The organism is Paenibacillus sp. YPG26 (assembly GCF_023704175.1).
GTDB lineage: Bacteria > Bacillota > Bacilli > Paenibacillales > Paenibacillaceae > Fontibacillus.
On record NZ_CP084530.1, the window covers coordinates 2362501 to 2593186 of the forward strand.

Consider the following 230686-nt stretch of genomic DNA (forward strand, 5'->3'; position numbering starts at 1 on the left):
AGCACGGCCAATCCCAAGATCAATCCTCCCAGGATTGAGACAGGATAATAGATGAAAAGACTCTGCCACCTTCATCGGGCTGTAATGCGGCAGCAGAAGCGCTCCCGTCCCCAATCGGATACGCTGTGTTCTTGCACCGATATGAGATAACAATATTTCCGGCGAAGCACAAGCCAGTCCTTCAAGATCATGATGCTCGGCAGCCCAATAGCGGTCGTATCCCCAAGCTTCACTATGAATAGCAAGCCGGATCGCTTCCTGAAGTGCAGTCTCCGGCGGGACATCATTATATTGAGGTACAAGGTCCAATACACTAAGCTTGATCGATTGCATTTGTGACTTTCCCCGCATTTAACTCCCTCCTTAATGAGCATGGCCAATAACTAGCTCCTACAAAATAATCCTGCAGCATGTATCTCGTTCTAGAACGAGATGGCTGTAAATGGCCAAAATCTAACTTAGTCAAATACTTGTAAAGTCAACAAACAACCCCCTAGTCCTTAAAGGTAGGGGGCATTCATATTTATTACCAAACTACACAGCTAAAATAACCATTCCGATGCCTTCAACTTCCAGCTTGCCGGATGTAAGATTTCTTGTCCGCTCCTGTCCATGAATAACCTTCCACTCACCAAGTGCAGGAAGCTGCAGGGATAGAACATCCCTTCTCGCATTATACAGCACATACAAGTGCTCGGCGGAATCCCCTCCCGCATGATCTCGAAGAGTATATGCCACTGTATTAGAAGGGCTTGCTTCGAAGCGTAAATGTCTCCGGATTAATTCAGAAGACTCAAGCCTAAATGCGGGATGGTCTTTGCGCAGCTTAATCAGTTCCTTCATAAATTCAACATCGTCCCGGTATTCCGCGCACCGTTCCCAATCGAGACGGTTAACTTCATCCGGTAGATTATAACTATTCTCGAAGCCGACTTTGGAACGGCAGAATTCCTGTCCAGCATGTATAAATGCAATCCCTTGGCTCGTCAGCACAATGGAAGAACCTAGGCGGTGCATCTGGCGGCGGACCTCGTTCTCCTCCCCATCAACAGAGACCAGAATCTTGTCCCACATTGTATGGTTGTCGTGGCATTCCGCATAGGTAACAGTCTGTGAAGGCTCAGCCGCAAAGCCTTTAATCCAATCATCAAAGTCTATGCAGGCGGTAACCCCTTGCTTAATTGCATGTTCCAGGCCTACGCCTCCGCTGATAAAGCCCTTCTCTCTGGCTTCGAATACGTGTCCTCTGATCGCATCGCGGATGATATCATTAAAGAATCCAATTCCCGGCAGAAGACGGGCTTGGTGCTGATTCGCCCTCTTATAAGACGGGAGCTCAGTCTCCATAACCCAGCCTTCACCGATTGTGATCAGGGAAGGATCGATCTCATCGAGCCTATGGCGGATCTCTTTCATCGTATCTACGTCGAGGAGACCCATAAGATCAAATCGGAACCCGTCAACATGATATTCTTTGACCCAATGAAGAATGGATTCGACAATGAACTTGGACATCATTTTACGCTCAGAAGCAACGTCATTTCCGCAGCCCGAGCCATTCGAGAATTCCTGCTGACTGTTATACCGAAGGTAGTAACCGGGTACGAGCTTATTGAAATTAACCACATATCCATCATATACATGGTTGTAGACTACATCCATAATGACGCGTAGACCTTGATCGTGCAAAGTTTGGATCAACTGCTTCAACTCGCGGATGCGAAGCTCAGGCTGATACGGATCTGTGGAGTAGGAGCCTTCGGGAACATTATAATTCTTGGGATCATACCCCCAATTATACTGGGGAATATCCAGGCGGGTCTCGTCGACACTTTGAGTTGAATAATCATAGATCGGCAGCAGTTGAACATGAGTTACACCCAGGCTAAGCACGTGATCAAGCCCCGTCTTGATTCCCTCAGGACCGCGTGTTCCAGTCTCAGCCATGCCAAGATATTTGCCTTTATGGGTTATTCCGCTCTCCGGATGGATTGAGAAGTCACGTACGTGTGCTTCATAGATGATCACATCTGTTACCTTGTTAAAAGCAGGCTTCTCCTCAGTCCATCGATCGGGGTTCGTTCCAGCCAAGTCCATAATGGCCGCCCGGTCTCCATTGACCGCAACGGCTGTGGCATAAGGATCCGCAGCTTCATTCCACTGTTCACCGATACGAACAAGATACGTATATAAATAACCATGCAAATCCTCATCTATCTCGAGTGTCCACGTGCCACTGATATCCTCTTTCATTGGACACAGACGCTCTGAGCGCCCATCCCATGTCCGGTAAAGGACTACGAAAGCCTCACTGGCCGTAGGCGCCCATAGGCGGAATGCAGTTCTCTGCTTACTGTATCGCGATCCAAGATCATCTCCATCATAATAAAAGTGATCATCGAACTCAGGAGCAAAGATAGAGATTCCTTTGGTTTTAGCGGGATCTCCATAATCTATGTGAATGTTTCTGTCGATCTGTACGGACAAGCTGACTCACTCCTTGAACTAGAACTCATGGCATTGTTGGAAATCGTTTGCATTCCAAACTATTTACCATTATAAAGGAGATTATCGGCTAATTGAAGTTGAAAAATAATACATAAAAAATATTGTGTTCCGCTTACCCCGCGAGCATTCTCAATACAGCTACGCAGACAGTCTGAGAACATGAACTGCGTCCAGTACAGATCTGCCCTTAGGAGGAGACGGCTTCATAGCAGAGCCGTGTTGAACTGTTCCGCCGCGGACCATATTGATTATCAGCTGAGGGTCCACTGAATCATTATGCAGCAGTTGAACCAAAAGATCTGCATTCTCATGGCGAAGTGCCAACAGATATTGCTGAATCCTCGCTGCAAGGTAATCCGAATCGTCGTCACAAGCTTCCATTTCATCAGGGTCCTTAAGGATGCGCTTAACCGGGACCAGGGATGCTCTCGCCCGGAACAATGCAGACTTCACAGCACCCTCGGTCATATTCAGCTTTTCCGCGACTTCGCGAGAGGTGTAAGACAAGACGTCCCGTAGTAGAAAAATGCATCGCTGCAGTGGGGGCACGTGCAGCAGCACAAGTCTTAGTACATTTGAAATATCATCCTGGTCAGAACCAAAATGATATTTCAAGTTATATTCGTGCTGAAGATCAGCTGTTTTGCGATCGAATACCTTCTGTCTTCGTACCCGGTCAATCCATTGGTTCCGTGCCGCTCTGAACAGGTAAGCTTGGATATTCTCATGATGTTTAGCCCCTTGAAGAACCGGCAGGGTCTTCAAGCAGACATCCTGCACCAGGTCCTCGGCCTCCCACTTCGATCCAGTCAGAACAAGGCAGTAGCCGAGTAAAGTGGAGCGGAGCTCCGAGAGCTCATCTGCGGGTCTGGGGGCTGGGCGTCCGCTTGATAGGTTAAACGCGCTCATGGCCATCTTCCTTTCCATAGTTCTTCGTTATTAAACGAAGAAGACCCGCCATTAGATACGCTGTGCACTCATTTCCTGAAACAAAGTAATCTTATTTCTCGAACAGGTTGCCAAGTCCACCCAGAATGCTTCCTTCCTCTTTACTTCCCCCATACCTTGATGCAGACATCACCCGGTCTGCCATACGGCTGAATGGAAGCGATTGTACCCATACCCTTCCCGGTCCGCGAAGTGTCGCGAAGAACAATCCTTCACCGCCGAACAGCGCGCTCTTGATTCCTTTTACAAATTCGATATCATAGTCCACCCCTGCAGTCATGGCAACCAGACAGCCGGTATCCAGGCGGAGAACTTCTCCAGGCTGAAGATCACGCTGGATGACGAGACCGCCCGAATGGACAAAGGCCCAGCCATCGCCCTCGATTTTTTGCATAATGAAGCCTTCGCCACCGAAGAAGCCCGCGCCCAGCTTGCGCTGGAATTCAATGCCGATTGAATTGCCTTTTGCGGAACAGAGGAACGAATCCTTCTGACAGATCACCTTACCCCCAAGCAGCTGGAGATCCAGCGGAATGATCTTGCCTGGATAAGGCGAGGCAAAAGTCACATTCTGGCGATAACGGCCCTCATTCGTGAAGACGGTCATGAACAAGCTCTCGCCTGTCAGAAGGCGTTTGCCAGCACCCATCAGCTTGCCCATCATTCCATTTCCGCGTGCACCATCTCCGAAGATGGTCTCCATCCGGATATCCGGATCCATCATCATAAAGCTGCCAGCCTCTGCAACAACACTCTCTGAAGGATCCAGCTGAATTTCAACACACTGCATTTCTTCACCTAAGATTCGATAATCGATTTCATGTGCACTCATGTACAATCGCCTCCAAATTTAATTTCTTGTTCTATTTACGCGGGAAACGACTCTTAGTTGCAATCTAATGTGACTCTAACATTTATTATACATCCTAAACTCAAAGAGACTGTAACACGTTATCTAACGTCCTACAGTCTCTTGCTTGGAATTATTTTGCCTTAGCGAGCAAATAGAGGAAATATGGAGCTCCGATAACGGCTACCACAACTCCGATCGGTATGGAGGCCGAGTTCACGAGAACACGGGTTATGGCATCAGCCACCAACATTAGAAGTCCTCCGCACAACATAGAGGCGGGCAATAGATACTCATGCTTGGGTCCAACCAGCCGGCGTGCCAAATGAGGGCAAATCAAGCCTACGAATGAAATAGCTCCTCCAACCGCCACACAGACACCAGCCAGGACTACGGCTGCCGCCATTAGCCTCGGCCGCTCCTTGTTAACCGCCGTGCCCAGGCCCATTGCCGCCGGATCACCCAATGTCAGGACATTGAGCACCTTTGCTTTATAAAGGCAGTAAGGAATCAGGACAAGCAGCCAGGGAATGAAGGATAACACATAGTTCCAATCTGTTCCTCTAATACTGCCTGCCAGCCAAGTGTAAATTAGCTGATGATTCTGCGGATCAAGCTTAAGCGTGATCACGATGGTAAAAGCGTTAATTCCAGCAGCAATACCAATCCCGCTCAGAACGAGACGGATTGCGGACAGCCCCTCACCTTTTTTATAAGCCAGATAATAGATGAGGGCTGCGGAGGCTGCTGCACCAGCCAAGGCAAGCAACGGCATAAGATAAACCGAGCCGAGGAGCTCAGCAGGATAAAAATATACAAAAATTATCACAGCAAGTCCTGCACCAGCATTGATCCCGAGAATTCCCGGTTCCGCCAGCGGATTGCCAGTTACCCCTTGCAGCAAACAACCTGACAGGGCAAGCCCTGCCCCAACCAGAACAGAGATGATTATTTGGGGCAGACGGAATTCAAACAAAATCAAGTTCTGTTTAGGTGTGCCCTGTCCTATTAATGTCTGTACTATTTCAGAGGGAGTAAGGCGGATCTGTCCCAGATTCATGCTGATCAGGAACATAATTAGAATCAAAATCGCGAGACCAAGCATGACAGTGAAGCCTCGGGTTCTTCTCCGGCTCTCCGCCTGTGAGAATAGGAGCTTCTTCATAAGTTAAATCAGCCCCCTTCCAGAACGGCGAATGAAGAAAATGAAGAAGGGAACACCCAGCAGGGCAATAACGGCACCAAGCGGGATCCCATAATTAGGGTCCAGCCATTGTCCCGCGATATCAGCTGACACAACCAGCAGGCTGCCCATCACCGCAGAGCATGGAATGATCAGCCGATAATCAACCCCCACCAGACTCCTTGCCAGGTGAGGGACGATTAAGCCAACAAAAGCGATCATCCCGGCAACGGATACACTGGCGCCTGCAAGTACCATAACAACGAGCAGACAAGCCGCCTTAACCCAGCCCGTTCGAAGTCCCAGTCCTGAGGCGACCTCTTCACCAAGGTTCAGGAGAGTTACCGGCCTGGAGAGCAGTAACGCGCCTGCCAGAGCCAGGACTGCCCATGGGAACACCATATCAAGTTGGGTCCATTTCGTTCCTCCCAGCCCGCCCGAATACCAGAATGACAGCTCAAGTCCCAGATTGAAATACACAGCGATACCAGTGCTTAAAGCTACAAATAAAGCACTGACAGCCGCGCCGGCCAAAGTCAGCCGAATCGGAGTTATTCCTCCTCTGGTAAGAGAGCCGATCCCGTAGACTATGCCTACCGCGATCGCCGCCCCAGCGAAGGAGAACAGCATCAATCCTGTTGATCCAACAGAAGGAACAAAGGCAAAGCAAATAGCTATGGCGAATCCCGCGCCCGCATTCAAGCCCAGCAATCCCGAATCTGCGAGCGGGTTTCTTGTTAGGCCCTGCATTAAGGCACCCGCTACAGCCAGACAGGCACCTACTAACACACCCGCCAAAGCACGGGGAATGCGCAGTTCCCTGATCACCTGATGCTGCTGCAGGTCGGGATTAAAGTGAATGACAGCCTGCCATACGGTACTAAGGGAAATTGAAGAGGAGCCAGTAGCTATGGATATGCCTGTTAGAATACCCAGCAGTATGAGCCCTGCAATCATGATGACCACAGCTGTCAGCGGCCGGCTGCTCTCCCGGATCTTATTGAACTCTGGTTCTCGTGGTGAGGCAGACATGTCAAACCATCCTTTTAAGAGTTAGTACAATCGTTCATTCGCTTTGTCTACAGTTCATTGTATTGATCACGATTCTCACAGTCAATAAATTCTCCAGCCTCCCTTCCATTCGTCCATACCATATAGTCGTACGTGCAATATGATGTGTATTATCCCTAGAGAGGAGTTGATGATTGTGGCATTACAACCATCGAATTGTTCAGGTCCGCGCCCTATTTACACAGATAAAAAAGTAGTCTATGAGGATGTGTACAAACCGGAACTCGTTCCTGTGATCCATGAAGTAGAGGTTGTAGAACGGATTCACCACGTTCCCGTACCCGTTCATCACGTCGTTGTCAAAAGAAGAGTCGTGCACTGCGGTTACAATTGTTAAACCAAATAAGAGCAGCCGTCAGTTTACTGACGCGGCTGCTCTTGCTTGGTTTTCACCTATTTAAGCAGTAGGAATCCATACTGCAGACATTTTAAATAAAATTTACGAATCAAAGACTAGTCAGATGCACTCTGCTCTTCAGGATTAATTACTTTGCCTACAATCACCAAATCCCTTGCGACACCGTCAAGCATTGCCACTTCGGGCAGATATCCCCACTGAACGAAGCCAAACTTTCGAAGAAGTGACAAGCTCGGTTCATTATGGGCAAACACAAAACCAACCAGACGTGTAACGAATAGGCGTGGACATTCTGCGATCGCTTTCTGTATCAGAATCGTACCATATCCTTGGCCGCGGTAGGCCTCTGCGATATAGATGCTGATCTCGGCTGTACCGTTATAGGCCGGCCTACCATAGAATGATTGAAAGCTCAGCCAAGCGGCAACTTCATCACCCACCCGCAGCACCCACAGAGGTCTGCGATCCGGAGTGTGTTCATGGAACCAGGGAATCCGGCTATCGACTGTAACTGGATCCACATCTGCGGTAACCTGTCTTCCTGCAATGGTACTATTGTATATTTGTACAATCTGCTCAAGATCGTTAATCCTGGCATCAGTTATCGTATAAGGTGTCATGGTTGCTTCCGCGCCTCCGGGGTCATATATTGTGTACATCAGTAACTACATTATACACGGGAGCCGGGAATGTTAAAGTGCTGGCAAGCAGGCCTGGGTAAGCTCATCAAGAGTTCCATAATAGTACGTTGCCTGCGCGTTTAATAGCTCCTCCTTCGATCCATACCCATACCCTACTCCTGCACTATGTATCTGGTTATGCTGAGCTCCAATGATATCGTGCTTCCGATCTCCGATCATGACGGTCTGCAATGGATCCAGCTGTAATGTCTCTAGAATGTGAGCTATCAGCTCTTTTTTATCCGAATACGTACCATCCAGCTCACTTCCGAATACTCCTGTGAAATAGTGATCTAGCTTGAAATGCCTAAGAATTTCGTGAGCAAAGACAAGCGGTTTTGAGGTTGCCAGATAGATCATTTTGCCGTTGTCCTTCAACATGTCGAGCAAGTCTGTTACCCCGGTATATACCTCATTCACATACAGACCCTTTTTTCTCGGAAATATTCCCGGTAGTAGTCGATAGCGTGCCATGTTGTTGTCTGATCAAATGAGTAATACTTACTGAAGGTCTCCTGTAATGGAGGTCCGATGAAGAATTGTAGTTTAGTTAAGTCATCTTCTTCAATCCCCATTTTGGAAAGCGCATATTGCACTGATTTTGTAATACCAGGCGCCGGGTCTGTTAGTGTTCCATCCAGATCAAATAAATAGTGATTGTACTGAAGTATGTTAAGCCCCCCTTTTTTAAACATTCTATCTCGAGTATCTTACAGCAAAAAAAATTAATGTTAAATATATCCTTTAATTTGTTTCCCTAAGGAAAAAAATTGTTGTACATGCATCTTTATTGCGGTATGCTAATATTGTAGTCTATGGGAAATACATACAACTGGCACGAATTTTTTTACTCAAAAAGTTTCCTATAGGAAACAAAGATGCCATAGCACAAGAAGCTTGGCCTTTATTCTCGAATCCTTATACCTTTAAAGGAGTGAAGCATGTAATGAAATTGCATTCAAAATCGAGGCGGGGGAACAAAGCCTTCTCCATTTCAAGTATGCTGACTGCTCTTATGTTGATCAGCGCGATTGTTCTCCTTAGTGCCTGCGGGGCCAGCAAGTCCTTGTCCTATCAGGATGGTGGCAAGTTAAGAATCACAACGACTACCGGAATGATCACGGATGCTGCCAGAGAGGTTGGAGGCACCCATGTAGAAGTTACCGGGCTCATGTCAGCGGGTGTGGACCCGCATCTCTACAAGGCATCTCAAGGAGATATCCGCAAGCTGGATGAGGCTGATATTATTTTCTACAACGGATTACATCTGGAAGGCAAGATGAATGAAATCTTCGAGAACATGGCCAAGACCAAGACCACAGTAGCCGTCTCCGATTCCATTGAGCGTTCAGCATTACGATCGGGCTCCCTTATGAAAACCGAATATGATCCCCACATTTGGTTCGATGTGCAGCTGTGGATGAAGGCAACCGAAACGGTGAGAGATACACTCATCAAGCAGGACCCGGCTCATGCCGAAGACTATAAGAGCAATGCCGCAGCTTATCTCAAGCAGCTGGAACAGCTGCATCAAGAGGTGACGAAGCAGATCCTTACTATTCCGGAAGCCAGCCGGGTGCTGGTTACCGCGCACGATGCATTCGGTTATTTCGGAGATGCTTATCATCTCAAGGTTATGGGGCTGCAAGGCATAAGCACCGCGTCCGAAGCTGGAACCAAGGATGTAACCGACCTTAGAGACTTTCTGGTTAATAACAAAATCAAGGCCGTCTTCATAGAATCCAGTGTACCCCGAAAGGCCATTGATGCCGTTATTCAAGGTGCTAAGGAGAAAGGCCATGAGATCAAGATCGGCGGAGAGCTCTTCTCCGATGCGATGGGCAAGGAAGGTACACCTGAAGGAACCTACATCGGAATGGTTAGGCATAATGTGAAGACGATTGCCGAAGCGCTGAAATAAGTGAACCTTATATCGAGGGAGAGACTGATCATATGAAAGAAAGCCCGTTAATCATTCAGAATTTGTCTGTCGCTTATCAGAAGAAGCCTGTCCTGAGAGATATCAGCTTCGAGGTCCCGGAAGGCCAGTTAATCGGAATTATCGGTCCTAACGGCGCCGGCAAATCAACGCTGATCAAAGCGGCTCTGGGCCTTCTCCCAAGACTTTCGGGCGAGGTATTGATCTATGGCAAGCCTTATTCCCAGCAGAGACACCAGACAGGTTATGTCCCGCAGCGGGAATCCATTGACTGGGACTTCCCCACAAGTGCCCTTGATGTGGTGATGATGGGGAGATATGGTCATTTAGGCTGGTTCAAGCGCCCCGGGCGGGAGGAACGAAGAATTGCTATGGAGTGCTTGGCCAAGGTAGGCATGACGGAATATGCGGATCGGCAGATCAGCCAGCTGTCGGGTGGACAGCAGCAGCGAATCTTCCTGGCAAGGGCGTTAGCCCAGGAAGCGAATTTGTATTTCATGGATGAACCGTTCGTGGGTGTGGATGCCGCAACCGAGAAAGCCATTATTACGCTCCTGAATGAGCTTAAGCAGCAGCGTAAGACCGTGCTGGTTGTACATCATGATCTGAACACAGTGAAGGAATACTTTGACTGGGTGGTGCTGCTGAATGTAAATCTGGTGGCAGCCGGACCTGTGGAAGAGACGTTCACCGCAGATCTATTGCAGCGTACGTATGGCGGGCGCCTAACTATCCTCGATCAGCATAACCCCTCGCCTTTAATTACAAGCTAGAGAGGAAAGGAGAATATCATCTATGCCTGAATGGATTCGCATATTTCTGGATCCCAATGCCAGGTGGATACTGCTTGGGTGCATGCTGCTCGGTTTAAGCAGCGGTGTTATCGGCAGCTTCTCCTATCTGCGGAAGCAGTCCCTTATGGGAGATGCCCTATCCCACGCCGCCCTGCCAGGCGTGTGTATCGCCTTTATGCTCAGCGGCTCCAAATCTATCTTGTTATTTCTAATCGGCGCGGCTGCTGCCGGCTTCTTGGCAACGTTCGGTATTGGTTATATCACACGTCATACCCGGATCAAGCAGGACGCGGCCCTAGCTATTGTACTATCCGTCTTCTTCGGATTCGGAACCGTGCTGTTGACCCACATTCAACATAGCGGGAACAGCAATCAGAGCGGGCTGGATAAATTTCTGTTCGGTCAAGCGGCTTCCATGGTTCAATCTGACGTCATCATTATGGCTCTGATCTCTGTGGTGTTGATAGGAATCTGCTGCCTGTTGTACAAAGAATTCAAGCTGCTCAGCTTCGATCCGGGCTTTGCCCGCGGACTCGGTTACCCTGTGGCGTTACTGGACCAACTCATCATGTTCCTGATGGTTGTAGCTGTTGTGGTGGGCATTCAAGCTGTAGGTATTGTGCTTATGGCCGCGCTCTTGATTACTCCCGCAGTCTCGGCCAGATATTGGACAGAGAGGCTGGGAGTCATGGTTATATTGTCTGGACTGTTCGGTGCTCTAAGCGGGCTTGCAGGTACCTATGTCAGCGCGGGCGGCAGCAATCTCCCAACGGGTCCCTTAACCGTACTCGCCGCCACTGCTTTGTTCCTGGTCTCCATGGCTTTTGCTCCCAAGCGGGGTCTGGCCTCCAAATTAATCTTGAGGAGAGCCGCCAGACAGAGTTATCTCCAAGATCAGCTGAAAGTGGCCGCAGCCCTCAAACAAAGTGAAAGGAGGATGCCAAGTGAGTGACTTCTGGATCATTCTGACCGGTGCTCTGGTTGCCAGTACCTGCGGAATTGTGGGCTGCTTCCTTGTCCTTCGCAAAATGGCCATGATTGGCGATGCCATTAGCCATTCGGTACTCCCCGGGATTGTCCTAGCCTTCCTGATCAGCGGTTCCAGAGATTCTCTCTTCATGCTGCTCGGTGCAGCAGCCTTAGGTCTGGTCACTGTGCTGCTCATTCAATTGTTCCACCAAAGCGGCTTACAATCAGATGCAGCCATTGGCGTCGTGTTCACCGCGCTATTTGCGGTAGGCATCATTCTCGTAAGCTTGTACACCCGGGACATTGATCTTGATCTGGACTGTGTGCTATATGGAGAGATCGCATATGTCCCTTGGAATACACTGCAAATCGGCGGCATTGATATAGGTCCAAAAGCGGTATGGGGCGTAGGCGCGGCACTGGTGCTGAGCATTATCGTTATCTCGGTATTCTACAAGCAGTTCAAGGTCTGCTCCTTCGACCCTGCCTTCGCTGCCGCTATCGGAATCCCAATCGCACTCTTCCATTACCTTCTAATGGGTCTGGTATCCGTAAGCACCGTTGCCTCCTTCGAAAGTGTAGGAGCTATCCTCGTGGTCGGCATGCTGGTCGTTCCGCCCGCTGCTGCCTACCTCATAACCGACAAGCTGAATCATATGATCTTCTACAGCGTGATCATCGGCATATTCAGCTCCATTACCGGATACTACCTGGCGCAGTGGCTGGATGCCTCAATTGCCGGATGCATGATCAGTATGGCAGGAATCTTTTTCGTACTCGCCCTGCTCTTCTCCCCCCGTCATGGTGTCATCATGCGCAAATGGAAACAGCGGCGTATGCTTCTGGAAGCGTCCTCCTGAGCCGGTCACGTTGAACGGCGGGATCGCATTGCGGGAAGAAGCGTCGGCTGATCTTCACCCGGTTCAGTGAACTTGCCATATTCGGCCGTATCCATCCCATATATGGCGATTCGGCCTTCTTCGTTGTAATGAATGCCCCAGCCGTACTTCTTGGGCAGCTGGGAAGCTCTCAGACAGGGATGCGGCTTCCTGAACAGCTCTTCCCAGATCTCATCGGCATGATTAAGGACATAAGCTTCCTCCAGTTCTTTATGCCGGATATGAATCTCATAGATTAATTCCTTCTCGTTGTATCGATAGGGATTCCCGGACAGGAGATCGAATTCAATTTCGTAAGCCGTCTTCTTGGCCCTGGAGGATACAGGGATTTTGCTGGCTGTTACAGGACAATCGGGGGCCACTACAATAAATGTATTTGTGTAACTCATTGCGATCCTACCTTTCTCTCAACTTGTCATTACCCATTATATACCATTCGGGATATTTTCTATCAAATGAAAAAGAGGGCAGCCCCAAGCTGACCCTCTTGTTGTATTTGCTTTATGAATGTATTGACATCTGCCGAACCGGATTAATTCTCCAGATCTCGCCAGCATACTGTTCAATTGTACAGTCACTCGCAAATTTGCCAGAATGTGCAATATTAATAATGGATTTCTTCAGCCATTCCTTCTGATTCCGGTAAGACGAATCAATCTCAAGCTGTGTGCTTGCATAAGGAGCAAAATCCTTGAGTACAAAGTATTCATCGTTATGATTCAGAATGGAATCGTAGATAATCTCGAACTCATTTGCCGAGGAACAGAAAGGCCCTTCCTGGGTAAGCTGGTCCAGAACCTGATGGATGCGCGAATCACTGGCATAGATCCCTTTAGCGTCATAACCGCCGTATTGATAGTAGTCAAATACCTGATCGGATTTGAGGCCAAAAATGAACATGTTCTCATCACCCAGCATCTCGTGCATCTCTACATTGGCTCCATCCAGAGTCCCGATCGTCAGTGCCCCGTTCATCATGAACTTCATGTTACCTGTACCCGAAGCTTCCTTGCTTGCGGTTGAGATCTGTTCACTGATATCGGCTGCCGGAATAATCTTCTCGGCTAGTGACACAGAGTAGTTCTCCAGGAATACAACCTTCAGCTTCTGACTGACAACCGGATCATGATTAATAGTATCAGCTGCAACATTAATCAGCTTGATAATCCGTTTGGCCAAATAGTAGCTTGGGGCTGCCTTCGCGCCAAAAATAAATGTACGAGGAACGATGTCCAGCCCCGGATTGGCTTTGATCTGATTGTATAAGTGCATAATATGGAGCACATTAAGGAGCTGACGCTTGTAACCGTGCAGACGTTTGACCTGTACGTCAAAGATTGATGCGGGATCCACAATGACTCCATTCTTCTCCTGAATGTAAGCAGCCAGATTCAGCTTATTACGCTGCTTAATGCTGTGTACTCGCTCCTGGAAGCCAGCATCCTCACTAAACTTGATAAGCTCGGTCAGCTTGCGCGGCTCCGTAATCCAATCCGGGCCAATCGATTCGGTAATCAGCTCAGCAAGTCCCGGATTGGCATGCATCAGCCAGCGGCGGTGCGTGATTCCGTTCGTCTTGTTGTTGAAGCGATCGGGATACAGCTCATAGAAAGAGCGCATCTCCCTCTTCTTGAGGATGTCTGTATGAAGCGCAGCAACCCCATTGATGCTGTGGCTTCCCGCAATGGCCAGATGCGCCATTCTCACCTGATCCGATCCGATAATCGCGAGGCGATCAATTCTCTCCTGGTCATCCGGGTTCTGCTCATGGAGCATGCCGCAGAAACGTCGGTTGATCTCTTCAATGATCATGTAGACCCGTGGGAGCAAATCTCTAACCATCCCCGTTGGCCATTTCTCCAGCGCTTCGCTTAGAATCGTATGGTTCGTATAAGATACAGTTCGCACTGTGATATCCCAGGCCTGTTCCCAGCTATATCCTTTAACATCCACAAGAATACGCATCAGTTCGGGGATAATCAGGGTCGGGTGTGTATCATTAATGTGAAGGGATACCTTCTCAGGCAGATGATCATAGGAAAGTCCCAGCTTCTCAAAGGTTCTGAGAATGCTCTGCAGACCTGCCGAGCAGAGGAAATACTGCTGCTTCAATCTCAGCAGCTTCCCTTCATACTGCGAATCATCCGGATACAGGAATTCCGAGATGGACTCCACCGACCGGTTATAATTCAAGAAGTTATAATAATCATAATGCTTGGAGGCCATTCCTTTACTGCTGCTGAGCATGGCCGATTCCGCACTCCAGAGCCGAAGTGTATTCACATGATGATGACCATAACCAATCACAGGCACATCATAAGGAACAGCCAGGACGGATTCATAATCCTTCGTCTCGAACACCCAACGCCCATTCTCTTCACGTGCCTCGACTTTCCCCCAGAAGCGAACCTCCACCTTCTTGTCTGCCCGTCTAACTTCCCACTCGTTCCCCTTCTGCAGCCAGTAATCCGGAAGCTCCACCTGGTCGCCATCAATGATCTTCTGTTCGAACAGACCATATTTATAGCGAATTCCGCAGCCATGACCGGCATACTGCAGCGAAGCGAGTGAATCCATGAAGCAGGCGGCCAGGCGACCGAGGCCCCCGTTGCCTAGACCTGCATCGGCTTCCTGTTCTTCGATCTCCTCTAGATTCCATCCCAGCTCTTCAAGACCGGTGCGCACGATATCCAGAATACCCAGATTCAGCAGGTTGTTCCCCAGCAGTCGTCCAATCAGAAATTCCATGGAGAAATAATAGACCTGCTTCTCCCCGCGCTGCTTATATTCCCGGTTCGTAGCTGCCCAGTCCCGGCCCGCATACTCACGGATCAGCCCACTAAGCACCTTATATACATCGGCACTGGTTGCCTCCTCAAGCGGCGTTCCAAGCTCTCCTACCAGACTTTCGCTGAACACTTTCTTGAAGCTTTCCTTATCGGTAAACAAAATAAATCCTCCTGTCGGGCACTCTAATCGTAGTTTAAAGTGTACTGCTCTTGGCTATGACAAATGGCCGCTTCACATCCCCGACCAGCATACGGTCAGGGGGAAGAACCACATCTTTATCCAGTATCACATTCTCAATAACGGCGTTCTCACCGATTACACATTTCTGCATAATGATCGAGTTGGTAATTTTGGCGCCCTTCTGTACCCTTACTCCGCGGAACAGAATGCTGTTCTCCACATTACCGCCAATTACGCAGCCATTGGCAACCAGTGAATTGTTGACACTCGCGCTATCGAGATATTTTGTTGGTGCCTCATACTTTATTTTCGTATTTACAGGCCGTTCTTTGAATAGATTAGTGTAATTTTTTGGACACAGCAGCTCAAGACTGTTCTTATAGTAGCTCTCCACCGAGTTAATAACGGCATGGTATCCTTTATATTCATAGGCGGCAATTTTCAGGTTATGATGATTTTTTTGGATAGCATCCCGGAAAAAGTAGCTGTCCCCGTGTGCAATACAATGTCTTACCTGCTCCAGGAAGAACTTCTTCTCCATAATGAACATCTCCATGTAGATGTTGGAATGGTCTTTCTCATGGTGGATGTTGCTGACAAAACCGTCACCGTTAACCTCAAGCCGCAGGCAAGGATCATGCTCCGGTTCAAGCTGATCTACCTTGGTGTAGATCAGAGTGACATCGGCCCCTTTCTCCTTGTGATAATTAAAAGCATCACAGAAGTCCACCTTGCTCAGATGCTGGCTTCCGGAATGTAGGATGTATTTAGCCTTGCCGCGGTTGAAGAAATCCAGATTGTTGCGCAGATGCTGTAAATCGCCATGCGAAGTATCGGAGCTATCGTTCCAGTCAGGCGGGAGTACGAAGAGACCTCCCCTTTTCCGATCCAGATCCCAAGGTCTTCCCTCACCCAAATGGTCCATTAGGGAGCGGTATTTACGCCTTACGAAGACTGCGATATCTTTCATCTCGGCATTGGCCATATTGGAGAGCACAAAGTCAATCAACCGGTATCTCCCCGCAAAAGGTACAGCAGCCCCGCACCGGTAGTAGGTTAACTCATTCAGCAGATCAAGCTCATGATCGAGATTAATAACGCCCATTAAATCGGACATGGGAACACCGCCTTTATTTAATTATTGGTCGATACCGAAGCTTCTTGTTCTTGCAGCTCAGAGAGTTCTTCATCCGTAATTAGGAGGATTTCATCTTCATCAGGGCGATCCACGCCAAGAGCGGTGTTGTCATTGATGACAAGATTCTCACTGACGATCGCTTTATGGATGCGCACATTTTTGCCAATTTTCACATTGGGCATGATCACTGAATCCGTAATTACACTGCCTTCACCAACTTCAATTCCATAGAACAGCACGGAATGTTCGATCGTACCATGAACAATACACCCTTCATTAATCACACTGTTGGTTACAGTAGCCTCAGGTGCGATATACTGGGCAGGCTGATTCGGACTGCGGGTGTAGATCCGCCATGCCGGGTCGTTCAAATCCAGAGGGGGATTATCAGATAATAGATCCATATTGCTCTGCCATAAGCTTTGTACGGTACCTACATCCCTCCAATATCCTTCAAATGGATATGCATACAGTACCTTCTGATTGCTCAGCATCAGTGGAATAATGTCTTTACCGAAATCAAACGAGGAATCGGGGTTTCGTTCATCCTCATACAAATGCTGCTTGAGCACATCCCATTTAAACAAGTATATTCCCATGGAGGCCAGCGTGCTCTTCGGATGCTCGGGCTTCTCCTCAAATTCATAAATGCTTAAGTCCTCATTCGTGTTCAGAATGCCGAACCGGCTTGCTTCTTCCCGCGTGACGTTAATGACAGAGATTGTACAATCAGCGTTCTTTTCTTTGTGATAATCAAGCATCGCATCATAATCCATTTTATAAATGTGATCCCCCGAGAGGATCAGAACATGCTCAGGGTCATACTGTTCAATGAACTTCAGATTTCTAAAGATCGCGTCTGCCGTTCCCCGGTACCAGCTGCTGCCGTCCTCGCGTTCATGCGGGGGAAGCACGAAGACTCCCCCATGCTTACGCTCCATATCCCAGTCACTGCCTACGCCAATATATGAGTGCAGCACTAAAGGTTCATATTGAGTCAGGACGCCTACCGTATCGATACCCGAATTCGAACAATTGCTAAGTGGAAAATCAATGATCCGGTATGTACCCCCGAAATATACAGCAGGCTTTGCCAGATTCTTGGTAAGACCCTTTAGTCTTTTTCCTTGTCCGCCGGCAAGCAGCATCGCAACCACTTCTTTTTTCTTCATCAAGATATTCCTCCTTCACAAATGAACATTCCGCTGCCGAATCTAATACAAGCATTAATGAGAATATAAAAAAGATTAATCCGTCTGCTGAACTCTGGAACAGATTAACCTTGTTGACACCTGCTTACCTGGATAAGCAATAATTGTAGTCACACCATATATTTAAACAGGATTAGGTCCACATAATCCCGCTTGATGTCTTCCCTAATATTATTTATGCCTGGTGAGTCAACCAAGTAACAGAAGGACTTTTTAAGGTAAAAAGGCCTTGGGATGATCAACATCATCATACCCAAGGCCTAATGAACAACTCTGTGATTTATGGCGACATATAGCGCCCGCCTTTTATTTCAAGTTCAACCAGATCTGCTTCCGTCTGGTTCAGGAAGAACGCATTCCTCCCCTCCGCACCTGCCCACTCCATACCAAGAAGGATTCCTCTCTCCGTTGCAGCTGCAAATAAGAAGGAGAACATCTCCGGCGTAACCGTTCCGCCATCGTCGACCCGCCATGTCGAATTCGGATCGTAGTCAGCTGTATAATCACGGGTAACGATCTGTGACCCCTGCTTCAGTATAATCGAAGCCGTTGCCTTCTTCCCCTTCTTCTCGAACTGGGCCAGATAGATTTGATTATCCTGGCCAATCTGTCCAATCTCCCAGATCTTCTCAATGGATTGAGCCTTCATTTCACGAATGGCCTGCTTCACAGAATCCTCTACATCCGGATTGACCTTGCTTATGACAGGAATGACCGCATGGATATTCAACTTGCGATCATTGGCAAGATAATACGTCTGGTCTGGAACAGCCTGCCCTCCAACCACCTCGAAGACCAATCCTTCCAGATTTCCGAAGTTCTTAGCCCATTGCCTGCCATCATCCTTCTCTGATCCGGACTGCTTCCTGACATACTTTACATCCAGTACCTTGCCGCCTTCACCGATCGCCTTGTTCAGGCTCTTATCCTGGTTGCCTGTGAAGGCAATAAGATACTTGCCCGTGCGATCCGCAAAGCTGTAGGTGTCCCCTAACGCAGCAGGATCAAGCAGCTGCTTCTGGTCTGCCGCCTGACCTTGTTGTTCATTCTTCGGAATTGGAGCTTGCACTGCAGATTCCTGCTTGACCTTATTCATATTACCGCCTGAGCATCCTCCAAGTGCAAGCACTGCGCCAAGCACAAGCGCGATCCTTCTCACCGTAACTCCCCCCTCAAGTTTATCCGTCCCAAATGTAACGTGGGAGCAGTGGGATTTGTTTCAGTTAGTCCCCAATTCATCATGGCAAATGACAGATGCCTACAGATTCACTTCCTGCGCCCGCTTTAATTCTCTGAGTACTTTATGGATTGAAATCGCGGCTAATGTGCCATCACCCATAGAGACCGTCACCTGCTCGGCATGAACGCCAAGATCTCCGGCAATCCATAAATTCTGCGTATTCGTCATCCTGGAACGGGGATCTGCTTCTACGTGCTTATTAGGATACAGCTTAGCTCCAAGCTGCTCAGCGAGCTCAGAATGCACCTGATTGCCGCCAAATCCGATGAAGCCTCTCTCCGCTGGAATCACTGTTCCATCTTCAAGAATAACGCTCTGGATCATTCCGTCCTGCTCTTCGAGGACACGGCTGATCCCCGTCTCGATATAACGGATTCTCCGGTCCTTGATCTTCATAAGAATCTCCGCGTCAACGGCCTGCTGCTCATGATTAATAAAGATCACCTCGGAAGCTTGCTCAGCGAGCAGCAGCGCCATGTTCGCACCTGAATTGCCCGAACCCATTACGACCGTCTTTCGGTTATGAATTTCATACCCATCACAATCAGGGCATACATATACTGACCTTCCCAATGTCCGGCGGATGCCCGGAATGTCCGGCAAGCGGTCCATCAAACCGGTTGCAAGCAGCACGGTTTTCGCTTGATAGCGCACACCCTGCTCACCTGCAAGCTCAAACAGCTGATCCTGCTTTGCAGCCCTAGCTACTTTGTCTTGTACAAATTTGACGCCTAGAGATACCGCCTGGGCTTTCCCTCTGTTCCGAAGCTCTTCGCCGGAGATCCCGTCAGGCCAGCCCAGTATATTATGATAATTCCGGCACAAGGTGGATCGGCCAGAACCCGAGTCGATAACCAGAATCTGATGAGTCACATATCTTCCTAGTTGAATTGCTGCCTGGAGACCGGCTATGCCTCCCCCGATAATGATACAATCGTAGGTCAATGAAATTCCTCCCGTTTAATCACAACTTTGCACTCCATTATTTAACTGTTGCCATATTTTCCCCAGCCCATCCTTGAACGGGTTTATCTGTTATTGTAGTTTTGATGTATAATAAACTCATACTGTCATGATATGACACTGTTCAACACTATTCATCATCTTACAGGCGGGATACTATTTTGAAACTCTTACACAAAAAAGGTTATACCCTTAGATTCAGCATCAGCTTTCTTGTTATTGTGGCTGTGCTTCTAACCATGCTGATCGGCATGATCTCTGCTGTACAAGTCAGCCGGGATTCCCTGATCTCAAGCTATCTGCAGAGCAACAGCCAGTATGCGAAGAAGCTGGCCTCCAACACCGGTGACCTGCTCAGCACGATGAAGCAGAACATCACATCCATTGCAGCCATCGTCAAGAGTGGGACCAGAATGGACGCCGAGCTGCTCGGCCATCTCTACCAGGAGAATCGCCAATATTTCAATTCCATCTTCATTGCCAATGAGGAGCGGGTTATCCAGTTCACAAGTCCGAACACAACCGGAGTCCATGCAGGAGACCAGCTAACCTCGCAAGCGAGCCTTTTGGCCACCACATCCAAAGCACCTTTTATATCCAACCCGTATCGAAGCAAGTCAGGAAGATATATTATTCTGATCTCTGCTCCTATCTTTGACCGGGGTGGGGAGTACAAAGGATTTGTTGGCGGAACGATCTATTTGGAGGAGAAGAACGTACTGAATACACTGCTGGAGGAGCATTTCTTCGGGAACGGGTCGTATGTCTTCGTGGTCGAGAAGACCGGACATTTGATCTTTCACCCGGACACCAAGCGTATTGGACAATCGGTACTTCGCAATACAGTTGTCCAGCAAGTGCTTCAAGGCTCCAATGGAGCTCAGCATGTGACGAATTCCCAAAAACATGACTTTTTTGCCGGTTATGCCTACGATCCCATCAGTTCATGGGGAATTATTGCGCAGACTCCCGTCTCAGTCATCGATGGGCCGTCCTCCCAGTTGATTCACAAGATGCTTCTTCAGTCCCTGCCCTTTCTTGCCCTGATCCTGATACTTGGGTGGTGGCTTGCCAGTCAGATTGCCAAGCCCTTACACATTCTTGCCAAATTCTCAGACGAGGCTACACTAAATCTGGATAAAGGAAAGAGTCTGCCTGATCTAAAATCCAATCACTATGAAGTCCGTTTGCTATATCAGAGTGTTAAGATTGCTTTTAAGAATATTAACCAGGATATCCTTCAGCTACGCGATGAAGTTAAGATGGATGGATTAACCGGACTTGGCAACCGGAAGTCCTTTGACTCTGTCATGGAGAAATTAACGGCAAAACACACGCCGTTCTCATTGATCTTAATGGACATAGACAATTTCAAGACCGTAAATGATACTTACGGTCATCTTACCGGAGATGAGGTACTGAAATTCCTTGCCGGCTTGATGGAGAAATTGGCCGGGGACAACAGTCTGGCCTTCAGATATGGAGGGGAAGAATTCGCCATTCTGGTGAAGCATAGTGACATAAGCTATGCCTATCAAATTGCTGAACGTATCAGAACCGTTCTGGCCGTTACGAACAGCCCCACAGGTGAGCCAGTAACGATCTCGCTTGGCATCGCTTCCTACCCTGATCATGCCAGAGAGATCCAGGAGCTGATCCTAAAGGCCGATCAAGCGATGTACCAGTCCAAGCTGAACGGTAGAAACCGTACTACAATAAGTGAAGCCCATTAAACAAGAAGAAGCCTGAGAAATCAGGCTTCTTCTTGTATCTATTCTTTTGAATCGTAGAAAATATGCCTCGCCTCTATTCCGGACTCCCTTAATTCAAGAATACCGACCGAATAACGTGTCTCTCGCCGCTTATCTGCAGCGGAACCAGGATTGAACAATAGCACCCCGCCCGACTGCTTCAGCAGGGGCTGGTGCGAGTGACCGAACAAGATGGCATCCAGCCTGTCCTCCTTGAACGACAGCTGGGCCTTCTCCTCGGTGGTGCGGCCGGCAAATGGCGTATGGCCATGCACAAGTCCAATCCGGTAAGTATCAAGCGTCAGGATCTTCCGGTGCCCGAACCGATCAATTATCTCTCCGGGATCATTATTCCCTGCAATTCCTTCCACAGGAGCAAGCGCTGCAAGCTGCTCATAGACATCTATAGTGACCCAATCTCCAAGATGGAGAATGAGATCCACCCCTCCGAACGCCTTGATTACAGCAGAAGGCAGCCGCTTGGCTGACCGGGGCATATGTGTGTCTGAAATAACGCCAATAATCATAGGTGACTCCTCCTATCGCAGTGGGGATGCAGCCATACGCACATAGGTATGCCGTCTGCCGCGAACCGCTATGGATAATGCCTGAATATTCTCAGGGACCGCGATACCCCCAAACCCCGCGTCCCCGATATGAAACAGGTCTGCCCCTGCTCTCTTCGCACTGAGCGCAATCTCCCGGATCGTGGATACATCGGCCCCTTCTTGACTTGTGCCTATCGCGGCCAGAGCCAGAGCGCCTATCCCCTTCACTGCTGTGATTATCGCTGCAAGCTCTCTTTCTCTCAGTCCCGGAACCGTTCCCGGTGCAGGCAGCAGGATCACATCGGCCCCAGCTTCTGCGAATTGAACACCAGCTTCAATATCCGTAACCCTGCCTGCCGTACCGGCTCCATGCATTTTGCCCGCTAGGATCAGCCCGCCAAAGTGTTCCTTGGCTAAGCCAATCGCCTGCAGAATCTGCTGATTCGTGACTCCGGTCTTCGGATTACCTGTTAAGCAGATGAAGTCGAATCCAAGCGCCTTCGCTTCGGCGAGCGAGCTTGCTGTGGCCCTTCTGCCCTCAGGCAGCGAATGGAGAGATTCTACCGCCTCAGCCTTTTCATCCACTGGCTCCAGGTTCACACCAACGGGAAGTCCCGTCAGCGCTTTGAGCCTCTGAATATCGCCTCTACCAGGTCCCTCTTCTCTAACGGCTTCTTGTTGGGACGCTGCCTCTACTACAGCTCCCTGAACCAAAGGTTGAAATACATCAAAATGATTCAATAAAATCATATCCGCACCAAATGCCTTCGACAGCTCTGCATTGGACACTTCTGGAAGCAGGGACCGATCTGCTGCAATCTCTGAAATAATAGTTCTTCCCTCAGCTGCCAGGATCGACTGCCTAAGTGCAGCGCGATCCATCTGTCTGAAATCAGAAGCTCTGCAGTCCAGTATTCTCTTCATCCAAGACACCTCGCTCTCCAGATTCTATAACCTGCTCCCATGTTAACACACGACCGGGTATGAGCCAAAAGACGCCTTCTTGTCTGCCAATACGCCAGGTGATTCTTATTCAAGCTCCTCTTCTCAGCTTAATAAGTAGACTCTTGCTTCGTATGGCCTTAGCTGAAGCTTCCGGATCTCTTCTTCTGGAACTGGCTTGTAATTCGAAATCAACAGCTTGGCACCATCTGAATTCAGCTCCTCCGGCCACTCAAATACCGGTTTTTGATCGAAAAAATTAAGAATAATCAGCAGCTTCTCGTCCTCACAAGTCCGGGTATAGGTATAAATCTCTGGATCCAGAGGGAGCAGAAGCTTATATTCCCCATATACCAATGCCTTGTGTTCCTTCCTCAAAGCGATCAGCGTCTTGTAATAATGGTAGATGGAGTCCGGATCCTTCTGTGCCGCCGCCACATTAACCTCCATGTAATTGGAGTTCACTTCAATCCACGGGGTGCCTTTGGAGGTGAAACCGGCATGCTCGGTATTATCCCACTGCATGGGAGTCCGGGCATTGTCCCGGCTTTTTTTGCGAATGGCTTTCATAACCTCCTCCTCCGGGACTCCCTTCTCTCTCATTTCATGATAAAAGTTCAGCGTCTCCACATCTCTATAATCCTCAATCGAGTCAAAATAAGGATTCGTCATACCGATCTCTTCACCCTGGTAAATATACGGGGTACCTTCCAAAGTAAGAAGGAATGTCGCCAGCATTTTGGCTGAAGGTACGCGGAAATGCAGGTCATTCCCGAACCGGGATACCGGACGGGGCTGATCATGATTGCCAAGATAGTTCGCGTTCCAGCCTTGGTTATGCAAGACGGTCTGCCACTCACTCATGACTTTCTTAAGCTCAAGAAGGTTCCAGGGCTTGATCTCCCATTTGCCGCTGCCTGGTGAAGCCGCGTCGAGATACATATGCTCAAACTGGAAGACCATATTCAGCTCGCGCCGGGTATCTCCTACATAATCAAGGGCTTGCTGGGGACCAAGTCCCGAGGTCTCACCAACGGTCATGATATCGTAGAAGTAGAGAACCTGATCATTAAGATTCTGCAGCAGGGTATGAACTTTATCCAGATTCGAGAACAGCTGATAGGCGCGGACCGTAGGCAGCCGATCGGGATTCTCCGCATCAGGCAGACCCTGGGCTTTGACAATATGGGCTATGGCATCGAACCGGAATCCGTCCACACCTTTCTTAAGCCACCACTGTACCATCTTATGAAGCTCCTCAACCACAGCCGGGTTATCCCAGTTCAGATCAGGCTGCTGCTTAGCATAGAGATGGAGATAATAGCTGTCGGTCGTTTCATCATACTCCCAGACAGAGCCGCTGAAGTAAGACTCCCAGTTGTTTGGAGGTCCTCCGTTCTTACCCTTTCTCCAGATATAGTAATCGCGTTTGGGATTGTCCTCTGAAGACCGGGATTCCAAGAACCAAGGATGCTCGTTCGAGGTATGATTGAGCACCAAATCCATCATCAGCTTCATCCCGCGGGCATGAACCTCACGAAGCAGCCGGTCGAAATCCTCCAGGGTCCCGAACTGCTGCTGAATATCACAATAGTCACTGATATCGTACCCATTGTCATGATTCGGTGACTTGTATATTGGACACAACCAGATCACATCAACCCCTAGGTCCTTCAAATAATCCAGCTTGGAGGTGATTCCTCTAAGGTCCCCTATTCCATCCCCGTTCGAATCCTTGAAGCTGATTGGATAGATTTGATATACAACGCTTTCCTTCCACCACTTGGGATTCATGCTGCCAGGCCTCCTTTTTGCTATGTAAAAACGTCCTTATTGTATACTTTTAAACAGGCTCTGCCATTTAGAACAATCTTTATCGAATTATGAAGGCTCAACTGCACATTCCAGCAGCCAACTGCATTTATCCTTTACATCTCACACCTGATGTATAATAATCAGGAATGGTCAAAAACTGTACTTGCCTCAATATCATCTTATATAGAAAAGGAAGTGCCTGGTATAAATGAACAGCTTGGATAGAGACACCGGGCATCCGCTGCAATTGTCACGCTCCCGCCGGTTATGGACGGCGGTAATATTAGGCTCGTTATCCGCATTTGGACCTTTATCTATTGATATGTATCTGCCTTCGTTACCAAAGCTTTCGGCAGACCTGCATACGACAGCCTCCCTAACCCAGCTGACGTTAACCGCATTTCTGCTTGGCCTTGCCTTGGGACAGCTTGTAGTGGGACCTCTTAGTGATGTGAAAGGTCGCCGAACTCCACTGATGATTTCTCTTGCGGTATATGCTGTATCCTCGTTACTGTGTGTATTCTCCCCATCTATCGGGGTCCTTATCGCACTAAGATTCATCCAGGGTGTAGCCGGCGCAGCCGGAATAGTCCTGTCCAGAGCGATGGTTCGGGATCTGTATTCCGGTACGGAGCTGACAAAGTTCTTCTCTTTGTTGATGCTCATTAACGGAGCAGCACCTATTCTGGCTCCTCTAATTGGTGGTCAGCTGCTGCGTATATTTCCATGGCGCGGCGTGTTTGTTGTTCTTGCCCTGATCGGGATTATAATGCTTGTGGCTGTCTTCTTCACTCTTCCCGAGACCCTCCCCAGGGACCAAAGAGCGGCTGGAGGAATACGTCAGACCTTCTCTACCTTTGGCAGACTGCTGAGAGATCGAGGCTTCATGGGTTATACTCTTGCCGGCGGCCTCGTAAGTGCAGCCATGTTCGCCTATATATCCGGCTCCCCGTTCGTTATACAGGATGTATTCGGCGTATCTCCTCAAGTCTACAGCCTAATCTTCGCCATGAACGGGTTCGGAATTATAGCGGCCAGCCAAGCCACTGGACGCCTGGCAGGGCGGATTCCCGAAGAGAAGCTGCTGGTCTGGGGTCTGAGTATGGCTGCTCTAGGAGCGGCAGTTCTCCTGTTGAGCGTGATCCTGGTTCCTCGGCTGTCTACAGTACTGGTGCCGCTCTTCTTCATAGTAGCTTCAGTCGGCATTGTGGGAACGACCAGCTTTCCGCTGGCCATGAAGGAACAAGCACATTCTGCGGGAAGCGCTTCTGCCCTTCTTGGCCTGCTGCCTTACATCTTGGGTGCGCTAAGCGCACCTCTCGTTGGAATTGGCGGCGGCCACACCGCTATTCCTATGGGTATTGTAATAGCGGCGGCAGACATTGGAGCGATCGCATGCTATTACTTGCTGGTCCGTAGAGCAGCGAACCGGTTCTGATTCATTTTTTAGCATCGAAAAAGCGCCAGGAACCCTGTGTTCCTGGCGCTTTTTCGATTGCTGTATGAAAGGAGAATTCATATGTGTGAACAGATTGAGAAATGGCAGATTAAGGACGAACAAACAAAGGCTTGAAATAAAGTGCGTAAGCCTTAGAAGCTATTGCCTCCGGACTGTAATTGTTATTACGGCGCAGATGAATGTAGGAATCCGGTGTGAACAGGAACAAGAATGCGTTGATGTTGAAACAGGGGTCACAAGGCTGCAGCTCATTGCTGTCAGCCGCTGACTTTAACAAGTCAACAAGAGTCCCATAAATAAATGCATATGGAGGGGACTCGGAGAACTCGAAGCCCATCTTCTGCATTTTGCAGTTATCCTGGAGTGCGCCAATCCAGATCATCATGTCCTCAATGAAGTTCACCCATTTATGAACAACGTCTTCGATTCTTTCACTAAGCGACCGTGACTCCTGGCTGATTACACTGCGTATATCCTGTATAGCTGCCTCCAGCTTCTCATCGACTAAATGCAGACAAATGTCCCCTACGCTGGTGTATCTTCTATATAATGTTCCCTGCCCGATTCCTGCCGCCTTGGCAATCTGGTGCATACTGACTTTATCCGCACCTCTCTGCTCGATCAGTAATCTGGCATTCTTCAATATTAGTTCATTAATTTCGGAATGGCTTCTACTCTCATCATGAAGCGGCATAGACCAAGTTCTCCTTCTAAGCAGGTAATGGACTGCATATCAACTCATTGTAACCCTTACTCTCTTAAGGGATCAATACCTGGCTAGACTTGAGTGCCCGATCCCTGCTCTTGGGGAATGGTGCTGCGGCGCATGAACAGAGCCAGAATCAGAGCAACCACCGTCAAGATCACAGCTCCCCAGAAAGCGCTGTGCACGCCGGCCGTCATAGCGTCCGGTATGTGTTTCGGGTTGAGTGGATCCTGAACCCCGCTTAAATAGCGCGTCTGCCCAGAGGTCATGATGCTGATGAACAGTGCCGTACCTACGGCCCCGGCAACCTGCTGAATCGTATTCATGATAGCGGTCCCGTGTGGATACAGATTACGTGGCAGCTGATTGAGCCCTGTAGTCTGTGCAGGCATAATTACCATAGACAGGCCAATCATCAGGACAGAGTGAAGAATAATAATCACGAACACTTCCGTTGTAGTCGTTACTCTCGTGAACATCCATAGAGAGATCAGCATAATTACAATGCCCGGAATCACCAGGGCTCTAGGTCCGAATTTATCAAATAATCGTCCCGTAATCGGTGACATAAGTCCGTTAATAATTCCGCCAGGAAGCAGAATAAGGCCAACGGTGAAGGCTGTCAGAGCCAACCCTGTAAGCATGAACATAGGCAGAAGTGTCAGGGTTGAGAACAACGTCATCATCAGAATCACCATGAGAATGACGGCCAGGGAGAACATTGGATACTTGAAAGCCCGCATATCCAGTACAGGCTCGGTAAGCTTGATCTGACGAAGAACGAACAACAGCAGGCCAATGAAGCCAGCGATCAGGCATGTAATAACCAGCGGACTGGACCAGCCTACGAGCGGGTCGCCTGCACTGCTGAAGCCGTATACGATGCCGCCAAAGCCAATGGTGGAGAGCAGAATGGACAAGATATCAACCTTTGGACGTGTAACTTCAGATACGTTCCGTAGATAGATCACCGCGAACACAATCGAGAATAACGCGAGCGGCAGAACGGAGAAGAACAGCCAGCGCCAGTGCAAGGAATCCAGAATGATTCCGGCAAGCGTTGGGCCAATGGCAGGAGCGAACATAATAACCAGGCCGATTGAACCCATGGCTGCGCCGCGCTTCTCTGGAGGGTAGATGGTCAAGATCGTATTCATCATCACAGGCAGCAGCAGACCTGTCCCAAGCGCCTGCACGAGACGGGCGATCAGCAGGATGGTGAAGTTAGGTGACAAGCCGGCAATCACGGTTCCCGCGAAGAACAGAACCATTGCACTAATGAAGATCTGCCTGGTTGTGAACCACTGAATCAATAATGCGGTTACCGGGACCAGGATCCCGATCAGCAGCATATAACCGGTAGTCAGCCACTGAATTGTAGAGTATGACACCTGCAGATCCTGCATCAGATCTGTAAGGGCAACGCCGAGCAAAGTCTCATTAAGCAAGGCCAGAAATGCCCCGATCATGAGAGATATAACTATGGGGAGACGCTTAATCTCACCTACGGGTGCGGCGGCCCCCGATGTGGTACTTGCTGTGTTCATTGTAAATCCTCCTTAATATGTATCTCTATCTTTCAGTACTGCACAGTATAGTCTTTCTGCATGAAAATCTCCGTTCTCCGCTCTCCCCTCATCTGAACAAATGAATAACGCGGACAATTGTCCGCATGTTGTATATTAGCAGACAATTGTCCGCTCAGTCAATGTAAACAATAATTATATTTATTTTCATCCTTGTGGACTTATATACAAAAAAAGAACCGCTCCCCATGACAAGGGAAGGGTTCATATGATTTATAGTCTTCGAACAGCCACATGCTAATCTTAATCCAAGAGCTTGGCACCTCGGGCTTCAAGTTCCCGCAACAGCTCTTCGCACAGTGCATGCGTCGCCAGCGCATCTCTGGCTGAAGGTGAGGGGCTCCTTCCATTTCTTACCGCAGTTAGAAATTCTTCAATAACCTGTTCAAAACCTCTTCTGTAGAGATTTGGATCCCAACCCTTGAAACGGATATGCTTCTCCTCCCCATCCTGATAATGAATAGTCGAATTCAAATCCTGGACCCGCCACTTGTTCCCTGAACTCATGACTTCAAGTATCTCTTCATTAGAACCGTTATCCCTGTTCATCACTCCAGTGCAGCTGAAGCCCTGGCCGTCGAGATGCAGCATTACATGATACAGCTGTCCTTCCTCGATACGGGCCGAGACTCGGGTCTCTGTAATCTCCCCGGGTGCCAAGAACCGAAGCGTATCTACTACGTGGATGAAGTCATCCAGCACGAACCGGCGGGCAATGTCAGGGTGATGGAGACGGTTTTTCTGCAACATGACAAGCCGCCGCTCTTTCACTTCCTTCAGCCCGGCGTACATTGGGGCAAATCTGCGGTTGAAGCCAACCATCAGAATAAGCCCCTTCTGTTCAGCCAGCTCCACAATTCGTCGGGATTCTTCCAGAGAGTAGGCAATGGGCTTATCCACATAGACATGGATTCCGGCCTGTAGAAGCTGCTCTACAACAGCGGGATGTGATTCAGTTGAGGTATGCACAAATGCCCCCTCTACACCAAGAGCAACTAGCTCCTCCACGGTCCTGACATGTTCCTTGATCCTGTATTTGGTACTCAGTCGATTCAATGTCTGCGGGTTACGGGTGCAAAAAACCAATTCTACGTCCTCCCGCGCAGTAATCACCGGCAGATAAGCCTTCTGAGCAATACTGCCCAGACCAATAATACCTATTCTCAAATGTATACGCCTCCATTGTCTAATATAAATCCTATTTTATATGATTCTACCCCTTCTCTAAAGTGTATTTACTTAGTAGATGTGTCCCGTTAGAAATAAATTACGTCGATACAGTTGCGATAATCTCCAAGCCAATCCTATTCTTGATTCTTTAGAACCATATGATGAAGATTGACATCTAGAAAAAAGTCCCATTATCCCGATTATATGAGTCTCCTATCTTCCATAATTTATGAGTATTGTGGGATACCCAAATAAAATCACTTCCTTAATAATGGATAAATAGGAGTCATCCATCCATCATTTAACAGACATTTTAAAATATCCGGGAGGAGTGTCAAAATTTGTTTCATACTATAGTCCGTAAATCTGCTTATCTTATTACTAGTCTTGCCGTTGTCTCGGGGATTATCGCCAGCCCCGGCCTAGCCGCCGATTCCGAACAGAAACCGCCAGTTATAGAGTGGTCTCATGCATATGGAAAAGGACAGCTGTCTGTCAATGGACGCAGTGTGACACCTACTCCTGATGGCGGCTATATCGTAGCCGGAGAATTCACTGGAATCGATTCTTCCAGCTACGGGATTACTAAGGCCTACATTCTTAAGGTTAACGCCTCCGGTCAGAAGGAATGGGAGCAGAAAGTTGATCATAAAGGCGCGGAATATAACTATGCACACAAAGCCGTTCCTACTAAAGACGGTGGATATATTGTAAGTGGTGCAACGAAGAGTTATGAAGGCAAGCCTCACAATGTGGTCTATCTAGTTAAACTGGATGCCACAGGCAATGTTGTATGGGAGAAGGAATACGGGGATGGATACACCAACCAGTACGGAGAATCCGTTGTGGAGAGTGAGGATGGCGGATTTGTGGTAACCGGTTACAGTGTTACTTCTTCCGGCGAAGCGCCGGCCTATGTGCTTAAGACAGATGCACAAGGGAACAAGCTGTGGTACAAGAAGTTCCGATACGATGATAATCAATACTTCAATGATCTCATTGCTACCCCCGACGGCGGTACGATTAACGTAGGCACCATCAACACCATGTTTGGTCCAGGCACTAATGATGCTTCTGTGGCAACCAAACTGGATGCGAATGGTGAGGAAGTATGGGTTAAGAAATACGTTCAGTCTGGCTCCAAAAGGTCGGCGTTCTCCATTATATCCACGGACGAAGGAGATTATATTATTGCAAGCAGAACCCGTGATGACAAGAATATACTGACCAGGATTGCCGCTAATGGCGAGGTAATCTGGGAGAAGACCTATGATCCTACACCAGACCGTGAGCTCTTCACTCAAGTCGTCCGTACTCAAGACGGATATGCTCTGCTCGGTGAGAATCAGCAAGGCACCTACCCTGATGATCAAAGTCAATTCGAAGTATTGAAGGTTGATAAGAATGGCGAGGTTAAGGATCATGTACTCTTCGGTGAACCGAACCTGTATAGCATTGGCCGGGGTACGGCTTCCCCAGACGGCGGATTGGTACTTACCGGTCAAGCCAACCAAGGTGAAGATTATTATCTACAGCTAACTAAGCTTGCTGCCAAGGAAGCCGCTGAACCCACTGTAACCGAAATCGCATTCTCGGACAGCACCAAGACGATTGAAGTAGGCAAAAATACAGCTGTTACACTGAATGCTCTGTATTCAGACGGTACAAAAGCTGGAGTTTCTGATTCGGTTACCTACACTTCTGAGGATGAGAGCATCGCTTCCGTGGACGGAACAGGCCTGATCACCGGGAATAAGCCCGGCAGCACTACCATCACTGCAGATTACAAAGGGCTAAATGCACACCTTCAAGTCAATATCACAGCTGCCGGAGAACCCGGATCAGCGGACGGGATCTTCTATCTGGATTCTGACGAATATTCCTTAACCGCAGGCACTTCCCTCGATACTATCGCTGTCTTCAAGGACAAGAATGGTCAAGTCCATAATGTTACGAAGCAAGCTGTCTTCAAAAGCGAGAATCCTAAGGTTGCCGAATACGACAAGGACGGCAATATCATCGGCGTGCATGCGGGTATCACCCATGTCATAGCGGAATATAACGGTCAGACCTACAAAGCTTTGGTTCAAGTTGTTCGTGCCTATGTGCCGAGATAACCAAGAGAGCCATCCTTAGGGATGGCTCTTTATTTTAGAAATGAGCCAGTAACTCTCCATCTTCAACCAAGTTAATAACTTCCGTTCAATTACATACCAGACCCAGCACAATGCAGTATATTTTGAGAGGAGTGTCCATGTTTGTTAAGATCTATTATTCGTGTAACCCGTTATACCCTTGTAGGCCTCGCCTTCGCGTCAGGTATCTTCGCAAGTCAAACTCATGCAGCAGCCGAGTCCCGGCAGCCGGTAATTGAGTGGTCTCATCAGTATGCCAAGGATCAGCAATTCTCAGATGCCAGCAGCATTGTCCCTACCTCGGATGGAGGTTACATTACAGCCGGCAGACAGGATAATGGTGATGATAACCAGGCTTATGTTATGAAGCTGGACTCAAATGGTAAAGTCCAATGGGAGCAAAAAATTCAGCTGGAATCCTCTAAATATACCGAAGCCCTGAAAGCTGCTGAGACCCGTAACGGGGAATTTGTCGTCAGCGGCACGACGGACAAAGGACCGTATGATGTGATTTTTCTGGCTAAGCTCGGTACTCAAGGAACTGTGCAATGGCAGAAGGAGTACGACCACGGTATTCATGAGAACGGAAATGCCGTGTCTGAGACCAAAGACGGCGGATTTGTGGTAACCGGTTATACCAATTCTGATTCTGGCGGAACTCCTGCCTTTGTGCTAAAGACTGATGCCAAGGGACAAGAAGTATGGCATAACACCTACCCTTTTGGCAGCAATCAATATTTTAATGATATCATCGCTACCCCGGATGGGGGTTCGGTTGCTGTGGGTACCATTGATCGTAGAAATGATAGCCGTGACATACTCGGAGCTGTCGTAGTTAAACTGAATGCGAGCGGTAAAAAAGTCTGGAGCCGGACGCTCATCACAAAGGATTCCGGACGCAGCGCCTCTTCTGTCATTCCTTCGGGAGATGGCGGATATGTGGTCGCAAGCAGAAGCTGGACTGGCATTAACTACCTGACCAAGATAGGAGCAGATGGGAAAGTATCCTGGGAAAAGACTTATTCCGCTGCCCCCGACCGGGAACTCTTAAAGCAAGTGGTCAAGATTGATCAAGGTTATGCGCTGCTTGGAGAGTATCTGAAAAGAGACAATTCTGATCATTATAAACATTATGAATTGTTGAAGGTTGACGCTCAGGGAGAAGCTGTGGACCGGATTATATTCAGCAGCAAAAATTACGAGGTCTTCTCGGCCGGAACTACATCACCAGATGGCGGATTTATTGTATCAGGACAGGCTAAAACGAATAATAAGTATATTTTGCAGCTAACCAAGCTTGCCGGACAAGACCATCCAGTAGATCCAACGGTGACTGAAATTTATTATACAGATTCAAGCAAGCAGATAACTGTGGGTGAATCTACATCTGCCACCGTGAATGCGCGTTATTCGAATGGTACTGAGGCTAGAGTCACAGACTCCCTAACTTTCACCTCAGAGGATGAGAATATAGCTGCCGTAGACTCAAATGGATTGATTACCGGGATTAATCCGGGCAATACCATGATTGAGGCAGTCTATCAGGGGTACAGCACACAGTTAAACGTACAAGTATCCAAAGCTCCAGACAGCGGAGGCTCTGGTGAGTGGTCCTACCAGTATGGCAAGGATCAGCTGTCCACCAACGGCAGCAGCATTGCCCCTTCCTCAGATGGAGGCTACATTATAACGGGAGATACCCGAGATCAGGACGGGGACACCAAAGCTTATATACTAAAGGCCAACTCCTCTGGAGGCATACAATGGCAGCAAAAGCTTCAGCATGGAGAGTACTCGCAAGCTAAAAAAGCTGTGCAGACCAAAGACGGCGGATTCATAATCAGCGGATCTTTTAGCAGTCAAGACGGAAGACCTCATAATGCCATATTCCTGGCCAAGCTCTCAGCTCAAGGTATTGTTGAATGGGATCGGGAATTTGATAATGGCTCAAATGTGAACGGGGATTCTGTAGCTGAGACGGAAGACGGCGGATTCGTTGTAACCGGTTATACCCTCTCCGCTTCGGGCGAGGATTCTGCTTACGTGCTTAAGACGGATGCCCAGGGACAGCAGTTATGGTTCAAATGGTTCCGATTCGGCAGCAATCAACACTATAATGACATCATCGCAACCCCAGACGGCGGAGCTATCGCGGTCGGTACCCTTGATACCATTATTGGCGGCACGGAAGATGACGGCGCTCTAGTTACTAAATTGAACAATGCCGGTGAGGAAGTATGGACCAAGAAATTCGTTCATGCGAACTCGGGCCGCAACGGTTACTCCATCATTTCTTCGGAGGACGGTGGTTATGTAATTGCCAGTAACGCCGGGAATGATGGCGATTCCATTAACTATCTAACCAAAATTGATAACTCTGGCGAAGTGATCTGGGAGAAGAACTACGATCCCACCTCAGATCTGGATATCTACACCACCCTCAGCAGAACGGAACAAGGTTATGCTCTGATCGGGAACACCCGGAAGGGAGAGTATCCGGATTACGAGAGCCAATTCGAAGTCCTTCAAGTCGATAACAATGGGGAGATGGTGAACAATACTGTGCTTCCTGGGATGAACTTGTACGGTTCCGGCAGGGGAACCGCCGCAGCAGACGGCGGATTTGTGCTGATGGGAACCGTTCCTGTTAACGAGAAATACTTGTTACAGTTGATCAAATTACCAAGACAGAATCAGACGCCGGTGGAAGGCAGCTTCTACCTGGACTCGGATGAATATTCCATTACCGCCGGAGATACCATTGATACTATTGCGCTGCTGAGAGATAAAGACGGTATGATTCATAATGTTACGAAGAATGCCATATTTAAGAGTGAGAATCCTCAAGTGGTACAGTATGACGCCGAAGGGAACATCACGGGCCTGAAGGCGGGAATCACAACGATCACGGCCGAATATCAGGGTCAGACTTACCGGGCACAGGTGCAGGTGGTTCGTGCCTCTGTTCCAAAGTCATAAAGGAAGACAAGCTCTATAAGATATCATTGTTAAAATATTTAGTTGGGGTACATCCGTAACTACAGGAAATGCTTGGACTTTCGGCCGCTGTTATCTCCAGATTTCTTGATTCAAACCTCCCTGGAGAGGTAGAAATATGGAGATAAAGGCGGTCGCTTTCGCTCCTACAGTTCCAAGCTTCCCCTCCGTTCCTATCCCCCATATGCCATTTTACAAAGCTCATCTTCTATTGCGGGAGATAGACAAAGACAAGGCCCTGTCCAATTCGGACAGGGCCTCTTGTTATACAACCGGCTGTTCTACTGCATCTTCGGTTCTCTGTTCCTGCTCTACTTTTGCTGTTACCAGCAGGTAGACGCGGGATTCGTAAGGCTTGAGCGCAAGCGTCTGGATGCTCTCTGAAGCATCTGCCTCGTAATTGTGAATCATAAGCTCGGCGGAGTCATATTCCCATCCGATCGGACAGTCGAAGAGCGCTTCGTGTGCAGACAGATTAGAGATGACCAGCAGCTTCTCATTGTCAAGTGTCCGGCTGTAAGCATACAGATTTGGATCCTGCTGTGGCACCAGATCGTACTCTCCATATACGATAACTGGATTGGCGGCACGCAGCGCAATCAGTTTCTTGTAATAGTGGTAGATCGAGTTCGGGTCCTGAATCTGCTGCTCCACATTGATCGTTGTGTAATTCGGGTTCATCTTCAGCCAAGGAGTTCCTGTCGTGAACCCGGCATTGACTTCCGAGTTCCATTGCATAGGTGTTCGTGAATTATCCCGGCCGTTCTTCCAGATAATCTGCATAATCTCTTCATGGCTCTTCCCTGCTTCCAGCTCCAGCTGGTAGAGATTCTTGATGGCCACATCATTATAGTCATCAATGGAATCGAACTGAACATTCGTCATTCCGATCTCCTGTCCCTGATAAATAAAGGGAGTCCCCTGCATTAGGAAATACATGGTTGCCAGAGATTTGGCAGATGCCTGCCAGTGCTCCTGGTCATTGCCCCAAGTGGACGTAGAGCGCGGCTGGTCATGGTTCTCGATGAAGAGTGCATTCCAGCCTCTTCCTGAAAGTCCCTTTTGCCAGCGGCTAAGTGTCTCCTGCAGAGTCTTGATATCCAATCCGCCTGTCACACTCTTGTTCCACAAGGCCAGGTGCTCGAATTGGAAGATCATATTGAACTTGCCGTTCTCTTCTCCCACCCAATCTTCGGCCTGCTCGGTCGATACCCCGCTGGCCTCCCCAACGGTCATAATATCGTACTTGTCGAACGTCTCCTGCTTCAACTCTCTCAGGAAGTCATGGATCCCTTCTCTGTTCATATGACCATCGAAGGAAGGCACATATTTAAGACCATCCGGATTAGGCATGTCCGGGAATCCGGCGATCTTCTTGATATGTGAGATGGCATCGACCCGGAAGCCGTCAATTCCCTTGTCCAGCCACCAGTTCACCATCCCATATAATTCACGCCGCACATCTGGATTCTCCCAGTTCAGATCCGGTTGTCTCGTGGAGAACACATGCATGAAATACTGTTCGGTGCTGGCGTCATACTCCCATGCCGAGCCTCCGAAGATGCTCTCCCAGTTATTCGGCTCCGCGCCTTCCTTCGCATCGCTCCAGATATAATAGTCACGCTTCGGATGATCCTTAGACGAACGGGATTCGATGAACCAAGGATGCTCGTCTGAAGTATGATTGATAACCAGGTCCAGAATAAGCTTCATTCCCCGCGCATGTACTTCATGCAGTAGCTGATCGAAATCGGCCATACTTCCGAACTCTTCCATAATATCCTGATAGTCCGAGATATCGTATCCGTTGTCATCATTGGGAGACTTGAAGATCGGACAGATCCAGATCACATTGATCCCAAGGTCGTGCAGGTAATCAAGCTTGGAGATGATGCCTTGCAGGTCACCAATCCCATCCCCATTACTGTCCATGAAGCTCCGGGGGTATATTTGATATGCTGTTGCTTCTTTCCACCATATTTTTTTCATGATAGCTCCTTAAATCTGTAAGTAGTCTGATAACCAATGAGGTTCCAAACTTCTGTGCACACGATTGCACAAAAGTTTCTGTGACTATTTTAACGTTTTTCCTATCATTTGTCGCTAGCTTTTTCATAAAAATATTTGGGAATCATAAGTTTGAACGGTATCCGGTCAAAACAATAACAAAAATAACCACAGCAAGGCTAATAAGCCATGCTGTGGTTCATCTATGATGTTCTGTCTGTTGCTCCAGCTTTCTTGTCTATCCTATCTCCGAGTATCGAACAAGCTCTTGATTAACGAAAGGCCGCTGATAACACCAAGAAAGAAGTGGCCGTTACGGCTGGTGATCTCGTTATAGTAAGGAATCGCTGGCAGCTTGGTATAGCTGGACAAAAGTACATACACGAGTAGAATGAAGCTTGGAAGGAACACAGCGATGAACATGGGTTTGTTGAAATGGGTTCTGCCCGGCAGACCCAGCAAAGCACTCAAATAAATTCCCAGAACAAAGGCATAGGCTACGCTCACCCATACCCCTCTTTTCATATTGAAATCCACTTCCCCCTGCCGGACCACATCATTCAAATATTGATTGCCATAATACAGGAGTAGAAGCGCGCCAATCATCCAAATTACATAATACAAATAGCCTTTTCTCTTCATAACAACTCTCCCGTAATCCAGATTCAGTTAAGCACATCCGCTTTAGACTGTACGACAGACTTAGGATCAATTAGGTCACGCTGGCCTTTGACGTGCTTCAGCTGGGCGACAATAATAAGACTGATGACTACAAGAAGGAACCAGGAACTGATTTTCCCCAAATGAACAATCTGCCAGGCATGCTCCTGATCCGGATAACGCCAGGCTCCGAGCAGGGTTGAAATATTCTCGGCCACCCAGATGAAGAATCCAACCAGTAGAAAAGAAACCACGAGCGGCATTCTTAAGCTGAGTTCCTCAATCTTGAAATGTATCTGTGTCTTATAGAATATGAGACATAACAGCACAATCAGAACCCATCGGTAATCCCCAATATAATGATGGGTGAAGAAGTTCAGATAGATCGCCCCGCTGATCAGCCAAGGCAGAACAGGACCAGGCCAACCCGTGATCCGCAGATCCATTCGTCTCCAGGCCTGACAGATGTAACTCGCCACACTGGCATACATGAAGCCGCTGTAGAGCGGCACACCATAAATTTTGCTCCAACCGGGCTCTGGATAAGACCATGATCCCATATGTACTTTGTAGATCTCCAAGGCGAGTCCGATAATGTGGAACAGACAGATAACCTTGAGCTCATCCAATGTCTCGAGACTGAATAGCACCATAGCTACCTGGGCCACGATGCAGATCATCAGGATCAGATCGTATCTGGGCACATAAGGGACGTGAAGGATCTTGGTTAAGGCCAGTGAAGCGAAGATAATAACTGGAAATATACAGCAGAGTGCCTCTTTCCAAGTGAAGACCCATAATTTACGCCAAAATATCATTGTTCACCACCAAATCTTGAGTTTTACAGCTTGATTACCATATGAATATCTTCAGGCTCAAGCTGATACAGTTCTTCATCCACCTCAGCAGTCAACCGGCTCCCGCAATGGGTATAGAAGTGCACGGCTGACTGGGTTTCGGTAGAGGACACATAGAGGTACTCAGCGCCCCGGCTGATTGCTTCGCGCTTCAATTCATTCATAATGGTTCTCCCTATGCCTTGTCTCCGGTATGCTCTCGACACATACATCAAGTCCACCTGAAGCTGGTTCAGGTCCTGTCCACGGAATTTATATCCTAGAACTCCGAAGCCAGCCAGTCTCGATCCGTCAAACGCACCATATGCATAGCCGCCACCGCGAAGCTGTTCCCGGTACCTGGCCTTAAGCTCCTCTAAATGGTGCTCGTCCCAAGCAGCACATTCGTGCCCTGCCTGAATCTCCCGGACCGTTCCTTCCTCAACCCGATAAACCTTCTCAATATACTCCGAACGGTCAATTTGCGCAATAAGTTCGGCCTCTTCCATACTCAATTCTCTATAACTAATCATATGCTGCCCTTTCCTTTCATGCAGATCAGATCCCTCTCCAGCCTATTATACCATTTGGCGCTATTTCGAACTTAGGTAGGAAGTAATTCTGGAAGTAATTAATAGTTTAGCCCCTGTTATTTACAGGATTATACTCCCATAATTGTTAATATATTAATATACGAAGGGAGGTTTGTAGATATGACCTTTTCAACTACACGCAGACTTACATACAGATCAATGGCTGTAATTGCTGGATTTATTCTAACCCTCTCTGCCTCAGGGGTGGGTTATGCCGCTGAGGCGAACATCACTCAAGTGGGACATGAAGCTGAAGTTAACACAGGAATCGGATTCACTTCTCCAGCTCAGCCGAACACATCCGGCGGATATACAACAGAACCCGGTGAAGGTGGAGTGATCAGCTTACCTAATCCGCCTGGTTCAAAGGATACTATTCATGTAGGCGGGGTCAAGAACAATCCACCTTACACGACTATTCCCGTGTTCACGCCAGGAAGCTTTTATCTGGATTCAACCGAATATTCAATCACAACGGGAGACACGCTGGACACCGTCGCTTTGTTCAAGACCGACTCGGGTTCCGTACAGACGCTGCACGCTCAAGTGTACTACTCCAGTAATCATCCTGATATTGCCCAAATTGATTCCCAAGGCAACATCACAGGAATCCGCCCAGGGTTGGCCCAAATCACAGCTGTGCATGCAGGACTGCAATTTACAGCTTCCGTCCTGGTCGTTAGTCCTTATGCAGCACAATAATTCAACCAAATGAAACAACAGAACTCACCAGATTCCCAGAGGCTGCACTATGTGCAGTCTTTTTTGCTCCTCATTTTCAAGCTATACTTTATCCTCAAATATCTCAATCACACCTCTCTCCCACATGTTATAATGATCAGCGCCGGACAATCCTGTCAGCGAGAACTTAACGAAAGAAGATGAACCAATTCCATGATTGCAGCTATCCTTGTTCAAGTCGTGCTACCTATATTTATATTAATCAGCATTGGTTCCGTGATGCAGTACATATTTCGGCTCGATCTCTACACGCTAACCAAAATCAACTTTTATTTCATAACCCCTGCAGCGGTCTTTATCAGCATGTACAATTCGGAAATGTCGCCTGCGCTCTTCGGCAGCGTAGCCTTATACTATACTTTGTATGTATTGATTCTATATGGTGCCGCTACGCTGGTATCCCGGCAGCGTAAGTTCACCAGAGGCATGAAAGCGGCCTTTACGAACAGTCTCATCCTCGATAATTCCGGGAATTACGGTCTGCCGATTAACACTTTGGCCTTCAAGGGAGATCCCCTTGCCGGTTCCATTCAGGCCCTGATTATGTCGATGAACAGTCTGGTTACCTTCACTTATGGGGTGATCTCGATCCGGGGGGCGAAGGCGGAGGGATTGTACCGTCATGCCATGATTGGATTCCTGAAGATGCCTGTACCCTACGCGCTTGTGCTTGGACTCATTATGCATATATTCAGTATTCCGCTTCCGATGTTCCTCTACCAGCCGCTTCAATACGGCAATCAGTCCATGGTGGCAATCGCACTGCTGACGCTCGGAGCACAGATTATTAAATATCCGCTCAGGCTGGACCGGATGGAAGTCTATCTGAGTGTGGCACTGAGACTGCTGCTCGCGCCTGCCGTTGGCTTCATTCTGATTCTGCTGCTCGGCCTTAAGGGGATACCCGCCCAAGCCCTGCTCATTGCCTCCGGCATGCCGGTTGGCGTTAATACCTCCATTTTGGCGGAGGAATATCAGAATGAACCTGATTTTGCGGCCCAGACGATTCTGATCTCTACGCTGCTTAATGTAATTACCATTACCGGGTTGATCTCGCTGAGTCATTTCGTGGCCTAAGCTAACTCGCAATGTACCCGCATATACACAGCGCAAATAGAGAACAGCCCCGCTTTGGGCTGTTCTCTATTCATTAACGCAAGCTACCATTTCGGATCAATCGTTTCATTCTCCAATGCCTGTAGGCAAAAAATGCATATACCCCCAGGTACGTTGGTATTGTAAGAAGCCCATTCTTAAGCTCAAGCGTATCCCTGAACAGCACAGCCTCAGGATCCGAATCAGGAATAACCTCCATGGTGTGCTGCCAGAACTTAAGCAGGAGACCGTGCTCATCCGTGGATATTCTTCTGGCGGAATGATCCACTCTCTTAAATAAAATCGTGTGATGACCCAGTGGAACAACACCTAGCATATACATTCGCAGTGGATAGGAGCTTCCTTCCGCCCACCTCGGCGGATAACCACCGGTGTCCCTGCTGCGGAACGCCATAAGGGGCGCGCTGACCATTTGAAATGTGGCTGGTGACTGTAAATGCTCCCATAGTCTTTCCGGCGAGATCCCCACTATTCTAGACTTCATTACGAACCGCATGATAATGTCCACTCCGAGGCCAGGATGCCATAGACCACATGGTCATTATAGCGCTCCCCGTTACGCTCAGCCTGCCGGATTACCCCTTCCTCGGTAAAGCCAAGTCTTACCGGAATAGATCTGCTCTTCTGATTGCCTACCCCAGCCCTGATCTCTATTCGATTGAGCCCCAGTTCAGTGAACGAATATTCAATCAAGGCTTGGCAGGAGCGGGTCATGAGCCCCTTGCCTTGGTAAGCCGAAGCTAGCCAATAACCAATGGATGCTGTCCGGTTAGCCTGGTTGATATCCATCAGGGAAATGCAGCCCGCTATCTCACCTTGATATACAATCCCGCAGCTTATGCCTGTTCCACGTGCGAAGACGTCCAGCTGGGATTGAATATAACGCTCTGAATCACTCACCGAATGTGTATCCACAACCCAAGGCAGCCACTCGGCCAGCATTTCTCGATTCTGCTGGGTAAGTTCGAATACCCGGGCAGCGTCCCGGATGCCTAGCAGCTTCAGAGATAAGCATTCATCTATAATGTGCTTGAACATAAGAACCTCCTTGCTCGAAACCGGCTTGTTCATTGTACTTTTATAAGCTGTACTACGAGTTACGTCTCTCGGCCTATAGGCGGCTTACACCGCCTCATGCAGCTCCTTATCTTTAGGCAGGAATACGGTAAGCAGTCCAATTAGAGGCAGGAACGCGCATACCTGCATAACATTCGCAATGCTTGTCGCGTCCGCATAGTGTCCAAGCACGGCGGAGCCAAGTCCGCCGAGTCCGAAAGCAAGACCGAAGAAGAGGCCCGACACCAGACCCACTTTACCTGGCAGAAGCTCCTGGGCGTACACTACAATAATTGAAAAGGCCGATGAAAGAATGAAGCCCGCACACACAACCAGAACCCCCGACCAGAACAAATTGGCGTAAGGCAGCAGCAGTGAGAACGGTGCAGTGCCCAGAATGGACAGCCAAATAATGCTTCTCCTTCCATAACGGTCCGCAAGCGGCCCACCGAAGAAGGTCCCTACAGCTGACGAGGCTAGAAAAGCGAACAAGAACCACTGCGCAGTCTGCTTCGTAATTCCGAAGCCGTCAATCAGGAAGAACGAATAGAAATTCGTAATGCTGACCATGTACACATTCTTGGAGAATACAAGCAGGACAAGAATCGTCATCGCCACGATGACCTTGTTTTTGGATAATGTCCGTCTGCCGCCCGCTTGCCCTGCGGAAGCCTTTTTCCTAGGCTTGAGTTCCTGGGCACTATACCATTTGGCAACCCGGTACTGGATTACGATAGCAATCAGCGCCGCGATACTGAACCAGATTACACTGAACTGTCCAAGCGGAACGAAGATCAGCGCTGTCATTAATGGCCCGAGTGAGCTGCCGAAATTCCCGCCAACCTGAAAGATCGATTGCGCCAGCCCACGCCGGTCTCCTGCAGCCAGATAAGCAACACGGGAGGATTCCGGGTGAAATACAGATGAGCCAATACCAATCAAGGTAACAGCCAGGAGGATGAACAAATAACTTGGCGCGAACGCAAGCAGGACGACGCCCAGCAGTGTGAAGCATACACCGAAAGGAAGTATGTATGGCCTCGGTCTGAGATCGGAATAGATGCCAACAACCGGCTGGAGTACAGAGGCTGTAATGTTCATCGCGAACGTGATCCAGCCGATCTGTCCATATGACAATGACAACGAATCCTTCAGCACCGGAAATAGTGCCGGAATAGCGGACTGCATGGAGTCATTTAGCAAATGGACAATACTTACAGCAAATAATATAGGATATACGGTGGCGCTGTTAACAGCGGACCTAACAACGGCAGCAGCTTTGCTCACCTGTCTCCCTCCCTCTCTAATCGAATATAGTTTAAATGGAATCATCCCACATTTTGGAGGCGATGAAAAGAGGAATTGTATTTATTTCACAATTTTCACAGCTCCCCAAACCGCACACTTCTACCTATATCCTTGAACCGAAATATCAAATACAATAGGTTCAAAGATCTTTGACTTAAAGGTGGTATATGAAAATGAGGCCTTACATCATCTTTGATTTTGACGGCACGCTCGTTCAGTCCAAAGCGTTAGCTATTCAACTTTTTAATCAATTGGCAGCTAAATACGGCGGAAGGAGTATCCGGCATGAGGAGATCCCGGCCTTGTCGGACATGTCGATCCCCGAGAGATTGAAAGTGCTGAAGGTACCTGCTTATAAGCTTCCGGCCTTGTTAATTGAAGGAAAAAGGAAGTACAAAGAGGAAATTGTGTCTCTGCAGCCCGTGAACGGAATTAGGGAGGTATTAAGCGGATTGAAGGAGCAAGGTTACACTCTTGGCATCCTGTCTTCTAATATAGAAGAAAATATTCATAGATTTATAGATCTGCATCAACTGGATTTTTTTGATCATATTCATTCAGCGACTAACCTATTCGGCAAACACAAGGCCCTCTCAAGTATGACCAAAAAACTTGGAATCACTTCAGATGATATTCTGTACATTGGAGATGAGCTGCGCGACATCCAGGCATGCAAGAAGATCAACGCTAAAGTTATAGCGGTCGCTTGGGGATTTGACTCTCCGGCCTTGCTTGCGAGCTCTTCCCCCGACTTTTTATGTCACACTCCTGAAGAATTACTGCTTGTAGACAGGATCTATGAGGGAATTCTCCATTAGCATGAACAATTACATAGATAGGGACACAAAAAAGCAGACCGGAGATGAAGCTCCAGTCTGCCCATGTGTAAGCCTGAACCAGATGAACGGTATTCAAGCCTTCTTAGAAATTAAAATTGTCCGGATCAGGACCCGTGCGCTCATTAAGATTCAGTGAATCTATGGCCGCCATGTCCTCAGGGCTTAATTCGAAGTTGAAGATATCGGCATTGCCGGTAATCCGTTCCTCGTGGACCGATTTCGGGATGGTGATAATGCTGCTCTGAAGATCCCAGCGAAGGACAACCTGTGCGGCGGTTTTGCCGTATTTATCACCAATCGCTTGAATGGTCTCATCCTTCACGACCTTGCCTTGGGCGAGTGGAGACCATGCTTCCACCGCAATGCCTTTCCCGGCACAGAAATCACGAATTTCCTTCTGGCTTAAGTAAGGGTGAAGCTCGATCTGGTTAAGGGCCGGGATGATCTTCGCATCCGCCATCAAATCCTCCAGATGATGCACTTGGAAGTTGCACACGCCAATGGCTCTGGCTTTGCCATCCTGGTAGATCTTCTCCAGCGCCTTCCACGTTTCTTTGTACTTGCCTTTAACAGGCCAGTGAATCAGGTACAGATCCACGTAGTCCAGTCCCAGCTTGCCAAGACTGTCATCGATTGCCGCAAGGGTAGACTCATATCCCTGGTCCGCATTCCATACTTTGGTTGTAATGAACAGCTCATCACGCTTGAGCCCATTCTCTTGCAGGGCTTCACGGATAGCTTGTCCTACACCTTCCTCATTCTTATATGCTGCAGCGGTATCAATACTGCGGTAGCCGTGACGAATCGCGGTCTTCACCGAGCTTACAACCTCGTCTCCATCTTTGACCTGCCATACGCCAAGGCCAAACCAAGGCATCTCTACACCGTTATTTAATCTGACTGTATCTTGCAGGTGGTTCGGCATAAGTGTAAATCCTCCTTAGATTGTAATTGCTTAGTTAACTCATGAATATTATAGGCAGCCATGCCTTGAAAGAAAAGAAGGCACATATTTGATACTTACCCAATCGAAGGGTAATATTCCCTTTGGAAGTCTGTTTTTATGACTAATACAACTGGTTGCTGGAAATCGCCTGCCGCAAGACAGCTATCTCAGCCTGGGTCATCTCATACCCGGCAAGCTCACCTGCCGCCTCAGGAGGAATCACACCCGCAAGCACGAGGCACCATAACATCCGCAAAATGTACTTATCCATCGGCTCAACAAATGCCGCTTCGGCAAACCCATCAATCCGCGCAGATAAGTCCATGAATTTAACATAATTACCCTCTTTGTAAGCCTGGATCAGGTCGGCCTGTATATTAGGGAAGGCAGCTCCGAGTCCAACCAGCGCACTCTTTGCTCCGCGCATGAGAGAATATCCGAACATCCGGTCCTCTCCGGTGAGATTCAGCTTGTCCGGAAAGTGATTCATTAGCAAGGTGGAGACATCCTGCATGGTCATAACACTGTCCAGCGTGGCCAGCTTGATCCCGATCACTTGGGGCAGCTTCAGCAGCCGCTCAAGTACCTCAGTCGTGTATTTGATCCCTCCAGCCTGCTCATACAGGTAGAATAGAATCAACGGATATCCTTGATCCGCAAGACTCTGATGATAGGCAATAATGGCTTCATCCCGCTCAGCTGCCGGGAGATCACGGAAGATGACCGGCGGGAAGACCAGCAGGGCGTCTGCCCCCCAGCCCATTGCATCGGCAGCCATCGCGTGGCTTGAAGATAACCAGCTCTTAACACTCTCTTCTCCCTGCAATGATGAATCAATAAGTGAACCCACACCTGCAACAATCGTCTGCTCAGGCTTAAGTGCGCTCCTCCAGCACCGGATTATGTATTCCCTCTCGGGTCTTGTCAGCTGAAGACCTCTTCCGGTATGCACCCAAAGGGCAACCCCAAGAATTCTCTGCGCGGCCATATACTGCGCGTACTTCTCGTGAGCTTCCGTATGGATGCTTCTGTCCGCCGAACGTGGAACAGGAACAGCCGGAATGATTCCCCCAGTTAACTGTTCCCTGATCTGTTTATAGTCCCGCATATGTGCCCCCTATACCATGTACAGAAAATATTCCTTGCCTTTGTTCCGGTACCAGGAAGCCATATCACCGAACCGGATAATGCCATCCGGACAGTCAACCTCCTGATGGTCTCTCAGATGCAGCATCCAGGTGATCAAGCCTTCGGAAGGGTGAAAATACAGCTCATGCAGCGCACGCTCAGTCTTGCTCCCTGTGCGCATCCCGAAGGTGGAATTCGGCCGCTGGAAAATGGTATGCATCTGTACGCTCTCCGCCCCCCGCAGAGCATATTCCACAACCATCCTGCCGGAATTCACATTCCCTGTCCCGGATAATGGGGGGATCGGTCTCTTCAGCTTGCCCTGAATCTCCAGCTTGCGCAGCCTGGACAGGATTCTCAGATTGCGAGTGCTTAAGTCCGGCCCGCCATAGGCGGCTCCTGCCCTGCCCAGGAATTTGAGGTGTGAATCATACAGCCGGTTCGCATATACCACATAATCCGGCCTGACCAGCCCTTCTTCCAGAAGGTACCGGAACGACTCCAGCTGGAACCTGTCATCGAACATCGTATTCATCAGCTTCACACCAAGCTGAATGTCGCCACCGGGAACCGAGGTTTTAATCAAGTGGGGAACTTGTCTGAGCCATTCGAGCACGCTGCTCTTCTGGCTTGCGAGACCGGAGCCCGCTACCGTCGGACTGAAGTCCTTCTCCATTTGGAGCGGTCCAGTCCCGCCGGCTTCCTTCCACACCTTGTATAACATTTGGGTCGTATACCGGTATTCATCAAGCTGATAACCGGAGTCGGGCGAGCTCGGCAGGTGATACTTGCAAGAAGGAACGATGACCGTTCCGCGAGGTTGTCCTGCTTCCAGAGCCGACCGGTAGAATTCCAGATAGGCGTCCAGGGTACCGTACCATCCCCTCCCCCGCCAGGTCACATTCCATCCAAGCTCTCCCGTCTCCTTGCCGGTGATCTGATTCACCACCATCCGGGTCTCCTTAACGGCCCATTCGTTCATAGACCGCTGTCCCAGCGGGTTCTCGGCAACTACGGTCTTCAGGACCACGAAGCCGAGCCCGGCCTTTGAATCAGCCCGGACCTGATCCACATTCACCGACAGCTGCCCGGATGCCTTGCCAAAAGGGTTTCTAATGGTAACAGTGCCATATCTGGATGAGACATCTACTCCATAACGGTCCAAAATATACGCTTCAACCTGGTCAGGCATGCCTTCCCGGAAGCGGTCATAATCCGCCTCAATCCGGGATACCGTCTCTCTGCCTAGAAGCGGCTTGATCGGTAAGATAGGCCCATTCATCATCTTCAACCTCCTAATGTGATCAAGGTCATTGAAGACTCTATTCCACACTTTACAAGCAGTCTCCTGTTCCCGAGGAGGATTTTTTCACCTGGAATTTTGAATTAAGACTTCAATCCTTCTGTTATCCTGAGTGTAAAATCAGCCAGAAACGCCGCGCCATGCACAAGAGCCTTCTCATCAATTGTCATACGGGGATGATGAAGCGGATATTCACCCCGCACACTGCCTCCGGCACCCACGAGCAGAAAGGCCCCGGGTACCTCGTCCATATAATAGGCCATGTCCTCACTCGTCATCTGCGAATACGGCAGATGAACAACTGTAACTTCGGCTGATAATTCATGCAATGCTTCCTCAGCCCATCGGATCAGCTGCGGATCATTCACCGTTGGAGGATAACCGTAAGTGTAGCTAACCTCAGCCCGGCCATTCATCCCCGCCGCCACGCTTGCGGCCAGCTCTTGAATCCGCTTCGCCATTCGCGCGCGAGTATCCTCACGGACTGCACGAACTGTACCTTTAATCTCCACCTTGTCGGCAATAATATTAGGCAGGCTGCCACCCTGTATGGAACCCATACTGAGCACAACCGGGTCCGCCGGATCACTCTCCCGGCTGATCAGTGACTGCAGCACGGTCATCACATGCGCGGCAATCAGAATCGCGTCAACGCCCTGATGCGGAGCCGCGCCGTGCCCGGCAGTCCCGTGGACCGTGATATTCACATGGTCCATACTTGCCATAATGGTGCCCGGGCGGAGGCCGATATGGCCGGTAGGCAGATCCGGCCACAGGTGCAAGCCGACAATCGCATCCACCCGCGGCGAGTCCAGCGCCCCCGCTTTAATCATATGCCGGGCACCGCCCAGCATTTCCTCTGCCGGCTGAAAAATAAACTTCACCGTCCCCGCCAGCTCCCCGCGGAGGCCGGTCAGGATCTTGGCTGCGCCAAGCAGCATTGCCATATGCCCATCGTGGCCGCAGGCATGCATCCGGCCTTCATGCAAGGAGGCGAAGGGAAGTCCTGTCTGCTCCTTAAGCGGGAGAGCATCCATGTCAGCGCGAAGCGCTATAACGGGGCCCGGCCGGCTTCCTTCAAGCAGTGCCGTGATGCCCGTACCGGCAAGTCCGGTCTGCACAGACAGACCGAGCTTGCCCAGCTCGCCGGCCACATAAGCCGAGGTCAGCACTTCTTCAAAGCCTAGCTCGGGATACTGGTGCAAATGACGGCGTATTGCCGTAAGTTCTTCACTTAGTGACAGGGCTGTTGTCCAAATGCTCTCTCTAGTCATGGCCTGCTCCTTCCAAGGTTATATGATAGATTTGCCGCGGTCTGCCGCGGCCTGCCGGCTGCTCTTCCCCGACAATCCGGGCAATCTCGAACTTCTCAAGCACCGCCATGATCCGCCGGGCACTGCGCAGAGTAATGCCGAACCCTTCGGCCAGCTGGGAAGCCGTGAACGTGGTTGTCCCGAGTCTGTTGCAGAAAGACTGGAGCTTGTTGATCGTGCCCACGCTTAAGCCCACTTTCTTGGCGATGGACAGCAGCTGCGGATCCTCACTACGGACCGAATATTCAAGAATCAGCTCGGATCCCATAGGTCCATACACGAGGCCATCCTGCATGATCAGGAAGCAGTTCCCGCCTCCGCTCAGCTTTGCCTTAAGCAGCGCTTCCCTGGCTTTGCCTTCCGCTTCATTCGCAGTTCGGCCGATTCCAATTCCGATGCTTGCTTTCCACTGAAGCTTCTCCATTATTTCGAGCAGGAGCGGCGCTTCCTGGAACCTTTTGGTCGTCTGTTCGATGATCCCCCGGGTTGTGATGAAGGAGACCTCGTCCCCGTCCGTCCATTTTATCAGAGCCTGCGTCTCCTCCCCGTAATCCAGCAGAATCTGCTGAAGCACAAGTTTTTTGCGCTGAAGCTCATATTCGGAGGCAACTTCTTTGGATACCTTCATAAAATTATCAATGTTCATAATCCCGACAGCAATCTGGGTACTGCTGAACTTGAGACTCTTCGCCTCAAGCAGCGCCCGGTTCAGGGTGTCCCTGATCGAGGAAAGGGTTGGAACCACCCTGTAGACAGGAACACCCAGCTGCCTGAGACGCTCATAGACCGACGTAACCGAGGTCACCGTAACCTTGACCTTGCCTTCTCTCCACAGCTGATGATGGAAAGAAACCAGCTCTTCGGTCTCGATGCCTACCTTATAGGACTTCACGTAGAGCTCATAGTCGGTGATGCCGATCTCGGTCAGCCGCTCTTCAATCTCCTCCCGGTCGAGGACATCCACACTGATCTTAAGCCCGCTCTCATTCAAGTGAAGGACTTCGTCCCGAATGAAATCGAACAGCACTTTATACAGCGCAGTTCCGGAGTAAGTGACGTGCACCATGGGTTTATCCTTAATTAGCCCGAGGGCGATCTGATACGGGATAGGACCGGTGAACAGAAGAATATCCGCCAGCGTTCCCACCTCTGCCGCGAGCTGAAGAGTATCTTTTTCATGCTGATACGCTGCTGGGAGCATCGTTAGTCCCTCATACTTTGACCCAAGCTCCATAACCGTCTGAACTAAATCCTGAGGACCAATTACGGCTACTTTTAAATTCAGGGTCATGCTGATCACCTCCATGTCTATTTACGAAAGAACATGGTGCAGGTAAGTCCGAATCTCTGCGAGAGAACGACTGGCCAGGCTGAGGCTTGAATCACCAAAATACTCAAATGAAATATAACCGGCATAACGGGCTTCGAGAAGCTCAAGGATCAGACCTTGATGATCACAATCCCCTTGAAGGACCGGAACAGGCTTACTGAGATTCCAGTTACGGTGATCCCAGATATAGTTCTTGAAATGCACGTGGGATATCCATGGGCTGAGCTCACCCAGGACAGGCACAGGATCCTGACGGTCTACAAAAAGATTGAACGGATCATAGATCAGCTCCAGCTTACCTGGCCCAGCCTCCTGAATAATTGCTTTGATCCGGTCCAGGCGGTCCGCATACGTGTTGTTGTGAATTTCAACCGCTAACCGGATTCCGGCGAAGGCGCAGCGGTCTGAAGCTTCCCGAAGCCCTTGCATCGTCCGGTTCCACTCCTCCACGCCCGCATGGGCCGAGGGCACATGCCCGGCGAAGGTTCGGATCCGCGGGCTCCCCACACCCTGTGCGAGTTCGGCCGCCCGCTCAAGCTGAACGAGATCTGCGCCGATATCTTCCGCACTTTTGGACAAATACGTATAAGATGCTATGGCTGGAACCTCGAGCCCACGAGCCGCAAGAAGCTCACGGGCCTCCTCCAGGCTCCCCCCCTGTCCAACAAAATCCTCAAGATGCTGTGACCACAGCTCTACTCCATCCTGAGAGAGATTCTTCGCGGCATCAAGCACTTCTACCAAAGGCATTGATTTCAGGCCAGTTGAACAAATGCTGTACTTCCACCGGGGCGATTCAGGATTACTCAAGGAACTGCTCACCTCCTTGCGCGTCCGAGGCATATATAGCTTCGATCGCGGCAATGACGGATCGGGCGTAAGCTCCGGAGCTCTCCGGTTCCTGTCCGGTTCTGATTCCCTCAAGTAAATCCCTGAATTGGAGAACGAAGGGGTCTTCCTCCTCCTGTTCCCCTGGATTATAGGGCTCATACTGTCCATGCCTGGAGATCCACAGCCCCTTGCCGGAGATAAGTCTGGCCATCCCCTGCGTGAAGATCAGATCTGTAGTGTCGCCAGACACTCCTTCGTACCCGGACTGAACAATGGTGGCAGGCAAGCCGTTCGAGGTCCGCAGGAAGACCATTCCGCTGCCTTCCACATCTCCTCGGGGTCCGGAATAACTAAGTGCGGCGTGGACACGGGCAACCCGGCTCCCGGTGATAAACTGGATTTTATCGATGGAGTGGGCACCCAGATTCATCATAATACCTCCCCCAGATTTCGCTTTCTCAAAAAACCACGCCGGACGATCCTCCTTATAGTAATGAAGATGACGCGTGTCCTGGATCGCGATAAGTTCTCCAAGCTCCCGCCCCGCAACCAGCTTCTTCGCCTGAATATTGGCCGGCAGATAGTGCTGGGTATGACCTACAAGAAGGGTAACCCCCGCACGGCTTGCCGCTTCAATTATGTCATCGCATTCCCTTACATTCAGAGCCATCGGCTTCTCCAGAAGCAGGTGACAGCCCTCGCCGCAGCACCAGATCGCACATTCCTTATGGAGGAAATGAGGAACCGCGATAACCACGATATCGGGCTTCTCCTGCCGGACCATCTCACGATAATCCGCGTACGCGTTGATTCCATACTCTTCAGCTAACGCGGTTCTTTTGGACAGATTCGGATCAGCCACGGCAACGGCATCTATCTCCGGCATCAAGTTGATCGCGTCCAGATGGTTCCGAGAGATAATGCCTCCTCCGATTACAGCTGCCTTGAAGCTCATGCCAGGTTCCTCCCTTTTGCTTACTTGACTCCGGCAGAATTGCTGCCTTGGACGAAATATTTCTCAGCGAACAGGAATACAAGCAGAATCGGGATGAGACTCAGCAGCGCGGCAGCAACTACGTACTGCTCGCTCCCGTTATATTGACCACCGAGAGACAGAATTCCGATCGGGAGCGTATAATTCTCTTTGGAAGTCAGGAAGATGGCCGGCGACAGGATCTCATTCCATTTCGTCATGAAGGTGAATACCGCAAGTGTCGCGAAGGTCGGCTTGCACATGGGAATGAAGATTCTCCAGTAGATCTGGAATGGATTGCAGCCGTCCAGCTTGGCGGATTCCTCATAATCCTTGGGGATGGCGAGGAACGCCTGGCGCATCAGGAAGATGCCGAACGGCTGTGCCAGCCACTCGATCAGCCACAGCGGGGTAAGCGTATCGAGCATCGCCAGATTTTGGAAAATCACGAACTGCGGGATGATCAGAACTACCGCAGGAATCATCATTGTCCCAAGCACGACCATGAACAGGGTGTTGCGGAACGGGAATTCGATTCGTGCAAATGCATAAGCCACCATCGAGCAGGAAAGGAGCCCCCCGATCACGGATAAAACAGTAACGATCGCGCTGTTAGAGATATATTGCGAAAAAGGGCCCAGCTTCCAGACCTCACTGTAATTGCTCCACTGTACCGGATTGGGTATCCATTTAGGAGGTATAGAGGTGAATTGCGCATATGTTTTCAACGAGTTGAATACGGTGGACAGAAAGGGTAGCAGCATAATCAAAGAGCTGATGGTCATGACAATATAACTAACAGTTTTGCGTAACTTGGAATGGCTCATATTCGGAACCGCCTCCTTGCATTGTCTGTAGTCAAGCGCTTATTCATAATGCACCCACTTCTTCTGAAGAGTGACCTGTACAATGGTTAGGATGAACAGAAGCACGAACAGCACCCAGGCGATCGCGGAAGCATAACCCATCCGCATGAAAGAGAAGCCTTCGCGGTACAGATAAATCATGAGCACAAGGCTTGAATTGTTAGGGCCGCCCGCAGCCGTGGCATCCTGAGCCCCACCCGTCATGACATAGATTTGCTCAAATGCCTGGAAGGTGGAGATCGTACTGAGCACAACAACCAGAAAAGTGGTCCCCGATATCAGTGGGACGGTAATATTCAGAAATTTCCTGAAAGTTCCGGCTCCATCAATCTCAGCCGCTTCGTATACATCTGAGGGCACATTTTGCAGCCCTGCCAGGAAGATGACCATAATGTAGCCGATCCCTTTCCACACCGCAATGAGGACCAGAAGCGGGATTACCAGCTGAGGATCTTGAAGCCATGTCTGCGGGTCGAGGCCCATCCGGGTCAGGAAATCATTCGCCAGACCAAAACGCGTGTTGAAGAATGCATCCGACACATACAGAATAACCGTCCAGGAGGAAATTACCGGCAGAAAGTGGGCTAGCCTGAACAGCTTGAGACCCCTGAGCTTTTGATTAAGCGCCGAGGCTAGAATCAGTGCCAGAATGGTCTGCAGGGGAACAAACAGGACAGCGAAATAAAGCGTATTGCCAAGTGCCTTCCAGAAAATGGGCTCATTAAAGAGCTTCGTGTAATTGTCTAGTCCCGTCCATTTCGGCGGGTTGAGGATATCATATTCCGAGAAGCTGAAATACAGGGAGGCTATCAGTGAGCCCAGCACAAATACGATGAAATGAACCAGGTAAGGGGCAACCATCAGAAGTCCCCATTTTCCGTCAGAGTTCAGTCTCTTTCTACGCCGGCGAACCGGATTCTTAACTTCCGTAGGTGCAAGTTCCGTATTTCCCATCACGTTCCCTCACTTTCTCCAGCATCCGGCCTAACCGGATGTCTAGTGAAGTTATATGGACAGAATGTTTCATAGATTCTTACGTTTAAATGGATACGGGCAGCCCCGCCACATCAAGTGGACAGGACCGCCGTGTATCCGCTCTGATCAGATTAATTACTTCTTGTAGAATTCGTTGAGCACCTGCTGAACATCTTTATCCGCTGTGGATAGAGCCTGATCTGCCGGAATTTCACCTTGGAATGCACGGTTAATGCTTTCATTGAATTTGCCTACCCACTCGCTCCATACCGCATTGACATCCAGCGTACCCGCGAATTCAAAGCTGTCCAGGAACGCTTGCTTGTTGGCAGGCTTGCCGTTCAGGAACTGCTCGGAGTTCGCCACAGATTTCTTGACCGGAACAGCTTCACCGAGTGAAGCCCACTCTTTCTGAGCTTCATCCGTAGTTGCCCAGAATTTCACCCATTCCCAAGCGGCGTCGCCGACCTGGTTCTCGGCCTTCTTGTTAATCACCCAGCTGTTCGCGATGACTGGAGAGAAGCGTTTGCCGTCTGGACCTTTTGGCAGAAGTGTAACATCATAGTTCAGGCCGGCATTGTTCGCATCCATCGTGCGCGCGTAGATCCCGATCCGCATTGCGGCTGCCTTGCTCGGGAACGGCGCCATATTGCTCTGGAAGCTCTTCAGATCAGCAGGAGTTGGAAACAGGTGGCGGTTCATCCCATCCACGATCCAATCCAGTGCCTTCTTGTTCTCTGGCGAGTTAATAATCGACTTCTGCAGCGTAGGATCAAGCACACCCCCGCCAAAGGATTTCAGAACAGGCATCCAGCCTTCTGTGATACTGAAGAACGTTAGTCCATATTCCTTCACCTTCTTGCCGTCGAACGCGGCATCTGTAGCATATTTACCATTGGAGTCCAGCGTCAGCTTCTCGGCAGCCGCCTTCAGATCATCCCAGGTCCAGTCCGTGGTCGGATAAGCAACCTTCGCCGCATCGAACATGTCTTTGTTATAGTAGAGAACGCCTATTTGAATTCCTTGAGGCACACCCCAATATTTGCCGTTGGTGTCTTTATTGAAATCGAGACCATAGTATTCATCATGCTTCAAATCCTTGCCGATTAGATCCGTGAGGTCCTTGAGTGCGCCGCGCTCAGCATATTTAGGGACCAGTACTCCATCTGACAGCCACACATCAGGTGCGTTGCCTGCGGCAATCTGAGTATCCAACTTCTGGAAGAATTGTCCATATGGTGAGGATTCAGTCTTCACTTTAATGTTCGGATGGGAATCCTGGAACTTCTTCACCAGTTCCTGCATCTTAGCATCGGTCTGAGCGGAAGAGTAATAGCCAAGTCTTAGCTCCACTTGTTCTTGTACGGCCTCTCCGGAAGGAGTGACTTCTTTCTCCTTATCACTGCTTGAGCATGCTGACAACAGGATGGATGAGAACAAAAGCACAGCAAGGATCAAAGCTCCGCGTTTGAATGCCAGATGTTTCATGATAAGCCCCCTTAATTAATTTTATAAAGAAAAGTAATCACCTTTTCTGGAAGCAATTACTTTCTCTTATAATATTAAAACTACCTAGTTCAACCTTATTGGTCAACGGCCTTAATAAGTCCGAAAATACTTTAAAAAAATTTTAACCTGCTTATATCCCTATTATATGAAGCGCTTTCAAATGTAGACTATATGCGTCGGAAGAAGCATGCAGCTTCTATCCGCAGTGAATCTGATCAGATCTTCAGTACCCAGCTCCGGGTCGACTGTCCTGGCTGCTCCCTGGCTGCAATGACCTCACCTGAGAGATGAACACCGGCGAACTGGTATCCCTTAGGACCTTGATGGGAGACAAGGAGCGTATCCACCGTATCATCCCGCTCGATCTCGACCACCGTCGCCATATGAGACTCAAGCTCCCGGCCATAGCTGTCCCTGGCATTTCCAAGTCTCACCTCAAGCCGGGTCTGTTCATCAGGCCTTTCCGGATAGAACAGCGTCACGAACCGGGTTAACCCCTGACCGGATTGCTGGAGCACAGCTCTCACAGCAGGCGTCTTCTCGTTATAATTTCTCGACACCCAGGAAGATTCGAACCTTACCGTCGCAGGGATAACCGGGATAATCCGCAGGGAAGGTCCGGCACATGAGCCATGCTGCTCCGCTGAAGCAATGATCTCTCCCGGGTCCTTCAGTTCAGTGAGGGTCATTCCCTCAGCAAAATGCAGCGGAAGCTCATAGTTATGCACCCCATGCGAACGCAGAGTATCTATGACGACCCAGTAATCCGGCTTCATGAATATGATCTGCCTCTTGATCTGGACAGGCTGCTCGAGCCGCCAATAACCATCATGACCTGCTTCCGCATAATCAAATCCATGATTGGTCCGCCACACTCTGCCGAGCGGATTAGCTTCTGCATTCCAACGCCAGGAATCCACATATTCCGAGATCGTTCTGCCGTCCACCGAGATGGTGTTGTGCTGCAGGGACTCCATGAAATATCGCCGTTCCTCGTTCTCCATGTACGTATAACGTCCGGGATCAATCAGGAACTGCTGACCATAGGCAGATAAGCTGAAATGCAGCAGGTCGTCATGACCATGTGCCCGGATTACATCCATATGTCCCGCATCGAACAGCAGGTATCTGGCGTCTGCCGACCAGTCACTGCGCATGAACACATATCCGCTATCCTCAAGGTGAGTGGAGCAGAATGCGGGCTCTGCTGGTGCCAACTGGCCGTACCGATTATATCCATCACTGCCGAAGTACCAGATTCCCTCATAATCCAGATGCTCATAAGCCTGGCTCTTCAGATCACCACGCTCAAATAGACAAGCGCCACGGCTCAGGACATCTCTTACATCTGTACCGTCACTGTCTCCAAGCATGGGCTGGTGGCCATCGGGCTGAACAAAGGCAAGCGTAGCAGTGTACATGCTGTCCAAGGTCTGCCGCAGCAGATCAGGAAGCTTATACCCGTTAATTTCGCCAAGCCATAAGGATTCGAAGATGCAGTGCAGCACCTCGTGATGATACATCGTGCACTGCTCATTGTGCATGCCATCCCCGAATACTTGAACAGGAGCCATCTCTGCCAGCCGCCGGGCTGCTGTCTCAAGCCAATCGGGAGATTCCTCAAATTCCGGGAACAGCAAAGCCAATTGGAACAAACCATTGGTCTCCAGATATCCCCAGTTGCTTTGCCTATCATGCGAGGTATAGGCCCGGTTCAGATATATGCCATGAAGGCGGACCGCCTCCTTGAATAGGTTCTCCTCTTCCTCCGTCCACAGCGATGAGGTACGGACACAGAAGTAGCCTTTCAACCAATGCGTAATTCTTATTCCACTGTCCAGCTTCCGCCAGGTATCCTTTACGTTATAAGCATTGGCTGCACTCGCATCAAGCTCTTCCAGACTAAGCGGATTCTGCTTGATCCAATCCTTCATCAGACGGATATATGCCGCTGCATACCGGTCCTCATTCGTGAGCCAGTAAGCCTGACCAAGCTCACTCATGTATCTCGCCCGGTTCAACATGACCAGCCATTCCAAGTCATCATGGTGACGGTAATTCCAGTTGATCTGCCCCTCGAAGGTCACAGGCTCTGTACATCGTTCCATGTCCCACCTGTGAGTGAAGATGAATGTGTTGGCGCAGGCCAAGTCAGACCGGTGCAGCACTTCCTTGACTTCGTCAGGCCACTTGCTGTGACATGTGGACACTATGAAATCCTTATCTTCGGGTAACCAGTAGAATCGCGGGTTCGGTAACATGTTCTGAGTGTTCACTGGGTTCCACTACTCCTCTCCGATTGCTGCTGCGGGCGGCGGATTGCCAAACAATTGGTCCTTGATCCGACGGCCGGTCGGCGTGTCAGCAAGCCCGCCCATGGCAGTCTCCTTCAAGGTATTCGGCATCGCCTGACCGACCCGGTACATAGCCGCAATCACTTCGTCTGCGGGAATCACGCTCTTGACCCCGGCCAGCGCCAGATCAGCTGCCACCAGCGCATTCGCAGCCCCCATGGCATTGCGCATGACACAAGGCACCTCGACCAGTCCCGCGACGGGATCGCATACCAGCCCGAGTGTGTTCTTGAGCGCAATGGCCACAGCCTCAGCCGACTGCTCCGGTGTCCCCCCCGCAAGCTCAACTACCGCTCCGGCTGCCATTGCGGAAGCCGACCCGACCTCAGCCTGGCATCCCCCTGCCGCACCGGATATGAAGGACTGGTTCGCGATCACCATGCCAATTGCGCCTGAGGTGAATAGAAAGCGAACCATCTCTTCCCTGCTGACCCCGAGCTCAGGTGCCAGACCGAACAAACATCCGGGTATGACGCCGCAAGCGCCAGCCGTTGGCGTTGCAATAATCGTACCCATTGCCGCATTGACTTCGTTGGTTGCAATGGCGCGGCTGACCGCATTCAGCATTCTCCTGCCGGAGACCGTGCTTCCACCAGCCGCATAGGCGTGAAGCTTCTTGCCCTCCCCGCCGGTCAGGCCGCTGTGGGAGCGAATATCTTCGGTAAGTCCCCGTTCGACTGCCTGCTCCATGGTATCCAAATGCGCCTGCATTCTGTTAATTACCGCCTCGCGCGTACAGTCTGCAGCCATCATTTCTTCCAGAATCATGATCTCAGAGATCGGGACCTTTGCCTGGTTCGCAAGCTGGACCAGCTGTTCAATTGTCTTGAATTGCACGGCAGCTGCACTCCTTTCCGGAGGTCTATAGAGGAGCTATAATGCGTACTCCGTGTACATCGGGAATAGCTTCAACTTCACTTCCCATAATCTCATCCATAGGCTGATCGGTCTCGATCAGCAGCAGAGCTTCCTGTCCCTTCCCCTTGCGGGACATATGCATGCTTCCGATATTAATCTGGTGATCGGCCAGAACCTGCGCAATCGAGGCAATCATGCCGAAGTGATCCTCATGGAACACCAGCATGGTCCAGTAATCCCCGGTCAGATTCACTTCGAATCCGCCTGCTTCTTTAATCTCAATCTTGCCTCCACCAATCGAGACTCCTTTGATCTCCAGGCTTCCTTGGTCATCAGTCAAGGTAATTCTCGCCGTATTCGGATGTTCCTCTGGATCATCTGCGGTTACGATAAGGATATCAATATTCAGATCCTTCGCCATGAGGAGGGCATCCTTGATTCTTGGATCAAAAGTATCAAATTGCAGGATGCCGCCTGCCAGGGCCACATCGGTTCCATGCCCTCTGAATGTTTCTGCAAAGGAACCATACAGAACGAATTCCGCTCTGCGCGGTTCTCTTCCGAACAGCATCCGGGCCATCCGTCCAATTCGAGCTGCGCCCGCGGTGTGGGAGCTGGACGGGCCGATCATGGCCGGGCCGATAATGTCGAATACGGATCTGAACTTCATACGTTCAACCATTCCTCTAGATGTGCCTTCACAAAGGCATCATCGTTCAGATGAGGATACTGCCGGTACACCCGGTCGATCTCTTCCATCTGTCCTTCCGATAATTCCTCGTCAGGATTCAGACACCATCTGCCCTCAAGGAGTCCCTGCCGGCGAAGAACCTCATGAATGCCCGGAATACATCCATGGAATCCATGGGAAGGATCGAACAAAGCCGCATTGGTATCTGTAATCTGTGCCCCTCTCTGCAGGAGCTCGGCTGGAACTGCTGAGGCTCCTTGTTCCCGCAAGGCCATAATCTCACTGAACAGCTCAACCGCTGTCCGTGTCCATACAGCCCAGTGTCCGAGAAGTCCTCCGGCAATTCCTTTCTCGTAGCTCCTTCCCTCTTCCTCGAACCGGTAGGTTGTGAGCAGGTCGGCCACAATGTTGTCATCGTTGCCGGTATACAGCACAATCTCATCTTTTCGGCTGGACATGCAGACTGCCCTAACCACATCCAGAGTCTGATACCTGTTGAAGGGAGCCATCTTGATCGCTTTGACCCCGGGTATCTCCGCAAGCTCCTTCCAGAATGAATAACTGAGCGGCTTGCCGCCCACAGCCGGCTGCAGATAGAAGCCGAACACCGGAATAATGTCCGTAATGGCCTCTACCCGCTGCAGCAGCTGAGCCTCGGTCCAATCTCCCAGCCCGCCTGTGCTTACCAGCCCAAGGTCGTAATTGTATTTGACTGCGAGTTCTGCCTCCCGGAGTGCCTGATCAGTAGGTCCACATATCCCTGCCACCTTGATCAGCGGCCGGTCAAGCCGGGCGGCCTCCACCTCTTCAGCCGCCAGACGCAGAACGGGTTCAAGCAGACCTACATCCGGCTCACGAATCTCAAATTGTGTGCTGTGTACGGCAACGGCAATCCCCCCTGCTCCGGACGCCATATAATAACGCGTCAATGCCCGCTGCCTGCGCTCATCGAGCCTACGGTCCTGATTCAGTGCCAAGGGATGGGCCGGGATGACCGTTCCCTTCTGCAGCAGGCTATGGACTGAAGAACTTAGCTCCCTGGATTCCCCCATTTAGAAAGCACCTGTCCTTTCTTGGAAGTGTGTAGGCTTGCCTAGAGTCTCTCCACCCCTCTCCACCCATTCCAGTGTCCAATTGATCATTTCCCGGAGTGATACCCGGGGATAACCGAACAGCTGATGCGATTTGGAGGCATTGCTCAGCAGGGCTGTCTCCCGCTCTTCTCCCGTGAATACAGGCTGCTTGCCCAATCCTTCTCCAAATCTTTCGGCCAGCCACCTAATGGAAACGGTTTCAGGACCGGTTACGTTAAGCGTAACTGCGGGTGATTCACTAATTAGAAGTGACCGGATAGCCATCTCATTGGCATCTCCCTGCCAGATTACATTCACTTGACCCATTGAGAGATCGATAGGACGCCCTTCATTTACAGCGCTTGCTACTTCCAGCAGTATGCCATACCGCAGATCAATCGCGTAATTCAACCGGAAATTCACAACCGGCGTGCCGTTCTCCCGGGAGAAATATTCGAATACGCGCTCCCGGCCGAGACAGGACTGCGCATACTCCCCAACTGGGCCAACCGGGTGCTCTTCAGAAGCCCCGCCAAGGGACACGGGAGTCAGCGGATAAATATTTCCGGAGGAGAAAGATACAATGCGCGAATTGCGATACTTCTCAGCAACACGTCCTGGGAGGTACGCGTTCATGGCCCAGGTGAAGTACTCCCTTCCGGTTGTACCGAATTTGTGACCCGCCATATAAATGACATTTGGAACATCCGGGAGCGCACGCAGGGCCTGATCATTCAGCAGATCTGCACTGATCGTCTCGATGCCGGAATCTTCCAGTTCCTTCTGCAGTGTACCTGATGAGAACCGGGATACACCGATAATCTTCTTCTTCACACCGGCAGCCTCGGCTCCCCGTTTCGCTAATTTGGCCAGACTCGGGCCCATCTTCCCGCCTACGCCCAGAATCAGAATATCTCCATCCAATTGGGCAAGATCAGCGGCCAACGCAGCAGACGGCTCACTTAAGCACTTCTCTAATTCGGATACTGTTCGCACTACCCATCACCTCTTCTGATCATAAAGTCGCCTGCATTGGTCTTTCTATCCTCATACTAGGACCCTCCATATTAAAAGACAATGACTTTAAGTAGTCCCTTATTCTTACAAGTACCAGTCTCATCCTACCGTCTAACTTACCGATAATAGGCGCTCTGCTTCGGCCTATAGAATGCTGTACAGCTGGTGTCTGATTTTGACCCCATTTATAGATTTATTTGTCATGCGCAGGTATTTCACTTAGCTATCCCGGTTCTCTCTACCCTCTACTAAGGTGCTTACGGACTAACAAGTCTTTTGAATATGGAACCTCGCCCCTAACTGTTCTATGAGACTTATGAATGAACATTCCTTCTAATTGGTAACTAAATGGTACTTTTGTAGCCCCTCCCTAGGTTGATATGTCTTTATCCTCTTTCTTTCGACTACATCTCTGAAAAGCCGCCTCCGCCCGATTGAGGTGCTGCCTCTCAAAAACATAGTAAAACAGTAGGATATGTTTTCTTCCAAAAATATGTAAAATCTTAGTATCTTCAATCTATCATTTTAAGACTAGTAAGCGGAACCCAAATTGAGAAGGAGGAAACCATTTGAAGTCTATTTCACGTCAGCAATGGCTGGTCGGAGTTCTTAGTGTATCTCTCATTTTAGCCGCAGCTTCCCCAGGAGCCGCATTCGCCGCTTCTCCAGCAGATGCACAGGCTGCATCGAAGCTAAAGGTCCAGTCAAGATTGAATCCAGATCTTAATGTTCTCCGCAGCGGGGAGCCAGCCCCTAGTGCAGTACCTTTCCTGAAATCCTCTCCCCCCTCAAGCACACCGCGCAGCTTCGTACCAGAGAGTGACAGCAGTAGCCTGACCACCGTGATCATCCAGCTGCAGAACGAGCCTATTAAAGTGTTCGAGAAGCAGGCTGGCGGGAGTCTTGCAGATCATACAAGTAAAGTCCGTGTTGAGCACACAAACTTTAAGTCAGCCGCCCAAGCGCTCCGCGGTCTGACATTGAAGAGGGAATATACCAAAGCCTTCAACGGGTACTCCGCCCAGCTTCCCGCCAATCAGATTGCCGGCCTGCTCAAGCTGCCAGGCGTGAAGGCTGTATACCCTAACTTGACCTATCACGCGCTGCCAATTGAACCCAAGGGTGAGGTCGGTCCGCAGCAGGACAACGGAGTCCCTCACATTGGAGCACCCAAATGGTGGGATGCAGGCTACAAGGGCAAAGGTGTAAAGGTAGCAGTCATTGATACAGGTGTAGACTATAACCACCCAAGCCTCAAGGGGGCCTACAAGGGCGGATTTGATTTCGTCGATAACGATAAGGACCCGTTCGAGACAAAGCCTGATCCTTCCAAACCTCCTGTTGACGGCAAGCCTTACGAGACCTCGCATGGCACACATGTATCCGGAACGATTGTGGGACGCGGCAATCCAGCTGATGCCCAGGGCAAGGAAGGCTGGGCCCGTGGGGTTGCGCCTGAAGCCGATCTATATGTGTACAGGGTTCTTGGCCCGCATGGCAACGGAACAACCGAGAATGTTATTGCCGGTATTGAGGAAGCTGTTGCCGATGGCGTGGATGTGATCAACCTGTCTCTGGGATCCGACTTTAACAATCAATACACCGCAGACACTGTAGCCGTTGACAATGCGGTGAAGGCTGGAGTTGAAGTGGCGGTGTCTGCCGGCAATGATGGCCCGGGAGATGAGACAATAGGCAGTCCGGGCGGTTCCCAGCTCGCGATCTCCGTGGGAGCATCCACTCCTCCGGGTGATACACCCGTGTTCACATCGGCAGAGCTCGGTGATTTATATGCTTACTTAAGCACCTATTCACCAGAGCTTAAGGATACAAAGGATGGATGGGCAGTAGCTGACGCGGGTCTTGGCAAGCCGGAAGACTTCGCCAAGGTGGATGTGACAGGCAGAATCGCCCTTGTCTCCCGCGGAGAGATATCATTCCATGACAAAGCTGTAAATGCCAAAGCTGCAGGGGCCGCAGGGGTTATCATTTACAATAATGCACCAGGCGAAATTCAAGCCACCCTTGGCAGTGAGGGCGATTATGTACCGACGTATACCATCACCAGGGAAGATGGACTTCAGCTGAAGGAGAAGGCTGCCGCATCCGATTACAGAATTCATATCGGCTCGGTGCACGAGCAGGATCTGCTGGCGGACTTCAGCTCCCGCGGTCCCGCTCTTCCCGACTATTCCATCAAGCCGGATATCACAGCACCCGGGGTTGCGATTACCTCTTCCGTACCATCCTGGACTGGTGATTACAGCAGCGCTTATGAATCCCAGCAAGGGACAAGCATGGCGTCTCCTCATGTTGCCGGGGCAGCGGCACTTCTCATTGAACGTTCCAAGGCAGAACGCAAAGAGAATCATCTGAACCCGGAGCAGATCAAAGCTCTGCTTACCAATAATGCGGTTGAAATTCATGACCGGTCAGGCACACCTTACCCGGTTCATCTTCAAGGCGCGGGCCGGATTGATCTTGGCAATGTCCTGACGGCGGAAGCAATTGCTTCGGTTACAGAGAAGCTCCCTATCCAGCTTCAGGGATCAAGCAGCAGCGAGTATCAGGCGGGCAGCCTCTCATTTGGCCTGCAGAAAGCCGGTGCAACGGTAACGAAGGAGATTACGCTGAACAACATTGCGGATACCGCGCAGACTTATGATGTCAAGGTGATCTGGAGCGCGGAAGGCAAGAAGTCCCCTTCTCTCGTCTCCACGAGTCAGCAGGTTACTCTGCAGCCCGGACAGAAGCAGACTGCCTTTACTGTGAAGCTCACCGTACCTAAGGGAGCATCCGAAGGCACATTTGAGGGACAGGTTCTACTGGTCAAGCAAGGGGATGGACACACACTCCGTTTGCCGGCAAGCGTATATGTTGGGGAAGGCTTTAGCAAGGGTGAGATTGAGAATATAGCGATCTCTAATGATATTTTCTCCCCGAACAAAGATTATCTGGCGGATACGACTGACATTTCGTTCAATGTTAACTATCCAGTCAAGGATTTCGATCTGGTAGTGAGCAGTGATACCGAAGGAGATCAGGGAACGCTGTACAACGGACTTAGCCATGCTCCTGTCCATAACCCGGACACTTACACCATTACGGACTGGGATGCTACCGTATCCAATCAAGGTCAAGATAAGTTGTTAAAAGATGGACTGTACTGGCTGACTCCAGTCATCCATGATACGAAGTCACGTCTTGACTCAGAGCGGGCGCCATTCGTGGTTGACCGCGAAGCCCCAAAAGCCGAGATCGATCAGTCTGGGCTTGTCATCAAAGAGGGAGACGGAACAAAAGGGACGATATCCGGGCGGATTCTGAAGGATACTCTCCTCGAAGTGCTTCCAGATATTCAATATTCCGATGTAATCGGGGTTGCTGTATTGACTACAGACGCTAACGGGGTCTATACACAGGCCGATGGGGTAATTGACGACAAGGGGCATTTCTCTGTAGAGGTACCTGTCTATCCGGAAGTGGACAACAGTTATGAGGTCTATGTATATGATGCGGCCTCTAATGGTCTGCTCACTCCGCTTGCCGTCCTGAAGAAAGGTCAGGAGCAGCAGGCCAAGATCTATGCCGATCCTCAGACCCAGGAAGCCAAGGCTGGCGCAGAATTCCAGGTTGGAGTCAAATTCGCCACATCCGTCAAGGCCGACTCCACATCCTTCAGCCTGCGTTATCCAACGAACCTGAAGCTGAATGCCGTGAAGCTGGACCCTGCGGTTATTCCAAATCTCCAGGATGTGATTATTACACAGGACATCGTCGATGCGCCTAATGGGGACAAGCAGCTGAACTATTCCGTAACCTTGAAGAACGGCACCTTCACAGGATCAGGCCAGCTTGCCAATGTGAGCTTCCAGTCCGCTGTTGCGGGCAATTATGCACTTACACTCACATCCGCGGGTGTCAAAGCGGGCTCTGTACAAGTACCTGTAACCGGACTCAATACCGTACAGGTTGTAATCAAAGCTGGAGGAACAGATCCCGGAACGCCTGAACCTGGCGTGTTCACGCTGGATTCTGAAGATTATTCCCTGCTCGTAGGGGAACAGTTCGAGACCGTGGCTTGGTTCACCGATCAGAAGGGAAAAGTTATAAATGTCTCTTCCGAAGCCGTCTACACCTCCAAGAATCCTAAGGTGGTAACGGTGGATAAGGACGGTATCCTTACTGGTGTCAGCAAGGGGGTTACCGAAATTACGGCCACCTATAAGGGGCATACGGTTAAAGCCGCGGTGCTGGTCGTTGTACCTTATGTGAAGCCGGACGGTACCATTGTGGTCCCTTCTGTGGATAGTGCCCGTTAAGGAGCATGCTGAAGCAGACACTCACAGCGAGCTGATTCAGTGCAGCCAGGAGCAGAACGGCCTCAGCCGTAACTAGAAACTCAATCATTTATCCTATTGTGAATAAGGGGCTGCCCAGCAAAGTCTATGCGACTTGACCTGCTGAGCAGCCCCCTTCTATTTAAGTACCAACGATAAGTTATATGTAACGAAGCCGTCACTGACACTAGATGACATCCGAGTACAGTCTGTGGCTCGTCTGTTCTCTGTGCTGCTGATTACGCAGCTTCTGTCTTGCTCTGTACAGCAGGATTTTGAAGCGGGACAATCCAATTCCCATCATGTCTGCGGATTCCTGATACGAGAATCCCTTGAAGTCATATAAAAGCACCGTTTGCCTCTGAATCTCGGTCAAGGTATCCAGCATCTCGGAGACCGCTTCCTGCTTCTCCTTGGCGATGAGGATGGACTCGGGGGTACCCGTCTCCGGAAGCTCGTTGAAATACTCCGTGTCGTAATATTGCACCCTTTTTTCTTTGCGCATCTTATCAATGAATACACGGTAAGCCACCCTTAACAGCCAAGGCCTAACCCGGTCCTTGTGTTCCGGCTTCAAATGCACAAGAGCGCGTGAGAAGGTCTCCTGCATCAGGTCCTCTGCCAGATGATGATTCTTCCCTAAGTACAGCAGATACCGATAGATGTCCTTTTTGTAATCTCTATATATTTTCTCTATTTGAATACGGTCCATTAGTTTCTCCCCTTTGATTCATAATTCCGGAACAGCATAGTGGCTTGTGCCTGAATCCATGCAAACACAGCAGCTGGTTACGTCTACAGCTTGAATCCATAATCAAGCAGCTTGCTTGAATCCTTCCACACACCCTCTGCGGTGGAATGAAGCACCACACTGATCAGATTCCGTCCATTTCGGCTTGCCGAAGCCACCAGACAGTATCCTGCCTCATCTGTAAAGCCTGTCTTAATTCCGTCCGCGCCCTGAAAGTAATATTCCCCGCCAGTTTGGATCAGCTTATTACGATTGGAGAAGGAAATATTGGACAGCTCGGCTTTGTGTTTCTGTTCCGCAACGAGAGTTCGAAAGTCCTCATTTTCCATCGCAGCCCGCGCAATGACAGCCATATCCCTTGCCGTAGAGTAATGATTCACGTCATGCAGGCCGTGTGGATTAACAAAGTGAGAAACCTCAGCTCCGAGCTCCTTCGCCCGGGCGTTCATCAGGCCGGCAAAATAAGCTTCGGACTCCTCAGGAGACATGCTGTGTCCTGAGTCCAGCCTTGCGATATACCGGGCCGCGGTTCGGGCCGCGTCATTTCCCGAAGGAAGCAGCATAGCCGCAGCGAGGTCTCTCAGCCTAAGCTCCTGCCCCTGCCTGAGTCCGGCAGAGCTCTCTCCCGTTGTTCGCAGCTGAACCTCGGATCCGACGGTGATCAGGTCTTCCGGGTTCCCTTTCTCCAACATTAGAAGAGCAGTCAGAATTTTGGTTGTGCTCGCCGGATATAGACGTGCGGTATCATTAATGGAGAACAGGATGTCCCCCGAATCTTCGTCCATTAGCAAGATTCCTTCCCCCTTAAGACCAGGCAGGGAACGATGATTCATATCCCTCCATTGCTGCTTAACTACATGAATAAGGGCACTGGTGTGCCGCTTTCCATTCCCGGAGCCTATTTCAATTAACAGCAGTACAATGATCAGGAGCCCTGCTATAAAAATCACTTTCCGTTTAATCACCACATAACTCCCCTCTGCCCCTCTGTCCATGTATCCATTATCCCGGTTATAACTTTCATTACGCCTAAGAAAATATTAAGATTATATTAAGAAATTATCTCCGGATTGATAGATTGTGGAGATAGAGTACGCCATTATACAGCTGAACCAAAAAGGCATGTCTCTCTAATCACATAGAGACATGCCTTTTATCAACTATACATTTTGGGCAATCCGCACGGTAAATACCGTCCGTTCTTCATCACTGGCAGCCCGAATCGAGCCTTGGTGCAGGTCCACAATATGCTTGGCAATTGCAAGCCCGATCCCTGAACCGCCAGTATTCTTATCTCTGGATTTCTCCACCCGGTAGAATCGTTCGAACAAGCGAGGAATATCCGAGTCGGGAATGGGCTCGCCATAGTTAATCACATCAATAACCGCTTCCTGACCTTCTATTCTACCCCGAATATCAAGGTATCTGCCCTCATTGCCATAACGGATCGCATTGGAGATCAGATTCTCATATACCCGTCTTAGCTTGTCGCCGTCCGCGATCACGATCATCTGGTTCTGCTCGAAGAACAGCCGGGACTCCATTCCGCTCTCACCGAGCTGCCACTGGAACTGTGCTGTGATCTGATGCAGCATCTCCACCAGATTAATTCTCGACTTATTCAGCGTCATCTCCCGATTGCGCAGACGCGTATACTCGAACAGATCCTCAAGGAGCTGCTTGAGCCTTAATGATTCCTCGTAAGCCATGTTGTTATAGTATCTGAGCTCAACTTCATCCCGGTATCGGTCCTGATCAATAAGACCAAGGTACCCGGTAATTGTTGTTAGCGGTGTCCTAAGATCGTGGGATACATTTGTAATGAGCTCATTCTTGGTCTGTTCCGCCCGCCGCTCTTCCTCCAGCGAGATTCTCAGTCTCTCCATCATCCGGTTAATGTCGGCGGCCAGCTGTCCAAGCTTCCCTACCGAACGCACAGTAACTTTCCGGTCAAGCTGCCCCTCCTCCAGGTTATGCACCTCTTCAATAAGCAGGGCCAGATAATTCTGCTCTTGCTTCCTGCTCTCTCTGCGGTATACGTACACCCCGGTTAATACGATCACTGGAATGGCGGCAACGTAATAGATCTCGGGATTGCCAATATTATAGTAGAAGAACTTGACAATACGGATGATGTTCCAGTTACCGTAGTTGTAATAGAGGTAGTTAATTAGCATGTAGAGCAAGGAACATAGAATGACAGAGACCACCACGGTCCAGAAGAACCATTTGAAGAATCTTAAGCTAGATCTCAATTTTGTAGCCAACCCCCCATACGGTGCGAATCAGCTTCTCGCCGCGCATTTCCTTCTCCAGCTTGTCCCGCAGACGGCTGATATGTACCGTAACGGAGTTGTTGTTCTCAAAGTATTTATCCTTCCAGATCAGTTCAAAGATATCCTCCGAGCTGAATACGCGCCCCGGCTGGCTGGCCAGCAGGAAAAGGATGCTGAATTCAATCGGGGTGAGCTTAACCGGACGATCATCCACCCTGACCGAGTGGGTCTCCTTATCAATCTGGAGGGAGCCTAGTTCAATCAGATGGTCTCTGGCCGTCAGCGCCGGCTGTGCACTGTAGAAGGCCCTTCTTAGCAAGGATTTCACCCGGGCCACCAGCTCCAGCGGATTGAATGGCTTCACCATATAATCGTCCGCACCGGTCATAAGACCCGTTATTTTATCCATATCGCCATCCTTGGCGCTCAGCATCAGAATCGGGGTCATGTTCGTCTCCCTGATCTTGAGGCACACCGTAATCCCGTCCATACCCGGCATCATAATATCCAGAACAACCAGATGGATTACTTCATTCTGCATAATCTCCAGTGCCCTGAAGCCATTCTCGGCTTTGAACACGACATAGCCTTCATTTAGAAGATAGATCTCGATGAGCTTCGCAATCTTGTCATCATCATCCACGATCAGTATGTGTTTTTCCATACTCTACATCCTTTATCATTAATTTGTGCTTGAATCATCATATCATGCTTCCGAATCTTGTTCTCAAACAAAAGGTTAAGAAAGAGTTAAGAAGTTCTTAATATTTTAGAGACATAGACATTTGGTTAATACGTTACAATGAGGACAGTCAGGGGGACAGAAGCCATGATTTTATTCATTCATCGCAAAGACTTACGCACTCACGATCTAGCCGCCTTCGAGTATATGGCCCGCAGCTCCCAAATGAACCTGCATATATTTATTGCCGATCCCGCCCTGCTTACCCCGGTGCGCAGAAATGAGCATAGCGGCGTTCATTTTCTAAGTCAGCTTAGGAGACTCCAGGAGTTATATATACGAGCAGGCCGAAAGCTTCACATTTTACATGGTGATCCCGCAAGGGTCGTTGATGCCATCCTGGAACAATATCCGGTTCGCGAAATGGTGATAGGACAAGATTACACGCCTTATGCGCTCGCGCGGGATAATAAGCTAGAGCAGGCAGCCGACCGGCATGGAGTCTTGGTTACCTCGCTTCCAGACCAGACCTTGATTGATCTGGAGGATTTCCATGCTTTTGCCGGACGCAAGGAGCCTTACAAAGTATTTACGCCTTTCTATCGCAAATGGAAGGAATATGCGGAGCTGTTCTTTCGACCTCCCGGGACTACTTCGGTATCTGACCTGCGTACGGCAGATCTGGAACCCGAGTTCCTGGATCGCTTCCGGCTTCCATTTCAACTGGAGGACTATCTTTCAGGAGAAGAGCCGGGTCTTCGGCTTGCAGATTTCATTATGGACGATCTGAGTGATTACGAGCAGGAGAGAGATCGTTATGAAGCTGAAGGGACAAGCCGAATCAGCGGGGCACTGAATACCGGGTCGCTGTCGATACGGACAGTCTACCAGCAAGTGATGGGCATTCCGGATGGGGAATCCTGGCGCAGACAGCTCGCTTGGCGGGATTTCTATCTCTATCAATCAGTCTATGACCCGGACTTCTATCACTATGAACAGCGCTATGATCTGTCACTGCTGGACGATAAGCTGTTCACGGCATGGTCCCAGGCCGAGACCGGAATTCCGGTTATCGATGCGGCCATGACGCAGCTGAACAAGACGGGGCAGCTGCCGAACCGGCTGCGTATGGTTACAGCCATGTTCCTGACCAAGAATCTGCTGTGCCCCTTTCCTCTTGGAGAAGCCTACTTCCGGCTGAAGCTGTCTGACTACGATAACGCGCCGAACCGGGGTGGATGGCTGTGGAGCTCTTCCCTCGGCTTCGACGCAGCCCCTTACTTCAGAATTATGAACCCGGTGAACCAGTCGGAGAAGTTCGATCCTCTGGGCGGCTACATCCGCAGGTGGCTGCCGCAGCTTGCGGATGCTGGGGGACGGGAGATCCACCGTCCGCTGCCCCATGCGATTGTGGACCTGAAAGCTTCCCGGGAACGGGCGATTCAGGTGTACAAGGAGATATTGAGGAGCCGGGTGGCGGGTGAATCTGAGTAGTTCTGCATTCTAAGAGTCACAATTAGGACCCCCCCAATTCTATAACGGATTGGGGGGGTCCTAATATTTTAATAACCAATTTATAGATTGAGCCCTGATATTCCAAGTGATCCGCATTTTCTCCTTGAGGATTTGTAATCCTAACTAAGGGACCTATGCACGTGTAAAATTCTCTACTCACATGTGATTTCAGAATTCTACTAGGTTTCAATAACATAGGTTCTAATTAACTTTTGATTATCGAATACGTGTACTCTTCCGCATCCATTACAGTTCCAGACATCATAACTTGGTAAAGGAATATCTGAAACATACTCCAGCTCCAATATGCTATCATACTCTCTGTCCGTATAGACTCGTAACTGAACATCATTAGGGCAAGAAGTATTCGAGAGCACTTCTCCACACTTACATACAAATTTAGCCATTGTAGCGTTCCTTTCTTCTGATCGAATCATTGTATTCTTAAGAGTATGTCGAGTTGTTTGTGCGTAATATATCCTTAGATAATTTGGTATAGTTGGTAAAAGGTTATATTTTTCATGCATTGCATGTGCATACAGGCATATTAGAGGAATATTAAACGGGGGTGATAAGGGTTAAGTTCTTTCGGGGATTGCCGCCCAATTCATTCGGCACTGGGTGGGGGCTACAAGAAAAAGAAACCACATGGAGTTGTTACACCCGCATGTGGCTAAGTTACTGATTACGACGCAACCTATAAATTAGTTGTTGATAGTTTAGAAAATTGATAAACTATCATCTTCCACTTCACCAAATAAAGTGAATTCTATCGTGTAACGTCCTGCATACAGATTTCTATAATGCAGTTCTAAAGTAACTACTACATGATTATAACCATCCTCCGGCCAATTTGTAATTCTCAACGCAACTGTGCCGATGGATAAATCCAATTCACTTGCCGTAAAGTCCGGAAATGATTTTTGGAACTCTTTATTATGTTCTTTTTCAAAATTGTTGAAATAGTTCCAAAAACTTTTGACGCTTCGTTCTTCCAACCTTTTTTCCGTGACAAACTTCTTTAATCCCTCGACATCCATGTTTTTTCCTACTTTCTACTTTTTATGACGTCCAAAGTAAGTGAAAACAACCTTGCCCAGTTTATCATCCCAATTACCGTATATACGATAATCACCAAACTCTTTGGAAATATTCTTCAGCTCATACTGATACCAATTACCGTTGATTTTTGTTCCTTGGCCAGTAAGTCTTGTTATTCCCGCTTCTCCCTCTGCTCTAACAAATCCCTTATCCATTGCTTTCAGGAATTCGCCAATGCCTTTTTTCCCAATTTTATTTCTAACCTCATTGTATACAGAATGCTTGATAAATCCATCTGTTACATTTTTGATAGATAGTGCGGCCCCGCCCCCACCAGATAAATATGCCATTTTATCTGCTGACCACACAAGAAATCCAAAACCTAACGGATCATTTTCAATCCAACTAAATGTGCTGGCCCAAGCAATCTCCATAACTATGTCCTCGGGAATGATAGTATCGGTTGACTGCATGATCTCGGCTTCACTCCATCCAGCCTTTCTCATTTGATTACGTAACTTTTCAGCTTCAGAGGACCAATACGCCATACCCTTTTTATCATTCTTTTGGTGCGCCTCATCCCACTTCCATTTCATCTCATTAATGGTCCAGTTAGCAGCCCGATCTGTCGCCCAATGACCAGTCGGGTCGGTATAAATCAACGGATTATTATGCACATACGTATAAAGATTCAACGTCAGCGGATTATTAAGCTCCCCCTCATACGTATCCTCATTTATAAACCGCCCAACGCTTGGGTCATACCATCTAGCCCTTAGATATTGAAGTTTTGTTGTGTCATCCCATAACTCGCCAGATGACCTGAATGCCCGCCTGGATAAGCAGATTCCGAATCTGTACACCGGCAGCCTTGTGCGTATTCTCATCCATAACCATCAACGGACTCAGTAACTGGCGTTCCTGAAGGAAAGGGACGATCTCAAGCATGGCTCCAGAATTCAGCGATACATGGAGATTGGCTGAAATCTCGTTCAATTTGCTCATCTTCGCAGAAGCCTCCTATCCTTACTCGGCCGATTTCTTAATCGCCTTCAGCCGTTTCATGACATCATTCTCACCACGCCCGAAATAATCATGCAGCTTGCTGTACTCCTCGTACAGGCGTTCATAAATTTCAACATTCGCGGGAATCGGCTTGAAGGTCTCCTCTTTCACTCTGGCCATGCTTGCCGCCGCATCAATGATCGAGTTATATCCACCTGCTTCCGCTCCAGCTGCAACAGCTGCGAACATCGCCGCACCGAGCGCCGGGGTCTGCTTGGAGTCAGCAATATAAATTTCACGATTGGTAACATCTGCATAGATCTGCATAAGCAGACGGTTCTTCTGCGGCAATCCGCCACAGGCGTAGAGCGCGTCAACAGGTACCCCGCTCGAGTGAAAAGCATCCACAATCTTCCGGGTCCCAAATGCCGTTGCCTCCAAGAGCGCTCGATAGACCTCCTGCGGCTTGGTTAATAGAGTCAGGCCAAGAATCATACCCGTCAGATCGGTATCTACCAGAACAGACCGATTCCCATTCCACCAGTCGAGCGCAAGCAATCCCGTCTCACCCGGCCGGTAAGCCGCAGCCTCTCTCTCCAGCCACTGATGAATCCCTAGCCCTTCCTTCTCAGCCTGATCTTTCACATATGCAGGGAGCGACTCTTCCACGAACCACTCAAAGATATCACCAACTGCGGATTGACCCGCTTCATATCCGTAGAGCCCCGGAATGATGCCGTCTTCAACCACGCCGCACATTCCTTCCACCTGCTTCTCCTCGGTACCCAGCAGCATATGGCAGATGGAAGTTCCCATTGCCATGACCAGCTTCCCGGGAGTTACCACGCCTACAGCTGGGACCGCAGCATGCGCATCCACATTCCCTACCGCAACAGCGATCCCGGGCTTAAGACCGGTAAGCTCTGCCAACGCGTCGGTTAACCCGCCTGCCGGGGAACCGAGGGCTATAACCTCGCCACGCAGCTTCGTATCCGTAAGGTTCTCGAGTCTTGGGTCCAGTGCTTTGAAATATTCTTTGCTCGGGAACCCCGTCTGCTTATGCCAGATCGCTTTGTAACCGGCAGTACAGCTGTTACGCACCACCTTACCGGTCATTTGCGAGATGACCCAATCCGTAGCTTCCAGAAATAGATCCGTACGTTCATAAATCTCCGGAGCTTCGTCAAGGATCTGCCAGATCTTCGCGATCATCCATTCCGAGGAGATCTTGCCGCCATATCTGGGGAGAAAGTCTTCTCCCCGCTCAGCGGCAATCTGATTAATCTTGTCGGCTTCCGGCTGGGCCGCATGGTGCTTCCACAGCTTCACCCAGCTGTGAGGGTCATTCACGAATTCCTCACGGAAACACAGCGGCTCACCGGCTTCATCAACAGGCAGCATTGTACATGCCGTGAAGTCAATACCAATTCCTATCACGTCTTCGGGCTTAACGCCTGATTCCTTAAGGACTGCAGGAATTGATCTCCGGAGCACTTCCAGATAGTCATCCGGGTGTTGCAGAGCCCAGTCATGGTCAAGCTTGACACCTGAACCTGGCAAGTATTCATCTATGACATGATGGGGATACGGGGTTACATGATCGGCCACTTCATGGCCGCTCGACAATTCCACAAGCACCGCCCGGCCGGATTGGGTACCGTAGTCCACCCCAATCGTATATTTCTTTTCCATATCGGCTTCCTCCCACAGATCGAATTAATTATGACTGATTATTTCTGTCCGTAATAAGCGTTCACACCATGCTTCCGTAAATAATGGCGGTCAAGCAGCACCTGGTCCATAGGCGCGGATTCTGGATTCAGCGTTAGCATACGCCCTGCAATCTTAGCGACTTCCTCCAGCACGACCGCATTGTGCACGGCATGATTGGCATCCTTGCCCCAGACGAATGGAGCATGCGCGTGAACCAGAACACCTGGGATCTGATTAGGGTCGAGGTCCCTGAATCTTTCGACGATTACATTTCCGGTCTCCCTTTCATAATCGCCTTCGATCTCCGCCTTGGTCATAGGCCGGGTTACCGGGATCTCTCCATAGAAATAGTCTGAATGGGTTGTTCCATACGCCGGAAGTGAGCGGCCTGCTTGAGCCCAGCTTGTTCCCCAAGGAGAATGCGTGTGCACAATGCCGCCAATATCCGGGAATGAACGATATAACACAACATGTGTAGGTGTGTCTGAAGAAGGGCGAAGCTCCCCTTCAACTACCCTGCCCTCCATATCCACCACAACCATCTGCTCAGCCTTGAGTTCCTCATAGGGCACTCCACTTGGCTTAATCACGATGAGCCCCTTCTCCCGGTCGATCCCGCTGACATTTCCCCATGTGAACGTGACCAGATGATGTTTGGGCAAAGCTAGATTGGCCTCCAGCACCTGTTGTTTGAGTGCTTCAAGCATGTACAGACACATCCTCTCAGTAAAATGTTGTACGTACAAGTTAGTGCAGGAAAGTCCACAACTGGACTTTATTTATCCTCTTCCGTCATCTGATCCTTAGCTCCTTCTCTGGACAGATTGACGCTCGATTAGTTCCGGCTCGAATATTGTATCCTCAAAGATACTTCCTTGTTCAATCATGCTGATCAGCTGCCTCGCGGCCATCTCGCCCATTGTAGTCTTGGGGTGCGTTAGTGTGGTTAGGCGCGTGCCCAGGGACAGACTGGAGTCGTCGAATCCGATGAAGGAGATATCCTCTGGAATCCGGAGACCACATACCGCGGCTGCCTCCATAAGTCCCACCGCTAGTTCATCGTTATAACATACAAAAGCTGTAGGCCGGTCCTGCTCGCTGCCTCTAAGCAGCTCAAGCGCCTGTTTGTAGGGAAGGTCTGTCTTTTGCTCGGTGGTATAAGTTACCACATGCTGCGGCGACACCGTGATCCCGCGCTCCCGGTGTGCATGCAGGAAGCCTTTTAACCGATTCACACCCTGCAGGTCATCCCGCTTGAAGAAGCCCGCAATCTGTGTATGGCCATTCTCCAGTAGATGAAGCGCCGCCTTATATCCACCTGCCGCATCGTTCACGCTAAGACTCGGACATTCCAGCTCGCGGTATTTCTCGTTAATCATCAGATAGGGAATATTCTTCTGCTGCAGCTCGAGGAAATAACCAAGATTGGGATTGCCCTCCGCGCTCTTGGTCGGTTCAATAATAAGACCGCTTAGAGGCTGGCTTGTCATGAGTTGAAGGCTCTCCATCTCCTTCTCCTTCTTGTTGTCCGTACTGGACAGTAGCAGCCGATATCCGGACTTCCGCAGCTCGGCTTCCGCCCCTCTTACAATATGCGGAAAAATATAATCCGAAATATAAGTGGTAATTATCCCAATTGTCTTAACCTGTTCTCCAACACGCCGGCCCGGATTTCTTGCAAAAGTCCCCTTGCCCTGAATCCGTTCGAGCCAGCCTTCCTTCTCCAGCTCTCCAAAGGTCTGGCGAACCGTCTGGCGGCTTAACTTGAATTGTTCAGATATCTCATTCTCGGACGGGAACTGCTTGCCCGCCTGCAGTCTGCCTGATTCCAGCCAGGACAGCAGCTCTTCCTTCAACTGCAAATACTTTGGAATTCGTCGATTACCCATACGTCACCTCAGCCACCGCTCTTGTTATTTACGGGTTATTGTAACACAGACTGGGTGAACAGAGCAGATCTTATCGGTGCAATCGGTATGCTGTGTCACTCCATAATAGTTCATTCTTGAATCTTGAGATCGTTGTGTTCTTGTCGATCACTACGGCTTCAATGCCTGCCATCTCGGCAAAGTCCGTCAGGTTCTCAGCGCTAATTGCGTATGAGAGAACCGTATGATGAGCTCCGCCCGCCAGGATCCAGGCCTCCGCAGATTCACGCAGGGATGGCTGCGGCTTCCACAGTACACGGGCGACCGGAAGCTTCGGCATCGGCTTATCGACCTGAACGCCATCCACTACATTAACAAGCAGACGGAACCGGTGACCCAGGTCAACGAGAGAAGCATTTACCGCAGCACCGCCCTGTCCGTCAAAGACGATCCGTGCCGGGTCCTCCTTACCTCCAATACTTAATGGATGAACCTGAATCGATGGCTTGGTTGCCGCGATGGTAGGACATACTTCCAGCATGTGAGCGCCCAGAATCATGTGGTTGCCCGGCTCGAAATGATAGGTGTAATCCTCCATAAAAGAGGTGCTCTTGTTATCCGCCAGCACTTTGAGAACACGTGTCAGCGCAGCTGTCTTCCAGTCTCCTTCGCCGCCGAAGCCGTACCCGGCTTCCATCAGCCGCTGCACCGCAAGCCCAGGAAGCTGCTTAAGACCATGAAGATCCTCGAAGGTCGTTGTGAAGGCGCCAAACCCACCGTCCTTCAAGAAGTGCCGCAGTGCGATCTCAAGCTTGGCCTGATAGGCAATGGAATCTCTTACTGGTCCAGCGCTTAAGCCTTCTTTAGTTATGGTATATTGCTCCGCATATTCCGCCAGCAGCGCGTTCACTTCCGCGTCGTCAACCTCCTGAAGCACCTTAGCGAGATCACCAACTCCGTAGCCATTTACAGACCAACCAAGCTTGATCTGCGCCTCCACCTTGTCGCCGTCGGTCACAGCCACTTCGCGCATGTTGTCCCCGAAGCGGGCAACCTTTAATCTCCGGCTCTCTGCAAAAGCGGCTGCGGTACGCATCCAGCCAGCGATTCCATCACGGACTTCGCCATCCTCCCAGTGTCCCACAACGATTTTGCGGGCGATGCCAAGCCGTGCGCCGATGTGGCCGTATTCCCGGTCTCCGTGGGCGGATTGGTTCAAATTCATGAAATCCATATCAATCGTCTCCCAAGGAATATCCCTGTTGAACTGGGTATGGAAATGAAGCAGCGGCTTCTGCAGCTGGGACAGCCCGGCGATCCACATTTTTGCAGGCGAGAAAGTATGCATCCAGGTTATAATCCCGGCGCAGGACTCATCCCCGTTCGCTTCAAGAATTAGCTTATATATTTCATCCGGTGTGGTTACGATTGGCTTGAATAGAACAGGATAAGTGAACTTGGGGTCCTTATCCAGCTGTTCTGCAATAATACGCGAGTGCTCCGCAACCTCCTCAAGAGTCTCGGGTCCATACAAATGCTGACTCCCTGTTACAAACCAAAATGAATGCGGTTTCAAATTCATTTACTAACGCCTCCCAAAATGATAGATAGAATAACTCAAATAACCTCATACGTACAAGCTGCTGATAATATGAATAAATAGCTAATTGTACGTACAACTTAAGTTGAGTTTATTGTAGCTCCTTCGTTGAAAAAATACAACCTTCTTTTTAACTAATAGCTCGATTGGGTCTATCCAAATAAAAAAAGCACCAAAATGGTGCTAGCCTATTATTCCCTATATCATTTATTAAGGATAACCTTGAAGGTAGTTCCTTCACCCAGCACGCTGGCTGCCGTGATCTCCCCTCCATGCAGGTCTATGATCTTCTTCACCAGAGAGAGTCCGAGGCCGCTTCCCCCGGCTTCCCGGTTCCTTGACTTATCGGCCTTGTAGAATCTTTCGAAGATATGAGTCATGTCCTCATTAGCAATTCCGATCCCGTTATCTGCAACCAGAACTTCCACCTGGCTTCCCGATTTGCGCATGCTGATCTTGATCCAGCCGCCGGGGGCCGTGAACTTGATACTGTTATGAAGCAGGTTGATCCACACTTGACTCATCAGGTCTTCTTCAGCCTTGATCATCGTCTCTTCCAGCTCAAGTTCAATGTTAAGATCCTTGCCGCTCCACTGCGTCTCTGCCGATAGGACAACCCGCCGGATTTGCTTATCCAGCCTGTACTGCTTTTTCTCAAATAGCGGTTCAGTGGATTCCAGTGCAGTCAACTTCAACAGATTATCACTCAGCTTGGACAGCCTTTGGCTTTCGGATTCAATAATGCCCAGATAGTGCCTTCTTGTCTGCGGACTTACTTCTTCTTCCTGGAGCAGTGCCCGGGCGAACCCGCCTATGGATGTAAGCGGAGACTGAATTTCATGGGATACGCTTGAGATGAACTCCTGCCGCATGGTCTCCATCGTCCCAAGCTCGCTGACCATTTCATTGATTGTCGCTACGACCTTCTCATAACCTTCTTCATACTGTTCTGTGTCCAGGCGCACGGAAAAGTCACCTTTGGATACCCGTTTCATCGCATCGATAATATTGTTAATTTTACGGATTTCCCTTTTTCTGATCAGTAGATTAATCAATATAGACGTAATGATAAGCAGGAAAGTACCTAGTCCAAAAAAGGATATATACTCTACATATTCAGAAAAAGTACTTGGCCGACCTTGATATTGTGACTTGATCCAATAAGCTAGTGATGCCGCCATAAATGCGACGACAATCAGGATCAGGATATCGACAATCAGCTTCATGACGTTTTTGAGCTTTTTCAATTTTGAACCTCCAGCCGGTAACCCAATCCCCGTATCGTTCGAATCCTGAAATTCCCCTTCTCTTCCGGGAACCGCTCCCTCAGCCGATTGATATGAACATCCAGGGTTCTCTCATTTCCTTCAAAATCATAACCCCAGATTTCTTCAATCAACTGATCCCGAGTTAACGTGGCCCCCGGGTAGCTTGCCAGCTTGAAGAGCAGCTCGAATTCTTTCAAGGGCAGATTGAGCGCATCGGCACCCAAGGTCACTTCATAAGTTCTCCGGTTCATTTGAACCTGTCCTGCTGTAACAACTTGGGAAGAGGAGATCTGATACCGCTTGAGAAGGGCCTTGACTCTGGCCAACAGCACCGGAGGATCAAATGGCTTCACTAGATAGTCGTCTGTTCCCAGGTCAAATCCCTTCACGACCTGGGAACTCTCGCCTTTAGCTGTTAGCATAAGGAGAGGAAAGTCATAATGTCTGCGCAGCTCCCTGCAGAGCTGCCACCCATCCATATTGGGCATCATGATGTCCAGCACGACCATATCCACCTTTTCCTTCTCAAGCAGGGTCAATGCTTCAAGTCCATCCGACGCCTCAATACTAACCATCCCCGCACCCTCAAGAAATACGGTAACCAGCTCCCGGATGTGAGGATCGTCATCTACTACCATAATCCTGGCCATCAATGATCACCTGACTTCTCTGATAAGACTTGTTCGTCCAGAACCTTATTCTGGAACTGTTGAGTGGCGAACTTTCTGTACATTTCATGCGTCCCCAGCAGTTCGGCATGGGTGCCTCTTCCCGTAAGCCTTCCTTGTTCGATAAATAGAATCTGATCGGCTCTTACGACGGTCGATAAGCGGTGCGCGATGACAACGGTCGTTCTTCCATTCATCAGGTTATGAAGAGCCTTCTGAACCACCACTTCTGATTGGCTGTCCAGACTTGAAGTTGCCTCATCCAGCATAAGGATCTTAGGATCTCTAAGCAGTGCTCTGGCGATCGCAAGCCGCTGCCGCTGACCTCCTGACAGCTTAATTCCCCGTTCTCCTACATCCGTATCAAGCCCTCTGGGCAGCTCCCGAATGAACTTATCAGCATAAGCCATCTCTGCTGCCTGCCAAATAACCTGCTCCCCCACTTCCGACTCTACCCCATAACACAGATTCTCCCGGATGGTTCCCGCAATCATGGGACTGTCTTGGGAGACATATCCGATCTCTCTGCGCCAGGCCTCCAAAGCAATTTCATCAATAGGCTGGTTACCTAACAGGATTCGGCCTTCACAAGGTTTATAGAACCTTTCTAGCAAGGAGAAAAGAGTTGTCTTGCCGCTTCCGCTTGGCCCTACAATAGCTGTAACTTTACCTGGCTCCATCTCACAAGAAATCTCATGAAGAACCGGTTCTTCGCGGTTATAACTGAAAGACAAGTTCTCAATCCGTATGGGTTGATTCCCTGCAGGAGACTTGCTGCCTCTTGAATACTCTTCCTCTTCTGCGTTCAGAAGCTCAATCATACGCTCTGTAGCTCCCTTGGCCTTCTGGAATTGAGTGAAAAATGTGGTCAGCTGAGTCATGGGCATTACGATCTGAATCAGGTAGAGGATGTAGGCAACCAGCTCCCCGGCTGAGAATACACCACTGGATACCTGCATCCCTCCGTAACCAATAATTATAACCAGCAGCATCATTAGAACAAGGGACATTACAGGGCCAATCCAGGCACTGACTTTCCCTTCTCGAACACCGTAGCGGAGGAGACGTGTAATCCCCTCTTTTCCATTCACGTATTCCCTGCTTTCGGCATTGGAGGCCTTAACCAGTCTGATCTCGGAGAGAACCTGATTGATGGTTGCCGCGAACGAAGCTGTCTCATCCTGCATCCCCAGGGAAATCTTGTACATCTGGCGTCCGAGTGGAACAAGGATTAGAGCCGCTATAGGGATCACCGTGAACATGATCAGTGTCATCTGCCAGTTGAGATACATCAGTATCGCTACAGATCCCGTAATAGAGATAATTCCGCTAAAGAGGATTGTGACATGATCGGAGATCAGGGTTTTGAGGATCAACGTATCATTTGTCAGCCGGCTGCTGGTCTCCCCGGTCCGGTTCTGATCATAGTAGGGTACCGGCAGGATAAGCAGCTTCTTCCACAGACGGTCTCTAAGGGAGGCCACTACCTTCTGTCCGGCGTAGTTAAGCAGATAGATCGATACTCCACTCGCGATCGTCTGAGCAATAAATGCCGCGGCTATAAGCACAATTTGCTCAGGGCTTATTGAGGACAAGGAGAAGCCGTCAACCAATTTCTTCGTGAACATGGGGATCATCAAGCCTACCAAGGTGGAAATGACACTTAGAACTATGGCGAAGACGAGAGCCGGAACCGATGGCCGGGTCTCGCGGATCAACCCGAATAGCGAGCCCGATTTGGAGGCCTTCTTGTTCTGAGGCTGTATTTCACTCATAAGTTTCTCATCCTTCCATTTCGCAATACGGCATACTTCTTTCCGTAATAGAAGAATAACTTACTAATGTGAACTGAACTTAAACCTGAGATATTCAAGGTTATAAATGCTCGATCTCCACACTTAACACATGATCAATCTTTTTGATAAAATAATAAATCTCCGCCGTATACTCCTTCTCCGGCGCGGCAATCACCATATCAATACGCTGTCTGCCATCATCAAGGTCTTTGATTCTCAGTCTGCGGATTTTGTGAGAGGGTCCCTCGGAAGGCTGGCCGGGTACTTTCTTGCGCTCAATGTGGCGAATCAAATCCGTCATGTAATCATTCGTCTCCATTACGATCTTCACGGAGACATCACGTTGATTGAGCTTCTGTGGCCCGATTGATTTAATTAGGTAAGGCACAAAGTTAACAGCAATGATCAACAGCAATACCGTGATTACAGCTTCAATATAGAATCCCGCCCCGATCGCAATTCCAAGCCCGGACGCCGCCCAGATCATAGCGGCAGAAGTAAGTCCTGAAATCGCATCGTTGCTTCTTCTTAGAATTACACCTGCTCCCAAGAAACCGATACCGCTGACAATTTGCGCAGCAAGACGCATCGGATCCATGTTCGGATGGTCCGGGCCGGCAAAACGGTCAAAGGACTCAATGGACACAAGGGTCACCAGACAGCTTGCGACGCAGATAACCATACTGGTCTTAATACCCAGCGGCTTCTGCTTCAGCTGCCTGTCTATTCCAATAAATAAGCCGAACAACAGCGCAAGGCACATTTTCATTACCATTTCAAGATCTAGTTCCATAGTGTGCATTCCCTTCGTATGTATAGTGTGAGTATAATTGTAAATCTCCATATTTGGCAAATTAACACCCACATGAAATTTGAAACACAAAAAGAGCCAAAAAGGCTCTTTTTATCAACACTCTATTAAGCTTGTGTAAGGTTTAGAACTGGGCTGCCAGTTCAGCGGCTTTCTTCACACCGTCTTCAATGATGGAAGCGGCGCGGTCCGGGAATTGGTTGTGACCTTCTACAACAACGACTTCAGGATTATTAATCCCCCAGAAAGCAAGGATGGTCTTCACGTAGTTAAGGGACATTTCCATGCCACTCATCGGTCCTTCTGAGTACACACTGCCACGGGCTTGGAGAAGAGCTACCTTCTTATTGTTAACCAGACCAACAGGTCCTTCAGATGTATATTTGAACGTCTTGCCTGCTTGGGTAAGGTAGTACAGATAAGTAAGCAGCTGAGCCGGAATCGTGAAGTTCCAGAGCGGGAATGCGAATACAACCTTGTCCGCACCGAGGAATTGATCCAGGTAAGTGTTAGCCAGGTCAGCCAGACGCTGCTCTTCAGGTGTAGTCTCGATCCCGTTGCTAAGCTTGTACAAGCCTGTCATCATATCGTTATCGAAGTAAGGCAGGTTGGCTTCGAACAGGTTAAGTTCAGTAACCAGGTCATCGGGGTGAGTTTCTTTGTAAGTCTGCAAGAAGCTCTCATACAGTTTCACAGTTACGGCTTGTTCAACCGGTCTGTTGTTCGCTTTAATAAATAGTACATGTGCCATTAGGGTGAACCTCCTGATTTATATTTTATCATGAAAGAACTTATATAATGTAACTTTCATAAGTATAGTATCTGTTACTTTTATTCTTGTCAACTTCTTTTTTGAGCGGCACCTTAGTCTCTATTGAAACGATGGCTGACTGCTCTCCAGGTTAGGTTGCCCTGAACCCGGAACTATATTCATATGAATGTTCTACGGACGACGCAGGAATCGCAGGAATTGAGCCGCGACAGGGGCATATACAACAAAGACATGGCAGTGCGGAGAGTAACTCTGCGACCACCATGTCTTTGTTTGTTATTACAGGATTATGATCTTGTTATCTTGTTATACATTAACCTTCACATGGGCTTCACGGAATTTCTCAGCCGCAGCCACCATGTTCCGGAGTGAATCCACAGTCTCCTGGACACCTCTAGTCTTGAGACCGCAGTCTGGATTAATCCAGAACAACTTCGGATCAAGCACTTGAAGTGCACGTTCGATCATGGACACCATCTCATCAACGGAAGGCACACGGGGGCTGTGAATATCATACACACCAAGACCAATGCCTAGCGGATAAGTGTGTTCTTCGAAGCTGTGAACCAGTTCTCCGTGGCTTCTGGACGTCTCAATAGAGATTACATCCGCATCCAGTGCTGTAATGGAGTCAATAATATCGTGGAACTCACAGTAGCACATATGGGTGTGGATCTGTGTTGTATCTTTGACAGTGGATGTGCTGAGGCGGAATGCAAGTACCGCCCACTCCAGATAATGATCCCAATCAGCTCTCTTCAGCGGCAGCCCTTCTCTCAGGGCAGGCTCATCCACTTGAATCATCTCAATACCCGCACGCTCAAGTGCTTCCACTTCCTGACGTAAGGCAAGAGCAATCTGATAGGAGACGTTCTCGCGGCTAAGGTCACTGCGGACAAAGGACCAATTAAGGATGGTGATCGGACCGGTAAGCATTCCTTTGACAGGCTTCTTCGTTAAGGACTGGGCATATACCGTCTCATCCACTGTCATCGGCTCGATGAAATCAACATCTCCGTAGATAATCGGTGGTTTCACGCAGCGGGATCCATAGGATTGAACCCAGCCCCCGCTTGTGAACGCGAATCCAGCGAGCTTCTCTCCGAAGAACTCAACCATATCTGTCCGTTCAAATTCCCCGTGAACCAGGACATCGATGCCAATCTCTTCTTGCTTGCGGATCCAGTCAAGGATCTGCTCCTTAACAAATTCCCCATACTGGCTGCTGGACCATTCCCCTTTGCGCCATTTCTGACGCGCAGAACGAATCTCGGTAGTCTGTGGAAAGCTGCCAATGGTCGTTGTCGGTAGAAATGGCAGCTTCCATTTCTTCTCTTGCGCCACTTGTCTAATACTGAAGTCATGCTCACGACTGGATGGCTGGTCAGCGATATTCTCTACAAGACTACGCACATTCTGACGATTTCTAGCTGGGGAAGCGGATAACGCGGACAGAGCTTCCCGGCTCTCCTGGAACTCCCCGGCTACCTGCTCACCATTCGCTTGCTTGGTTAGAAGAACAAGCTCATTCAGCTTCTCTTCCGCAAATGCAAGGGCGTTCTTGAGTACAGGCTCAAGCTTGGTCTCAGTGCGCACAGTTACCGGTACATGCAAAAGGCTGCTTGATGGCTGGACGACGACCTCCGCGCCATTTGCGAGCTTCACGATGTCACTAAGCAGGGCCGACTGGGTATCAAGGTCAGCACGCCAGATATTCCGGCCATCGATTACTCCGGCTCCAAGAGTCTTATCTTGAGGGAAGCCATGCTGACGCAGGGCTTCCAGATTGCGCCCATCGTCATGAACGAAATCAAGTCCAATTCCTTGAACTGGCAGCGCAGCAACTTCAGGATAGAACTCTACGGAACCAAAGTAGGTCTGCAGCTGAACTGACAGCGTAGTTAATTCCTGATTAATTGCTTCGTAAATGTATTTGATATGTTGAAGGTCCTGTTCATCCACCGATGTAACGAGAATCGGTTCATCCACTTGGACCCACTTGACGCCTTCCTGCTCCAATTCCTGCAGTACACGAATGTACAAAGGAAGGAAGGAATCTATCACTTCATTAAGCTTGGTCGAATCATATCCTTTGGAGAGCTTAAGGAAAGTATATAGACCCACAAGCACAGGACGGCCTTCAATACCCAGCTTCTCCTTAGCTTCCCGGTAAGCAGCAAGAGGACGGTTCAGGGTTAGCTGAGGAGTAACTCCCGCCAGTTCTGGAACGATATAGTGATAGTTCGTATTGAACCATTTCGTCATCTCGCTGGCTGTAGCTTCTGTGTTCCCGCGGGCAACTCCATAATAAGTGGACAGCGGAACTTCACCGCCTGTATAGCCAAAGCGGGTAGGAATGATACCAAACATGGAAGCCGTATCTAGAATATGATCATAATAAGTGAAGTCATTTACAGGTATAATCTCAATTCCTTGCTCTTTCTGAAGCTCCAAATTCCCCAGACGAATCACTTCGAGCTGCTGATGAAGCTCGTCTTCTTGAATCTTGCCTGCCCAGAATGCCTCAATCGCTTTCTTCCACTCCCGATTCTCACCAATACGCGGGAAACCAAGGTTACCGCTCTTAACGTTACTCATCTCCTACCCCCATCACTAATTTGTTAGTTAAACATAATCAAAAAGGGCCTTCTCTAACCTGGATAGGTTAAAGAAAGCCCCTTAAGTGCACGCAAGGGTGGCCAACTCTAACACCTCCCTATCTCCCGTAGGTACATCAGTGCTGTCAGAACAGGCAGGTCTCCTGGCTTCAGGATCAACGTCATTACAGCCTTCCCAGCTTACTTGAATAAGCCAGTGGCATGGATCGTAATTAACTCCCCTGATACAGTGGCGGGACCGCGCCGGCTTCACACCGGACTTCCCTATTAAGTCTGAGCCTTAGAGGCTTCAGACACCTGTTCCCACGTTATACAATTATGTTTATAGGAATAATAATACATCAAAACTAATAATAATACAATTTAAATTTATATCCTTATTTCTTTTTTATATCGCCTAGTGTATCTCCTGCTCGGATTAGGAACAACTTTGATTTGGATGCTCCAAGCTGTTGGGACGAATATATTCCGGTGTGGCCGGAGAATAAATAACCAATTACACAAGCCATCAGCATGTATACTCCTGCCTCAGCGCCGAAAAGCTCGATCCCCATGATGAAGCAGGCAAGCGGTGTGTTCGCCGCTCCGCTGAATACAGCAATGAACCCAAGCGCCGCGAAGAAGCCGACTGGCTCATTGAACCAGATTCCAAGTGAACTCCCAAGTGCAGCCCCAATCACGAACAGCGGCGTAACCTCCCCACCCAGGAAACCAGCTCCTAGCGTGAGAGCGGTGAATAGTATTTTGAGCAAAAATGCATAGTCTGGCACATCTCCCGAAAATGCACGCTCGATCAATGGGATCCCGAGTCCAAGGTAATCTCTAGTACCGAAGATGAACACAAGGAGAATGATGACCGTACCCCCAACAAAACTGCGCGCAGCAGGATGTGAGATAAGCTTCGTAAATGTACGCTTGAAATAATGGGTCAGCGTACTGAACAAAAGAGCAGTCAGACCAAAGGCAATCGAAGCCGCCAATACTTTTAGAATAATTATTAGTGACAAATCAGGAACCACATCGATCTGAAAATGCACGTGCTGAATACCCCAGGCCGTAGTGACCAGATTCCCCACCACACTTGCAATGAAACAAGGAAGAAGCGCTTCGTACCGGAGCATGCCAATCACCAGCACTTCAAGAGCAAACACAGTTCCGGCAAGCGGTGTTCCGAAGACGGAGCCAAAGCCGCCGCTTATACCGCACATAAGAATAATCCGTGTGTCTGCCGCGTCAAGCCTCAGCAACCTGCCTACACGTGCCGCAAGGCTTCCCCCCATCTGAATTGCAGTTCCCTCTCTGCCAGCAGAGCCGCCGAATAAATGGGTAATAATCGTTCCCCCTAGTACCAACGGGGCCATGCGCAGAGGAATGCTCTCCTTGCCATGGTGAATGGTCTCCAGAATCAGGTTATTTCCTTTACCGGCATTGCTCCCGATCTTCAGATAAAGGTAGCTCATAAAGGCTCCGCCTACCGGAAGCAAGTACAGTAGCCAGGCATGGTTCATTCTGCTGTCTGTAGCCCAGTCCAAGCCTGCCAGGAAGAGCGCTGAAGCGCTTCCCGACAATGCCCCTACTGCACCGGCAATCCCTAACCATTTCAGCATAAATATAATCATGGCAGCCTGCATATACCGGCTTGAAAATCCATGTATCCTGTCCCGGATCTGCAATAACTTGTTCTCGTTCACGATAAATTTCTCCTTACTTAATAGAGCAGCTGCAAGAATGAGATTGCAGTCTTATAGTGCAACTCTAACTATAACCGAAATTGTCCTGATCTGCTTTGTGCAGGATACCGAGGCACCTGTCCAGATCCGTCTTCACCTGCTTACGATAGAGTTCGGCCTTCTCTTTGCCATCATTCGTAAAGTGATACAGCACAATTTCCTGAAAATCAACGCTGGGATCATTTCCTTTCAGCTTCTTCGTTCTATACAGCACACCTTCTTGTACTAATTCGTGAAGTGCGCGGTAGATCTCACTCTGCGGAGGCAAATAGCCATGAGGTTTGAATTCCGACTTGAGATCCTCTAGCATTTGATAGCCGTATCCTCTGCGTTCCTCTACCATTTTGATCAAGTATAATTTCAAAAATGCCCGCTGTGCAATCATAAATGCCATATTCCTAACCTCCCGGTCTAATATACTCTCTTATTTTCTAGCCGCTTCTATTATATGAAAATTTCATAATAGTGGTCAATTCACCATTTATAACCGGATTTTTGGAATAGAGAGGTAGGTAGATTGGTTGAGTGATTATGTAGCAAAGTGAGGTGGTGGGTTGGGTTTTATTATTGTGAATTTTTCATATGTTGAATTATTAATTACATGGTTGGTTTGTTGGTGAGTTCTTCAGTTATGCCATCATGAAATAAGCTCAGCCTACCTTGTTATAAGGATAGACTGAGCTTAGATTTTACTCGATGTGCTGAACAAGCACGACCTTTTGTTAATGCGTTACGCTCGATCTGAAGTCGTCACGACTTGATTTGTCAGTATAATAGAATACGACATCCCCATCCTGCAGAGCATAGTAATGACCATATGGATCCAAAATGTTGTTGTTGAAGCCCTCAAGCTTCCACTGATTCATTAAAGGAGCATGAATATATTGCAAATGAGGCTCCTTCGTATTCCCTTGATCAATCGTCTCTAGATCGAAATTAACAATAAAATATCCATTTTTCAGAAAAACTGGACTCCGGTCCGTTAACCCCTGATGGGTCCTACCATACTCCGCTAGATTCGTGCCCGCAGCTACCCCGTAAATATCCGCCGGCAGGCTGTATTCGCCATACCATTTCTGTACAGAGGCATTCGCTCTCTGCACATCAACGCCTGATGGAATCGCCTTCTTAGGGCCGATGAATGTACGAACAGCCTCTGGCAGCTGTAACTGCTTTAACCCGCCAACTGGAGTCTTTTTCATAGAGATCTCTCGTAAATAGCTCCGCAGGAAGTCGTCCCGGCTAATCTCCCCGACTTGGCCAAAACTATAATATTGGTCATACTTGTACAAAGCCGTATCGGACAATTCCTCCACTGGGACATTGCGTAGTCTGTCATTCAGAATCACGTACCGTGGATTGGTATCCTCAGCCGAACCTATTCGGACAAAGCTCTTGTCCCCTGCTTTATAATAAAGGTCAATCGGGGTCCGTGTCCTTCCATCTTCACTCACATAATAAAAACTTGGAGTAATCCGAACAGAGTCCTGCACATCGGACATATTTCCTTTGGTCTTCAGGTCAAACTTAAAGTGATACCCGCTCTTAACAGCAACATTCTTGTAACCGGGATTCGGATGACTTCCAGGATGAATGGGAAGCGTGTAAGGCAGAATATTTCCCCTCTTATTCCCATCAATCCCCTGAAGACCTGTCCAATAAGATCGGCCTGAAGGCAAAGATGTCTTTGGAGATGACCGGAATACCTCTTCCCATAAATAATCGGCTATATCCGTCACATGAAAATCATACATTCGTCCAATAACTTCAACTGGAATCGTATGCGCCGCCGCATGATTAGTTAGGATGGTATTCGCATTCGATTGCTCTTCAAAAGGAGACGGCGCATTCTCGGCTATGCTGCGAAACTCCACCTCGTAACTCCCTTCAGCGACCCACACGGGCATATAAAAAGTGGTGTAATCCTGTGAAACAGGGATATCTACCCAGGTGCCTTTGTAAATGTATTGTGTGCGTTCCGCATTGTACACATCGAATGGAAACTTCACCTGCTTATAACGTGTATACTTCGCGTAATCACGGTTCCCATAACCCGGGTTGTTCGTGTGCTGACCTGAGGTGGGGATGTGAATGACAAAGGGTCTATCCAGGATTAATGCTGCCCGGTTCTGATCAGGCTTAGTTTTCTGATTATGCCCGGTATCATCGGATACAGTGGAATAATTCACCACAGGCGTATGTACAGTTACGTTATTGATCTGGCTTATCGGGAACTCTTTCTCACTACTTCCTTTCACATTCTCAGGTAAAAGCTCATAGTACAGAGTGCCAGTACTTGGTGTATCGGCTTTATTTGCTAAGGAGCTGCTAATTAATTGATGATCTTCATATAGGATTCCGTCTGGAATCCTTGCTGGCGCGGGAATTGAAGCTGGTGCCGGACCAGAACTGCTAATCATGCTGTCGTTCATAATTGTTGTACCGTTAAATGTCAGCCTATCGTTCTTAACATCTGGCGGCATCGTCTGTGCTTCTCCCAAGCCTTTTAACTTAAACGTATCATCGGGAACGGGGAGTGGAGCGTAACCATTAGAGGCCAGAACGGGTGGAGTATAGCTAATGGAGCCAGTGTCTTTAGGGAAAACATGCTCGTTCACATCACTATTGTTATCCACGTCTACTTCTGGAAGTGTATAACCGTGAGGTGACATATGCACACTACTTTCTGGCAAAGCATAGTTCTGCATAACAGCATGGTTGATGCCGTAGACCTCGAGCTGTTTGATTTCCCAATAGGAATATTGTCGTGGTTCCAAATTGAAGCTGTAGGTTTTGGTCACCGTATCTGACTTCTCGATATCTGGCTGTGGAACTGGCTTTCCATCAGGACCGGTTGTATCCGGCTGCTTCTCTTTCCAAGTGCGAGCATACGTCACATCTACCGTGCATCTGTAATCAATTGTCCCCTTCATGTTAGCAAAAGTATGCTGGTACAAGTAGTTCAACCCCCAAGCCTGACTGTACAGATTCTCGCTGGTCGGAATTGTCTTCACAGCATCGAAATGCCGGCCATTTGCCGCATCATCCCCGAGAATCTCTCCTGTTCCATTAGGATTCATGAACGAAGTTACCAGGTTGGCTGCCGCAGTCGGTGGATTGATGGTACGAACACAAGAGCCAGTTGAAGGAGGATTGGCAGCTTTTGTATCTACGGTTACTACTTTCTCGGTATGCAGCCAATATTTATCTTTTTTCCAATCAACACTAATGGTTGTCGAACCTTTGGTTACTCCTGTAACAACCCCCGTAGCGCTCACCCTTGCAACGCTTGGGTTGTTGGACTTCCATACCACGTCACTTCGAGTGGTTACGTCTGCAGGAGTGCCGTAGGCTTTCTTTGCTTCCGAGGTAGCCACAGTTGCGGTAAAGCTGGCGACTTCATTTATCGCGATCTTGCTCTTGCCAGTCATGGCAATCTTCTTCTTCTCTACATAGTTAGCTCTCCAGGTGACGTGAACCTGTGTGGTGTACCCTACGCTCCACTTGTTACCGGAGAATTTCTCGTGTTTGTTCCAAATATAAGCTTTAGGTGGGCTTTGACTTTCAATATCACCACCAATGACAGATGTAATTATAAGGTTGGCGCCATCTGGAATTCGTAATGCCCGTGTAGTACTGGTTTGATCTTCTAAAGGAGTCTTATTATTGGCTCCAATGATTTTAGGATCGGACATCATGACATAATCTTTCTCTACTCCATCAAGTAATTGGTATTTATTTTTAGGCAAATACTCTGGCTTGGTCATATTGATTTTGTTCTCAAATTCCGGGCCTTTTTCCGGATACGGGGAACTTAGTGATCCAACAGAGTTATAAATCACTGTGCCCCGATTTGTTTCAGCCACCCACTTTCTATCGTCTCGCTGATAGAGATATACCCCCGGGTTTGCGTCAGCATCCACTTCCCCTTCCCGTACCCAAGTCTGTTCTACTTTCCCTCCCTCCGAAATGGTTTGAGTCATACCTCCTATACCTGCAAGGGAAGCACTAATGTCACCGCCAGCATTAGCAATCTGAGAACCCATCCATATAAGGTTGGGAAGTACTAAAGAACAACTTAATATAATCATGATACTTTTTCTTAAGCGTCCCATCTCTTAGCTCCTTAATAGGTGAACTATCAGTCTAACTTATAGATACTGAAAGTTTTACCACCACTAACTGTAATGCTTACGCCATTATCTTTATCAGAAATAGGAAGGTTTGACAAAATAAATCCATTTCCCCAGAATGTAACCTCAATACCTTTTTTGAAGAAATGTTCTTTATCGACTAATCCCATGAGATAAGGCATCGTTTTAATTCCAAACTTACTGATTGTCCCACTTTTGAAACCTACTAAATGCAAGAATGGGGAACTAGACGAATTGAGATAGGTCATAACATCCATATTGTCAATATTTGATGTAAAAGCATATTCAACAAAAACCTCGTAACGGTCCTTCTTCATTTTAAAGGCAGTTCCATAGTCCTTATCAACAAACATCCGACCATAAAGATTTTTTACATCTGTTGCCTTTGAGGCGTTTACGAGAATAAAACGATTCAACTTAATAGTGGCAATATTATTTTTCAATTGAGTGGACACATTTCGAATCTTTTTAAAGCTTTCCTCAACACCATTATCCTTCGCATACTCAAACCCCAAACTTATCGCATTTGTCCCTGTGAGCCCCACTTCCCTAAACTCCTTCAGATCCTGAAAGGCATCTGGCTTCTTCCCTTGGATGCTTTCAAATCTACGCAAGATCACTGCGGCTTCTGCCCGTGTTGTAGTCTGGGCTGGCCCGAAGCGGCCGTCCGGGTATCCGCCCATCAGTCCGGTTCCGAGGGCAACTGACACATAAGGATAATCGGCCTTATTTAGGCCGCCCTTATAATACTCCGCTACTGGCACTAGAGTATCCGCCGTATCGGACAAGGCCTTCTTGAAGTCCGCGTCCTTGGCCGCCAAGCCTGATGCTACCCACTTGGCCAGCTCCCTGCGTGTTAATGGAATGTTCGGATTGAATCCATTTGGATAGTCGCCGGGAGAGATAAAGCCCTTGCTCACCGCCATATTAACTTCATCTTGGCTCCATCCGGGAATGTTACCAAAACCAGTTATTCCAGCATCCGAAGGGTTGCTCGACGCTCTTGCCAGGATTGCGGCGAATTCCGCCCGGCTGATCGTCGCGTTCGGGTTGAACTTCCCACGCTCATCCCCCTTCATATAACCTTTCGCAGCCGCATACTCAATGTCCGGCTTTGCCCAAGCGGGCAGCTTATCTTTGAAATTAACTGCTCCCTCAGCTGATACGACTGACTCCGCTGCTCCGAGAATACATCCTGCTGCAATGATACCTGTCATTCCTGCCGTAAATGCCTTCCATACCTTCTTACTTCCCATTTAACCTTCACTCTCCCATTTGGAATGTACTTTGCCTCATCACCAGGATGGTAAATTCTAGAATATAGTCCTATTTTAACTTCTATGGAATAGGCATGCAGTCCTCCTTTATATAGTAAAAACGACAAAAAAAGCCGCCACCTTATACCTAAGGCAACGACTTGATGCTTTCAAGTCAATCATATTTGAAATTAAAAGTTAGGACGCTTGGTATCTACCCAGCCATGCTCGAATGCATATCTGGTTAGCTGCACCCGATTCTCCAATTGTAACTTATGCAAAATATTTTTCAAGTGATTTTTGACAGTTTGATCCGAAATTTGCAGTTCTCCGGCAATCTCCCGATTAGTCATCCCCTTGGCTACCCAATTGAGTATTTCCCGTTCACGACCAGTCAGTGGGTGATCCAGTGCATCCTGCTTGGGAACTGAAGGGAATTCCTTGAGAATCTGATGAGCCAGATCACTGGAGAGCGGAGCCTCGTCAATCATAATCGCACGAAGGTACTCCAGCCACGTAGAAGGGGACAGATTCTTCAGCAGAAACCCTTGAGCGCCTTGCTTCAGTGCTTCAAATAGATGTGCAGCATCATCGGAGACGGTAATCAGCACAATTTTGACATAAGGAAATCTCAGCTTAATAATCCGGGTAGCCTCCAGTCCATCCATCCCTGGCATATGAATATCCATCATAATGAGATCCGGCATGAACTTCTCTGTTAATTCAATAGCCTCCTCCCCACTTGAGCCAACCCCGATGATCTCGAACGAGGAATCTTCCGCCAAAATATCACATATGCCTTCTCTCGCATAGGCATGATCATCAACGACCAATACGCGTGCTTTCACTCCCGGTTCCCTCCCTGTGCTCAATCATGACCTGGGTCATTCCGTCTCCGGAACTTATAGTTAGTGCCCAGCCCATCTCTTCAGCTCGCTCTCTCATAATCTTCAAGCCGTACTTATCCCGGATATCTCTGTATGGAGAGTCGCCAAAGCCCGGTCCGTTATCCTTAATACACACTTTCCAGAAATCCCTGCTTCCTTCACCCAGTACGGCGATCTGACTGGCAGAAGCATGTTTCTTGGCATTGACCAAGGCTTCACGGATGCATGCAAGCAGTTCTACCTGCTCTTTTGCCGTAAATTCTGTATCCTCAAGCGTCCATTCCAATTCAACTCGAACCTGAACCTCGTCCACTAATTGTGTGATCCGGTGGCGCATAGTCTGCTGTCCGCCGGTGCCAGCCGCAGGCGGATATTTCAGATTCGAGATCGATTGCCGAACATACCCGTTAACCTCATGCACCGTCTTCCGCAGTTCATCCAGATTCAGATCAGTCCCGTTTTGCTGCTGACGACGTTCCGCTTTGTCAATTTTGACGGATAACAGAAATAAGGACTGGGCAATGCCATCATGCAGTTCCCTGGCCAGCTGCTCCCTTGCGACGAGTTCGGCCTTCTGGGCCCGCTCTTCATTCAGCTCATTCTGCACCCGTTCTAGCATGGCGAACAGCCTGTACAGCAGAGTAATACTAACCACGAACAGTATAATGGGGGTCATAAAATTCCCAAGCCCCATGGATATGTATGTAATCAGGAACTGATGCCTCACAAATTCCCACAGCCCCACAATGATTGAAGGTACTATCAGAATCATCCATTTGATTTGCCGATATGACACTATATGCTTCGCCTCTTTCATCCTAAGAAGTAGCTCCACGTCCGAATATACGTCAAGAACCAGGCTGAAGCAAGGTCTATACATGAACCTTATGAGTAGATTGTATGAACTCTCGGTTCAAGAATAATCTCTTATTAAAATAAAACAGGACGGATATATATCCGCCCTGCTTGCAACCCAAACTAAGCTCATCATAATTACATTAATTTCTTAATATCGTCCTTAATGGATTCAGATTGAGGTCCAAACACAACCTGTACAACTCCCTTGCCCAGACGCATGACACCCGACGCACCAAGACTTTTGAGCGCAGGATCGTTCACGGCTTTATCGTCCTTCACGACCAGACGCAGGCGCGTGATACACGCATCAATGGATTGAATGTTATCTGATCCTCCAATGTTAGCCAGAATCTTGGCAGCTTTGCTGTCCCCTGCCGCAACAGTACTGCTGCGGCTGCCTGCCGCGGCTTGCTCTTCCGCGTTAACTTCATCTTCTCGTCCTGGTGTCTTGAGGTTCATCTTCACAATAAGAACCCGGAAGAGGACATAGTAGATCGCGGCGAAGACAAGGCCTACTGGAATCAGAAGAAGCGGCTTTGTTGCGAGCTGATAGTTAATTGCGTAGTCGATGAAACCGGCGGAGAAGCCGAATCCCAGCTTAATCCCCAGCGCATACATTACATAACCCGCAATCCCTGACAATATGGCATGAATCCCGTACAGAACCGGCGCCACGAACATAAAAGCAAACTCAAGCGGCTCGGTAATCCCTGTCAGGAATGAGGCAAGGGCCGCACCAATGAAGATCGAACCAACCGCTTTCCTTCTCTCCGGTTTGGCCGTGTGAATAATCGCAAATGCGGCTGCCGGCAGAGCGAACATCATGATCGGGAAGAATCCGGTCATGAACATGCCCGCAGTTTTGTCTCCGGCGAAGAAGCGATAGAGGTCGCCATGAATAATTTTGCCTGCAGCATCTGTAAAGTCACCAATCTGGAACCAGACAATGGAGTTAATAATGTGATGAAGACCGAAGGGAACAAGCAAACGGTTCGCGACCATATGGATGGCACTTCCGATCCCGCCCAAGCCGACAATCCAGTTGCCGAACGTATCCAGCGCTGCTTGCACAGGTCCCCAGATTAGACCGAATATAATACCGGTTATAACCATGGTAAGTGCGGTAACCATAGGGACAAACCGCTTGCCGCCAAAGAATCCGAGCCAATCCGGCAGTTTGATATTATGGTATTTCTTGTACAGGAAGGCTGCGATACATCCCACGATGATACCGCCCAAGACTCCCATGTCCAGCTTCGCATCTTTGCTCATCAGCGTATCAAAGACAAGCGGAACCTTCGTAAGCACACGCACGAGGATGAGGTAACCGATCGCTGCGGATAGAGCCGCAACAGCGTCACCGGCGAGACCAATCGCCACCCCAATGGCAAAGATCAACGGCAGATTATCAAATATCGTTGTACCACCCGCATCCAGGAAGGGAGCAATATATTTGTTAATGAATTCCCCTGCACTCCCCATATGGAAATCCTTGACGTAGTCAATGTTACCGAACCGCATAAGGATCGCGGCTGCAGGTAGAGTGGCGACAGGAAGCATCAACGACTTCCCGATTTTCTGTAGAAATGACACCATCACTTTTCACCCTTTCAAAATATATTGGCCTAAGCCTTAAATATCGCCTTGAGAATGACATTCTTGCCGGATTGGACGGGTCCAAGGTTCGTCTCCATGCTGTCTGTCAATTCTTCGGCGTTTGTTACTATGACTGGTGTAATAACGGGATAACCGGCTTCTCTGATCTTATCGATATCGAATTCAAGCAGAGTCTGGCCTGTCTTCACGGCATCGCCTGTGTTCACATAACTTGTGAAGCCTTCTCCCTTAAGAGACACAGTATTGATCCCTATGTGAAATAACAGCTGCAATCCGGATGGATGCTCCAGCATGACCGCATGCTTGGACTTTATGACATGAGAGACTGTACCGTCAAAGGGTGCCGTAAGCTTTCCCTCGCTTGGTACAATGGCAATTCCCTTGCCCATGAATCCACCCGCAAAAGCTTCATCCGGTACAGTTGCAAGAGCTACAGCTTCTCCTGTCATAGGCGTGTAGATTTCAACAATGTTCTGTTCTGCCGATTTCTTTCTCCATTTAGAAAACATATTCATTCCCTGCCTTTGTATTTAATGTCCATCCGTCGTCCGGTACAGCCGGTATAGATGCATGGCAATATAACAGATTTCTTCTTCGGGGACAGGCTTCCCGAGCTCTTCCTCCATTACTGTTCCCATTCGCTTGGCTAATGCATACTCTTCCTTGTATTCAAGCCTGATATGGTTCACAAAAGGATTATCCACTCTAGTATCCTGGAGAATTCGCTCCAAAGAATATCTCAGGTGAAGCATCAGTCTCACATGACTCATACTTCCCTGTCTAAAAGTGACTTTCTTCTCCTGTTGAATCAGCTCAAGCAGCTGGTTGACGATATTGGAAGCCTTGACCAGCTGTCCAACCGGCACATTGCTTACTGCCGAGTACACATGATAAGTTAGAAAGCCTATCTCATCCTCAGGAATATGAACGGTAAATGCCTCACTAATCATCTCAGCTGCTTTGGAAGCGATTTCAAATTCCTCGGGAAAACATAGCTTCGTCTCCTGAAGGAAGGGGTTGATAATATCCATCCCGTGGCGAAGCCGGTAGACCGTGAATTGAATATGGCTTGGCAGGGCCAGATATATTTTGTCGTTAAGCTTGCCAGGCTTACTTGCTGAAATATACTGAATGATCTCATCGGCAATTTGCATCACCTTGGGATCAAAGTCCTCCATCAAGCTCTCATACTGACTCCACTGTTCACGGTCCTCCAGCTTGAAGCGCTTCTCAATTCTCGGATCATTGGCATCAATCGTTCCTGATCCTTTCACTGCATAACCAATGCCTTTTCCAAGAAGTACATACTCTGTACCACTAGTCTCTCCCTGAGCCATGACGACATTGTTACCGATCACACGCTGGACTTGGAGCAGCTCCACTTCTTTCATGAACCTTGGCCTCCTCCTTATTACTAAAAATCAAAAAGAGCCAAGGAAAAGGAACCATATAAAATAAGGTTAAATTTCCTTGGCTCATGCCCGTCACGGTAACACGCCATAAGTGTTTTTCATTTATGAGGTAATCATAAATCAACCACCTCTTACCGTCAACAGGAAAATCCTGTTCATACATTCTTTACTGAAGATTTGCGGGGACAGCAATTCCTATTAATTTATGATCCGCCTGTATGATCGCCATTCCCTGTTCGAATTCGGTGGGTCTGTAGTTGCGGGCTCCGGATTGGATAGCAAATGCTTCTTTGCCCGTAGCCAGATCAAAGGCGCGGAAGCTGCCATCCGTCTGCCCGATGTAGATCCCATTTCCATGGATATCAATCTGCGCGGCAGGATTATCATATCTGTAGTTCACCGTGTGCTGATCTGGCAGGTGAACGGATTTCAGGGTGAAATAGGACTGCTCTGAACCTTCTAGATAAAATATCCGATCTCGGTACACCTTCATCAGAGGATTCAATATATTACGCCCTGGTCCCATCATTCTTCGTTCCGGCTGATCCGATTTGCCTGAATACTTGGTTAGATCAAATTGCACCCATTCGTGACTATTGAACGCATACAAATAATTCCCCTCGATCATGGCCTTAGTCGTATAACTATGCATGTATGAAGCCGGATTGTCCGACCACTGATACAAATAACCCGCTTTCTCTCCACCTGTACGCAGGTCAAATACCTTGAGTGTCAACTCGGCGTTCGGCTTCTCGAACAGATTCGGCTCATACACAGAGTAGACCGATCCGCCTTTGACCTGAAGAGGAAGATGCTGCTGACTCTTCTCCCACAGCTTCTCGCCTGTAGCCGCATCGAAGGCTTTTAAGGTCACAGCGAAATTAGATACACCTGTATACGTCCGGAATACAACACCATCCTGAACGGTTAGCTCCTTAGAGCCTGCTGCCGCAGATGTGTCATGATGCTCCCATCTCAATGCTCCATTCCCGGCATCAAATGCAAAGATGTCGATCCCTCTCACGATATAAAGAGTGTCCTGAATGGGAACCAGTCTTTCCGCCTTGGCCACGGTTCGGGCCGAGACCCATTTAAGTGCACCTTTGGCAGTTAGAGCATAGGCTCTCCCATCTTCATATGTACCATACAAGGTCCCTTGATTGTATTCAATATACGGGCTCAGGCTGCTGCCGAAAGTCCAGGTCTGCCTTCCTGTGAAGACATCCCGTGCGATCAGTCTGCCTTTATCCACAGCGAAGACCTTCCCTTCTCCGGCAGCCACACGGGACTCTGGCATCTGCCCGACTTCAAGGGGAGTGGCGGATAGAGGAGCCGTCCAGGCTGGAGTAATAAATTCATGGGTTGAAGGCTCAGTCCACTGTGTAAAGGATACCGCCGCTTTTTCTGCTGACACCTTAGCAGGCTCTCCCCCTGGGATTGTAGCTCCAGCAGCAAGTAAGACCAAGACGGCTGAGCTTGTGAATTTGGCAAGTTTGTTCATCATTTGATCTCCTTCTTCTGATGAGATTAGCTGTACTCCGGTCTGCATCGGAATGATCTATCCCCAAACCAGTCATACTATAGCAAAATTCTATTAGGCGGTTATACACATGAAGAAGCTAGGCTCCATCTATGTAAGCGACATTCGAAATATCGCAACCAACTGGACAGCAGCTGTTGTCATCCTCGGGCTCATACTTCTTCCCTCTTTATATGCCTGGTTCAATATTGCCGCATCCTGGGACCCATACAGCTCAACTCAAGGTATTCAGATTGCGGTGACCAATCTGGATAAGGGCGCACAGGTACAAGATAAGCCTATAAATCTCGGGCTTGAGATCAAAAAATCTCTAGAGGCAAATCCCAAGATCGGATGGGTCTTCGTCTCCCATGAAGCCGCTCAGACCGGGCTGAAGCAAGGTAACTATTACGCGGCGATTGAAATCCCGGAGGAATTCTCACAGCGTATTGCCAGTGTGCTTACACCCGATCCGGTAAAGGCAGAAATTCGTTACACCGTGAACGAAAAAATAAATGCGGTGGCTCCAAAAATCACGTCGAAAGGAGCCAGTTCCATCACCCAGGAGATAAATCGCAATTTCGTCAAGACCGCTAACGGCGCTATTTTCAAAATATTCAATGAACTTGGAATCGAACTGGAGCAGCAGCTGCCTCTAATCAACACAATGAAGGGGGTGCTCTATAAGCTTGAGACGCTATTCCCGGAGATCAACCGGGCAGCAGATTTGGCTGTTAAGGATCTCCAAGAAAGCAACAAGATCATTAAGGCGGTGCAGTCCCGGGTTCCTGCCGCAGCTGAGCTTGCCCGCAAAGGGACTGAATTCAGCAGTGGACTGATTCATTTCCTCGATCAAAGCAGTTCAGCTCTGTCAAGCGCGGCTCCCCATGTCAAACTGACTCTGTTACAGATCAGACAGGCACTTGAGAGGGCTGAACTCGGCATCGCTGCGGCAGCGGCTGAGACAGAGAACCAGACGAATGATAAAGCCCCTGAAGCCCTGAATTCAATTCTGGTTGAAGCACAAGAGAGGGCAGCAGAAGCCTTGGCGGGAGCCCGTTCATTCGAGTCACTGATTGACAGTATGAATGCGGTGGCTCCATCTGCTTCTCTAACCGCCATATCCGATCAAATAAAGGACGTTATAGCACGTTCAGAAGCTCTCCAGAGCTCCCTGCTGCAAGCCCCCAAGCCAGGCAGTGAGCCGAATAGGGCACTGCTGGACAATTCCAGGAATATAGTAAAGTCTGTTAGTTCTAAGCTGGATCAGATGATCGCAAGCTATGATCAGGCAATCCTACCGGAGCTGCAGACGGCCCTCTCCCAGGCAAAAAGTACTGCTGCCCGTACGCGTTCCACTCTGTTAGAGGCTCAGCGTTCACTTCCTAGAGTGGAGCAGATTCTAACCGATGCCTCTCTGGGACTCACACAGGGCTTAAAGGAAGCCGAGCATGTTAGAAACCGGCTGCCTGAAGCTGAAGCTAAGCTCAGATCAGTCGGAGACAGACTGCATGCTTTGGAACAAGAAGGGCACTTGGAAGACCTGATTAAGCTGCTTCAGCTGAACTATCAGAAGGAAAGTGAATTCTTCGCTGAGCCCGTGGTTCTGGCGGAGAATAAGATATTTCCAATTCCGAACTATGGCTCTGCCATGTCTCCCTTCTTCACTACCTTATCCCTCTGGGTAGGAGGCCTGCTGCTCGTATCCATGCTCACAACCGAAGTGCACTCCAAGGGAGAGTACTCAAGCTATCAGATGTACTGTGGGCGGTTTCTCACTTTTGGAACACTGGCCTTGCTGCAAGCATTTTTTGTAGCCACAGGAGACCTCCTGGTTCTAGGGACTTACGCCAAGGAGAAGCTCCTCTTCATTCTGTTCAGCCTGCTGATCAGCCTGGTATTTATGCTTATGATCTATACGTTGGTGTCCGTATTTGGCAATGTCGGAAAAGCCTTGGCCATTGTGCTGCTGGTGCTGCAGCTGGCCGGCTCCGGGGGAACCTTCCCGATCCAGGTCACGCCGCCCTTCTTCCAGCTGATCTACCCGTTCCTGCCATTCACCTATGGCATCGGCCTGCTCCGCGAAGCGGTGGGCGGAATTGTGCCCGAGCTTGTGACTCGGGACATCCTGATCCTCACTCTGTACGGGCTGCTGGCGCTCCTGCTCGGTCTGACGCTCAAATCAGGCATTAATCGGCTTGCCGCCCCTCTGGTTCAGAAGGCTAGAAAGAGTGGTCTTATTCATTAACAAGCAAAGAGAGTCCGCCGAAACTCAGCTGGACTCTCTTTGCTTGTTATGAGTACCGGTTAATCCGGATAATTCGTCTAGTCTTATTAGAGTCTCGGATTCGTATCCGAATAACGGGATGCGTTCAAAGAACGGTTAGTCCGGAAAGTATCATACACAGTAGATGTGCGCTCATCCTCATCTACCAGCACAAGGATCTTCCCATTCTCCACATAGGTTCCATACTCGTTCGCCTCATCCTCTGGAATTCCGAGGCCAACCAAGCCGCCAACCAGACCGCCTGCTCCAGCGCCGACAGCAGCACCTGTAAGTGTGGCTGCAATTGGACCCGCCGCAAGAATAGGGCCAACACCTGGAATCGCAAGAAGTCCAAGCCCTGCAAGCAGTCCTGTTACACCGCCGACAACACCACCGGTTGCCGCGCCTGTAGCTACGCCCTCTGGTGCTTTGGAACCTGTCTCCTCCGAGATTGCTGCCTGATCATCGCGGTTCTTGGTAATGACTGAGATTTCATCGGAACGGAATCCTTGGTTCTGTAGCGACTCAATCGCTGCGGTTGCCTCCCGGTCGGTATCAAATACACCCACTATTTTCTTAGCCATGACAATTGCCTCCTTTGATTGACTGTTCCCTCCATCATTACCCCGATTAGGAAGCAATTAACCATATCAAGCAGGGCTTATTTCCGGTTGCCCGGAGGGCGAACCCGCCTCGTAGCTGTGGCTTCGAGCGGATCATCAGGCCAGTAATGCTTGGGATAACGGCCTTTCAGATCTTTTTTTACTTCGAAATAAGTATGCTCCCAAAAGCTTCGCAGGTCGGAAGTAACCTGAACCGGCCGGGAAGCCGGGGACAAGATGTGCAGCGTAACCACTGCCCGCCCATAAGCCAGACGGGGAGTATCCATAAGGCCGAACAGCTCTTGAAGCCTTACAGCTGCATAAGGGGCCTGGGGACCCTCATAGTTCACGGCTATCCTAGAACCGCTGGGGACAGTAATATGGGTTGGTGCCTGCTCCTCCAGCTCCTGTCTCTGACTCCAATTCAGGAGATGCTCGAGAATCTGATACAGCCTCAACGCACGGAAATCCGACTTTTTCTTGAATCCATCTATATAAGGGCCCAGCCATTCCCTGGCATTCTGCTGAAGCATGTCATTCGATACATCAGGCCAATCGCCGCCGCAGTGTTCCCGCATGAATTGGATTCTCGCTTGAAGCTGCCTGGACTTCGCATCCCAGGGAAGAAGGTCAAGCCCGTTATCCTGGATGGTCTTCAATAGAGCCATCTGAATTTGCTCCCCGGAAGGCTTGATATTAGCGGTCTCCTTAAATACAATAGCTCCCAGCTTGATCATGCTCTTCGCCCTAACTGATCCTGTGCCGTCATCCCATTTGATATCCAGCTCCTCATTCATTTCCTCTCTGAAATGATGCTCGAGCTGACTTTCGGTTAGCGGAGCGGCGAGAAGAATCCTCGCTTCAATACCTTCATCATCAACTTCAGCTGCGACAATGTATCTGCTCTGAGCCATCTGTTCCCCGTTAGCCAATTCAGCTCCCCGGCCGCTGCGCAGCAGATACCTTCCATCCATTCTCCGTTGGGCAATCCGGTCAGGGAAAGCGTAGGATAACAGCAGACCGCACAGCCGATCGGCAGCTTCGGTGGAAGGGTCGATCTGAACCCGGTCAGTCTCAGGCAGTCTGGCAATCCACTGCCTGCCCTGGGTCAGCAGCCGCTCTACATCCGACCTGTGCGCCCCGGCCAGGTCTGTACGTCCTGTACCTTCAAGGTAGGCTCTGGTCATAACCTCGAGTCTTACCCTGAGATCATTATTCAGACGGCCTGATGACAACCTGGGGAAGATGTCCCTGTCTTCAAGGATCGCGGCCAGAAGGCAGGCCAACCTGCCCTGTCCTATCCCCGAAGCCGCAAGTAACATATGCGCCAGTCTGGGATGAAGACCGAGAGCTGCCATCTGCCTGCCATGTACGGTAATATTCCCATCCGGGTCCAGGGCTTGAAGCTGGCCTAGCAGCCTCTGGGCCTGATCGATTGAAGCCGCCCTGGGCAGATCCAGCCACTGCAGTTCAGCCGGGTTCTTCACTCCCCATACCGCCAGCTCGAGAGCAACTCCTGAGAGATCGGCCTCCAGAATTTCGGGAGACGTCGTCTCAGGCAGCTGACGATCCTCCTGCTCCGTCCACAGCCGGTAACATATTCCCGGTGCTGTTCGTCCCGCCCGGCCTCTCCGCTGGTCAGCCGAATCCCTGGCGGCCCGGATTGTAACCAGCCTGCCCATGCCCGTACGGGCAGAGAACTGCTGGGTCCGCCTGAGTCCGCTGTCAATCACGACCCGTATCCCTTCTACAGTCAGGCTGGATTCAGCTATGGAAGTAGCGAGCACAACCTTGCGCCGCCCAGCCTGCGGTGCCCGAATTGCTTCATACTGCTCCGTCTGCGGCATACTTCCATAGAGGGGTACCACGTCCACATCGGGTGGAAGCCCCTGTGTCAGGCTCATCTGAACCCTCCGGATCTCCCGAACTCCGGGAAGAAAGGCCAGAATGCCTCCTTCATGCCTGGACAAGGCTGAATGGATGGCTCCAGTCATCCGTAATTCGAGCGGGTGACTGCTCGGTTCCGAATAGAATGTCTCAACCGGAAAAACTCTCCCTTTACTTTGCAGCACAGGCGCATAATTCATCAGCCGAGAGACCGGTTCAGCCGCAAGGGTTGCCGACATGACCAGAATTCGCAAGTCTTCCCTGAGAATACTTTGACTCTGCAGAGTGATGGCCAGACCCAGATCTGCTTGAAGATTCCGCTCATGATATTCATCGAATATGATCAATCCAGTTCCCTCAAGGCCAGGGTCGGCCTGCAGCATGCGCGTTAGAATACCTTCGGTGACCACGGTAATTCTTGTCCGCTGGCTTGTTCTGCTGTCCATACGAATCCGATAGCCGACAGTCCCGCCTACCTCCTCTCCAAGCTGTGCAGCCATGAAGGCTGCCGCAGATCTGGCTGCCAATCGACGGGGCTCCAGCATAATAATCCCCTGGCCTTTCAGCCATGGTTCCCCTAATAAGGCAAGAGGCGTACGGGTCGTCTTCCCTGCCCCGGGCTCCGCCAGCAGAACTGCACAATTACTCTTGTTCAGCGCTTCTTTCATATCTGGAATGATCTCATCTATAGGCAAATTCATAGATTTCATGGACGACACTTCTCCTTGCAATGCTTTGTTGACCTAAGTCCCTGCTTCTTCGTGACCTAATCATATAGGGAGGTTATTAACCTGTCAAAACCGGGGCCATACAAAAAGAGGCGCCAACCGCGCCCCAGGGCACAACCAGCAACCTCTTCTGAATAGGTAAAAGAATTATTTGAACCGTTCGCTTAGAACCGGTTCGTATTGCTGAAATGTCGTGTTCTCTGCCAGCCTACGCTCAGCAATCATCATTCGCAGCCTGGCCGTCTTTTCATTTAACAGCTTATACAAACGCTTCTTCTCGCTCGGATTACCACAAGCTTGTAGAAGATCCTCCAGCTGTAGACATTGCGCTCTTAGGGTTAATTCTTCAGGGACGTATCCTGCATTCTTCATAACTCTGTACGCAATGCGCAGGTCTTCAGGGATATGGGAGAGATCCTCGATTTGCAAAGACTCACCTTTGCCAGGAAGATCCTCCAGTTCTCCCCTGTCAATTTCATCCGTTATTCTCTGTTCAGCCAGCCAGGTGAACATGCCGCCCCACAGCTCCTCTCTAAATTAAGGGTTATAGTAATGACTCTGCTCCATCAATTACGATTCTTGCTCCAGTAATATGCTTCGATTCTGAAGAGGCCAGGAATGCAACCAGGTCGGCAACATCCTCGGGTTGGCCCGGGCCATCAGCCAGAGGCTGACTTCCTTCCGGATATTCGACAGGAATAACAATTTCCTTCAATTCATCACTAGGCTCCGTTGTCTGATCAATATTGGTGGCAATTGCCCCCGGACAGATTACATTCACTCTGATCTTGAACTTGGCAAGCTCCAGTGCAGCCATCTTCGCAAAACCGACCTGTCCCGCTTTGGTCGTACTGTAAGCAGACATACCGAATCCTGCAAACCGGTCACTTCCGTTAATGGAACTTGTGATGATGATACTGCCCTCTCCTCTTTCTTTCAGATAAGGGAGCGTATACTTCACAGTCAGGAAGGTTCCGTTGAGGTTAATGCGCAGGGTTCTTTCCCAGTCTTCAAAGCTCATTTCTTCAATTGGTGCCAGCACACCGTTAATGCCCGCATTGGCAAAAACAATGTCGATTCCTCCGAAGTAAGAAGCAGCCTCCTGCACGGCTTTCTCCATCCGCTCAGGATCCGAGACATCCACATCAAAAGAACGGGAGACACCTCGGAAAATATTGTTGATTTCATGCTCCGTCGACCTTGTGCGGTCATTCTGCAGATCAAACAGTGCCACCTTTGCCCCTTCTTGAGCTAAGCGAATTGCCGCCGCTTTCCCAATTCCAGAGCCCGCACCTGTTACTATAGCTGTTTTTCCGTAAAAACGTTGTCGATTGGTCTGATTATGGGGCATGATTTTTTCACTCCATCTCTCTATTTAAAGGATTTGACTTAGACAGCACACTGCTCTAAACAAGATTACCCATAAGATGATACTTTTTAATCAGAAAAGTAATTTATTTCAAAAAAAAATAAACGCCAAATGAATTTGGCGTTGTGAGTACTCATATATTCCATGTTAAATCAAGCCAGGAGGCATCATCTTCCAAGTGTTCACCCTCTGATTGCCGCACAAAAATCCGCTTCAAAACAGAAGTAATCTCATCCGGATTCCCGCAGCGGTCAAGCAGCTTCAAGCCATCCGTATAGAGCATAATGCGGTGCTCCGTCTTCTGCCGGATTAATTCTTCCGTATATACATGGGGAGAGCTCCCTGAGATTCCATGCCGGCCGGACCATCGCTCCCTAGTTACGAACGTACCAGGCTCTATAATCAGTTCTTCGTTATTGACCCATCTTCTCAACCTGCAGTCCCCCTGCCAAGCCAGCCACAATCGCCCTGAATCCCCTCGTGCTTCCGGAAGCTCAATTCTCCCGCATAAATACATGGACTCTATTCCGCGGGAACGCTTCTCTTCCAGAACATCTCTTAGAAGCGGAGGCATATCAGGGGGCAAATCCAGCCTGTTGGCGGACTCGGAAGCTTCGGGAACCAGATCATTCAGGAACCGTTCGAAGCCTTCTGCCGACAACTCAGGGGTGTACCCTAACCAGTTGAATATTCGGCGGCCGAGAAATCCCGCGGCGAAATCGCCCCGATAGGACAAGGACACCCCGTCACAGACAACGAATCTGCATGAGTTGCCATCAACTCCAACTGCTAAATAATCCTGGCTGGCTTCCCCGGATCCAAGGGTGTCTTCAGACGGACTGTACGTATATCTACAGCTAAAGTGGCTGGTTAATGTCTCCATGAGAGGATATAACTGATTCTGTTGACTTGTCCACACGAATTCAGGCGTCATAGTGGGTGTTAATTTCTTTCTCACCCTGACTTCACCTTACCGGCGTTGCGGCTGACATTTGGAATCCAATCGATACCAGCTCCGCACAGTTGCCGGGCAGCAGCATCAACGCTCCTGGAGCAAGCTGGTAATCGGCCTCAGCCAGCATTTCCCTGTAGCTCTCAGGAAGTACCGAGGACATTTCGCGCAGCTTTAGCCCTGCGCCTTCCTTCAGCATAGTCTCGCCGTTGATACCTCTCCATCTTCGCGGCTCATGAATGGGCTCTTCAAGCACGTGGTCAGAGATGAATATATTCTCAACCAGAACATTCCCATCCTCAACGCCCATAGCCATAATCCGCTTCACAATCGGCTCTGGGTCCTCCCCGGTGGTTACACCGTCGGTCATATGACAGATCAAGGGGGCGGGGCAGTCCTGCATATCCGGAAGCTCCGCCTTCAGAATCTTCTCCGCCTGGGCGAAAGCTTTGGCTGAGTCAGAGAATCTCTTTGGTGTGAGATCCGGCAGCTTCCCGAGCAGGGCGACCTCATCAATTCCCTTGACGCCGCCAAGCATATCATAGACTTCGTCACTATATGCCAGCAGGGCAATACGGTAACGGGGGGTCAGCCGATTACCCTTGGTCGATCTGAACACCATCTGTCTGACCGCCAGAGAGAGGGCATCATGTACAATATCAATTCTTCTGCGCCCTTCCATTAGCAAATTCATGGAAGCGCTGATATCAATCAAGTAAATAATCAAGGCCGGTGTCCGTTGCGAGGCCTGAACAGTGTATTTCATACAGCTTATGTCTCCTTAAAATTGCTATGAATCAGACGTAGTTCTATATATCAGGCAGCCCGGCACTATTCTTGGCCAGGAACTTCTTGAGACTCGCTGCCCGTTTGGCCAGGGTAGCTTTCTTGCTGAAATATCCGGAATCTTGGCTGTAGATATCCAGGAATTGCCACGCATAAGCCTTGGCCGTGTCATTTCTGCCTGTCTTAAATGCATTGTAGGCTTGGTTGAAAGAAGCATTCAGCTTAATGACCTGCTGCTCGCGCCTGGCAGCCAGAACTCGCGCTTTCTGTTCATTCACACGTTTCTGCTGCTCAAGTTTCGCTTTGCGTGCCGCATCAGCTTTCTTCTGCTCGGCGGCTTCCCTGGCAAGCCGTTCTTCCCGCTCCTGCTTCCACATCAGGTATTTCTCATACTGCAGCTGACGGTCGTACTTTACCTGAGCTGCTTGCTGCCTCTCCAGCTCGGCCTTCTTCTTCGCCTCTGCTTCCGCCCTCAGCTTGTCTTTCTTTTGCTGTGCTGCCTCCTGCCTTTTGCGTTCCTCTTCAAGCTGTGCGGCTTTGGCTGCCGCCTCTGCTTTGGCTTGCCGGATCTGTTGATCCTTGCTCGCTGCAGAGGCCTGAACCGTACTGCGCACAGGTGTCGTTGTCTTGGGTGGCGCCGCGGCTGCTGACTGCTTAACAGGCTCATCTTGATTGGTGTAGACGGAATTCCCTGACTTGGATGTATCAGACATACCATATACAGCAAGACTCCCGATCAGCAAGATAAGAAGAGCTGCCCCGGTATACAGCCAAGGCTTCCGCTGCCGGGCATCTGCCCGGGTGGACGGCTGAACTTTGGGTTCAGCTGCACTCGGAGGCATCAGTACCTGTACCGCTGTTAAGCCCTGTACGGCCGCCGAGAGCTCTGTGTATAAGTCTCCGCCTTCGGGTGATTCGGCAAGCGCCTTTCTGTATCCCTCAAGCGCCAGCTCTTTATTTCCAGACTCCTCCTGCTTCCTTGCCCATTCAACCAATTCGTGAACACTGAGGAACACGGGAATTTCATAATCCTGATGACCTTCTATAGAGGTATTCGGGATCATAGGCGAAGACTTAACCTGTTCCGGACTTGAGACAGTCTTCGGACCTTCAGGGGCAAGCATGGAGATCGCAACCAGCCATTCTCCGAAAGTAGGACAGTTCCTTACATCATCACTGTGCCATGCCCGAACAAACAATTCGGCCGCACTCTTGCCCCAATTCGCTTCCAGACTCTCGGTCATGAGCTCAAATCTTGCACTGTTGGTCTGCATTTCTTCAGGAGCAAAATAGCTCTCTCCCCATGCCTCGGCCACGATACGGGGATCGGACCAGGCGAGCATTTCTGCTAGAATGACAGCTCCTGAGAACCGGTCTGCATAAGCATGCCAGGGCCCGCCGGAGCTGCGATGTACCGGCTGACCCAAGGCGTAGCCCGGAGACCCGGTGAAATGAATATCCGGCGGATCCAGTCTAGGGCTGTACAGCTGCTCTACATCCACCAGTTCGACCGATGAGCTGCCGACCGCTTTGTGATTAGGGCTGCGCCAGGCGGGCAGCAGCACATTCGGCGAGGAGAGATCACAGTGGGCAAGCCCCTTCTGTTCCATAGAGGAACCTACAGCCGCAAGCCCTTTAGCCATCTCCCAGCTCTCCGTAAGGGTCAGTTGTTCACGATGCGCGAGAACATCCATCCAGGTTGAGCCATTCACCCAGGGCATAAGGACCGCATACAGCATCTCCGGATACTGGGCGATCAGCGTCCCGTTCGTCTCCGGTGTAATTACCAGACGGGAACATACTTGTAGACCAGGCAGCGAACTGAAGATTTCCATTCTCTCTGACTGATAGACCAGGGCCGGATTGCGGTATTTGGGGTAAAAGATCTTCAGTGCCTTGGCCGCATTCTCACCGCCATGTTCAGGAATCAGCTTATATACGGTTCCCTGTCTTCCGGCTTGCGCGTATGCCATACCCGGCGCTGCTGGATGCTGTCCGACCCGATACTTCGTTTGGCTAATATAGATCTCATCCCCCGGGTTAGGCTGAAATGACATGCATTATCCCTCTTTCTTCCTCAATAATAGATAAATCCGGTTTAGCTATGATTTTGGTCAATTGAACGAAACTTGCGGGAGATCGATAATAGTTCTTCACTGATCGAATCCAGAATTTGAACAAAGGACTGCATCTGCTTATCAGCCTCCTGGAACTCCTGGATGAAACGCTGCTTGGTAACACCTTCCCATTCATTCTCCATTCCCTGGACAGCATTCGTTAAGTTGGACACGATTTGTCTGCTTTCCTCACTGCTCATCTTGAATTGCTTGGCGATTTGCTCTACATGCTCCGGGCTGATTGTAATACGTCCTGCCATCTGTGCCTTCCCCCTTGCCTATAAATGTGAGATACTCCTCAATCTTGAACGATGTTCTTGTCATATGATTTATGTTTGTTGACCAGCTTATTTAGATGCCGTAGGTCCGCCGGTTTCTTACCGCCTGGAACCACTCTGATTCTCCGAAGCTTTGAAGGCAGCTGCACGACCGCTGAAGGATTGGTGAATTTCCATGCAGGCGGGTTGTTCACCGCTACCTGGAGCAGCTCCTGTTCAGCCGCTTCCCCGCCAACTCGAGGAGCTCTTGTGAGCTTGGTTCCCTCTGGATGGAGCTTGTCCAGCGTTCTGAAGCCAAGTGCACTGGAAGCCGAAGCAGGTACTTCCCACTTTTGCCGCGATTCCGGACTCTTCTCTTTCCTTACAGCCTGAACAGCTGATTCAGGATTGGAGATGACCCCTTGCATCTTGTAGCTTCCCGGAAGTATAACCGGGTTCCTTACCGCCAGCAGACCGGCATACAGAGCCGCTGCGCTGCCAACGGCAGCAATGGGTGTTCCCTTCTGATAGGATGAAGGCTCATGTTCAAGTCCCTGAAAGGCATCCGCCTTCGTCCCGACAAAGCTGCCCATTCGGTGAAGTTCGGAATGAAGCTGCTCAGACAACCTATGGGCTTGCTGCCATTGTTCGGATACTGAGCCAAGAGGCCCGCTTTCCTGAATAAGGGAATTCAGCAGCTGATTGAGGCCGGCTGACATTTGGCGCAGCCGTTCCGCAGCTTGCTGAAGATTATTCCCCAGCATCCGCATTTGCTCAGGTTCCATTCTTATACGCATCATAATCACCTTTCTTCTGCTTCAGAAGGGCTCTCCAACCACAGCTGCAGCATGGTATGGAATTGCTCTCTTGTAGTCGGGGTAGCGATCAGCCAATCTTCCTCATCTTTGGTGCTCATACGAATTAACCAGTTCATAGATTCATTCACGACAAAAGCAGCACCCTGGGTCTCCCAGTCTGTACCACTCCATACGGACAGTTGAAGTTCCCCATCCGAGGTTCTTGTCTTGATACACCGGGCCAGAGCCACGGCTCCTTCATGATCGTCGGTAGAGTCCGCAAGTTCTGTGATGATCTCATCCTCGCTCATATGCCCGCTGTTCTCATACAGCTCGTTAAATTGTGTCCGGGATAGTAGCATAGCGGGCATATTATCCACAGATTTGGAATTCCAGCTCATCCGGTTCACCATAACCTCGCTGGCTTGTCTTACATTACCAATCTCAAGAAGCTGATATTCACTGGATGAGTCCGAGAGCTTTCTGACCTCAACGACCTTCTCATCCGTTACATGCAGATATCCTTCAAAGCTCTCTTCCTTAGTCGTGTACCTTACCCAGCACGCACGCTCGGCGAGACCCGCTATAGCAACCTGCGAGAAGACCTGGGAGGACATTTCCAGCTCATCCCCGTCGTCCACTTGGGTTAGATATCCTTTGCTTAGCAGAGAATTCTTCGCACTTTCCCACTCTTCTGCAATTTCTTCCGACAGATATCCGCGGAACGGATCATCAATCCCCAGCAGACGGTCAGAACCGAGAATTCCCGCAAGGAAGAACAGCTCCTTCGTGTCCAGCGTGATTACTGCTTTTCGTGAGGCATTTGCCGTCAACATTTATCCCACCTCCTCTCCAATTAACACCTTCCATTTATCCCCGATTTTTTTCATCCATTCATTTCTCTCTTCACTAGTCTCAAAAGGCAGAGCCGCTTTAATTCTCTCGTATTTACGTCTTATATAATAACCTTGTCCTGCTGGCAGAATAGGAAGCTCTCCATTGCCGGATTGCGTCTCAGACATCGGTATCCGGAAGAAGCTCAGATCATTCGCATCCCGGCTGCCAAGCAGAAATCCGCTTTGACAGTTCCTGATCTCGCCGAACCAATCCACCCCGAAAGTCGGGAAGTCTGAGGGCACACCCGAAATAATAACATGCACGCCAAGCTCTCTTGAGTTCCTGATCAGACTTGTGAGCTTATCCTTAAGGGTGAAATCCTGCAGTTGACGGGCAAGCACATCCGCATCGTCAATCATCAGCAGCTTGGTGGTCCGACCTTGATGAACCACGCCGGTAGAGTCTTCAGAAGTCACCTGTCTGGCATGAAGCTTCTCAAGAATTCCTGCGAGGTTCTTGTCCCCGAAGGAGCTGCCTTTGATATGGGGAATCCCTTGAAGATTCCCTAGCTCATTCGCAGAATGGCGGTTATCCACCGTATAAATCTCAAGCTGCTCCGGCGGGTAGTTCCAGGCAAGTGACAGAAGCCAGCTGGTCAGAAATAAAGATTTGCCCGACTCCATAGGGGCTCCCACCAGGAAGTGCGGTCCTAATTCCAGTTCGGCTCCGAAGGGGCTAAGATCCTCCACCCTGATTCCAAGCGGAGCCGGAACACTGCTAGCTTCACGACTCATTATCACCTCATCGAGAGTCAGCGTATGCGGAAGCTCACGGATGGTCTCTGGCCGAGCGCCTTTCCAGCTTTGATCTAACTGGGATATGCTGTGCCTCAGCTGATCAGCTCTCTCCGCCTCATTCTCACCCGGAGCGGGAAGTGAGGCCTGGAATTCCAATACACGGGAATCCGATTTGATATATCCGCGTCCTGGTGGCTGATGAATATCTGTCTCACCGGCTGCGCGCAGGCCCATGTAATAATAATCTCCGGGATCAGCAATCTGAAAGGCGATAGACCTGGGAATGCTGCTGCGAAGCTTCTCGGTGATATCTCCAACACGATTCGCGCTGATGATCACTCGTATTCCAGCAGCCGCACCTTCACGCAGGATGAACTCCAGCTTCTCGTTCTCCGCCGGGAATGTCCCCTTGAACAGGAAATAATCATCAATTACGACCACGATTTCGGGTAGACCCGAATCTACTGACCTTCGGTATTCCGCCGCGGTCTTCACGCCAGCTTGTACAAAGCGTTGTCTGCGTTCATTCGAGATGAGAAGCAGATAACGGAACAGCCTGGACATACGATCATGATCCTCAGGCAGAATCACATTTCCAATGTGAGGGAGGCTTGCGAACTCCTTCATCGTTCTCCCCATATCCACCACATAGCCCGACCAGGCTTCAGGTGAATAACGCTTAGCCAGGGACATAAGCAAGGTTTGTATTAAGGTTGATTTCCCGGAACCGGGCATGCCATAGATAAGCAAATGTCCATCGTCCAGGGCAATTTGCAAGGCAATCTGCTGCTGCCCGCTGACATCATCGGCCATCCCCGCGACGGCGTTCAGACCTGGGCTGCTCTCAGCCTCATCACTGACTTCCAGAGGGCCAATGAGCTCTGGCAGCGGCGGAAGCCAAGGTCCTTTCAGCTGGTTGATCCCCAGCTTCTCCGCTGTCTGAATAACTGCATTAATTACAGCCTGCAGCTGCTTCATGGGAGGCGGCTCGGCGGGTACAGTCTGTGCATAGTCACTTATTCCTAAAGGCACCCGTTCCCCACTGATTCCAAGCTTATATACCATAGGAGAAGCATTTCCTTCAGCCAAATGCGGCGCACCACTCCAAGCGAATTGAAGCTGCTCGAACACCTCACTGCTGCCCACCTGGAAGTAACCCCGGCCGGATTTGGTAATCCAGGCCGCATCCGGCACTTTAAGCATATCTCTGCTGTCACTCTCATCCTGAACCCGGAGACAGATTCTGAACCGGGCATTGCTCCATATCTTGTCATCCACCACACCCGAAGGCTTCTGGGTTGCCAGAATCAGATGCAGTCCCAGTGTTCTGCCAATGGAAGCGATACTAATCAGCTCATCCATGAAATCAGGATGATCCCGCTTGAGTTCAGCGAACTCGTCAATCATTACAATTAAATGCGGCAGGGGCTCTCCCGTCTTAAGCAGATAATATTCATCAATATGCTGCAAATTCCCGGCATCCTTAAGAACTTGCTGTCTCCGGACCAGTTCGGCCCGTAGAGAGATTTTGGCGCGGTGAATCATTTGTTTGTCCAGATTCGTCAGTGACCCTACGACATGGGGAAAAGCTTCAAGCGTATTGGACATGCCTCCGCCCTTGTAGTCAATGAGCAGAAAGTTCACATCATGCGGATGATATTCCATCGCAATGCTTGCAACCAAGGATTGCAGCAGCTCACTTTTACCCGATCCTGTGGTCCCTGCTATAAGGCCATGCGGTCCGTGGCCCTGGCGTTCGATCTTGTCATGGAGCTGCAAATTCATCGTCTTACCTCCGGCTCTTGCGCCCAAAGGCACCGGCAGCGTCTGAGGGAAGCGATTCCGCTCCCAGGTTCCCGCAATGTCGTGCTCCCCGATCCCCCTGATTCCAAGCAGCTCCAGCAGGGTAAGTGCTGAAGGAATTTCTGCCGCTGATGACTTCTTCAGTTCAATCGGGGCCATTCTACGGGCCAATACATCTGCTTGCTGGATTGAGAAGCGGTCCACCGCGAGCTTCTGCGGCACCGCCATACCGTTCTCTTTTGTGAAAATATAAGCAGCATTTGTTCCCTCACATTCCACAATGAGCCGGCATTGTCTTGGCAGTCTCTCTGTGGAATCAGCCAGGACCAATGTACATGCATTCAGGCCTTCCTCCTGGTCCATTAACAATGCATAAAGGGCCTCGTCCTCAATCAGCCGGTTCTGAGTCAAAAGAGTCACATAGTACGGTTGATCCACTTTGTGCGGTTGGCCATAGGATCGCTCATGCCGCGTAACACGCGGATTAAGTTGCTGATACAGCCATTCGGCGAGCTCCCGGATCTGAACCGGATTGCCAGCCATAAACCTGCGGTCCTTCCCTTCATTCCACACATGGGGACAGTAGCGCATCCAGTCCCATTGCTCCCGCTCGGACTCGCCAAAGAACGCGGCAATCTTCACCTCATCTGGGGAGTGGTTAATCGCAACTTGAGCAATCAAAGCGCGGGACAGGTTGCGGACAGCTTCACAGCTGCCGACGATGCCAATTACGCCACCTTCTGATAACGGCAGGGTTACTGGACAATCCGGTATGAGCTGGTAACTGGTCTGCAGCCGCTCTGCCTCTTCAAGAAGAGGGTCTTCCATGAATTCATTTCGCCGTGGCGCGATGATATCCACCTGAAAAGGAACACTTCCCGTGCCAGCCCTGACATCGAGGAAATCCTCGTCTCCTGCGGATCTCTCCCACAGAGCGGGCGCTTGTTCAGCGGCAATCTGAATCGCCGCCTCGGGATGACGGTGCACAGAGAGAAGCAGTTCTCTTTGCTGCGCGGCTTTGGCTTCGAAATCTTCCCTGTATTTTTCAAGAACCATGCTGTATTTAAGCTCTCTGTCTCTCAGCTTCTGCTCGAAATCTTTGGTCTTCGTCCAATAGATCACAAACGGCAAAAAATAGGTCAACAGAACGCCAACCATAGCAATCCCCTCATACAGCGTAAACTGCGCACTAAGCTGATCCAAAGTAAGGTTCAAGTATATGATGAATCCCACGGTAACCATCGTCAGTGCAGATGGCCATACAAATAGTGAAGGTGAGAACACAGGCCTTGTGGGCACATCTGGCGGCTGCACAATTTCTGTCTGAGCAGACTCCATTGATTTCTTCATTCTAGGTGATCTTTGATAGAGAATACTCACTGAACTCCTCCTAGCTCCATATTACTAGATTCATATTCTTTCATCCGTCGTACCATAGGTACGCTGTATTCTGACAAAAGAACCCTCCATGAGTCCACTGTCCCCTATCTTGTGTTCATGCGGGATATGGAACCAAGGACCCTCAGGCAGCCTGCCTTCAAGGTTGTATATGATACTTTCTTCATCTATTAAGGATTGATAAGCGGAATCATGCTGAAGCAGTCCTAGCAGGTCAAGGGCCTTAGTCTCAGGAGAGAGCTCAATATCGAACCAGTCAGCCTGATTCCTGCCTTTACATACGGTTATAATCACGAATGCTTCCCGACCTTTCCATTTTAGCTCTATAAAATGATCCATATTATTCATCATATCACTGTTAACCACCAGATGGCTTGCTGCCCTATCTCCATTTGTTACAAATTACCCATAAAAATGGGTAATTTATCTTAGTTTAGTTATTAGACTGTTACAAATCTTCTATCTTAATCGTATCTAAAGTGAAGAGATGGCGTGTCAGTTACATCTTTTGGGGGTAAACAGCAAAAAGAGACAGCAAACTGTCTCCAGGGTAATATATTAATTTAGCAAGTTATAAGGTTATTTTAAGCTAATTTTAATAATTGTGTTTTAGTATTGTATTATGAAACCACTGTATAGAGGTGATTAAATTGAGAATCCTGATCAAATTTCAAAACAACACGGTTCCTGTCTACTTTGCGGCAGAGAGCAAACAACCTATTCAACGAACCATCAAACTTTTGACAAGCGCACTTGAGAAGAAGTTCACAACTGGCAAGAGAGCTCTTAAGAAATGTCTGACATCCCTGATCAGTATTGAGATTGAAGGCTCTGAAGCAATTCTTCACAGCAAGAGTGAGTTTGATTCCTTAGCTCTATCTTTATATTAAAATTTGCGAGAATCGCCATTAAGGAATCACACATACAAAGGCAACTGAGGTCCATGGATAGCTGGTCTAACCCGCCACTCTCTGGGCCTCTTCCTCATGCCAAGCCTTCTCCACCCGGATGAGAAATAAAGTCAGCAAATTACGGCGGACTAATTCATGATCACACTTCTCCAGTTTTCTTAAAATAAAACGGTCAATAGCCATCATGCCCACCTCCTTATAGTGAGATAAAACCGGGTAAAGGAACTTTTTTCCTTTGACCCGGTTACTTGTTATTTAACCCTTATATTTGGTTTTAAACGTCTATTTGACGGATCGAATGAAGAAAGATTGAAGAAATTAACCATCGGATTTGGGAGCCGCATGCTGCTTGAGCACCGTTCGCCTTGCAGGATTCAGCCGCAGCACCGAAGCGGTGAGCAGGAGCAGCAGCCCATTAAGAACAAAGACGACCGAAATAGGGACAAATCCTGCCGCAGCCCCTCCTGCAACCGGTCCGGCCATTCCCCCAAGCTGATTGGCGGATTGGTTCAAGCTGAACGCGCGTCCTCTAAATTCCGGTGCAGTAGATTGAACAATCAGGGCATTCAAGGACGGATATACCGCCGCGAAGAACAAGCCGTACACGAAGCGGAGGAGGCCGAACCCGTATAAGTTATGGAAAATCAACTGCAGGAGGTTGCCGACTCCTCCCCCGACCAGTCCAATAATCAGTGTATTCCGGTACCCTATCCGCTGGCCGATCCTGCCCCAGATCGGTGCCGCTAGAACGGTTGCGATGCCTACAGCCGAGAAAATAATTCCGGAACTAAGCGAAGCATCCCCCATAGACGCACCCAGATCCACCACATACAAGGTTAACAGGGGTTCAAGCACCATTACCGAAGTCGTTACGATGAGCACAACGGTCAGAAGCCGGATCAATGGACGATTCGCGATGGCCTCTTTGAAATCATCCAGTACATGAGATCTGGCCTGATCCCGGTGAAAGTTCTCTTCCTTGACGAAAAACAAGGCGATCAGAGCAGAGATCAATACAACGCCACCCGCGGCAATAAAGCATTCCCGATAACCGATATATTTGCTCAGTACCCCGCCAATCATCGGCCCAACAATACCACCCGCAGCTCCTGCGGTTGACATAATTCCAAGGGAATAGCCCACATTGCGCTCGGGGGTATTGGTTGCAACAAGGGCGATAGCGGAAGGAACATAACCGGCCAGCAGGCCTGAGAGGATGCGCACACCCAGAAGCTGATAAGGATCCTGCACGAGCGAGGTCAGAATGTAGACCCCACACAGACAGAATCCTGAGCGCAGAAGCATGGGCTTGCGGCCGTATTTATCCGAAAGCGATCCCCAATAGGGAGCAATTAAGGCTCCAGCGAGAAAGGTAATCCCAAAGGTCAGTCCGGACCATAAAGTTACATTGGTGCGGACTCCCAGGTCATGACTGATGAACAAGGATAGAAATGGAATTACCATTGAATAGGCCATACTGCAAAAGAATACACCGCTCCAGAGAACATACAGATTCTTTCTCCATGAAAATTCCATTTCGGTCCACCTCTGTTTCTCTTCCCCACACTTACACGGGAGACTTAATCGTGTCTGCAATAACAGATTTGATATTCTCTATATATTAAAGCTTTTTTATAGTGTTTCACAGCTTTACATACTTTTTTCATAAAATTATTACAAGCAACTATAGATTCTCATCACGCAGAACAGGGCGCCCAAGGCAGAATCATCTGCTTAAAGGGCGCCCTGTTCAATATTTCTTGAGACTTAATCTAAATTTTACAGCTCAAGAATCATAACTGAGGAATCCTGGTGGCCGCCATGCATCCCGGCTCTTTCCGGACGATGGGTCAGCATGACCTCCTGCTCAGTCACATACAGCGGGATTGTTGGAAGCTCGTTCAGATAGTGCTCATTCATCAGCACATGGACATCCACCTCGTACTCGCGGGATCCTCCAATTACAGGCATTCTCCCCGTCTCATTCACGTAATCGTCCACGGCGTTCTGCACCAGATCCAGATAGTACGGAATGTGCCGCTCCTCTTCGGGAAATATCTCGTATGTCTCCCTGGAAAGGTAGAACTTCTGCTCGGGTACGCCGCCAAGATAGCGGCTAAGCCTCGACAGATCTATTGTACCGTCACTCTGTAAGAGCGACATCCGGTTAATGGGGGGCCGGCATCTCATCTTCATATCTCAGAACAGCTCTTCTTATGTCTTCCAGCGTCACATGAATCGCGGCACGATCTGCGGTGCTGCGTTTTTTTCTCCAAAACATCATAATGGGTACCTCCCTGTTACTCAGCTTTGTCAGGAAGCGCTTACATTATTATTGTATCCTGAAATTTCGTTTTTGAACATGGTAAATCTCTAACTTTTTGTATTTATTCATAAATCTCTAATTCACTGGGTTCTACTCCCGCCACATTGCCGTATCCTCCATCTATTTAACATGCCTTGGTAAGTTATCCCTCCATACTGTGTGTCAGCGCTGGAAATTAAGGTTTAATTGCTGTAGGATTAGATTGTTTCGTTCTATAGGGTACCCGGTACCTATCGTGCTCAGGCAGCAGCTAAACAGAGGATCATGAAGGAGGACTTCCATTGGAAGATGTAATTATCATAGGTGCTGGACCCTGCGGACTGTCCGCAGCCATAGAATGCCAGCTTCAAGGCTTGTCTGTAAGAGTGATAGAGAAATATAACATTGTTCACTCTATTTATTTATATCCCACCCATATGCAATTCTTCAGTACGTCTGAAGCACTTGAGATCGGGGATATCCCGTTCGTAACTCCGGGGGACAAGCCCTTCCGTCATGAGGCACTGGCTTATTACCGCAGGGTGGCTTCGCATTACAACCTTCAGGTGAATTGTTATGAAGAGGCTCTCAGCATCGACCGCAAGCCTGAAGGAACCTTCACCGTACGTACAAGAACCTCTTCAGGAGAAGAGCTGGAGTACTCAGCTCGTCATGTCGTCATATCCTCAGGGTATTTCGACCATCCCAATCTCCTTGGCATCCCTGGTGAAGAGAGGGAGAAGGTGACCCACTATTTCCGTGAAGCCCATCCTTATACCGGAATGAAGGTAGCGATTATCGGAGGCAGCAACTCGGCTGTGGATGCGGCTATGGAGCTGATTCGTGTCGGTGCGGAGGTTACGATTGTATACCGCGGGGAAGGCATTTCCTCCCATATCAAGCCATGGGTCAAGCCTTTGTTCGAATCTATGATTGACAAAGGGCGCATCCAAATGCGCACCTCATCCCGTGTGATCTCTATTCTTCAGGACCGTATCGTTACAGAGTCTCTCACGGATGGAACCACAACTGAGCTTGAGAATGATTTTGTGCTGGCTCTGACAGGCTTTCGGCCTGACCGTAAGCTGCTAGCCTCGGCAGGGGTCCAAATGTCGGATGACATGGATAAGCCGGTCTTTGATCCTGAGACCATGGAGAGTAATATCCCTGGGCTCTATATCGCCGGAGTGGTAGCTTCAGGACGTAATGCGAACGAGGTATTCATTGAATCAGGCCGCGGCCACGGCAGACTTATCGCTAGGCATATTATGAACACCCCATCTTCGGAGGCGTGAATATGATGGCCCACATTGATATCACCGCACTTCTGCTGTTATTCATGGCAGGGCTTGGTATATTCAGCGGCAACATGCCTATCACGGTCGCTATGATTGTGCTGCTGCTTCTGAGAGTGACCAAGATGAATCAGTTCTTCCCCTGGCTGGACAAATATGGCCTGACTATAGGCATTATCGTGCTCACCATCGGGGTAATGTCCCCTGTAGCCAGCGGCAAGCTCTCTCCTCAAATGCTATGGGCTTCTTTCTTTCACTGGAAGTCGCTGTGCGCGATTGCCGTCGGCATACTCGTAGCCTATCTCGGCGGCCGCGGAGCATCCTTGATGAGTAGTCAGCCAACCGTTGTTGCCGGCCTCTTGATTGGTACCGTCATCGGGGTTGCCTTCTTCAAAGGAGTACCCGTTGGTCCTCTTATTGCAGCCGGGTTGTTATCCATATTAATTGGCCGAAGCTGAGCCATGTGCAAGAAGAAAGGGCCGTCTATTTAGACGGCCCTTTGCTGTGGATTCATTACATACATGTTAGAAAGCGATAGAAAAGCGATATTGCTGCCTCGGAGAGCAGCTTCCGCTAGGCCATCCACCTAGGACTTGCATGGTGATCAAGCGGAGAACGGCACCCCTTTTACTGGAGATTCTGGATACTGTATAAGCCGGCGTATACTCCCTCTTCGGCCATTAATTCCTCATGGGTACCAGACTCCACTACAGCCCCATCCTTCATCACATAGATCCGGTCAGCATGGGTTATTGTAGACAGCCGGTGAGCGACCACAAGCGTGGTCCGATTCGTCGACAGATCTCTAAGGGACTGCTGAATCAGATGCTCGGACTCCAGATCGAGAGCCGAGGTCGCTTCATCCAGAATAAGTATCGGCGGATCCTTGAGAAATACCCGGGCTATAGCAATCCGCTGCTTCTGTCCCCCGGACAGCTTGACTCCCCGTTCGCCAACCTCGGTATCGTAGCCTTGAGGAAGCTTCATGATAAAGTCATGGGCATTCGCCGCCTTGGCGGCCTCAATGACCGCCTCCTCACCCCCGTCCGGATTTCCAAGAATGATATTATCCCTTACCGTCCCGCTGAACAGAAAGTTATCCTGGAGCACCATGCCCACGTGACTTCGCAGACTCTGCATCGTATAGTCGCGGACGTCATGACCATTCACCGAGACGGAACCTTCCTGAATGTCGTAGAATCTGGGGATCAGACCCACCAGAGAGGATTTGCCCCCTCCGCTCATCCCGACAAAGGCAATCGTCTCTCCAGGCTGGACACTTAGAGAAATATCTCTCAGCACCCACCCCCCGGAATCCTGATATTTGAACCATACCTTCTCGAAAGAAACACTGCAGGAGTCCGCCTTGAGAACCTTGGAATCAGGCTCGTCTCTCATATCATAGGGTTCTTCCAGCAGCTCATGCACCCGTTCCCAGGAAGCGGTGGCCTGGGTCAACGTCGTTGACGAGTTAATAAGCCGTTTCAGTGGTGCGTACAGGCGGTCAAGATACCCGAAGAAGGCAACAAAGGTGCCGAGTGTAAGATTGCCTTGAAGAACCTGATAGCCCCCATAGCCAATAACGAGCAGTGGAGCCAGGTCAGTCAGCGTATTGATGATTGCGAACGTCCAGGCGTTCCAGCGGCTCTGCGCCAATCCTTTACTAAGAAAGGCTTCATTCGTTCTCCCGAACAGCTTACGGTCATAACCTTCGAGCGCGAAGCTGCGGATGACCGAAATTCCTTGAATGCGTTCATGCAGATAAGCCTGTATTCCCGCCAAGGCTGCCGAACGGTCCTTGGTGAGTTTTTTCAGACGCTTGTACATTATTTTTACCGAAAGAGCATATAAAGGCATAATGGCAATGGACACTAAGGTCAGCACCGGGTCCAGATAGAGCATAAAGCCAAGCACAAAGACCAGTGTAAACAGATCCAGCCAGATATTCATCATTCCGACTTCAACGATATTCTTGGTCTGCTCCGCATCGTTAATGAACCGGGATATTATCTCCCCCACTTTAGTGTTCTGATAATAACGCAGCGACAGCCGCTGTAGGTGCTCATAGAGCCTGGTGCGCAGGTCGAACAGAATTTTGGCCGTAATATACTGGGCAAAGTACTGCCGGGCATACTCGACAGGTCCCCGGACGATCACGAACAGGAAGAAGGTAATTCCCAGCACCAGCATAAGCTGCTGAATCTGCTGCTGCAGGGTCAAGCTGTCATTCAGCATAAGATCATCCACAACATATTTAAGAATGAGTGGAAGAAGAGACGGAATCCCGAACTTCAGGATTCCGATCAGAACAGTTACGATAATCCATTTCGTATAAGGTTTTACAAACACAAAATAAGCTTTCCATTGACTCAATTGAGGCGCACTTCCCTTGGTTGACATTTTTATGAGAGCCTGAATTTGGCACTTGGCTGCACATTTATGATATACTCTACTGCATAATTTGATGAATGTGAGGAAATTCATGCCACGTCGATTTATTATTGAAGCCGTAATGTTAGCTATATATGGGGAGATTACGGCTCCGGATGAACCTGTTGAATTCATTGTACCGTATCCCACAATCATGGAGCTATATGAGTTCCGGAACAGTCCCGAACCTTTGATGAGCGACCCGGACGATGACCTGTATGTGAAGAGCAAGATTGAGGAGCTGATCGACTATTTGGAAGTGCCCTTCAATCGCAAAAAACTCGAGCGGGCGCTAAGTATCCCTTGGTCAAAAAGCTCTTCAATCCTGCTCGGCAAGTCAGTCTCGCTTACCATTGTCAATGCTCTGGATAATGAGCAATACGGCGAATTCCTTGATCCCATCGAGACGGTAATCGTGCTGACCTCACTTAGGGAATCCGCTCCGGTTCTTACGGATCAGCCTGAATTGATCAGCCGGATTATTGATGCTGAGATACCTGTGCAGGTATTTGGCATTCAGGACTTTCATTTCGCGGTGGAGACGGACAATCTTGACTCGCAGCAGACATAGTAACAGGCCCGCAGTTAGCGGGCCTGTTAACGCTGCTTCTATAATACGGATTAAGCTGTCTTCACTTTGGCCTTCACATATTCATATGCAATATCGTCGGACGACTCCTCATAGGTTACTTTCAGATCGTATCCTTCCAAATACCACATATCCTGCTCTTCCATATAGAAGTTAATCCCTTCCGCTTCCATCGCATAACCGGGTGAACCCGGATCTTCAACACCAATACCAAGGGAAAATCCGGGATGAATATGGCCGCCGGCACTGTAGCGAACGAAAAAGCGGATCGCCTGCCCCTCCTGAAGCTCCAATTCCTTTTTATACCACTTAGCTGCTGAATCGGTAACGTGGATCATCAGTTCATCTCCTTCGTTTTCTCTTTGAAGTGGAACGCCCTTGATTGTTCCTTATCGCTCTTCACCCTCTATTTTAGACCATGAGCCCTCGAATGCCAAACGTCCTTTTCTGGGTCATAAACAAATTAAAGTTTGACAATTTTGCGAACTGGGTGATAAAATCGTCAGCGTACGAACATTATTGAACTATTTTCCAAAAGAAAGGGTGAATACGGTGTTTAAAGATCATCTCATGAACTCAATTGAGTACTCGGCACAGCCACAACAACTGAATACCGGAGGTAACCCTGCAATTCTCGGAATTGGTTTGTAGCTGGACTGGAATCTTGCTCTTTGAGCATCTTCTCTTGTTCTGCGGCGGTTACTTGTGCTCAAGTGACGTACGCATGCTATGTGACCTTAAATAGGAAGGCATATCGTTGACGGACGATATGCCTTTTTTGTCTTTTTCCGTAATTTTGCAGTGTTGCTTATGATTGTTTGAACCACATATAAACCAAAGGAGGGAACCCAATGTTCTCTGTTCTTAGAAACCTCGGATGGTTTTTCCGAAGGGAAAAAAGGCGTTATGCGGTGGGTCTTGTGCTGCTAATCGTAGCTGGTATCGCAGAGCTCGCTCCGCCCCGTCTTCTTGGTAATGCGATTGACGAGATTGTTAACGGGTCTATTACATGGACTTCACTTACCCGTTATATCCTCCTAATCCTTGCGATGCTTGTCTTTATTTATTTCATCACGTACATATGGATGCGTGCCATATTCGGCGGATCTAACCTGGTGGAGCGGCTGCTGCGGTCCAGATTCATGGCCCACCTGCTGAGAATGACTCCGCCTTTCTTTGAACGCAACCGGACCGGCGATCTGATGGCCCGAGCCACGAACGACCTTCGCTCCGTGGCGCAGACAGCGGGCTTCGGTATGCTGACTTTGACGGATTCCACCATCTTCCTGGCTGTAATCTTCATCGCCATGAGTACTGTCATCAGTCTGAAGCTGACCCTGGCCGCAATTATCCCCCTTCCTTTCATTGCCCTAGCCATGAGTATATATGGGAAAGTCATTCACCAGCGTTACACGGTTGCCCAGGATGCCTTCGGTGATATGAATGATCAGGTGCTTGAATCGGTAGCTGGTATCCGGGTTATCCGGGCATATGTGCAAGAACGCAATGACGAGAGACGTTTTGAATCTGTAACCAATGATGTATACGAGAAGAACCTGGCTGTCGCAAGAGTGGATGCTTTCTTCGAACCCACCATCCGTCTATGTGTCGGCATCAGTTATGCCATAGGTCTAGCCTACGGAATCTATCTCGTATTTCATAATGAGCTTACGCTCGGGGAGCTTGTCTCCTTCAATATGTACCTGGGGATGATGATCTGGCCTATGTTCGCCATTGGTGAGCTGATCAACATCATGCAGCGGGGCGGGGCCTCTCTGGACCGTGTTAATGAAATTCTGTACACCAAGCCGGATGTGGAGGATGCAGACATTCCCGCGCAGATTACTCAGCCTGAACGCATTGAGTTCAACAATGTAACTTTCCGTTATCCTTCATCAGCCGCAGATAATCTGAAGCAGATTAATCTTAGTCTCCGCCCTGGAGATACACTTGGCGTTGTTGGCAGGACCGGCAGCGGGAAGTCTACCCTGCTCAAGCAGCTCCTTCATGAATATCCGCTGGGAACCGGAGAAATTCTGATCTCGGGTGTACCGCTTGAGCAGATACCCGCCGAGAAGCTGCATGCGTGGATTGGTTATGTACCCCAGGAGCAAATTCTCTTCTCCAAGACCGTGCGCCAGAACATCCAGTTCGGCCTTAAGGATGCCTCGGATGAGGTCATCATGGAAGCGATACGCACCGCGGCGTTCGATCAGGATCTCCAGACTTTGTCTGATGGCCTGGATACCCTTGTTGGCGAGAAGGGCGTCGCTCTATCCGGGGGACAGAAGCAGCGGGTATCTCTGTCCAGAGCCTTCATCGCTGATCCGCAGATTCTGATTCTGGATGATGCGCTGTCCGCGGTCGATGCCCGTACCGAGGCCCGGATCATTGGAAATATCCGGAGCAAGCGTACCGGCAAGACAACGCTTATTTCAACTCACAGACTCTCTGCTATAGAACACGCAGACCACATTATTGTCCTGGAGAAAGGACAAATCATTGAACAAGGAACCCACGAGGAGCTGTTGTCGAACGGCGGCTGGTACCGTGAACAGTACGACAGACAGCAGGTGGAATCCAATCTTACAGACGGGGAGGTGTCTTAATTGCATACGAGTACGGGGAAATCCCTATTTAAATATGCTCTCACCGCCAAGAAAACATTTATTCTGGCCTTGCTGATGCTCGCAATCGGTGTGGCTGCTGATCTTGCCGGCCCCTTCATCGCAAGGAATATGATCGATAACCATGTTCTGGCCATTGAGAAGTCCTATTTTCAAACCCAGACCCAAGATGAATACACCGTCTCATATAGCAACGTATTCTATAAGCGGGAAGACCGCTTTGCTCCAGGCGAGCAGAAGGGACAGGAAATCCGTATCCTTCAAGTCGGGAAAGGTTATGTTATGGCACTCGGTTCTGTAACAACCAAGGAGGGCGAAAGGTCCTATAAGGATGGGAAGTTAACCATATCCCGCGGAGCAGAGACCGATATCTATATGGCCAGACCGCTCAGCAGCGCCGAGATCTACTCGTTCTACAAGCCTGAGTTCCCTGGCATTGTCCAGCTGCTGGGCTGGTATCTTGGCTTTCTCGCCATTGCTATTGTTATGGATTTCGGCAAGACCTACTGGCTGCAATCTTCGGCCAACCGCGTGATTCAGAAGCTTCGTCTTGATGTGTATGCGCACATCCAGCGGCTGCCGGTGAATTTCTTCGACAATTTGCCTGCGGGCAAGGTGGTCTCAAGGGTTACCAATGATACTGAAGCCGTGAAGGAGCTATTTATCGCGGTATTGTCCAACTTTTTCACAGGCATTATTAATATCATCGGGGTCTATGTCGCCCTGTTCCTGCTGGATGCCCGGCTAGGACTTATCTGTCTGTTCATCGTTCCGATTCTGGTTCTCTGGGTGGTGCTGTACCGCAAATATGCGACCAGATACAATACGATAATCCGCTCCAGATTAAGTGAAATTAATGCTATTATTAACGAATCGATTCAGGGGATGTCCATAATTCGTGTCTTTCGGAGACAGAAACAATCCACTGAGGAATTCGAAGCCTTGAACGATGATTACATGAAACATCAGAACAAAATGCTTAATCTGAATGCATTCACCTCCCATAACCTGGTCAATGTGCTGCGGAGCGGGACCTTTGCCATCATCCTTTGGTATTTCGGTTCCTCAGCGCTGGGAGGGGCTAGCGTAGTATCTCTGGGGGTCCTGTACGCCTTCGTGGATATTCTCGGACGCCTGTTCCATCCGATCACCGGAATGGTCAACCAGCTTGCTGCGCTTGATTCATCGATGGTGTCGGCCGGACGGGTATTCACGTTAATGAACGAACCTGGCGAGCAGGTCACTGATGGCTCAATGCCGCGTTATACAGGGAATGTCGAGTTCAAGGATGTCTCCTTTGCTTACAAACGGGACTATGTACTGAAGAATATCAACTTTACAGCTAAGCAAGGCCAGACGGTTGCCCTAGTAGGTCATACCGGTTCAGGCAAGAGCTCCATTATTAACCTGTTGTTCCGCTTCTATGACCCCCAGAAGGGTGTCATTACGATCGATGGTACTCCTGTCACCGAATTGCCAAAACAGTGGCTTCGTCAGCACATGGGAATTGTGCTGCAGGATCCCTACTTGTTCACCGGGACTATTGCCTCCAACGTTAGTCTTGGGGATGAACGAATCTCCAGGGAGACCGTAGAGAAGGCATTGCGCGATGTCGGTGCCGAACGTATTCTGTCCCACCTTCCAGGCGGGATGGATGAGCCGGTTATCGAGAAGGGAAGTACATTATCTGCCGGTGAGCGCCAGCTGATCTCCTTCGCCAGAGCGCTCGCCTTCGACCCAGCTATTCTAATCCTGGATGAAGCGACCGCGAATATCGATACCGAGACCGAAGCGCTGATTCAATCTGCGCTTGAGGTACTCAAGAAGGGCCGTACAACCTTTATCATTGCGCACCGACTCTCCACCATCCGTAGTGCGGATCAGATTCTGGTGCTGCACCGGGGAGAGATTGTGGAGCAGGGAACCCATGACGAGCTTCTTGCCATGGGCGGCAAGTATCATCAAATGTATCAGCTGCAGCTTGGAGCTTCAGGTCTTGCAGCCTCTGAAGAGGCTTCCGAAGCGGCAATAACCTTGGACCCTGTCCCTAAGGGATCTTAATCTAATCAAGCAAAAAAAGCCGCCCTTCTTATGTGGTATTATCCCCTTCTAGTAGACAAGAGAAAAAAGACATCTGGTAAGATGGATTTAATTCTTGTTGAGCGGAGGGGATTTTTCATGGCCAAAAAGGGGCAAACCTTTCGGAAGTACTCCTTGGAATTAAAGATGGAGGCAGTCCGGTTGGTGAACGAGGAGCAGAGAAGTATTCGTGAAGTGGCGAAACAGTTGGGCGTTCGTAATAAGTCTCAGGTACAAACCTGGGCAACAAAATATCGAACAGGTGAGATTTTAGAGCCAACTAGCCCAAGACGAGGACGACCGAAAACGAAGTTTTCCAGCATGGAAGAAGAAATGGCGTATCTACGAGCGGAGATTGAATATTTAAAAAAGCAGTATCCAAATCTGCACAAGGAGTGACGAAGAAAGCAACCAGGTTCGGAATCATCGAGGAAATGCGAGAGAGGTATTCACTGAAATGGCTATTAGAGTTAGCCCATGTTTCACGAGCAGGCTATTACAAATGGAGAAGGGCTCAGCAGACAGCCAGGCAGCGTAAAGAAAGGGACAAGCTACTGGAAGCTCATATGTTGTCGCTCCACCGCCTTCATCCCTACTTTGGTTATCTGCGTATGACGGTTGCTTTACGGAAAGAAGGCCTCGTAGTTAACCACAAAAGGGTCTACCGGATTATGAAGAAATTGGGGATTCAGTCGGTCATTCGAAAGAAGCGTCGTTTTTTCGGTAAACAGGCTTCTGTCGTGAATCCCAATCGGCTGGATCGTCAATTTCAGGCGGATACTCCTTTATCTAAACTGGCTACCGACATTACCTACATACGGGTTGGGGAACGGTTTGTCTACCTTTCGGCAATCCAGGATCTGTATAACAACGAGATCGTAGCCTGGCACCTTTCGGAACGAAACGATCTGGCTCTGGTTAACGAAACGCTAGACGCGTTAAGTAAAGATGTAAATTTGGAGGGAGCTATTCTCCATTCAGACCAGGGATTTCAATACACCTCCAAACCATTTAACCGTAAACTTACTGGACTTGGGATCCTCGGAAGCCATTCCAGACGCGGAAACTGTCTGGACAACGCATGCATAGAATCCTTCTTTTCTCATCTGAAAACGGAAAAGATATATTTAAGCAATCCCCAAACCTTAGCTGAGGTAGAAAAACAGGTGCGCGAGTATATTTCATTTTATAACCAAAGTAGATTCCAGAAAAAACTAAACAACCGTTCCCCGGTTGAATACCGAGAAACGGTTGCTGCTTAAACATGTCTTTTTAGACCTGTCTACTTGACAGGGGTATGACCATATGGGAGCGGCTTTTTGCTTATTGTGATAATCGGATCTCGATATTATATTTGCTGCTGAGATAGGTCTCGGCCTGCGTATCTGTAATGACTTGTGGATATATCTTGTCCGGTTCCGGGGAATGAAGCTTGTAATACAGTATGGCCGTTCCATCTACAGAGAAATCTACCTTCTCAATAGAGATACCGTATCCCGGATTTGGCTGTTGGGCTCTTGTAAGAACCACCTTGTTAATCTGATCGTTAACCTTCTGGACTGCAAAGGTAACCTGCTGAGCTTCATTCTGCGCAGCATTGTGATTATTCACGAACTCAGCTGCCTTGTAGACCATCAAAGCGGCCTCCATACGCGTAATTGTATCCTTGGGATGAAATTTTCTGCTGTTGTCTAGAGAAGCGATCTTCAGCAGCAGCAGGTTCTGGATGCTGCCCTGATACTCTGGTGTACCCTCACTTTCATCTTCCACGGGAATGTACATTTTAATCATGGGATAATTCCCTGTTGCCCTTATTCCCTTGTACAAGATGTGGGCGAATTGCTCCCTGGTCAGTTCCGCAGAGGGATTAGCTGCCAGCTCAACCGGAATTCCATTCTCCTTGGCAATCTTCAGCGACTCTGCATACCAGGCCGCTCCCTTCTCGGGCTGAGAAGCAGAACCGGATTTCAACTGCAGCGCCTTCACCACCAGATGAACGCCTTGCGCGCTTGTCAGCTTACCCTGTGGAGCGAATTTATCCTTGGTTATACCCTGAATAATGTTCTTGCTCTGCAGTGACTTGATCACCTCAGAGTTCTCCCCGGTAACATCCGAGAATGCGGAAGCTGAGGAGACAGCAACTAAAGATCCACACAACACCCATGCCGCAATGGCCTTGCTTTTATTTATCATCACCTGAACACCTCCACTCTCTTAACGGTTCCCCTCAGAAAAATGTTGCATTAATCTTCCACCTTCACCTGATCATACAGCTGGCGTGAGTAGTGCTGCAGCTTAACTTCAAGCGCCCGTGCCTCGTCCTTGAACGATTTGAGCTCCTGAATCATCGCCGATCTTCCCGCATGTGTGAAAGTCTCATGAATCCGCTCTTTGAAATAATCATGAACTATGTAATTCCGGTGCTTCCATACCCGGGTTAACTGATCAATCTCCTCTTCCGTAAAAGAAAAGTTATGCTGGATCTCACGAACCAGCTGACCTAGCGAGCTGCTAAGCTTAAGCTGGAACAGCTCCGTGAAGTCCTCCTCAGATGGCACCTTCCCATCAGCTACCTTCATCAGCATAATCAGGTTCGCAAGCTGCTGTTCCAGAGCCTGAGAGTAATATACGGCCAAGCCGAAATAGGAAAAGAGTTCTTTCGCCTGTTCCGTGTCCATTCCCTTCATATCCTTCATTAACGAACCATCCTTCAAATTACATTTACCCAATTATATGGGTCGAACAGCTTAAGCTCATTCAGATACCCTAACAAGATGAAGCGAATAAGCCTGCTACCCTTGTGCCAGATGTCAGAAGCCCGCTTGCAGAATGCCAAGCGGGCTGGAATGTTGCATATTGCTAGGACTTGGGCAGTTCAACAACCCAGCCTTCAGGTCCTTCCAAGCGGCCAAGCTGGATGGAAGTGAGCGTGTTATACAGCTTCGCTGCAAGCTCACCTGTCTCCCCTTGATTAATGACGAGGTCTTCGTCCCGCCAGTGCAGCCCTCCAATCGGAGAGATTACCGCAGCAGTACCCGTGCCAAAGGCTTCTTCCAAAGTTCCATCCTGATAAGCAGCATAGATCTCTTCCATGGAGATCTGCCGTTCTTCAACGGAGACTCCCATCCCCTTAAGAAGCTCGATAATGGAACTCCGCGTTATGCCGTCCAGAATGCTTCCATTTAGTGCCGGGGTAATCACCTTGCCATTAATCTTGAAGAATACATTCATGCTGCCAACTTCTTCAATATATTTCTTATGAACGCCATCCAGCCACAGGACCTGAGAGTATCCTTTCTCGGATGCTTCTTCCTGGGCTTTGAGTCCTGCCGCATAATTCCCGGCCGTCTTGGCATTACCAACACCACCGGTAACGGCGCGTACATAACTGGATTCCACGTAGATCCTGACCGGATGAATACCCTCTTCGTAATAAGATCCCACCGGTGAGAGAATAATCATGAATTTATATTGGGTAGAAGGCGCTACACCGAGCGCAGCCTCCGTTGCTATAATAAAAGGCCGGATATAGAGTGAAGTCCCTTCAGACGAAGGTACCCAGTCCTGGTCCACAGCAAGCAGCTTCAGCAGAGCTTCCAAGGCCAGCTCTTCGTCCAGCTCAGGAATGCTGAGTCTCGCATTGGACAGATTAAGCCGCTTGAAGTTCCGGTCCGGACGGAACATCAAGATACGTCCATCCTCCGTACGGTATGCCTTGAGACCTTCAAATACACTTTGCCCATAGTGAAAAATTTTGGCTGCAGGATCGAGTGTGATAGGCTGATACGGAATAACCCGCGGGGAATGCCAGCCTTTACCTTTGTCATAATCGAGAATGAACATATGATCCGTGTAATATTTACCGAAACCAAGTTCATGATCGGCCGGCTTCTGCTTCTTACTGCTGCTTACTTCAATTGTGATTGTATTGGACATGTTCATAACGCTCCTTCACTGCTGCACATTAATTAATTAAATGTTATCATTACTTCATACATATTGAAAAGGATCAATTTTATCGCAATTCCATACTTTTTAAGTATAGCTGGAGGTTGACCCTATGGATTTAAGACAGATGCGTTACTTTCTAGCGATTGCTAAGGCGGGTCAGATTACGAAAGCCGCCAAACTGCTGAATATGGAACAGCCTCCATTGAGCAGACAGCTCAAGCTCATGGAGCAGGAGCTAGGCGTCACCCTTTTTGACCGCACCGGCAAATCCCTTCGCCTGACGCCGTCCGGGGAGCTGCTTAGAGACCGCTCAGAAACGCTTCTTCTGCAATTCAACGAGACGCTTAAGGAAGTGAAGGAATACAACGAGGGCATTCAGGGCTCGTTATCCATTGGTTCCGTCGTCTCTTGTATCTCACTTCTACCCCGCCCTATTGAATTATTCCGGGAGCAGTATCCGGGAGTCACGTTCAAAATTACGGAGGGGGATCACTTCCTGCTCGGCGACCAGCTGGTTAAAGGGATGATTGAGCTCATTGTGGCCCGGCTTCCCTTTGAAGCGGATTTAGATGAGCAGTTCGAAATACTCCCCCTGCCTTCAGATCCATATGTTGCTGTTGTTCCAAGCGCTTCGTTCCCCATGGATGGCGCCCGGACTATGAATATGCGCGAGCTGGCTGATCTGCCCTTTCTGACCCTGAAGACAGATCAGACTACACGCATGCACGAACAGGTCCTGCAGGAATGCAGGCGGCACGGCTTTGAGCCTAATATCATATGCGAATGCTCCAGTGTGGCCATTATTATAGCGCTCGTTGCAGCTGGAATAGGAGCCACAGTACTGCCGGAGTCCGTAATGAGCGCCTTCCCCATCCCCCGAATCAGAACCATGCAATTATCGGATGCGCATTTCCAATCCGACGTAGGTCTCGTGTGGTTGAAGGAACGTTATCTGACCAAGAGTGCACGCAGGTTCATCGAGCGGTTCGCCGAGGATGCTGGATACTAATTAGGATGGTCATGAATCGTGATTTTATAATAGATCGTCCATCTCTGCTGAAAAAAGAATTCAGGCCGGCAAATCGTAGCCATCACGATCTGCCGGCCTGTTCCATTTAGTTCAACGTCTTCCCATTCATTTCGAATTCGGTCTGATGCCATTCCTTAATCATACGCTGAAGAAAATGACCCTCTTGATTTCCTAATCCATATTGGTTCTCCTTGACGATCATCTCGCCAATCCGTCGTCTCAACATTTCACTTCGGCGTTCCAACACTTCATCCATAGCCAAGTCTGTCATCTCCCTTATGCTGTAATGCGAGTTATTATCCTACATCACTTAGTATATAGACTATATTTCGTATGGTAAAACAGGCAGGGCCTTGATATGAGCATTTATAAACTGCTGACTTGAGCTGAGAGCGATATATAAAACCTTATTTATAGATATCCTAACCTATCCTAGCGTTTCATCCCGTTTCCTTCCACAACGTGTAATAAATTGCAGAAATATCAAGGCCCATTCTCTCCCGTTAAGACAGGAATCCCGGCTCAAGTTCGAGGTCCGGCCACTCAGGCTGTATGTACACAGCTCAGCTCGATTACCCGCATGCATGCTTCCGCACACTTCTGGCAGTGATCGTGCTCATGTCGGAAGCATTCCTTGGCGCACGCTTCGCATGCCTTGGCACATAGCTCCATGATCTCTTTTGCGAAAATAGTCCCCCGTGAGAGTGCGTCCGCAGTGAACATACATAGATCGGCGCATTCCCGCACTATACGGATGCAGTCTCTAAGGGAGGCCAGCTCATACTCCTTCAAGCTAGAGACGTAACAGTAATTACAAGCATTCATGCACTCCAGGGTGGCTTCAATATATTCGCGATATTGCAAATCGTGAGTCATAATATTAATTCCTCCTGAACTTTATATTCTCGAAGCTGCTCGATTTCTTACTATCTAATTACCGTGCTTGGTCTCAAATGAAACGCAGCGCCAGCTAATTGCCAATTACTACCGGGTATCCACAGCGCTATCTTCCAGCTGGGTAAGCCGGCTCGCAAGCAGCTGCTTATCAAAGTGCTCCCCGATAAATACCGCAACATCCGGTATGTCTCCCTGAGGGTTAATCCTCATATAATCCGACTCTCTGTACGCATATTGGAACAAGAAACGGCTCGACGTGTCTGAGAAGGTGAGAACCCCCTTGCCCCTGTATACATCCCTAGGCAGCTCCTTAATGAACTGCTCGAATAATTCGCTGTTCACCGGAGATTGAAAGTAGTGGGTATACACGGTCACATGATTATGAGACTCATGACTGTGGCTCTGAATATGCTCGCTCCTGACATTCGGCTCTATTGCATGAGAATGCCCGTTCACCTGATCTTGAATCAACTGGGGACCGGCAGGCCCACCTTTAAGCTCAAGCAGCTCAGACAAGTTAATCTGGCACCTCACAGCTGGGATAATCTTGGCAAAAGTATTCCAGCTCACAAGCTGCTTGCCCAGCTCGTCCATCGCCTCATCGTCCACTCTGTCGACTTTGTTCAGGATCAATACCGATCCACAGCGGATTTGATCCTGCATCAGCCGGAAGGTCTTCCCTTTCTGGGTTCTTGATAGCTCCAGCAAATGCGGCGCGTCCACGACCGTGATCATAGGCATAATCTCCAGCTTCTGATATAGCGAGACCTCTGCAACCGCGTCCAGGACCTCCATGGGATTGGCTGCGCCAGTAGCTTCAATAATCACCACGTCCGGCTTCTCCCGGGCGATCAGCTCGGACATTTCACTGCTTAGATCCGCCCGGATCGAGCAGCAGATACACCCGCTGAGCATTTCCGCCATAGGGACCTGCTCTTCCACAAGAAGACCGTCCAGGTTCACATCTCCAATTTCATTCATGACCACAGCAGGCCGCAGGCCTTGATCTTTCCAATATGTAATCAGCTGCTGAAGCAGGGTTGTCTTCCCGCTGCCCAGAAACCCTGACAAAATATATACAGGTATTTGTGTCATATTCATGATCTCTCCTTCGCCCTCGTTCCACTAACCTTGAATGGCAGTTTACTATATGCGGTACGTTCATGCAAGTAAAGGCCCGGGAAGCTGAACAACTCTCTCATTCACAGGCCCACTCTATAATTTGTGCTAAAATAGAGCAGGTAACTATATTTGTTATATTCCAAATTCCCAATGAAAAGGTGGCTAGTGACGATGCCCAGATCTGTAGATGAACACCGCAGCGAAGCCCCAAGCACGGTCAGATGTATGGTAATTACGGTCTCGGACACTCGAACTCCGGAGACGGACAGCAGCGGCACCCTGATGAAGAAGCTGCTTGAAGAGCACGGATATGCGCTTGAGGACTACAGGATCGTACAGGATGATTATGATGATATACGCCAGCTGCTCAGGGAAGCAGCCGCCAATCCGGCTGTAGAAGCAGTTCTGCTTACAGGAGGAACGGGAATCGCTCCGCGCGACACAACCTATGAAGCCGTCCGCAGCCTTCTGAGCAAGGAACTGCCTGGATTCGGAGAGATTTTCAGATACTTGAGCTTCAGCGAAGATATTGGTTCGGCAGCTATCCTAAGCCGGGCTATTGCTGGCACGATCGGCTCTACAGCTGTATTCTCCATGCCAGGGTCTAAAGGAGCCGTGAAGCTGGCGATGGAGCGGATTATTGTTCCAGAGCTGCGTCATGTCATGCGTGAAATATACAAAAAATAAATAAGATCAGAATCACAAAAACACTCCTGCCCCATTATTAGAAAGGCAGGAGTGTTATGTTGTCTGATCGACCTATTCTCCGAGGAGAACACGGAAGATTCTCTCTACTTCACGGGTGTAAGGACCTTCCTTCTGTCCTTGGGAAGCATAGACCAGAGCTGTGTTGGCACGCGCATGAACAACAGCGGCATTGGAAGCCGTGCGGTGTATGCTCCCCTCGCCATCCAGATGGCTGTACATCTCACTCATTTCCTTCATTCGCTGTTGTTCTGACGAGAAGGCATGGGCGATAATATAGTGCCCCGGATATCCTTGAATCAAATAACTATAGCTGATATGTCCGTTCGGGCCTTCTGCATAAGACTCATTCGTAAGCATCAGTCCCTGCCTGCCGAATTCATCCTTCAGCCGCTTGATAAAGCTGCTGTTAAGTCCGCGGCCTTCGCTCTTGGCCCTGAGATTACCTGTCTGGTAGCTGGTCATATTATAACGGCTGTTCTCAGTCTGAGCGATATTCTTGGCCTGCTGACTGCATCCCGTAGTCGTTAGCCAAATGAGGGCAAGAAGTATGCAGATGGGGATAGACCTCATATCGTGTTCATCCTTTCATGCCGGAATGATATACGTAGTCCGGGCCGTAATTAGGATGAACACCAATTCACCGAATTATCCAGCATGTCACCTGAAAGGTTCAGAGTACGATATACCGCGCAGAATGAATCTAACCGAGTTTTACTACCTGTCTCCCTATGGCTTGTCCCGCAAGAATGTCCGCCAGCGCCTTGGGCAGCTCATCCAGCCCGAATTCACTTACAGCGCCCTGAAGAACACGGCCTGGCTTCCACTCCCCGGCGAGCTGCTTCCACAGCTTCTTGCGCAGAGGCATTGGACACATGACCGAGTCTACCCCAAGCAGCTGAATTCCGCGCAGAATAAAAGGATAAACGGTGGCATCGAACTTGCCCCCACCGGTCATACCCGACAGGGCGATCGCCCCGCCATACTGGACCGACTTGAGCAGCTCACCGGTGCCCGGGCCGCCGACGGGATCGACTACGGCGGCCCACTTCTCGCGGCCGAGCGTCCCCTTGGCCGCGCTGCTTGCAAGCTCGCCGCGTGAGATCACGCTGACCGCGCCCAGATCCCGCAGCATCGCCTCCTGCGGGGCTTTGCCCGTGCTGGCCGTCACCTCGAAGCCCAGCTTCGAGAGGATGTCGACGGCCATGCTGCCCACACCGCCGGTGGCCCCGGTAACCAGAACGGGGCCTTTCTCCGGCGTGAGCCCGCTGCGCAGCAGCAGCTCAGCCGAGAGCGCCGCCGTGAACCCGGCCGTGCCGATGGCCATGGCTTCCTTCGCCGAGAGCCCCTCGGGGCGGCGGACCAACCAGTCTTCGGGGAGCCTGGCGTATTCGGCGTAGCCGCCCTCGTGAGACACGCCAAGCCCATACCCCGTGCAGAGGACCTGGTCCCCTGCCCTGAACTCACTGCTCCCCGGCTCGATCACTTCTCCAGCCAGGTCGATCCCCGGGATGAACGGGTATCTCTGAACAATCCTGCCTTCAGGAATGCTGGCCAGCCCATCCTTATAGTTCACACTGGAATATTCCACCTTAATCAGAACTTCTCCCTGCGGCAGATCCTGATACCCGATCTCCTCCACAAGAGCACGGAATCCCTGCTCGTCCTGATGTACCCGGAACGCCCGAAAAGGATCAATCATAGAATCTTCCTCCTGAACATCTCATTTAATTAGATGACAAAAGCCTGCAAATTTCCATGCCATTCTTCTTCTGATTGTCCGAGTCAGTCGGATTTTCAGATATCCTGCGCTTTCCCGAGAAATAACCGGGATCTGTTACTCCTCGAGATCAGGCTCCAAATGAGCTTCCAATAATCTCTGCTTCATATCCAAGAGCTCCTGGCTTAAGCTGACCCGGTATATCTCTGGATTCAGCTTCCGCATATATTCAGGCCAGAACAATTGAAGCTGCTCCTTATGATACTCACGGATCTCCTGCAGTTCAGGGAGTTCATAGACAAGCTCTCCTTGAACAAAGATCGGCTCCAACATCTTAACAGCGTAGTAATGCTTAACGGTCTTCTGGATATATGGGTGCAGCGGATTGATTAGCTTAAGCTTGCCGCCTGCTCTCGGATTCTCCTCACGGGGCAGGTTGATATAATCGGCAATCGCTTTATTGCTGCCGCTGCTGATTATCCGGTACACGTCCTTTTTACCTGGAGTGGTAACCTTCTCGGGGTTCCCGGATATCTTGATTGTCGGCTCCATCGTGCCGTCCTTCTCCCGCTCCACAAGCTTATATACTCCGCCTAGAGCAGGCTGGTCCGCAGCGGTGATCAACTGGGTGCCCACGCCCCAAATGTCAATTTTGGCCCCCTGAGCCTTCAGGTTGAAGATCGTATTCTCATCCAGATCATTGGATGCAACAATCTTTACATAATCCAATCCTGCTTCATCCAGCATTTTGCGGGCTTGAATGGACAGATAAGCCAAATCGCCGCTGTCCAGCCTGATTCCCACCATTTTCTTGCCCATGGACTCCAAGTGCTTCGCGGTATGAATGGCATGAGGCACGCCGCTCTTCAGCGTATCAAAGGTGTCTACCAGCAGGGTTACCTGGTCCGGCATGGCCTTCGCATACATCTCAAAGGCTTCCTGTTCATTATCGAACAGCTGTACCCAGGAATGGGCATGCGTTCCCTTGGTCGGAATTCCGAACATTTCTCCCGCAAGCATGTTGGAGGTCGCATCGAATCCGGATATGTAAGAAGCCCGCGCTCCCCAGACCGCGGCATCCGCTTCCTGGGCTCTCCGGGTTCCGAACTCAAGCAGCACATCCTCCTCAGCCACCTGTTTGATACGGGAAGCTTTGGTAGCAATCAGGGTCTGGTAGTTCATGAAGTTAAGTATTGCGGTCTCTACGAGCTGGGTCTCCATAATATTACCTTCAACACGAATCAAGGGCTCATTCGGGAATACTATGGCTCCTTCACGCATGGAGGAGATGTCTCCCCGGAATTTGAATTGGCGGAGCAGCTCAAGGAACTCAGGCTTGTAGTTCTCTTCCTGCTTGGCCAAGTAACTTAGATCCTGCTCTGTGAAGTGGAGATTGCTGATATAGCTTACAATTCGCTCAAGTCCGGCAAATACGGCATATCCGTTCCCGAACGGCAGCTTGCGGAAATACGCCTCGAACACAGCTTTTCTTAAATGTGTCCCATTCATCCAATGAGCATAAATCATGTTGATCTGGTATTTATCGGTATGCAGCGCTAAGCTGTTCGTGTTCATGTCTATCGTCCTCTCGCTTCCTGCTGCTTGTGCGGCAGTTAATTAGGTTAGATCACTGCGCTTGACTTCAGCACCCAGACTGCCTCTGAAATGCCCGAGTGCCCAGTTATGACCAGCTTCGTTAAAGCTGGCAACAGCATCCTCGAATACTGTGATCTTGAACCCTTTATTGTAAGCATCAACAGCCGTATGCAGCACACAGATATCTGTACATACTCCGACGAGGTGAACTTCACTGATTCCCCGTTCACGCAGCTTGATCTCCAGATCAGTTCCGGCAAAAGCGCTGTACCTGGTTTTGTCCATCCAATAAATCTGCTGCTTGTGATTCTCATAGAGCTGCCCCAGTGAACCGAACAGTTCACGGCCTTCTGTGCCCCGGATATTATGAGGCGGGAACAGCTTGGTCTCGGGGTGGTAAGGATCATTGGCTTCATGTATATCGACTGCCATAACCACCAGGTCACCTTGACGGATGTATTCTTCCGTAAGCTTGGTAACAACGGGTTCAATCTCCACAGCTGGCTCTCCAACAGGAAGGCTGCCATTCACAAAGTCATTAGTGAAATCAATCACGATTAAGGCTTTCATAGGTCACGTCCCCTTCATTAGTGTATCCCCGAAATTTAAGTGTATATAGACAATTGCGGAGTGAAGTCTGTGAACCGGTACAGCTGCGCAGGCCGCTGTGAATACTGATTCGACAGCAAAGGCTGCCCCTTCTCGTCTCTTGCTTCCTCCAGGATCCCTTGTCTGCTGCGGGTTGAGGTGATTTTCCGAATAAAATTAAGCTCTGCAAAGTCAGGCACAACGGTCTGAATGACCTGGTACAGTTCACTCAGTGTGAAATGCTCGGGCAGGAACTGCTTCGCAATCGTGGTCTGAAGCATTTGCTGCTGAATTCTTTTGTACGCGTCCTTAAGGATCTCACGATGGTCAAAAGCCAGCTCAAGCTCTTCAAGCGCCTCCTTCATGGTGAACAAGCCCACCTTCTGGGCATCATCGGCAGCCTGTCTCTTCTCGAGCACCCACTCTTCAACAAAGGCAAAGAAAGCGTGCGAGATAATCCAGCCTCTGGGGTCGCGCCCCGGCTTGCTGTATACACCTAAATACTCCAAATGCTTACCTTCCACACCGGTCTCTTCCATTAGTTCTCTGCTGGCTGTCTCATACAAAGATTCGTCTTCCTGGGAGAATCCTCCCGGAAGAGCCCAAGCCCCAGCGAACGGCCAGCTCTTGCGCCGGATCAGCATGACCTTAAGATCGAATATCGGCAGCGATTTGGTTGCGGCCCGCCGTTCCTGCTTCGTTAAAGTGAACATTACAATATCAGCAGGAATCCCATCCGGGGTCCTATACTTCTTCGCGTCATATGGCGGCCTATTCTGCTCCTGTTCATTTGTCATCCTACATCACCACGTCAATTTATTTGTCTAGAGATTAATCCATATTATGTTCCCTAAAGCATCCTGTTGTCCATACCTGCTGTTCATTGTCTCATTTAGGCAGACTGCCCGCCTTCCCGCCTGGCAACCGAAAAGTGGCTGTCGCAATACAGCCTAAGACATCCTTCCCATCTCTAACCTCGGCGTGAAGGGTCACGGTCCGGTGTGTCTCGTGCACAGGATATGCTGTCACATACAGCTCCCCCAGGCCCATCGGAGCGAGAAAATTGACATTTAGATGAGTCGTTACTCCATGCTGTCCATCCTTGGCTGCAATTACGGCAAAACCCATCACCTGATCCATTAGTGAGGAGAGCACTCCACCGTGAACAATCCCTACCGAATTCAGGTGTCTAGGCTCGGCCGTCAGGACAGCCTCAACCTTGTTCTTATCTACACTCAATACGCGCCCACCTAGATGGCCCCAGAATGATTGATCACTCCGTTCCATGATCTCTGTCCAATCCATCCTGCAGTTCCTCCTTAGCTGTCCTATACGAGCATTTCTAACTTCTCACTTTCATCTAATGAATAAAAAAAGTGCGGAAGAAAGCCCCCGCACATCATTCCATTAATCGCAGCTGCTTGGAGCCGCTTCAGTTCCAGCTTCTACATTGACTTTCTGCGATACCGTGTCACGGATCACAGATACGACAAGCTGAAGCAGATAGTTGATATCGCTTTGACTTTGCTGGAATTCGGTCACAAGCGGAATACTGTCGATTTCATCCTGGAGCTCTTCAATTTCCTGCTCAATCTTGGCAACCATCGCTTTGTTCTCGAACGATTCGAAGGCTACGATCTCCTTCTGCTTCTTCTTAATGGTCTGAATAAGACCTTGAACCCGCTCATGGTTTTGAATTTTTTGTTCCGCTTTCTTGAAGTGTTCCACTTCTTCGCTGGTTCCAATCAATTCGGCAAGCTCCTTGGCCTTAGCCATAATATCTTCACGAATAATCAGATTTTTAGTATCAAAAGTAGGCATTCCGCAATCATTATACTGTACGTTATCCAGCTGTCCCATGGTACAATTCCCCCAATTTATATTTTAGCCATATCCGTCTGACTTATTTATACTGCCGAGACCGATTCTGGAACGATATTCCCTTTAATATACCAAGTCATGGGATCTGTGATCTCAACCTGTACGAAAGTACCGATAAGATCCGGGGATCCCTCAAAATGCACCAGCTTGTTGCTCCGAGTTCTTCCGGCGAGTACATGCTCATTATTCTTGCTCTCGCCTTCCACCAGCACCTCGACAACAGAACCAACGACTTTGTGGTTGCTGTGACGGCTGTTCTCGTTAATCGCATCATTAAGCCGTTTCAAGCGTACTTTCTTCACTTCCATCGGGACATTATCCTCCATTACCGCCGCAGGCGTTCCCGCCCTTGGTGAGTAAATGAAGGTGTACGCTGAGTCGTAGCCAACTTCCTTAACCAGAGAGAGCGTATCCTCGAACTGCTCATCCGTCTCCCCCGGGAAGCCCACAATAATGTCTGTTGTAAGAACTACGTTCGGGATCGCTGCTTTAATCTTGCGGGCAAGCTCCAAATAATGCTCCCTGGAATATTTACGGCTCATTCTCTTCAGAATCTCCGTGCTTCCAGACTGGACCGGAAGATGAATATGCTCTACCAGATTCCCGCCTTTGGCCAGCACCTCGATAAGATGATCATCGAAGTCCCGGGGATGTGAGGTCATGAACCGTACGCGGGGAATATCAATCTGTCTAAGATCATCCATCAGGTTCGCGAACGAATAATTGATGTCTGAAAAGTCCTTCCCATACGCGTTCACATTCTGCCCAAGCAGTGTAATCTCCTTGAATCCTTGGCGTGCAAGGTCGCGCACCTCAGCTATAACATCCTCAGGTCTGCGGCTGCGTTCTTTGCCTCTGGTAAAAGGTACGATGCAGTACGTGCAGAATTTATCACATCCATACATGATGTTCACCCAGGCCCGCATACCTTCCCGTTTCTTTGGCAGATTCTCAATGATATCGCCCTCTTTGGACCATACCTCGACGACCAGCTCTTTGCTGAAGAGCGCTTCTTGAATCAAATGCGGCAGACGGTGGATATTATGAGTACCGAAGATCAGATCGACAAAGCTGTGCTTCTGCATAATCCGGTTCACGACAGTCTCTTCCTGAGACATACATCCGCATACGCCCAGCAGCAGACCTGGTTTCTCAAGCTTGAGTGACTTCAGATGCCCGAGCTCGCCAAACACCTTGTCCTCGGCATTCTCCCTGATCGCACATGTGTTCAGAAGAATCAGATCCGCCTCTTTGCGCTCTTCCGTTGACTCATATCCCATTTGCTCGAGCAGGCCCTTGATAGTCTCTGTATCATGCTCATTCATTTGGCAGCCGAAAGTGTATACGATGTATCGCTTGCCTCTGCCAAGGTCCTTGAGTCCATCCGGAACCGTATGCTCATACAGCACCTTGACGTCTTCCTTGCCCCGCTGTTTCTCCTGTCTATGATTCGGTTCAGACATAATGTGAATATCGCGGCCGCGGATCCGGATTTTCTTGCCGGTCTCGTCATCAGAAATGACTTTGGCATCTGAGAAATCAAAATATTTGGAGTAATCCTTTTTATTCTCCGCCATGCTTCCGGTTCACTCCTTCAGATCATCTATCGACTCCCGCTAAGAGAGAATATTTATAAAAAAGCATTACGTCAAATTATACCACACCTAATTTGGCTTATCTATACGGAGTGAATGAAGACCCGATTGCGAAGGCCTGTGTACCGCATTGCAGCTTTGGGTTGATTTGAATGGGTCATCATGGCGAATTGTACGCAATCCAAAAAAAACCGTCCCCAATGCACGGGAACGGTCTTATTGGATTCTATGCAGGATCATGAACAGTCAAATCCACCTAGAAGCCTTTATATTGAGGCTCTTCATTCTCAAGCTGCTGCACACGGCCTTCAACCTGATTCACAATCTGCTGGGTTTGGGCTGCTGCGTCTGTGAACAAGGCTTTAGCCTCTTGATTCTGCGTGCTTAGCGCGAAGGCCTCGAGACTGGCTTGTGCACTTTTCAGAGAAGCAACCGTAGTCTTGACCTGGGATGCGACGGTCATCGGGAAATCACCTCCTTATCCTTCTAGAAGCATAATTTAACCCCCGCGTCTGAATCTCATTAATGGAAAATATATCACGCCTTTCCAAATGATATTTTATTAAATTCCGCTCCATGAACACATAATTGAAAGGATGAAGCTCACAGCTGAGTATGCAGGAAGGGGATAATCCGTAATGCCTGACTGGTTGGAAGTTATTATAAGGACACTTGCCGCGGTAGTCTTCCTGTTCCTCCTGACCCGGCTTCTTGGCAAGAGACAAATTTCCCAGCTGTCCTTCTTTGAGTACATTACAGGCATCACCATAGGCGATCTCGCTGCCAGTGTGTCTTTGGATCTGGACGGAAAATGGTATCTCGGCGTGATCTCCTTGACTGTTTGGGGTGCTATTTCCCTGAGTATTGAATATCTGCAGTTGGGGAGTAAGAATGCTCGCGGGATTATTGACAGCAGCGGGACTGTCTTGATCAAAGACGGTAAGATATTGGAGGATAATCTGAAGAAGGAAAAGCTCACTAATGAGGAGCTGCTTGAACAGCTGCGGAAGAAAAGCGTCTTCAGAGCGGCAGAGGTTGAATTTGCTGTCATGGAGCCAAACGGGGAGATCAATGTGCTGCTCAAAAAAGAGAATCTTCCGTTAACCCCCGCGATGCTCGGTATTAAAGTAGCCCCCGAGGCTGAACCCCAGACCGTCATTCTTGACGGGGTTGTCATTCAGGAACCGCTTGCGACGATAGGCAAGAATATGGCTTGGCTGAATACCGAGCTGGATAAGCTTGGAGTCTCCCTGGATAACGTATATATAGGACAAGTGGACGCCTATGGAGGTCTGTATGTCGATCTATACGATGATCAGATCAAGGTCCCAGAGCCCCAGGAACGCGCAGTACTTCTGGCTAACATGAAGAAATGCGAAGCCGATCTGGAAATGTATTCACTATCTACCCGAGATCAACAGGCGAAACAAATGTATGGTCAATGCGCAGATCAGCTGAACAAAGTCATAAGCAGCATCACACCCCTGCTAAAAAGATAGGAGGCAGACATCTTGAATGACACCAAGAAGAACAAACAGAAAAACCAAAATAAAAAGCTGACTCCGGTTCAGCAGGATTACAAGGAATTATCCCAAAAACACGAACCCAAACGCCCTGTGGTCCGGAATTGTATCCGGGCTTTCCTTAGCGGAGGTCTGATCTGTCTGTTCGGTGAATGTATCCGCCAATTCTTTATCCATTATGGGGGATTTGACGAGAAAGGGGCAGGCGACCCTACCGTAGCCGTTCTTATTCTGATCTCTGTCATCATCACCAGCCTTGGATTCTACGATAAGATCGCACAGTGGGCCGGAGCGGGAACGGCGGTACCCGTAACGGGATTCGCCAACTCTATGGCCTCAGCGGCAATAGAACACCGCCGTGAAGGTATTGTGCTTGGAATAGGCTCAAATATGTTCAAGCTAGCCGGATCGGTCATCGTATTCGGAACCGTAGCCGCTTTCGTTATAGCCTTGTTCCATTTCTTATTTATACCTGGATCCTCGGGAGGTTCATAATATGTTAAAAGGTCATCAAAGCTGGGCGTTCGAAAATAAACCGCGAATTATATCCTCGGCTACCATTGTCGGTCCATTTGAGGGACAAGGCCCCTTGGCTGCGGACTTCGATATTGTTCATGGAGATTTGTATCTAGGGCAGGACAGCTGGGAAAAGGCCGAAAAGACCTTGATCGAGGAATCCTGCAAGCTTGCAATCGAGCATGCAGGATTGACTAAAGAGAATATTCAGTTTCACTTTGGCGGAGATCTGATGAATCAAATCATCAGCAGCAGCTTTGCCGCACGCACACTTGGAATTCCGTACTTCGGTCTGTTTGGTGCCTGCTCTACCTCCATGGAGGGACTTGCCCTTGCTGCCCTTGTAGCTAACAGCGGGAGTGCCAATTATGTCCTTGCCGGCACCTGCAGCCACAATGCCAGTGCCGAGAAGCAGTTCCGCTATCCTACTGAGTATGGCTCACAGAAGCCGCCTACCGCTCAATTTACCGTTACCGGTGCTGGCGCAGCCGTTGTCTCTCCTACAGGAGATGGCCCTGTGATCACTTCGGCAACCATCGGCCGTGTTGTCGACATGGGCATAAGTGATCCATTCAATATGGGAGCCGCCATGGCACCTGCTGCGGTGGATACCATCGAAGCTCATTTCCGCGACCTTCAGATTGAACCCGGCTACTATGATCTTATTGTGACGGGAGATTTATCCAAGGTGGGATATTCGATCGCCAATGATTTGTTCAAGAAGCACAAATTCCCGATTGAGCAGACTACCTACAAAGACTGCGGAATGATGATCTATGATTACGACAACCAGAATGTCCAATCGGGCGGAAGCGGATGTGCCTGTTCTGCCGTTGTCACTTATGGACATCTCCTGAAACGCATCCGTAGAGGCGAACTGCGTCGTATTCTGGTAGTTGCAACCGGAGCCTTGATGTCCCCCCTCTCCTATCAGCAGAAGGAGAGTATCCCAAGCATTGCGCATGCCGTCTCAATTGAGCGGCAGGAGTCCTAGGATTAAGAGCCTCTTATTCGAGAGGCTTCTATCTACATACACAGGCACCACAGAGACGGGCTACCACTGGTCACACCCGCTTCGCAATCACCAGCAAGGGTTCAAAAATTAAAAAGACGAGACCCAAGGTCCCGTCTTTCTCCACACATTTCTATTCGATAATTTCCGCTGTGTCACCCGTCTTGGCTCCAGCAGCATTCGCCTCATCGGTATCGATATGCATGTCCAGAGCGTAAGAATCCGACACACGCGCAATAACATTCTCCAGGATTAAGCCGCGCTCGCCGCCGAGGCGGACTTTAAGCAGCTGCTGGTCTTTAATGTCCCATTTGGCTGCGTCTGAGGTATGGAAATGAATGTGACGCGCGGCAACAATGACGCCCTGCTCCAATTCAACCTCACCTGCAGGACCTTTTACCGTAATGCCTGGTGTCCCATCGATCTTGCCTGACTCACGCACCGGAGCTTTGACTCCGATCGCAAATGAATCTGTACGGGAAATTTCGAGCTGTGACGCGGGACGCGCGGGTCCGAGAATACGTACTTTGTCAAATTGACCTTTAGGACCAATTACAGCTACAGTCTCGTTTGCAGCGAATTGGCCTGGCTGGGACAATGGTTTAAATTCAGTCAATTGATAACCTTGTCCAAACAAAGCTTCAATATGTTCTTGGGTCAAATGGATGTGACGTGCGGATACTCCTACAGGTACTGATTTACTCATGATAGAGTGTCAACTCCTCTTTTTCTCTATTGTCTTACAAACCGATAACCATTATACTCCTTTCCGAATCAAAAGCAAAAGGCAGCAGGAGAGTTCCCGCCGCCTTGGATCTAATCTATCTGAATTCTGCTACAAGATGGTCAAATTCACTTTCGGTCAATGACAGGTTCTGATGAACAAGAGGTTCCTCACGGAAACCGGTCACCAGATTCTCATAGCTCCTCTTCGTCTTGTTCTGGTAAATGAGACCCGTGATCATACTGCCCGTCTCCATCAACTTGCTCATTGCCATAACCCGGTTGCTTGGATCATAATCAGGTACGGTCTCGAGATTCACGATGTTCTCTTTGAACCAGTCATAAGTGTTCACTTTATTGAAAGTTACACAAGGACTGAACACGTTGATCAAGGAGAACCCTTCATGCTGAATTCCCTGCTCGATCAAGGAAGTGAGCTGCTTAAGATCACTGGAGAAGGATTGAGCCACAAAGGTAGCTCCAGCAGATAGCGCGATCTCAAGAGGTGACAATGTACTCTCAATGGAACCCTCAGGCGTACTCTTAGTCTTGAAGCCTTCACCGCTTCGTGGTGAGGTTTGACCTTTAGTCAATCCATAAATCTGATTATCCATTACAATGTAGGTCATATTGATATTCCGGCGGATCGCATGAACGGTATGCCCCATACCAATAGCAAAGCCGTCTCCGTCCCCGCCAGAAGCAATTACAGTAAGGTCACGGTTGGCAAGCTTCACCCCTTGGGCAATTGGAAGAGCACGTCCGTGGATACCGTGAAGGCCATAGGCGTTGATGTAACCTGAAATCCGTCCAGAGCAGCCAATACCGGAAATTACGGCAAGCTGTTCAGGCTCCAATCCAACGTTGGCTGCAGCGCGCTGAATGGCTGCTTGTACGGAGAAGTCGCCGCATCCTGGACACCAGTTCGGTTTGACGTTGTTGCGGAATTCTTTGAAAGTTGCCATCTTACACCAGCTCCTTACTTAGTGTCTGAGCAGAAGGTCCATCGCTCAGCGCTTTTTTGCTTTCCGAGTATACTTCTGAAGGCAGGAACGGATTACCGTCATACTTCAGAACACTGTTGATTTTCTCATGCAGGCCCATATTCAGCTTGATCAAGCTGGCAAGTTGTCCAGTCGCATTATTCTCAAGCACAACCACGTTCTTCGCTTTCTGCAGATGTGGAAGAACCTCCTTAACCGGGAAAGGATGCAGCAGACGAACCATCATCTGACTTGTCTTTATACCTTCCGCTTCAAGGTGTGCACGGGCCTGCTCAATTGTTCCGCCTGTTGATCCCATACCGATAATCAATAGATCCGGCTCTTCGTGGGAGCCTAGAATATGAATCGGGTTCTCCACCTCGATCTGGTCCATCTTGCCGAGACGTTTATCCATCATTTTGACCCGGTTAACCGGGCTCTCGGACGGACGTCCTGTCTCGTCATGTTCAACGCCGGTTACGTGGTGGATCCCGTTCTTCGTACCCGGAAGGGCCCGGCTGGAGACTCCGTTATCTGTTAGCTCGTAACGCTTGAACAATGATCCGTCTTCGCGTTCCGGAATCTCGGTAGCGATGCTGCCGCGGTCAATCACAATCTTCTTGTAATCAAGCTCTTCACAGGACTGCTTGCCTAAGGACAGCTGTAAGTCTGTGGCCAGAATGACCGGCACTTGATATTTCTCAGCCAGGTTAAATGCCTGAACCGTATCGTAGAAGCACTCTTCAATTGAGCTAGGAGAAAGGACAATCTTGGGAATCTCGCCATGTGTGCCATAGATCAAGGCATGAATATCACTTTGCTCCTGCTTGGTAGGAAGACCCGTACTTGGTCCCCCCCGCTGGGTATCTACAATGACCACCGGCGTCTCAGTCATTCCTGCAAGGCCGATAGCCTCCATCATCAGGGAAAGACCAGGACCTGCGGAAGCCGTCATTGTTCTTACGCCCGCATAATTGGAACCAATTGCCATGGTAATGGCTGCGATTTCATCTTCAGTCTGAACAACAGTACCGCCGAACTTTGGAAGCTTCTTGATCAGATACTCCATGATCTCGGAAGCTGGCGTGATCGGGTAAGCACTCATAATCCGGCATCCGGCTGCAAGTGCGCCCAGAGCAATTGCATCGTTACCGATCATGAACAGCTTCTGCTTGCCGTCCGCTGGCTGCAGCTTGAACTCTTCAAGCGGTCCGCCCGCAAGCTCAAGCACGTATTCCGCCCCGCGGCGCACAGCTTCGATATTCTTCTCAACAATAGCGGGACCTTTGCGTCCGAATTCTTCTTCAACTGCTGTATTAAATACTTCCAGAGGGAGTCCGAGCAGAGCCCAAGACGCTCCAGAAGCAACCATATTCTTCATCAGCGAAGTTCCAAGCTCCTCCGCAATCGCCGTAATAGGCACCGCGAACAAGGTGGCTTGTATTCCTTCGGGAATTGTTGGATTAAATTTGGCATCTGCAACTACAACTCCGCCTTCACGAAGCTCATGCGCATTGAAATCAATACTCTCTTGGTCAAAAGCAACCAATATGTCCAGGTCATCGGAAATAGCACGAATCGGCTTTGTGCTGATCCGGATTTTATTGTTGGTATGTCCGCCCTTAATCCGTGAAGAGAAATGACGATATCCATACAAATAGTAACCTAATCTGTTCAATGCTGTAGAGAAAATCCGGTCTGTACTTTCTACACCTTCACCTTGCTGTCCACCGATCTTCCATGATAATTGATTAATCACGATCGCCCACCCCTTCAATCGATCACATTAGGAGATACATCTTGCATGTGTTTAGAGAATTTTAGAGACATGGGTATATCTTAAGACCTATGCCAATAATGAATATTTTGTTGCACAATCATGTCAATTTTATGTCTATACAGATTAAAAAGCAAGCGTTTTCTCGAGATTTTCATATAGTTGTTTGCGATTGGAACGATCTCTACAAAAGATCGATTAAAGCGCTTTCTTGTTTTGAGGGAGATAGGTTCTCAAAAAAGACTCCGCGTTTCCGTAAAGCCAGCCTTTTACCAGCCCTTCCGGATAGTGCCTGAGCAGTTCAGAGATCAGATTGGAATAACAGGAAGCATCCTCCAGACCCAATATATACCTGTCAATCCCATCAAAATCCGACCCGAACATCAGATGCTGCTCTCCTCCCAGCGAGCAGATATGCTCAATATGGCTCATAAGATCCGATATGTGAACCGGCCCGTTAATCTTCACAAAGTCCGGAACAAAGGTAATGCCTATTCGTCCCCCCAGACTGATGATAGCCTCGATCTGCTCATCACGAAGATTCCGCGGATGCGGGCAAATGCGGTAAGCATTGGAGTGAGAAGCTATGAATGGCTTATCCGCCTGCTTGGCCAGTGTGACAAGCTCCCAGAAGCCTTTTACCGATAGATGGGATACATCCAGGGTAATCCCCAGCTCATAACAAGCTTGGACTAACTCAAGCCCTTTCCTGGTGAACCCCCCGTTGCGAGGCTCAAGAATCCCGTCTGCAGCCCAATTGGCATAGTTCCAGGTTATGCCCAGGAAGCGGACTCCCTGCTCATAACTGGTCTTTAGGTACTGCAGATTACCCTCCAGCCCGTCCGCACCTTCCAAAGAGAGCAGCCCGCAGGGCTGAGCTGTAGTTAATTGATCCAGCTCTTCCTGCCAGCACAGAGGTCTTATACCACTACTTACTACCTTCTCCTGAAAAATACGGATTTGATCCAGCACATGGCTGAATTTGGGGCTACCCAGACTCTGGGAAAGATAGATGGCGAAGCACTGCAAGCTGATACTCCCCTGCTTCAGCTTCTCCAGATTCACATCCAGTCTGCTGTCGTTATGAAAATCAATCTGATCGTTGATTTGCATTTTGTATAATGCATCACAATGAAAGTCTATCACCGCATATTTCATAGCTCACTCACCTTTCTCTCTGGTTAGGGTACCTAACTTCAGCCCGAACAGCAAGCATGCAAAAAAGCCCGTCTACAGAATGTAAACAGGCAGATTCATTATACTTAAATTATCTTGGCTCCACGATCAGCTTAATCGCCGTCCGGTCCTCTCCATCAATGACGATGTCTGTGAAAGCAGGAATGCAGATCAAATCCACTCCGCTAGGAGCTACGAATCCCCGGGCAATCGCGACGGCTTTGATGGCTTGATTAAGAGCACCTGCTCCAATAGCCTGAAGTTCAGCAGCCCCGCGTTCTCTTAATACTCCTGCTAATGCACCGGCAACGGAGTTTGGATTGGATTTTGCTGAAACTTTTAATACCTCCATGGTAAGTACCTCCTGGGAATGATGGTTTGATTCCACTAATTCATTCTATTCGTGAGAAGTGAAATAATTCCTTCTTTTACCATCCTAATATTACCAGAAGTATACCTACCCAGCTATCAAGCAGGAGTACTAATCCATGATCCATTCATCTTCTAGCAGTCTTATTTTCTTAATACTCTTGGCCCGTCCGGTTCCGTCCTCAATGTCTACCAGTACGGCATGAAACTGCCACTTGCCCGAATCAACCTGGAATCTGACAGGAAGCTGGGTTTTGAATTTACGCAGGACCGCATCCTTCTCCATGCCCAGAATGCCTTCGCGCGAGCCGACCATACCTACATCGGTAATATAGGCAGTTCCTCCAGCGAACACGATGTCATCATTACTCTGAACATGAGTATGTGTTCCCACCACCATCGAGGCTCTTCCTTCGAGATGCCAGCCCATGGCAATCTTCTCAGACGTGGCTTCAGCGTGGAAGTCTACCAAGATGTTCTTATGCTTTTGCCGAAGCCGGTCAACGATTTCATCCGCCGCTCTGAAGGGACAATCGATGGCCGGGAGAAACGTTCTTCCCTGCAGATTGACAATGGCTAACTCTTTGCCGTTTGCCTTGATCAGCGTGCTCCCTAATCCAGGAGTCCCAGGAGGGAAATTAGCAGGACGAATCATTCTCGGCTCGTTATCGATGAAATCAAAAATCTCTTTGTTATCCCAGGTATGATTGCCCATAGTAAGACCGTGAATCCCCATATCGAAAAAATCCTTGGCAATTGCTTCAGTTATTCCCCGGCCGGCTGCCGCATTCTCTCCATTGGCGATTATGATGTGGGGATTATGCTTAGACTTCAGCATAGGAAGTGTATCCTTTAATGCTTTCCTGCCTGTATTCCCTACGATATCCCCGATAAATAAGACTTTCATGTACGTTCATTCCTTTCTATTCTTCGGAACCTCTTACATTAAGTCACAATCCCACTCAATGAAAAAGCGGCCCCTAGAGGGGCCACTTCTCAGCATTTCCTTTACTTTGCGTATTCAACCGCCCGAGTCTCGCGAATGACCGTAACTTTGATGTGACCTGGATAATCCAGTTCACTTTCGATCATCTTCGTGATATCTCTTGCCAAGCGGAAGCTTTCAGCATCATCAATTTTCTCAGGCTGCACCATGACACGGACTTCCCGTCCAGCTTGAATTGCGTAGGATTTCTCTACCCCTTCGAAAGATTCGGAGATCTCCTCCAGTTTCTCAAGACGGCGAATATAGGTTTCAAGTGTTTCGCGGCGGGCTCCCGGTCTTGCTGCGGACAGCGCATCTGCTGCACCTACCAGCATAGCAATAACGGAAGTAGCTTCAACGTCACCATGGTGAGAAGCTATACTGTTGATAACCACCGGATGCTCCTTGTATTTCTTCGCCAGCTCTACGCCAATTTCAACATGAGAGCCTTCCACTTCATGATCAAGCGCTTTACCAATATCATGCAAAAGTCCGGCACGCTTCGCGAGTACGATATCTTCCCCAAGCTCTGCGGCCATTAGCCCGGTAAGGTAAGCTACTTCCATCGAATGCTTAAGAACATTCTGACCGTAGCTTGTCCGGAACTTCAGTCTGCCGAGAATCTTGATCAGATCCGGATGAAGAGCGTGTACACCAACCTCGAATGTAGCTTGTTCCCCATACTCACGGATTCGTTCGTCAACTTCCCTGCGCGATTTCTCAACCATTTCTTCAATTCTGGCTGGGTGAATCCGGCCGTCTGCCACCAATTTCTCAAGTGCAGTTCTTGCAATCTCACGACGAATAGGATCAAAGCCTGACAAAATAACCGCTTCAGGCGTGTCGTCAATAATCAAATCAATACCAGTAAGCGTCTCAAGCGCACGGATATTACGTCCTTCACGTCCGATAATCCGTCCTTTCATTTCCTCGTTCGGCAGCGTTACTACAGAAACGGTAGTCTCAGCTACGTGATCAGCAGCACAGCGCTGAATCGCCAAGGTAATGATTTCTCTGGATTTCTTATCCGCTTCCTCTTTAGCCTGCTGTTCGATATCTTTGATCAGTTGAGCCGATTCATGTCGTACTTCCTGTTCGACATTCGTTAGGATAATGCTTCGCGCATCCTCCATTGTCAGGTTGGAAATACGTTCAAGCTCGGAGACCTGGGTTTTGTAAATTAAATCGATTTGCTGTTGAGTTTCCTCAATTCGTTTCTCTTTGTTGGCCACTTGCTCTTCTTTGCGTTCCAGTGATTCTAATTTTTTATCCAGCGACTCTTCTTTTTGCAACAGTCGTCTTTCTTGCCGTTGGGTTTCATTCCGACGTTCACGAATGTCTTTATCAGCTTCGGCTCTCAGCTTGTGAATCTCATCCTTCGCTTCGAGAACCGTTTCTTTCTTCAGCGCCTCTGCGTCTTTCTTAGCATTCTCCAGAATTTGACTGGCAGCATGCTCGGCACTGGAAATTTTAGCTTCTGCAAGAGATTTGCGAATAAAATATCCGATCACGAACCCAAAGAATAGTGCGGCTACAACGAGAATAATCGAAATCCAAGGTTCCATTTCTGTTCACCTCCTCGTTGATTAGTCCAAGGTATTCCCTGGGATGTGTGTGTGCAGTTGTCAATAATGTTACATTCATCATCACAAATAAACCGATGTACACATGCCAATTCAGTAAGCTGCTCAAGTTGACTCTGTACAAGCGTACAGATATGGACAGGCAGTATACCTTCATAATTGGTAACCAGAATCCGTCTATAGGAGTCACATTCTTTGGAAGGAAAAAGGGACTCTATCGATACAGATTCAAGTTCATTTTATTATTTGATGAAAGAAATTGTCAAGCGTATGACACGCTTCTTCACAAGAAGAGGTTCATTCAAATTGTTCATATTCGGTTTCTTCATCCTCAGTGCCGCCTTGTTCTTCTACCAATGTACGGAGAACTCTCGACACAAGCGAGCCGGAGAAGCCACGTCTCATTAGATAAGCTCCCGTCTTCCGCTTTCTGTCCATAATCTCTCCGCTGGTGTGACGCCACTTCTTCGACCCCATATCTAATGCGCTCTGGTATTCCTCTTCCTCGGAGACACTTCCCAGCGCTTCCTCAATCAGAGGCTTGGAGACGCCCTTCTGGCGCAGCTCCTGTCTGACCCACATCTTTCCCTTGCCACGGTTCTTAACACGCTGGCCGGCCCATTCCTGTGCGTACAGCGCGTCATTAACAAGCCCTTCTCTTTCAAGTCTTGTAACAATCTCTAATATGACCTGCTCTTCTCTGCCCTTTTCCTTCAACCTCTGTGATATTTCCTTAGTAGTCCGGGGCTTGCGGCTGAGGTAATTCAGAGCATCCGCGTAAGCCTGCTGCTTCTCGTCAGCAGCTATAATTTCAAGCAGATCCGACTTGGTGAATGAGCTCCCCTTCATCATCCTGTACTTGATCATTACATCTTCATGCACTTGAACACAATATGGGCCAAAATGAATAAGATACCGATACTTCGGCCGCTTTAGACTCTCAACTGAGGTAATACTTAATGCCTCATCTTCCGGAAAATCCGCCAAGCCGTCAAAATCCTCGTCATCCTGCCCGCTTGGTTCCGAGATATCGTAGATCCCACGCTCTTGAAGCTGCTTGTCCGATCGCGAATCAATATACTTTCCCCGCCCGTACGGAGTTTTCTTATACTTTCCCTCATCCATTGTAATATTCTCCCGCTATATAATAAGAAAACGCTCTGTCTCCGGTAGATACCTTCGATCAGAGCGCCACACCAAATTAATTATTCATCTGCAAAAAGAGCGAGCTCTTCTTTGCTTTCTTCCTCAGCTTCACTTGCGGTTGGCGCAGGGACAGCTGTCGTTAAATTGCTGGCTTCGCGAATCTTGTTCTCAATAACATCCGCAATTTCAGGGTGCTCTTTAAGAAACTGCTTCGCGTTCTCCCGTCCTTGTCCAAGACGTTCGCCAGAGAAGGAATACCAGGCACCGCTCTTATCAACAATATCCTGCTCAACACCGATATCGATCAGACTTCCTTCCTTGGAAATCCCTTCGCCATACATAATGTCGATCTCAGCTTGTTTGAATGGAGGAGCCACTTTGTTCTTAACTACCTTGATTCTTGTACGGTTACCTACCATATCGTTACCCATTTTGATAGTTTCGATACGACGCACATCCAGTCGAACAGTTGAATAGAACTTCAACGCACGTCCACCAGGAGTAGTCTCTGGATTACCGAACATAACCCCAACTTTCTCACGCAGCTGGTTAATGAAGATTGCAATCGTCTTGGACTTGCTGATTGCGCCAGACAGCTTACGCAAGGCTTGGGACATCAATCTTGCTTGAAGACCCACGTGAGAGTCTCCCATTTCACCTTCGATTTCCGCTTTAGGAACAAGAGCCGCAACGGAGTCAATAACGATAATATCCACAGCTCCACTACGTACCAGTGCTTCTGCAATCTCCAGTGCTTGTTCACCCGTATCTGGCTGGGACAGAAGCAATTCATCAATGTTAACACCAAGCTTGCCCGCATAAGTCGGGTCAAGTGCGTGCTCCGCATCAATAAATGCAGCTTGTCCGCCTGCCTTCTGAACTTCCGCTATCGCATGTAGAGCAACGGTCGTCTTACCAGAAGATTCCGGTCCATATACTTCAATAATACGACCACGAGGCAGCCCGCCTGTGCCAAGAGCTATATCTAATGCTATAGAGCCGCTGGGAATAATTTCCACTTGCATATGAGTGGATTCCCCAAGCTTCATAATTGATCCCTTACCGAACTGCTTTTCTATTTGACGAAGCGCCATATCCAGCGCTGCACGACGATCTGACATTAGCTCACATCCTTCAAAATGATAAATACAGGATTGCCTTACTTATACAATTGTACCTTGTTTAGAAGCGTTTGCCAAGCATTTTTTAGAACATACATTCGTTTTTTTCTGGACCGGACACCTCTCTTCCATAGTGCCGCGATTTCCAGAGATTAACACAAAAGAACCGCAGCAACCCTTTAGTTTGCTACGGTTCTTCCGTCTCTTAATTATACTCTAGCAGACTTCCTGCTGCAAGTTTAGCAGGCAGCAGTCTTATCCTAAGCTATTAAGTCCCTATGCATTAGCTGATTGAAGCTCCTTAAGCCGCAGCCACAGCCGATAGAGGATAGCCTTGGCAGATCTGAGACGAATGGTCTCGCGGTTGCCTTTAAGGTTCAATTCATAAGTTGTGGTGGATCCATCCCGTTCGGAGATCCCGATATATACGAGTCCAACCGGCTTTCTCTCCGAGAATGCAGGACCCGCCACCCCTGTGACCGATAGTCCGAAATCCGTGTCAGTGACAATTCGAACCTGCTCAGCCAGCACTTTAGCGGTCTCACTGCTGACAGCCCCGGGCGCCTCTTCTCCTTCAAGAAGATGTGCAGGCACATTCAAGAGCTTCTTCTTCATTTCGTTGGAGTAACACACAATTCCGCCCAGGAACACAGTTGCGCTTCCCGGAATTGAAGTGATCTCTTGCATTAACAGTCCGCCTGTACAGCTCTCGGCTGCACTGACCGTTAGATTCATCTCGGTCATCATCTCTACAATAACCTGTTCAATAGGCACGTCACGATTAGCATATAAGTAATCAGACAAGCGCTCTTCAATAATCTTCTCCATCGCGTCAAGCTTCTCAAAAGCCTCACTCTCAAGTGCTGCTTTGGTAGATAACCTGATAGTGACTTCACTTTCCTTGGCATAAGGAGCGATCGTCAAATCACTCTGCGACTCAATTAAATCCAGCAGCTTCGTCTCCAGCGCAGATTCACCGATTCCCGCGAACTTCAGCATTTTGGAATACAGAGGGGTCTCTCCAGTCAGCACATGACTCATGATCCAAGGCTTAGCCTGGTTCTCGAACATGGGCATCAGCTCTTTAGGCGGCCCTGGCAGGACAATATAGTGTTTGTCGCCCTGGGTAATGGCATTGCCTACAGCAAGCCCCGTCTCATTCGGCAGTGGTGTGCCCCCGTCAATAGCCAGGGCTTGACGCCGGTTGTTCTCAGTCATAGGCTGCTCCCGGTCTTTGAAGAAACGGTCAATATTATCCATCGCCTGACGGTCAATATGAAGCTCCCGTCCCAGATTTGCCGCCAAGGCTTCTTTGGTAAGATCATCCTGGGTCGGGCCAATACCGCCCGAGAAAATAATTAGATCAGCACGCTCCTCGGCAATCTTGATTGCCTGCTGGAGACGCACCTTATTATCCCCAACCACCGTCTGGAAAAAGACATCGATTCCCAGTGCAGCTAACTCCACTGATAAATAGCGGGCATTCGTATTTACAATCTGGCCAAGCAGAAGTTCAGTCCCTACGGCAATAATTTCAGCTTTCATCAGTAATCACAACTCCCCCGTTAAGAAGGGCAACGTGGCATCCTCTTCTAGTTAGATTCAGTTCAGACTTTAGAGAAAGACAATATGTTCTTGTTCTTAATGAAGTAATCAATTCCAGAGTAAATGGTGATCAGAGCCGCAATCCAAATCGCAACCTCGTCAAATGGGAAATTCACCCATGCAAACGGGAAGTTATTGAGAAGCAGTGCTGAAATCGCAACAATCTGGGTGATTGTTTTAATTTTACCCCATTTACTGGCTGCAATAACAGAACCCTCAAGCAGGGCCACTTCACGAAGACCCGTTACAGCAAATTCGCGGCTAATGATCACCACAGCAATCCATGCATCACATTTGCCTAAGGCAACGAGAGAGACCAGCACTGCCGCTACCAGCAGCTTGTCCGCCAAGGGATCCAGCAATTTCCCCAAATTAGTCACCATGTTGTTCTTGCGTGCCAGATAGCCATCAAGTCCGTCCGTACTGGCTGCAATAATGAACAATAGAGCTCCAATCAGGTGATTCAGTGGCAATGTGTAATTCCCCCAGGTCAAAGGATATGACCACCAGTCCATGTTCAGGTTCACAAGCAGGAACACAAGCATGACCGGAATCATGAATATACGGGCTAATGTAATTCGGTTGGGCAGATTCATCGAGCACCCTCCCCTGACAAGTCAAGAATAGAATATGTAAAAAAATGAACAAAGTTATGCTGCTTAAGAACTATGACGTAATCGTTAGCTGTCATTTTGTACCCCCAGTGATTGCTGCCGTCCCCATTTATCCCTACAAGTATAATATACGGCTTATACTGTGTCAAAATGAAGCAAGGTCTCGACAGATATGCATTTCAGGCATATCAAGAGACCCTACAGTGTTATTTAAGATTAGTAAATTGAAGGTCAACAGACAAATCCGCCTTGCGGAGAAGCTGAATTACACTTTGCAGATCATCCCGGCTTTTCCCGGTTACCCGGACCTGATCTCCTTGAATCTGACTTTTCACCTTAAGCTTGGAATCACGAATAAGGATATTGATCTTCTTCGCATTATCCTGGTCAATCCCTGACTTAAGTGTAATACGCTGACGGACGCTTCCGAGCGAAGCTGGCTCCACTTTCCCATACTCCAGGTTCTTGATCGGCAGACCCCGCTTAATCATCTTGGACTGCAAAATATCAATAACCGCTGTCAGCTTGTACTCATCATCCGAGGTTACAACCAGAACATCCTTGTCGACTTTGATCGAGCTTTTACTGTTCTTAAAGTCATAACGGGTCTCAAGCTCCCGTTCTGTCTGCTGTATGGCATTAGTTAGTTCCTGCATGTCTACTTTCGACACGATATCAAATGAACTTTCACTACTCATCTTATCCCATTCCCTTCGTTCGTCTTATCTTATGTTTTATTATTATATGAAAAAGTTTCTTCTAACACAAACAGGGCAAGCGCCAACCCCGCTTCTCGCCGGTGTGGACACCTGCCCTGATTCTTGCTTCCCGGCTTAACAACACTTCAAAGTACATTCACAGTACTCTGAAGTACACATGCGTATGCCAGTAATCAACAATCTCGTAGACTCCTATGCGCCTACACTTGCAGACTAATTCGTTCCTGTATCTGATGTGTCCGAACCAGCTGGGCTGGAGTCCGTCCCGCTGGTTGAATCTTCAGTAGAGGTTGTTGAATCTTCAGCAGAGTTCGTTGAATCAGTAGAACCCGACTCACCTGTTCCTTGACCAGAGGTGCCATCATCCAGATTCAACTGAATTTTGGTTGTATTCTTCCCATCAGTCACAACCTTGCCACCAACCGTAATTACAGTGTTATTCGAATTACCTGATTTAATATACAGTCCTTCAGAACCCAAATCATAACTCTGAGTTTCTCCGTCCTCAATATTCTGGTAGAACAGCTTCTCACCCCGGGAAGTTCCTTTTCGCACTTCAACCCAGCTCTTGCCAGAAGCTTTGATTTCAACTTTGACCGGAGCGGTTCCGCTGCTGGTCACTTTGAATTTTGTCGTGCTTCCCTTCTTGCCATCAGGCGTTACGATTGCCGAACCTGAATCCGCCGCTCCCGTATCTGTTGGATCTGCACCCGTTCCAGACTCGGTACCCGTACCCGAATTCGGATCCGTTGCTGTTCCTGTACCAGGTACGGTTGACTGCCCTTGGCTCTCCGTGCCTGTCTGCCCTCCACCTGTGTTCAGGTCTCCGCCTTGTGCAGGAGGTGTAACAGTCTCCGTCTTAGCAGGCGTAGTTGTCGTGACTGGTGTCTTGCTATCCGTCACTGGAGTAGGGTCAGGAGTCTTCGTGCTGTCAGACCTGTAATTATTTGAGACGACAATGTAAATTACAATCACAATCAAGGCTGCGAACGACCACATCAGCGTCGTTGACAGCCATTTCGAATTCCGTTCAGTTGCAGCGTGACTGCTCCTTCTCTTCTGAATGACAGGCTCCATAGTAGGCTCAGGCTCGGTGACCGGAACATCCTTGCGGTGCTCCTCAAGCAATTCATCCGAATCCACTCCAACAGCCTCTGCATAAGTTTTAATAAATGCCCGCACATAAAAGCTTCCTGGGAGCACTTTATAATCTCCCGCCTCGATGGCTTCCAAATATCTTTTTCGAATTTTGGTCATTTCTTGGACGTCGTCCAGCGACAATCCTCTTTGAAGTCTGGCCTCCTTCAATTGCTGGCCCAGATCCGACATTACCATCCCTCCTGTCAATTTTCAGCACACAATTATAGATCATCCGTGTACAGCGTAGTGAATGTATCATAGACGATTTCCTCGTCCGGATTGTTACGAAGCTCGATAATAAAGTCAAAGTCGCTATAGTCATATTTCGACTCTCTAATGAAGATATCGGGATGCTCAATGACCTTGGTCGCAGGCATCGTCATGATATCTTCGAGAAGCTGGTAGTGCTTCTCATTGGAACGTATGGTACTGATGATTCCATCGATGATAAATACATTGTTAGGATTGTACTCTTCCTCAGACAGCAGACTGCGGACGGTCTGTCTCAATAGAGTAGACGACACAAAGGTCCATCTCTTCATGGAGCAGACACTGCCGGCGATGATTGACTCTGTCTTGCCTACCCGAGGCATACCCCGCAGGCCGATAACCTGGTGGCCCTCTCTTTTAAATATTTCACCCAAAAAGTCTACAAGCAACCCAAGCTCATCACGTGTGAACCGAAAGGTCTTGCGGTCATCAGAATCCCTATTTATATAACGGCCATGTCTCACAGCCAATATGTCCACAAGCCGTGGACTGCGCAGCGCCAGAACCGTAATATTATCGACTTTGCCGAGCATTTGACCCAACAGAGCGATCTTCTCATCATCCTCGCATTCCAGCAGCATCCCCCGTGTCTGGCCTTCAACCCCGTTAATGGTTATGATGTTAACCCCGAGCATACCGAACATGGAAGCAATATCCCCTAGAAGTCCCGGCCGATTCCTATGTATTCTGTACTCCATGTACCACTGTGTTTGCTTCAACCGGTTCACCTCTTCTACCCTGCTCTATATCGTAGAATACGACAGAAAATCTAAATAAATCTGCAGATGCATTACTTGTTAATGATATATAAAATAAAATTGAAAGGCAAGTCCGGCTCAGAATATGGCAGAAAAGCTCCCACAAGGGAGCTTTTCAAAGTTGCTGATCTAGGCGTACTTCTTAGCCAGTTTTACCATTAACCTCGCTATGGTTCTGCGCTCTTCTTCGTTGCCGACATCCCAGATCTCTTTAAGAGCCCGGTTTGAAGCGTTCTGAGGATCAACCTTGTCGTCTAGAAACCCGCCAATTTCGTAGGCTAAATTGGAGATGCTTTCTTCACTCATACCCGCATTCTCCGCATGCTTCACCCGGTCTCCAAGGAACTTCTTCCAAGAATCGAAATTACTCAGTACTGTTGACATGATAAATCCTCCTTCGCATGGCGTTAAGATTTAAGATCAACAGTTGTAATATGTGATTATTGGAATCAGATTATACAGCTATTATTTGGGCGGCTTACGTGATCCAGCCCCCGTTCGGGCTAATGATCTGACCGGTAATATAGCCCGACTCAGGAAGCGCCAGAAAGTAGACCAGCGAGGCAACTTCCTCGGGCGTAGCCAGTCTTCCGGCAGGAATCTCTTCCTCAAGGCGGCGCAGCTCCGCTTCCTCGAAGCTCGCCATCATTTCTGTACTCACGGCTCCTGGTGCGACAGCATTAACCGTGACCAGGGAGGGGGCCAGTTCCTTCGCGAGCGCCTTGGTAAATGCGTTGACCCCACCTTTGGCAGCGGAATAGGCAACCTCGCACGAGGCCCCGGACACCCCCCATATGGAGGAGACATTAATGATTCTTCCGAACCGCTTTCGGACCATATAGGGCATAAATGTCTGTGTACACAGGAACACGCCCTTCAGGTTCACATTCATCATATTGTCCCACTGTTCTTCCGTTAAGTCCTCAAGCATGCCGTAACTGGCAATTCCCGCATTGTTAACCAGAATGTCAGGGAATAATCCGTGGACTTCCAATTTCTCTTTCATTCGGATAATATCGTCTTTTACTCTTAGATCCGCGCTGATGGTAAGCACTCTCGCACCATAAGCCATGCATCTGCGGGCTGCTTCATTCGCCTTCTCATGTGAGCTGCCATAGTGAATGATCACATTCAGCCCCTCCATGGCGAACCGTTCAGCAATAGATGCTCCTATTCCCCTGCTGGCTCCCGTAACTAATACGGTCATATTCTTGATGTTCTTCTCTCTCCCAATTTCGAAGCTCATTCAGGACTCACCACTAGGGATACAGCCATTTGATCCCAATTAATGTGCTCCTTAAGGCGCTGATTGACGTCATCGAGCGTGATGGATTCATAGATCTGGAGAACCTCGAACAGGTCTCCTCTCCGGAACTTGTAACGAGTGAACTCGTGAGCGATATTCTCAGGTGAATTCATCATACGCAAATACCCGCCAATTTTCTTTTTCCGCGCACGTTCGAAATTCTCCGGCTTAAAGCCCGTTTGAACCAGGGCATTCACTTCTTCTGTAATCACTCTTAACAGCTCTTCCGGGTCACGGGTGTCCCCACCAATGGCTGAGAAAGCATAATTGGGATCACTATTATACTCGTGGCCGAAACTATCCGATATCAAATCCTGATCATACAGCTTCTGATATAGATCGGTACTTGAGCCGAACAGCAAATCAAGGGCAAGCTTGGTTGTAAGATCCAGCTTGATCCGCTCCGTACCCGTGATCCCGAGCTTCGTCTCCTTGAAGCCGAACAGACATTTCGGAAGAGATACGGGCAGCTTGGAGGTGCGTCTGCGCTCATTCACACCAGCTGGCTCCTCATTGAACAGACGCTCAATTGTCCCCTGCGGCTTATAGTCCTTGCGCGCCTGATTCGCTCTAACGAGATTAAATACTTCCTCGGGATCCACGCCGCCCACCACAAACAGAAGCATATTGCTTGGATGATAAAAGGCATTGTAACACGTATACAGTGTCTCCTTGGTAATGGTGCCGATCGATTCAACGGTTCCCGCAATATCAATATGAACCGGGTGAACCTTGTACAAGGCTTCGATCAAGCCGAAATATACCCGCCAATCGGGATTATCCGCATACATGCCGATCTCCTGCCCGATAATTCCTTTTTCTTTGTCCACATTCTGATCCGTAAAGTATGGATTCTGCACGAAATTGATCAACGTCTCCAAGTTGGCAGAAATGTTCTCGGTTGATGAGAACAGGTAAGTCGTCTGGTCAAAGCTTGTAAACGCGTTGGCGGAAGCGCCTTGGGAAGCAAACGTTGCAAAGATATCGCCTTCCGGCTCTTCAAACATCTTATGCTCAAGGAAATGAGCAATTCCATCAGGCACAGAGATTTCATCCTGCCCCTCAACACGGAAATGGTTATCGATTGAACCGTATTTGGTAGTGAATGTGGCATAAGTCTTTTGGAAGCCCGGCTTGGGAAGAACGTATACTTGGAGTCCGTTATCCATCACTTCATGATACAGGGTTTCCTGAAGTTTCTCGTACTGAAATTTCTCCACCGGTTATTCCCCCTTCTCGCCTTTCAAAAAGTATACGGTATTTAAGTGGAACGTCTGTGCAGCCTCCGTTACCTCCTTGGAAGTAATCCGCTCAACCTGCTCAAGGAGTTCTTCCGCTGTGCGTTCCTTACCTGAAATAACCCGGTTAAAATCATAGGCGATCATCTCGAACGCGGAGTCCTGTATCTCTACCACATGATTACGGATCATGGCTTTAGTCTGACTAAGCTCAAGTTCACTGATCTCGCCCTGACGCATTGCTTCAAGCTGATTCTTGATAATCTCAAGCGCCTTCTCATAATTCGCAATCTCTATTCCTGACTGGATGGTTGCCATACCTTTATGCCCGTCGTATCTTGATGAAGCATAGTAAGCCAGGCTCTCCTTCTCACGCACGTTGATGAACAGCTTGGAATGCGGATAGCTGCCCAGGATTCCGTTATATACAAGAGCTGAAGCATATTCATCACTGCCGTAAGTAATTGAGGTTCGAAGGCCAAGATTGAGCTTGCCTTGATTCACATTCAGACTTTCCTCAACAGTGCGAACATCGCCAGTCTCAAAGCTGATATTGGTCTGAGCATACTGCTTGGCATGAGGACGCTCAACCTTGAAGCTCTTCTCCACGAGACGGATGACTTCATCCAGAGATGTATCCCCTACCACATACAAGTCCAGATTCACCTCTTGGAGCCAGTGTTCATAAGCTCCATATAGACCTTCCGGAGTTATGCCGCTTAGCTCCGCACGGCTGCCAAGTGGATGAAGACGGTAAGGATCATTACGGAACATTTCTTCCAGGCATCGTTCAGCCGCATAACGGATCTTATCATTAATGATCGATTCCAGCTTTTTGCGGACCGTCTCCTTTTCTGCTGCTACATACGAGGCACGGAAGCTTCCATTCTCAGTCACTGGCTGAGTAAGAACCTCCCCTAGGAAAGCGAAGGATTGCTCCAGGAGTGATTCCTCACTATTGACAAATGAATCGTTAATCGTATCCATCCGCAGCTGTACAATCTGGTAATCGCCTCTTTTATAAATATCAAAGCCAAATCCTGCCCCATACAGCTGTTCAAGCTGTTCCCTGAACTTGGTCGTCTCCGGATAGGAGACGGTACCTCTGCGCAGGACGAATGGGATTAACCCCGTTGTGGCAACCGTCTCTTCCTGTAGGGGAATTCCTGCATATACTGAAATCGCGAACGTCTTGAACCTTTTGGTTGGCATTACGTGAATTCGGATATTGTTTACGCTTCCGCGTTCAAACAAAGACTTGTTCAAGGACAAAACCCCTTTACGAGAGACTATTGTAAGCATATTAATCAAATGCCTTTTTCATAATTAAGCCAAATTTAAATCCATTCTATACCATTCCAAAGTAAAGAAGCAACCGGGGGAGTCCCTGAGCTGCTTCTTCTAACAGACATCACTATTACATACAGAAAATGTGCTTCCCAATCGTCTTAACCTGAGGTCTTGTCCAGATCCATTTCGATGTCGCTGTCTCCGGATTAAAGTAATACAGGCATCCTCCCGAAGGGTCCATGCCATTCATAGCTTCCCTGACGGCCTTGCGTGAAGACTCGTTAGGCTCAAGCCAGATTTGGCCATCAGCTACAGCCGTAAATGCGCCAGGCTGAAAGATTACTCCTGAGACTGTTTTTGGAAAGCTTGGTGATTTCACACGGTTAAGGATCACGGCTGCTACAGCAACCTGCCCCTCAAACGGCTCTCCCCGCGCCTCCCCGTTCACCGCATTGGCCATAATCTTAAGATCATTCTCGGATAGACCCAGCGGGTTGGAGGCAGCGAGCTCACCTGAATTAGTATTAGCTTTGTTATTCCCAGCTGTCGTATTCTTCCCTTTGCCTTTCCCTGGCTCGGCAATTTGTGTTCGGGCATTCTGATCAGGGTTCGGATTATAAGATGAAGCTTTGGGCTTCCAATCCTTAGTGGCATTGTATAACTTCAACTTAGTCTGGGCTCCCGCAAGACCGTCCGGTGTCATCCCGAATTCAGACTGGAACCACTTCAGGGATTTCTTGGTGCTCTCTCCAAAGTGGCTGTCAAGCTTCCCGTGATAGTATCCGAGATAGGCCAGTCTCCCTTGAAGCTCGTACACATCCTGTCCGAATGAACCAAGCTTAATAACCTGAGAACTGAATACGGGTAACGCATTATCATGGCTCTCTCGTGTGGCTGGCGTGGTATTCGTCTTACGCAGCTGGAATGTGCCAAGTAGTGTGCAGACCAATAATAAGACCAATCCGGCAGCCAACCAGATTTTCCTGTTGTTCATACGTCAAGTCCTGCCTTTCTCTTATGTGTTGAGATGGTAACTTTAGTATGACAACCCCTGCCTCTTCCTATGCACCGGAGAAGAAAGATCGCACTCATAAATAAAAGAGCCCGCGCAGCATAGTGCGGGGCTCATCATTAATGCTATCTAAATTAAGAACTAACTTTACTCTGTCTATACTGCTCTATCGAAGTGAGAACTTCTCTTGGCTTACTGCCCTCATAAGGCCCCACTATTCCCCGGGCTTCCATGGAGTCAATAAGGCGGGCAGCACGGGTGTACCCTACTCTCATACGGCGCTGCAGCAGGGATACAGATGCCTGCTTGGCTTCAAGCACAATCTGGACCGCCTGATCATACAGCTCGTCAAGCTGTTCCTCCGGCTCCTGTGCCGTGTCGTCGACCTCAGGTATTAAGGTCTCATCATACTCGGCCTGTGCTTGTCCACGCACATATTCCACGATGGACTCTACTTCCTGATCACTCATGAATGCCCCCTGCACACGTACCGGCTTGGACGCCCCCATAGGCATGAAGAGCATGTCACCCCGGCCCAGAAGCTTCTCGGCTCCGGCCATGTCCAGAATCGTCCGGGAATCAACCTGAGAAGACACGCCAAAAGCGATACGTGATGGGATGTTAGCCTTGATCACTCCTGTTATTACATCGACAGACGGACGCTGAGTTGCAATGATTAGATGAATTCCCGCCGCCCGGGCCATCTGGGCAAGACGTGCAATCGCGTCCTCCACATCATTAGCTGCTACCATCATCAGGTCCGCAAGCTCATCCACAATCACGACAATGTAGGGCAAAACGGCAGCCGGATTGTCCTTCATTAGGTTATTGTAACCTTCCACATTTCGTGCACCGGATTTGGAGAACATCTCATACCGCTTCTCCATCTCAACCACAATCTTCTTCAGTGCCAGCGAAGCTCTCCTAGGATCTGTCACAACCGGAGCAAGCAGATGAGGAATCCCGTTATACATATTAAGCTCAACCATCTTGGGGTCCACCATCAGAAACTTAACTTCATCGGGCTTTGCCTTATACAGGATGCTTGTAATAATACCGTTAATGCACACCGACTTCCCTGATCCAGTTGCTCCGGCGACTAGCAGATGGGGCATCTTGGTCAGGTTCCCCACGATGGTCTGCCCTGAAATGTCTCTGCCGAAAGCGATGGACAGCTTGGACTCAGCATCCTGGAACGTCGGAGTCTCCATTACCTCACGCATAGTAACTACAGAGACCTCACTATTTGGAACCTCAATCCCGATCGCTGATTTCCCGGGAATCGGGGCTTCCATCCGGATGTCTTTGGCGGCAAGCGCCAGTGCTATATCATCTGTCAGGTTCACGATCCGACTGACCTTAACTCCAATGTCAGGCTGTATCTCGTACCTGGTAACGGCCGGACCGCGTACGACCTCCAGTACTTTGGCACGAACTCCGAAGCTCTCAAGCGTTGCTTCGAGCTTGCGTGCGGTCTGCATATAGTCTGCCTGATCACCTGCTTTAACCCCACTGTTCCCTTTTGACAACAATTTGAAGGAAGGCAGCCTGTAGGGTTTGGGTGCGGGCTTAGGAGGAAGCACCGGCAAGCTATCAGTGAGCTCGTCTGACCCCGCCACTTTACCTTCACCCTGAGGATGAACTCCGTTCTGACTATCTTCGCCAAAATTCAACGGATCAGCAGAATCACCTTGAGCTTCATAAGATACAGCAGAGTCCAGCTCCTCGTCCGGATGTATCCCTGAATCCTCCTTCTCTTCCGTGCTGCGGTCCTCGCGCTGGATCTGGTCAAAGAAATCACGAATAATCAGACTAGGTTCATTCCGCTGCGGCAGCGGACTGTCGGGACGCGTATGTACATCCGTATCATTCCAATTAACCTCTGTATATTCATCTTCCTTATCCTCTATCGGGAGTTCCTGTGAAGGGATGTCCGGCATCGTCTGCTCGCTCTTGTCCTTGAACCCGAGAAGCTGGAAGAAGACGGGCTTAGTCTTTCCTCGCGGCTGCACGGGAGCTGACTCATCCTCCTCCTCATCCTCATAATCTTCGGCTTCTGGAATGGATTTAATTTTTGTAGTCTTGGTCTTGGTACCTGACTTCCCCTGGCTCCCTACAGGAATCGGACGAAGCATCCGGTACTTACGGCTTAACTGAGCAGCCAATTGGCCAGCACGTTTCTTAAAAATACTGAATAATTCAACGTAGGATAGATTGGTGATTAACATGAAGCTGATGGCGAACATCACAATCATCACCAGCTTGGCACCCGTGATACCAAATAACACATAGAGTAGAATGAACTCCAGCGCACCCACATACCCGCCGCTGATGTCCAGGTTGAACATGGAGGCTACACCAGTTGAGCCCACCTTAGTCAGAGCGAACTGTAAATCGTGATGAATTTGTAATAAAATGTTCCTTGGTGTAATGGGCAGCACAGGAGCAAGCTTGTACTGCATCGCTGATATCGTACTCATAAGCGCAAGCGCACACACGATCATAACGATACCCGTTCGTCTGGAACTCCATTTTGATGGCCATTTACGATGAATCATTACGGTCAAGCCCACATAGATTCCAACTAACGGAATTACGAAATAGAACTTGCCCAGAATCATGGCGGACATCTTAAACAACGCATGTCCTACAGCCGCTTCTCCTGCAAGAGCAATAATGGATAATGTAATCAGGATGATCCCGTAAATTTCATATTTTAGAACATTGCCTAATGCGGCTTTTTTCTTCCTTCGCTTTCCGGCCAATAGGACCACCCCCAGAAGAATATTATAACATATTCTTAGGGGGCAACCTATAGAATAACCCGTCGTTTAGCGTCGATTTTGAAGGGTGGGCAAGTAGATAATCTCCTGACCAGGCGCATACTCTGGATTCATATAATCCTTCAGTTCTCCCCTTAGCATCCGGACAATCGTTGCCCTGTTCCCCTGCTCAAGCCGAACCTGCAGCAGTACCCCGTCCACTTCAACTTCTCCATAGATTTCCTCGGTATCTGTACTCTCCCATATTAACTCCCACGGCAATATAGTGTAATGGGTCATTGAGTCAAGCCTCCTGTATGAGCCCCTCTTCTTTCACTGATCAAGCGATTCAAGTAGGCCAGCGCCTCTCCAATTCCGCCCAGTCCATCAATGAGTCCGTAATTCACCGCATCGGCTCCGCCAACCGCCGTTCCGATATCCCTATTCAGATCCCCAGTCTTGAACATAAGCTCTTTGAACAATTCGGGCGAAATTCTGGAATGGGAGGTTACAAAGCGGACAACCCTTTCCTGCATCTTCTCTATATACTCAAACGTCTGGGGAACACCGATGACTAGTCCGGTCATACGGATTGGATGTATAGTCATCGTTGCGCTCTCCGCTATGAACGAGTAATCAGAGGATACGGCAATTGGCACACCTATACTGTGGCCCCCGCCTATAACTACAGTTACCGTCGGCTTGGTTAACGAAGCGATCATCTCTGCTATAGCCAGACCGGCTTCAACATCTCCACCCACCGTATTCAGAATAATCAGAATACCCTCGATCTGCTTATTCTGTTCGGCAGCGACAAGCTGAGGAATTAAATGTTCATATTTCGTAGTCTTGTTCTGGGGCGGCAGAACGATGTGGCCTTCAATCTGTCCTATAATAGTCAGACAATATAGGTTGGAGATATCCGCCGCGGGCACTGAGGTTTGACCAAGCTGCTGGATGTATTCCATAACCGGAGACTTTTTCTCAACGGGTGCTTCAGGTGGAGGTAATTCTGAGTGAAAATTAGTACTACCTGGCGATAATTGCTGATTGTGCATGATGTTCATCCTTCCACTTTACGCTTATTCTGCAAATTTAGCGGGTGCCTGATTAGTATGCCGTGAACCTTGACCACGCTATGCACAGAATTGATAAAGCTTCAGGCATAGAAATGCCCCCTATTCTGCCAGGAACCGTCCAATTCCGGGTAGATAGGGGGCGACTGTGTGCCCAATTCAAATAAGCTGCTTATACTTCCATAATAATTGGAAGAATCATTGGTCTGCGGCGAGTCTGCTCATATAAGAAGCGTCCAAGCGCATCCTTCACATTGGTCTTCAAGGAAGCCCATTCATTCACATTCTCGCTCATCAACCGCACCAGAGTGCTGGTAACAATACGGTTAGCTTCTTCCAGAAGCCCTTCGGATTCCCTTACGTATACGAAACCACGGGAAATGATGTCCGGGCCGGATACAATGGTGCCGTCCTGCTTGCTCAGAGTAACTACTACAACCAGAATACCGTCCTGGGAGAGCAGCTTACGGTCGCGAAGTACAATGTTGCCGACATCCCCGACACCTAGCCCGTCAATAAGGACGTTTCCGGCAGGAACTTTACCTGCTTTGCGTGCAACACCGTTCTGAATCTCAATGGTATCCCCGATCTCAATCAGGAAGATATCTTCAGGCTGAATACCTACCGATTCACCCAATAGAGCATGCTTGCGCAGCATACGATATTCACCGTGAATAGGAATGAAGTACTTCGGCTTCATCAAGTTCAGCATCAGCTTCAATTCTTCCTGGCTGCCGTGTCCGGATACGTGTACACCCGAGTTGGAACCACTGTATATGACTTCTGCTCCTAGACGGAACAACTCGTCAATCGTACGTCCCACATATTTCTCATTGCCTGGTACTGGAGTAGCAGCAATAATTACCGTATCTCCCGGTAAAATATCTACTTTACGGTGAGTGGAGCGTGCCATCCGCGTAAGCGCAGACATCGGCTCTCCTTGGCTGCCTGTGGAGAGAATAACCACACGGTCGCTGGCCATTTTGTTCACTTCTTCAGGCTCGATCAGAATGCCGTCTGGGACATCCAGATAACCCAGCTCTGAAGCAATGGACACCACGTTAACCATACTGCGGCCGATAACAGTTACTTTACGCCCTGTGGCGAAAGCCGCATCGAATACCTGCTGAATCCGGTGTACGTTGGAGGCAAAGGTTGCAACTACGACACGCTGCTGGGCTTTGCGGAAAATGTCTCCAAGCACAACGCCGACATTTTTCTCAGATGGGGTAAATCCTGGCTTCTCAGCATTCGTACTATCCGATAACAAGGCGAGAACGCCTCTTTGTCCGATTTCAGCCATACGCTGCAGATCCGCATATTGACCATTGACTGGAGTATGATCAAATTTGAAGTCACCCGTGTGCACTACATTACCTTCCGGTGTCTCGATGCATACGCCGACAGAATCAGGAATACTGTGGTTGGTCTTGAAGAATGTAGCTTTAAGGGAAGCTCCAAGCTGAATCTCCGAATCCGCATTAATCAAGATCCGTTTGGTATCGCCAAGCAAATTGGCTTCCTTCAGCTTGTTCTCCACAAGTCCCAGAGTCAGCTTAGTTCCATAGACCGGAACATTAAGATGTCTCAAAACATAAGGCAGTCCGCCGATATGGTCTTCGTGCCCGTGAGTCAGGACGATGCCTCTTACTTTGTCACGGTTCTCCGTCAAGTAAGTAATATCAGGGATAACAATGTCGATACCCAGCATGTCCTCTTCCGGGAACTTAAGGCCGGAGTCAATGACAACGATGTCATTGGCATACTGAACTACGTACATGTTCTTCCCGATTTCTGCGACGCCGCCCAGTGCAAAGATCGTTAGTTTATCAATATTATTTTTTTTGGACAAGTGAATCTAACCCTCCTAAATGTATTGGACGTCGTTATCATTTCGATTATACGGAGTGAACTAATCCACACCTTTAAGGTCATATCTTTAGTCCGACCCGTATATAGTAAAATTTCAAAAATATACCGCACCCAGTCACTTGACCTCATTATACATGATCGATTTGTCAAAAAACAAGTCAATCACGGATCAGCCGATGTAGTTACCTTGCACCACAATGAAAAAACCAATGCCTATAGTAGCACATCGGTTTTTAGCAGATCAGCCTTTATTTAACTATTACCCTGAATTATCGACATTTCAATCAAACAATTTCCGAATTAAAGCAGCCTCTTCTTCAGTGGGTGGAACCAGCGGCAGTCGCACCGAACCCACCTGGATTCCACGTTCATTAAGCGCAAATTTGACAGCAACCGGATTCGGGCACTCGAACAAGCCTTTAAACACAGGCAGCAGCTGTTGGTGCAGCTTGGCAGCTTCAGCCACTTGGCCCTCAAGATAAGCCTGAATCATTTGTTTCATAGGTTCACCGATAAAATGACTGGCTACACTCACGATTCCATAGGCGCCTACGGCAAGTGCAGGCAGAGTCGCACCATCATCTCCGGAATAGACAACAAAACCTTCTGGTGCCTGGTTAGCAACCTGGGCTACCTGATCAAGCGATGCGCACTCCTTGATAGATGTGATATTAGGAATTTGAGCCAGCCGGAGAATCGTCTCTGTGTTCATGCTGACAACTGTACGTCCAGGAACATTATACAGCATGACCGGTAGCTTGGTTGAGTTGGCAATGGCCTCAAAATGACGGTACAAGCCCTCCTGGCTTGGCTTATTGTAATAAGGAACCACAATAAGAGCACCGTCTACGCCAAGCTTCTCAGCTTCTGCAGTCAAATGGATGGAATGTGCTGTATGATTGCTCCCGGTTCCTGCGATGATTTTGCATCGGCCAGAGGCGTGCTTAACGGCAAATTCAATGAGCTGAAGCTTCTCCTCATCACTTAATGTAGGGGACTCGCCCGTAGTACCGCATACGACCAAGGCGTCTGATTTCTGTTCATCAATGAGATAATCTATAAGCTTAGCAGTCTGCTCCCAATCGATGTGTCCCTGTTCGTCGAAAGGGGTGACCATGGCTGTTACTAATCTTCCGAATTCCACCTTGACTCCTCCTCAAAAAAGTATGGTTAAGCCGTTCCATTCCTATAGCCTAATACAGCTGATTACCGATGCAGTTCAAATTTGGCATGCAGAGCACGAAGTGCCTGAACCATATCTTCCTTGTTCACAAGCACCCATATCGTTGTATTCGAATCTGCCGATTGCAGGATTTGGATGTTATGTTCGCTCAAGGCTTCAACGATCTTGGCCATGATTCCCGGCACCCCGTTGATTCCTCCGCCAATTACCGATACCTTGGCACACCCATTTACGATCTGCGGCTCGAAACCCAGCTCCTCTAGCACAGCCGCTGCTTTGACACTGTCGTTGTCAAAGACGGTATAAACGACTCCGGCAGGGGTTACATTAATAAAATCCACACTGATTGCATTCTCGGCCATGGACTTAAAAACCTCAAGCTGCAGCTGATGACCCTTACCTGCCGACTGCACAGTGATCTGGGTCACATTGCTTACATAAGCAATCCCGGTCACAAAGCGATCCACAATCCCTGTCTGAACGTCTTGGAACCCTTCTGGATTAGCCACCAATGTACCGACGCTGTCCGAGAATGTAGAACGAACCCGCACCGGAACACTTGACTGCATGGCAATTTCGACCGCTCTTGGATGTATGACCTTGGCCCCTTGGTGGGCCATGTTGCAGATCTCCGCATAACTGACATAGGATAAAGGTTTGGCATCTTCAACGATCCGTGGATCAGCGGTCAGTATTCCATTGACATCCGTATAGATGTCTACAATTTCAGCGTGTAACGCAGCACCAAGCGCAGTTGCTGACGTATCGCTTCCGCCTCTGCCCAAAGTTGTGAAATCACCGTTCAGACTCTGGCCTTGAAAGCCGGTCACAATGACTACGTCCTTTGTACCCAGCTCGTCAAGCACTCTTGCCGGAACTACATCCAGAATCCGGGCATTTCCGAACTGCTCATCCGTACGGAATCCAGCCTGGGCTCCTGTAAGGACAACGGAAGAAACTGAATTCTGCGCCAGCAATCCGCAGAGCGTTGTAGCCGAAATGACTTCACCACAGACCATCAGTAAATCCTTTTCACGTGCAGGCAGTAATCCTCCATTCACCGCAGCCCAATCCAGCAGTGTGTCCGTAGCATAGGGATCACCCTTTCTTCCCATAGCTGAGACAACGACAACCAGCCGGTACCCTGCCGCAAGCTCTCTGCGGATATGACGAACGACATGTTCCCTTGCCTCAGGTGTAGCAAGAGAAGTGCCTCCAAATTTCTGCACCATGATGCGCATTGCTATTCCTCCAGTATGTTGTCAAAAGAAGACATACGCCACCTTCTGTATAGAAAGGAGCGTATGACTAAGGGTTACTTCGATTTATTAGCAGCGATAATCTCTGCAATTTGTACCGCGTTCCATGCGGCGCCTTTAAGCAGGTTATCTGATACAATCCACAGATTCAGGCCACGCTCATTCGTCAGATCACGGCGAAGACGTCCCACAAACACATCATTCTTGCCCGCAGCTTCCGTTGCAAGAGGATAGAGCTGATTAGCCGGATCATCCACAAGGGTGATGCCTGGCGCATCAGACAGCAGGCTGCGCACGTCATCCAAGTTGTAATCTTCTTTCAATTCAACGTATACCGATTCAGAATGACCATAGATAACCGGGATACGGACACATGTCGCTGTAACCAGTACGGACTCGTCATCCAGAATCTTCTTGGTTTCACGAATCATTTTCATTTCTTCAAGCGTGTATCCATTATCCTGGAATTTATCAATTTGCGGGATCGCATTAAAGGCAATTTGGTGCTTGACAGGTAGTGAGCCTACAGGAAGAATATCCGGATTCGGATCATTGCCTTCCAACACTTCCTTCGTCTGACGGTTCAGCTCATCAATTGCACGGGCACCCGCACCTGATACGGCCTGATATGTCGATACAATGATCCGGGAGATCCCATAACGGTCATACAGCGGCTTAAGCGCGGCTACCATTTGGATCGTGGAGCAGTTCGGATTGGCAATAACCCCCTGATGCTCATTGATCTTGGACTCATTGACCTCCGGTACCACAAGCGGCGTATTCGGATCCATACGGAACGCATTCGTGTTATCAATACACACGGCTCCATGACGTACAGCGTGGGGAGCAAGCTCCTTACTTACATCTCCACCCGCACTGAACAAAGCGATATCAATACCTTCAAAACTGTCCGGGCCAGCTTCTTCAACGGTAATTTCCTGTCCCTTAAAAGTAACGCGGGATCCAGCAGAACGGGCCGAAGATAAGAGCTTCAGCTTATCGATCGGGAAATCTCTCTTCTCCAATAATCCGATAATTTGTTCTCCAACAGCTCCCGTCGCTCCTACTACCGCGACATTCAATTTCGTTTTACTCATCTGGCTCGTCTCCCCTTCTAATCAATGCTATATATTATAAGTTCTTATTACTATGGTTAGGCTTGCTGCACGTGTTCAATAATTAGGGGCTGAATCTGCTGTCCCTGCAGGGCCGCATAACAGGTCTCCGGAATCAGATCCATGCGGGAGACCAATGAATTAGGCTTACCTGTAGGATTATCCTGCCCGAAAGGAACGAAATAGATATTCTTCGCCACTACGAGCTTCGCGATATTGGCAAGATTAAAGCCAAGCCCGTCGTTGGTAGAAATCGCGAGCACCACGGGTCTCCCTGTGCGAAGCTGTGCTTTGGCTGCCATGAGCACAGGACTGTCTGTCATGGCGCTCGCCAGCTTGCTGGTGGTATTTCCCGTACAAGGTGCAATGACAAGCACATTCAACCGCTTGGAAGGACCGAGCGGCTCAGCTTCAACAATTGTAGAAATGATATCATTACCTGTAATATCTTTCAACTGTCTCTGCCAATCCTGAGAACTGCCGAAACGTGTGTCTGTCGTCAACACCGTCTGTGATATAATCGGCACTACCTCTGCTCCCCCGTCCACAAAGCGCTGGATTTGAGGCATCACTTCGGCAAATGTGCAATGCGAACCTGTTATCGCATACCCAACTGTAATTCCCTTCCAGTTCATTCAGCATCCCCCCGTATCTTCTGTTCCATTATCGACTGACAAATACAATTTGCCATAATAATTCCAGCCGTTTTGGGAGCGACGATACCGGGTAGGCCAGGAGCTAATATCGCCTTAACGCCTCTCTTCTCCGCATAACGAAAATCCGTTCCACCTGGAGATGAGGCAAGGTCGATAATAACAGCCTGACGGGGCATTTTTGCGATGATTTGCGCTGTGACTATCATAGTCGGAATTGTATTAAAAATCAAGTCAATGTCAGAGGCCTCATTGGCCAAATTCGTTGTCATAAAAGGCTTCCAGCCCATTTCCGCCGCTCTGGCGAAGTGATCCTTACGCCTGACTCCCGCCTTCACCGAAGCCCCGAGTGCCTGAAGATTTCTGGCCAGAGTGAACCCGGTCCGGCCGAGACCAAGCACCGCACAAGTTGAGCCATGAATCGTGATGTCCGTATTCTGAATGGCCATCATCAGGGCCCCTTCAGCCGTAGGAATTGAATTATAAATCGCTACATCATCACGGTCCAGCAGCTCCATAAGCGTAAGCTTATATTTTGCAGTCAACCTTCTTATGAAATCTTTGGCCATACCTGTGTAGATGAGGACATCCTTCGGTAACGACGCGAAATGCTCTTCGTGTAAGATGATCGGTTCCGAGGAAAAATGCACAGGCACTTGACCTTTATCATCACTCGCTACCACCGGCAGTACTAGCACATCAGCTGAAGCCAGAAGCTCTATTGTCAGTTGTTCTGATGACACTCCAGCAGCAGGAGGCACCTCAAGTTGATCGAACCCGACAATCCTCACGTTAGCATCCAGCTCCGCACATTTGCGAATGACCTCGATCTGGCGTGCGTCTCCGCCAAGGAATACAATTGTCATACCCGTAAGCATTGCAGGAGATCACTCCTTTCCTAACAGCACATATAGAGCATCTTATGCATCTGCCTCTGAGGAGGTGATGCCCAACAGCTATAGATAACAAAAAAACTTGCATGCCCCGCCTAAGACGGAGATGCAAGCTTTATTATTTTCTGCCGGTATGACCGAAGCCGCCTGAACCGCGTACAGTATCGCTAAGCTTATCTACCTGTTCGAGCTCTACCTCGGGAACCTCCTGAAATACCATCTGGGCGATCCGCTCATTGCGGGTAATGGTGAAGGGTTCTGCACCAAGATTGATCAGCAGGACTTTAATCTCTCCGCGGTAATCCGCATCAATCGTTCCGGGTGTATTCAAGCACGTTATCCCATGCTTGAAAGCGAGTCCGCTCCGAGGACGGATCTGTGCTTCAAGACCTGCCGGCATGGCAATGGCAAACCCTGTCGGGATCAGCACGCGAGCACCCGGCTCCATAATTACATCCTGCTCAACTGCAGCATACAAGTCAAACCCGGAAGCAAGCTCTGACATCTTCCTTGGAAGCTCGATATCTTCATTTCCGGGCAGTCTGTTAATTTGAACCAGATACGACAAGTTCATCTCTCCTTAAACCATTGATTACTTTATCCGATGAACCCACCATAGCCAGGGAGAAAGGGCGTTCAAACATGGTTCCAAGCACGTACCGGATATCTTCCATTTGTACGGCTTCAATCCGTTCTATCATCTGATCCAGCGTATAATGCTTGCCGAGCATCAACTCGTTCTTGCCAAGCCGGTTCATCCGGCTTCCTGTACTTTCGAGGCTAAGAATGAGACTGCCCTTAAGCTGTTCCTTCCCTTTCCTGAGTTCACTCTCGCTTAGTCCCTTGGTGGCTGTCTCATGCAGAATCTCCTGGGTGAGCTCCAGCACGTCCTTGGTCTGTTTGGGAGCTGTCCCCGCATACACCGTGAACAGTCCGCTATCCGCATGGGAACTATGGTAAGAGTACACAGAGTATGCAAGCCCTCTCTTCTCCCGGATCTCCTGGAAAAGCCTAGAGCTCATTCCCCCGCCCAACGCATTGTTAAGCAACACCATGGCGTACTGGCGTTCATCGTCAATGGGCAGTCCCTGAAAGGACAGGCAAATATGATTCTGCTCGGTCTTCTTGCGGCGATATCTGAGTCCACCGAGGAAATCCGGCGCTTCCAGGAGGCTTTCGCTTCCATTGAGTCCGAATTCGCCGAAATACTGCTCAAGCAAGTCCATGATCCCATCATCAATATTGCCGGCAACACTTATCACGGTATTTCTAATGGTATATTTCTCGTTCATATACTTCCTGAGATGATCCGCTCTCATCCCCTGCAGCTTCTCTTCAGTTCCAAGGATCGGATACGCCAGAGGATGACCATCATAAGCCGCTTCGGTGACCAGGTCATGCACCATATCATCGGGTGTGTCCTCGTACATGGAGATTTCCTCCAGGATGACATTCTTCTCTTTGGCAAGTTCATTCTCGTCCATCAGCGAACGAAAGAACATATCCGCCAGCACATCGACCGCTATGGGAAGATGCTCATCAAGCACCTTGGCATAATAGCAGGTGTATTCCTTGGATGTAAAGGCATTCACATTTCCGCCAATTGCATCGAACTGTTCCGCAATCTCTTTGGCGCTGTAACGCTCCGTTCCTTTGAACAGCATATGTTCAATGAAATGAGATATCCCGTTGATCTCAAGACTCTCATTGCGGGATCCGGTCTTAACCCAAATGCCAAATGAGACTGAGCGGCAAGTAGGTATTTTCTCCAAAACCACCCGAAGGCCGTTTTTTAGCTGCAATCTCCTCACGATAGGCCCTCCTATACTTCCTGCCGATTATCTACACAGTGAGATATCAAGATCTATAAATGCATCATTATCCTATCAAAAAAAGACAATTTCCTCAACTCTATGGCTTGGGCAATCTTGAAGGCGAGAGCGTATTCTCCAATGTTCCCAGCTGCAGTCCTTGCCGCCGCACAGCATCAATCATCCCTTTGAGGGCATCCCTCGATGCCTTTGTTGGATGCATGAGAATAAGAGACCCCGGCTCCACACGCTTACTGATCTTGGCAACCACACTTTCAGGTGAAGGATTCATCCAGTCCACTGTGTCCAGTGTCCATAGAACGGTTCTCAGACCCTGTCCGGCAGCTATCTCTACCGTCTTCTGATTGAAATCTCCCGAAGGAGGTGCGAACCACTTGTTCTCAACTCCCAGCGTTTCTTTGAGCAAATCTTTCGTTTTGCTGATCTCGAGATTGGCCCTGCTCTCGCTTAATTGACTCATATTAGGATGAGAATAGGCGTGATTCTCCATCTGGTGACCCCTTTTCTGAATTTCCTTGGCAAGCTCCGGATTCTTCTTGAGCCAGCTTCCATCCAGGAAAAAGGTTGCTTGTACTCCGGCTGCATCCAGCGTATCCAGCATAGGCGTAATGTATTCGTTGCCCCAAGCGACATTGATCATAAAGGACACCATCTTTTTGTTCGGATTCCCCCGGTAGATTGGTAAGGAACCCAGCTGGTCAAGCCCGACTTTGGCAGGCAGCTCACGATATACAAAAGGAATTTCGTCCACATTCCAATCTGTGGATTCCGAGCCTTTCTTTAGCGCTAACGCGCGCTGATAAGTCTGGTCTACATCCACTTCAAGTCCGTTGTATCCGGGAATCGCCTTCCATACCCGGTCATTAACGGCATCAACAGGCTCGATTCTTCGCTTAACCGCCTCTTCCTTAATTTTCAAGAGCAGCGCATTATCGTCAGCACTGCTGCCGAACAGCTCAAAGGCATACTGTCCCGCAGCAGCCTGTCCACGGGATTCCACAAATTCCCGCACCCCGCTTAGCTGGCCAACCAAGAATAGGGTACCCAGGGTCACCACAATAATTGTTAGCTTTCTCCGATCCATCTCCAGGGCTCATCCTTCCAAACCGGTTTTGTCCTCATCATATGTCTATGGGTGAAGGTTTATGCACCTGGAGATGTTCTTGCAGATAGCAAAAAAGAGCCAGAAGGTTAATCACTCTGCCTCTTTTTTCATGCTTTGAAAAACGGGTAATCTGTAAGGTGTTATTTCGATGTGTCAGCTGTCAGTACAGCTTTTCGGGACAGGTTCACACGGCCCTGCTGGTCGATCTCAGTGACTTTCACGGTAATCACATCACCAATCGCAAGAACGTCTTCTACCTTAGCCACACGGTCTGTAGAGACTTGAGAAATATGAACAAGGCCGTCTTTGCCCGGCAGAATTTCAACAAATGCTCCGAACTTCTCGATTCGTTTGACCGTACCTGTGTAAATTTCACCGACAATGACTTCTTTAACGATACCTTCAATAATAGCACGGGCTTTATCGTTCATCTCCTGATTGGAAGAAGCAATAAATACGCGTCCATCCTGCTCGATATCGATCTTAACGCCAGTCTCTTCAATAATCTTATTGATGATCTTGCCGCCCGCACCAATAACATCACGAATCTTGTCCGGATTGATGTTCATAGTCAGAATCTTAGGTGCATACTGGGATAAAGTTTCTTTAGGCTTCTGAATGACTTCCATCATCTTGGAGAGGATGAACATACGGCCTTCTTTGGCTTGTTCAAGAGCATCCTGAAGAATAGCACGGTCAATACCGTCAATCTTGATATCCATTTGGATGGCGGTAACTCCTTCAGCTGTACCCGCAACCTTGAAGTCCATATCACCGAGGTGATCTTCCATACCTTGAATATCCGTCAAGATGGACACGTGTTCACCGTCTTTAATCAGACCCATAGCTACACCCGCAACAGGCGCTTTGATCGGTACGCCCGCATCCATCATGGCAAGAGTGCTTGCGCAAATACTTGCTTGTGAAGTAGATCCATTCGATTCAAGAACCTCGGACACCAGACGAATTGTGTAAGGGAACTCCACTTCAGACGGAATAACCTTCATCAAGGCTCTCTCTCCTAGTGCGCCATGACCAATCTCGCGGCGGCCTGGTGCACGCAGCGGACGGGCCTCACCCACACTGAACGGAGGGAAATTGTAGTGGTGCATGAATCGCTTGGATTCTTCAAGATCGATGCCATCGAGAATCTGAACATCGCCAAGTGCACCCAAGGTACATACACTAAGCGCTTGAGTCTGACCCCGAGTGAACAGACCAGAGCCATGGGTACGTGGCAGCAGGTTAATATCACATTCAATTGGACGGATCTCATCAAGCTTACGCCCGTCAGGACGCACTTTGTCATGTGTAATCAGACGGCGAACTTCTTCTTTCACAATGTCATGAAGAACTTCTTTGACATCCTTCAAGAGCTCCAGTGATTCTATGTACTTCTGCTCAAAGAAGGCCACGGTCTCATCATTAATCGCATCAATGGCATCTTGACGAGCGTGCTTCTCAACAATTTTGACAGCCTCAACCAGACGGTCAGCCGCATATTCACGAACTTCCTGGTTCACCGTGGCGTCAACAGCATGAAGCTTCACATCCATCTTCGGCTTGCCGGCGACTTGAACGAGTTCTTCAATCGTGTCTACAATCTTCTTGATCTCATCATGTCCGAACATAATCGCTTCGAGCATAACTTCTTCAGTCACTTCATTCGCTTCAGCTTCAACCATCATAATTGCATCTCTGGTTCCTGCCACCACAAGGTACAGGTCGCTGGCTTCCTGCTGGGCAATGTCCGGGTTGATGACGAATTCTCCGTTCACACGTCCAACTGCCACACCGCCGATCGGACCGCTAAATGGAACATCCGAAATGCTTAGCGCTGCAGATGTGCCAATCATAGCCGCAATCTCAGGTTCGCAATCCTGATCCACACTCATAACGTAGTTCACAATTTGCACATCGTTACGGAAGCCTTCCGGGAACAATGGACGAATTGGACGGTCAGTCAGACGGCTTGCAAGAATCGCCTTCTCACTTGGCCGGCCTTCACGTTTAATAAATCCGCCTGGAATCTTGCCCACCGCATAGAGCTTCTCCTCATAGTTAACAGTCAACGGGAAAAAGTCCAAATCCTTCGGTTGAGTCGATGCGGTCACTGTACACAGAACCACGGTATCCCCATAACGAACGGTAACCGCAGCATTGGCCTGCTTCGCAAGTCTTCCTGTCTCAAGGATCAGCGTTCTTCCTCCGAGCTGCATTTTCACATGGTTTTCCATGAGCTTCCTCCTTGTCTTCATCAAAAATTTGTAGGTTCGGTATCTATTTCATTATCTCCTGCTTGTCCTATATTCATAATGCGATAGTGCATAAATGCTCCACCATGGAGCGGTCGGCTTGCAACCAGGAGTTCATTCAAGAAAAAAGGGTCCCTATCGTAAAAAACAACCAGACTGCCACCGTTCGCTTTGATCAAGCGCATCCGGCGGCAACCAGGCTGCTTTGGGTGTTGAACAAGATAAAATTAACGACGCAGGCCGAGTTTTTCAATCAGCGCGCTGTAACGTCGAACGTCTTTGTTCTTCAAGTAAGCAAGAAGCTTACGACGTTGTCCTACCATCTTCAAAAGACCACGACGTGAATGGTGATCTTTCTTGTGGGAACGGAAATGGTTCGTCAAATTGACGATGTTCTCCGTAAGGATAGCAATTTGCACCTCAGGTGATCCAGTATCGGATTCATGAGTTTTGTGCTCGTCGATCAATTGTTGCTTACGTTCTTGAGTCAATGCCATCCTGATTCACCTCCTTCATTATAATCGCCATTAGCCTCGTTGCCGCCGGTGAGAACGAACAACCAAGCCAAGGTTGCAGTTACCCGCGCGGATAAGTCCTCGCGAATACCGTTAATTAGTATAGCATATCCCATGTTCAAAAGTAAACTTTTTACTTCATGATTCCGAACTTTGCAGCAGATTGCGGGCTGTATCGGCATCCCTTGAGATCTGGGCAATTAACTCGTCAATGGATTGAAACTTGCGTTCTTCCCGAATATAGCTTATCAGCTTGACCTGGAGCTCTTCGCCATAGAGATCACCGTTGAAATCGAATACGTGCACCTCGAACCATGGCTTGCTCACTCCACTGTGGAAGGTCGGCTTCACGCCGATGTTCATGACACCGCTCAGTTCTTCTCCCTTGTGTCTCACAACGACAGCGTAGACTCCATTCTTAGGGAGTACAAAGGGTTCGGAGAGTTCCACATTCGCTGTCGGGAAGCCGATTGTCCGCCCACGCTTCTCCCCGTGGATAACAGTGCCTGATAGGGTATAGGGCCGGCCAAGCCATTGATTGGCAAGTGTGATGCTGCCCGCCTGAAGATACCTGCGAATCCCCGAACTGCTGACCTTCTCATTATTGATGACGAAGGGGGGCACCGTATACGTCTCGAAAGAACCTTTGCCCAATGTTTTAAGCATTTCTGCCTCCCCTTCGCCCTTATGGCCGAATCGGAAGTCAAATCCCACAATCGCTGTGTGAATTTGTAGAGGAAGCAGCATTTCTGTTACAAATTGCTGGGGCGTAATCCGGGAGAAATCCGCATTGAACTCGACGACATATAAGAAATCCACACCCGCCGACCGCAAAAGCTCTTCTTTCTCCTTGGCTGGCGTCAAGTAACCATCATAATCCCCTTTCTTCATTACTTCCTTCGGATGAGGATAGAAGGTCATTAACGAAGTGGGCACGTTATGCAAGGTCCCTTCCTGAAGCGCTGCCTGAATCACACTGGCATGCCCGAGGTGCAGACCGTCGAACTGCCCAAGAGCTAAAATCTGCGGCCTGGCAAAACGTTCGATAATTTCCTTATTTAAGGGATAGGATAAGTGTACAGTTTCCAATATTACTCACCTGCAATTTCCGCTAAATTACGATCGCTCCTACCTTAGTCCTCAGGTAAAAACACCTTGATTGCTGCGATCGCACCTGTCTCCCTTTCCCGGTGAAAGATCCCAAGAAACTTCTCATCCGGGCCATATAATCGTATGGGCTCCTCACTCTTGACCTCTGGCTGTACCGCCGAGCCTGAAAGCCTCTGTCCTTGAAGAGCAGCCTTCACCTTCTCAGGCATAACCTGATGTGAAGCGAGGTGTGAGATCGCCTGGTCAACAGGGATCAAATATTGGTTCAAGGTCCCATTCTGGACACAGGCTTCAACCTCTTCAAATGTCAGGCAGCGAGCCAGAGGAATTCCTGCGGACATCGTCCGCTTAAGCTCCGACATACACGCGGGAACTCCCAGCGCCCGGCCAATATCCACACAAAGAGTGCGAATATAAGTCCCTTTGGAGCAAAGAGCCCGGAATGAAATCGTTGGATGGGGTCCTTTCGGATCGAAGGATGTTAATTCCAGCTGGTGGATGATGACTTCACGGGCTTTGCGCTCTACGGTCTTCCCCTCACGGGCGAGTTCATAAAGGCGCTTGCCATCCTGCTTAAGCGCTGAGTACATCGGCGGAATCTGGGAGATCGCTCCGACGAACTGCTGAAGCACTTCGAGCACCTGCTCCCTGCTCACTTCAACATGATCAGCACGTTCTGTAACAGAACCGGTCATATCCTCTGTATCTGTAGCGATACCTAGAACCAGGGTAGCCTCGTATTCCTTGGGCATTTCCTGCATGTATTCCACAACCCGTGTGGCCCGTCCCAGACACAGTGGAAGCACACCTGTAACTTGAGGATCAAGTGTGCCTGTGTGTCCAATGCGTTTCATTCGGAGCATCCCCCGGGCTTTAGCTACCACATCATGGGATGTAAACCCCGCAGGTTTGTGGATGGGGAGAATACCTTCATAACCACTCATAGCTGCTCTTTCACCCGTTCTACGACCTGCTTGATAATCTGCTCCAGATTCCCTTCGATTCGTGCGCCGGCAGCTCTAACGTGCCCGCCTCCCCCAAAGCTTTGGGCAACTGCGGCAACGTCAACTTTTCCAGCAGAACGCAAGCTGACTTTCACTGCATTATCATTGATGACTTTAAACAGCATGCCAACCTCAACACCCTGAATATTACGCGGGTAGTTGACAATGCCCTCCAAATCCTCGTTAGCCGCTCCAGTCTCGATCATATCCTCCGGCGTAATACTAACCCAGCCAATTGTACCGTCCTCACTAAGCTGAAGCTTATTCAGCGCTTTGGTCAGGACACGAAGCTGCGGGTAGGTCAGCTGTTCAAGCAGCAGCTCGGACAAGCCCGGACCGTCTACTCCGTACTGCAGCAGCTTCGAAGCTGCTGCCATCACTTTAGGGGTCGTATTGGAGTAGCGAAAGCCTCCCGTATCTGTCAGCAGTCCTGTATACAGTGCCGTTGCAACATCTTCGGTCAGTGGGGTACCCATGAACTCAATCAAATCAAACAGGATTTCAGCTGTCGCAGCAGCCTTCGCATGGATAAGATTGACGGTTCCGTAACCATCATTCGTAGGATGGTGGTCAATATTCAAGATGTGAGCCTTCTCCGCAAAATACTTCTGTGTCTGTCCAACCCGCTGAAAATCAGCACAATCTACACAAATGACGTGCTTGTATGTAGTCTCAAGGGGATTCTCCGACAAATCGATAATCTGATCTGCATGCCACAAATAAGACATTCTGCGCGGAATAGGACCTTCATTAACCATAGTAAAATTTTTACCCAGACATGAGAGAAGCCAGCCCACCGCTAGGGTGGAACTGACTGCGTCTCCGTCCGGCTGTACATGCGATACTACCAAGAAGTCATCATGCTCCATAAGAAATGCTTGCGCATTCCGGAGCTCCTGTTCATTGGTCTGCATTGCCGGTCACCTTCTTATTTGTCTTCGTGAGAAATCTCTCCAAGCAGCTTCTCAATATGGCTGCCATAAGCAATCGATTCATCAATTTTGAAGATAAGCTCCGGGGTATGCCGAAGCATGACCCGTTTGCCTAACTCTGAGCGAAGAAAGCCTTTGGCTTTCTCCAGGCCTTTCAGTGAAGTCTCCTTCTGCTCGGCATCCCCAAATACGCTGAGGTATACTTTGGCCTGGGACAAATCACTTGTCACTTCAACGCCGGTTACGGTGATGAATCCGATACGCGGATCCTTCATCTCCGTCTGAATCAGAACACTGAGTTCTTTTTTTATCTGTTCGCCTACGCGACCTGTACGGTTCTTAGCCATGCCTACACCTCACATTACTTGCGTTCTACAGTCTCCATAACAAAGGCTTCGATTACGTCGCCTTCCTTAAGATCATTGTAACCTTCAACGGTAATCCCGCACTCGTAACCTTGTGCTACTTCTTTGGCGTCATCCTTGAAGCGTTTCAAGGAATCAATCTTACCTTCAAATACGACAATGCCTTCGCGGATCAGGCGGATCTCAGCCGAACGGGTAATCTTGCCGTCCGTAACCATACATCCGGCAATGGTTCCGACTTTGCTGATCTTGAACGTGTTACGAACTTCAGCATGACCGATAACATTTTCTTTGTAGATCGGATCAAGCATCCCTTTCATCGCCTGTTCAATCTCTTCAATGGCATTGTAGATAATCCGGTGCAGACGAATATCCACTTTCTCTTCGTCGGCTACCGCTTTGGCGCGTGGTTCCGGACGAACGTTAAAGCCAATCACGATGGCATTCGATGCCGCTGCAAGAATAATATCCGATTCTGTAATAGCACCAGCACTGCTGTGCAGGATCTTAACACGAACGCCTTCCACTTCAATCTTCTGAAGGGAACCTTTAAGTGCTTCAACGGAGCCTTGAACGTCCCCTTTGATGATGACATTAAGGTCTTTGATTTCTCCGTCTTTGATGTGCTTGAACAAGTCATCCAGGGTAACCCGGGTATTGGAGCCCATCTCGGACTGACGCTGGGTAATCGAACGTTTGTCAGCAATGGAACGAGCTTTACGCTCATCTTCAAAGACCATAAGCGGATCACCGGCTTGAGGCACTTCAGTCAGACCTGTAATTTCAACCGGGGTTGATGGACCGGCTTCTTTTAAGCGGCGTCCTTTATCATTAACCATGGCACGTACACGTCCGAAACAGTTACCAGCAACAAAAGCATCACCGACTTTGAGCGTACCATGCTGAACAAGCACGCGTGCTACTGGTCCGCGTCCTTTGTCAAGCTCAGCCTCGATGACAGTTCCGCGGGCACGTTTATCCGGATTAGCTTTATATTCGTTAACTTCGGCAACCAGAAGAATCATCTCGAGCAATCCTTCCAGGCCGATTCTCTGCTTGGCGGATACATTTACGAAGATAGTATCTCCGCCCCACTCTTCAGGGACCAATTCATAATTTGTTAATTCCTGTTTTACTTTGTCCGCATCCGCGTCTGGCTTATCAATCTTGTTCACCGCAACAATGATTGGAACCCCTGCTGCTTTGGCATGGCTGATCGCCTCTACTGTCTGTGGCATAACGCCATCATCTGCGGCTACCACGATGATCGTAATGTCCGTCACCTGGGCGCCGCGGGCACGCATGGTTGTGAACGCTTCGTGCCCCGGTGTATCAAGGAACGTGATCTTCTTATGGTTGATCTCAACCTGATATGCACCGATATGCTGGGTAATACCGCCTGCTTCGCCGCCTGTTACGTTCGTCGAACGGATGGCATCTAGCAGCGTAGTTTTACCGTGGTCAACGTGACCCATGATTGTAACAACCGGAGGACGCTCTCTCAGATCTGATTCTTCATCAGTTTCTTCAAGGGTTTCGAAGCGGTCATCCTCAACATGGATCTTAATCTCCACTTCAACGCCATAGTCTCCTGCCAGGAGCTGGATGGTATCCAGATCAAGCTCTTGGTTAATCGTTGCCATAACACCCAGGGAGATCAGCTTCTTAATAACTTCCGAAGCATCCTTATGAAGCAGCTTTGCTGTCTCACCTACAGTCATCTCACCGCGAACGATGATTTTCTTAGGTGTATTGTCAATTTTCTCACGGCGTTCCTGCGGCTGAGCACTTCTGCCCCGGTTATTCTTCCCGCCACGGTTATTCTTATAACCGCCTGGCTTGTTATCATCAAACCGTTTTTGTCCCGGTCTGCCGTTGTTGTTATTGCTGTTTCTTCTCTGACCTTGACCTTGACCTGTACCTTGACCGCCACGGTTCGAAGAGTAATTATCACTGCCTGTGGATGCGGTTCTAGCCTGCGGCTGAGAACTGCGGTTCTGTTGATTCTGTGGACGAGGTGTGCTGGATGCATGCTGCCCTCCACCTTGTGGACGTCCATTACTGCCGGTAGATGTATTACTGCGGCTTGCATTATTTTGACCGGAACGGCCTTGACTTTGCTGGCTACTGCCAGTGGACTGGTTACTGCGAGCCTGTGGTGCCTGGCTGCTATTCGATTGATTTTGGGGTTTATTATTATTCATGCGTACCTGCTTTTCCTGTTGATTTTTGTTTGAATCCTGATTATTAAGTGGAGCAGCTTGTTCAGATCTTGCCTGATCCGTACGCTGTCCACCATTGCTTTGAACTTGGGCCTTCGGTTTGTGGTCTCCTCCTGCGGAGACCGGAGCCGGCGATTTAGCATGGGCATCCTTGGACTCTGAACCGTCTCTTTTGGCTGCCGCATTGCTTTTGATATTTTTGAAGAAATTCTCCACACGGGATACCGCATCATTCTCCATCACACTCATGTGATTGTTAACAGGGATATCTAATCGTTTAAGAATGGTAATGATTTCTTTGCTGCTCATATTAAGTGACTTTGCATATTCGTATACTCTGAGCTTATCCTTGTTATCTTGTTTACTCAATATACTCCACCTCCGACAAATTACTCACTGTTTTTCGAATCATCGCTGCGAAACCCTGATCCGTCAAAGCCAGCACAATCCTCTCCGGTTTGCCTATGCTTGTACCCAGCTGCTCCCGTTTAAATCCGATTATCAAAGGGACATTATACGTCCCGCATTTGTCGCGGAATTTCTTCTGTGTGTTAGGGGATGCATCCCCCGCAAGAATGACTAGTTTAGCTTCGGAAGAACGAATAGCCTTAAGTACAATCTCGTCTCCGGTGACAATTTTCCCGGCCCGCATGGCCAATCCGAGCTGGGAATAAGCCTTATTCATTATCATCACTTCCCTTAGCCATTGCAGAGAACTCATCTTCAACTGCAATGAAGTCACGGGCGAGCTGTTCATAAATTTCAGGCTTCACTGCCGACTTTAGCGCCCGGTCAAGCGCCCGGTTCTTATGTGCCAGCTTGAAGCAGGAGACCTGCCCGCACAGGTAAGCGCCCCGTCCGGATTTTTTCCCGGATAAATCAATCATGACTTCGTCTTCAGGTGTTCTTACTACACGGATCAACTGCTTCTTAGGCATCATCTGCTGGCAGGCGACGCATTTACGAAGCGGTATTTTTCTTGGCTTCATCTGTATGCCCCCGCCTTTGCATTAATCTATAGAAATTGAATCTTGTGGAAGCTCTTCAGTCGCTGATTTTGGTCTTCCGTATTCCTGTTCCGCCTGGCTCTCGCTCTTGATATCAATCTTCCAGCCGGTAAGCTTCGCGGCAAGACGGGCATTCTGACCCTTGATCCCGATAGCCAGTGAGAGCTGGTAATCCGGAACAATCACGCGTGCCATCTTCTCGCTTTCGAACACTTCAACCTCAAGCACTTTAGAAGGACTAAGCGCATTAGCGACGTACTCCTGTACCTCATCCGAATAGCGGACAATATCAATCTTCTCACCGCGAAGCTCATTCACAATCGTCTGTACACGGAGCCCTTTGGGACCGACACAGGATCCAACCGGATCCACTTCCGGGTTACGGGAATAGACCGCGATCTTGGAACGGAAGCCGGCCTCACGAGCGACAGAACGAATTTCTACTACACCGTCAAAAATCTCAGGAACCTCGAGCTCAAACAACCGCTTCAACAGCCCCGGATGCGTACGGGAGAGAAGAATCTGCGGCCCTTTGGTCGTGTTCTCGACTTTGGTAATAAAAGCTTTGATCCGGTCCCCGTGCTTGAACTTCTCGTTCGGCATAAGCTCATTAAGCGGAAGATGGGCTTCTACTTTGCCAAGGTCCACGTAAATATTACGGGCATCCTGACGCTGTACAATCCCGGTCACGATATCTTCCTCTTTGTCCACAAAAGCATTGTAAATCAAGCCCCGCTCCGCCTCGCGGATCCGCTGGGTAACTACCTGCTTGGCCGTCTGGGCTGCGATACGTCCGAAGTCACGCGGTGTAACCTCAATCTCGGCAATATCATCCAATTGGAAATGCGGGTTAATCTCCCGCGCTGCTGGCAGCGAAATCTCGGTGCGGAGATCAAGCACTTCCTCTACAATCAGCTTGCGAGCGAACACTTTGATTGCTCCAGTATGACGGTTCATATCAACACGCACATTCTGCGCAGTATTGAAGTTGCGTTTATAACTGGAGATTAAAGCAGCTTCAATCGCTTCAAACAAAATATCTTTGCTGATTCCTTTTTCTCTTTCCAATTCATTCATAGCTTCAATAAAATCCATACTCATTTGCTTCAAGCTCCCCCTTTCATAATTCACCGTTCTTGTCTTTAGTTAGAAAATAATAGCCAGTCTGGCACTGGCAACTTTCGAATACGGGATAGTATGCTGCTTCTTTCCCGAAACCACGAGCAGTTCGTCGTTCTCAAATGAAAGCAGCCGGCCTTCAAATTCCTTAAGACCATCAATCTGCTCGTATGTAGTCACAAACACGTCCTTGCCAACAGCCTTGATTACATCTTCCGGCTTCTTCAGCGGCCGTTCGGCTCCAGGCGATGACACCTCAAGGAAATATGCAGTCGAAATCGGGTCATTGGCATCAAGCTGTTCACTTAAGTACTCACTGATCCGTCCGCAGTCATCGATATCAATGCCGCCATCCTTATCAACGAATACGCGCAGGAACCAGTTATTGCCTTCTTTCACATACTCAATGTCTACTAATTCAAAGCCGTTATCCGCTAAAAAAGGCTGGGCCAATTGTTCAACATGTGCTTTGATTTTGGGTGTGCTCAAGCGTTCATACCTCCAAAAGAAACTTCATTCCTATATACCAAAGAGTAAAGAGTGGGTTTCCCCACTCTTTAAACAACGGTTCTATCTCCATGATTACCAAAAAAATTATAACATAGTCCGGTAACACTGACAAGTAAGAGACCTTGACCGCACCCCTGCTGAGGCCTTATCCCATGAGGGCTTGGGCAGCAGAGGGCCTGTATACGAGACTGCATACCGAGGGTGTTTTTACCTAGAATAAAGAAAGCTGGTTGCTCTCCGGCAATCCCCTGAATACCCCCATCTGGCCTAACAGCTCAATAACGGTCTTACTTGCTTTGGACTTCTGCTGGAAGTCCTCAACCGAGAGGAATTCACCTTGGTCCTTCGCTGCTGCAATATTACGGGCAGCATTATCCCCAATCCCTGCAAGGGCGGAGAATGGCGGAATCAGCGAATCCCCATCTACGGTGAATTTGAGCGCATCCGAACGATACAAGTCGATATTCTGGAACCGGAGTCCCCGGGCGGTCATCTCAAGCGCCATCTCCAGCATCGGAAGCATATTCTTCTCCTTAGGCAGCGCCTGGAATCCCTTCTGCTCAATCTCTTCAATCCTCCGGTAGATTGCTTCATACCCTTGGCAGCATAGCTCAATATCGAAATCTTCTACGCGGACAGTGAAGTAAGTCGCATAGAATTCAATCGGATGGTACAGCTTGAAGTAAGCCGTTCGCACAGCCGAGATAACGTAGGCCGCCGCGTGGGCTTTCGGGAACATGTACTGGATCTTGAGACAGGAGTCAATATACCACTGGGGCACTTTGCATTTCTTCATCTCTTCGATCCACTCGGGCGGCAGTCCCTTGCCTTTACGAACACTTTCCGTAATTTTGAAGGCTAGACCAGCATCCATGCCGGCTTTATAGATAAGGAATAGCATAATGTCATCACGGCACCCGATTACGGTCTTGATGTTGCATGTGTTGTTCTTGATAAGCTCCTGCGCATTACCAAGCCACACGCCGGTTCCGTGAGACAGTCCCGAGATCTGTAATAAGTCGGCAAAAGAGGACGGCTGTGATTCCACAAGCATCTGGCGCACAAATTTCGTACCCATCTCCGGCACACCATAGGTGGCTACCGGAGTTCGAATCTGCTGCGGCGATACGCCAAGCGCCTCGGTTGAATTGAACATGCTCATGACTTTCGGATCGTTCATGGGAATGGTCGTTGGATCGACCCCGGTCAGATCCTGAAGCATTCTCATCATGGTCGGATCATCGTGACCCAGAATATCAAGCTTGAGCAGGTTCGCGTCAAAGGCGTGATAATCGAAGTGAGTGGTCTTCCATTCCGAGGACGTGTCATCTGCCGGATACTGAACCGGGGTAATGTCATCCACTTCCATGTAATCGGGAACAACCACAATACCACCCGGGTGCTGACCGGTGCTGCGCTTAACGCCTGTACACCCCGAAGCCAGACGGCTCAGCTCGGCTGCGCGCCACTTTTTGCCATGGTCCTCTTCGTATTTCTTCGCAAATCCAAAGGCTGTCTTCTCGGCAACCGTACCAATGGTACCGGCACGGAATACACTCTTCTCTCCAAACAACTCTTTGGTATAGTTGTGAGCGTGAGGCTGATATTCCCCCGAGAAGTTAAGATCGATATCGGGAACCTTGTCTCCTTTAAAACCAAGGAACGTCTCGAACGGGATATCCTGCCCTTCCCCCTTCAGCTTCCCGCCGCAGTTAGGGCAGGGCTTGTCCGGGAGGTCAAAACCGCTCGGAATGCTTCCATCCAGGAACCATTCACTGTATTTGCATTCCTTGTTCAGGCACAGGTAGTGGGCCGGCAGCGGGTTAACCTCTGAGATTCCCAGGAACGTCGCTACCACCGACGAGCCGACCGATCCCCGGGAGCCAACCAGGTAGCCATCCTGATTGGACTTCTTCACAAGACGCTCGGAGATCAGATAGTTGGCAGAGAAACCGTATTTGATGATAGGCTCAAGCTCTTTCTCCAGCCTTGCGACCACCACTTCAGGCAGCTCCTCCCCATACAGTGACTTGGCTGTATCATAACAGGTCTGCCGAATCTCTTCGTCAGCCCCGTCAATAATAGGTGTGAACAGCTTGTCCGGGAAGAGCTCCAATTCCTCGAAGGAATCGGCCAGCTCCGAAGTATTCTTCACCACAACCTCGTGTGCCTTCTCTGTTCCGAGGAACTCAAATTCCTTCAGCATTTCTTCCGTTGTACGGAAATGGGCATCCGGCTTGCGGATATCCTTAAGCGGGCTGAACCCGGTAATTCCATGAATCGCAATATCCCTGTACAGCTTGTCACGAGGTTCCAGATAGTGCACATTACCTGTAGCAATAACCGGTTTGCTGAGCTTCATCCCGATCTCGCATACTTTGCGAACAGCGGTCTCAAGCTCCGTTGGGCTGCCGACAAGCCCTTTGTCTACGAGATGCATATACATCGTAAGGGGCTGAATCTCCAGCACATCATAGAACTGGGCCACTTCCTCGGCCTCCTCCACCGACTTGTTAAGCACGGCTTCGAAGAACTCCCCCTTCTCACATCCCGAGATAATGAGAAGACCCTCACGCATTTCCACCAGCTTGGACTTCGGTATGCAGGGCACCCGCTTGAAATATTGGGTGTGTGACATGGAGATCAGCTTGAACAGATTCTTCTTGCCCACAGGATTAAGCGCATAGATACTGCAATGGAACGGGCGGACATTGGACAGATCTTTACCGACATGGTCATTCAGACGATCGAGCATGGTAATGCCCTTAATCTTGGCGGCATCCTCAAGCAGGCCGATCAAGATCTCACCCAGGGCAACCGTATCATCAATAGCCCGGTGGTGATTCTCCAGAGAGACTTTATATTTGGCCGCCAGCGTATTCAAGCGGTGATTTTTCAAGGTTGGATGCAGCAATCTTGCAAGCTCAAGTGTATCCAGCACAGAGTTGCTCAGGGGCTCCATTTTCAGCTCTTTGAGCTTGGCATTGACGAACCCGACATCGAACCTGGCATTATGAGCTACTAGCACGCCGTCTCCGGCAAATTCGATAAATTCCTTCAGCACAGGCTCAACATCCGGCGCGTCTTTAACCATCTCGTCGTTGATGTTCGTCAACTGCTGGATGTTATACGGAATACGTTCATGAGGATTAACGAACGTCGCATAGCGGTCAATCTCCTTGCCTTCCACCATCTTGATCGCTGCGATCTCAATGATGTTGTTCTGAGTAACCGACAGCCCCGTAGTCTCGATGTCAAAGACGATATATGTCGCTGTCTTCAGCTCCAGCGGTCTGGGTTCAAGCACAACCGCCACATTATCGTTAACTACGTTGGCTTCTACACCATAGATCATTTTGATACCATTCTTCTTCGCCGCCTTCGCGGCGTCAGGATAACACTGAACTCCGCCATGATCAGTCACGGCAATTGCTTTGTGGCCCCATTTGGCAGCCAATTTGACATATTGATCAATCGGAGTGACCGCATCCATAGTACTCATCGTTGTGTGCAGATGGAATTCAACCCGCTTCTCGGCAGCATTATCCTTGCGTCCGGCAGGCGCTCCTACTTCCGTCAAATCCGAAGGAATCATAACAAGCTCAGGAATCTGCATGAACCGGTCATATTCGATCCGGCCGCGAGCCTTCACCCATTTCCCATTCGCCAGCTGACTCATAATCTTGAGATCTTCCTTGTTCTTGGCGAACATCTTCATCTGCAGGGAGTCACTGAAGTCAGTCAGATAATAAGTGAAGAGCGTGCTGCCGTTGCGAAGCTCTTTGCTCTCCAAGCCAAATATCGTTCCCTGAATCGTGATCTTCTTCTCTTCATCCTGGATATCCTTAAGCGGTGTCGGCTGTTCCTTGATTTCATAGCCTACCTGAAGCTTAACTACCTCCCCGGTGTCCTCATCAGGCTCTGGATCAGGCTCCATGCTGGTCATCATCTGCTGAATCACTTCACGCTCTTCCTCAACAATCCGCTGCTGGAATTCCTCGAACGCCTCATTGCGGCCTTCACCTGTCTGGAGCTTGACCCTGAGAGGAAGGGCAAAATATGTCTCATAAAAGGCAACTACCGCCCGGTCTATGCCTTTCTTCTTGGCCAGCTCAAGTGAAGTTGCATCACTCATAGAGATCACGACCAGGTCCTGTTCGACTTCAAATGTCGCCCTTGTCATCCATCCGTTAACGGATGGAACCTCCCGCTGAACCCATTCCAGGAATAGCTTCCAGTATTCCGATACGATCTGTGTACTCGTGATCACACTGGCATATTTGAATTCAAAGCTTATTTTTGAGATATGCTGCATTCTCTCCTGTACCTGCAGACAAAATGTCCGATAGACCTGACCAGGTACCAGCGTTTCTTTGTGAATTACAATCTTCCATTCCTTGTTACTCCGGCTTACTTCGACCTTCTCAATCCATCCATCCAGGAAATGGGCATCAATTAAAGCGCCCGGAATTTCCGTCTGCTTCATCAAGAGCTCAAACCGTGTTCTCTTGTCCCCCGCTTGGCTCATGTTCCCCTCCCCTTCTTGCTACTAATACATTAACTCTGATATATACTAACGCTTGACTGATATAAGCTCAGATGCATACGATCTCCATCAGTTCAGTTGACAGCAGTCTAATTCACTTTGAAATAAAAAAGGCTTCCAGACCGAGAGTTGCGGGCATTTCTTGCCCAATCAACATACTGCCGGAAGCCCCCTCTGTAATATGTGTAATGCAGATTACCTGCCAACTTTGCAAGCCGCTCCTGTCTGGAGCACTATCTTAGTAGGCTCTGGCAAATATAACGGTGTGCTTGGCCTGTTCACCACACACGAGACAAGTATGCTTCTGCACCTCTGTCTCGAATGGAATGTTCCGGCTTGTAGCACCGGTCTCACTCTTCACGGTATCCTCACAAGCTTCTGAGCCGCACCAGCCAGCTAGAGTGAAGCCGCGTTGCTCTTCCACTTTCGCTTTCATCTCATCCAAGGTATCTACGGAATAGAAATTCTCCTCACGGAAGGATCTGGCGCGGTCATACATCTCTTGATGAACCTGCTCAAGCATAGCTTGAACTTCTTGAACTAGATTAGCCTGCTCAATGACCTTTTTCTCGCCGCTGATTCTGGATACTAGGACACATACTCCGTTCTCCATATCCCGTGGTCCAATCTCAAGCCGAATCGGTACTCCGCGCATTTCGTATTCGTTGAATTTCCAGCCGGGACGTACATCAGCACGGTCGTCAATCCCTACACGAACACCGGCCTTCTTAAGCTCGCTGAACAACTCATCCGCTCTGCCCACAACCAGATCCCGGGTCTTAGGCGGGCCGATTGGAATGATCATGACCTGCTTCGGTGCCACTTTAGGCGGAAGAGCCAGCCCTCTGTCATCCCCGTGAACCATAATAAGCGATCCTATCAGACGAGTGCTGACACCCCAGGATGTGGTGTGTACGTACTCCTGCACATTTTCGCGGTTCAGATATTTAATTTCAAATGCCTTGGCAAAGTTGGTCCCGAGATAATGAGAGGTTCCCGCCTGAACGGCGCGGCCATCCTTCATCATAGCCTCAATAGAGAAGGTATCCACAGCACCCGCGAACTTCTCCGACGGAGTCTTCTGACCCACAATTACCGGAATCGCAAGGTAGTTCTCCACGAAGTCGCGATAGATCTCCAGGATCTTCATCGTCTCTTCCCGTGCTTCCTCTTCATTCTCATGGGCCGTGTGTCCTTCCTGCCACAAGAATTCACTTGTGCGAAGGAACGGGAGTGTCCGTTTCTCCCAGCGGACTACGTTCGCCCATTGATTAATCAGTACAGGGAGATCCCGATAAGACTGAATCCATCTTTCGTACATATGTCCAATCATAGTCTCGGAGGTCGGCCGGATGGCAAGACGCTCTTCAAGCTTCTCACCCGCAGCTTCAGTTACCCAAGGAAGCTCCGGATTGAATCCTTCCACATGCTCTTTCTCTTTCTGGAAAAAACTCTCCGGGATGAACAAAGGAAAATACGCATTCCGGTGTCCCGTCTCTTTGAACCGCCGATCCAGCTCCTGCTGGATATGTTCCCAGATCTCATAACCGTCAGGCTTAAATACGATACAGCCACGGACAGGTGAATAGTCCATAAGATCCGCTTTCTTGATTACATCAATATACCAGCGTGAGAAGTCTTCCTGCTGGGGTGTAATTTCGGTCACAAACTGTTTATCTTCGTGTGCCATAAGAAACGTTGTCCTCCCATTAAATAGCCATGAATTCCATCTATTTATCCATTAATCAATCGCAAAATATCGTTATAGGTTACCGCAATCATAAGAAGGAACAGCATCGCAAATCCGATAAAGTGCACCATGCCCTCTCTGTTCGGGTCGACCGGCTTACCCCGGAGTGCCTCTACGCCCAGGAAGACGAGGCGGCTTCCGTCAAGTGCTGGAATGGGAAGAAGGTTGAATATCCCCAGGTATAAGCTTAGAATGGCTGCCCAATAGGTTAACTGCACAATTCCCTGCTTGGCAATTTGACCTGTAACCTCGAACGTACGAACGGGTCCGCCAAGATCATCCATGGAGAACTTGTTAATCAGCTGCTTGAAGCCGAGAAAAATAGCATTGGTTGTATTGACCATGTCGTGTCCGGCTGTGGTAAAAGTCTCTCCGAATCCCGCACTCCGTGTAGGATACACGGGGGACACCCCTACCTTTCCGCCCTGTTGCCCTGCCATTTCCCTAGGTGTAAGAGTAACCTGCAATGGTGTGCCATTTCGGATTACAGTCCAGTCCATTGGTTTGTCTTTGGACGCCGAGATCAGCTTAATCATGTTATCGCGATCTGCTCCAACCTTAACTCCATTGATCGTGTCAATGATATCGCCCTTCTGCAAGTGAGCTTCATCTGCCGGCATTCCTTTTGTAACCTCGCCAATCTCGAGATAAGTCGGATTCTCAATTTGAATTCCAGCCATTTGAGTGTGCAGAGCGAACAATATGAAGGCTAGAATGAAATTCATTAAAGGTCCAGCAAAAATGGATAGCGCACGCTGCCCAACGGTTTTGCTGCCGTACTGCCGGTCCCTCGGGGCGACTTGAGTCTCCTTGCCTTTTGCAATCAGCACAGCCTTGGGATCAACCGGGAAGGTCTGACTATCCCCATCCACATCAAGAATAACTTGAAGCTTGTCTTCCAGATCTGCAGACTGGACTTCCCCACGGATTACATTCTTCCGGTTATCGAGCCGGTCCAGATAAATCTTGGTTACCGTATTGCCCGTGAGCCGAAGCGCGATTGTCTGACCCGGCTGTACACCTACGAGTTCGGGATCCTCTCCCGCCATACGGGCGTATCCGCCAAAGGGCAGAAGTCTAAGTGTGAATTGTGTCTCATCCCGCTTATAAGAGAACAGCTTGGGACCAAAGCCAATTGCAAATTCACGTACCAGGATACCGGCGCGCTTCGCAAAGTAATAGTGTCCCCATTCATGAACGGTGACGATGAGAAAAAACATCAGTACCGTCAGAAATATAATCTGCAGCATTTCCAATCGAGAGCATCCTCCTTTGTTATCAGGTCGCCGTATATGATTACGCTACAGGTTCGAGGCCGTCTCCCTAGCCCAGCGATCCGCTTCGTGGATCGCTTCAAGATCAGGGCTTGCCACTACCTTATGACGGGACAAGGTCTCTTCTATAACCGATTCGATCTTGAGGAACGAAATTTCACGGTTCAAAAAGCGGGCAACCGCAACCTCATTTGCCGCATTAAATACACATGTAGACGTCCCACCTATTTTACCACATTCGAAGGCTAGTCTTAAACATGGGAATCGGATGAAATCCATCTCCCGAAAGTTCAGGCTGCCGATCTCTGCGAGCGATAGACGCGGAGTCTTGGAAGTCCATCGTTCAGGATAGGTAAGCGCGTATTGAATAGGCACCCGCATATCCGGATTGCCAAGCTGTGCAATAATGCTGCTGTCTTGAAATTCAACAAAGGAATGAATAATGCTTTCTGGATGAAGCAAAACGCCGATCTGCTCGTATGGGAGATCAAATAACCAATGAGCCTCAATCACCTCGAGCCCTTTATTGACCATGGTTGCTGAATCAATAGTGATCTTGGCCCCCATAGACCAGTTCGGGTGCTTAAGCGCGTCTTCAACAGTCACATTAGATAGCTGTTCTCTTGTCATGTCACGAAATGAGCCGCCCGAAGCGGTTAAGGTGATTTGTGCGATATCCGACTTATTCTCCCCGTTGAGACACTGAAAAATAGCCGAATGCTCGCTGTCGATCGGAAGCAGAGAGACTCCCTTATCTCGTGCCAACGAGGTAACCAAATGACCTGCCGTAACAAGAGTCTCCTTGTTGGCAAGGCCAATCGTCTTCCCCTCCTGAATAGCAGCAAGTGTAGCCGGAAGACCTGCACTGCCTACAACGGCAGTGACAACCGTGTCCGCATCTGTTCCTGCCGCGACTTCAACAAGTCCTTCGGGTCCATAGAACAGCTGCACGCCTTGAGGCAGGTAAGGCCTAATCTCATCTGCAAGCGCTTTGCTTCCGACAGAAGCTTTCTTCGGATTGAACTGCTTCACCTGGCTCAGGAACAACTCCAGATTACTTCCGGCAGCCAACCCTTCAATTTGAAAACGATCCGGGTATGCCGTAACAACATCCAGTGTTTGTGTACCTATAGAACCGGTTGAACCGATTACTGCAAGTTTCTTCATAACATACCTCTCATCTCATATCTCGCCTGATATCCGAATTTAATGGAAGGGAAGCAGCATTAGAATATGTACAAAGGGGAACACCGTAATCCAGCTGTCACACCGGTCCAATATCCCGCCATGCCCAGGAAGCAATGTGCCTGAATCCTTTATGCCGTATACTCTCTTGTAGGCAGACTGCACCAAATCACCCAACTGACCGACTACCGCGGCTGAAGCGCCAATCACGACAGCAAGTCCAATGGATAACAGTCCGTTCGAGAAAATAGCGAACAAAGAAGCTGTTACGATCGCAATAAGGACACCGCCCAGCGCCCCTTCCACTGTTTTGTTGGGACTGATTGCCGGCCACAGCTTATTCTTTCCCCACTTACGGCCAGTAAAATAGGCTCCTGCATCACTTGCCCAAATAGAAAACAGGAGAAGGAAGGTCCAGAACAATCCATGGCCATCCGGTGTTGTACGGGACTCGGCAATATAGGAAAATCCAATACCTACATAGACAGAGCCTAAGAAATGCATCGCTACTTGATTAATATTCGTGGAATTCTTCGTAAATACAGTAACAAACAAGAATAAAAGCATTAATATCCATATTACCTGGAGCGGTTCAGGCAGGAAAGGGCTACCCAGCAGCTTCCACGGAAATACGAGTACAATGACACCAATGAAGCCAACTAGAGCAGTGCCGCTCCAGGGCAGTGTCTTGGTCATCCGAACAAATTCATAATAACCGATAATAGACATGAACAGAATCAAACCATGATACCACAGCCCTCCGGCCAGACAAGGCCCCAAGAACAACACGCCTGCAATAAGTCCTGTGATGATACGCTGCTTCACAGATGTCCACCTCCGCCCTGCTTAAGATAATCCGCCATACCGCCGCGTTCTCCTCTGATACTCAGCAACCGCTTGAATTAAATGCTCTCTCGTGAACTCAGGCCAGTATACATCCGTGAACCATAATTCACTGTAAGCCAGTTGCCATAGCATGAAATTACTGAGTCTAAGTTCACCGCTTGTGCGAATCAGCAGATCCGGATCAGGAAGCTCTGAGGAATGAAGATGAGACCCTATCCACTCTTCTGTTAGATCATCAGGCGAAAGTGTTCCCGCGGCAATTTGCTGCCCAGCCTCCTTGAACACTTCTCTAATTTCACGCCGGCTGCCGTAATTCAGAGCGAAGTTCAGTACCAAGCCTGTATTATTCTTCGTTCGTCTGATGGCTTCTTCCATAGCCGCGATCGTATGCTGTGGGAGCTCTTCGGGATGACCCATCATCTGGATCCGAACGTTCTTCTCGATCAGTTCTTCCAGCTCAATCGCCAGAAATTCCTCCGGAAGCCGCATCAGGAAATCAACTTCGTCCTTGGGTCTCTTCCAATTCTCCGTAGAAAAAGCATACATGGTCAAATACTTAACACCAATCTCGTCCGCTGCGATCGCCGCGCGTTTGACAGCTTTCATTCCGTTCTGGTGTCCAACAATCCGTGGCAGGCCGCGACGATTGGCCCAGCGTCCGTTACCGTCCATAATGATTGCGATATGGCTCGGAACATTGTCCTGTGACAAGCTCGGAAGAGTCTGCTTTTGTTCTTTTTTCCACCAGGATTGAAATACTTTAATCATTCCTTTTCCTCCAAGCGGTGATGAAAAAGAGACAAACCCCACCAAATAAGGAGGGGCCGCTTACGTCTCTTAAACTTCCATAATCTCTTTTTCTTTCGCAGCGAGCACTTTGTCAACTTCCGCGATAAATTTATCTGTCGATTTCTGAATATCGTCTTGATGACGACGGGATTCGTCTTCAGAGATATCCGTCTTCTCCAGCTTCTTGATATCATCATTAGCATCCCGGCGGATATTCCGGATAGCTACCTTCGCCTCTTCACCGTACTTCTTCGTTGTCTTCACAAGCTCAATCCGGCGCTCTTCCGTAAGAGGCGGGATCGATAGACGAATGGTCGCTCCGTCATTAGCCGGTGTAAGACCCAGATCGGACTTTTGGATAGCACGCTCAATATCAGCCAAGGATGATTTATCCCAAGGTTGAATGAGCAGTGTCCGGGAATCTGGTGTGTTGATGTTAGCCAACTGGTTCAGAGGAGTAGATGCGCCGTAATATTCCACCTGTACCCGATCAAGCAGAGCTGGAGTAGCACGTCCGGCACGTAGAGTAAGCAAATCTCTTTTCAAGGATTGAATGGCTTTATCCATGCGTTCTTCGGCATTTTTCTTAACCGATTGTGGCATTAGTCTACACTCCCTTTAACGATTGTGCCGATTCTCTCACCAAGAACGACACGTTTAATGTTGCCTTGCTCCGTTATTGCGAACACGATAAGCGGAATATTGTTGTCCATACACAGCGAGGATGCGGTTGAATCCATTACACCCAGGTTCTTGCTGAGTACTTCCATATAAGTCAGCTGCTCGAATTTCTCGGCAGTCGGATCTACAAATGGATCAGCAGAGTAGACACCGTCTACCTTATTCTTAGCCATTAGAATAACTTCGGCTTCAATTTCTGCTGCACGAAGAGCTGCAGTCGTATCAGTTGAGAAGAACGGATTCCCCGTCCCTGCCGCAAAGATAACGACACGCCCTTTTTCAAGATGACGGATTGCTCTCCGACGGATATAGGGTTCAGCAATCTGCTGCATTGCGATTGACGTTTGAACCCGTGTTGGCACATCAATCTGTTCTAATGCGTCCTGCAGGGCAAGCGAGTTCATCAGAGTAGCCAGCATCCCCATGTAGTCTGCAGTTGCACGGTCAATTCCTTTGGCGCTGCCTGCAATACCTCTCCAGATGTTGCCGCCTCCGCAGACAATAGCAACTTCCACACCAAGCTCAACGACCTCTTTGACCTGCTCTGCAATGGAGGTAATGGTTTCGGCATCTATACCGTAGCCATTCTGTCCGGCTAAAGACTCTCCGCTGACCTTTAAGACAACACGTTTAAATACAGGCTGTTCCAATTGCAAACCCTCCACTTTAAATCACCGATTTCTAAAGGCCTTATAGTTAAAAAAGAAGGAACACGGCGTGTTCCATAATGTTGAAATACCATTTAATTATATTATACGCCTTAACACGAGGATCTAAAAATCAAATATTCCAGATCCTCATGCAAGGATACTTGATTAGTTCTTAACTTGGGACAATACTTCTTCTACGAAGTTGTCGACTTTCTTCTCAAGACCTTCGCCCAGCTCGTAACGAACAAAACGGCGGATGGAGATGTTCTCTCCGATGGTGCTGATTTTTTCGTTAAGCAATGTGCTGATTGTTTTGTCCGGATCTTTCACGAAAGTTTGCTCAAGCAAGCAATATTCTTCGTAGTATTTACCGATACGCCCTTCAACCATTTTCTCAACGATTTTCTCTGGCTTGCCTTCGTTCAAAGCTTGAGCTTTCAAAATTTCTTTCTCTTTCTCGAGCTCTTCAGCCGGCACTTCTTCACGACGTACGAATTTAGGGCTTGCCGCAGCGATTTGCATAGCGATGTCGCGAGCGAAGTCCTTGAATTGGTCTGTCTTGGCTACGAAGTCTGTTTCGCAGTTGATTTCCACAAGTACGCCGATACGTCCGCCAGCGTGGATGTAAGATTCAACTACACCTTCTGTTGCGATACGGCCTGCTTTGTTCGCTGCTGCTGCAAGACCTTTCTCACGGAGAAGCTCAGCTGCTTTTGTCAAATCACCATTTGCTTCTTCCAAAGCTTTCTTGCAATCAAGCATACCCGCGCCTGTTTTTTCGCGTAGTTCTTTTACCGCTTTTGCATCTACTGCCATGAGTATAACCTCCATCAATTTTAGTGGGAGTAAAGCTTAATTTATCCTTTAAAAAAAGGGTAGTGAGAGGTTTTTGCACCTACCAACCACCCTTTTTCATTTAATTCAACATTATCAAAGCTAATTAAGCTGTAGTTTGTTCGCCTTGGTTCGCTTCGATCACAGCATCAGCCATCTTACCTGTCAGCAATTTAACAGCGCGGATCGCGTCATCATTACCTGGGATAACATAGTCGATTTCGTCTGGATCACAGTTCGTATCAACGATACCTACGATTGGGATACCCAGCTTGCGGGCTTCAGCAACCGCGATACGCTCTTTGCGAGGATCAATAATAAAGAGTGCGCTTGGCAGACCCTTCATGTTCTTGATACCGCCGAGGAATTTCTCAAGACGATCTTTCTCCTTGCGAAGAATGATAACTTCTTTCTTAGGAAGAACTGCGAAAGTACCGTCCTCTTCCCATCTTTCCAAAGTTTTCAAACGGTCGATACGTTTTTGAATCGTTTGGAAGTTAGTCAGAGTACCCCCGAGCCAACGTTGGTTAATGTAGAATTGACCAGCGCGCTCAGCTTCTTCTTTAACAGAATCTTGAGCTTGCTTCTTAGTACCGACGAAAAGAATTGTTCCATTCTCTTCAGCCACACTTTTCACAAAGTTGTACGCTTCCTCTACCTTTTTGACTGTTTTTTGCAAGTCAATAATGTAAATACCGTTTCTTTCAGTGAAGATATAACGATCCATTTTCGGGTTCCAGCGACGTGTCTGGTGACCGAAATGAACGCCTGCCTCAAGCAGTTGTTTCATGGAGATAACTCCCATCTTCACACACCTCCTAATTGGTTTTTTTGTATGATGCCCTCCGCCGATATCATCTTTCGTTGAAACTCCCATAATGGTAAGCACCCTCAACGAAATCAGTCGGCGTGTGTTTTAACACCGTCATTTAATATAACACAATTGATGGAGCGTTGCAATATAATCTCGTTAATCAAAAAAAGCCGTTCCAGGGAGCTTATTTCCCGGACGGCTTCGAAGTAATCTTGGAGATAATAGAGGACAAGCTCTCGCCTGGCTTGAAAATATAATTGCCCGTCTGCAGGCTGTAATTCGCTTTGCTCTCAACGGCATTCTGAATGAAAGCACTCTTATCAGAAATAATTCCTGCGCCTTTAAGACCTTCCGCCACTTTAGTAAGATTATCTCCCGAAGAGATCTTGAAAGGAATCTGCTCCGGCTTCTTGGGCCCGGTGGCCTTGCTGGATTCCGGAGGTGTAACTTTGGGCGTGGCCGGCTTGCCCGCAGCCTCGGTATTACCGGGTGCTGCAGGAGATTTCGGTGTCGAAGTGGATTCAGGCGCTGCAGGAGTCTTGGTCGGTGAGGTAGCTGCCGGGGTCTTGGTCGAGGAAGGAGCTGCAGGTTCTGCAGGAGATTTAGTCTCTGCCTCATCTTTCTCTTTCTTCTGACGCTCTTCCTTGGCTTTAGCCTCCCACTCCTCAGCGGTTAGAACTTGCTCATTCCCATCATAGACCTTCATCCCTAAACGCTCTGCAGCCTGCTGGACCTGGGGCTTGGTCAAAAGCTGGCTGGACTCGTTCCCCTGACCGATCAGCATAATTTGAAGCAAGAGAGCACCCAGTATTAGTCCTACACCCAAGCCAACCATAAAGGTGCGGTTCTTCATTCCGGCGATTCCTCCTTGCTTGCAAGCTGCAGAATCAGCTGGATTTCGCCCCGCTGCATATCCAATGTCTTGGCTATGCCATCAATAGACTTGCCCTGATCATACAATGCAAATAGCTCAGGGTACCGGTCCCGAACCGTGTTCTTAGGAGCGGCTGGTACTTCCCCGGCGGGCTCTTCCACTAGTGGAGCAGCAGTCCCCTTGGCGTTCTCCATGGATGCAGGAGGATGTGACTCCAGTCTTCCCACTCTCATCTCTTGCAAAGATGTCAGCTTCTCCACTTCAAGCAGCCGGGTACGAAGCTCCGCTACCTGTTCCTGAAGTGAAAGCTGCTTGGCGCTTGTATCCTGTTTGAGTTCAGCCATGAGCTCAATAATTTCTGTGTTTTCCTTTTCAATCTCAGTCATGTAATGCTCTAATGTAGCTTCCACATCAGCCGTTCCACTGGATACTTGTCCCCCTACCGGCTTGCGAGTTGGAAGGAACAGAGCATAACCGATAATGGCTGCTCCCAGTAGAACGATATAGAACCATGGACTTCCCATTGGCATATTCTTCACCCAATTTACGGTTTGTAGTTATAAGACAAGCACCACACTCAATTACAAAGAAAGATCCAGATGATGTCCTTTGAAAGGATGCTCTGCGGCCCGATCCTTCTCCTGATCATGCGTGTCTTCCCCCTGCTGGCGGTTCCCTTCTTGGCGGGACGGATGATGATCATCTCTAATAGAAGCATGAGCGGATTCATCCACCTGTGCACTGCGACTGCGATCCCGCTCACTGCTCTTCACATTCTGATTCTCTAGCGAATGTTGATGATGCATAGGTCTGTGCATCGCATCCTGCTGCATCCGACCCGCTTCGCTCGTCCGTGGTACTGCAATTTGCAATTCAACCGACTTGAAATCCATAAGATCCACCATCCCAAAGAAAGATACGTTAGATGTATACGGACATAGATATATCACCTTCACTATAATAGAAGGTCATCCGGGATATCGGATCTTTAATGAATTTGGTATAGCGACCGATCACAATTTTGGATCCGCCATAGATCATTTTAAGTACGTGAACCTTTGCTCTGCTGGTATCCTCCAGCGATTTCTCGATTTCAAGCATTCGTTCTTTAATCTCGGCCTGCTCTCTGAGATGCTGTTTTCTGGTAAGTCCCAGCTTGGCTCTCATCTGCATCTTCTCAGTATTCAGCTTCCCTGCGGCTGCCAGCTGATCTAACAAGGTGAGCGCTTTGTCGGTCTTGTCCATGGCCGCTAAATTCTCCTTGAACTGATTCCTCAGCTCAACCAGCTCATTGCGCAGCTCGGGCAGGACACCTACCTCAATCGTTGTGGTCGTCGACATAGGGTTACCGACAATACGGGCCATCACTTTCTCTCCGGCCTGAATATTGCCGCCAACAATCAGACCTTTAGTGCCGCTGCAAATGACATCCCGGCCTGCTCTGATATTCGAGTGCATGATGCTCTGAGTTACCAGCACATCTTCACCAGCGTAGACATTGCCATCTTGGATAAATCCACTCTTCACGTTATGGCCTGCTTTGATATGTCCTTTGTTATAACCGATGATCCCGCCTGTAATTTCAATTGATCCTCCGGCTTCCAGCTCCGCTCCCTCAACACCGCCGATTACGCGGATATCTCCTGCAGCGGTGACCTTGAATCCCGTAAGCACATTCCCGCGGACGATGACGGTTCCCACAAAGTTAATATTACCTGTATTGTAATCCACGTCACCATTAACTTCATAGATAGGGAAGACATTAATCTTCCCTTTATCGGTTCTGGTCACCAACCCGTCAATGGCCGCATATAGAGCTGTCTGCTCTGGATTGAGAACAACATTTTTACCGACTTTGAATCTGGCCTCTTTGCCTGGTTTGAAGGGAATTTCTTCCCCCGTAACCGCCACCCCCGTCTTGCCAGGTGCAGGAGGGACAAGCTCTGCAATCAGCTGCCCTCTATGCAAATTGTTCAGCCGGATTACATCCTTGTAATCCACACTGCCATCTTCATTCTCATTCGGCCCATGCTGCTCTTGGTTAAGCGGAATCGCATAGCGGACAAATCCGTCCTCTCCTTTAACAGGAGCTGTACCTTCAGCAATCGCGGTGTGTCTGAACATGGGGTCGGTCGGATTCGCCAGGAAGCGGTGCAGGACATCCAGCTGAATTCCGTGAGTGATTCCATTAGCCGCCAAGAAGCTCTGAAGCTGTTCAAAGCTGCATGTGAGACCTTCTTCATCCTCTTTAATTAATTTGAGGTAGGCAGAACTCTTGTCCTCTGAAAGCGCTATACTTAAAAACTGGTTCAAATCTAAATCAACATGCTCGGCCATCCCAAACTCCCTCATTCCTCTAATTCGTCTAATACTCTAGTCATCTTGCATTAACAGATCCCGCTGTTTATCCAAGCTGCCACGAAGCCTTAGGATCGCTTTGGAATGTAGCTGAGAGATTCGCGAAGGAGATAAAGACATAACCTCCGCTATTTCGCTCAGTGATAAGTCTTCATAATAAAGTAAAGAAATGACTGTGCGTTCTTTTTCAGTCAATTTCTCGATTCCCTTAGTCAGTGATTCTTTTAAATGGAATTCGCGGACCTTATAGTCCGGATTCTTAGCTTTGTCATCAACGAGAACAGAGATTCTTGTCTCGGAATCCTCTTCCCGTATCGGGTCCTCCAAGGAACAGAGGCTCATTACTGCTACTTCCTGAAGCATGTGCTGAAATTCTTTTACTGAAACATCGAGATGCTTGCTCATCTCTTCATCCGATACTGTACGAAGATACTGCTGCTCCAACTGCTGGTAGCCTTCTTCGATCTTCTTTGCTTTCTCTCTTACAGAGCGGGGAACCCAGTCACCTTGACGAAGCCCGTCCAATATTGCACCGCGGACTCTCCAAGACGCATAGGTCTCAAACTGCAGACCCCGTTTATAATCGAATTTCTCCACGGCATCAATGAGTCCCATTACACCGTTGCTGGCTAAATCATCTTTAGATACATTTTTGGGAAGGCCCACAGCCAATCTGCCTGACACATAATCCACGATCGGAAGATGCTTCTCAATCAGTGTCTTTTTTGCCTCGATATCGCCGTGTTCCTTCCATCTCTCCCAGACGTCAGCGTAATTAAGAGGCATTGATTTTCGCTCATTCAATTACCTCACCCTCCTTATTTTTCTGTCAGGTGACGAAGGGCTTTGGCCATCTCTTCAGGATCTTGCTCGGATGTCTTGACGAGTTTCGGCGGATTGAGCGGTGAGAATTCACTAGGCTCGCTGGGTACATCAGGTTTTTGTTTCAGGAGATCATTTAATTCTTCAGTCTCATCCGGCGTTGTCAAATCCAGCATGGTTCCCAGGTCCTCATCATCTGCGGAAGCTCTCATCCCGGAGTAATCGGGGTTAGAAGGAGCTGTACGAAGAAATCCGAGTAACCATCTGAGGGCAAAAGCCAATATAAACCAAACTATAAATGCTATACAGCTGCGTATTAAGCTAGTCGTTAATATATTGTTGCTGAAAGATACTATAAATGTAAGTATAAATCCTATTGCTCCAAACAACCAGTTAAACCTTATTTTTCCAGCCATGGCTATAGTTCCTTTTTACCCATTTGTACACTGCGTATGAATAATATACCCGTTTCACAATCCATTTCTATCGTACGGCCGTAATTTCCTCCTGTGTCCTCCCCAATGATAGGCACGCCGAGCTCATTCAGTCTCGCCTTGCAGGACTCAACATTTCGAGGGCCAATCCGGAGAGCGTCTCCTTTACCAGCAAAACTGAACATCTGTGAACCGCCGGCCATCTTAGCCACCAGGCGTTTGGGAGACGCACCAAGGGATATCACTTTCTGGTAGATCGCAGGAACAGCGGTATCCGCGTATTTCGCTATGTTGAGTGCTCCCTCACGGGCTATCTCTGAGGAAGGAAGCATGACATGGGCTAACGCGCCGACCTTAACGTGTGGGTCGTAGAGGGTTACCCCCACACAGGAACCCAGCCCTGTTGTACGGATAAGTCCTTCCTTCTCGATCACATCAAGCTCGGCCATTCCCACTTTGATAATACGCTGTTGATCAATCATGATTCTTCGGCACTCCCAGCGCGGTGAAAATTTGGTCAAAGGATTCAGGATCTGGGATCAGGAAAAACTGACCTTCCACCTCCTGCTGTCCTTCGATAAAGGTTGTATCTATCAATAATGCATCGTCACCCATTTCACCGAACTGTAAAAGTCCATAGCTTAGAATCGCTCCAGCCATATCTATTGCTAGCGCAGGCACCGTAGGAGACAATGATAGACGTGTAAAATCAGCGAGTGAGGACAGATAGGAACCCGCCAGAATATTCCCGATTTCGGACAGGGCTGACCATTCCATTTCTGTGAATTCTTCCTCGTCATCCACAGTCAGATAAGCAAATCTTCTCAGCAGCTTCTTCGCCGCTTCCGGACTAAGAATGAAGAACAGGTTACCCGGGGCATCTCCTTCCACCCGAAAGAAGATAGCCAGCACGATCTTCTCTGCGCCGCCAACTCTCTCGGCAATCGCTTCGAATGGAAGCATTTGCACCTTCGGCACGGCCATGTCGATCGGCTTGTCCAGCAAGCAGGACAATGCAGTGGCGGCGTTACCTGCTCCGATATTTCCGATTTCTTTCAAAATATCCATTTTAAATTCCGCATAGTCCTTGAACAAGTCCACAGTTTAGCCCTCTAAACTTTCTAATTGAATAATCTCATTTCTGTTCAGCACTTCTGATAAATTAAGCATAATCAGCAGCCGTTCTTCGGAGATACGGGCCACTCCATCCAGGTACTTAGCTTTAATTCCTCCAACTACCTCTGGCGGGGAATCAATGATATCCGTGTTCAAATCGATAACATCGTTGGCGGAATCTACAATGAATCCAACCTCTAATTCCTCTGCTGCCACAATGATAATGCGGCTTTGTTCTGTGAACTCAGCTTCAGGCAGCCCAAAGCGGCCGCGCAGATCAATGACTGGAATAACTACACCACGTAGGTTAATAACCCCTTTCACGAATGCAAAAGTCTTGGGCACACGGGTAATCGGTAAGATCCGTTCGATTGTCTGCACCTTATCTACTTCAATTCCGTATTCTTCTTCCCCGAGTTTGAACACGATAACTTTGATGTCTTGTCCCATTGTAACTCCTCCTAAATGGTTATCCGCAATAATTGAAGCTTACTACCTGCTTGCTACTTGATGAAAGTATTAGGATCTATGATAAGAGCAACCTGTCCATCACCCAGTATCGTCGCACCGGCAACCCCCGGAATGGAAGGAAGATACTTCCCAAGATTTTTGATAACAATTTCGTTCTGGCCGATAAACTCCTCAACGGTTAAGGCGGCCAGACGATCGCCCTTGCGAATCACGACAATTTCTGTCTCTTCTTCCGCGGTCTCGTCAAAGTCAGCCACATCGAATATATTCGCCAGTGAAAGCAGCGGAATGTGCGCATCCCGGTATGGAACCATCGTGTATCCATGCAGGGAGCGGATTTGACTGCGCTTGATCATCCCCGTCTCTACAATGGACGATAGAGGAATCGCATATTTCTCGCTTCCAAGCTTGATCAGCATAGCTGAAATGATCGAAAGTGTGAGCGGAAGCTGTACTGAGAACTTGGTACCTTGACCCCATTTGGAAGTAATGAGCACCGTACCACCAAGTGACTCGATTTTGGTCTTCACGACATCAAGTCCAACTCCCCGGCCTGAAATATCCGATATAACCTCAGCTGTACTAAAGCCTGGAGCAAATAGCAGCTGAGCCACCTCATCATCCGTAAGCGAGCTTGCCTCCTCAGACGAGACAACTCCGTTCTTGACCGCTTTGGCAGCTACCTTCTCCCGGTTAACCCCGTATCCGTCATCTTCAATCTCAATGAATACATGGTTGCCGCTATGGAAGGCGCGGAGCTGAATTGTACCTGTCTCCGGCTTGCCAGCTGCAGCGCGGTCAGCGGTTGTCTCAACACCATGGTCAACGGCATTTCGCAAAAGGTGAACCAGCGGGTCGCCGATCTCATCAATAACCGTGCGGTCCAGCTCGGTCTCCGCACCCAAAATAACAAGGTCAATCTTCTTGTTCAGAGACTTCGCCAAATCTCTTACCATACGAGGGAAGCGATTGAACACCGTGTCAACAGGAACCATGCGCAGCTTAAGAACAATATTCTGCAGGTCAGTGCTGACCCGGCTCATATGTTCAACCGTCTCGGTCAATTCCGTTCTCTTAATCTCACCGGCAAGCTGCTCTAACCGAACCCGGTCAATCAGCAGCTCGCTGAACAGATTCATAAGTACATCTAACCGATCAATGTCCACACGAATCGTTCTTGAGGGAGCTGCCGCAGCTTTACGCACTGGGGCATCTGCAGCCTGCGCTGTTTTGGGAGCTGGCACGCCGGAGCCAGTCGGGGCAGAAGGAGCTGCCGCTGGAGCTGCTGGAGCTGCCGGAGTCTCTACGGCCGCAGCCGTCTCAGAAGCACCGCTTTGAGAAATTTGCTTGAGAGATTCCACGTCCAGAACAATTACTTTGGCACTGCCAATTTCAGAAACATTCATAATCATACTTTCCAGCTCAGACGCATCTTTTTGTGTTATGTAGTAGAGCGAGAAACTACGATCGAACTTCTCTTGTTCGATATCCTGTACGGTTGGGTGTGATTTCACCACTTCACCAAATCGTTCAAGAAGGTCAAATACCATATAGGCTCTTACTGCTTTAAGCTGGCAGTCATCACGAATAGCCACATCGATAAATAGAACCTGGTGACCTTCTGTTATAGACTGTTCCAATACAGAGTACTGGAACTCATCCAGCTGGAGCGGATTCTCTCCTGTATTAGCCTTAACCGTGGATGCGGCTGCAGGGGCAGACGCCAAGGGATTCTCCCCTCTGACTATGGCCTGAAGGTTGGCAACGATGGACGTGACATCCTCTTTACCTTCCCCACCCTGGGTAATATCCTGAACCATCGATTGCAGGGCATCAAGGCCTTTAAACAAGGTGTCGAATATAAAATCCTGCATCTTCAGCTTGTCGTTGCGCACAAGGTCAAGCACATTCTCCATTTGGTGTGTCAGAGACGCGAGATCCTCGAATCCCATAGTGGCAGCCATACCCTTCAAGGTATGTGCAGATCTAAAAATAACCTGAACGATAGATATATCTTCCGGGTTGTCCTCAAGCTCCAGCATTTTCTCATTTAACGATTGCAGATGATCATTTGACTCATCAATAAACATGGATAAATATTGATTCATGTCCATGGTGAGACACCTCCTCAAGGATAACTTCCCGTTATTTCACTACTTGTACTAGCTTTGGCGCAATATCATGAAGCGGTAACACATGACTCACACATTTCAATTCCACCGCGGATCGCGGCATTCCATAAACCACACAGGTTTCTTCACTTTCTGCAAAGGTGGAGGTCACTCCCGCATCATACAACCGCTTCATGACTCTCGCCCCATCGCTTCCCATGCCCGTCAGCAGAACTATGTGCCGCTTGAGGGACTCCAAAGGCTGGAGGGACTCGTACAAGACATCCGCAGAAGGTCTATGACCATTGCGCAGCTCATCCTTATTCAACTCGATCCGGTATCCGCCACCGCTGGATGGCTTAACCGTGATGTGATATCCACCCGGGGCGATATATGCCCAGCCCTTTTTGATCTCCATGCCCTCTTCGGCTTCAACTACATGCAGCGGACTCAAGCTGTTAAGCCGCTGAGCGAGTGAGTGTGTGAAGTTAGGCGGCATATGCTGAACAATGACAATAGGTGCTGGAAAGTCCGCCGGAATCTGTTCCAGCAGGGTCTTGAGTGCCCTTGGACCTCCGGTCGAACATCCTATAGCTACAATATCGGTATAAGTACCCGTACGATGAAGACTTGCGGGTCTGCTGTCTTGTCTACCAGCCGGTTCCCGTTCCGGTGTCTTACTATCGTGAACAACACCATTCGTCTTAACCCTTGCCACATCGCCTGCCGCTGGTGGCCTGCTGGATTGTGGCAGCCGCTCCTCTGTGCTTGTGCCTGGCTGGATCTTCGGAGCTTGGGGTGACTTGGGAACTGCTCTACCTGACATTCCAGCCTTGTCTTTGTCCAAAGGACCGCCCCTCAGATCCGGCGCTTCGGATACACTCCGCAGCGGCCTGTTCCGGAGCTTGCTCTGGTGTGTATCCGCAGGCTTAGTCTGCGGCTTGACCGTGGCCTGTTCCAGATGGTCAGCAGACGGCTTTCCTTCGCTGCCTTTATCTTTCGGCATCACTTTGGCAGGTGGTGTAAGTGGAAGCGGAGACGGCTCAGGAAGTGCTCTCGTGGTGGCAGCTTTCCCAGAATCAGCTTCTATTCGTGCTTCCCTACGTTCCTGAGCTTGCATCGCCGTGGCAATCTTCTCCCGGAGCGCCTGCCCAACTTCGTCAATTCCCTGTGAGCTTGTCGTTAACGATGGCTTGCGAATGAAGTCGAAGGCCCCAAGCTCAAGAGCCATAATGGTCTCCCTCATCCCCTCTTCATTAATACCAGACAGCATAATGACCGGGATTGGCTTGTCCGCCATAATCTTCCGAAGCGCTTCAAGACCATTCATTTCCGGCATCTCCACATCCATCGTTACTAGATCAGGCTGTAGTTGGGCAATGAGCTCAATGGCTTCTTTCCCGTTTTGAGCTGTACCCTCTACTTTGAGCAGGGGATCCTGTTCGATCAAATCGGAAATTATCTTTCGCATAAACGCCGAATCGTCAACTACCAGAATGCGATAAGGCCTCATGTTTTGTTCCTCCTGTTCCTATCATCAAGAATCATTTTGTCCGTCTTAACCATTTGTGTAAAAATCCTTTGATTCCCGTCAAGGTACCTGTATCTTGAATCATGCCCTTCGCAATATAGTTGGCGGCCAGTTTGTGAATATCACGTGATGCATTACAGTTAGGATAAGCTACAGTAAAAGGAACTTGTTTTTTCACAGCTTGAACCACATGATGATCATCACTCAAATACCCAAGCATGGGAATTTCAATATCCAGGAATTTTCGAGCAACCAGAGATATTTTGTCAGCGACCTGCCGTGCTTCCCTCTCATTCTCGACCCGGTTAATCATTAACTGGAAAGGAACTACCTCATCCATACCGCCAACCACTTTAATAAGCGCATAGGCATCGGTGATTGAGGTTGGTTCAGGTGTGGTTACAACCAGGCACTCATCTGCTGCGGTAATAAACTTTAAAGTTTCCTTCGACAATCCGGCACCTGTATCAAAAATGATATAGTCCATTTCACCCGAGATTTCTTCAATTTGCTCTGTGAAGTAGTTCAGGTCTGAATCCGATAACGTGAACAGATCAGCCAGGCCGGATCCTCCTGGAATAAAAGGAAGCGAATCAATTCCCTGCTCCATGATCTCGCGTATATTCTTCTCACCTTTTAATAAATGATAGAGACTATACCTCGGCCTTACTCCCATTAACACATCAATATTCGCCATTCCGATGTCTGCGTCAAATAGTAGAACCTTCTTGTTAAGAGCCTTTAAGGCAAGGGCGAAGTTCAATGTAAAATTGGACTTGCCAACTCCCCCTTTTCCACTGCTGACTGTAATAATTCGCGCACTTCCCGGGGCCTTGGGTTGTTCCTGCTGCTCCATGGACGATACTAGTTGTCTAAGAGATTCAGCCTGATCGTTCATTGTGTCCGCTCTCCCATAAGCTCTCGAATCAGCAGATCGGGTGTGGCGGTGAGCAGGTCATCCGGAACATTTTGCCCATTGGTCAAGTATGACAGCTCAAGCGGATACTCATGAATCAGGTTAAATAAAGGCCCGCAGGTATCTGTCTCATCCAGTTTGGTGAAGATAACCTTGTCCAGTCCAAAGCGGCTGAAGTTCTCAGTGATCGTCCTCATATCTCTGCTCTTGGAAGTAAGGCTTAACACCAGATAAGTCTCACTTTGTTCGTCCCGGTTCAGCAGGCTATGCAGCTCGGCAACGAACAGCTCATTCAAGTAATTGCGCCCTGCCGTATCCATAAAAATAAGATCGCAATGCTGGAACCGCTGCACTGCACGGTGCACATCGCCTGGCGATTGAACCACCTCAATGGGCACATTTAGAATCGAGGCATAGGTTCTCAGCTGCTCGATTGCGGAGATCCGGTAAGTGTCTGCTGTTATGAAGCCGACTTTCTTTTGCCTGCGAAAAATCTGGTCAGCCGCAAGCTTCGCAATCGTTGTCGTCTTGCCTACCCCGGTAGGCCCGGCAATATACACAATTCGGGTGCTGTCCGAAATCCCGGTTCCAATTCTACCGTCCAGAAAAGCTTGAATCTGCTCCTGAACGAGTCTTGATGCAACACCTTCATCTAGCGCGCTGTCATCCGTCCAATGCAGATAAGCCTTGGAAATCCAATCTTCAACTAGTTCGGATGAGACTCCCTGCTCAGTGAGACGATGCTGGATTTCGAGCAAAGATTGGGGAAGCTCAGGTTCTCCGTTATCACGGGAAGCAAGCTTGCTCATCATGACTTTCATCTGCTGTATCTCTTCAAATAAACGCTCATCCTTGTTAACTGCTGAAGTCTCTTTGGCTGCTACAGGTGCTGACCGTATAGTATCTTGTATAGGTAAATCCTCAGCCACTGCCTCTACCTGCCGCTGCTCTGTCACTTCGGCTGTTGCAGTTGCACTAGGCAGCTTTTCTTGTCGTTCATCTACTGCAAGCTGAGCGGATTTCCGGTAAGCTTCCGGCACACTTGCTCTTGCTACAGGAGCAGGATACACGGCTTGACGCGCCTTGTGGTTCTCAGGCTGCTGAGCAGCCGGTTCACCCGATTCTGTAGCCGCAATAACCTCAATCCTCTTCTTCTGGAACATCCCAAGGAACCCGCCGATCTTCATTTCCTTGGTACTCAGAATTACAGCATCCTTGCCAAGCTCGGTTCTAATCTTCTGCATCGCGTCGGGCATAGTCTCGACAATATATCTCTTTACTCTCATAGATTCACCACTCCGACACTTTGAATTTCAACATTCGGCTCCAGTTCACTATATGACAGAACCGGGATGTCCTGCATCGTCCGCTCAATGACCTGGCGCAAGTACATTCGAATCGTCGGAGATGTTAGAACAATCGGCTGTTGGCCTGACTGGATAAGTCTATTAATCTGTTCGGTCAGCTTCTGATATACCGTCTGTGTGGATATTGGATCAAGAGCCAGGTAGCTGCCTTGATCTGATTGCTGAACACTTTCCGCAATCTTCTTCTCAAGAGTTGGACCTACGGTAATTACCCGCATTGTCTCCCCGTTCTGGGTGAATTGCTGGGTGATCTGTCTTGAGAGCGCCTGTCTTACATATTCCGTGAGCACATCCGGATCTTTCGTGTAGGTGCCGTAATCGGCGAGAGTCTCGAATATCGTAACCATATCACGAATAGAAATCTTCTCCCGAAGCAGCTTCGCGAGAACCTTCTGCACATCCCCTACGGAGAGGACAGACGGGATAAGGTCATCCACGAGAATAGGATAGTTGTCCCTGAGATTGTCGATAAGCGTCTTCGTCTCCTGACGGCCAAGCAGTTCATGAGCATGTCTCTTGATCATTTCAGTTAAGTGTGTAGCTACAACGGAAGGCGGATCAACGACCGTATATCCGGATAATTCAGCACGTTCCTTAGTAGGTTCATCAATCCAGAGAGCCGGAAGTCCGAAGGCTGGCTCCTGGGTCTCTATTCCGGTAATCGAATCATCTTCATATCCGGGGCTCATTGCCAGGTAATGGTTAAGCAGCAGCTCCCCGCCGCCTACCGTATTTCCCTTGATTTTTATCACATATTCATTCGGTCTAAGCTGAATATTGTCACGAATCCGAATGACGGGTACGACAAGCCCCATTTCCAGTGCACACTGTCTGCGAATCATAATAATCCGGTCAAGCAAATCCCCGCCCTGCTGAGTGTCTGCCAGTGGTATAAGCCCATATCCGAACTCAAACTCAATAGGATCCACCTGAAGAAGGTTAATCACACTTTCTGGGCTGCGCACCTCTTCGATCTGCTGCTCCTCCTCCTCCTGCTCCTGGGCAACCTGGCGTTGGTTCATATTGTTCTGCATCCGCCAAGCCGCATAACCCAGCAGGCCTGCAAGTGGCAGTGTTGATATGATTCCAATAGGTGTGAATAATCCAAGCGCGCTGATCGTTCCAGCGACAATGTAGATTAATTTCGGATAAGTAAAGAGCTGGCCGGTGATGTCATCTGCCAGATTCCCTTCGGAAGAAGCACGGGTTACAATTAGACCCGCTGATGTCGAGATAAGCAGAGCCGGGATTTGACTGACCAGACCATCCCCGATGGTAAGGAGGGAATACGTCGATAATGCTTCCATAAAAGGTTTTCCGTGCATCGCCACTCCGATGATGAATCCACCAATCAGGTTGATGACGAGAATGATAATGCCTGCGATGGCGTCTCCTTTTACAAACTTACTCGCCCCGTCCATAGCCCCGTAGAAGTCAGCTTCACGTTCTATTTTGCGGCGGCGTTCTCTTGCCTGCTGTTCATTGATAAGGCCTGCGTTCAAGTCAGCATCAATACTCATCTGCTTACCTGGCATCGCATCCAGCGTGAAGCGTGCGCCTACCTCTGCAACACGTTCAGAGCCTTTCGTAATAACAATAAACTGAACGACAACGAGGATCAGGAACACGATAAAGCCGACTACAGGCTGTCCCTGCGATACCCAGCTTCCGAAGGTTGCAACCACGTGTCCCGCCTCACCCTGTCCAAGAATCAACTTGGTTGTAGACACGTTAAGTGCCAAACGGAACAAGGTCGTGATCAGCAGCATCGCTGGAAAGATCGAGAACTGCAAAGCCTCTCTGGTATTCATGGCTACCAGGAGAATCATCATAGCCAGTGAAATATTAATAACGAGAAGAATATCCAGCAGCCAGCTGGGGATTGGGAGGATCATCATCATGACAATACCAATGATTCCGAGCAGTATAGAAATATCTTTAATTTTCATTCATACCCCGCCTCCCAACCCGAATTATTTGACTTTCCCTTTAAGCTTATATACATAGGCCAACACTTCAGCAACGGCTTGGAACAGATCAGCGGGAACACTGTCCCCGATCTCTGATCGCTGAAATAAAGCTCGTGCCAGCGGCTTGTTTTCCATAATTGTAACCCCATTATCTTTCGCAATCTCCCTAATTCGAAGAGCAACGAAATCCTGTCCTTTAGCAACAACTTGAGGCGCCTCCATCTGAGTACCGTCATACTTCAACGCTACCGCGAAGTGAGTCGGGTTCGTAATAATCACGTCCGCTTTGGGTACTTCCTGCATCATACGCTGCATGGCCATATGACGCTGTCTTTCCCGGATTTTCCCTTTAATCTGCGGATCGCCTTCCATTTTCTTATATTCATCCTTGATGTCCTGTTTTGACATCTTCAAGCTCTTCTCATGCTCATATTTCTGATATATATAATCCAGGATTGCTAGAATGAACAACCCGACTGCTGTCTTGATTCCCAGACTAACAGTTAATTGTACCGCAAAAGAAAATGTGTCCTCCACCGGAAGCTGACCAAGCTTGGCAATATCGCCTCTTGCCCCCCAGATGGTTGTGTATACCAGATAACTGATTACGGTTAGTTTGAGTATCGATTTCAGAAACTCTACGAACGCTTTCATAGAGAAAATATTTTTAAAGCCTTTTATTGGATCCAGCTTGCTAAACTTCGGTGTTAACCCTTCCCCGTTAAGCATAAAGCCGATTTGCGCATAGTTCGCTACCAGTCCTACCAATATGACTACCACGAACACGGGCGCGAGCATAAGCAGAATTTGCACACCATAATCGCCGAGCAGGACCATTACATTCTCCTGGGTAACGTCCATGGATAACCGATTAATGAATATGTCGGTATACAGGGATATCATCCTGGTCTTGAGAAAGCCTCCAAAAGCCATCATACACAGAAAGGAAGTAAGCAGGATCAACGCTGCCGATATATCCATACTTTTGGCTACCTGACCCTTTTTGCGCGCATCCTGCCGTTTCTTCGGCGTTGCCTTCTCTGTCTTGTCGTCAGCGAATAGCTGCAGGTTGAGTGCATACCTGTACTGCAATTAATTCCCTCCTTGCTTAACCCGGTCTTTGACCTATCGCTCCCATCAGGTTCTCAAGCGACTTGAACATCACCTGGAACAAATACTCAAATGCATAGATTAGACTTGGCATAAGCAGCAGGAGCAGAAGCAGGCCTACAATAATCTTCAGCGGTACGCCAATAACAAACACGTTGAACTGCGGCGCCGTCTTCGCCAGAAATCCTAAGGCTACATCTGTTAAGAACAAAGCGACTACAAGCGGAGCGGACATCTGAAATGCCAGAACGAACGACTCGCTGAACGTCCTAAGCAGGAATTCAGACAAGTTACCACTATAAATCCGGCTGAAAAAATCATTGCTCAATGGAATCCAGTTATAGCTTCGCATGATGGCTTGAAGCAGATAATGATGACCATTAATACTTAAGAACAGCAGTGTGGCTATCATATATTTGAAATTACTGATCATTGGGGCAGACGCCCCTGTCATTGGATCAATAACATTGGCTATACTGAACCCAATTTGCAGGTCAATAAAAGCGCCTGCCATTTGAATGACCGAAAACATAAGAGTAGCAACATAACCCATTAATAATCCAATTAATATTTCCCGGAGAATAAATAGAAAATAACTTAAGTCCACCGGTACGGTCTCTGTAATTCCACTGACCAGATAGACAATTAACGCAATCATTGCGGACAAACCAACTTTGAACGTTGTCGGCACCGAGCGTGATGCAAAGATAGGAGCTACCACAAAAAACGATGTGATTCGACAAAAGATAAGCAAAAAAACAGAAAACCCCTGCAGCAACAGATCCATGTTCATGCTGGCTAACCGATATAACTGGATAAGTTACTTAATATTCCAGAGGTGAAATCAACCAGTGTAGTTAATATCCAAGGACCGAACAACAAGAGCGCCAACAGGACAGCAACAATTTTTGGAACGAATGCAAGTGTCTGCTCCTGGATCTGGGTGGTTGCTTGGAATATACTAATTACCAAACCTACCACCAAGCCTAGAATCAGCATCGGCGCACTGACTTCCAAAACAATATAAACGGCTTGTCCGGCCAACCCTATAATAAACTCCGAACTCATAACCGTCCCCCTTGTTCTCTTAGTGTGACACACGCCGGTACAACAACACTTGTCATGTGCCAAAGCTCGCCAGCAGAGACTTGACGACCAAATACCACCCGTCTACAAGCACAAATAGCAAAATCTTAAATGGCAATGAGATCATTACCGGAGGAAGCATCATCATCCCCATCGCCATAAGCGTACTCGAGACTACCATATCTATAATTAGAAAAGGTATAAATATCATAAATCCCATTTGAAACGCAGTCTTCAGTTCACTGATAGCATAAGCCGGAACAAGAACTGTTATCGGGAGATCCTCGTAACTTTGTGGCTTCTCTGTCTTCGTATAGCTCATGAACAGCTGCAGATCCTTATTCCTGGTGTGGGTATACATGAATTTCTTCATCGGCACAGCTGCCTTCTCAAGAGCTGCAGTCTGAGTAAGTTCACCTTTTAAGTAAGGTTGAAGAGCAACATCATTAATCTGTGACAATGTTGGGCTCATCACGAACAGCGTTAAGAATAATGCGAGACCCACAAGCACCTGGTTAGGCGGCATCTGCTGAGTACCTAACGCACTGCGTACAAATCCAAGAACAATAACGATCCGGGTGAAGCTTGTCATTAATACCAGTATGGCCGGAGCCACACTGAGTATAGTAATGAGCAATAGGATGGAAAGAGAGCTTGTACTAGGCTTGCTCCCGTCTGAGTCCCCGACCTGTACACTGATATTCGGTATGGGATCAGCGGCTGAAGCTATAGTAGTAGAAAAAACGCTTATAAGCATCATAAGTAAAGCGGCAATAACGACCTTTTTCTTCATTGAACCCTCTACCGATCTTTAGTTTGTTCGTCCTGCAGCAATTCTTCCATCTGCTGCTTCCGATTGGGCAGCTTGCGAAGCTTGGATTCGAACACCTCATGAAAAGGAGTCTCTACCAGTTCCTCACCTTCGGGAGGAGGCTCCTTGCGGAAGCGGGATACCAGGCCGGACAAAGCGGATGTAAGGTTTCCGAATTCCGGTGCCTCTACCTCAAAGGAGCTCAGCAGAACTTCGACCTCTTCAGGATCAGAAATCTTATCGAGCAGGGAAATATCTTCACCTACACCGATAAGATACACTGTGTTCCCGATCTCCACTACCTGAAGAGATTTATTAGGTCCAAGCCCGATTGCTCCTACCGTCCTTATGGAGCGGGTCTTGGAGAAAAAGCGGTTACGTCTTCCTAAAAAACGGATTAATAGTACAATCAGAACAATAATGACAGCCAGAACAACAATAACAGTGATCAAGCTTGAGTAAAAATTACCGCTGTCAAACCCTGTTTGATCTGAAATGGCCAGGTTCATAGGCCTGTCCTACACACCAAGTGTCTTGTTAATGGCTTCCACAACACGATCGGATTGGAAAGGCTTAACGATAAAGTCCTTCGCACCCGCTTGGATTGCGTCAATAACCATTGCCTGCTGACCCATTGCGGAACACATAATAACTTTAGCCCCGGCGTCCAGCTTCTTGATTTCTTTAAGGGCAGCAATTCCATCCATTTCTGGCATGGTAATATCCATTGTAATAAGATCCGGGCGAAGCTCTTTATATTTTTCGATCGCTTGAGCGCCATCTTGTGCTTCCCCTACTACTTCAAAACCATTTTTAGTCAGAATGTCTCTGATCATCATACGCATAAATGCAGCATCGTCCACGATAAGAATTCGATTTGCCATTGATTTAAATCCTCCCTAACCTTCTCTATTGTAATTTTTGAATGCGGTCCCACTGGCTTACTATATCTGTGACGCGTACGCCGAAATTCTCATCGATTACGACTACTTCACCTTTGGCAATCAATTTGTTATTTACCAGGATGTCGACAGGTTCACCAGCCAGTTTGTCTAGTTCGATAATGGATCCTTGTGAGAGTTCTAAGATATCCTTTATTTGTTTTTGGGTCCTACCTAATTCTACGGTGACTTTAAGGGGAATGTCCATCAGTAAGTTCAAATTATTTTCATCTGCGTGCGCCATGGAAGGGGGCTGCAGATTAGAGAATTGAACTGGCTGCACATTGTAATTCCTGTTCGGTACACCACCATAATGCTGAGGCTCTGCATAAGGCCTATCCTGCGGATAATGCTGACCTGGATAGTAATCCTGCTGCGGCTGTCCACCCGGGTGATATGGTGCCTGGTAAGGCGGCTGAGCCGGCGCTTGCCCTGCAGGAGGCTGATGCTGCATTGGCGGCTGCTGGTATGCAGGAGGCTGATGCGCAGGAGGCTGGTGTGCAGCCGGGGCTTCCTGAACTGGCGCCGGTACGGCTTCTGCCGCAGGTGCGCTTTCCTTATGCGCAGGTGTAGGCTCAGGAGTTCCGCCACCAATAAGGCTATTAACCATATTTTTGGCAAATTGTACCGGAAGAAGCTGCATGATCGTCGAATCAATCAAATCTCCGATGATTAGCCTAAATGATATTTTAATAAGCGTCTCATCGGGCGGAAGGTTGCTTACCCCATCTCCACTTGACATGTTCAGAATATCGATTCCCGGTGGTGATATATTAACGAACCGGTTGAAAATCGTCGACATGGAAGTCGCGGAGGATCCCATCATTTGATTCATCGCTTCTTGCACGGCACTAACATGAATCTCATTAAGTTCCTCGTCGGCAGGGTTACCGTTGCCTCCCAGCATGAGATCCGCAATAACCTGAGCATCTCTTGTCTTGATAACCAAAGAGTTAATTCCTTCGAACCCAGCCACATATGTAACATGGATGGCGACATGAGGTTTAGGGAACTCAGCTTCAAAGCGCTCACGGGTAATAATAGAGACTTTCGGAGTCGTAATGTCCACTTTCATATTGAGCAGTGTGGACAACGCGGTTGCGGCACTGCCGAAAGTGATGTTCCCGATCTCACCCAGCGCATCTTGTTCCAGTGCAGACAGATAATCATCAACCGTCTTCTCATCAGATCCACCCCCCGCCTGTTTCAGCAGGGCATCGATTTCTTCCTGGGACAAATAGTCTTTACTCGTCAAATCCTTCAACTCCTTCATTGACAATTTCATCAATTTGAATGGCGACACGGTCTTTCATCGTACCCGGACTGCCGATATACTTTAACTTCTCACCAACCCGGATGGAAAGCCCTTCCTGCACCGGCTTGTTCAGTGCAATGACATCGCCTACCGTAAGTCCCAGGAACTCTCGAATGGACAACTGGGATTCTCCCAGTTCTGCAATAATTGGCAGCTTCGCTTTGTTCACACGCTGTTTGAGCGCTTCTACTTCTTCCGGTGCACGGGATTTCTTCTGTGAGACGAACCAGTGATGAACGGATAGCTTAGGCATAATCGGCTCGATAACCACATGGGGAATACAGAGATTAATCATCCCGGAAGTGTCCCCGATCTTGGTACTCAGCGAAATGAGGGCTATAGTCTCGTTCGGAGATACAATCTGCATGAACTGCGGATTCGTCTCCAGCGCTTCCATCCGCGGAGAAATATCAATAACCGTCTTCCAAGCCTCCTGCAGGCTTTCAAAAGCTCTGCTGAAGATCCGCTCCATAATAATAGTCTCGATTTCTGTTAGATTCGCGATCTTGGAAGGAGCGGTGCCAATTCCGCCAAGCAGCCTGTCCAGCATGGCATACGCCACGTTTGGATGAACCTCAAGCACCATTCTGCCTTCAAGCGGCTCTGCCTCGAAAATATTAAGAATCGTCATTTTCGGAATGGAACGAATGAACTCATCATAAGGCAGCTGTTCAACCTGCACGACATTGATCTGGACAAAGGTTCTTAGCTGGGCGGAGAAATAGGTGGTAAGGTACCTGGCAAAGTTCTCATGTATTCTTGTCAAGCTTCGTATGTGATCTTTGGAGAACCTGACGGCTCTCTTGAAATCGTAAGCCCTGATCTTCTTCTGTGTATCTTCTTTCTTGAGTTCTTCCGCATCCATTTCTCCTGAGGAGAGCGCCGCGAGAAGAGCGTCTATTTCATTCTGCGATAGTACATCTACCAACTATTCCACCCCCTTAAAAGGATCTATATTCTCTCTCGATATGCTAAATAGGAGACATGATAAAGTTAGTAATATCGATCTGAACAATGTTCCCTTCCGGGAGTGTCTGATTAATCAGGTTCTTCAGCTTGTTGGCCAGCTGATCCTTGCCTTTGGCCCCAGTCAGATCGGTAGGCTTGGTATCCGCCAGCGTCTTGATGATGATGGACTTCACATTGAAGTTCATAATCTTATCAAATGCTTCCTTGGCTGCGGCATCGTTCAATTGGAAGGCGAAATCCATGATCACCACATAGTTTGGATCCGACAAATTCGTCTTCACCTGCTCCATGGTGCTGGTCACTTCCACTCGTTCATCCGCACTTAGCTTTTTCTCTTCTACTTTATGGGTTTCGGCAGCTGGTGTATTCTTGTTATTCATTGTCATCACCAGGTAGGCGGCCATCACGACCAGGATTAATGCCAAGAGGATCGTGATTATCCATGGCGCCATTTTCTTCATAATAATTCCTCCGTTTGTTGCACTTTAATAGTTGCCGCATGAATGCCGATTTCTGTGTAATATTGCTTCACCCGCACCATGATCTCGGCAGACTTTTCCAATACGATGAACCGTTTCCCTGTAACCAGTGTTACATAGGTGTCCGGGGTTTCCTCGACGGTCTCGATCAGCAGTGCATTAAGCCACATCGGCGAACCGTTCAAACGCGTGACAGCAATCATGGCGAACCTCCAGTAAAAGTTCCGGAGGAGGACTTAACCTCCCCCGGCTCTTAAAATTAACGTTTCAAGTTAACAACTTCCTGCAGAACCTCGTCAGAAGTCGTAATGATCCGTGAGTTAGCCTGGAATCCACGCTGAGCTACGATCATCTCTGTGAACTCCCCTGTAAGATCCACATTCGACATTTCAAGCTGACCAGAGACCATAGCCCCAGTTCCGTCAGTTACGTTGTTCGCAGTCGTATATACCAGCTCTTCCAGGTTTGCGTTTGGCGTGGAGCGGTATAGGCTTCCCCCCACCTTCTCAAGACCTTCTGGGTTTGTCACTCTCACTACTCCAATTTTAGTATCAGAGTTCGTAGTCCCATCACCCAGCTTCTGGATGATGGTTCCATCTTGTGAGATGGTAAATGCTGTAGTTGCAGCATCAAGCGTAATTGGAGCACCTTCGGAACTTAGCACCAGCATCCCGTCGGAAGTAACCAGGTTGCGCGCTGCGTCCATATGGAAATCACCGGCGCGTGTAAGGAATGGAGATTCTTGCTCTGTAGACAGCTTGACTGCGAAGAATCCGTCGCCATCGATACGCAGATCAAGCGGATTGTTCGTTGTCATGGCGCTTCCGCCTGTGTGCAGCGTATCCACAGAACCAATGGAAGAACCCAGACCGATTTGTTTGGAGTTCACACCGCCATTAGTACCTTCAACCGGCGTGGTTACACCGGATACAGTCTGGCTCATAATATCTTTGAACATCACACGTCCGGATTTGAATCCTACCGTATTGACGTTTGCAATGTTGTTACCAATCACATCAAGCTTAGTTTGAAAACCGCGCATACCCGACACACCTGAATACATAGATTTTAACATTGAATAATTCCTCCTTAGATGTTTGAACCTCGTAAGCTGCTTCAGTCGATCGACAGCTGAGCTTGGCTTCCGAATCCGGGCCAGCCAAGATACGTAACTATTGAATCACAACGGCACTATCAATTTGGGTGAATACATTGTTCTTCATACTGTTTCCATCCATTGCGGTGACTACAGTTCTGTTATTAACATTCACAATGAGCGCCATGTCTTTCATTAGAATTAATGAATCTTTAGAACCTTTGGCTGCTGCACTGTCTATAGCTGAACCGATTTTCTCCAGCTGATCCGGTTTAAGCTGAATTCCTCTTTGCTCCAGTCTTTTAACCGCATGATTACTAAACTTCACCAGCTGATCATTCAGAATATTCTTAAAGGAAGCTCCTTGCTGTCCGCCTTGTCCGGCAGGTGTGCTTCGCTGGCCAGCGGCAGGTGGGATCTTGCCGGGATATAAGCGGCCTACTGAGATGGGATCATTCATTTGGCACCAGCCCCACTGGCATCTTCTGCTGCCTTGGTCTCTTCTGCATTGTTAATCTTGGTGATCTTATCAATTGCAACTTCTCTCTCACCAACCTTGGCGTACTGGACACCTCCGCGTATGACGATAGAATCGACGATACCATTAGCTGTTGTAGATGCGGTAATCGGCTTACCTGTTGCAAAGTCAAATCCGCTGGTCTCCGTAGTGTTTATCCAAGATACCTGCTTGCCGATAAGGCCGGAGAGAGTGCCAAGGTTCTGATTCATGGCTGTCAATTGGCTGGAAATATTCATTAATTGCTCAACCGAAGTGAACTGCGCCATCTGGGCGATGAATTCTTTGTCCTGAAGCGGCTGCATCGGATCTTGATTGCCGAGCTGGGTGACTAGGATTCTGAGAAATTGATCTTTTCCCATCGTCTGGGTGCTTGAAGCTGCTGACTTGGTCGCATTCTCTGTAGAGTAATTGGACCGGGTTACATTAGTTGAAGTTATATCCGCCATGTTATGCCTCCTTCCTTTTTGTTAATCAATCAGAACTTGCTTTATGCTCTGGCTACAAAAGAACTTCCGAAATCCTCTTCCTTCGAACGCACTTCACGTATCCATTCATTCCATTCCTCAGTCATATCCGCTGCGGCAACCGCATCTTCATTACCGAGTTCACGCTGTCTGCCATTTCTCTTCTGCTCGCCTTGGCCAGCTCCACTTCCCGGTTGGCGTCCATCATGGTACATATGGGAGGACAACGATGTATTCTGAGTGACTTCAAGTCTCTCAACCTGAATACCCTGGGATTGCAGCGCGGCGCGAAGCTGATTCATCTGCTGTTCAAGCGAATCTTTAGCAAAGGCATGCTCAGTTGCAAATTGTGCAATCAAATGCCCATTTTGCATCGTAATTTTGACATCAACCTGTCCCAAATGCTCCGGAAAAAGAGAAATCGTCGCTTCTGTCATGCCCTGAAGCTTGACAATATCCAGCTTGCCTACTACAAAACCGCTCATTTCCTTAGCGAACTGTTCGACATGCACGGCAGTCTGCAACGGCTTGGCGGGTACCAGACCCGAATCTCTGATTTGAAGCTGACCAGCTGTCACGATGAGGGATGAATCTGCAGGCTTAACCGTTACATCCTTGCCTGTACCTTCATCTGCCGCCTCGCTAGACTGGGAGATTCCGCTTGTAGATATCATTCCATCCCGCAGAGCTGGTTGATCTTTAGTCGGCAGGGCCACTACTGTTGAAGCTGTTTGAGTACGATGCTCCGTCTTCACTTGGCCGTTAGTATGAATCCCTGCTAATCCTAACAAATCCCTAAGCAGACCCGCTTTCGCACCGCCCTCTTGACCAGCAGATACTGGCATTTGGCCATCTATCTGTTCGCTGAACTGCTTGACTGAATCACTCACAGGAGTCATCGCAGTCTGTAAAGACTGAAGCAGCTGGGCAACTTGCGGTAAATTCTGAGCCGCTTGCGAAGGCTGAGCTTCAAGCTTGCTAAGCAATTGCTGCACGCCATCCTGAACCGCAAATCTGATTGTCTCGGCATGCTGGGCAATAAGCGGAAGCTCCTGACTCAATCCCTCAGCCGATTGATTAGTCTCATTTCCTGCTGCAGCTTGTCCTTGATTAAGGAATACCTGCACCTGCTGAAGCCAATTCTGCAATACGGCGACTAAAGCCGGATCTGCAGCGATCGCATCATCCAGAGCATTAACGTCCTTCAGCAAGTCTCCCAGTGCTGTCGGAGCCTGCGTCTCTGCTGAGTCCACCGCAGCTTGATCAATTGCAGGTTGTGTTCCATTCCCCGCTAATGAAGGCTGACTGCTTGATGAAGCTCCTTGAGCCGGTACAGCTTGACCCCCTAAAGTGTTCAGCAGCAATTGGACCAACGTTTGATTGAAAGCTGGTGCAGTTCCTTGAGCCGCCTGGGGATTTGTCATCTGAGCTGCTTTGCCGCTTGGGCCTGCAGATATGGCAGATGCCACATTCCCTGCTGATGAGTTCATAATTAAGCTCATTATTTATTTCACCTCCTTTCAATGAGAGTCACCATATGAGTTTTATTTGCTGATAATCTTGTTAAGAATCTTGGCTGTTGCAGCATCATCAGCCTCATTCATAGCTGACAGTATTTTGGAACGGGAGGTATCATCAACCGATCTCAAAATTTTGAGCGTCTTGTCCGGGCTTGTCTTGTTCGTCGCAAGCAGCAGTTCAGCTGCATCAGCCGGCGGCATGGCGGCGAAGGTCTGACCGATCTCCTGATCGCTTAGCCCGGTAGATGGGCTTGTTGCGGCTGGCTTGTCGGCAGCATCCTTCTTCAGCCTGGACTGAAGGGCGGCGATAGCCATCTCGTCTGAGGGCTTGGCATCCTTTAGCAGAATCGAAACGTCTGCTGCTTTCTTAGGGTCCATTTTCTCCAGGATCGCCGCTTTGCTCTCATTACTCATCGCGTTCAGCATCTGAACCGTTTCCTCCGTGGTTAAGTTACCAAGGATGGCCGCTGCTTTGCCTGGGTTCATGGAACCGTACAGACTAGCCAGCTTTTTCACTTCTTTTTGATACTCGTTATCCTGTTCCACTGCTTCTTGTACTTTCTTGTCACTAACGGCCTTATTCGCCTCTTGAAGCTTGGTCTGAAGCTCGGTTACCTTGTCTGCTTGGGCCTTGGCCGCTTCATTCGCTTTCTTCAGATTAGCCTCCTTCTCGGAGACTTGATCCTTCAAGCTCTTAATGGTGGCTTCAGAACTCTCTGCCTGTGTGGCTGCACCCGCCGGTTCAGGCAGCCAATCCTTCACAATCGGAATGTTATTCCCGATCTTAAGGAACTCATTCTTGAAGTTCACATTGAAGAGCGTAAGCAGCACACCAACTAGTACGACAGTGAACAGGATTGGCGTAACTATGAACAAGAAACGTGCGAATCCTTTGCCACCGGACTCTTTTTCCTCTTCCGGAATGATCGTTTTTGCCACTCTTAATCCTCCTTTCCTCAGAACAGCCTGCCCTTTATACCCTCTGGGCCTTCATGGCAAACCGGATTGTAGCCATCTCATCCAGCTCATTTTGTTCACGGAGGAGGATCTGCTGCTCAAAGCCTGCTTTTGCCTTTTCCTTTGCCTTCAACCATACTTTCTCATCGAGCATCCGGGTGCTGAGTTGAGATTGCTTGTGCTCCACATTCGTCTCGGCACACTTGATATCACACAGCTTATTCTTGATACAGCGGTCTAAATGCTCCACATAACGCTGAAGCTCCTGAAGTCTTAGCATGGAGGAGGCACCCTCCGAGAGCATGGCATGAGTTGCTCTGGTTTTGTCTTCAATCAACTTGTTCAATGTAAGCTGCTCCGTCTGTAATTCACCAATCGCTGCAGAAAGCATCCATTCCGCTTGAGTCTTCTCATTCGATTTCAAATCGACCACTTTTTGATACATATACTTGAATTTCATTTCTTAAGGTCAACTCCTCATAAACTCTGAAATCAAATACTCTTTGGATTCCTCTAGCGTTGTCTTCTCGTGCACCTTTTGTTTGGTGAAATTCCATATTCTCCCGATCGCCTCGATGGACTCATCTATTTCAGGATTAGATCCTCGCTGATAAGCACCGATATTAATCAGGTCCTCGGAGTCCTTGTATACGGACATCAAGCGTTTCAGGTTGTCTGCAGCTTCGATCTGATCTTCAGGAGCAATATCCTTCATTACCCGGCTGATACTAGCAAGAATATCAATCGCTGGAAAATGTCCTTTGTTGGCGATATTCCGGTTAAGGACGATGTGTCCATCCAGGATCCCTCTGACCGCATCGGCGATCGGCTCATTCATATCATCACCGTCGACAAGTACAGTATAGAAGGCGGTGATCGAACCTGTAGGGCCTGTACCCGCCCGCTCGAGCAGCTTAGGTAGTGCCGCGAATACTGATGGCGTATATCCCCTCATGGCAGGTGGCTCGCCAACGGCAAGTCCCACCTCGCGAAGAGCCATCGCATACCGGGTTACCGAGTCCATCATCAGCATGACGTTCATACCTCTGTCCCTGAAATACTCCGCGATCGTGGTCGCAATCAGCGCGCCCTTCATCCGTATAAGTGCCGGCTGGTCAGAAGTCGCCACAATTACGACAGATCTTTCAAGCCCTTCGGGACCCAGGTCCCTTTCGATGAAGTCCAATACTTCGCGTC

211 protein-coding genes, 2 pseudogenes and 1 riboswitch (2 of these 214 running past the window's edge) are annotated in these 230686 nt (G+C 49.0%); of the genes and pseudogenes, 27 read left to right on the plus strand and 186 right to left on the minus strand.

Translation table 11 applies throughout. The features are described 5' to 3' along the window. The 6 genes from LDO05_RS11085 to LDO05_RS11110 all read right to left on the minus strand — a co-directional run. A protein-coding gene (locus LDO05_RS11085) for an MsnO8 family LLM class oxidoreductase (protein WP_251375462.1) crosses the window boundary here: on the minus strand, window positions 1–351 show its beginning. 561 nt of this gene lie to the left of the window's left edge; only the first 351 of its 912 coding nucleotides appear in the window; its start codon is at window positions 349–351; the stop codon falls past the left edge of the window. Window positions 352–534: 183 nt separating this feature from the next. After that, on the minus strand, window positions 535–2487 hold the full coding sequence (pulA, locus tag LDO05_RS11090) for a type I pullulanase (protein WP_251375463.1): 1953 nt from the start codon (window positions 2485–2487) through the stop codon (window positions 535–537). A gap of 159 nt (window positions 2488–2646) precedes the next feature. Continuing rightward, the gene (locus LDO05_RS11095) at window positions 2647–3417 is read right to left on the minus strand and encodes an RNA polymerase sigma factor (RefSeq protein WP_251375464.1); all 771 of its coding nucleotides are present in this window, start codon (window positions 3415–3417) and stop codon (window positions 2647–2649) included. Between the two features lie 91 nt (window positions 3418–3508). Beyond that, on the minus strand, window positions 3509–4288 hold the full coding sequence (locus tag LDO05_RS11100; protein ID WP_251375465.1) for a TIGR00266 family protein: 780 nt from the start codon (window positions 4286–4288) through the stop codon (window positions 3509–3511). Between the two features lie 151 nt (window positions 4289–4439). Further along, window positions 4440–5471 (minus strand): FecCD family ABC transporter permease, encoded by a 1032-nt coding sequence (locus LDO05_RS11105; protein ID WP_251375466.1) that lies wholly within the window; start codon window positions 5469–5471, stop codon window positions 4440–4442. A gap of 3 nt (window positions 5472–5474) precedes the next feature. Beyond that, complete coding sequence (locus LDO05_RS11110) at window positions 5475–6521, minus strand: FecCD family ABC transporter permease (protein WP_251375467.1); 1047 nt, start codon at window positions 6519–6521, stop codon at window positions 5475–5477. Between the two features lie 175 nt (window positions 6522–6696). On the opposite strand from LDO05_RS11110, the gene LDO05_RS11115 reads away from it, so the two are divergent. Further along, window positions 6697–6897 carry a hypothetical protein gene (locus LDO05_RS11115; RefSeq protein WP_251375468.1) on the plus strand — a complete coding sequence of 67 codons (201 nt, stop codon included), beginning with the start codon at window positions 6697–6699 and terminating at the stop codon, window positions 6895–6897. Window positions 6898–7013: 116 nt separating this feature from the next. Here LDO05_RS11115 and LDO05_RS11120 read toward each other — a convergent pair whose 3' ends face one another. Both LDO05_RS11120 and LDO05_RS19000 read right to left on the minus strand, forming a co-directional pair. Continuing rightward, window positions 7014–7538, minus strand: coding sequence for a GNAT family N-acetyltransferase (locus LDO05_RS11120; protein ID WP_251375469.1), 525 nt, complete (start codon window positions 7536–7538; stop codon window positions 7014–7016). A 72-nt stretch (window positions 7539–7610) separates the two neighbouring features. Beyond that, window positions 7611–8293, minus strand: a pseudogene (locus LDO05_RS19000) (HAD family hydrolase). Window positions 8294–8598: 305 nt separating this feature from the next. Here LDO05_RS19000 and LDO05_RS11130 point away from each other — a divergent pair. From LDO05_RS11130 to LDO05_RS11145, 4 genes are read left to right on the plus strand one after another with little or no spacing between them, the layout of a single operon-like run. Continuing rightward, the gene (locus LDO05_RS11130; RefSeq protein ID WP_481857058.1) at window positions 8599–9519 is read left to right on the plus strand and encodes a metal ABC transporter solute-binding protein, Zn/Mn family; all 921 of its coding nucleotides are present in this window, start codon (window positions 8599–8601) and stop codon (window positions 9517–9519) included. A gap of 32 nt (window positions 9520–9551) precedes the next feature. Then, a complete protein-coding gene (locus LDO05_RS11135; RefSeq protein WP_251375470.1) occupies window positions 9552–10310 on the plus strand; it encodes a metal ABC transporter ATP-binding protein in 759 nt (252 codons plus the stop codon). A gap of 22 nt (window positions 10311–10332) precedes the next feature. Then, window positions 10333–11283, plus strand: coding sequence for a metal ABC transporter permease (locus LDO05_RS11140; RefSeq protein WP_251375471.1), 951 nt, complete (start codon window positions 10333–10335; stop codon window positions 11281–11283). Further along, a complete protein-coding gene (locus tag LDO05_RS11145; RefSeq protein WP_251375472.1) occupies window positions 11276–12160 on the plus strand; it encodes a metal ABC transporter permease in 885 nt (294 codons plus the stop codon). The genes LDO05_RS11140 and LDO05_RS11145 overlap by 8 nt, the downstream gene beginning before the upstream one ends. 5 nt (window positions 12161–12165) lie before the next feature. Here LDO05_RS11145 and LDO05_RS11150 read toward each other — a convergent pair whose 3' ends face one another. The 6 genes from LDO05_RS11150 to LDO05_RS11175 form a co-directional block, all read right to left on the minus strand. Then, complete coding sequence (locus LDO05_RS11150; protein ID WP_251375473.1) at window positions 12166–12588, minus strand: DUF6157 family protein; 423 nt, start codon at window positions 12586–12588, stop codon at window positions 12166–12168. Between the two features lie 112 nt (window positions 12589–12700). After that, a complete protein-coding gene (locus LDO05_RS11155) occupies window positions 12701–15148 on the minus strand; it encodes a glycogen/starch/alpha-glucan phosphorylase (protein ID WP_251375474.1) in 2448 nt (815 codons plus the stop codon). Between the two features lie 34 nt (window positions 15149–15182). Continuing rightward, window positions 15183–16286, minus strand: a complete 1104-nt coding sequence (glgD, locus tag LDO05_RS11160; RefSeq protein WP_251375475.1) for a glucose-1-phosphate adenylyltransferase subunit GlgD — start codon at window positions 16284–16286, stop codon at window positions 15183–15185. Window positions 16287–16303: 17 nt separating this feature from the next. Next, the gene (locus LDO05_RS11165) at window positions 16304–17479 is read right to left on the minus strand and encodes a glucose-1-phosphate adenylyltransferase (RefSeq protein ID WP_276575506.1); all 1176 of its coding nucleotides are present in this window, start codon (window positions 17477–17479) and stop codon (window positions 16304–16306) included. A gap of 319 nt (window positions 17480–17798) precedes the next feature. Then, complete coding sequence (locus tag LDO05_RS11170) at window positions 17799–18677, minus strand: hypothetical protein (protein WP_251375477.1); 879 nt, start codon at window positions 18675–18677, stop codon at window positions 17799–17801. A gap of 99 nt (window positions 18678–18776) precedes the next feature. Beyond that, a complete protein-coding gene (locus LDO05_RS11175) occupies window positions 18777–19703 on the minus strand; it encodes an NAD(P)/FAD-dependent oxidoreductase (RefSeq protein ID WP_251375478.1) in 927 nt (308 codons plus the stop codon). A 179-nt stretch (window positions 19704–19882) separates the two neighbouring features. On the opposite strand from LDO05_RS11175, the gene LDO05_RS11180 reads away from it, so the two are divergent. Then, on the plus strand, window positions 19883–21454 hold the full coding sequence (locus LDO05_RS11180; RefSeq protein WP_251375479.1) for a sensor domain-containing diguanylate cyclase: 1572 nt from the start codon (window positions 19883–19885) through the stop codon (window positions 21452–21454). 38 nt (window positions 21455–21492) lie between these two features. On the opposite strand, the gene LDO05_RS11185 is transcribed toward LDO05_RS11180, so the two are convergent. The 3 genes from LDO05_RS11185 to LDO05_RS11195 form a co-directional block, all read right to left on the minus strand. Next, on the minus strand, window positions 21493–21999 hold the full coding sequence (locus tag LDO05_RS11185; RefSeq protein ID WP_251375480.1) for a metallophosphoesterase family protein: 507 nt from the start codon (window positions 21997–21999) through the stop codon (window positions 21493–21495). A 12-nt stretch (window positions 22000–22011) separates the two neighbouring features. Next, window positions 22012–22944, minus strand: a complete 933-nt coding sequence (locus tag LDO05_RS11190) for a DUF7916 family protein (protein ID WP_251375481.1) — start codon at window positions 22942–22944, stop codon at window positions 22012–22014. 123 nt (window positions 22945–23067) lie between these two features. Continuing rightward, window positions 23068–24756, minus strand: coding sequence for a glycoside hydrolase family 13 protein (locus LDO05_RS11195; RefSeq protein WP_251375482.1), 1689 nt, complete (start codon window positions 24754–24756; stop codon window positions 23068–23070). A gap of 229 nt (window positions 24757–24985) precedes the next feature. Here LDO05_RS11195 and LDO05_RS11200 point away from each other — a divergent pair, with 229 nt between their 5' ends. After that, complete coding sequence (locus tag LDO05_RS11200) at window positions 24986–26215, plus strand: multidrug effflux MFS transporter (RefSeq protein WP_251375483.1); 1230 nt, start codon at window positions 24986–24988, stop codon at window positions 26213–26215. Between the two features lie 109 nt (window positions 26216–26324). Here LDO05_RS11200 and LDO05_RS11205 read toward each other — a convergent pair whose 3' ends face one another. The 3 genes from LDO05_RS11205 to LDO05_RS11215 all read right to left on the minus strand — a co-directional run bounded on the left by LDO05_RS11205 (window position 26325) and on the right by LDO05_RS11215 (window position 29695). After that, entirely contained in the window at window positions 26325–26930 is a 606-nt protein-coding gene (locus LDO05_RS11205) for a TetR/AcrR family transcriptional regulator (RefSeq protein WP_251375484.1), read from the minus strand. An 83-nt stretch (window positions 26931–27013) separates the two neighbouring features. Next, window positions 27014–28489, minus strand: coding sequence for an MDR family MFS transporter (locus LDO05_RS11210; RefSeq protein WP_251375485.1), 1476 nt, complete (start codon window positions 28487–28489; stop codon window positions 27014–27016). Between the two features lie 282 nt (window positions 28490–28771). Beyond that, the gene (locus LDO05_RS11215) at window positions 28772–29695 is read right to left on the minus strand and encodes a Gfo/Idh/MocA family protein (RefSeq protein WP_251375486.1); all 924 of its coding nucleotides are present in this window, start codon (window positions 29693–29695) and stop codon (window positions 28772–28774) included. 344 nt (window positions 29696–30039) lie between these two features. On the opposite strand from LDO05_RS11215, the gene LDO05_RS11220 reads away from it, so the two are divergent. Both LDO05_RS11220 and LDO05_RS11225 read left to right on the plus strand, forming a co-directional pair. Next, on the plus strand, window positions 30040–31815 hold the full coding sequence (locus tag LDO05_RS11220; RefSeq protein WP_251375487.1) for an Ig-like domain-containing protein: 1776 nt from the start codon (window positions 30040–30042) through the stop codon (window positions 31813–31815). A 141-nt stretch (window positions 31816–31956) separates the two neighbouring features. After that, on the plus strand, window positions 31957–34812 hold the full coding sequence (locus LDO05_RS11225) for an Ig-like domain-containing protein (protein WP_251375488.1): 2856 nt from the start codon (window positions 31957–31959) through the stop codon (window positions 34810–34812). A gap of 282 nt (window positions 34813–35094) precedes the next feature. On the opposite strand, the gene LDO05_RS11230 is transcribed toward LDO05_RS11225, so the two are convergent. The 4 genes from LDO05_RS11230 to LDO05_RS11245 form a co-directional block, all read right to left on the minus strand. Beyond that, window positions 35095–36819 (minus strand): glycoside hydrolase family 13 protein, encoded by a 1725-nt coding sequence (locus LDO05_RS11230; protein ID WP_251375489.1) that lies wholly within the window; start codon window positions 36817–36819, stop codon window positions 35095–35097. A 261-nt stretch (window positions 36820–37080) separates the two neighbouring features. Continuing rightward, on the minus strand, window positions 37081–37479 hold the full coding sequence (locus LDO05_RS11235) for a hypothetical protein (protein ID WP_251375490.1): 399 nt from the start codon (window positions 37477–37479) through the stop codon (window positions 37081–37083). A 23-nt stretch (window positions 37480–37502) separates the two neighbouring features. Beyond that, window positions 37503–38315: a DUF817 domain-containing protein gene (locus LDO05_RS11240; RefSeq protein WP_251375491.1), complete on the minus strand. Its 813-nt coding sequence runs from the start codon at window positions 38313–38315 to the stop codon at window positions 37503–37505. Window positions 38316–38338: 23 nt separating this feature from the next. Then, window positions 38339–38866 (minus strand): GNAT family N-acetyltransferase, encoded by a 528-nt coding sequence (locus LDO05_RS11245; RefSeq protein ID WP_251375492.1) that lies wholly within the window; start codon window positions 38864–38866, stop codon window positions 38339–38341. Window positions 38867–39046: 180 nt separating this feature from the next. On the opposite strand from LDO05_RS11245, the gene LDO05_RS11250 reads away from it, so the two are divergent. Then, on the plus strand, window positions 39047–39628 hold the full coding sequence (locus LDO05_RS11250; RefSeq protein ID WP_251375493.1) for an Ig-like domain-containing protein: 582 nt from the start codon (window positions 39047–39049) through the stop codon (window positions 39626–39628). A gap of 192 nt (window positions 39629–39820) precedes the next feature. Further along, a complete protein-coding gene (locus LDO05_RS11255) occupies window positions 39821–40744 on the plus strand; it encodes an AEC family transporter (RefSeq protein WP_251375494.1) in 924 nt (307 codons plus the stop codon). A gap of 73 nt (window positions 40745–40817) precedes the next feature. Here the strand turns inward: LDO05_RS11255 and LDO05_RS11260 are convergent, their stop codons facing one another. The 3 genes from LDO05_RS11260 to LDO05_RS11270 form a co-directional block, all read right to left on the minus strand. Next, the gene (locus LDO05_RS11260) at window positions 40818–41267 is read right to left on the minus strand and encodes a hypothetical protein (protein WP_251375495.1); all 450 of its coding nucleotides are present in this window, start codon (window positions 41265–41267) and stop codon (window positions 40818–40820) included. Beyond that, window positions 41267–41821, minus strand: coding sequence for a GNAT family N-acetyltransferase (locus LDO05_RS11265; protein WP_251375496.1), 555 nt, complete (start codon window positions 41819–41821; stop codon window positions 41267–41269). The genes LDO05_RS11260 and LDO05_RS11265 overlap by 1 nt, the downstream gene beginning before the upstream one ends. A gap of 84 nt (window positions 41822–41905) precedes the next feature. Continuing rightward, a complete protein-coding gene (locus LDO05_RS11270) occupies window positions 41906–43126 on the minus strand; it encodes an MFS transporter (RefSeq protein ID WP_276575507.1) in 1221 nt (406 codons plus the stop codon). Window positions 43127–43320: 194 nt separating this feature from the next. Here LDO05_RS11270 and LDO05_RS11275 point away from each other — a divergent pair, with 194 nt between their 5' ends. Beyond that, a complete protein-coding gene (locus tag LDO05_RS11275; RefSeq protein ID WP_251375498.1) occupies window positions 43321–43965 on the plus strand; it encodes an HAD-IA family hydrolase in 645 nt (214 codons plus the stop codon). A 103-nt stretch (window positions 43966–44068) separates the two neighbouring features. Here the strand turns inward: LDO05_RS11275 and LDO05_RS11280 are convergent, their stop codons facing one another. From LDO05_RS11280 to LDO05_RS11350, 15 genes are all read right to left on the minus strand, one after another. After that, window positions 44069–44911 (minus strand): aldo/keto reductase, encoded by an 843-nt coding sequence (locus tag LDO05_RS11280; RefSeq protein WP_251375499.1) that lies wholly within the window; start codon window positions 44909–44911, stop codon window positions 44069–44071. Window positions 44912–45053: 142 nt separating this feature from the next. Beyond that, window positions 45054–46040, minus strand: a complete 987-nt coding sequence (locus tag LDO05_RS11285) for a dihydrodipicolinate synthase family protein (protein ID WP_251375500.1) — start codon at window positions 46038–46040, stop codon at window positions 45054–45056. Between the two features lie 9 nt (window positions 46041–46049). Further along, the gene (locus LDO05_RS11290) at window positions 46050–47345 is read right to left on the minus strand and encodes a beta/alpha barrel domain-containing protein (RefSeq protein ID WP_251375501.1); all 1296 of its coding nucleotides are present in this window, start codon (window positions 47343–47345) and stop codon (window positions 46050–46052) included. Window positions 47346–47446: 101 nt separating this feature from the next. Continuing rightward, window positions 47447–48637 carry a M20 metallopeptidase family protein gene (locus LDO05_RS11295; protein ID WP_251375502.1) on the minus strand — a complete coding sequence of 397 codons (1191 nt, stop codon included), beginning with the start codon at window positions 48635–48637 and terminating at the stop codon, window positions 47447–47449. Further along, window positions 48630–49967 (minus strand): helix-turn-helix domain-containing protein, encoded by a 1338-nt coding sequence (locus tag LDO05_RS11300; protein ID WP_251375503.1) that lies wholly within the window; start codon window positions 49965–49967, stop codon window positions 48630–48632. Before LDO05_RS11300 ends, LDO05_RS11295 begins: the two co-directional genes overlap by 8 nt. A 21-nt stretch (window positions 49968–49988) precedes the next feature. Beyond that, complete coding sequence (locus LDO05_RS11305) at window positions 49989–50816, minus strand: sugar phosphate isomerase/epimerase family protein (RefSeq protein WP_251375504.1); 828 nt, start codon at window positions 50814–50816, stop codon at window positions 49989–49991. After that, a complete protein-coding gene (locus LDO05_RS11310; protein ID WP_251375505.1) occupies window positions 50809–51792 on the minus strand; it encodes a Gfo/Idh/MocA family protein in 984 nt (327 codons plus the stop codon). Before LDO05_RS11310 ends, LDO05_RS11305 begins: the two co-directional genes overlap by 8 nt. Before the next feature lie 20 nt (window positions 51793–51812). Next, window positions 51813–52637 (minus strand): carbohydrate ABC transporter permease, encoded by an 825-nt coding sequence (locus LDO05_RS11315; protein WP_251375506.1) that lies wholly within the window; start codon window positions 52635–52637, stop codon window positions 51813–51815. Between the two features lie 39 nt (window positions 52638–52676). Beyond that, window positions 52677–53630 (minus strand): carbohydrate ABC transporter permease, encoded by a 954-nt coding sequence (locus LDO05_RS11320; RefSeq protein ID WP_251375507.1) that lies wholly within the window; start codon window positions 53628–53630, stop codon window positions 52677–52679. A 156-nt stretch (window positions 53631–53786) separates the two neighbouring features. Further along, a complete protein-coding gene (locus tag LDO05_RS11325; protein ID WP_251375508.1) occupies window positions 53787–55139 on the minus strand; it encodes an ABC transporter substrate-binding protein in 1353 nt (450 codons plus the stop codon). A 236-nt stretch (window positions 55140–55375) separates the two neighbouring features. Continuing rightward, complete coding sequence (locus tag LDO05_RS11330) at window positions 55376–57436, minus strand: alginate lyase family protein (RefSeq protein ID WP_251375509.1); 2061 nt, start codon at window positions 57434–57436, stop codon at window positions 55376–55378. Between the two features lie 9 nt (window positions 57437–57445). Beyond that, complete coding sequence (sdaAA, locus tag LDO05_RS11335) at window positions 57446–58351, minus strand: L-serine ammonia-lyase, iron-sulfur-dependent, subunit alpha (RefSeq protein WP_251375510.1); 906 nt, start codon at window positions 58349–58351, stop codon at window positions 57446–57448. Between the two features lie 25 nt (window positions 58352–58376). Then, window positions 58377–59042, minus strand: coding sequence for an L-serine ammonia-lyase, iron-sulfur-dependent subunit beta (gene sdaAB, locus LDO05_RS11340; protein ID WP_251375511.1), 666 nt, complete (start codon window positions 59040–59042; stop codon window positions 58377–58379). Then, a complete protein-coding gene (locus tag LDO05_RS11345; RefSeq protein ID WP_251375512.1) occupies window positions 59039–60115 on the minus strand; it encodes a dihydrodipicolinate synthase family protein in 1077 nt (358 codons plus the stop codon). The genes sdaAB and LDO05_RS11345 overlap by 4 nt, the downstream gene beginning before the upstream one ends. Beyond that, window positions 60116–61132, minus strand: a complete 1017-nt coding sequence (locus LDO05_RS11350; protein WP_251375513.1) for an NAD-dependent epimerase/dehydratase family protein — start codon at window positions 61130–61132, stop codon at window positions 60116–60118. It abuts the gene before it with no gap. Between the two features lie 590 nt (window positions 61133–61722). Here LDO05_RS11350 and LDO05_RS18845 point away from each other — a divergent pair. Further along, window positions 61723–65475 (plus strand): S8 family serine peptidase, encoded by a 3753-nt coding sequence (locus tag LDO05_RS18845; RefSeq protein WP_276575508.1) that lies wholly within the window; start codon window positions 61723–61725, stop codon window positions 65473–65475. A gap of 205 nt (window positions 65476–65680) precedes the next feature. Here LDO05_RS18845 and LDO05_RS11370 read toward each other — a convergent pair whose 3' ends face one another. The 4 genes from LDO05_RS11370 to LDO05_RS11385 form a co-directional block, all read right to left on the minus strand. Continuing rightward, a complete protein-coding gene (locus tag LDO05_RS11370; RefSeq protein ID WP_251375514.1) occupies window positions 65681–66205 on the minus strand; it encodes a sigma-70 family RNA polymerase sigma factor in 525 nt (174 codons plus the stop codon). 83 nt (window positions 66206–66288) lie between these two features. Continuing rightward, entirely contained in the window at window positions 66289–67209 is a 921-nt protein-coding gene (locus LDO05_RS11375; protein WP_251375515.1) for a D-alanyl-D-alanine carboxypeptidase family protein, read from the minus strand. 195 nt (window positions 67210–67404) lie between these two features. Next, window positions 67405–68499 (minus strand): sensor histidine kinase, encoded by a 1095-nt coding sequence (locus LDO05_RS11380; RefSeq protein WP_251375516.1) that lies wholly within the window; start codon window positions 68497–68499, stop codon window positions 67405–67407. After that, window positions 68489–69184 carry a response regulator transcription factor gene (locus LDO05_RS11385; protein ID WP_251375517.1) on the minus strand — a complete coding sequence of 232 codons (696 nt, stop codon included), beginning with the start codon at window positions 69182–69184 and terminating at the stop codon, window positions 68489–68491. Before LDO05_RS11385 ends, LDO05_RS11380 begins: the two co-directional genes overlap by 11 nt. A 165-nt stretch (window positions 69185–69349) precedes the next feature. Between LDO05_RS11385 and LDO05_RS11390 the strand changes: the two genes are divergently transcribed. Beyond that, a complete protein-coding gene (locus LDO05_RS11390; protein ID WP_251375518.1) occupies window positions 69350–70696 on the plus strand; it encodes a cryptochrome/photolyase family protein in 1347 nt (448 codons plus the stop codon). 740 nt (window positions 70697–71436) lie between these two features. On the opposite strand, the gene LDO05_RS11395 is transcribed toward LDO05_RS11390, so the two are convergent. The 23 genes and pseudogenes from LDO05_RS11395 to LDO05_RS11505 all read right to left on the minus strand — a co-directional run bounded on the left by LDO05_RS11395 (window position 71437) and on the right by LDO05_RS11505 (window position 99295). Then, window positions 71437–71757, minus strand: a complete 321-nt coding sequence (locus tag LDO05_RS11395) for a hypothetical protein (RefSeq protein WP_251375519.1) — start codon at window positions 71755–71757, stop codon at window positions 71437–71439. 636 nt (window positions 71758–72393) lie between these two features. Beyond that, window positions 72394–72585, minus strand: a pseudogene (locus LDO05_RS19005) (RHS repeat-associated core domain-containing protein); the annotation flags it as partial. Next, window positions 72557–72763 (minus strand): hypothetical protein, encoded by a 207-nt coding sequence (locus LDO05_RS11405; protein WP_251375521.1) that lies wholly within the window; start codon window positions 72761–72763, stop codon window positions 72557–72559. The pseudogene LDO05_RS19005 and the gene LDO05_RS11405, both read right to left, overlap by 29 nt. A 21-nt stretch (window positions 72764–72784) precedes the next feature. Further along, window positions 72785–74455, minus strand: coding sequence for a ribulokinase (locus tag LDO05_RS11410; RefSeq protein ID WP_251375522.1), 1671 nt, complete (start codon window positions 74453–74455; stop codon window positions 72785–72787). Between the two features lie 38 nt (window positions 74456–74493). Beyond that, the gene (araD, locus tag LDO05_RS11415; protein ID WP_251375523.1) at window positions 74494–75183 is read right to left on the minus strand and encodes an L-ribulose-5-phosphate 4-epimerase; all 690 of its coding nucleotides are present in this window, start codon (window positions 75181–75183) and stop codon (window positions 74494–74496) included. Window positions 75184–75279: 96 nt separating this feature from the next. Then, the gene (locus LDO05_RS11420; protein WP_251375524.1) at window positions 75280–76365 is read right to left on the minus strand and encodes a GntR family transcriptional regulator; all 1086 of its coding nucleotides are present in this window, start codon (window positions 76363–76365) and stop codon (window positions 75280–75282) included. Between the two features lie 70 nt (window positions 76366–76435). Continuing rightward, a complete protein-coding gene (gene araA, locus LDO05_RS11425) occupies window positions 76436–77926 on the minus strand; it encodes an L-arabinose isomerase (protein ID WP_251375525.1) in 1491 nt (496 codons plus the stop codon). Window positions 77927–78147: 221 nt separating this feature from the next. Continuing rightward, entirely contained in the window at window positions 78148–79191 is a 1044-nt protein-coding gene (locus LDO05_RS11430) for a sensor histidine kinase (RefSeq protein WP_251375526.1), read from the minus strand. Next, a complete protein-coding gene (locus LDO05_RS11435; protein WP_276575509.1) occupies window positions 79188–79862 on the minus strand; it encodes a response regulator transcription factor in 675 nt (224 codons plus the stop codon). The genes LDO05_RS11430 and LDO05_RS11435 overlap by 4 nt, the downstream gene beginning before the upstream one ends. Then, on the minus strand, window positions 79862–81655 hold the full coding sequence (locus LDO05_RS11440) for an ABC transporter ATP-binding protein (RefSeq protein WP_251375528.1): 1794 nt from the start codon (window positions 81653–81655) through the stop codon (window positions 79862–79864). Before LDO05_RS11440 ends, LDO05_RS11435 begins: the two co-directional genes overlap by 1 nt. Before the next feature lie 100 nt (window positions 81656–81755). Beyond that, window positions 81756–82445: an MgtC/SapB family protein gene (locus tag LDO05_RS11445; RefSeq protein ID WP_481856984.1), complete on the minus strand. Its 690-nt coding sequence runs from the start codon at window positions 82443–82445 to the stop codon at window positions 81756–81758. A gap of 166 nt (window positions 82446–82611) precedes the next feature. Then, entirely contained in the window at window positions 82612–83238 is a 627-nt protein-coding gene (locus LDO05_RS11450) for an FMN-dependent NADH-azoreductase (RefSeq protein WP_251375530.1), read from the minus strand. 327 nt (window positions 83239–83565) lie between these two features. Beyond that, on the minus strand, window positions 83566–85857 hold the full coding sequence (metE, locus tag LDO05_RS11455; protein WP_251375531.1) for a 5-methyltetrahydropteroyltriglutamate--homocysteine S-methyltransferase: 2292 nt from the start codon (window positions 85855–85857) through the stop codon (window positions 83566–83568). A 136-nt stretch (window positions 85858–85993) separates the two neighbouring features. Then, window positions 85994–86193: riboswitch (cobalamin riboswitch) on the minus strand. Window positions 86194–86254: 61 nt separating this feature from the next. Further along, a complete protein-coding gene (locus tag LDO05_RS11460) occupies window positions 86255–87508 on the minus strand; it encodes a voltage-gated chloride channel family protein (protein WP_251378706.1) in 1254 nt (417 codons plus the stop codon). 124 nt (window positions 87509–87632) lie between these two features. Further along, window positions 87633–88001: a replication termination protein gene (locus tag LDO05_RS11465; RefSeq protein WP_251375532.1), complete on the minus strand. Its 369-nt coding sequence runs from the start codon at window positions 87999–88001 to the stop codon at window positions 87633–87635. 328 nt (window positions 88002–88329) lie between these two features. Beyond that, window positions 88330–91590, minus strand: coding sequence for a DUF5704 domain-containing protein (locus tag LDO05_RS11470; RefSeq protein WP_251375533.1), 3261 nt, complete (start codon window positions 91588–91590; stop codon window positions 88330–88332). 158 nt (window positions 91591–91748) lie between these two features. Next, window positions 91749–93017 carry an S-layer homology domain-containing protein gene (locus LDO05_RS11475; RefSeq protein WP_251375534.1) on the minus strand — a complete coding sequence of 423 codons (1269 nt, stop codon included), beginning with the start codon at window positions 93015–93017 and terminating at the stop codon, window positions 91749–91751. A gap of 191 nt (window positions 93018–93208) precedes the next feature. Further along, the gene (locus tag LDO05_RS11480; RefSeq protein ID WP_251375535.1) at window positions 93209–93865 is read right to left on the minus strand and encodes a response regulator; all 657 of its coding nucleotides are present in this window, start codon (window positions 93863–93865) and stop codon (window positions 93209–93211) included. Continuing rightward, a complete protein-coding gene (locus LDO05_RS11485) occupies window positions 93840–94700 on the minus strand; it encodes a sensor histidine kinase (protein ID WP_251375536.1) in 861 nt (286 codons plus the stop codon). The genes LDO05_RS11480 and LDO05_RS11485 overlap by 26 nt, the downstream gene beginning before the upstream one ends. Before the next feature lie 197 nt (window positions 94701–94897). Further along, entirely contained in the window at window positions 94898–96358 is a 1461-nt protein-coding gene (gene nagE / locus LDO05_RS11490; RefSeq protein WP_251375537.1) for an N-acetylglucosamine-specific PTS transporter subunit IIBC, read from the minus strand. A gap of 29 nt (window positions 96359–96387) precedes the next feature. Next, window positions 96388–96888, minus strand: a complete 501-nt coding sequence (locus tag LDO05_RS11495) for a PTS sugar transporter subunit IIA (protein WP_251375538.1) — start codon at window positions 96886–96888, stop codon at window positions 96388–96390. Between the two features lie 21 nt (window positions 96889–96909). After that, window positions 96910–97770 carry a PRD domain-containing protein gene (locus LDO05_RS11500; RefSeq protein WP_251375539.1) on the minus strand — a complete coding sequence of 287 codons (861 nt, stop codon included), beginning with the start codon at window positions 97768–97770 and terminating at the stop codon, window positions 96910–96912. 187 nt (window positions 97771–97957) lie between these two features. Continuing rightward, window positions 97958–99295 (minus strand): outer membrane protein assembly factor BamB family protein, encoded by a 1338-nt coding sequence (locus LDO05_RS11505; protein WP_251375540.1) that lies wholly within the window; start codon window positions 99293–99295, stop codon window positions 97958–97960. A gap of 106 nt (window positions 99296–99401) precedes the next feature. Here LDO05_RS11505 and LDO05_RS11510 point away from each other — a divergent pair, with 106 nt between their 5' ends. After that, the gene (locus LDO05_RS11510) at window positions 99402–101558 is read left to right on the plus strand and encodes a YhgE/Pip domain-containing protein (protein ID WP_251375541.1); all 2157 of its coding nucleotides are present in this window, start codon (window positions 99402–99404) and stop codon (window positions 101556–101558) included. Window positions 101559–101644: 86 nt separating this feature from the next. Here the strand turns inward: LDO05_RS11510 and LDO05_RS11515 are convergent, their stop codons facing one another. From LDO05_RS11515 to LDO05_RS11570, 12 genes are all read right to left on the minus strand, one after another. Further along, window positions 101645–102160 (minus strand): general stress protein, encoded by a 516-nt coding sequence (locus LDO05_RS11515; protein ID WP_251375542.1) that lies wholly within the window; start codon window positions 102158–102160, stop codon window positions 101645–101647. A 77-nt stretch (window positions 102161–102237) separates the two neighbouring features. Then, window positions 102238–104775, minus strand: coding sequence for an ATP-dependent helicase HrpB (gene hrpB / locus LDO05_RS11520; RefSeq protein WP_251375543.1), 2538 nt, complete (start codon window positions 104773–104775; stop codon window positions 102238–102240). Between the two features lie 165 nt (window positions 104776–104940). Next, the gene (locus tag LDO05_RS11525; RefSeq protein ID WP_251375544.1) at window positions 104941–105306 is read right to left on the minus strand and encodes a DnaJ family domain-containing protein; all 366 of its coding nucleotides are present in this window, start codon (window positions 105304–105306) and stop codon (window positions 104941–104943) included. 31 nt (window positions 105307–105337) lie between these two features. Next, window positions 105338–106144 carry an SDR family oxidoreductase gene (locus LDO05_RS11530; RefSeq protein WP_251375545.1) on the minus strand — a complete coding sequence of 269 codons (807 nt, stop codon included), beginning with the start codon at window positions 106142–106144 and terminating at the stop codon, window positions 105338–105340. A 151-nt stretch (window positions 106145–106295) separates the two neighbouring features. Next, window positions 106296–107120, minus strand: coding sequence for a hypothetical protein (locus LDO05_RS11535; protein ID WP_251375546.1), 825 nt, complete (start codon window positions 107118–107120; stop codon window positions 106296–106298). A 7-nt stretch (window positions 107121–107127) separates the two neighbouring features. Continuing rightward, window positions 107128–107880, minus strand: coding sequence for a vWA domain-containing protein (locus LDO05_RS11540; RefSeq protein WP_251375547.1), 753 nt, complete (start codon window positions 107878–107880; stop codon window positions 107128–107130). Window positions 107881–107923: 43 nt separating this feature from the next. Beyond that, entirely contained in the window at window positions 107924–109957 is a 2034-nt protein-coding gene (locus LDO05_RS11545) for a serine/threonine-protein kinase (protein WP_251375548.1), read from the minus strand. A 41-nt stretch (window positions 109958–109998) separates the two neighbouring features. Further along, a complete protein-coding gene (locus LDO05_RS11550) occupies window positions 109999–110277 on the minus strand; it encodes a WXG100 family type VII secretion target (RefSeq protein ID WP_251375549.1) in 279 nt (92 codons plus the stop codon). Between the two features lie 38 nt (window positions 110278–110315). Beyond that, window positions 110316–111074, minus strand: a complete 759-nt coding sequence (locus tag LDO05_RS11555; protein ID WP_251375550.1) for a WXG100 family type VII secretion target — start codon at window positions 111072–111074, stop codon at window positions 110316–110318. 2 nt (window positions 111075–111076) lie between these two features. Continuing rightward, a complete protein-coding gene (locus LDO05_RS11560; RefSeq protein ID WP_251375551.1) occupies window positions 111077–111907 on the minus strand; it encodes a hypothetical protein in 831 nt (276 codons plus the stop codon). Beyond that, on the minus strand, window positions 111908–115888 hold the full coding sequence (essC, locus tag LDO05_RS11565) for a type VII secretion protein EssC (protein WP_346657567.1): 3981 nt from the start codon (window positions 115886–115888) through the stop codon (window positions 111908–111910). Between the two features lie 30 nt (window positions 115889–115918). Further along, window positions 115919–116257, minus strand: coding sequence for a hypothetical protein (locus LDO05_RS11570; protein ID WP_251375553.1), 339 nt, complete (start codon window positions 116255–116257; stop codon window positions 115919–115921). Between the two features lie 299 nt (window positions 116258–116556). Between LDO05_RS11570 and LDO05_RS11575 the strand changes: the two genes are divergently transcribed. Continuing rightward, on the plus strand, window positions 116557–116796 hold the full coding sequence (locus LDO05_RS11575; RefSeq protein ID WP_127199767.1) for a hypothetical protein: 240 nt from the start codon (window positions 116557–116559) through the stop codon (window positions 116794–116796). Between the two features lie 66 nt (window positions 116797–116862). On the opposite strand, the gene LDO05_RS11580 is transcribed toward LDO05_RS11575, so the two are convergent. The 3 genes from LDO05_RS11580 to LDO05_RS11590 form a co-directional block, all read right to left on the minus strand. Further along, the gene (locus tag LDO05_RS11580; RefSeq protein WP_251378792.1) at window positions 116863–117003 is read right to left on the minus strand and encodes a hypothetical protein; all 141 of its coding nucleotides are present in this window, start codon (window positions 117001–117003) and stop codon (window positions 116863–116865) included. Between the two features lie 132 nt (window positions 117004–117135). Continuing rightward, the gene (locus LDO05_RS11585; protein WP_251375554.1) at window positions 117136–118353 is read right to left on the minus strand and encodes an MFS transporter; all 1218 of its coding nucleotides are present in this window, start codon (window positions 118351–118353) and stop codon (window positions 117136–117138) included. A gap of 243 nt (window positions 118354–118596) precedes the next feature. Beyond that, window positions 118597–118980 (minus strand): DUF3939 domain-containing protein, encoded by a 384-nt coding sequence (locus LDO05_RS11590; protein WP_346657568.1) that lies wholly within the window; start codon window positions 118978–118980, stop codon window positions 118597–118599. Between the two features lie 444 nt (window positions 118981–119424). Between LDO05_RS11590 and LDO05_RS11595 the strand changes: the two genes are divergently transcribed. Together LDO05_RS11595 and LDO05_RS11600 are read left to right on the plus strand one after the other, a co-directional pair. Further along, on the plus strand, window positions 119425–120417 hold the full coding sequence (locus LDO05_RS11595; protein ID WP_251375555.1) for a YpdA family putative bacillithiol disulfide reductase: 993 nt from the start codon (window positions 119425–119427) through the stop codon (window positions 120415–120417). A 5-nt stretch (window positions 120418–120422) separates the two neighbouring features. Further along, window positions 120423–120875: a DUF441 domain-containing protein gene (locus LDO05_RS11600; protein ID WP_481857059.1), complete on the plus strand. Its 453-nt coding sequence runs from the start codon at window positions 120423–120425 to the stop codon at window positions 120873–120875. Window positions 120876–121044: 169 nt separating this feature from the next. On the opposite strand, the gene LDO05_RS11605 is transcribed toward LDO05_RS11600, so the two are convergent. Then, complete coding sequence (locus tag LDO05_RS11605) at window positions 121045–122790, minus strand: ABC transporter ATP-binding protein (protein WP_276575510.1); 1746 nt, start codon at window positions 122788–122790, stop codon at window positions 121045–121047. A 109-nt stretch (window positions 122791–122899) separates the two neighbouring features. On the opposite strand from LDO05_RS11605, the gene LDO05_RS11610 reads away from it, so the two are divergent. Continuing rightward, window positions 122900–123418 carry an ADP-heptose synthase gene (locus tag LDO05_RS11610; protein ID WP_251375557.1) on the plus strand — a complete coding sequence of 173 codons (519 nt, stop codon included), beginning with the start codon at window positions 122900–122902 and terminating at the stop codon, window positions 123416–123418. Between the two features lie 50 nt (window positions 123419–123468). On the opposite strand, the gene LDO05_RS11615 is transcribed toward LDO05_RS11610, so the two are convergent. Beyond that, window positions 123469–123777 carry a HesB/YadR/YfhF family protein gene (locus LDO05_RS11615; RefSeq protein ID WP_251378708.1) on the minus strand — a complete coding sequence of 103 codons (309 nt, stop codon included), beginning with the start codon at window positions 123775–123777 and terminating at the stop codon, window positions 123469–123471. A 510-nt stretch (window positions 123778–124287) separates the two neighbouring features. Between LDO05_RS11615 and LDO05_RS11620 the strand changes: the two genes are divergently transcribed. The 3 genes from LDO05_RS11620 to LDO05_RS11630 all read left to right on the plus strand — a co-directional run bounded on the left by LDO05_RS11620 (window position 124288) and on the right by LDO05_RS11630 (window position 129404). After that, the gene (locus tag LDO05_RS11620; protein WP_251375558.1) at window positions 124288–126045 is read left to right on the plus strand and encodes an ABC transporter ATP-binding protein; all 1758 of its coding nucleotides are present in this window, start codon (window positions 124288–124290) and stop codon (window positions 126043–126045) included. After that, the gene (locus LDO05_RS11625; RefSeq protein ID WP_251375559.1) at window positions 126046–128124 is read left to right on the plus strand and encodes an ABC transporter ATP-binding protein; all 2079 of its coding nucleotides are present in this window, start codon (window positions 126046–126048) and stop codon (window positions 128122–128124) included. A 117-nt stretch (window positions 128125–128241) separates the two neighbouring features. Further along, window positions 128242–129404, plus strand: a protein-coding gene (locus LDO05_RS11630) for an IS3 family transposase (protein ID WP_481856985.1) whose coding sequence is annotated in 2 segments (ribosomal slippage) — window positions 128242–128506 and window positions 128506–129404 — 1164 coding nt in all. Because the reading frame shifts where the segments join, the coding sequence is not laid out codon by codon here. Between the two features lie 61 nt (window positions 129405–129465). Here LDO05_RS11630 and LDO05_RS11635 read toward each other — a convergent pair. The 3 genes from LDO05_RS11635 to LDO05_RS11645 form a co-directional block, all read right to left on the minus strand. Then, window positions 129466–130335: an S-layer homology domain-containing protein gene (locus tag LDO05_RS11635; RefSeq protein ID WP_251378709.1), complete on the minus strand. Its 870-nt coding sequence runs from the start codon at window positions 130333–130335 to the stop codon at window positions 129466–129468. Window positions 130336–130385: 50 nt separating this feature from the next. Then, window positions 130386–130838: a hypothetical protein gene (locus LDO05_RS11640; protein ID WP_251375560.1), complete on the minus strand. Its 453-nt coding sequence runs from the start codon at window positions 130836–130838 to the stop codon at window positions 130386–130388. 163 nt (window positions 130839–131001) lie between these two features. Beyond that, entirely contained in the window at window positions 131002–132078 is a 1077-nt protein-coding gene (locus LDO05_RS11645) for a branched-chain amino acid aminotransferase (RefSeq protein ID WP_251375561.1), read from the minus strand. A gap of 124 nt (window positions 132079–132202) precedes the next feature. On the opposite strand from LDO05_RS11645, the gene LDO05_RS11650 reads away from it, so the two are divergent. Next, window positions 132203–133102 (plus strand): LysR family transcriptional regulator, encoded by a 900-nt coding sequence (locus tag LDO05_RS11650; RefSeq protein WP_251375562.1) that lies wholly within the window; start codon window positions 132203–132205, stop codon window positions 133100–133102. Here LDO05_RS11650 and LDO05_RS11655 read toward each other — a convergent pair. The 4 genes from LDO05_RS11655 to LDO05_RS11670 form a co-directional block, all read right to left on the minus strand. After that, the gene (locus LDO05_RS11655; protein WP_251378793.1) at window positions 133099–133254 is read right to left on the minus strand and encodes a hypothetical protein; all 156 of its coding nucleotides are present in this window, start codon (window positions 133252–133254) and stop codon (window positions 133099–133101) included. The two genes, LDO05_RS11650 and LDO05_RS11655, sit on opposite strands and share 4 nt — an antisense overlap. Next, window positions 133209–133385 carry a hypothetical protein gene (locus LDO05_RS11660; RefSeq protein WP_481857070.1) on the minus strand — a complete coding sequence of 59 codons (177 nt, stop codon included), beginning with the start codon at window positions 133383–133385 and terminating at the stop codon, window positions 133209–133211. Before LDO05_RS11660 ends, LDO05_RS11655 begins: the two co-directional genes overlap by 46 nt. Window positions 133386–133666: 281 nt before the next feature. Next, window positions 133667–133999: a four-helix bundle copper-binding protein gene (locus LDO05_RS11665; RefSeq protein ID WP_251375564.1), complete on the minus strand. Its 333-nt coding sequence runs from the start codon at window positions 133997–133999 to the stop codon at window positions 133667–133669. A gap of 108 nt (window positions 134000–134107) precedes the next feature. Then, window positions 134108–135115, minus strand: a complete 1008-nt coding sequence (locus tag LDO05_RS11670) for a CobW family GTP-binding protein (protein ID WP_251375565.1) — start codon at window positions 135113–135115, stop codon at window positions 134108–134110. A gap of 198 nt (window positions 135116–135313) precedes the next feature. Here LDO05_RS11670 and LDO05_RS11675 point away from each other — a divergent pair, with 198 nt between their 5' ends. Then, window positions 135314–135829 carry a MogA/MoaB family molybdenum cofactor biosynthesis protein gene (locus LDO05_RS11675; protein ID WP_251375566.1) on the plus strand — a complete coding sequence of 172 codons (516 nt, stop codon included), beginning with the start codon at window positions 135314–135316 and terminating at the stop codon, window positions 135827–135829. 72 nt (window positions 135830–135901) lie between these two features. Here LDO05_RS11675 and LDO05_RS11680 read toward each other — a convergent pair whose 3' ends face one another. The 9 genes from LDO05_RS11680 to LDO05_RS11720 all read right to left on the minus strand — a co-directional run bounded on the left by LDO05_RS11680 (window position 135902) and on the right by LDO05_RS11720 (window position 143690). Beyond that, window positions 135902–136420, minus strand: coding sequence for a hypothetical protein (locus LDO05_RS11680; protein ID WP_251375567.1), 519 nt, complete (start codon window positions 136418–136420; stop codon window positions 135902–135904). Between the two features lie 130 nt (window positions 136421–136550). Next, complete coding sequence (locus LDO05_RS11685) at window positions 136551–137549, minus strand: acrylyl-CoA reductase family protein (RefSeq protein WP_251375568.1); 999 nt, start codon at window positions 137547–137549, stop codon at window positions 136551–136553. Between the two features lie 135 nt (window positions 137550–137684). Continuing rightward, complete coding sequence (locus LDO05_RS11690; protein ID WP_251375569.1) at window positions 137685–139142, minus strand: nicotinate phosphoribosyltransferase; 1458 nt, start codon at window positions 139140–139142, stop codon at window positions 137685–137687. Between the two features lie 42 nt (window positions 139143–139184). Then, window positions 139185–139733 carry a cysteine hydrolase family protein gene (locus tag LDO05_RS11695; RefSeq protein ID WP_251375570.1) on the minus strand — a complete coding sequence of 183 codons (549 nt, stop codon included), beginning with the start codon at window positions 139731–139733 and terminating at the stop codon, window positions 139185–139187. 35 nt (window positions 139734–139768) lie between these two features. After that, the gene (locus LDO05_RS11700) at window positions 139769–140548 is read right to left on the minus strand and encodes an NUDIX domain-containing protein (RefSeq protein ID WP_251375571.1); all 780 of its coding nucleotides are present in this window, start codon (window positions 140546–140548) and stop codon (window positions 139769–139771) included. A gap of 91 nt (window positions 140549–140639) precedes the next feature. Continuing rightward, window positions 140640–141056 carry a PaaI family thioesterase gene (locus LDO05_RS11705; RefSeq protein ID WP_251375572.1) on the minus strand — a complete coding sequence of 139 codons (417 nt, stop codon included), beginning with the start codon at window positions 141054–141056 and terminating at the stop codon, window positions 140640–140642. A gap of 102 nt (window positions 141057–141158) precedes the next feature. Further along, window positions 141159–141611, minus strand: coding sequence for a YlbF/YmcA family competence regulator (locus tag LDO05_RS11710; protein WP_251375573.1), 453 nt, complete (start codon window positions 141609–141611; stop codon window positions 141159–141161). Between the two features lie 47 nt (window positions 141612–141658). Further along, complete coding sequence (miaB, locus tag LDO05_RS11715) at window positions 141659–143209, minus strand: tRNA (N6-isopentenyl adenosine(37)-C2)-methylthiotransferase MiaB (RefSeq protein WP_251375574.1); 1551 nt, start codon at window positions 143207–143209, stop codon at window positions 141659–141661. A gap of 274 nt (window positions 143210–143483) precedes the next feature. Beyond that, window positions 143484–143690: a DUF1657 domain-containing protein gene (locus LDO05_RS11720; protein WP_251375575.1), complete on the minus strand. Its 207-nt coding sequence runs from the start codon at window positions 143688–143690 to the stop codon at window positions 143484–143486. A 175-nt stretch (window positions 143691–143865) separates the two neighbouring features. Between LDO05_RS11720 and LDO05_RS11725 the strand changes: the two genes are divergently transcribed. The 3 genes from LDO05_RS11725 to spoVAD are packed head-to-tail and all read left to right on the plus strand — an operon-like array spanning window position 143866 to window position 146260. Beyond that, window positions 143866–144726 carry a DUF421 domain-containing protein gene (locus tag LDO05_RS11725; protein WP_251375576.1) on the plus strand — a complete coding sequence of 287 codons (861 nt, stop codon included), beginning with the start codon at window positions 143866–143868 and terminating at the stop codon, window positions 144724–144726. 12 nt (window positions 144727–144738) lie between these two features. Next, window positions 144739–145245: a stage V sporulation protein AC gene (gene spoVAC / locus LDO05_RS11730; RefSeq protein WP_251375577.1), complete on the plus strand. Its 507-nt coding sequence runs from the start codon at window positions 144739–144741 to the stop codon at window positions 145243–145245. Window position 145246: 1 nt separating this feature from the next. Beyond that, window positions 145247–146260, plus strand: a complete 1014-nt coding sequence (gene spoVAD / locus LDO05_RS11735) for a stage V sporulation protein AD (RefSeq protein ID WP_251375578.1) — start codon at window positions 145247–145249, stop codon at window positions 146258–146260. A 151-nt stretch (window positions 146261–146411) separates the two neighbouring features. Here the strand turns inward: spoVAD and pduL are convergent, their stop codons facing one another. The 84 genes from pduL to fliI all read right to left on the minus strand — a co-directional run. After that, window positions 146412–146984: a phosphate propanoyltransferase gene (pduL, locus tag LDO05_RS11740; RefSeq protein ID WP_251375579.1), complete on the minus strand. Its 573-nt coding sequence runs from the start codon at window positions 146982–146984 to the stop codon at window positions 146412–146414. Window positions 146985–147099: 115 nt separating this feature from the next. Then, on the minus strand, window positions 147100–147966 hold the full coding sequence (locus LDO05_RS11745; protein ID WP_251375580.1) for a 2-oxoacid:ferredoxin oxidoreductase subunit beta: 867 nt from the start codon (window positions 147964–147966) through the stop codon (window positions 147100–147102). Window position 147967: 1 nt separating this feature from the next. Continuing rightward, the gene (locus tag LDO05_RS11750) at window positions 147968–149743 is read right to left on the minus strand and encodes a 2-oxoacid:acceptor oxidoreductase subunit alpha (RefSeq protein WP_251375581.1); all 1776 of its coding nucleotides are present in this window, start codon (window positions 149741–149743) and stop codon (window positions 147968–147970) included. 216 nt (window positions 149744–149959) lie between these two features. After that, window positions 149960–150919 (minus strand): dipeptidase, encoded by a 960-nt coding sequence (locus tag LDO05_RS11755; protein ID WP_251375582.1) that lies wholly within the window; start codon window positions 150917–150919, stop codon window positions 149960–149962. Window positions 150920–151028: 109 nt separating this feature from the next. Further along, window positions 151029–151289: a stage V sporulation protein S gene (locus tag LDO05_RS11760; RefSeq protein ID WP_006286829.1), complete on the minus strand. Its 261-nt coding sequence runs from the start codon at window positions 151287–151289 to the stop codon at window positions 151029–151031. 129 nt (window positions 151290–151418) lie between these two features. After that, a complete protein-coding gene (locus LDO05_RS11765; protein WP_251375583.1) occupies window positions 151419–152213 on the minus strand; it encodes a TIGR00282 family metallophosphoesterase in 795 nt (264 codons plus the stop codon). Window positions 152214–152314: 101 nt separating this feature from the next. Next, entirely contained in the window at window positions 152315–153856 is a 1542-nt protein-coding gene (gene rny / locus LDO05_RS11770; protein WP_251375584.1) for a ribonuclease Y, read from the minus strand. 315 nt (window positions 153857–154171) lie between these two features. Beyond that, window positions 154172–154999: a regulatory protein RecX gene (locus tag LDO05_RS11775; protein ID WP_251375585.1), complete on the minus strand. Its 828-nt coding sequence runs from the start codon at window positions 154997–154999 to the stop codon at window positions 154172–154174. 80 nt (window positions 155000–155079) lie between these two features. After that, window positions 155080–156141, minus strand: coding sequence for a recombinase RecA (gene recA, locus LDO05_RS11780; RefSeq protein WP_251375586.1), 1062 nt, complete (start codon window positions 156139–156141; stop codon window positions 155080–155082). Between the two features lie 276 nt (window positions 156142–156417). After that, on the minus strand, window positions 156418–157686 hold the full coding sequence (locus tag LDO05_RS11785) for a competence/damage-inducible protein A (protein ID WP_251375587.1): 1269 nt from the start codon (window positions 157684–157686) through the stop codon (window positions 156418–156420). Between the two features lie 62 nt (window positions 157687–157748). Continuing rightward, window positions 157749–158342: a CDP-diacylglycerol--glycerol-3-phosphate 3-phosphatidyltransferase gene (pgsA, locus tag LDO05_RS11790; RefSeq protein ID WP_251375588.1), complete on the minus strand. Its 594-nt coding sequence runs from the start codon at window positions 158340–158342 to the stop codon at window positions 157749–157751. Between the two features lie 224 nt (window positions 158343–158566). After that, window positions 158567–159058: a YajQ family cyclic di-GMP-binding protein gene (locus LDO05_RS11795; RefSeq protein WP_251375589.1), complete on the minus strand. Its 492-nt coding sequence runs from the start codon at window positions 159056–159058 to the stop codon at window positions 158567–158569. 234 nt (window positions 159059–159292) lie between these two features. Next, a complete protein-coding gene (locus LDO05_RS11800) occupies window positions 159293–160408 on the minus strand; it encodes a helix-turn-helix domain-containing protein (protein ID WP_251375590.1) in 1116 nt (371 codons plus the stop codon). Between the two features lie 32 nt (window positions 160409–160440). Continuing rightward, entirely contained in the window at window positions 160441–161208 is a 768-nt protein-coding gene (locus tag LDO05_RS11805) for a DUF3388 domain-containing protein (RefSeq protein ID WP_251375591.1), read from the minus strand. A 168-nt stretch (window positions 161209–161376) separates the two neighbouring features. Next, complete coding sequence (locus LDO05_RS11810; protein ID WP_251375592.1) at window positions 161377–161631, minus strand: DUF3243 domain-containing protein; 255 nt, start codon at window positions 161629–161631, stop codon at window positions 161377–161379. A 94-nt stretch (window positions 161632–161725) separates the two neighbouring features. Next, entirely contained in the window at window positions 161726–162493 is a 768-nt protein-coding gene (gene ymfI / locus LDO05_RS11815) for an elongation factor P 5-aminopentanone reductase (RefSeq protein WP_251375593.1), read from the minus strand. Continuing rightward, on the minus strand, window positions 162490–163773 hold the full coding sequence (gene yfmH / locus LDO05_RS11820; protein WP_251375594.1) for an EF-P 5-aminopentanol modification-associated protein YfmH: 1284 nt from the start codon (window positions 163771–163773) through the stop codon (window positions 162490–162492). Before yfmH ends, ymfI begins: the two co-directional genes overlap by 4 nt. Window positions 163774–163776: 3 nt before the next feature. Continuing rightward, complete coding sequence (gene yfmF, locus LDO05_RS11825) at window positions 163777–165057, minus strand: EF-P 5-aminopentanol modification-associated protein YfmF (protein ID WP_251375595.1); 1281 nt, start codon at window positions 165055–165057, stop codon at window positions 163777–163779. A 151-nt stretch (window positions 165058–165208) separates the two neighbouring features. Then, complete coding sequence (sleB, locus tag LDO05_RS11830; protein ID WP_251375596.1) at window positions 165209–166075, minus strand: spore cortex-lytic enzyme; 867 nt, start codon at window positions 166073–166075, stop codon at window positions 165209–165211. A gap of 152 nt (window positions 166076–166227) precedes the next feature. Continuing rightward, window positions 166228–168858, minus strand: coding sequence for an FtsK/SpoIIIE family DNA translocase (locus LDO05_RS11835; protein WP_251375597.1), 2631 nt, complete (start codon window positions 168856–168858; stop codon window positions 166228–166230). A gap of 66 nt (window positions 168859–168924) precedes the next feature. Further along, window positions 168925–169155, minus strand: a complete 231-nt coding sequence (locus tag LDO05_RS11840; RefSeq protein ID WP_251375598.1) for a YlzJ-like family protein — start codon at window positions 169153–169155, stop codon at window positions 168925–168927. After that, the gene (locus LDO05_RS11845) at window positions 169152–169913 is read right to left on the minus strand and encodes a ClpP family protease (protein WP_251375599.1); all 762 of its coding nucleotides are present in this window, start codon (window positions 169911–169913) and stop codon (window positions 169152–169154) included. Before LDO05_RS11845 ends, LDO05_RS11840 begins: the two co-directional genes overlap by 4 nt. 190 nt (window positions 169914–170103) lie before the next feature. Then, a complete protein-coding gene (locus LDO05_RS11850) occupies window positions 170104–171783 on the minus strand; it encodes a ribonuclease J (RefSeq protein ID WP_251375600.1) in 1680 nt (559 codons plus the stop codon). Between the two features lie 300 nt (window positions 171784–172083). Beyond that, window positions 172084–172947: a 4-hydroxy-tetrahydrodipicolinate synthase gene (gene dapA, locus LDO05_RS11855; protein WP_251375601.1), complete on the minus strand. Its 864-nt coding sequence runs from the start codon at window positions 172945–172947 to the stop codon at window positions 172084–172086. Between the two features lie 62 nt (window positions 172948–173009). Continuing rightward, window positions 173010–174227: an aspartate kinase gene (gene dapG / locus LDO05_RS11860; protein ID WP_251375602.1), complete on the minus strand. Its 1218-nt coding sequence runs from the start codon at window positions 174225–174227 to the stop codon at window positions 173010–173012. Window positions 174228–174301: 74 nt separating this feature from the next. Then, window positions 174302–175342, minus strand: a complete 1041-nt coding sequence (locus tag LDO05_RS11865) for an aspartate-semialdehyde dehydrogenase (RefSeq protein WP_251375603.1) — start codon at window positions 175340–175342, stop codon at window positions 174302–174304. Window positions 175343–175398: 56 nt separating this feature from the next. Continuing rightward, window positions 175399–175995, minus strand: a complete 597-nt coding sequence (locus LDO05_RS11870; RefSeq protein WP_251375604.1) for a dipicolinate synthase subunit B — start codon at window positions 175993–175995, stop codon at window positions 175399–175401. Continuing rightward, a complete protein-coding gene (dpsA, locus tag LDO05_RS11875; RefSeq protein ID WP_251375605.1) occupies window positions 175992–176891 on the minus strand; it encodes a dipicolinate synthase subunit DpsA in 900 nt (299 codons plus the stop codon). Before dpsA ends, LDO05_RS11870 begins: the two co-directional genes overlap by 4 nt. A gap of 133 nt (window positions 176892–177024) precedes the next feature. Next, the gene (gene dut, locus LDO05_RS11880; RefSeq protein WP_481856986.1) at window positions 177025–177474 is read right to left on the minus strand and encodes a dUTP diphosphatase; all 450 of its coding nucleotides are present in this window, start codon (window positions 177472–177474) and stop codon (window positions 177025–177027) included. Next, window positions 177452–178717, minus strand: coding sequence for a M16 family metallopeptidase (locus tag LDO05_RS11885; protein ID WP_251375607.1), 1266 nt, complete (start codon window positions 178715–178717; stop codon window positions 177452–177454). The genes dut and LDO05_RS11885 overlap by 23 nt, the downstream gene beginning before the upstream one ends. A 100-nt stretch (window positions 178718–178817) precedes the next feature. After that, a complete protein-coding gene (locus tag LDO05_RS11890; RefSeq protein ID WP_251375608.1) occupies window positions 178818–179822 on the minus strand; it encodes a polysaccharide deacetylase family protein in 1005 nt (334 codons plus the stop codon). Window positions 179823–179983: 161 nt separating this feature from the next. Next, window positions 179984–182080 carry a polyribonucleotide nucleotidyltransferase gene (gene pnp, locus LDO05_RS11895; RefSeq protein ID WP_251375609.1) on the minus strand — a complete coding sequence of 699 codons (2097 nt, stop codon included), beginning with the start codon at window positions 182078–182080 and terminating at the stop codon, window positions 179984–179986. Between the two features lie 245 nt (window positions 182081–182325). Continuing rightward, the gene (gene rpsO, locus LDO05_RS11900) at window positions 182326–182595 is read right to left on the minus strand and encodes a 30S ribosomal protein S15 (RefSeq protein ID WP_251375610.1); all 270 of its coding nucleotides are present in this window, start codon (window positions 182593–182595) and stop codon (window positions 182326–182328) included. After that, on the minus strand, window positions 182586–182729 hold the full coding sequence (locus tag LDO05_RS11905) for a hypothetical protein (RefSeq protein WP_251375611.1): 144 nt from the start codon (window positions 182727–182729) through the stop codon (window positions 182586–182588). Before LDO05_RS11905 ends, rpsO begins: the two co-directional genes overlap by 10 nt. A 22-nt stretch (window positions 182730–182751) precedes the next feature. Beyond that, entirely contained in the window at window positions 182752–183702 is a 951-nt protein-coding gene (locus LDO05_RS11910; protein WP_251375612.1) for a bifunctional riboflavin kinase/FAD synthetase, read from the minus strand. Between the two features lie 44 nt (window positions 183703–183746). Next, on the minus strand, window positions 183747–184667 hold the full coding sequence (truB, locus tag LDO05_RS11915) for a tRNA pseudouridine(55) synthase TruB (protein WP_251375613.1): 921 nt from the start codon (window positions 184665–184667) through the stop codon (window positions 183747–183749). Further along, window positions 184664–185641: a DHH family phosphoesterase gene (locus LDO05_RS11920; protein ID WP_251375614.1), complete on the minus strand. Its 978-nt coding sequence runs from the start codon at window positions 185639–185641 to the stop codon at window positions 184664–184666. The genes truB and LDO05_RS11920 overlap by 4 nt, the downstream gene beginning before the upstream one ends. Before the next feature lie 14 nt (window positions 185642–185655). Beyond that, window positions 185656–186006, minus strand: a complete 351-nt coding sequence (rbfA, locus tag LDO05_RS11925; RefSeq protein WP_127199701.1) for a 30S ribosome-binding factor RbfA — start codon at window positions 186004–186006, stop codon at window positions 185656–185658. 14 nt (window positions 186007–186020) lie between these two features. After that, the gene (gene infB / locus LDO05_RS11930; protein ID WP_251375615.1) at window positions 186021–188615 is read right to left on the minus strand and encodes a translation initiation factor IF-2; all 2595 of its coding nucleotides are present in this window, start codon (window positions 188613–188615) and stop codon (window positions 186021–186023) included. Then, window positions 188608–188931, minus strand: a complete 324-nt coding sequence (locus LDO05_RS11935; RefSeq protein ID WP_251375616.1) for a L7Ae/L30e/S12e/Gadd45 family ribosomal protein — start codon at window positions 188929–188931, stop codon at window positions 188608–188610. The genes infB and LDO05_RS11935 overlap by 8 nt, the downstream gene beginning before the upstream one ends. Next, window positions 188924–189235: an RNase P modulator RnpM gene (rnpM, locus tag LDO05_RS11940; RefSeq protein WP_251375617.1), complete on the minus strand. Its 312-nt coding sequence runs from the start codon at window positions 189233–189235 to the stop codon at window positions 188924–188926. Before rnpM ends, LDO05_RS11935 begins: the two co-directional genes overlap by 8 nt. A 21-nt stretch (window positions 189236–189256) precedes the next feature. After that, a complete protein-coding gene (nusA, locus tag LDO05_RS11945; protein ID WP_251375618.1) occupies window positions 189257–190354 on the minus strand; it encodes a transcription termination factor NusA in 1098 nt (365 codons plus the stop codon). 45 nt (window positions 190355–190399) lie between these two features. Next, window positions 190400–190861 (minus strand): ribosome maturation factor RimP, encoded by a 462-nt coding sequence (gene rimP, locus LDO05_RS11950; RefSeq protein WP_251375619.1) that lies wholly within the window; start codon window positions 190859–190861, stop codon window positions 190400–190402. A 232-nt stretch (window positions 190862–191093) separates the two neighbouring features. Further along, a complete protein-coding gene (locus LDO05_RS11955; protein ID WP_251375620.1) occupies window positions 191094–195410 on the minus strand; it encodes a PolC-type DNA polymerase III in 4317 nt (1438 codons plus the stop codon). 256 nt (window positions 195411–195666) lie between these two features. Next, window positions 195667–197118, minus strand: coding sequence for a proline--tRNA ligase (gene proS, locus LDO05_RS11960; RefSeq protein ID WP_251375621.1), 1452 nt, complete (start codon window positions 197116–197118; stop codon window positions 195667–195669). 44 nt (window positions 197119–197162) lie between these two features. Continuing rightward, window positions 197163–198434, minus strand: coding sequence for an RIP metalloprotease RseP (rseP, locus tag LDO05_RS11965; RefSeq protein WP_251375622.1), 1272 nt, complete (start codon window positions 198432–198434; stop codon window positions 197163–197165). Between the two features lie 45 nt (window positions 198435–198479). Next, complete coding sequence (locus tag LDO05_RS11970; RefSeq protein ID WP_251375623.1) at window positions 198480–199619, minus strand: 1-deoxy-D-xylulose-5-phosphate reductoisomerase; 1140 nt, start codon at window positions 199617–199619, stop codon at window positions 198480–198482. A gap of 39 nt (window positions 199620–199658) precedes the next feature. Continuing rightward, window positions 199659–200462, minus strand: coding sequence for a phosphatidate cytidylyltransferase (locus LDO05_RS11975; RefSeq protein WP_251375624.1), 804 nt, complete (start codon window positions 200460–200462; stop codon window positions 199659–199661). A gap of 21 nt (window positions 200463–200483) precedes the next feature. Next, a complete protein-coding gene (locus tag LDO05_RS11980; protein WP_251375625.1) occupies window positions 200484–201251 on the minus strand; it encodes an undecaprenyl pyrophosphate synthase in 768 nt (255 codons plus the stop codon). Between the two features lie 69 nt (window positions 201252–201320). Beyond that, window positions 201321–201875 (minus strand): ribosome recycling factor, encoded by a 555-nt coding sequence (gene frr, locus LDO05_RS11985; protein WP_251375626.1) that lies wholly within the window; start codon window positions 201873–201875, stop codon window positions 201321–201323. Then, window positions 201875–202603 (minus strand): UMP kinase, encoded by a 729-nt coding sequence (gene pyrH / locus LDO05_RS11990; RefSeq protein ID WP_068619280.1) that lies wholly within the window; start codon window positions 202601–202603, stop codon window positions 201875–201877. Before pyrH ends, frr begins: the two co-directional genes overlap by 1 nt. 165 nt (window positions 202604–202768) lie before the next feature. Then, window positions 202769–203419: a translation elongation factor Ts gene (gene tsf, locus LDO05_RS11995; RefSeq protein ID WP_251375627.1), complete on the minus strand. Its 651-nt coding sequence runs from the start codon at window positions 203417–203419 to the stop codon at window positions 202769–202771. A 124-nt stretch (window positions 203420–203543) separates the two neighbouring features. Next, window positions 203544–204242 (minus strand): 30S ribosomal protein S2, encoded by a 699-nt coding sequence (gene rpsB, locus LDO05_RS12000; protein ID WP_127199687.1) that lies wholly within the window; start codon window positions 204240–204242, stop codon window positions 203544–203546. A 193-nt stretch (window positions 204243–204435) separates the two neighbouring features. Beyond that, window positions 204436–205104, minus strand: coding sequence for a peptidase (locus LDO05_RS12005; protein WP_251375628.1), 669 nt, complete (start codon window positions 205102–205104; stop codon window positions 204436–204438). Further along, the gene (locus tag LDO05_RS12010) at window positions 205101–205649 is read right to left on the minus strand and encodes a DUF6115 domain-containing protein (RefSeq protein WP_251375629.1); all 549 of its coding nucleotides are present in this window, start codon (window positions 205647–205649) and stop codon (window positions 205101–205103) included. Before LDO05_RS12010 ends, LDO05_RS12005 begins: the two co-directional genes overlap by 4 nt. Window positions 205650–205706: 57 nt before the next feature. After that, window positions 205707–206018: a hypothetical protein gene (locus LDO05_RS12015; protein ID WP_251375630.1), complete on the minus strand. Its 312-nt coding sequence runs from the start codon at window positions 206016–206018 to the stop codon at window positions 205707–205709. A 28-nt stretch (window positions 206019–206046) separates the two neighbouring features. Continuing rightward, on the minus strand, window positions 206047–207462 hold the full coding sequence (locus tag LDO05_RS12020) for a FapA family protein (RefSeq protein ID WP_251375631.1): 1416 nt from the start codon (window positions 207460–207462) through the stop codon (window positions 206047–206049). 36 nt (window positions 207463–207498) lie between these two features. Continuing rightward, window positions 207499–208287 carry a FliA/WhiG family RNA polymerase sigma factor gene (locus LDO05_RS12025; protein ID WP_251375632.1) on the minus strand — a complete coding sequence of 263 codons (789 nt, stop codon included), beginning with the start codon at window positions 208285–208287 and terminating at the stop codon, window positions 207499–207501. 14 nt (window positions 208288–208301) lie between these two features. Further along, window positions 208302–208481, minus strand: coding sequence for a hypothetical protein (locus tag LDO05_RS18925; protein ID WP_346657570.1), 180 nt, complete (start codon window positions 208479–208481; stop codon window positions 208302–208304). Window positions 208482–208723: 242 nt separating this feature from the next. After that, window positions 208724–209221 carry a chemotaxis protein CheD gene (locus LDO05_RS12035; protein ID WP_251375634.1) on the minus strand — a complete coding sequence of 166 codons (498 nt, stop codon included), beginning with the start codon at window positions 209219–209221 and terminating at the stop codon, window positions 208724–208726. Beyond that, on the minus strand, window positions 209214–209807 hold the full coding sequence (locus tag LDO05_RS12040; protein WP_481857060.1) for a chemotaxis protein CheC: 594 nt from the start codon (window positions 209805–209807) through the stop codon (window positions 209214–209216). The genes LDO05_RS12035 and LDO05_RS12040 overlap by 8 nt, the downstream gene beginning before the upstream one ends. Window positions 209808–209843: 36 nt before the next feature. Further along, the gene (locus LDO05_RS12045; RefSeq protein WP_127199678.1) at window positions 209844–210305 is read right to left on the minus strand and encodes a chemotaxis protein CheW; all 462 of its coding nucleotides are present in this window, start codon (window positions 210303–210305) and stop codon (window positions 209844–209846) included. A gap of 53 nt (window positions 210306–210358) precedes the next feature. Beyond that, window positions 210359–212440 (minus strand): chemotaxis protein CheA, encoded by a 2082-nt coding sequence (locus LDO05_RS12050; RefSeq protein WP_251375636.1) that lies wholly within the window; start codon window positions 212438–212440, stop codon window positions 210359–210361. A gap of 31 nt (window positions 212441–212471) precedes the next feature. Then, complete coding sequence (locus tag LDO05_RS12055; protein WP_251375637.1) at window positions 212472–213950, minus strand: protein-glutamate methylesterase/protein-glutamine glutaminase; 1479 nt, start codon at window positions 213948–213950, stop codon at window positions 212472–212474. A gap of 31 nt (window positions 213951–213981) precedes the next feature. Continuing rightward, window positions 213982–214866, minus strand: a complete 885-nt coding sequence (locus tag LDO05_RS12060; RefSeq protein ID WP_251375638.1) for a MinD/ParA family protein — start codon at window positions 214864–214866, stop codon at window positions 213982–213984. After that, the gene (flhF, locus tag LDO05_RS12065; protein ID WP_251375639.1) at window positions 214863–216170 is read right to left on the minus strand and encodes a flagellar biosynthesis GTPase FlhF; all 1308 of its coding nucleotides are present in this window, start codon (window positions 216168–216170) and stop codon (window positions 214863–214865) included. Before flhF ends, LDO05_RS12060 begins: the two co-directional genes overlap by 4 nt. Further along, complete coding sequence (flhA, locus tag LDO05_RS12070) at window positions 216167–218200, minus strand: flagellar biosynthesis protein FlhA (protein WP_251375640.1); 2034 nt, start codon at window positions 218198–218200, stop codon at window positions 216167–216169. The genes flhF and flhA overlap by 4 nt, the downstream gene beginning before the upstream one ends. A gap of 24 nt (window positions 218201–218224) precedes the next feature. Next, window positions 218225–219313 carry a flagellar biosynthesis protein FlhB gene (flhB, locus tag LDO05_RS12075; RefSeq protein ID WP_251375641.1) on the minus strand — a complete coding sequence of 363 codons (1089 nt, stop codon included), beginning with the start codon at window positions 219311–219313 and terminating at the stop codon, window positions 218225–218227. Window positions 219314–219329: 16 nt separating this feature from the next. Beyond that, window positions 219330–220118: a flagellar biosynthetic protein FliR gene (gene fliR / locus LDO05_RS12080; RefSeq protein WP_251378710.1), complete on the minus strand. Its 789-nt coding sequence runs from the start codon at window positions 220116–220118 to the stop codon at window positions 219330–219332. A gap of 11 nt (window positions 220119–220129) precedes the next feature. Beyond that, window positions 220130–220399 carry a flagellar biosynthesis protein FliQ gene (gene fliQ, locus LDO05_RS12085; protein ID WP_251375642.1) on the minus strand — a complete coding sequence of 90 codons (270 nt, stop codon included), beginning with the start codon at window positions 220397–220399 and terminating at the stop codon, window positions 220130–220132. Between the two features lie 52 nt (window positions 220400–220451). Beyond that, a complete protein-coding gene (gene fliP, locus LDO05_RS12090; RefSeq protein WP_251375643.1) occupies window positions 220452–221210 on the minus strand; it encodes a flagellar type III secretion system pore protein FliP in 759 nt (252 codons plus the stop codon). A gap of 8 nt (window positions 221211–221218) precedes the next feature. Then, the gene (locus tag LDO05_RS12095) at window positions 221219–221737 is read right to left on the minus strand and encodes a flagellar biosynthetic protein FliO (protein WP_251375644.1); all 519 of its coding nucleotides are present in this window, start codon (window positions 221735–221737) and stop codon (window positions 221219–221221) included. Window positions 221738–221746: 9 nt separating this feature from the next. Next, the gene (locus tag LDO05_RS12100) at window positions 221747–222112 is read right to left on the minus strand and encodes a response regulator (protein WP_251375645.1); all 366 of its coding nucleotides are present in this window, start codon (window positions 222110–222112) and stop codon (window positions 221747–221749) included. Between the two features lie 25 nt (window positions 222113–222137). After that, window positions 222138–223424: a flagellar motor switch phosphatase FliY gene (gene fliY, locus LDO05_RS12105; protein ID WP_251375646.1), complete on the minus strand. Its 1287-nt coding sequence runs from the start codon at window positions 223422–223424 to the stop codon at window positions 222138–222140. After that, complete coding sequence (gene fliM, locus LDO05_RS12110) at window positions 223414–224412, minus strand: flagellar motor switch protein FliM (RefSeq protein ID WP_251375647.1); 999 nt, start codon at window positions 224410–224412, stop codon at window positions 223414–223416. The genes fliY and fliM overlap by 11 nt, the downstream gene beginning before the upstream one ends. 43 nt (window positions 224413–224455) lie before the next feature. Beyond that, window positions 224456–224914, minus strand: a complete 459-nt coding sequence (locus LDO05_RS12115; RefSeq protein WP_251375648.1) for a flagellar basal body-associated FliL family protein — start codon at window positions 224912–224914, stop codon at window positions 224456–224458. Next, a complete protein-coding gene (locus LDO05_RS12120; protein WP_251375649.1) occupies window positions 224911–225135 on the minus strand; it encodes a flagellar FlbD family protein in 225 nt (74 codons plus the stop codon). The genes LDO05_RS12115 and LDO05_RS12120 overlap by 4 nt, the downstream gene beginning before the upstream one ends. A 56-nt stretch (window positions 225136–225191) precedes the next feature. Continuing rightward, on the minus strand, window positions 225192–226007 hold the full coding sequence (locus LDO05_RS12125; protein ID WP_251375650.1) for a flagellar hook-basal body complex protein: 816 nt from the start codon (window positions 226005–226007) through the stop codon (window positions 225192–225194). 97 nt (window positions 226008–226104) lie between these two features. Continuing rightward, window positions 226105–226488: a TIGR02530 family flagellar biosynthesis protein gene (locus LDO05_RS12130; RefSeq protein WP_251375651.1), complete on the minus strand. Its 384-nt coding sequence runs from the start codon at window positions 226486–226488 to the stop codon at window positions 226105–226107. Next, window positions 226485–226994, minus strand: a complete 510-nt coding sequence (locus LDO05_RS12135; protein ID WP_251375652.1) for a flagellar hook capping FlgD N-terminal domain-containing protein — start codon at window positions 226992–226994, stop codon at window positions 226485–226487. Before LDO05_RS12135 ends, LDO05_RS12130 begins: the two co-directional genes overlap by 4 nt. Before the next feature lie 41 nt (window positions 226995–227035). Further along, a complete protein-coding gene (locus LDO05_RS12140) occupies window positions 227036–228514 on the minus strand; it encodes a flagellar hook-length control protein FliK (protein WP_251375653.1) in 1479 nt (492 codons plus the stop codon). A 42-nt stretch (window positions 228515–228556) separates the two neighbouring features. Continuing rightward, window positions 228557–229471, minus strand: coding sequence for a MotE family protein (locus LDO05_RS12145; protein WP_251375654.1), 915 nt, complete (start codon window positions 229469–229471; stop codon window positions 228557–228559). A gap of 34 nt (window positions 229472–229505) precedes the next feature. Beyond that, on the minus strand, window positions 229506–229949 hold the full coding sequence (gene fliJ, locus LDO05_RS12150; RefSeq protein ID WP_251375655.1) for a flagellar export protein FliJ: 444 nt from the start codon (window positions 229947–229949) through the stop codon (window positions 229506–229508). A 9-nt stretch (window positions 229950–229958) separates the two neighbouring features. Then, a protein-coding gene (gene fliI, locus LDO05_RS12155) for a flagellar protein export ATPase FliI (protein WP_251375656.1) crosses the window boundary here: on the minus strand, window positions 229959–230686 show its 3' portion. Its footprint extends 592 nt past the window's final position; the window shows 728 of its 1320 coding nt (coding positions 593–1320); its start codon lies off the right edge, out of view; the stop codon is at window positions 229959–229961.

What these genes read in the sequence shown, in the direction of transcription:
- LDO05_RS11095 (WP_251375464.1), bottom strand. Translation starts at nt 3,417, where the DNA reads ATGAGCGCGTTTAACCTATCAAGCGGACGCCCAGCCCCCAGACCCGCA.
- LDO05_RS11100 (WP_251375465.1), bottom strand. Translation starts at nt 4,288, where the DNA reads ATGAGTGCACATGAAATCGATTATCGAATCTTAGGTGAAGAAATGCAG.
- LDO05_RS11105 (WP_251375466.1), bottom strand. Translation starts at nt 5,471, where the DNA reads ATGAAGAAGCTCCTATTCTCACAGGCGGAGAGCCGGAGAAGAACCCGA.
- LDO05_RS11110 (WP_251375467.1), bottom strand. Translation starts at nt 6,521, where the DNA reads ATGTCTGCCTCACCACGAGAACCAGAGTTCAATAAGATCCGGGAGAGC.
- LDO05_RS11120 (WP_251375469.1), bottom strand. Translation starts at nt 7,538, where the DNA reads ATGACACCTTATACGATAACTGATGCCAGGATTAACGATCTTGAGCAG.
- LDO05_RS11130 (WP_481857058.1), top strand. Translation starts at nt 8,599, where the DNA reads ATGCTGACTGCTCTTATGTTGATCAGCGCGATTGTTCTCCTTAGTGCC.
- LDO05_RS11135 (WP_251375470.1), top strand. Translation starts at nt 9,552, where the DNA reads ATGAAAGAAAGCCCGTTAATCATTCAGAATTTGTCTGTCGCTTATCAG.
- LDO05_RS11140 (WP_251375471.1), top strand. Translation starts at nt 10,333, where the DNA reads ATGCCTGAATGGATTCGCATATTTCTGGATCCCAATGCCAGGTGGATA.
- LDO05_RS11150 (WP_251375473.1), bottom strand. Translation starts at nt 12,588, where the DNA reads ATGAGTTACACAAATACATTTATTGTAGTGGCCCCCGATTGTCCTGTA.
- glgD (WP_251375475.1), bottom strand. Translation starts at nt 16,286, where the DNA reads ATGTCCGATTTAATGGGCGTTATTAATCTCGATCATGAGCTTGATCTG.
- LDO05_RS11165 (WP_276575506.1), bottom strand. Translation starts at nt 17,479, where the DNA reads ATGAAGAAAAAAGAAGTGGTTGCGATGCTGCTTGCCGGCGGACAAGGA.
- LDO05_RS11185 (WP_251375480.1), bottom strand. Translation starts at nt 21,999, where the DNA reads ATGATTATTGGCGTTATTTCAGACACACATATGCCCCGGTCAGCCAAG.
- LDO05_RS11190 (WP_251375481.1), bottom strand. Translation starts at nt 22,944, where the DNA reads ATGAAGAGAATACTGGACTGCAGAGCTTCTGATTTCAGACAGATGGAT.
- LDO05_RS11195 (WP_251375482.1), bottom strand. Translation starts at nt 24,756, where the DNA reads ATGAATCCCAAGTGGTGGAAGGAAAGCGTTGTATATCAAATCTATCCA.
- LDO05_RS11200 (WP_251375483.1), top strand. Translation starts at nt 24,986, where the DNA reads ATGAACAGCTTGGATAGAGACACCGGGCATCCGCTGCAATTGTCACGC.
- LDO05_RS11205 (WP_251375484.1), bottom strand. Translation starts at nt 26,930, where the DNA reads ATGCCGCTTCATGATGAGAGTAGAAGCCATTCCGAAATTAATGAACTA.
- LDO05_RS11210 (WP_251375485.1), bottom strand. Translation starts at nt 28,489, where the DNA reads ATGAACACAGCAAGTACCACATCGGGGGCCGCCGCACCCGTAGGTGAG.
- LDO05_RS11230 (WP_251375489.1), bottom strand. Translation starts at nt 36,819, where the DNA reads ATGAAAAAAATATGGTGGAAAGAAGCAACAGCATATCAAATATACCCC.
- LDO05_RS11235 (WP_251375490.1), bottom strand. Translation starts at nt 37,479, where the DNA reads ATGAAGAGAAAAGGCTATTTGTATTATGTAATTTGGATGATTGGCGCG.
- LDO05_RS11240 (WP_251375491.1), bottom strand. Translation starts at nt 38,315, where the DNA reads ATGATATTTTGGCGTAAATTATGGGTCTTCACTTGGAAAGAGGCACTC.
- LDO05_RS11245 (WP_251375492.1), bottom strand. Translation starts at nt 38,866, where the DNA reads ATGATTAGTTATAGAGAATTGAGTATGGAAGAGGCCGAACTTATTGCG.
- LDO05_RS11250 (WP_251375493.1), top strand. Translation starts at nt 39,047, where the DNA reads ATGACCTTTTCAACTACACGCAGACTTACATACAGATCAATGGCTGTA.
- LDO05_RS11255 (WP_251375494.1), top strand. Translation starts at nt 39,821, where the DNA reads ATGATTGCAGCTATCCTTGTTCAAGTCGTGCTACCTATATTTATATTA.
- LDO05_RS11260 (WP_251375495.1), bottom strand. Translation starts at nt 41,267, where the DNA reads ATGAAGTCTAGAATAGTGGGGATCTCGCCGGAAAGACTATGGGAGCAT.
- LDO05_RS11265 (WP_251375496.1), bottom strand. Translation starts at nt 41,821, where the DNA reads ATGTTCAAGCACATTATAGATGAATGCTTATCTCTGAAGCTGCTAGGC.
- LDO05_RS11275 (WP_251375498.1), top strand. Translation starts at nt 43,321, where the DNA reads ATGAGGCCTTACATCATCTTTGATTTTGACGGCACGCTCGTTCAGTCC.
- LDO05_RS11280 (WP_251375499.1), bottom strand. Translation starts at nt 44,911, where the DNA reads ATGCCGAACCACCTGCAAGATACAGTCAGATTAAATAACGGTGTAGAG.
- LDO05_RS11285 (WP_251375500.1), bottom strand. Translation starts at nt 46,040, where the DNA reads ATGCGGGACTATAAACAGATCAGGGAACAGTTAACTGGGGGAATCATT.
- LDO05_RS11290 (WP_251375501.1), bottom strand. Translation starts at nt 47,345, where the DNA reads ATGATGAATGGGCCTATCTTACCGATCAAGCCGCTTCTAGGCAGAGAG.
- LDO05_RS11295 (WP_251375502.1), bottom strand. Translation starts at nt 48,637, where the DNA reads ATGACTAGAGAGAGCATTTGGACAACAGCCCTGTCACTAAGTGAAGAA.
- LDO05_RS11300 (WP_251375503.1), bottom strand. Translation starts at nt 49,967, where the DNA reads ATGACCCTGAATTTAAAAGTAGCCGTAATTGGTCCTCAGGATTTAGTT.
- LDO05_RS11310 (WP_251375505.1), bottom strand. Translation starts at nt 51,792, where the DNA reads ATGAGCTTCAAGGCAGCTGTAATCGGAGGAGGCATTATCTCTCGGAAC.
- LDO05_RS11315 (WP_251375506.1), bottom strand. Translation starts at nt 52,637, where the DNA reads ATGAGCCATTCCAAGTTACGCAAAACTGTTAGTTATATTGTCATGACC.
- LDO05_RS11320 (WP_251375507.1), bottom strand. Translation starts at nt 53,630, where the DNA reads ATGGGAAATACGGAACTTGCACCTACGGAAGTTAAGAATCCGGTTCGC.
- LDO05_RS11325 (WP_251375508.1), bottom strand. Translation starts at nt 55,139, where the DNA reads ATGAAACATCTGGCATTCAAACGCGGAGCTTTGATCCTTGCTGTGCTT.
- sdaAB (WP_251375511.1), bottom strand. Translation starts at nt 59,042, where the DNA reads ATGAAGTTCAGATCCGTATTCGACATTATCGGCCCGGCCATGATCGGC.
- LDO05_RS11345 (WP_251375512.1), bottom strand. Translation starts at nt 60,115, where the DNA reads ATGGGGGAATCCAGGGAGCTAAGTTCTTCAGTCCATAGCCTGCTGCAG.
- LDO05_RS11370 (WP_251375514.1), bottom strand. Translation starts at nt 66,205, where the DNA reads ATGGACCGTATTCAAATAGAGAAAATATATAGAGATTACAAAAAGGAC.
- LDO05_RS11385 (WP_251375517.1), bottom strand. Translation starts at nt 69,184, where the DNA reads ATGGAAAAACACATACTGATCGTGGATGATGATGACAAGATTGCGAAG.
- LDO05_RS11390 (WP_251375518.1), top strand. Translation starts at nt 69,350, where the DNA reads ATGATTTTATTCATTCATCGCAAAGACTTACGCACTCACGATCTAGCC.
- LDO05_RS11395 (WP_251375519.1), bottom strand. Translation starts at nt 71,757, where the DNA reads ATGGATGTCGAGGGATTAAAGAAGTTTGTCACGGAAAAAAGGTTGGAA.
- LDO05_RS11405 (WP_251375521.1), bottom strand. Translation starts at nt 72,763, where the DNA reads ATGAGCAAATTGAACGAGATTTCAGCCAATCTCCATGTATCGCTGAAT.
- LDO05_RS11410 (WP_251375522.1), bottom strand. Translation starts at nt 74,455, where the DNA reads ATGGAAAAGAAATATACGATTGGGGTGGACTACGGTACCCAATCCGGC.
- araD (WP_251375523.1), bottom strand. Translation starts at nt 75,183, where the DNA reads ATGCTTGAAGCACTCAAACAACAGGTGCTGGAGGCCAATCTAGCTTTG.
- LDO05_RS11420 (WP_251375524.1), bottom strand. Translation starts at nt 76,365, where the DNA reads ATGGGTAATCGACGAATTCCAAAGTATTTGCAGTTGAAGGAAGAGCTG.
- araA (WP_251375525.1), bottom strand. Translation starts at nt 77,926, where the DNA reads ATGAATTTGAAACCGCATTCATTTTGGTTTGTAACAGGGAGTCAGCAT.
- LDO05_RS11435 (WP_276575509.1), bottom strand. Translation starts at nt 79,862, where the DNA reads ATGGCCAGGATTATGGTAGTAGATGACGATCCTCACATCCGGGAGCTG.
- LDO05_RS11440 (WP_251375528.1), bottom strand. Translation starts at nt 81,655, where the DNA reads ATGAGTGAAATACAGCCTCAGAACAAGAAGGCCTCCAAATCGGGCTCG.
- LDO05_RS11445 (WP_481856984.1), bottom strand. Translation starts at nt 82,445, where the DNA reads ATGAAAATGTGCCTTGCGCTGTTGTTCGGCTTATTTATTGGAATAGAC.
- LDO05_RS11450 (WP_251375530.1), bottom strand. Translation starts at nt 83,238, where the DNA reads ATGGCACATGTACTATTTATTAAAGCGAACAACAGACCGGTTGAACAA.
- metE (WP_251375531.1), bottom strand. Translation starts at nt 85,857, where the DNA reads ATGAGTAACGTTAAGAGCGGTAACCTTGGTTTCCCGCGTATTGGTGAG.
- LDO05_RS11460 (WP_251378706.1), bottom strand. Translation starts at nt 87,508, where the DNA reads ATGCAGGCTGCCATGATTATATTTATGCTGAAATGGTTAGGGATTGCC.
- LDO05_RS11465 (WP_251375532.1), bottom strand. Translation starts at nt 88,001, where the DNA reads ATGGCATTTATGATTGCACAGCGGGCATTTTTGAAATTATACTTGATC.
- LDO05_RS11470 (WP_251375533.1), bottom strand. Translation starts at nt 91,590, where the DNA reads ATGACTCAAACCATTTCGGAGGGAGGGAAAGTAGAACAGACTTGGGTA.
- LDO05_RS11475 (WP_251375534.1), bottom strand. Translation starts at nt 93,017, where the DNA reads ATGGGAAGTAAGAAGGTATGGAAGGCATTTACGGCAGGAATGACAGGT.
- nagE (WP_251375537.1), bottom strand. Translation starts at nt 96,358, where the DNA reads ATGGTGTCATTTCTACAGAAAATCGGGAAGTCGTTGATGCTTCCTGTC.
- LDO05_RS11495 (WP_251375538.1), bottom strand. Translation starts at nt 96,888, where the DNA reads ATGTTTTCTAAATGGAGAAAGAAATCGGCAGAACAGAACATTGTTGAA.
- LDO05_RS11500 (WP_251375539.1), bottom strand. Translation starts at nt 97,770, where the DNA reads ATGAAAGAAGTGGAGCTGCTCCAAGTCCAGCGTGTGATCGGTAACAAT.
- LDO05_RS11505 (WP_251375540.1), bottom strand. Translation starts at nt 99,295, where the DNA reads ATGATGAACAAACTTGCCAAATTCACAAGCTCAGCCGTCTTGGTCTTA.
- LDO05_RS11510 (WP_251375541.1), top strand. Translation starts at nt 99,402, where the DNA reads ATGAAGAAGCTAGGCTCCATCTATGTAAGCGACATTCGAAATATCGCA.
- LDO05_RS11515 (WP_251375542.1), bottom strand. Translation starts at nt 102,160, where the DNA reads ATGGCTAAGAAAATAGTGGGTGTATTTGATACCGACCGGGAGGCAACC.
- hrpB (WP_251375543.1), bottom strand. Translation starts at nt 104,775, where the DNA reads ATGAAATCTATGAATTTGCCTATAGATGAGATCATTCCAGATATGAAA.
- LDO05_RS11525 (WP_251375544.1), bottom strand. Translation starts at nt 105,306, where the DNA reads ATGTTCACCTGGCTGGCTGAACAGAGAATAACGGATGAAATTGACAGG.
- LDO05_RS11530 (WP_251375545.1), bottom strand. Translation starts at nt 106,144, where the DNA reads ATGCCCCATAATCAGACCAATCGACAACGTTTTTACGGAAAAACAGCT.
- LDO05_RS11540 (WP_251375547.1), bottom strand. Translation starts at nt 107,880, where the DNA reads ATGAAATACACTGTTCAGGCCTCGCAACGGACACCGGCCTTGATTATT.
- LDO05_RS11545 (WP_251375548.1), bottom strand. Translation starts at nt 109,957, where the DNA reads ATGTCATTTCAGCCTAACCCGGGGGATGAGATCTATATTAGCCAAACG.
- LDO05_RS11550 (WP_251375549.1), bottom strand. Translation starts at nt 110,277, where the DNA reads ATGGCAGGACGTATTACAATCAGCCCGGAGCATGTAGAGCAAATCGCC.
- LDO05_RS11555 (WP_251375550.1), bottom strand. Translation starts at nt 111,074, where the DNA reads ATGATGCGTATAAGAATGGAACCTGAGCAAATGCGGATGCTGGGGAAT.
- LDO05_RS11560 (WP_251375551.1), bottom strand. Translation starts at nt 111,907, where the DNA reads ATGTTGACGGCAAATGCCTCACGAAAAGCAGTAATCACGCTGGACACG.
- LDO05_RS11570 (WP_251375553.1), bottom strand. Translation starts at nt 116,257, where the DNA reads ATGATGAATAATATGGATCATTTTATAGAGCTAAAATGGAAAGGTCGG.
- LDO05_RS11580 (WP_251378792.1), bottom strand. Translation starts at nt 117,003, where the DNA reads ATGATGGCTATTGACCGTTTTATTTTAAGAAAACTGGAGAAGTGTGAT.
- LDO05_RS11585 (WP_251375554.1), bottom strand. Translation starts at nt 118,353, where the DNA reads ATGGAATTTTCATGGAGAAAGAATCTGTATGTTCTCTGGAGCGGTGTA.
- LDO05_RS11590 (WP_346657568.1), bottom strand. Translation starts at nt 118,980, where the DNA reads ATGTCGCTCTTACAGAGTGACGGTACAATAGATCTGTCGAGGCTTAGC.
- LDO05_RS11600 (WP_481857059.1), top strand. Translation starts at nt 120,423, where the DNA reads ATGGCCCACATTGATATCACCGCACTTCTGCTGTTATTCATGGCAGGG.
- LDO05_RS11610 (WP_251375557.1), top strand. Translation starts at nt 122,900, where the DNA reads ATGCCACGTCGATTTATTATTGAAGCCGTAATGTTAGCTATATATGGG.
- LDO05_RS11620 (WP_251375558.1), top strand. Translation starts at nt 124,288, where the DNA reads ATGTTCTCTGTTCTTAGAAACCTCGGATGGTTTTTCCGAAGGGAAAAA.
- LDO05_RS11635 (WP_251378709.1), bottom strand. Translation starts at nt 130,335, where the DNA reads ATGATAAATAAAAGCAAGGCCATTGCGGCATGGGTGTTGTGTGGATCT.
- LDO05_RS11640 (WP_251375560.1), bottom strand. Translation starts at nt 130,838, where the DNA reads ATGAAGGATATGAAGGGAATGGACACGGAACAGGCGAAAGAACTCTTT.
- LDO05_RS11645 (WP_251375561.1), bottom strand. Translation starts at nt 132,078, where the DNA reads ATGTCCAATACAATCACAATTGAAGTAAGCAGCAGTAAGAAGCAGAAG.
- LDO05_RS11650 (WP_251375562.1), top strand. Translation starts at nt 132,203, where the DNA reads ATGGATTTAAGACAGATGCGTTACTTTCTAGCGATTGCTAAGGCGGGT.
- LDO05_RS11655 (WP_251378793.1), bottom strand. Translation starts at nt 133,254, where the DNA reads ATGGCATCAGACCGAATTCGAAATGAATGGGAAGACGTTGAACTAAAT.
- LDO05_RS11665 (WP_251375564.1), bottom strand. Translation starts at nt 133,999, where the DNA reads ATGACTCACGATTTGCAATATCGCGAATATATTGAAGCCACCCTGGAG.
- LDO05_RS11670 (WP_251375565.1), bottom strand. Translation starts at nt 135,115, where the DNA reads ATGACACAAATACCTGTATATATTTTGTCAGGGTTTCTGGGCAGCGGG.
- LDO05_RS11675 (WP_251375566.1), top strand. Translation starts at nt 135,314, where the DNA reads ATGCCCAGATCTGTAGATGAACACCGCAGCGAAGCCCCAAGCACGGTC.
- LDO05_RS11680 (WP_251375567.1), bottom strand. Translation starts at nt 136,420, where the DNA reads ATGAGGTCTATCCCCATCTGCATACTTCTTGCCCTCATTTGGCTAACG.
- LDO05_RS11685 (WP_251375568.1), bottom strand. Translation starts at nt 137,549, where the DNA reads ATGATTGATCCTTTTCGGGCGTTCCGGGTACATCAGGACGAGCAGGGA.
- LDO05_RS11690 (WP_251375569.1), bottom strand. Translation starts at nt 139,142, where the DNA reads ATGAACACGAACAGCTTAGCGCTGCATACCGATAAATACCAGATCAAC.
- LDO05_RS11695 (WP_251375570.1), bottom strand. Translation starts at nt 139,733, where the DNA reads ATGAAAGCCTTAATCGTGATTGATTTCACTAATGACTTTGTGAATGGC.
- LDO05_RS11700 (WP_251375571.1), bottom strand. Translation starts at nt 140,548, where the DNA reads ATGACAAATGAACAGGAGCAGAATAGGCCGCCATATGACGCGAAGAAG.
- LDO05_RS11705 (WP_251375572.1), bottom strand. Translation starts at nt 141,056, where the DNA reads ATGGATTGGACAGAGATCATGGAACGGAGTGATCAATCATTCTGGGGC.
- LDO05_RS11710 (WP_251375573.1), bottom strand. Translation starts at nt 141,611, where the DNA reads ATGGGACAGCTGGATAACGTACAGTATAATGATTGCGGAATGCCTACT.
- miaB (WP_251375574.1), bottom strand. Translation starts at nt 143,209, where the DNA reads ATGGCGGAGAATAAAAAGGATTACTCCAAATATTTTGATTTCTCAGAT.
- LDO05_RS11720 (WP_251375575.1), bottom strand. Translation starts at nt 143,690, where the DNA reads ATGACCGTCGCATCCCAGGTCAAGACTACGGTTGCTTCTCTGAAAAGT.
- LDO05_RS11725 (WP_251375576.1), top strand. Translation starts at nt 143,866, where the DNA reads ATGCCTGACTGGTTGGAAGTTATTATAAGGACACTTGCCGCGGTAGTC.
- spoVAD (WP_251375578.1), top strand. Translation starts at nt 145,247, where the DNA reads ATGTTAAAAGGTCATCAAAGCTGGGCGTTCGAAAATAAACCGCGAATT.
- pduL (WP_251375579.1), bottom strand. Translation starts at nt 146,984, where the DNA reads ATGAGTAAATCAGTACCTGTAGGAGTATCCGCACGTCACATCCATTTG.
- LDO05_RS11745 (WP_251375580.1), bottom strand. Translation starts at nt 147,966, where the DNA reads ATGGCAACTTTCAAAGAATTCCGCAACAACGTCAAACCGAACTGGTGT.
- LDO05_RS11755 (WP_251375582.1), bottom strand. Translation starts at nt 150,919, where the DNA reads ATGAAATATGCGGTGATAGACTTTCATTGTGATGCATTATACAAAATG.
- LDO05_RS11760 (WP_006286829.1), bottom strand. Translation starts at nt 151,289, where the DNA reads ATGGAGGTATTAAAAGTTTCAGCAAAATCCAATCCAAACTCCGTTGCC.
- LDO05_RS11765 (WP_251375583.1), bottom strand. Translation starts at nt 152,213, where the DNA reads ATGAAAGTCTTATTTATCGGGGATATCGTAGGGAATACAGGCAGGAAA.
- rny (WP_251375584.1), bottom strand. Translation starts at nt 153,856, where the DNA reads ATGGAACCTTGGATTTCGATTATTCTCGTTGTAGCCGCACTATTCTTT.
- LDO05_RS11775 (WP_251375585.1), bottom strand. Translation starts at nt 154,999, where the DNA reads ATGGATGAGGGAAAGTATAAGAAAACTCCGTACGGGCGGGGAAAGTAT.
- recA (WP_251375586.1), bottom strand. Translation starts at nt 156,141, where the DNA reads ATGTCAGATCGTCGTGCAGCGCTGGATATGGCGCTTCGTCAAATAGAA.
- LDO05_RS11785 (WP_251375587.1), bottom strand. Translation starts at nt 157,686, where the DNA reads ATGAAAGCTGAAATTATTGCCGTAGGGACTGAACTTCTGCTTGGCCAG.
- pgsA (WP_251375588.1), bottom strand. Translation starts at nt 158,342, where the DNA reads ATGAATCTGCCCAACCGAATTACATTAGCCCGTATATTCATGATTCCG.
- LDO05_RS11795 (WP_251375589.1), bottom strand. Translation starts at nt 159,058, where the DNA reads ATGAGTAGTGAAAGTTCATTTGATATCGTGTCGAAAGTAGACATGCAG.
- LDO05_RS11800 (WP_251375590.1), bottom strand. Translation starts at nt 160,408, where the DNA reads ATGTCGGATCTGGGCCAGCAATTGAAGGAGGCCAGACTTCAAAGAGGA.
- LDO05_RS11810 (WP_251375592.1), bottom strand. Translation starts at nt 161,631, where the DNA reads ATGTCAACAGTACTGAGTAATTTCGATTCTTGGAAGAAGTTCCTTGGA.
- ymfI (WP_251375593.1), bottom strand. Translation starts at nt 162,493, where the DNA reads ATGAGCTTCGAAATTGGGAGAGAGAAGAACATCAAGAATATGACCGTA.
- sleB (WP_251375596.1), bottom strand. Translation starts at nt 166,075, where the DNA reads ATGAACAACAGGAAAATCTGGTTGGCTGCCGGATTGGTCTTATTATTG.
- LDO05_RS11840 (WP_251375598.1), bottom strand. Translation starts at nt 169,155, where the DNA reads ATGACCCATTACACTATATTGCCGTGGGAGTTAATATGGGAGAGTACA.
- LDO05_RS11845 (WP_251375599.1), bottom strand. Translation starts at nt 169,913, where the DNA reads ATGCACAATCAGCAATTATCGCCAGGTAGTACTAATTTTCACTCAGAA.
- dapG (WP_251375602.1), bottom strand. Translation starts at nt 174,227, where the DNA reads ATGCGCATCATGGTGCAGAAATTTGGAGGCACTTCTCTTGCTACACCT.
- LDO05_RS11865 (WP_251375603.1), bottom strand. Translation starts at nt 175,342, where the DNA reads ATGAGTAAAACGAAATTGAATGTCGCGGTAGTAGGAGCGACGGGAGCT.
- LDO05_RS11870 (WP_251375604.1), bottom strand. Translation starts at nt 175,995, where the DNA reads ATGAACTGGAAGGGAATTACAGTTGGGTATGCGATAACAGGTTCGCAT.
- dpsA (WP_251375605.1), bottom strand. Translation starts at nt 176,891, where the DNA reads ATGCTTACGGGTATGACAATTGTATTCCTTGGCGGAGACGCACGCCAG.
- LDO05_RS11890 (WP_251375608.1), bottom strand. Translation starts at nt 179,822, where the DNA reads ATGGATCGGAGAAAGCTAACAATTATTGTGGTGACCCTGGGTACCCTA.
- pnp (WP_251375609.1), bottom strand. Translation starts at nt 182,080, where the DNA reads ATGGAAAACCATGTGAAAATGCAGCTCGGAGGAAGAACGCTGATCCTT.
- rpsO (WP_251375610.1), bottom strand. Translation starts at nt 182,595, where the DNA reads ATGGCATTGACTCAAGAACGTAAGCAACAATTGATCGACGAGCACAAA.
- LDO05_RS11905 (WP_251375611.1), bottom strand. Translation starts at nt 182,729, where the DNA reads ATGGGATATGCTATACTAATTAACGGTATTCGCGAGGACTTATCCGCG.
- truB (WP_251375613.1), bottom strand. Translation starts at nt 184,667, where the DNA reads ATGAGTGGTTATGAAGGTATTCTCCCCATCCACAAACCTGCGGGGTTT.
- LDO05_RS11920 (WP_251375614.1), bottom strand. Translation starts at nt 185,641, where the DNA reads ATGCAGACCAATGAACAGGAGCTCCGGAATGCGCAAGCATTTCTTATG.
- rbfA (WP_127199701.1), bottom strand. Translation starts at nt 186,006, where the DNA reads ATGGCTAAGAACCGTACAGGTCGCGTAGGCGAACAGATAAAAAAAGAA.
- LDO05_RS11935 (WP_251375616.1), bottom strand. Translation starts at nt 188,931, where the DNA reads ATGAATAAGGCTTATTCCCAGCTCGGATTGGCCATGCGGGCCGGGAAA.
- rnpM (WP_251375617.1), bottom strand. Translation starts at nt 189,235, where the DNA reads ATGAAGCCAAGAAAAATACCGCTTCGTAAATGCGTCGCCTGCCAGCAG.
- nusA (WP_251375618.1), bottom strand. Translation starts at nt 190,354, where the DNA reads ATGAGTATGGATTTTATTGAAGCTATGAATGAATTGGAAAGAGAAAAA.
- LDO05_RS11955 (WP_251375620.1), bottom strand. Translation starts at nt 195,410, where the DNA reads ATGAGCCAAGCGGGGGACAAGAGAACACGGTTTGAGCTCTTGATGAAG.
- proS (WP_251375621.1), bottom strand. Translation starts at nt 197,118, where the DNA reads ATGGCACACGAAGATAAACAGTTTGTGACCGAAATTACACCCCAGCAG.
- LDO05_RS11970 (WP_251375623.1), bottom strand. Translation starts at nt 199,619, where the DNA reads ATGAAGAAACTTGCAGTAATCGGTTCAACCGGTTCTATAGGTACACAA.
- LDO05_RS11980 (WP_251375625.1), bottom strand. Translation starts at nt 201,251, where the DNA reads ATGATTAAAGTATTTCAATCCTGGTGGAAAAAAGAACAAAAGCAGACT.
- frr (WP_251375626.1), bottom strand. Translation starts at nt 201,875, where the DNA reads ATGCCACAATCGGTTAAGAAAAATGCCGAAGAACGCATGGATAAAGCC.
- tsf (WP_251375627.1), bottom strand. Translation starts at nt 203,419, where the DNA reads ATGGCAGTAGATGCAAAAGCGGTAAAAGAACTACGCGAAAAAACAGGC.
- rpsB (WP_127199687.1), bottom strand. Translation starts at nt 204,242, where the DNA reads ATGGGAGTTATCTCCATGAAACAACTGCTTGAGGCAGGCGTTCATTTC.
- LDO05_RS12005 (WP_251375628.1), bottom strand. Translation starts at nt 205,104, where the DNA reads ATGAAGAACCGCACCTTTATGGTTGGCTTGGGTGTAGGACTAATACTG.
- LDO05_RS12010 (WP_251375629.1), bottom strand. Translation starts at nt 205,649, where the DNA reads ATGGGAAGTCCATGGTTCTATATCGTTCTACTGGGAGCAGCCATTATC.
- LDO05_RS12015 (WP_251375630.1), bottom strand. Translation starts at nt 206,018, where the DNA reads ATGGATTTCAAGTCGGTTGAATTGCAAATTGCAGTACCACGGACGAGC.
- LDO05_RS12020 (WP_251375631.1), bottom strand. Translation starts at nt 207,462, where the DNA reads ATGGCCGAGCATGTTGATTTAGATTTGAACCAGTTTTTAAGTATAGCG.
- LDO05_RS18925 (WP_346657570.1), bottom strand. Translation starts at nt 208,481, where the DNA reads ATGCTGGATTTGACAACGCCGGATGAGACTGAAGAATTAAATGATCTC.
- LDO05_RS12035 (WP_251375634.1), bottom strand. Translation starts at nt 209,221, where the DNA reads ATGATTGATCAACAGCGTATTATCAAAGTGGGAATGGCCGAGCTTGAT.
- LDO05_RS12040 (WP_481857060.1), bottom strand. Translation starts at nt 209,807, where the DNA reads ATGGATATTTTGAAAGAAATCGGAAATATCGGAGCAGGTAACGCCGCC.
- LDO05_RS12045 (WP_127199678.1), bottom strand. Translation starts at nt 210,305, where the DNA reads ATGGGACAAGACATCAAAGTTATCGTGTTCAAACTCGGGGAAGAAGAA.
- LDO05_RS12050 (WP_251375636.1), bottom strand. Translation starts at nt 212,440, where the DNA reads ATGGACATGAATCAATATTTATCCATGTTTATTGATGAGTCAAATGAT.
- LDO05_RS12055 (WP_251375637.1), bottom strand. Translation starts at nt 213,950, where the DNA reads ATGAGGCCTTATCGCATTCTGGTAGTTGACGATTCGGCGTTTATGCGA.
- LDO05_RS12060 (WP_251375638.1), bottom strand. Translation starts at nt 214,866, where the DNA reads ATGAACGATCAGGCTGAATCTCTTAGACAACTAGTATCGTCCATGGAG.
- flhF (WP_251375639.1), bottom strand. Translation starts at nt 216,170, where the DNA reads ATGAGAGTAAAGAGATATATTGTCGAGACTATGCCCGACGCGATGCAG.
- flhA (WP_251375640.1), bottom strand. Translation starts at nt 218,200, where the DNA reads ATGAAAATTAAAGATATTTCTATACTGCTCGGAATCATTGGTATTGTC.
- fliR (WP_251378710.1), bottom strand. Translation starts at nt 220,118, where the DNA reads ATGGATCTGTTGCTGCAGGGGTTTTCTGTTTTTTTGCTTATCTTTTGT.
- fliQ (WP_251375642.1), bottom strand. Translation starts at nt 220,399, where the DNA reads ATGAGTTCGGAGTTTATTATAGGGTTGGCCGGACAAGCCGTTTATATT.
- fliP (WP_251375643.1), bottom strand. Translation starts at nt 221,210, where the DNA reads ATGAAGAAAAAGGTCGTTATTGCCGCTTTACTTATGATGCTTATAAGC.
- LDO05_RS12095 (WP_251375644.1), bottom strand. Translation starts at nt 221,737, where the DNA reads ATGAACCTGGCCATTTCAGATCAAACAGGGTTTGACAGCGGTAATTTT.
- LDO05_RS12100 (WP_251375645.1), bottom strand. Translation starts at nt 222,112, where the DNA reads ATGGCAAATCGAATTCTTATCGTGGACGATGCTGCATTTATGCGTATG.
- LDO05_RS12115 (WP_251375648.1), bottom strand. Translation starts at nt 224,914, where the DNA reads ATGAAGAAAATGGCGCCATGGATAATCACGATCCTCTTGGCATTAATC.
- LDO05_RS12120 (WP_251375649.1), bottom strand. Translation starts at nt 225,135, where the DNA reads ATGATTGCTGTCACGCGTTTGAACGGTTCGCCGATGTGGCTTAATGCA.
- LDO05_RS12125 (WP_251375650.1), bottom strand. Translation starts at nt 226,007, where the DNA reads ATGTTAAAATCTATGTATTCAGGTGTGTCGGGTATGCGCGGTTTTCAA.
- LDO05_RS12130 (WP_251375651.1), bottom strand. Translation starts at nt 226,488, where the DNA reads ATGAATGATCCCATCTCAGTAGGCCGCTTATATCCCGGCAAGATCCCA.
- LDO05_RS12135 (WP_251375652.1), bottom strand. Translation starts at nt 226,994, where the DNA reads ATGGCGGATATAACTTCAACTAATGTAACCCGGTCCAATTACTCTACA.
- LDO05_RS12140 (WP_251375653.1), bottom strand. Translation starts at nt 228,514, where the DNA reads ATGAGCTTAATTATGAACTCATCAGCAGGGAATGTGGCATCTGCCATA.
- fliJ (WP_251375655.1), bottom strand. Translation starts at nt 229,949, where the DNA reads ATGAAATTCAAGTATATGTATCAAAAAGTGGTCGATTTGAAATCGAAT.